Origin of the sequence: Streptomyces sp. NBC_00557 (assembly GCF_036345995.1) — a bacterium.
Taxonomy (GTDB): Bacteria; Actinomycetota; Actinomycetes; order Streptomycetales; family Streptomycetaceae; genus Streptomyces.
This window is the reverse complement of the sequence record NZ_CP107796.1, coordinates 7,073,475-7,298,064: the sequence shown is the minus strand read 5'-3', so window position 1 is coordinate 7,298,064 and position 224,590 is coordinate 7,073,475. Positions and strand designations below refer to the sequence as shown.

The following is a 224,590-nucleotide window of genomic DNA, read 5'->3' as shown; positions in this document are numbered from 1 at the left end:
AGGGAGCGAGCCATCAGTACGACGAGGTGGGGGCACAGCAACGCCATGGCACAGGGCACGGTCCAGGTGACGCACACCGGTACGTCGCGGTGGCGGCGCCGCACAGGCGAGTACGCGTCGCTCGCCGCCGCCCTGGAGGCCGCCGCCGACGGTGACGTCCTCACCATCGCCCCGGGCACCTACCGGGAGAACCTCGTGGTCGAGCGGGCGGTGACGCTCCGCGGGCCCGAGGGCTCGCCCGGCTCGGTGCGGATCGCGCCGGAGGCCGGCGTGCCGCTCACCGTGCGCGCCGCGGCCGTGGTGCAGGACGTCCACGTGGAGGGCCAGGACGCGGCGGCGCCCGCGCTGCTCGTCGAGGAGGGCACGCCCGAGCTGATGGACGTGCGGATCGTCACCCGGTCCGCGGCGGGCATCGAGGTCCGCGGCGGCGCCCGGCCGACCGTGCGCCGCTGCACCGTCGACAACCCGGCCGGCATCGGCATCGCGGTGCTCGACGGCGGGGGCGGGGTGTTCGAGGAGTGCGAGGTCGTCGCGGCCGGGCAGGCGGGCGTGGCGGTGCGGGGCGGTGCGCATCCGCGTCTGGAGCGCTGCCGCGTGCACCACGCCTCGGGCACCGGGATGACCGTGACCGGCGAGAACTCCGCGCTGGAGGCGGTGGGTTGCGAGATCTACGAGGTCCGCGGCTCCGGAGCGCAGGTCAGCCAGCGGGCGACCGCGCATCTGACCGACTGCGACGTCCACCGCACCACGGCCGACGGCGTCACCCTGGACACGGACGCGGTGCTCACGCTCGCCGACTGCCGCATCCACGACATCCCCGAGAACGCGGTCGACCTGCGCTCCCGCTCGGTGCTCACGCTCACCCGGACGACGGTGCGTCAGTTCGGGCGCAACGGCCTGTCGGTGTGGGATCCGGGCACCCGGGTGGACGCCAACCAGTGCGAGATCTTCGACAGCACCGGCGACTATCCGGCGGTGTGGGTCAGCGACGGCGCCACGGCCGTCCTCGACTCCTGCCGGGTGCACGACGTGCCGGACGCCCTGTTCGTGCTGGACCGCGGCTCGCGCGCGGACGTCGTGGACAGCGATCTGTCGCAGGTGCGCAACACGGCGGTGTCCGTGAGCGACGGGGCGACCGCACAGCTCGACGACTGCCGGATCCGGGAGGCGGCGACCGGAGCGTGGTTCCGCGACCACGGCAGCGGCGGCACGCTCAACAACTGCACCCTGGACGGCACCCAGACCGGCGTGATCGTCACCAAGGGCGCCGACCCGACCATCGAGCGCTGCACGGTCGACTCCCCCGCCGAGGCCGGTTTCTACGTCTCCGCGGGCGGCCGCGGCAGCTTCCTCGAGTGCCGGGTCAGCGGCAGCGGAGGCTACGGCTTCCATGTGATCGACGGCTGCCGGGCGACGCTGCGCCGGTGCCGTACGGAGCGCTGCGCGCGCGGTGGTTACGAGTTCGCCGACGCCGGCCCGGACGGCGGGTCCGGGACGGGTCCCGTCGTAGAGGACTGCACCAGCGACGAGAGCGCGGGCATGCGGCCGCCCGCGGTCCGCGAGACCGCCGTACAGACCGCGGTGCACTCCCCCGGTCTGCTCGGCACGATCCCGGGGCAGCGCAGCACGGAGCAGGAACCGCTGGTCACCGCCGCCGAGCCGGAGAAGCCGGTGCGGACGTCGAAGGACGTGCTCGGGGAACTCGACGCGCTGGTGGGCCTGGAGAGCGTCAAGCGCGAGGTGCGCGCGCTGACCGACATGATCGAGGTGGGCCGGCGCCGGCAGCAGGCGGGGCTGAAGGCGGCCTCGGTGAAGCGGCATCTGGTGTTCACCGGTTCCCCCGGCACCGGCAAGACCACGGTCGCCCGGCTCTACGGCGAGATCCTCGCCTCCCTCGGTGTGCTGGAGAAGGGGCACCTGGTGGAGGTGTCCCGGGTGGACCTGGTCGGTGAGCACATCGGTTCCACGGCGATCCGCACCCAGGAGGCGTTCGAGAAGGCGCGCGGCGGCGTGCTGTTCATCGACGAGGCGTACGCGCTGTCACCGGAGGACGCCGGGCGGGACTTCGGCAAGGAGGCCATCGACACGCTGGTGAAGCTGATGGAGGACCACCGGGACGCGGTCGTGGTGATCGTCGCCGGGTACACGGCGGAGATGGAGCGCTTCCTGTCCGTCAACCCCGGTGTGGCCTCCCGGTTCTCCCGCACCATCACCTTCGGCGACTACGGCCCCGAGGAACTGCTGCGGATCGTGGAGCAGCAGGCCGACGAGCACGAGTACCGGCTGGCGCCGGGCACGGCCGAGGCGCTGCTGAAGTACTTCACGGCCATCCCGAAGGGCCCGGCGTTCGGCAACGGCCGCACCGCCCGCCAGACGTTCGAGGCGATGGTGGAGCGGCACGCGAGCCGGGTCGCCCAGCTGGCGGACCCCAGCACCGACGACCTGACCCTGCTGTTCGCGGAGGACCTTCCGGACCTGCCCTGAGCGACCGCCTCCTGCGCACGGCCCCGGACGAAGGCGGGCGCGAAGGCGCCGGAGGCGCGCGCCCGGCTCCGCGCGAGCGCCGGGACGGACCGCGTGCGTCGGCGACCAGCCGCGGCAGCACCGCCGCAGGGCCGGTGCGCCTACCCGGCGTCGGCCCGCCGCTCCGTGGGCTCCGGGCGCGGCGCCGGCAGGTCCGGGCGCAGCCGGTTCAGCAGGCGGGCTCGTACGCGGGCGAAGGCCGGGTCCGCCTGGTAGTCGGAGTGGCCGAGGATGGGCGCCGGGAGGGGGTGTTCGGGCGTGCGGCCGTAGGCGAGCGGGTCGCGCAGGGGGCCGTGGTCGACCCCGGGGCCGGCGCCGTCGGGGAGGCGGACCGGGCCGCCGATGGGGTCGGTGGCGCGCCACAGGTTGCCCCAGCAGGCGACGTCGCGGTGCAGGGCGGCAAGGGCGGGTGGTCCGAAGTGGGCCGGGAACCAGCGGCCGTAGAGGCGTTCCAGCGGGGAGCCGTACGTCAGCAGCGCGATGCGGCCGCGGACGGACGGGGGAAGCTGCCAGGCGGCGGCCGCGGCCAGCACACTGCCCTGGGAGTGTCCGGAGAGCACCAGGCGGCCCCCGGTGCGCCGGGTCCAGGTGGCGATGCGCCAGGTGAGGTCCGGCACCGCGCGCTCGGCGTAGCACGGCGGTCCGAAGGGGTGCGCGGCGCGCGGCCAGAAGGTGCCGACGTCCCAGAGGATGCCGATGGTACGCCGCGCCGAGGCGTCCTTGTAGGCGCGCCTGCCCCAGGTCACGATCAGTATGAAGCCGAGGCCGACCAGCCAGGAGCCCAGTGCCTGCGAGATCCCGGCGGCGGCCCGCACGGCGTCGTAGGTGCGGCGGGCGGCTCCGTCGGGGGTCTGCCCGGTGGCGAGCGCGCCGACCAGCGCCGCGCCGCCGAGCAGCAGGGTGGTGCCGGCGAGCACGCCGACGACCAGGGGCGCCCGGTCGGTGACGGTGGCCATGGCGCGGGCGTGGGCGATGGCGCGGGTGCGGCCCGGGTCCTCGGGTTCGCCGGGATGCTCCCGGCGGATCCGGCGGCGTTCGGCGCGGGCCGTCCGGGCGGCGCCCGCGGCGAGCCGGGCGGCGAGGAGCAGCAGCACCGCGAGGACCGGCGGAATGGTGGACGCCTGCCAGGTCAGCAGGACGGGCGGGCCGGGGAGCAGGGCGCGGGTGCCGTCCAGCCAGTCGGCGACGCGCTGGGCGACCCCGCCGGACATCACGCCGCCCAGGGCGCAGGCGAGCAGGGCGACGGCCGGTCCGCCGAGGCCGCGCATGCCGGTCCGCGGGTCGGGGCCGCTGCGGTACAGGGTGCGGGCCACCACGGCGAGCGCGACGGCCAGCAGGCCCTGGGCCAGCATGAGCGCGCCGAACGCGGGGTCGCCCGGGAGGCGGCCGGCGGACCGCCAGCCGGGCCGGTCCCAGCCGGCGTAGACCGCGGTGAGCAGCAGCAGGGCGAGCGCGCCGAGCGGCAGCAGGCGGACGAGGCGCCGGTCGACCCGCTGGTCCAGGCGGTGCTCGGTGCGGCCCCGGCGGCAGACGACGCCCACGGCCGTGGCCGTCCAGGCCAGAAGGGCCGCGCTGAGCAGCCCGCCGAGGACGTCCAGGGCGGCGGGGCCGCCGGGCCGGAGGTCGAAGCGGACGGCCGGGGCGGCGAGGGCGGCGGCCACGGTCAGCAGGGCCACGGCGGTGTGGGCGGCGCGCAGCCGGGCCACGAGCCGGCGGCCGTACCAGAAGCCGGGCCTGGTCAGTGCGCTGCCGTCGGTGTCCGGCTCGGGGTCGTGGGTCATCGGCCGGTGGGACTCGTAGGCGCTCCAGGTCCGCCGGGACAGGTACCAGAGCAGCAGCGTCAGCGTGGCCGGCGCCGTGGCGGCGAGCGCCAGCCGGCGGCCGGGCCGGCTCCACCAGCCGCCGGGGGCCGCCGGTGAGGGTGCGAGGAAGGCCAGCCAGGAGTGGCGCCGGGCGCAGCCCGGCACCCCGGCGCACTGCCAGGCCACCAGGTCCAGGGCCACCTCGCAGGCGGCGGCGACCAGCAGCACGGTCAGGGTGAGGGCGGCGAGCCGGACGAGGAGGCCGTAGAGGCGGACGGCGCGCTGCCGCCCGGCGGCCGCGGGGCGCATCCAGTGGGCGAGGTTGACCACCATGAACGGCAGCAGCAACAGCCACAGGGCACGGCTGCTGTCGCCGGAGGTGAGGTTGCACCAGACGTACGCCTCCTGGACGGGCCGCTCGCGGCGTCCTTCCCCGGCCTCGGCGTCCTCGGCGCGCCGGAAGACGGCGGCGGTGTCGTCCCCGCTCACCCGGACGGTGCGCGGATCGCCGAGCATCTTGCCGGGAGTGGTCCCGCCCACCCCGTGCACCAGCAGCTCCAGCTCGGCCTGCGCCGCCGGGCCCTGGCCGGTCCGCCGCTCGCCGGATCCCTCCTGTGCGCGGTCCACTGTTCTCGCACCCCCGTGAAGCGCCCGGAAAACGGTGCCGACGCGGGCTTCAGGATCTCCGCCCGGAAGGCGGTCCGCACCTCTCGTGACGGAATCTCCCCGATCCGGGTGACGGCGGCCGTGGCGGAGGTGGCATGAGCGCGTCGTGACAGGCGGTGGCGCAACCGGTGCCGACCCGTGAAAAGATGGGACGCCCGCGCACCCCGGGTCCGGCCGGAATGTCCTGGTCGGAGGCGGTGCACCGGGCGTGTCGGACAGATGGCGGCGAAAGGACCGGAGCGTACGTGAGCGAGAATCAGAACCTCCTCGCCGAGCAGCGCCGCGCACTGATCCTGGACGAGGTCCGGCGCCGGGGCGGTGTGCGGGTCAACGAACTGACCCGCAAGCTCGGCGTGTCGGACATGACCGTGCGCCGCGACCTGGACGCCCTCGCCCGCCAGGGCGTGCTGGAGAAGGTGCACGGCGGCGCGGTGCCGGTGGTCGAGGCCAGCACGCACGAGCCCGGTTTCGAGGCCAAGTCGGGTCTGGAGCTGACCGCCAAGGAGGACATCGCGCGCGCCGCGGCCAAGCTGGTCACCCCGGGCACGGCGATCGCCCTGTCCGGTGGTACGACGACGTACGCGCTCGCCCAGCAGCTGCTGGAGGTCCCCGACCTGACCGTGGTGACGAACTCGGTGCGGGTCGCGGACGTCTTCCACGCCGCGCAGCGCACCTCGGGGCAGCGGCAGGGCGCGGCCACGGTGGTGCTGACCGGCGGGGTGCGCACACCGTCGGACTCGCTGGTGGGTCCGGTGGCCGACCAGGCGATCGCCGCTCTGCACTTCGATCTGCTGTTCCTCGGTGTGCACGGCATATCGGTGGAGGCCGGGCTGTCCACGCCGAACCTCGCCGAGGCGGAGACGAACCGGCGCCTGGTGCACTCCGCGCGCCGGGTCGTGGTGGTCGCCGACCACACCAAGTGGGGGACGGTGGGCCTGAGTTCGTTCGCCGCGCTGGAGCAGGTGGACACGCTGGTGACGGATGCGGGGCTGCCCGCGGAGGCCCGCGCGGAGATCTCCGAGCATCTGCGGGTGATCGTGGCGGGCGAGCCCGGGGAAGACGACACGGACATCTGAGGACCCGTCGGCTCCGGTGCGCCTGTCGGCGGACACTGCGGGCTGTCGAGCGGCACAAGGGCGTTCAGGCCGGCAAGGACGTCCTCGCCCGGGCCACCGGTGGCGGCGCCGGGCGGGGGGCTCGAACGCAGGGCGGGACGGGGGCCGAGGGGAGGGTCCTCGCGGCGAAGGCGCCCGGCCCGGCGTCCGGTGAGGCGCTGATCAGGTGGTGCCGCGGGCGTGGTGCGCCTCGGACACGACCGCCGCCATCAGTTCCGGGTCCAGTACGGAGACGTCGGCCAGGCGCGAGGCCGCGGACAGCGAGTTGAGCAGCGCCTTGGTGACGCGCAGGGCCGCCTGCGGGCGGCGCACGACGGGTCTGGCCCACTCGGCGACGGCCGCGTCGAGTTCGTCGGCGGGGACGACCTTCTGCAGGAGGGACAGGGACTGGGCCTCCGCCGCGGTGACGACCCGGCCCGTGAGGACGATCTCGCGGACCCGGGCCGCGCCGACCTCGCTGATGAGCCGGGGCAGCAGACCGCCCCAGGCGGTGGGCAGCCCGAGGGCGAGTTCGGGCAGCCGGAAGGTCGCGTCCTCGGACCCGACCCGCAGGTCGCAGGCGAGCGCGAGGGCGACGCCCGCCCCGACGGCCTTGCCGTGGACGCGGGCGATGGTGACGGCCGGGTTGCCGGTCAGGGCCTCGCACACGCGCCGGGCCTTGGTCCCCGAGACGCGGATGCCGCCGCCCGTGGGGTCGTGGGCGAGATGCCGGGTGAACTCGCCGCGGTCCCCGCCGAGGCAGAAGTCGTCGCCGCTGCCGGTGAGCACCAGCACCCGGACGGCCGGGTCCTGGTCCTGGAGGACCGCCAGGAGGTCGTCCAGCAGGGCGTCGGTGACGGTGTTGCCCTGCTCGGGGGTGTTCAGCTCGACGGTGAGGACGGGGCCCTCCCGGTGCGTCCGCAGGGTCCGCCGTACGGTGCCGGCCGGGAGGCTCTCGAGGGGGAGGGCGGTCATGTCGTCACTTTCAGGGAGGTGATGCGCCGGAACACCATGCGGCTCGCGTAGCTGGGGGCGGCGGCCGGCCGCAGGGTGGGGAACCGTTCCAGCAGCTGGGTCAGCAGCAGATGGGCCTCCAGGCGGGCCAGGCCCGAGCCGAGGCAGTAGTGGACGCCGCCGCCGAAGGTGAGGTGGGCGCCCTTGCGGCGGATGTCGAAGACGTGGGGGTCCGGGTTGCGGCGCGGGTCGTGGTTGGCGGCGCCGTACAGGACGTGGACCGTGGTGTCCCGGGGGACGGGGACGCCGGCGAGGACGGTGTCCCCGGCGGCGAAGCGGGAGTTGAGGTGGATCGGCGGGTCGTAACGCAGTGTCTCGTCGACGGCGTCGTCGATGTGCTCGGGGTGCCGGCGCAGCCAGTCGGCGCGGACCGGGTCCCGGGTGAGTAACCACACCGCGTTGGTGAGCAGGGTCGCGGTGGTCTCCAGGGAGGCGATGGTGATGAACATCGTCAGGTCGTACAGCATCTGGTCCGCGGCCGCCCGGTCGCGGGGATAGTGGGCGTCCCAGTAGCGGATCCAGCCGCTGAGGACGTCGTCGCCGGGGTGGCGGCGCCGGTCGGCGACGAGGCCGGTGAAGAAGGCCCGCATCTCCACGGTGGCCCGGGCGGAGATCGCCAGTTCGCTGCTGGTGGGGATCAGTTCCTGGGCGTGGACCTGGCGGTGGGTGAAGTCCAGGATGTGCGGGTAGTGCTCGGCCGGGATGGCGAGCCACCCGCCGACGGTGTGGATGGGCAGCTGGTCGCCGACCGTGCTGACGAAGTCGGCCTCGCCCTGGGTGCGCAGCTGCAGCTCCAGGCGGTCCAGGAGCCGGGTGACGTGGTCCTCGATCCGGGGCCGCATGGCCTCCAGGGTGCCCCGGTCGAAGAGGTTGCCCAACGCGCGGCGCCGCAAGGTGTGTTCGGGCGGATTCAGGCGGGACAGCGTGCGCGTCATCTCCCGCGTCGCCGGATGCTGCCAGCGGGCCGGGTCGGGCTGGCGTTCCTGCCAGGCGAAGTCCGGTACGAGCCAGTCCCTGCCGCGCAGGATCTGGTTGCAGAGATCGAATCCGGTGACGAAGTACCCGCCCCAGGGAGCGGGTACCACCTCTCCCAGGGCGCGCAGTTCGTCCCAGACGGGGAAGGGATCAGCCTGTCCTTCCGCTGAACGGAGGCGACGGAGAAGGGGGATGACGGCTCGGCGGTCGGTGGTGGTACCACGTATGACGCCAACGGCGGTCACGCGAAGCTCCTTTGTGGCTGGGCGTTACCGTTACCGCCGGAATCTACCCTTCCCCTCTCCGTCGTCATGCGCCAGTTGTTGTTGCTCCCGTCACATGCCGCCCAGCAAACCGTCACATCTCATGCGTCAGACGCGGAAGATGTCCAGAAAGCTGCTCCAGAAGCCCTTCTTCCTGGCCGGTTCCTGACGGACGGCGCCGACCGGTGCGGCGGCGGGCAGCGGCTGCTCCGCGGCGGCGGGGGCGGTACGGCCCTGCAGCGCGGAGGCGATGTGGGTGGCCGGCGTGGGGCTGAACGCCACGGGCAGCGCGGCCAGCGCCCGGTGGAACGGGCCCGGCCGCCACTGGAGTTCCCGCGCGGGGACGGCCAGGGTCAGGTCGGGCAGGGCGTTGAGGAGCTTCTCGATCGCGGTGACGGCGATGACCGTCGCCGGGTCCTTGGCCGGGCACGCGTGCGGGCCGGCTCCCCAGGCCAGGTGGGCGCCCTTGCTGTGGGTGCGGCGGGCCTCGGCCAGGGCCGGGTCGGTGTTGGCGGCGGCGAAGCTGATGACGACCGGCGTGCCCGCCTCGGCCACCACTCCCCCGAGGTCCACGTCCTGGACCGGGTAGTGGGTGGCGTAGTTGGCGATGGGCGTCTGGTTCCACAGCACGTGGTCGATCGCCTCCTCGATCAGCATCCCGGAGTCGCGTCCGCTCGCGTCGGGGGACAGCAGCAGGAGCAGGGCGTTGCCGATCAGGTTGCGCTCGGGTTCCACGCCGGCGCCCATGAGCATCACCAGCTGGTCCTTGAGCTCCTCGTCGGTCAGCCCGGCGGGGTGCTGGATCAGCCAGGAGGTGACGTCGTCGCCGGGCCTGCGCCGCTTGAGGGCGATCAACTCCATCAGGCAGGAGGTGAGTTCCTCGTTGGCGCGCAGCGCGTCCTTGCCGTCGAAGATCGCCGACATGGCGCCGGTGAGGGTGTCGCCGATGTCCGCCGGGCAGCCGAACAGCTTGTTGAACAGCAGCAGCGGCAGCAGCTTGGCGTAGTCGTTGAGGAGGTCGGCGCGGCCCCGCTCGCTGAACTGGTCGATCAGGTAGTCGGCGATGGGCTCGACGTCGCGGCGGATCCGGGTGATGTTGAGCCTGGCGAGGCTGTCCGTGACGGCCTTGCGCAGCCTGAGGTGCACGGCGCCGTCGGTGAACAGGCAGTTGGGCCGGTACGCCATCATCGGCAGCACCGGGTGGTCCAGCGGGATGCGCCCCTCGTTCAGCGCCTTCCAGCGGCGGGCGTCCCGGGCGAAGAGCGTGGAGTTCTGCAGCACGCGCAGGGCCGTCTCGTGGCCGACGACCAGGGTTGCCTCGACGCCGGGGGCGAGTTCGACCGGTCCGGCCGGGCCGTGGGCGCGCAGCCGGTCGTAGACCTGCTGGGGGTCGGCGGCGAACGCCGCGTCGTGCATGGGGCATCCGGCCGCCGCGGTGGCGGGGGCTGACTGGGGGTCCATGGGGGTTCCTTCTGCTGGCTCCGGGCCGGCGGTCCTGGGGAGACGGTCCGGGCGGATGGGGGTGTCAGGCGGCTCGGGTGAGCAGGTGGCGCACGAGCGCGATCAGCGCGAGGGCGGACGACTGCCGGTCGCGCGCGTCGCAGTAGACGACGGGGGTGTCCGGGAGCAGGTCCAGGGCCTCCCGCACCTCCGCTTCCTCGTACACCTTGGCGGGCTCGAAGCTGTTGACGGCGATGGCGTACTCGAGGCCGTACCGTTCGACGAGGTCGATGACGGGGAAGGTCTCCTCCAGCCGGGCGGGGTCGACCAGGAGCAGCGCCCCGAGCGCGCCGCGGGCCATGTCCTCCCACAGCTGCATGAAGCGCTGCTGCCCCGGAGTGCCGAACAGGTACAGCACGAGTTCGTCGCTGAGCGTCAGCCGGCCGAAGTCCAGCGCCACGGTGGTGGTGGTCTTGTCCGCGACGCCTCTGAGGTCGTCCACGTGGAGGGACGCCTGCGTCATCTTCTCCTCGGTGCGCAGCGGGGTGATCTCCGACAGGGAGCCGATGAAGGTCGTCTTGCCCACGGCGAAATGGCCGACGACCAGGATCTTGGCAGCGTTGGTCACCGCGCTGGAGACGTAGATGGATCCAGGGGCCGTCTCAGCCGATGAGGGATTGGAGTCCATTCAGAACCTTCTCGAGGGTCGCTCTGTCAACGTTCTGCGCCCGGGGCGGCTCCGCGCGGCGCAGGAGGTGGCCCTGCTCGAATAAGTCGGTCAGCAGCAGCCGGGCCACCCCCACCGGCAGTCCCACGTGGCCGGCCACTTCCGCGACCGACAGATAGCCGCCGGAGCACAGCTTCCAGATCGCCATCACCTCGGGGCCTGCTCCCAGTGGAGGGGTCCGGTCGGGAGCCAGGGTGACCAGGGTGTGCAGCGCCAGGTCGTCCGAGGCGGGCAGGCTCCGGCCGCCGGTGATGACGTAGGAGCGGACGAACTCGCTGGTGACGGAGGCTTCCTCGCCGGGCGTCGTCATACGCCCGCACCGTCCGAGCGCGGGGCCACACTCATCGCCTTGCTCAGGCCCGCCACCGTCTTCTGCATGCGGAAGGACATCGCCTCCATGTCGACGTCCGGCGCGGCCGAGACGGCGAGGTAGGAGCCCTGGCCGGCCGCGATCAGGAAGATCCAGCCGCCGTCGTACTCCAGCAGCGTCTGCTTCCAGATACCGTGTCCCGCTCCCACGAACCCCGCGACGGCGCGGCTCAGCGACTGCATCGAGCTCATCGCCGCGGCGTTCGTCTCGGCGTCGTCGCGCCCGATGTCGTCCGAGCGCTGCAGCAGCAGGCCGTCTCCCGAGACGAGGATCGCGTGCCGGGCTCCGCGCACCTCGAGCACGTCGTTCAGCACCCACGACAGGTCGATGTTCACTGGTTGTCAGGTCCTTCCGTGGTGTTCGTGGTGCGCCCGAGCTGAGTGCCGCGCGCGAACGCCCCGATCCGCGACGCCGTCACCTCGCTGGCCGCCTCGGGAGTCTCCTCCGGGCCGGCGCTGTCGAGGGCCGGGACGACCGTGACGGGACCGCTGCGCCGCCGGCGTTTGGGCAGGCCTCCCAAGGTCGTCCCCACCACGTGCGTGGGGCCGACGACCGGTACCGGCGCCAGTCGCTGGGGGGCCTCCTCGGGGGTCGCGGAGTCCTGGGCGCCGGCCGCGGGGGAAGGAGCGTCGGCGGAGAGCAGGCTTTCGGGTACACGGATCACTGCACGCACTCCGCCGTAGGGGGAAACGGAACCGACGGAGACGGCGAAGCCGTAGCGGGCGGCGAGCATGCCGCACACGGCGAAGCCGAACCGCGGCGGATCGCCGAGGCCGGTGATGTCGACGGGGCCGTCGACGGACAGCAGTGCCGCCGCCCGGTCCTTGGTCTCCTGGTCCATGCCCAGGCCGGCGTCGTCCACGATGAAGCACACACCGGTCGGCACGCTCTGGATGTTGACCTCGACCGGCGTGCCCGGCGCGCTGTAGTTCGTCGCGTTGTCCAGCAGTTCGGCCAGGACGACGGCCACCGGCTCGACCGCCTTGCCGACGAGCGAGACGTTCACCTGGGAGTGGACGCTGACCCGGTTGAAGTCCTTGATCCTGCCCTGGGCGCTGCGGGCGACGTCGTAGACGGTCGCGGCGCCCTCGCGCCTGCCCAGCCATCCGCCGCACAGCACGGAGATGCCCTTGGCGCGGCGGCCGAACTGGCTGCCGGTGTGGTCGACCGTCATCAGGTCGGCCAGGACGTCGGTGGTGTCGCCGTACTTCCTCAGCAGGCTGTCGAGGAGGACCTGCTGTTCCTCGGCGAGCGACTGGAGCGTGCCCATGGCGGACTTCAGCACCGCCTTGGTCGCCGCCTCGGCGTCGGCCCGTACGTCGGCGAGGTCGCGCTGCTGCTGGGCGGTGAGCGCGGCGATGTGCGCGTGCAGCCGGCTGATCTCGCCGCGGGCCTCGCCCAGCCCTGTCTCCAGTTCCTTTCGCGTTCTTCGGAGCGCCATGTTGGTTCTCCGGGCGCGCATCACTGCGACGACCGCAGCGACGAGCACCACCAGCAAGATCCACAGCAGTGGATCCGTGGTCAATGACGTCATGAGACTCTCTTCAAGTCGCATCGCGCCGTAAGCGTGCGAGCGCGATGGTGCCTTCGAGACTGTCCCCCCGTGCGCGTCCGTGACACGCCGTCAGCCCATGTGAAAAGTGGGATGATCTTATCAGTCAGAGAGGCACAACGAGCTTGCCCAGAACCGCAATTGAGACGACACCAAACCCACACACCCCTGTCACCCGGGCGTCGGGTCCCGGCCTCCCGGACGGCCGGCCGGCTCAGTCCGGCCACACCCCCGTGGCCAGCAGGGTCTCGATCGCCGCGGTGTACGGCGCGATGTCCAGGCCCTGCCCGGCGAGCCAGGCGTCGGAGTAGTACTTGTCGAGGTAGCGGTCGCCCGGGTCGCACAGCAGGGTGACGACGCTGCCCCGGCGGCCCTCGGCCACCATCTCGGCGACGATCTTCAGCGCGCTCCACAGCCCGGTGCCCGTGGAGCCGCCCGCCTTGCGGCCGATGGCCCGCTCCAGGGCCCGTACGGCGGCGACGCTGGCGGCATCCGGAACCTTCATCATCCGGTCGATCGCGCCGGGCACGAAGCTCGGCTCCATGCGCGGGCGGCCGATGCCCTCGATCCGCGAGCCGCAGTCGCAGGTGACGTCCGGATCGCCGGTGGTCCAGCCCTCGAAGAAACAGGAGTTCTCCGGGTCGGCGACGCAGATCCGGGTGTCGTACTGCATGTAGTGCACATAGCGGGCGAGGGTCGCGGAGGTGCCGCCGGTGCCGGCGGTGGCGACGATCCAGGCCGGCTCCGGGAACCGCTCCAACTCCAGCTGGCGGAAGATGGATTCGGCGATGTTGTTGTTGCCGCGCCAGTCCGTGGCCCGCTCGGCGTAGGTGAACTGGTCCATATAGTGGCCGCCGGTCTCCACCGCGAGGCGGGCGGACTCCTCGTACATCTTCCGGGGGTCGTCCACGAAGTGGCACCGGCCACCGTGGAACTCGATCAGACGGCACTTCTCGGCGCTGGTCGTGCGCGGCATGACCGCGATGAAGGGCACGCCGATCAGTTTGGCGAAGTAGGCCTCGGAGACGGCCGTGGAGCCGCTGGAGGCCTCGATGACGGGGCGGCCGGGGCGGATCCAGCCATTGCAGAGGCCGTACAGGAACAGAGAGCGGGCGAGGCGGTGCTTGAGGCTGCCGGTGGGGTGGGTGGACTCGTCCTTCAGGTAGAGGTCGATGCCCCACTGCTCGGGCAGGGGGAAGCGCAGCAGGTGCGTGTCCGCGGACCGGTTGGCGTCGGCCTGGACTTTGCGCACGGCCTCTTTCAGCCAGCCGCGGTAGCCGGCGTCGCTGCGGTCGACGTCGAGGGTGGCGCCGGTCCGGGTCGGGTGGGTGGTGCTCACGGCGATGCTCCTTCGGCTGGGCGCCGACGACGCCTCGCGCGGCCGGCACCTCGAGCATAGGCATCTTTCACACCGCTTCCCACCTGCATAAACACATCTTTCAGCCACCCAAAGACACCCCTGGGGAGCAGGGGGGCGCGAACTGTCGGGGCGCATTGGCGGGAGTGCTCCGGGCGCGCGGCGCGGGCGCTTCGCATGTACTGGTGCTCCCGGCCGCGTCGGGGCAGACTGCACGCGTCGGGACGATCGTCCCGGCCGTGGGCGCACACTGGATCGCGGAAGCACACGGGCAAGGGGGCGGCCAAGGATGGCGGAGCCGGAGTTCACAGCCACGGGCGTGCGGATCGGCAAGCGGCTGCGTTCGCTCACCCGGGCCGGTCAGGTCCGGATCAACGACGGCAGGCTGGAGTTGCTCACCAGCTACGGCAGCGAGATCGACAGTGCCCCGGTGCAGGCGGTGCGCGCGTCCCGGCCGTGGTTCGGACCGGACGACAAGGCACTCGCCGACCTCAACGGCAAGCGGTACCTGCTGACACTGGGCGAGCACGACCCCGCTCCGGGCGAGCCGGGGCCGCCCGCGGCACGCCGGTTCATCGAGGCGGTGCGCCGGGCCGCCGGGCGCGGCGGCTGAGGAGGGCGCGGCCGCCCGCTCGGCAGGACGCCGGTCGTATGACTCCGAGCAGCGGTCCGTCGCGGCGAGTTGCGGGACCGCATCCGCTGCGTCACGCTGGTCTCACGTCACTCTGGGTTTACCGGCGATAACGCTGCGAACCAGCCCGCCGGCCATACAGCAGGCGGACGTTTGGACGCAAGCCACCCTGCTGGATCCGTTGTTCTCCGTGTTCTTCCGGTCCCTCGGACCTCTACATCGGGGAGTCGCAGCCGTGATCAGTCACCCAAGCAGGCACTGCACGGTGGAGCTCCAAGCCCTGCCGTCGCGGATCGGCCAGGTCCGCAGAATCGTATCTGCGCAGTTGCGCTACTGGCACATGGACGCGTTGATAGACCGGGCGGCGCTCGGTGTGACGGAACTGCTGAGCAACGTCCACCGGCATGCCAGGCCCGACAAGTCGTGCACCGTCGAACTGGAGCTGGCGCCGGACCGGCTCACGGTCTCGGTGCGCGACAACGATCCCCGGCTTCCGGTGCCGGCCGACGCCCCGGACACGTCGGACGGCGGTCCGCTGGCCACGTGCGGGCGCGGGCTGGCGATGGTGGCGGCGGTCAGCGAGAGCTGGGGGGCGCGGCCGGACGGCGAGAACGGCAAGGTCGTCTGGTTCACGCTGCCCGCGCCCGCGGCGGTTCGGCCGTATCCGGCCCACGCGCCGCGCCGTGCCGCCGAGGTGCCCGCCGCGCCCGAGCCGGTCCGCGTCGGTACCGCGGCCAGGGCGCCGGTCGGTACGCCGGTCGGCGCCGGCGTCGCCCTGACCGCGGCAGCGCCCGCCGCGGCGGCGCCGGTGGCCGGCGCGGCCGCCACTGCCGCCGGCCCCCGCCCTCAGGCTCCCGCCCGGTCCGCCGTTCCCGGCTGACCGGGCGGTGAGACACGCCGCGCCGCGGCAGCCCGCCCACGCCGGCGGGCTGCCGCGGCGGCCCAGCTCGGTGGCCCGCGCCCGCGGGGTACCGCTGCGGCCACCCGTGCCGCCTGGGGGTCCCTCAGGCCCTTGGGACACTGGGGGGCACGACGGCCCGCAGCTGCTCAGGGCGCCGTCAGAAGCACCGGCACACCCCCAGGGGCGCGGGGCCGTATCGGCATGCGGCTTCGCCGCGTGGGCGCGACCGGCCACACCCCGCCCGCGCCCGCGAGACGACAAGCACCCACCCGTCCAGGGGCGCGAGCCGCCGAAGCGACGCAGTCACTCCGTCGCGATGGCACCCAGCACGTCCAGGCGTCCCGCCCGTCGCGCCGGGCGGAGTCCGGCCAGGGCGCCGGCGAGGAGGCCGACCAGGGCGACCACCAGGAGGCGTACGGGCGGGAGGGCGAAGGCGAACGCGGTGTCGCTCGCGCCGTCGGACGCCTTCACCAGCACCCAGCCCAGGAAGGCGCCGAGCCCGAGCCCGCCGGCCGTGCCGAACGCGGCGACCAGCACGGACTCCCAGCGGATCATGGCCCTCAGCTGGGCCCGGGTCTGGCCGACGGCACGCAGCAGCCCGAGTTCCCGGGTGCGCTCGTGCAGCGCGAGGGTCAGCGTGTTGGCGATGCCGAGCAGGGCGATGACCACGGCGAGGGCGAGGAGCGCGTAGACGAGCGTGAGCATCATGTCGATGCCGCCCGCCGACGACTGCGCGTACTCGTCCCGGGTCTGCACGGACGGGTTGCCGTACCGCGCGGCGACCTTCTTCACCGCCGCCTTGCCCGCGTCGGCGCCCACCCCGTGCCTGAAGGTGACGGCGATGAGGGTGTCGGCGTCCTGCGTGCGGTGCGGGGCCCACGCGGCCCGGGTGATGACGTAGTCGCCGGCGAGTTCCGACCGGTCGTACAGGGCCCGGACGGTGAAGTTCTCCGTGCTGCCGTCGGTGAAGGTCAGCCTGGCCGTGTCGCCGGTGCGCAGGTGCCGCCGGCCGGCCTCGGTGCGGTCGATCGCGATGCCGTCGGCGCCCAGGCCGCGCAGCGAGCCGGTGACGGTGCCGAGGTCGAAGGTGCGGTCGAGGGCCACCGGGTCGGTGACGGTCAACGCCCGCCCCTTGCCGTCGACTTCCGCGACCCCGCGGCCGAGCCCCACGGCCGTGTCCACCTGCGGCAGCCGCTGCAGCGCGGGGGCCAGCCGGGGGCTGAGGCCGCTGCCGCCCGCGCCGAAGGACGGGCTGCTGACGGCGACGTCCCCGGCGAAGGACCGGGACACCGTCTGGTCCATCGTGGCCTTCAGCGAGGCGCCGAAGACGGTGAACAGCGACACCACGGCCACGCCGATCATCAGCGCGCTCGCGGTGGCCGCCGTCCGCTTGGGGCTGCGCAGGGCGTTGCGCCGGGCCAGGGATCCGGTGACTCCGCGCAGCCGGTCCAGGGGGCCGCCGAGCAGCCGTACGGCCGTCGTGGCGGCGACCGGGCCGAGGACGACGAAGGCCGCCAGGGCCAGCAGTGCGCCCAGGCCCGCCCACCACACGGACGGGGACACCAGGACGCCGGTCAGGGTCGCGGCGAGCGCCGACGCGCCGAGGACCGCCCCGGTGATCACGCGGACGCGTGAGGCGCCGGAGGTGTCGACCGCCGTCTCGCGCAGCGCGGCGAGCGGCGCGGTCCGTCCGGCGCGCCGGGCGGGCAGCAGTGCGGAGCCCAGGCAGACCACGATGCCCACGGCGAGCGGCAGCGTCATCGACAGCGTCTTGATGACCAGGTCGCCGTCGGGGAACGGGAATCCGATCGCCGGGAACAGCGCCTGGAGGCCCGCGGCGATGCCGATGCCGCCCGCGAGCCCGGTGAGGGACGCGGTGAGCGCGACGAGGCAGGCCTCGGCGAGGGCGGCGGCGGTCACCTGGCGGCGGGCCGCGCCGAGGGCCCGCAACAGGGCGTTCTCCCCGGTGCGTTGGGCGACCACGATCGCGAAGGTGTTGTGGATGGAGAAGGTGGCGACGAGCAGGGCGACACCGGAGAAGACGAGCAGGAAGGTGGTGAAGACCGTCAGGAACTGGCTGGAGATCATGTCGGTGTTCTCCTGCGCCGCCTGCTGCCCGGTGATCGCCTCGACTCCCTTCGGCAGCACCGGAGTCAGCCGCCGGACGAGCTCCTGCTGACTCACCCCGGGCCCGGCCCGCACCGCGATGGACGCCGCCTGGCCGGGCCGGGCGGTGAGGTACTTCTCGGCGTCGGCGCGGGTCATGCCGGTGAAGGTCACCTGGGCCATGCCGTCCTGCCCGCCGAAGGTGGCGAGGCCGACGATCGTGACCTTCACGGGGTCCGGGGTGCGCAGGGTGGTGGTGTCGCCGATCCTCAGGCCGCCCTTCTTCGCGGCGCCCCGGTTCACCACGACCTCGCCCGGCCGGGCGGGGGCGCGGCCCTCGGCGATCCGGTAGGGGTTGAGCCCGGGGTCGGTGATCCAGTTCCCGGCGATCGTGGGCGGTCCCTGGCCGCCGACCGGCTTGCCGTCGGCGCCGACGAGCTGGCCGGCGCCCTGGATGTCCGGGGCCGCCGCGGCCACGCCCGGCACCCGCTCGACGGTCTTCACCAGCGAGGTGTCGACGGGCCGCCGTACGCCCTGGGCTTCGCCGGGCGTGGTGATGGCGTCGGCGCCGCGTACGACGGCGTCCGTGCCGCTGGTGGCCTCGCCGAACATGCTGCCGAAGCTCGCCCGCAGCGTGTCGCCCATGACGAGGGTGCCGGTCAGGAACGCGACGCCGAGGAACACGGCGAGGAAGGTGCCGGCGAACCGGCGCCGGTGCGTGCGCAGGGAGGTGAGGCCGAGCCGGAGCGATGCGTTCATGCGCGCACCTCGAAGGCCTTCATGCGGTCCAGGACCCGGTCCGCGGTCGGCGATTCCATCCGGTCGACCAGCCGTCCGTCGGCGAGGAAGAGCACCTCGTCGGCGTGCGCGGCGGCCATCGGGTCGTGGGTGACCATGGCGACGGTGCGGTCCATCTCCCGTACGGCCGAGCCGAGCAGGCCGAGCACCTCGGCGCCGGAGCGGGAGTCGAGGTTCCCGGTCGGCTCGTCGGCGAAGACCACTTCGGGCCGCCCGGCGAACGCCCGCGCCACGGCGACGCGTTGCTGCTGCCCGCCGGAGAGCTGCGACGACCGGTGGTGCAGCCGGTCGCGCAGTCCGACCACGTCGATCAGCGCGTCGATCCACTCCGGGTCGCCGCGCCGGCCGGCCAGGTCCAGGGGCAGGGTGATGTTCTCCGCGACGGTCAGCGTCGGCACCAGGTTGAACGCCTGGAAGACGAAGCCGACCCGGTCGCGGCGCAGCAGCGTCAGGCGCCGGTCGTCCAGCGCGCCGAGTTCGGTGTCACCGATCCAGGCGGCGCCGGAGGTGAGCGTGTCGAGCCCGGCCGCGCAGTGCATGAGGGTGGACTTGCCGGAGCCCGAGGGGCCCATGATCGCGGTGAAGCGTCCGGCGGGGAAGGAGACGTCGACGCCGTCCAGGGCGCGCACGGCGGTGTCGCCACGGCCGTACACCTTCACCGCGTCCACCACGCGGGCCGCCGCCCGCAGTGCGGTCGCCGTCATGCCGCACCGCCCTTGCCGGCGCGGCCGAACTGCTCCTCCAGGACGGACAGCCGGCGCCAGTACTCGTCCTCGTCGATCTCGCCGGAGGCGAAGCGGCGGCCGAGGACGGCCAGCGGCGAGTCGCCGGCGGGGCGTGCGCCGTCGGCCGGCCGCCACGGGCCGCCGCGGCCGCGCCAGGCGGTGCGGCGCAGCACGGTGACGGCGCCGATCACCACGGCCGCCCAGATCAGCGGGAAGAACAGGATCCATGGGCCGGGTCCACCGTGCCAGTCCGCCAGGGTCTGCATCTCGGGCCACTCCCTTGTCGGTTGTGCTGTGCGGGGATGGCACGAGACTCCCTCCGGGAAGGGGTCCGGGTCGTCGTGCGGCCGGCGGCAGTGCGGCTACCTCGCGGGGAGTACGCCGGGAGCGGCGGACTGCTCCCCTGACCACTGGCCGACTGTAACTACTAGTATGTACAGTGGGATCATGAGGAGCACCCCGGAACGACTGATCGAGTCCACCCGCGAGCTGCTGTGGGAGCGCGGGTACGTGGGCACGAGCCCCAAGGCGATCCTCGAGCGCGCCGGCGCCGGACAGGGCAGCATGTACCACCACTTCAAGGGCAAGCCGGACCTCGCCCTGGCGGCGATCCGCCGGACGGCGCACGAGCTGCGCGAGGCCGCCGAGCGGGCCCTCGGCGGTCCGGGCACGCCGTACGAGCGCATCGAGGCGTATCTGCGGCGCGAGCGTGACGTGCTGCGGGGCTGCCCGGTCGGCCGGCTGACCATGGACCCGGACGTGATGGCCGACGACGAGCTGCGCGCGCCGGTGGACGCGACGCTCGCCTGGATCCGGCAGCGGATCGCCGGGATCGTCGAAGAGGGCAAGCGCCAGGGCCAGTTCGCGCCGTCGCTGGACGGCGAGGAGATCGCCGCCGCCGTCCTCGCGACCGTGCAGGGCGGCTATGTCCTCGCCCGCGCCTCCGGTTCCCCCGCCGCCTTCGACGCCGGCGTCCGCGGTCTGCTCGCTCTGCTGGCGCCCCGGACTCCCGGACACCACACGCCCGTGGCGGACCACCGCGCCTGAGACGCGAGATCCCGCACCCGAGCAGTGATCCGCGAACCCGAGAGAGGACCGGGGCATGCACGCCATGCAGTACGAGTTCACCCTGCCCGCCGACTACGACATGGGCGTCATCCGCTCCCGCGTCGCCCGGGTGGGGCATCTGCTGGACGACTGGGAGGGGCTCGGCGTCAAGACGTATCTGCTGCGCGAGCGCGGGGTGCACGGCTCGCCGGTGAACCAGTACGGGCCGTTCTACCTGTGGAACACCATGGAGGGCATGAACGGCTTCCTGTGGGGAGGGGCCTTCCAGGGGCCGGTGAACGACTTCGGGCGGCCGGCGGTCCGGCAGTGGACGGGCCTGGCGTTCGAGGAGGGCGCCGCGAGCGGGTCGGCGCCACGGTTCGCCGTGCGGCGCCGCCAACCGGTCCCGGACGGCGTGGAGTTGGCGGCCTTCATGAGCGACGCGGCGGCCGAGGCGGGACGGCTCGCGGCACAGGACGGCGCGGTCCTCGCCGCGGCGGCCGTGGACACGCGCACGTGGGAGCTGGTGCACTTCTCGCTCTGGGAGCACGATGCGCCCGGCGCCGACGGTGACCTCTTCCAGGTCCTGCACCTGTCCGCGCCCGGCCGGGACCGGCTCCGGCGGGGGCGGCAGTGGTGAGCCGGGCGCGTACGGTCCTCGGCGACATCAGGCCACTGCTGCGCCGGCTGCGGCAGCGGCCGGCGGCCGAACTGGGCGCGGACCTGGTGGGACGCATCCTCTCCGAGCATTCCGGGCGGGCGTTCGCGGTACGCGCCGCCCCGGATCTGCTCGTACGAGTGCACGTTCTGCGAGGCGTGCGGCGAGGCCCTGGGCCGGATCTGTCCCGACTGCGGCGGCGAGCTGGTCCCCCGGCCTCGCCGGTCAGCCGGTCCGTGACCGGCTTACGACAATGGTTCCGCCGGGAGCAGGGCGACGAGGTTGGGCCACCACGCCGGGTGTGCCCGTACCAGGTCGCTCATGACGTGACTGTTCTCGAGAACGTGCCGGCAGTAGTCGGCCCAGGGCTCGGCGCTGGTGCTGTCCGGTACCGTCTCGTGGACGTGCACCCCGCTGCTCATGACGTCGGCCAGCATCTCGGCGATGGTGATGATCTCGTCCTGTTGCCCGGGCTGTTCGGGCAGCGGCTTGCCGCCGTAGAAGTACGCGCGCGAGCCGGGCCGTTCGAGCATCAGCACGTGCACTTCCCGCAGTGCCCGCAGCACCATGTCGTTCGCGGAGACGGCAGCCACCGCATTGCTCGTCCTGGTCTGCTCCGCGGCGGCTTTCGTCTGCCTGGCCAGATACAGCACCGACCACGCGGAGACTCCCAGAGCGAGCGCGGCCACGAAAGTGCTCACCGCTTCCACCGACATGCCGCCCCTGCCCTCCCCGCGCTTCCCTGCCGGCAACGGTACCGTGCCAGGCCCCCGCCGGGCATCCGACTCCCTTGCCGTGAAGGGAAGTTGGGGAGGGAGAGCCGTCAGCGCAGTGCCGTCAGCGGGTCGTCCAGGACCGGCTGCCAGGCCAGTTCCGCCGCTCCGACGAGGCTGTTGTGGTCGAGCGTGCAGGGCAGGATCGGCACTCCGCCGCTCTGCCCCCACAGGCTGCGGTCGGCGACGACGGCGCGCAGCCGTTCCGGGTCGGCGTCCAGGAGAGTGCGGTGCAGGCCGCCGAGGATGATGCGGTCGGGGTTGAGGATGTTCACGAGTCCGGCCAGGCCCAGGCCCAGCCGGTCGATCAGCGCCTCGGTGGCCCGGCGGACGGCGGGGTCGTCGTACTGGGTGCGCAGCAGGTCGTTGGCCTGCTGGAGCAGGGACACCTCGGGACCCGGCTCACGGCCGGCCTCCACCAGCAGGGCCAGCGGGTCGGCCTCGACGTCCAGGCAGCCGCGGCTGCCGCAGTGGCAGGGCCGGCCCTCGGGGTTGACGGTGAGGTGGCCGACCTCCAGGGCGAGCCCCGAACTGCCGGTGTGCAGGCGGCCGTCCAGCACCAGCGCGCCGCCGACCCCCCGGTGCCCGGTGGCCACGCACAGCAGGTCCCGGGCGCCCCGCCCCGCGCCGTGCCGGTGTTCGGCGAGCGCGGCGAGGTTGACGTCGTTGCCGGCGAACGCCGGGCCGGTGATGCCGGCCTCGCGCACCCGCTCGGCGAAGATGCGCCGGACCGGGGCGCCGACGGGCCACGCCAGGTGCAGCGGGTTGAGGGCGAGACCGTCGGGCTCGGCCACGGCGGACGGTACGGCGAGGCCGGCGCCGACGCAGCGGCGGCCGGTCGTGCGCAGCAGCTCGGCGCCCGCCTCGACGACCGAGCCGAGCACCTTCGCCGGGTCGGCCTCGACGGTCTCGCAGCCGGGCGCGGTCGCCACGATCCGCCCGCCGAGACCGACCAGCGCGGCCCGGAAGCCATCGGCGTGGACCTGGGCGGCGAGCGCCACCGGGCCGTCCTCGGCGACCTGGAGCCGGTGCGAGGGGCGGCCCTGGGAACGGGCCGCGGCACCCGGCCGGGCGTCCACCCGGATCAGGCCGAGCGCCTCCAGCTCGGCGGCCACGGCTCCCGCGGTGGCCCGGGTGACGCCGAGTTCCGCGGTGAGCACGGCGCGGGTCGGCGCCCGCCCGGTGTGCACCAGCTCCAGCGCGGGGCCCAGGGCGCCGCGCCCCCGGTCCAGCCGCGCTCTCGAGGTGGTCCTCTCCCCCGCCGTCCGGGGATCCGCGTTGCCGCTCATGTGGGGGAGTCTCCCATGATCCGCAGGTGCGGCCTGCTACCGGCCGCTGACCCGAAGCGTGATGTTCAGACGTCCGGACAGGCCCAGCCCGTCCGGGGCGGTGCCCGCGTACACCCGCGGGACCCCGTGGTAGGCCGACCGCGACGGCCCGCCGAACACGAACAGGTCGCCGCTGCGCAGCTCGATGTCCGTGTAGGGCCTGGAGCGCGTCGCGGTGTTCCCGAACCGGAAGACACAGGTGTCGCCCAGGCTCAGCGACACCACCGGCGCGTCCGCCCTCTCGTCGCTGTCGCGGTGCATGCCCATGCGGGCATCGCCGTCGTAGAAGTTGATCAGTGCGATGTCGTACGTGTACGGCGGCTGCGGTCCCAGCGCGGCGACGGCGGCGCGGCGGCCCAGCTCGCCGAGCCAGCCGGGGAAGGGCTTCACGGGGGCGCCGTCGCCGTCGACGGCCGTGCGGGCGTAGGCGTACGGGTACCAGTGCCAGCCCAGGCAGACCTGCCGCGCGCTCATCGTGCCGCCGCCCGGGGTGCGGACCGGGCGCAGTCCGGCCGGTGGCCGCGCCCACCGGCGGCAGGCGGCGAGCAGGTCGCGCTGCGCGCCGGCGTCCAGCCAGTCCGGGACGTGCACGGCGCCCGGCGCGACCTCGGCGCGCTCCCGGGCGAACAGCTCGTCTTCCATGCCCCCATCCTGCCCCACCACCCCTGAGCTGCGGCTCCGCTAGCCTGGGGGCACGATGAGCGACCGTATGACGACACCGTGGGGCGAGGTCGAGCTGGCCCGCTTCCCCGAGGACCCGCGCGACCGGCTGCGCGCCTGGGACTCCGCCGACGCGTACCTGCTGCGGCATCTGGCCGAGGAGGGGGTGCCGCTCACCGGCTCCGTCGTGGTGGTCGGGGACCGCTGGGGCGCGCTGGCCACGGCGCTCGCGGAGCACCGGCCGGCGCAGATCACCGACTCGTTCCTGACCCAGGAGGCGACCCGGGCGAATCTGGCGCGGGCCGGGGTGGAGCCCGGGGCGGTGCCGCTGCTGACCACGCAGGACCCGCCGCCGGAGCGGGTGGACGTGCTGCTGGTGCGGGTGCCGAAGAGCCTGGCCCTGCTGGAGGACCAGCTGCTGCGGCTGGCGCCGGCCGTGCACGCGGGCACGGTCGTCGTGGGCACCGGGATGGTGAAGGAGATCCACACCTCCACGCTCCGGCTGTTCGAGCGCGTCCTCGGCCCGACCCGGACCTCGCTGGCGCGGCAGAAGGCGCGGCTGGTCTTCTGCACCCCTGACCCGGCGCTGGAGCGGCCCGCGAACCCGTGGCCGTACCGCTACGCCCTCCCGGACGGCGTCGGCGTGATGTCGGGCCGCACGGTCGTCAACCACGCGGGCGTCTTCTGCGCCGACCGGCTCGACATCGGCACCCGCTTCTTCCTCCGGCACCTGCCCGAGCCGGGCGCGGGCCGCGTGGTGGACCTGGGCTGCGGCAACGGCGTCGTCGGTACGGCGGTGGCCCTCGCGGACCCGTCCGCCGAGGTGCTGTTCGTGGACGAGTCCTTCCAGGCGGTGGCCTCGGCGGAGGCGACGTACAAGGCCAACGGGGTGCCGGGGCACGCCGAGTTCCGGGTCGGCGACGGACTGGCCGGGGTGGCGCCGGGCAGCGTGGACCTGGTGCTGAACAACCCGCCGTTCCACTCCCACCAGGCCACGACCGACGCGACGGCGTGGCGGATGTTCACGGGGGCGCGGCGCTCGCTGCGGCCGGGAGGCGAGCTGTGGGTGATCGGGAACCGGCACCTCGGCTACCACGTGAAGCTGAGGCGGTTGTTCGGGAACAGTGAAGTGGTGGCCTCCGACCCGAAGTTCGTGGTGCTGAGGGCGGTCAAGAAGGGTTAGGCCGCCCGGGACAGGACGCCGATGATCCGGCGCACCTCGCGTGCCATCGCCTCCCGTCCCACGCCGAGGTACGTGCGGGAGTCGACGGCCTCCGGGTGAGCCGCGAGGAAGTCCCGGATCGCGCCTGTCATGGCCGCGTTGAGGGCGGTGCCGACGTTGACCTTGGCGATGCCGCCGGCGACCGCGGCGGTCAGCCCGTCGTCCGGGACGCCGGAGGAGCCGTGCAGGACGAGCGGGACGGGCAGCGCGGCGGACAGCCGTTTGATCAGGGCGTGGTCGAGGGCGGCGGTGCGGGTGGTCATCGCGTGCACGCTGCCGACGGCGACGGCGAGCGCGTCGACGCCGGTGCCGGCCACGAAGTCGCGGGCCTGGTCCGGGTCGGTGCGGGCGCCCGGCGCGTGCGCGTCCAGCGGGGGCCGGCCGTCCTTGCCGCCGATCTGGCCCAGCTCGGCCTCGATCCAGATCCCTTGGGCATGCGCCCAGTCGACGGCGGCCCGGGTGGCGAGGAGGTTGTCGGCGTACGGCAGCCGGGCCGCGTCGTACATCACGGAGCTGAACCCGGCGTCGGGCGCCTGGCGCAGCAGGTGCTCGCTCTGCACGTGGTCGAGGTGCAGGGCGACGGGCACGGCGGCGCGTTCGGCGGCGGCGACGGCGGCCCGGGCCAGCGGCAGCAGCCGACCGTAGCGGAACCTGACGGCGTTCTCGCTGACCTGCAGCACGACGGGCGCGCCGGCCGACTCGGCGCCGGCGATGACGGCCTCGGTGTGTTCGAGGGTGATGACGTTGAACGCGGCGACGGCGGATCCGCGGGCGGCGGCCGCGGTGACCAGGTCGCCGGTGGACGCGAGCGGCACGGCGGGTGTCCTTCCGGGTGCGGGCCGGGTGTCAGGGGGCGAGGATCACCGAGCGGGTGAGGTGGCGCGGCCGGTCGGGGTCGAGGCCGCGGGCGGCGGCGACGGCGACCGCGAGCCGCTGCACCCGGACGAGTTCGGCCAGCGGGTCGAGCGTGCCGTCGATCCACAGTCCGCCGGTGGCGCGGACCTGCCGGGCGAGCCCCTCGGGCGCCTCGCCGAGCATCCAGGTGGCGGTGCCCGCGGTGGTGATGCTGATGGGGCCGTGCCGGTACTCCATCGCCGGGTACGCCTCGGTCCAGGACAGCGAGGCCTCCCGCATCTTCAGCGCGGCCTCGCTCGCGAGCCCGACGGTCCAGCCGCGCCCGAGGAAGGTGAACTGGCTGCAGTCGGCCAGCCCGTCGGGAAGAGGAGTGGTGAGGGCCGTGCGCGCGTCGGCGACGACGGAGTCGGTGTGCAGGCCGAGGTGGGCGCGCAGGAGGGTGAGGGCGGTGGTGGCGAACCGGGTCTGCACGACGGAGCGTTCGTCGGCGAAGTCCAGCACGACGAGGTCGTCGGCGGCCGAGGCCACCGGGGTGTCCGGGTCGCCGGTGACGGCCGTGGTCCGCGTCCGGCCCCTCAACTCCGCCAGCAGGCCGAGCACTTCGGTGGTGGTTCCGGACCGGGTGAGGGCCACGACCCGGTCGTACGGCCGCCCGTACGGGAACTCGGAGGCCGCGAACGCGTCGGTCTCGCCCCTGCCCGCGCCCTCGCGCAGCGCCGCGGCCGCCTGTGCCATGAAGTACGACGTCCCGCAGCCCACGATCGCGACCCGCTCCCCCGGCGCCGGCAGCGCGTCCCGGTACCGCCCGGCCTGCTCGGCTGCCCGCATCCAGCACTCGGGCTGGCTGTTCAGCTCGTTCTCGACATGGCTCATGGCCATCCCCCCCCTAGCTGATTGTTCCTGCAAGATATAGCGAGCTTTCAAGCACAATCAAGCAATCGACCGCAGAGTACGGTGCGCTAGGGTCACCGGGAGCACATCGGAACGGAGGCTGCGGATGTCCCGGGACGCCCGCTGGAAGGCGCTGCTGGAACTGCTCGTGGAGCGCGGCCGGCTGGAGGTCGAGGAGGCGGCGGCCGAGCTGGAGGTGTCGGCGGCGACGATCCGCCGGGACTTCGACCGGCTCGCCGAGCAGCAGATGCTGGTGCGCACCCGGGGCGGAGCGGTGGTGCACGGGGTGTCGTACGAACTCCCGTTGCGCTACAAGACGGCCCGCCGCGCCTCGGAGAAGCAGCGCATCGCCAAGGCCGTCGCCGAACTCGTCGCCCCCGGCGAGGCGGTGGGGCTGACCGGCGGCACGACCACCACGGAGGTGGCCCGCGCCCTGGCCGTGCGCGGCGATCTGGCCACCGGGTCGCCCGCCCTGACGGTCGTCACGAACGCGCTCAACATCGCCAACGAGCTGGCCGTACGGCCCCAGTTCAAGATCGTGGTGACGGGTGGGGTGGCCCGCCCGCAGTCGTACGAGCTCATCGGCCCGCTCGCGGACGGGGTGCTCGGGCAGATCACGCTCGACGTGGCGGTGCTCGGCGTCGTCGCCTTCGACGTCACGCACGGCGCGGCGGCCCATGACGAGGCGGAGGCCGCGATCAACCGGCTGCTGTGCCGGCGTGCCGAGCGGGTGGTGGTCGCGGCGGACTCCAGCAAGCTGGGCCGGCGCGCGTTCGCCCGGATCTGCGACACGGAGCTGGTGGACACGCTGGTGACGGACACGGCGGCGGAGCCGGAGACGGTACGCCGCTTCGAGGAGGCGGGCGTCCGGGTCGTCACCATGTGACCGCTCACGGCCGGCGGCCCGTCGCCGTGCCCGGCTCGGACGGGGGCGGCGCGCCGTGATCCTCGGCGCAGACGCGTCGGCGCGTCGCGGTCCTCGGCTCGGGCTCGGACGGGGGCGGCGCGTCGCGGTCCCGGGCTCAGACGCCGCCGAGGTCCGCCTTCACGAAACCCGCGCCGCGCTGGTCGTTGCAGCCCGCCGGCGGCCGGTCGAGCGGGTCGGGCGAGGTCTGCTGGGCCTGGAGCGCCACGCTCACCAGGGTCAGCAGCAGATCGACGTCGCTCGACGCGTCGAGGCGCAGGGTCACCCACTGCGAGCCGGGCACGATCCTGATCGCCCCGGCGTCCCGGAGGTCCTTGGCGAACCGGCGGATCGCCCGGTCGGTCAGCCGCAGGTCGACATCCCGGTCCGAGTGGAAGTGGGCGATCTCGCCCCGGGCCGAACTCACCGCCTGTCCCAGGCCGCAGCTCGGGACCGCCCGGCTCAGGTCGGGCCAGGTCGCCAGTTGCGCGAGCGCACGCGAGGCCAACGTCATGGGGCCATCATGGACCGCTCATTCCCCGGCAACCAGCTCGTGAGCAAGCATTAACCGACCTGTATCCGACGGCGGAGCGCGCTCGGAGGCCCGTACGACGCCCCCAATCGGCCTCCGCAGAGGCCGTGTTGACGCCGCCGCCATCGTGAGCGAGGGCGAGTCGGCGCAGGTCAGGCCGCGCCGGCCGGCCGCCGGTCCGCTGGGCCGCCCTCGTGGAGCGTCCGGGGCAGCCCGAAGAGCGGCAGCAGCGCGTTGTCACCGAAGCGGGTGATGGCGCGGATCCCGTCGTCTCGCAGAGTGAGAACCACCAGACCGTAGGCGTGCGCGACCGCCCCGCCCGGCTCGCGCAGACAACTGCCGAACGCGGGTCGGCCGTTGGCGCGCGTGGGCACCAGACGCAGCGCCCGGCCACCCCACCAGGGCAGGGCGGCGCAGAACCGGGCGATCGCCGCGCGCCCTGCGTGCTCCAGGGGCTCGGGCGGCATCGTCAGCCGGGCGTCCTCCGTCAGCGCTGCTGGTGACGGGCAAGGGAGTCGAGCCGGTGTGACGCGGGGACGGCCTGGTGTCGTCAGGAGGTGCTCGGGCTCGGATCGTCCGCCGGCCTGTCGTGCGCCGTGCCGGCGGACTCGGTGGACGAGAGTGCGGCGAGGAGCCGCAGTTTCTCGTCGCTGTCGCTGTCCTTGTCAGGGTAGTAGACGACCAGGATGACGTCGTCGACGGGGAGTTTGTCCCGGTGGAGGCGCAGGTCGCCGACCACGGGGTGGTGGACCGTGGTCGTGCCTCCGTCGAGGCTGCGGACGTCCTGGCGGGCCCACAGGGTGCGGAACCGCTCGCTGGACAGCGCGAGTTCGCCGACGAGCTCGACGAACCGGGGGTTGTCGGTGTCGTCGCCGATGGTGGTCCGGAGCGCGGCGACGAAATCGGCGGTGGCTTTCGCCCAGTCCTGGTGAAAGGCTCGTTCCTCGGGATCGAGGAGCAGAGAACGCAGCCGGTTCTCGCCCGGCCGCAGGCGGGGAGAGAGTGCGACGGCCAGGGGGTTGGAGGCCAGGACGTCGAACGCGCGCCCTTCCACGAACGCGGGGATCTGCAGGTGGGCGAGCAGCTGGTGCACCCGCGCCGGTACGTGCTCGGGCCGCCTGCGGCGCGGCGCCCTGGGGCGTGCCGCCGCGAGGCCGAGCAGGTACGTCCGCTCGACGTCGTCCAGTTGCAGGACGCGCGCGAGTGATTCGAGGACCTGAGGTGAGGGGTTCTTGTCGCGGCCCCGTTCCAGGCGCAGGTAGTAGTCGGGGCTGATGCCGGCGAGCAGGGCGACTTCCTCTCGGCGCAGGCCGGGCACGCGGCGGTTGCCGCCGGCCGGGAGTCCTGCCTGCGCCGGGGTGACCAGCTCCCGCCGGGCACGCAGGTAGCTGCCGAACCGGTTGCCGGATTGCTCATCCTTCATGACGCCACCGTAATGCGGTGCGGGTGCCCCAGCGGGGGCCCTGGCAGGACCAGGGAAGACGGGGGCCCTGCCCCACCCGGCGGATCCCGTCGAGACTGCGGAGCACTGTCGTGAAAGAGGCGGGGAACACCGCTGTCCGCGCCGCGCGCCTGTACGCCGCCGGCGCCCTGGACCGAAGGGAAGATCTCGTGGATCTCTCCAACCGCACCGTTCTCGTCGTCGGCGGGACCTCGGGTATCGGGCGGGAGCTGGCCCGGCGGTTCGCCGCGGCGGGCAGCACCGTCGCCGTGGGCGGCCGCAGCCCGGAGGCGCTGGCGGAACTCGCCGGGGAAGGTTTCGGCACGTTCCGTGTCGACGTCACGGACGGCGCCTCCGTCGCATCGGCCCGTGACGCCGTGCTCGCCCGGTACCCCGGGCTGGACACGGTGGTGACGATGTCCGGCGTCATGCTCCTGGAGGACCTGCGCGACCCCGAGCACTTCGAGGCGGCGGCGACGACGATCGACACCAACCTGCTCGGCACCATCCGGGTCGTCGACGCCTTCACCCCGCACCTGGTGGGGCGGGGCGCCGGCACCTTCATCACCGTGACCTCGGGCATCGCCTTCCTGCCGTTCCCGCCGATGCCCAGCTACGCCGCCTCGAAGACCGCGGTGCACGCCTACTCGGAGGCGCTGCGCGCGCAGCTCGACGGCACCGGTGTCGGCGTCGTCGAGCTCGTACCCCCGGCCGTCGCCACAGCAGGCCAGGAGAAGGTGAACCCGCACGCACTGCCGCTCGACGAGTTCGCCACCGAGGTCATGCACCTGCTCTCGGCGGACCCCACCCCGCACCAGATCCTGGTGAAGGGCGTGCTGATGCACCGCTGGGCCGAACGCGACGGCACCTACGACGACCTCGTCGCACAGCGCTCCCAGGCGCTGGCCATGCTCCCCGGCCGCAAGGGCTGACGCCCCTGGCGGTCTCTCCCCCGATCGGCGGCCTGCTCGCCCGTCGCCGCCGGCCGGTGGGCGAGCAGGCCGCGCGTCCGACCCGGTTCGGCCACGCGTCCCAGCCCGGTTCCCCCCTCCTCCTCCCCCGCGCTCCCCTTGCCGGGTCCCGCCCCGCCGCCTAGCCTGACTTTGTGCCGCTAATAAACAAATCCCGTTCGCACAACGTCGTGCCGGGTGGCACCGGTGACCTCACCCGGCTCCGCGTCGCTCTCACCACGTTCTTCGCCCTCGACGGTTTCGTCTTCGCGGGCTGGGTCGTCCGCATTCCGGCCATCAAGCAGCAGACCCACGCCTCCGCCGGCGCGCTGGGACTGGCCCTGCTCGGGGTCTCCGCGGGCGCCGTCGTCACCATGACCCTCACCGGGCGGCTCTGCCGCCGCTACGGCAGCCATCCGGTCACCGTGGTGTGCGCCGTGCTGCTCTGCCTCAGCGTCAGCCTGCCGCCGCTGACCCACTCCGCGCCCGCCCTCGGCGCCGTACTCCTGCTCTTCGGCGCCGCCTACGGCGGCATCAACGTCGCCTTCAACAGCGCCGCCGTCGACCTCGTGGCCGCGTTGCGGCGGCCGGTCATGCCGTCCTTCCACGCGGCGTTCAGCCTCGGCGGCATGGTCGGCGCCGGTCTCGGCGGTCTCGTCGCCGGTGCGCTCTCCCCCACCCGGCACCTGCTCGGCCTCGCCCTGATCGGGCTGCTCGTCACGGCCGTCGCCGGGCGCGTCCTGCTGCGGCAGGCGCCGCCCGCTCCCCGGGACCGCACGCCCTGCGCGCGCGGGGAGACGGACGGTGTCGCGCCGCGGCGGACCGGCGGCCGGGGGCTGGTCGTCGTCTTCGGGCTGGTCGCGCTGTGCACCGCCTACGGCGAGGGCGCGATGGCCGACTGGGGCGCCCTGCACCTGCAGCAGGACCTCGCGGCGTCGTCCGGTGTGGCGGCGGCCGGATACGCGTGCTTCGCGCTGGCCATGACCCTGGGCCGGGCGAGCGGCACGACCCTCCTGGAGCGTCTCGGCCGCGCCCGCACGGTGATCGGCGGCGGCGGTGTCGCGGCCCTGGGGATGCTGCTCGGCTCGCTCGCCCCGTCCGTGTGGGCCGCGCTGATCGGCTTCGCGGTCACCGGACTGGGCCTCGCCAACCTGTTCCCGGTGGCGGTGGAACGGGCGGGCGCCCTGACCGGCCCCTCCGGCGTGGCGGTCGCCTCGACACTCGGCTACGGCGGCATGCTCCTCGGGCCGCCCGCGATCGGGTTCATGGCCGACTGGTTCTCCCTGCCGACCGCGCTGACCAGCGTGGCGGCCCTGTCCGCCGTCGCCGCGGTCATCGGGGTGTGCACCCGCCGCACGGCGGGTGTCTGACGGCCGGCCGCGCCGGGCGAGCAGCGGCTCGGCCGTGCGGAAACCCAGTGCGCCCGGACCCTGCTCCATCCGGCAGACTCCGCACATGGACACTGCCGACTTTCTTCAGACCCTGGACCGGGAGGGCCGGTTGCTGGCCGAGGCGGCCGAGCAGGCCGGCGTCGAGGCCAAGGTGCCGACCTGTCCCGAGTGGCAGGTGCGGGACCTGCTGCGGCACACCGGGATGGTGCACCGCTGGGCCGCCGCCTTCGTCGCCGAGGGGCACACCTCCTACCACCCCGACGGCGGACTGCCCGACCTCGACGGCGGCGAACTGCTCGACTGGTTCCGCGACGGGCACCGGTATCTCGTCGGCACCCTCGCCTCGGCCGCGCCCGACGTGGAGTGCTGGCACTTCCTGCCGGCGCCGTCACCGCTCGCGTTCTGGGCGCGGCGCCAGGCGCACGAGACGACGGTGCACCGGGTCGACGCGGAGTCCGCGCGGGGCGGCGCCCGGTCGGGGATCGGCACCGCGTTCGCGGTGGACGGCATCGACGAACTGCTGCGCGGCTTCCACGCCCGCCCCAAGAGCAGGGTGCGCAGCGCCGAGCCCCGGGTGCTGCGGGTGCGGGCGACGGACGGCGACGGCGCGGTGTGGACCGTACGGCTGTCCCAGGAGCCGCCGGCGGCCACGCGGGATGCCGAGGGCGAGGCCGACTGCGAAGTGGCCGGGTCCGCCGCCGAGGTGTACCTCGCGCTGTGGAACCGGCAGCCGTTCCCTCAGGTGACCGGGGATCCGGCCGTCGCCGGGCTGTGGCGGGAGCGGTCGGCCGTCACCTGGAGCTGAGCTCGCCCGCCAGCATCCGGCTCAGGACCGCGCGCTGCACCGGCCGTAGCTCGCCGTGCAGCGCGCGCCCCTTCGCGGTGAGGGCCACCCGCACGCCGCGCCGGTCCTCGGCGCACATCGCGCGCTCGACCAGGCCGTCCTTCTCCAGACGGCCGATCAGCCGGGACAGGGCGCTCTGGCTGAGATGGACGCGCTCGGAGATCTCCTGCACCCGGTAGGCGCAGCCGCCGTCCGCCGGCGCGGCCTCGGCCAGCAGGTCGAGCACCTCGAAGTCGCTGGCGCACAGGCCGTGTCCGTGCAGCACCCGGTCCAGTTCGCACTGGGTGCGGGCATGCAGCGCGAGGATCTCCCGCCACTGCTCAACGAGCGCCTGCTCGGACCTGTTCGACGCCATGAACGCACCGTAGCAGAGAAACAAGATTGTTGCATCGTAATTAAATGCGCTTGCATCTCATGCATGCGCATGTAGTCTCGTCGGCATGACCTCTCCGCTCACCCCTTCCACGGCCCCGTCCCCGGCGGTCCGCTGGACACCCCGGCTGTGGGGCACCCTGCTGGTGCTCTGCGCGGCGATGTTCCTGGACGCGCTGGACGTGTCGATGGTCGGCGTCGCCCTGCCGTCCATCGGTTCCGACCTGCACCTGTCCACGTCGACCCTGCAATGGATCGTCAGCGGCTACATCCTGGGCTACGGCGGCCTGCTCCTGCTCGGCGGCCGCACCGCCGACCTGCTCGGCCGGCGTCAGGTGTTCCTCGTCGCGCTCGGCGTCTTCGCGCTCGCCTCGCTGCTCGGCGGGCTGGTGGACTCGGGTCCGCTGCTGATCGCCAGCCGGTTCGTCAAGGGCCTGAGCGCGGCCTTCACGGCGCCGGCGGGCCTGTCGATCATCACCACGACGTTCCCGGAAGGCCCGCTGCGCAACCGCGCCCTGTCCATCTACACCACCTGCGCCGCCACCGGCTTCTCCATGGGCCTGGTGCTCTCGGGCCTGCTCACCGAGGTCAGCTGGCGCTTCACCATGCTGCTGCCCGCGCCGATCGCCCTGGTCGCCCTGCTCGCCGGGCTGCGGCTGCTGCCGCGCAGCGTCCGCGAGGAGAACCACGACGGCTACGACATCCCGGGCGCCGTCCTCGGCACCGCGTCGATGCTGCTGCTGGTCTTCACCGTGGTCCAGGCGCCGCAGGCCGGGTGGGCCTCGGCCCGCACCCTGCTGTCCTTCCTCGCCGTCGCCGTACTGCTCGCCGTCTTCGTCGTCGTCGAGCGGCGCTCGCCGAGCCCGCTGATCCGGCTGGGCGTCCTGCGCTCGGGCGGCCAGGTCCGCGCGCAGCTCGGCGCGATCGCCTTCTTCGGCAGTTACGTGGGCTTCCAGTTCCTGACGACGCTGTACATGCAGTCCCTGCTCGGCTGGTCCGCGCTGCACACGGCGCTCGCCTTCCTGCCGGCGGGCGCGCTGGTGGCGGTGTCCTCCACGAAGGTCGGTGCGGTCGTCGACCGGTTCGGCACCCCGCGTCTGATCGCGACCGGGTTCGCCTTCATGGTCCTCGGCTACGCGCTGTTCCTGCGGGTCGACCTGGACCCGGTGTACGCGGCGGTGATCCTGCCGTCCATGCTGCTGATCGGCGCGGCCTGCGCCCTGGTCTTCCCGTCCCTCAACATCCAGGCCACCAACGGCGTCGAGGACCACGAGCAGGGCATGGTCTCCGGTCTGCTCAACACCTCGGTGCAGGTGGGCGGCGCGATCTTCCTGGCGGTGGTCACGGCCGTGGTGACCGCGAACGCCCCCGCGCACGCCACCCCGCGGGCGGTCCTCGACAGCTACCGGCCCGGCTTCACGGTCGTCACGGGCATCGCCGCGGCGGGCCTGCTGATCACCCTCACCGGACTGCGCCGCCGCCGTACGCAGCGGTCCGTCGTGGTCGCCAGGTCCATCGTGCAGGAGGCCGAAACGGAGCGCGTGGCGGTCCGTGACTAGGGGGGAGCCTCCACCAGTGCGCCCGGCGGGGCTGGTTGCCCCGCCGGGCGCGCCTCTGTTCGGGGCCGTGGCCAGGCCCGCGCTGCTCTTCGGTCTTCCGCCCCTGCTGTCCCTGGCCCTGCTGCGGCTGGGCACGGCCGTCGCGCCGGTCGTCTTCGTGGCCCGCGTGATCAGCGTGCTGGTGCGCTTCCGGCAGGCGGGTCAGCCCAGCCACCCAGGCCGCACCAACCCCGACTCATAGGCCAGGACGACGAGTTGGGCGCGATCCCGGGCGCCCAGTTTGACCATCGTGCGGCTCACATGGGTCTTGGCGGTGAGGGGGCTGACCACCAGGCGGCGGGCGATCTCCTCGTTGGACAGGCCGATGCCGACCAGCGCCATCACCTCCCGCTCCCGCTCGGTGAGGTGAGCGAGGGCGTCGGCCGCCGCGGGCTCCTTGGAGCGGGCCGCGAACTCGGCGATCAGCCGGCGGGTGACGCCCGGCGACAGCAGGGCGTCACCCTGCACCACCGCCCGCACCGCGCGCACGAGTTCGTCCGGTTCGGTGTCCTTCACCAGGAAGCCGGAGGCGCCGGAGCGGATCGCCTCGAAGACGTACTCGTCCAGCTCGAAGGTGGTGAGCATGACCACCTTCACGTCCTTCAGCTCCGCGTCGCCGGTGATGCGCCGGGTCGCGGCGAGGCCGTCCAGCAGGGGCATGCGGATGTCCATCAGGACGACGTCCGGCCGCAGTTCCCGCACCCGGTGCAGCGCCTCCTCGCCGTCGGCCGCCTCCCCGGCCACCTCGATGTCCGGCTGCGCGCCGAGCAGCGCCCCGAAACCGGCCCGCACCAGCGACTGGTCGTCGGCGAGCAGTACCCGGATCACTGGTCCTCCCTGATGTGCGACGGCAGTACGGCGAGCACCCGGAAGCCGCCGCCGGGCCGCGGTCCCGCCTCGATGGTGCCGCCGAGCGCGGCCGCCCTCTCCCGCATCCCGGCCAGTCCGTTGCCGCTGCCGCCGGCGTCGGCCCCGGTGGCCGGGCCGTCGTCGTCGATGCGCAGCCGCAGCGCCTCGCCGTCGTGGGCGAACCGCACGCGCGCGTGCCGCGACCCGGAGTGCCGTACGACGTTGGTCAGGGCCTCCTGCACGATGCGGAAGGCGGCGAGGTCGGCGCCGGGCGGCAGCCGCGGGGGCTCGCCCTCGACCTCCACGGTGAGTCCGGCGGCGGCCGCCTGCTCCACCAGCTCCGGCAGCCGGTCCAGACCGGGCGCGGGGGTGCGCGGCGCGGCGCCGGGGGCGCGCAGGGTGTCGAGGACCTGGCGGACCTCGCCGAGCGCTTCCTTGCTGGCGGCCTTGATGGTGGTGAGCGCGGCCCGCGCCTGCTCGGGGTCGCTGTCCAGCAGCGCCAGCCCCATGCCGGCCTGGACGTTGATGACGGAGATGCTGTGCGCGAGCACGTCGTGCAGCTCGCGGGCGATCCGCAGCCGTTCCTCGTCCGCGCGGCGCCGTGCCGCCTCCGCCCGGTCGGCACGCTCGCGCGCCCACTGCTCGCGCCGTACCCGGGCCAGTTCGGCCAGGGCGACGATCGCCAGCAGCCAGGTGCCGATGACGATCTCCTGCGTGAGGCCCGCGCGCCGGTCGCCCGCGGGCGGGAGCCAGCGGTAGAGCCAGAGGGCGACCAGGGCGTGCCCGGCCCAGAGCAGGCCGACGGACGCCCAGGCGGCCCGCCGGCGCCCGGCGACGACCGCGCTGAAGCAGGCGACGGCGACGACCACGAAGACCGGGCCGTAGGGATAGCCCGCGGCCAGGTAGCCGAGGGTCGCCGCGGCGGCGCCGAAGGCCACGGCCGCCGGATACCGGTGCCGCCCCAGCAACAGCAGCGAGGCGAGGAGCAGCAGCAGGCGCCCGTAGCCGTCGAGGGGGACGCGGTGCGGCTGGCCGTGCGCGGCGAAGTTGCTGCCGATCAGGACGAACGCGGTGATCAGCGCGGTGGTGCGCCAGGGCAGGCGACGGGTGCCGCGCGGCTCCGGTGCGTCGGGCGCGCGCCACCACGGCGGCCCGTGCCGCCACCACTGCCCCGGGGCGCGCTGCTCTTCCATGCGGGCCACGGTAGACGCCGCCGGCCGGCGCGGGCGTCAGCCGGGCGAGGTGATCACTCGTACTCCCCGGGGAGTACGCGTGCCCCCGCGACGCCGGGGGCCGAGGTCGCCGACCGCCCTTCCAGCACCACGGTCCCTCCTCGGCCCCGAACCCCGGCGCGCACGGCAGGGTGAGGCCATCCCGTGGCCGATGCCGCGCCTGCGGCGGCTTTCCGGGGTGTCAGGAGCGGCCGAGTCCCACCTGCCGGGCGAGCCCGGCCGCCGCGTGCCGGAAGAAGGCCGCCCGGTCCTCGACCACGTTGGTGAACTGGCCGAACAGTTCGAAGCTGACCAGGCCGAACAGCTGGGCCCAGGCCGCCACGAGGGCCGCGACGGCCTCCGGGGGCAGCCCGGGGGCGAGGTCGGCGGCCATGCGCTCGGCCTCGGGCCGCAGTCCGGCGGGCAGGGGGAGGTCGGTGAGGCCGACGTGCTCGTGGACGTCCCGGACAATGCCGATGAAGACGAGGCCGACGCGGGCGGCGGGCGGGACCGTGGTCTGCGGGGCGGCGTAGCCGGGCACGGGCGAGCCGTAGATGAGGGCGTACTCGTGGGGATGGCCGAGCGCCCAGTCGCGCACCGCCTCGCACACCGCCGTCCAGCGTTCCAGGGGGCCGGCGCCGGCCGCGGCGTCCCGCGCGCGCTCCGCCGCCTCGCCGAGGGAGTCGTACGCATCGATGATCAGGGCGGTGAGCAGGTCGTCGCGGCTGGGGAAGTACCGGTACAGGGCGGAGGAGACCATGCCCAGCTCGCGGGCGACGGCCCGCAGCGAGAGCTTGGCGGCGCCGTCCTCCGCCAGCTGTCTGCGCGCCTCGTCCTTGATGGCCGCCGTGACTTCCCTCCTGGCCCGTGCGCGGGCTCCCTCTGTGGTGCTCATACGAGCAGTCTGCCACGGATAGAGAGCGGCGCACACAAAAGAGAGCACTGCTCTTGCTCCGGAGCACCTGTCTGCGCCACAATCAATCCAGCGAGAGCACCGCTCTCCCAAACCGTGGGGGGTCACCATGTCGACACACGTCAAGAAGCCCGGCTGGTTCACCGTCAACGTCTTCAACCGGGTGGTCGCCTGGTTCACCCGGCGCGGCATCAGCGTCTGGGGCTCCCGGGTCCTCGCGGTGCGCGGGCGCAAGAGCGGCGAGTGGCGCACCACGCCGGTGAACCTGCTGACGGTGGACGGACAGCAGTACCTGCTCGCCCCGCGCGGCCATGTGCAGTGGACCCACAACATGCGCGCGGCCGGCGGCGGCGAGCTGCGGCTCGGCAGGAACGTGGACGTGTTCACCGCCGCCGAGGTCGCCGACGACGACAAGGTTCCGCTGCTGCGCGCCTACCTCAAGCGCTGGAAGGCGGAGGTCGGCGTCTTCTTCGACGGCGTCGGCCCCGACTCCCCGGACGAGGAGCTGCGCCGCATCGCCCCCGACCACCCGGTCTTCCACATCACGGTCACGAGCTGACCGGGCACTCCCCCCGGCCGGCCTCGCGCCGCCGCGGGCTGCCGGCCCGTGCGCGACCGGCGCCGCCCCCACCGGCCCGGTCCACGCGGACCCGCCCGCCGCCCCACCGGTTCCCGGCCGGGACCGCGGGACGCCGGGCCTCTTCCGCGCCGGCCCCGGTCAGGAACCGGCCGGGTCCTGAGCCGAAGCCGCCGCCGGGCGCCGGTCCAGCGCGCTCAGGGCGCGGTGGGCGACCGGGTGGGTGCGGACGATGTCGGCCAGCGAGGTCGAGCCCCGGGTGATGTCGCGGAACGCCTTCCAGGCCGGGCGGAAGCCGGTGAGAGCCGCGTGGAAGAGGCCCGGGCGCTTCTCGAACACGGCCAGCAGGCGCTTGCCGACGCTCATCTCGACGCCGAGCCCCGCCTTGACGGCGAACGCGTAGTTCAGGGCCTGGCGCCGGGCGTCGACCGCGTCGTGCGCCTCGGCGACGCGCACCGCCCACTCCCCCGCGAGCCGGCCCGAACGCAGTGCGTAGGAGATGCCCTCGCGGGTCCACGGCTCCAGCAGCCCGGCCGCGTCTCCGCAGACCAGCACCCGGCCCCGGGACAGCGGCGAGTCGTCGGCGCGGCAGCGGGTCAGATGCCCGGAGGAGACCGCCGGTTCGAAGCCGGACAGGCCGAGGCGGGCGATGAAGTCCTCCAAGTACCGCTTGGTGGCGGCGCCTTCGCCGCGCGCGGAGATCACGCCGACCGTCAGGGTGTCCCCCTTCGGGAACACCCAGCCGTAACTGCCCGGCAGAGGGCCCCAGTCGATGAGGACCCGTCCCCTCCAGTCGTCGGCGACCGGCTCCGGGACCGGGATCTCCGCCTCCAGGCCCAGGTCCACCTGGTCGAGCTTCACCCCGACGTGGGCCCCTATCCGGCTGGCGCTGCCGTCGGCGCCGACGACCGCGCGGGCCAGCACCGTCTCCCCTCCCTGCAGCACGACCGCAACCGTCCTCCGGTCCGGCACCGCCGAGCCGTGCTGCTCGACCCGCTGCACCGTGACGCCCGTCCGCAGCTCGGCGCCCGCCTTCTGGGCGTGCTCGACCAGCTGCTGGTCGAACTCGGGCCGGTTGATCAGGCCGAACAGCATCTGCTTGGAGCGGCGGGTGCGGGCGAACCGGCCGTTGTGGGAGAAGGTGACCGCGTGCACCCGGTCGCGCAGGGGCAGCTCGAAACCGGGCGGCAGCGCGTCGCGCGAGGGACCGATGATGCCGCCGCCGCAGGTCTTGTAGCGGGGCAGCTCCGCCTTCTCCAGCAACAGCACGCGCCGGCCCGCGACCGCCGCCGCGTAGGCCGCCGAGGCCCCCGCGGGTCCCGCGCCCACCACGACGACGTCCCACACCCGCTGCACGTCGTCCGCCGAAGAGTTCTCGCCGCTCACGATGGTCTACCGCTCCGATCAAGCCGCTGCCGTAGTGTCCCCCGCATCCTACGGCGGCCGTCCTCGCAGGCCACTGTGGGAGGATCAGGGGTACCCACCTGTACAAGCGGTTCACCGTCGCACCCACGAGGAGCGTGCCCATGTCGTCGAATCCGGTCGCCGAGACCGTCGCCTCGCTGCTGCCCCGCGCCAAGGCGGAGCTGGCCGAGCTGGTCGCCTTCAAGTCGGTGGCGGACTTCACGCAGTTTCCGAGGAGCGAGAGCGAGGGCGCCGCGAACTGGGTCGCCGACGCGCTGCGCGCCGAGGGATTCGTCGACGTGGCCCTGCTCGACACCCCCGACGGCACCCAGTCCGTCTACGGCTACCTGCCTGGCCCCGAGGGCGCGAAAACGGTTCTGCTGTACGCGCACTACGACGTCCAGCCCCCGCTGGACGAGGCCGGCTGGACCACCCCGCCGTTCGAGCTGACCGAGCGCGACGGCCGCTGGTACGGCCGCGGGGCCGCCGACTGCAAGGGCGGCGTGATCATGCACCTGCTCGCGCTGCGCGCCCTGAAGGCGAACGGCGGCGTGCCGGTGCACGTCAAGGTGATCGTGGAGGGCTCCGAGGAGCAGGGCACCGGCGGCCTGGAGCGGTACGCCGAGGAGCACCCCGAGCTGCTCAAGGCCGACACCATCGTGATCGGCGACGCCGGCAACTTCCGTGCCGGGCTGCCCACGGTGACCACCACCCTGCGCGGCATGACCCTGGTCCGGGTGCGGATCGACACGCTCGCGGGCAATCTGCACTCCGGCCAGTTCGGCGGCGCCGCCCCGGACGCGCTCGCCGCGCTGATCCGCGTGCTGGACTCGCTGCGCGCCGAGGACGGCTCGACCACGGTCGACGGTCTCGACGCCTCGGGGGCGTGGGACGGCCTGGAGTACTCCGAGGAGCAGTTCCGCGCGGACGCCAAGGTGCTCGACGGGGTGGGGCTGATCGGCAACGGCTCGGTCGCCGACCGCCTGTGGGCCCGCCCGGCCGTCACCGTCCTCGGCATCGACTGCCCGCCGGTGGTCGGCGCCACCCCGTCCGTGCACGCCAGCGCCCGCGCGCTGGTCAGCCTGCGGGTGCCGCCGGGCGTGGACGCCGCGGAGGCGAGCAAGCTGCTGGAGGCCCACCTCGTGGCGCACACCCCCTGGGGCGCCCGGGTCACCACCGAGCAGATCGGCCAGGGCCAGGCCTTCCGCGCCGACGCCTCCAGCCCGGCGTACCAGGCGATGGCCGACGCGATGGCCGCCGCCTACCCCGGCGAGACCATGCAGTACGCCGGTGAGGGCGGCTCGATCCCGCTGTGCAACACCCTCGCGGGCCTGTACCCGGAAGCGGAGATCCTGCTCATCGGCCTGAGCGAGCCGGCGGCGCAGATCCACGCCGTCAACGAGAGCGTGTCCGCCGAGGAGCTGGAGCGGCTGTCGGTCGCGGAGGCGCTCTTCCTGCGCAACTACGCGGCGAGCTGAGCCCTTCTGCCGTCGGCAGAGCGCCCTCGCCCACGGGCGGGGGCGCCTCCTACGGTCGGCGCATGGACGTGATCGAACTGCTCCCCCGGCTCCACCTCCTGCGCTTCCCGGTCGGCCAGGCCTATCTCTGGCGCGACGGCGGCGAGTTGACGCTGATCGACGCCGGCCCGATCGGCGCCGGCCGGGCGATCGTCGACGCGGTCACGGCGCTGGGGCACGCTCCGGGCGACATACGGCGGATCGTGCTGACCCACTTCCACGAGGACCACGTGGGCGGGGCGGGCGAGTTGGCCGGACCGGGCGGCGCCGAGGTGCTGGCGCACCCCCTGGACGCGCCGTTCATCCGGGGCGAACTCCCCGGTCCGCCGCCGAAGTTCGAGGAGTGGGAGCTGCCGGTCCACGCGGCCGTGGCCGAGCGGCTGCCCGAGGGCACGCCCGTGCCGCCGGCCGCGGTGACCGAGGTGGCGGACGGCGCCGTCCTGGACTTCGGGGACGGCGCCCGGGTGCTGCACGTCCCCGGGCACACGGACGGCAGCATCGCCGTGTTCCTGCCCGAGCACGGGGTGCTGTTCACCGGGGACACGGTGGCCGCCTCACCCGTCGACGGCACCGTCATCCCGGGGGTCTTCAACCTCGACCGGACTCGGCTCCTCGCCTCGCTCGGCCGGCTGGCGGAGCTGGAGGCGGACATGGCCTGCTTCGGGCACGGGGACCCGGTCGCCGGGAACGCCGCCCCGGCCCTGCGCGCGGCGGCGGGCGCGGGCTGACCGCACCACCGCGGCCGGCTCAGCCGACCGGCACCCCCGCCTCCAGATACAGCGCCGCACCGCGCTCACGGGCGCGCAGGGCCCAGCGCAGCCGTTCGTAGCGCACCGGCGGCAGCATGTCGGCGGCCTCCTGCTCGGTCGCGAACCGCCAGCCCCGCAGCTCCGGGCCCGGCAGCAGCACCCCCGACGCCTCGCCGGACGCCAGCCGGCCGCCGTCGAACAGCAGCCGCAGCCCGCCGAAGCCGGGCGGCGCCGGCCGTTCCCAGTCCACGACGAGCAGCCGGGGCACCTCGGTGAGCCGTATCCCGGTCTCCTCGGCGACCTCGCGCATCCCGGCGCGGGCCGGCGCCTCGCCGCGCTCGACCACCCCGCCGGGGAACTCCCAGCCGGGCTTGTAGGTGGGGTCCACGAGCAGCACCCGGTCGTGCTCGTCGAAGAGCAGCACCCCGGCGGCGAGGGTCTCGGCGGTCGGCTCGGGGGTCTGCACGATGTCGCAGGGTGGTACGGCGCCGCTGCCGACGGCTTCGGCGATGCGGACGGCGGTGGCGTACGGGGTGAGGTCGCTGGTGTCCACGAGGTGGGCGTCGGCGGTGAGCCAGGCGGCGAGGGCGGCGCGGTAGGGCTCGATGTGATGGTCGGTCCACTGCCGCTGCCCCATCTCGCCGCCGGGCGCGCCGGGCGGGGTGTCCCGGTCGGCCATCCGTCGGCGCAGGATCGTTTCAGCCGGGGCGAGCAGCAGATGGTGCACGGGAATCCTGCGGGCGGCGAGACCGCCGAAGATCTCGTCGCGGTACTCCTGGCGGAGCAGGGTCATGGGCACGACGAGGGTTCCGCCCAGCTCGGCCAGCAGCGCGGCCGCGGTGTCGACCACGAGCCGGCGCCAGATCGGCAGGTCCTGGACGTCGCCGGCCTCGGCGAGCCGCTTGGCCGGCAGCAGATGCGCGAGCCCCGCGCCGATGACCTCGGGGTCGAAGAGCGTGCTGTTCGGGATCAGGTCGATCAGCTCCCGTGCGGTCGTGGTCTTCCCCGCACCGAACGCGCCGTTGATCCAGACGACGGTCACGGACTCCCCCTCATGTGTCGGCCCCCTGAGGCTTGCCCGCTCCACCCTGCCACGGAAACCCCGCCCCGGTGAGGGCGCCGGAACAGGCGTGCCGGCGCCCCCTGCGGCGGGGACACCGGCACACGCGCCCTGAGGAGCGGGGGTTACTCCTGGGCGCCGAGGGCGTCGTCGTCGACGGCGAGACTGTCCTGGCCGACCAGGTGGCCGACCGAGTCGAGGGTGTCCGAGACGTGCAGGTCCTTCACGGGACCCTGGTCCGCCGCGTGGGAGGGGGTGACGGCGGCCACGACGAATCCGGTGGCCAGGGAGGCGATGGCGAGCATGCTGCGCTTCTTCATGCCCTGATCAACCGCCGGACCGGCCGAGGGGTCACGCGGATACCGGCGAGCGGACGACACGGGTGCCTTCGTGGCGGGAGGGCCGGGTCCCTGTGCGCGGGGAAGGCACCGGGAGTACCGGGGCGCCTTCCGCCGGGCGGACGCGCGTCGCCTGCCGGCCCGGCCGGAAACCGGTGGCCCGCGCCGGAGGGCGATCGATATCGTCCGAGGTCCGCCCCGCCCGCTCCCGTGGCAGGCCCGACCGGAAACGCGACCCGATGACCAGCTCACCGCCGCCGACGACAACCCTCTGGCGCCCCACGGGACCCAGGGAACTGGAGCTGGTCCGCGCCCTGGACTGGCGGGCCTGGCCGCCCCGGCTCCCGGAGCAGCCCCTCTTCTACCCCGTCCTCAACGAGGACTACGCGATCCGCATCGCCCGGGACTGGAACGTCAAGCACGACGGCGCCGGTTACGTGACCCGGTTCGAGGTCGACACGGAGTTCCTCGCCCGGTACCCGGTCCGCCGGGCCGGCGGCGAGACGATCCTCGAACTGTGGGTGCCGGCCGAGGAGCTGGACGAGTTCAACGCCCATATCGTCGGCCCCATCGAGGTCGTGCGGGAGTTCCGGTGAGCCCGGCCGCCGCCAGGGCGAGGGCACGCGTCGAGGACGTCGTCCGCTCGGGCAGCCGGCTCGTGCGGGCCGCGGCGGGCCTGTCCCACACGGGGCTCCGCGCCTCGTCGCGGCTGCCGGGGTGGACGCGCGGCCATGTGCTCGCCCATGTCGCCCACAGCGTCGACGCGTTCGTGTGGCTGCTGCGGCTCGCCCGCACCGGCCGCGAACCGGGGCCGGGCGCGGACGCGGCGGCGCCGGCGGACGCGCTCGAGCGGGACGCGGCGCTCCCCGTCGGCCGGCTCGCAGGCCGGCTGCGCGACAGCCTGGACCGGTTCGCGGACCAGGCGCGTACGCGGCCCGCCCCGCCTGGGACCGCCTGGTCCCCGCGCCGGCCGGCCGGCGGCATCCCGCCTGGTACCTGCTGCGCTGTCTGCGGGAGCTGGAGACGCTCCACCTCGGCCTGGGCGTCGGCCACGGCACCGAACGGCGGCCGGAAGGCCACGTCTCCCGGGCGCTGGACGACACCCTCACCACCCTGCGCGCCCGGGGCTTTCCGGTCGCGTCGGTGGAGGCCATGGATCCCGGCCGGCGCCGGCCCATGGCGGCCGAAGGCCCCTCGGTGGCGGGCGACGGGCACCAGGTGCCCGGCCGGCTCAGCGGCCGCGCCCCGGCCGCCGTACTGACGGCCGACGCTCCGCCCGGATCCCTGCCCGCCCCGCCCGCATGGCCCCAGGCCCCGCGGCCGGGCTGGGGCCGGGCCGACGACCGGACCTGACCACCGGAAGGCAACACATCCGAACACCCGCCACCTCTGCAGAGCGAAACGACCGTGACGGAACGGAATTTGACGGGCTGCCGGACAGTATCGGCACACCCCTTCCAACACAGTCCGACACGTCCTACCGTAAACGCGCATAGCTGACACACACATGACACCCATGTCCCACCCAGGTGTCCGGACGGTCGTCAGCCACCTTTCGCGAGTCGGAGGAGCGTCAACGATGCGTCACCCTCACACCCGCACCACCCGCAGAAGAGTCCTCGGAGCGCTCACCGCGGGCCTGCTCTGCGCGGCGGGCCTCGCCGGCCCCGCCCTGGCGGCTCCCGCCGCGGCCCCCGCCGCCCCCAGCCTGGCCGACGGTCTCGCCCTCACCCCGCCCATGGGCTTCAACAACTGGAACTCCACGCACTGCAGCGCCGACTTCAACGAGGGCATGGTCGAGGGCATCGCCGACCTCTTCGTGTCGAAGGGCCTGAAGGACGCCGGCTACCGGTACGTCAACCTGGACGACTGCTGGGCGCTGCCGCAGCGCGACGCCGACGGCAAACTGGTGCCCGACCCGGCCCGTTTCCCCCACGGCATCAAGGCCGTCGCCGACTACGTCCACTCCAAGGGCCTCAAGCTCGGCATCTACACCAGCGCCGGCACCAAGACCTGCGACAGCGCGGGCTTCCCCGGCGCGCTCGGCCACGAGTACAGCGACGCCCGGCAGTTCGCCGACTGGGGCGTGGACTACCTGAAGTACGACAACTGCAACAACCAGGGCGTCGACGCCAGGCAGCGCTACACCACCATGCGCGACGCGCTCAAGGCGACCGGGCGGCCCATCGTCTACAGCATCTGCGAATGGGGCCAGAACAAGCCCTGGGAGTGGGCGGCGGACGTCGGTCATCTGTGGCGCACCACGGGCGACATCAGCGACAACTGGGGCTCGATGCTGTCGATCCTGAAGCAGAACCTGCCGCTCGCGCCGTACGCCGGGCCCGGCCACTGGAACGACCCCGACATGCTGGAGGTCGGCAACGGCGGCATGACGGACACCGAGTACCGCTCGCACTTCTCCCTCTGGTCGGTCATGGCCGCGCCGCTGCTCATCGGCACCGACCTGCGCAAGGCCTCACCCGCGACGTTCGACATCCTGGGCAACAAGGAGGTCATCGCCGTCGACCAGGACCCGCTGGGCAAGCAGGGCACGGTCGTCTCCTCGGCGGGCGGACGCTGGGTGATCGCCAAGGAGATGAAGGACGGCAGCCGCGCGGTGGCCCTGTTCAACGAGTCGGGCACCGCCCAGCGCATCGCCACCACCGCGTCCGCCGTCGGCCTGCCCGACGCCTCCGCCTACACCCTGCGGGACCTGTGGCGGCACAGCACCTCCAACACCGCCGGCGCCATCGCCGCCACCGTCCCCGCGCACGGCACGGTGCTGCTGCGGGTCTCGGCCGACTCCCACTGGGCGGCGTACCCGCCCGCCGCCGAACTGGGCCTGGACAACGCCCCGTTCCTGGAGGCCGGCACCCAGGCCACGCTGACCAGCACGGTGACGGATCTGGGCCGCACCGCCGCGCGCCGGGTGTCGGTGTCCCTGACCGGCCCCGACGGGTGGAACATACGGGCCGCATCGCCCACCACGGCCCACGCCCTCGCCACCGGCGCCACCCTGCGCACCGGCTGGACCGTCACCGCGCCGGCCGGCACCCCGAGCGGCTCCTACGGCCTCACCCTGCGGGCGCGCTATCTCTCACCGGCCGGGCAGCGCGTCACCGACGCCCTCCCGGTGACCGCGTCCGTCGTCGTCCGGCCGCCCGCCGGGACCTCGTACCTGAGCGACCTGCCGTGGCTGTCCGCGACCAGTGGCTGGGGGCCGGTGGAACGCGACACGAGCAACGGCGAGAGCGCCGCGGGCGACGGCCATCCGATCACCATCGGCGGCACGGTGTACGCCAGGGGCCTCGGCGTCCACGCGCCGAGCGACGTCTCCTTCTACACCGGCAGGTCCTGCACCCGGCTCACCGCGGACGTCGGGGTCGACGACGAGAAGGGCACGAAGGGCAGCGTCACCTTCGAGGTCTGGGCGGACGGCACGAAGGTCGCCTCGACGGACGTCCTGACCAACGCGATGCCGGCCCAGCCGCTCGCCGCCGACATCACCGGCGCCCAGGTGGTCCGCCTGGTCGTCACCGACGCGGGCGACGGGAACGACTCCGACCACGCGGACTGGGCGGACGCGCGCGTGAGTTGCTGAGGGCGGCGCAGGTCCCGGGCGCGAGACCGTGCCCGGCGGGTGCGCGGGGGCTGGTCGCGCCCGCGCGGCGGTAGCCGCAGGTCGACCGGCCCCCGCACCCCCGGGAGCGCTGACGCCCCGGCTCAGACCCCCGCCGTCGCGTCCGGGCGGCGGGCCAGCGCTGCCGCCGCCGCGCCGACCAGTCCGGCGTCCGTGCCCATCTGCGCCGGTACGACCGTGAGCCGCTGGACGAAGGACAGCGTCGCGTACTCGGTGAGTGCCTTGCGCAAGGGCGTGAGGAGGATGTCCCCCGCCTTGCCGACGCCTCCGCCGATCACGGCGATGTCGATCTCGACCAGGGTCGCGGTGGCCGCGATGCCGGCGGCGAGCGCCTGGGCCGCGCGCTCGAAGGAGGCCACGGCGACCGGGTCCCCCTCGCGGGCGGCGGCGGCCACGGCGGCGGCCGAGGTGTCCCCCTCGGGGCCGGGACGCCAGCCCTGCTCCAGGGCACGGCGGGCGATGTTGGGGCCGCTGGCGATCCGCTCCACACAGCCGCGCGAGCCGCACGGACACGGGTCGCCGTCGAGGTCGACGCTGATGTGCCCGATGTGCCCGGCGTTGCCGGTCGGGCCCGGGTGCAGCCGGCCGTTCAGGACCAGGCCGCCGCCCACCCCGGTCGACACGACCATGCACAGCGCGTTGTCGTGGCCGCGGGCGGCGCCCTGCCAGTGCTCGGCCGCGGTGATCGCGACGCCGTCGCCGATCAGCTCGACCGGGAGCCCGCCGGTGGCCGCGCGCACCCGCTCGACCAGCGGGAAGTCCCGCCAGCCCGGCACGTTCACCGGACTGACCGTGCCCGCGGAGGCGTCCACCGGCCCGGCGCTGCCGATGCCGACGGCATCGGCGCGTCCCCACAGCGGCGAGCCGGCGAGATCGCCGAGCACCTCCTCCACGGCCCGCATGACCGTCTCGCCGTCCTGCTGGGCGGGCGTGCCGCGCTGGGACCGGGCGAGTATCCGTCCGTCGCCGTCCACCAGAGCGCCGGCGATCTTGGTGCCGCCGATGTCCAGGGCCGCGACGAGGTCGGTGTGCATCAGAGTCAGATCTCCCCGTTGAAGCTCGAGAAACGAACAGGCGCGGGCCGGTCGGGCGGTGGGGGCGCGGGCCGACAGACAACGGTGGACAGTCTCTCGCGCATCTGACAACGTTGTCCAGGCTCTATGCTCGACGCCACATCCTCATACAGACCGCGGATCGGCGCACCACCCGGGGTGCGCGGCCTCCCACGCACCGGCGGCCCGCCCCGGACGCACCGCCTCCGCGGCAGAGGGACGACAGACGGACGACAGGAACAGGACACCGCACCGTGCCCGAGACCACCCGCCGCGCAGACAGCCCTCCCGGCGCCCGTTACGGCAACCGCCCGACCATGAAGGACGTGGCGGCGCGGGCCGGGGTGGGCCTGAAGACGGTCTCCCGGGTGGTGAACGGCGAACCCGGCGTCACCCCCGACACCGAGCGCCGCGTCCAGGAGGCCATCGAGGCGCTCGGCTTCCGCCGCAACGACAGCGCGCGGGTGCTGCGCAAGGGCCGTACGGCGAGCATCGGACTGGTCCTGGAGGACCTCGCCGACCCCTTCTACGGTCCCCTGAGCCGCGCCGTCGAGGAGGTGGCCCGGGCCCACGGCGCCCTGTTGATCAACGGCTCCAGCGCCGAGGACCCGGAGCGCGAGCAGGAGCTGGCGCTGGCCCTGTGCGCGCGGCGGGTGGACGGTCTGGTGGTGATCCCCGCCGGGGACGACCACCGCTATCTCGAGCCGGAGATCAGGGCCGGCGTGGCGACCGTGTTCGTGGACCGTCCGGCCGGGCGCATCGACGCCGACGTGGTCCTGTCCGACAACTACGGCGGCGCCCGGGACGGCGTCGCCCATCTGATCGCCCACGGCCATCGCCGGATCGGGTTCATCGGCGACATGCCCCGCATCCACACCGCCGCCGAGCGGCTGCGCGGCTACCGGGCGGCCATGGAGGACGCGGGGATACCCGTCGAGGACTCCTGGATGTCCCTCGGGCAGACGAACCCGGAGCGGGTGCGCCGGGCGGCGCAGGAGATGCTCTCCGGTCCCGCCCCCGTCACCGCGGTCTTCGCCGGCAACAACCGGGTGACGGTCACCGTGATCCGGGTGCTGGCCGAGCAGTCCCGCCGGGTCGCCCTCGTCGGCTTCGACGACATCGAGCTGGCCGACCTGCTCCGGCCCGGGCTCACGGTCGTCGCCCAGGACGCGGCCGCCCTCGGCCGTACCGCCGCCGAGCGCCTCTTCCGGCGGCTGGACGGCGGCCTGGCGGCACCGGAGCGCATCGAGCTGCCCACCCGGCTGATCACCCGCGGCTCGGGCGAGCTGCCGCCGGCCGACTGAGCCGCCGGTGACCGGCCGCACCCTGGAGGAGCTCGGCCTCGCCGACGCCCCCCGCGACCATCCGCTGACCTATCCCGGCGCCTGGCCCGCCGGCTCCGGGCTGCTGTACGGCGACCGGATGCTCCCGCTGGAGCGCCTGGTGTACGACGACCGGGTGCCGGTGCTGGCCGTCGGCTCCAACGCCTGTCCCGGCCAACTCCGGCACAAGATGGCCGAGTCCGGGCTCGAGTCCGCCGTGCCGATGGTGCGCTCGCGGGTGTCCGGGCTCGACGTGGGCGTCTCGGCGCATGTCAGCCGCGTGGGTTACGTCTCGGCGTCCCCCGTCACGTCACCACGGGCGTTACGGGAGTTGTTCGTGATCTGGCTGGACGGGAGCCAGCTGGAGGTGATCGACGCCAGCGAGCCCAACTTCCGGCGGGTCTGGCTGCCCGCCCCCGAGGTGCGGGTCGAACTGCCGGACGGTTCCGGGCTCACCGGGGCGTACGCGTACGTCAACCGGCACGGCGTGCTCCACGACGGCACCGGGAAGCCGCGCCGCGATCCCGGCGACCAGCGGGCCCTGCTCACCGAACTCCTCGTGCGATCCGCTCCGTTGCGCGAGCTGTTCGGGGTCACGCCGGAGGAGTTCTGCGCCCGGGCACGCCGTGACCCCGGGCTGTGCGCGCGGGGCACTCGGCTGTTCGCGGAGCAGAAGTGGGTGACGGAGTCGGGTTTCGAGGTGTACGCCGACGGTCAGCACACCGGAAGCCCGGGCACCGGGGCGTCGTCGTTCCCGCCCTTGAGGTAGAGCCGCTGGACGAACGTGTGGTGGGCCAGGACCGACGACGACTGCGGCAACACCGGCGTGTGCCGTGTCCGCCCGGTCGACGCGTGGCGTCCAGCGTACGGGGCGGCGGGGACGGCCCGCCGCCCCGGCCGGGGCACTGTGACCGGTCCGCGACCTCTACTGCGCCGAGGCCGTCAGGTCACCGCGCCGGGGTGCGGCGAAGCCCTCCAGGTCGGCGCGGGTCAGACCGGTGAGGCGGGCGACCTCGGCGATGTCGAGGGCCCCGCAGTCCAGGCCGCGCAGGAGGTAACCGCTCAGGGCCTTGGCGGTCGCGGGCTCGTCCATGACGTCGCCGCCGGCCCGGTTGGCGTACCGGGCGAGCCGGTCGGCGGCCTGCTCGAAGCCCTCCCGGTAGAAGGCGAAGACGGCGGCGTAGCGGGTCGGGATGTGGCCGGGGTGCATGTCCCAGCCCTGGTAGTAGGCGCGGGCGAGGGCGCGCCGGGTGAGGCCGTAGTGCAGCCGCCAGGCGTCGTGGACCCTGGCCGTCGGGCCGACCGGGAGGACGTTGGTCGAGCCGTCCGAGACCCGTGCGCCGGTGCCCGCCGCCGCGACCTGCATGACCGCCTTCGCGTGGTCGGCGGCCGGGTGGTCGCCGGCCTGGTAGGCGGCGGAGACGCCGAGGCAGGCGCTGTAGTCGAAGGTGCCGTAGTGCAGCCCGGTGGCGCGGCCCTCGGCGGCCTGGATCATCCGGGCCACGGTGGCGGTGCCGTCGGCGGCCAGGATGGCCTGGCTGGTCTCGATCTGGATCTCGAAGCCGAGCCGGCCCGCGTCCAGGCCGTGCGCCTTCTCGAAGGCCTCCAGGAGCCGTACGAACGCGGTGACCTGCTCCGGGTACGTCACCTTGGGCAGGGTCAGCACCAGGCCCCCGGGCAGGCCGCCGGCCTCGATCAGGCCGGTGAGGAAGACGTCGAGGGTGCGGATGCCCCGGTCGCGCACCGCGGCCTCCATGCACTTCATGCGGATGCCCATGTACGGCGCCGCCGTGCCGTTCTGGTACGCCTCGGCGATCAGCCGGGCCGCGCGGGCCGCCGCCTGGTCCTCCTCGGCGTCGGGACGGGGGCCGTATCCGTCCTCGAAGTCGACGCGCAGGTCCTCGATCGGCTCGCGCTCGAGCTTGGCGCGGACGCGGGAGTAGACCGGCTCGGCGAGTTCGTCGGCGAGGCCCAGGACCGCGGCGAAGGAGGCGGCGTCCGGGGCGTGTTCGTCGAGGGCGGCGAGGGCCTGGTCGCCCCAGGAGCGGATGGTGCCGGCGGCGAAGGCGTCACCGGGGACGTAGACGGTGTGGACGGGCTGGCGGGTGCCGGGGTCTCCGGGGTAGCGGCGCTCCAGCTCCGCGTCGACCGGTGCCAGGGAGGCGCTGATCTCCTCGCTGACGGCGCCCGCGAGGCTCGTCGCCACCTTCTCCTGCTGACCCATCCCACACCCTCCAATTTTCCGCTTTACGGAATCAACAATCCGTAGAATGAAGTTATCTGTGCGGTTCTCGCTGGTCAACACCCCGTCCGCCCGCTGGCCGGCGCCCGGCGGTCGCCACCAGGATGCACCGAGGCCCCGGTGACCGCGTCGGTCGCCGGGGCCTCGGACGTGCCGGGTCGGGCTCAGCCCTTGCGGGCCTTGATCTCCTCGGTCAGCTGCGGGACGACGTCGAACAGGTCGCCGACCACGCCGAAGTCGACCAGCTCGAAGATCGGGGCCTCGGGGTCCTTGTTGACGGCCACGATCGTCTTGGAGGTCTGCATACCGGCGCGGTGCTGGATGGCACCGGAGATGCCGTTGGCGATGTAGAGCTGCGGCGACACCGACTTGCCGGTCTGGCCGACCTGGTTGGTGTGCGGGTACCAGCCGGCGTCGACGGCGGCGCGCGAGGCGCCGACGGCCGCGCCGAGGGAGTCGGCCAGCGCCTCGATGATCGAGAAGTTCTCCGCGCCGTTCACGCCACGGCCGCCGGAGACCACGATCGCGGCCTCGGTCAGCTCCGGGCGGCCCGTCGACTCACGCGGCGTACGGCCGGTGACCTTGGTGCCGGTCGCCTTGTCGGAGAAGGTCACCGACAGGGCCTCGACGCTGCCTGCGGCCGGGGCGGCCTCGACGGCCGCGCTGTTCGGCTTGACCGTGATGACCGGGGTGCCCTTGATGACGCGGGACTTGGTGGTGAAGGACGCGGCGAACACCGACTGGGTGGCCACCGGGCCCTCGTCGCCGGCCTCCAGGTCGACGGCGTCGGTGATGATGCCGGAGCCGATGCGCAGCGCCAGACGGGCGGCGATCTCCTTGCCCTCCGCGGAGGACGGCACCAGCACGGCGGCCGGGGAGACGGCCTCGTAGGCGGCCTGCAGGGCGTCCACCTTCGGCACGACCAGGTACTCGGCGTACTCGGAGGCGTCGTGGGTCAGGACGCGGGTCGCGCCGTGCTCGGCGAGGGTCGCGGCGGTGTCGGCGGCGCCCTTGCCCAGGGCGACGGCGACGGGCTCGCCGAGGCGGCGGGCCAGGGTCAGCAGCTCCAGGGTGGGCTTGCGGACGGCGCCGTCCACGTGGTCGACGTAGACGAGGACTTCAGCCATGGGATTGCTCTCCTGCGAAAACGAAGTTGAGGGGCGGTCAGCGGGGGCGAGCCCTTAGATGAACTTCTGGCTCGCGAGGAACTCAGCGAGCTGCTTGCCGCCCTCGCCCTCGTCCTTGACGATGGTGCCGGCCGTGCGCGCCGGGCGCTCGTTCGCGGCCTCGACCTTGGTGTACGCGCCCTCGAGACCGACTTCCTCGGCCTCGATGTCCAGGTCGGACAGGTCCCAGGACTCCACCGGCTTCTTCTTGGCCGCCATGATGCCCTTGAAGGACGGGTAGCGGGCCTCGCCCGACTGGTCGGTCACGGAGACGACCGCCGGAAGCTGCGCCTCGAGCTGCTCGGAGGCGGCGTCGCCGTCGCGGCGGCCCTTGACGACGCCGTCCTCGACGGAGACCTCGGACAGCAGGGTGACCTGCGGGACGCCGAGGCGCTCGGCCACCAGGGCCGGTACGACGCCCATGGTGCCGTCGGTGGAGGCCATGCCGGAGACGACCAGGTCGAAACCGGCCTTCTCGATCGCCTTGGCCAGCACCAGCGAGGTGCCGATGGCGTCGGTGCCGTGCAGGTCGTCGTCCTCGACGTGGATGGCCTTGTCGGCGCCCATGGACAGCGCCTTGCGCAGCGCGTCCTTGGCGTCCTCGGGGCCGATGGTCAGGACGGTGACCTCGACGTCGTCGTCCGAGTTCTCCGCGATCTGCAGCGCCTGCTCGACCGCGTACTCGTCCAGCTCGGAGAGCAGACCGTCCACGTCGTCGCGGTCGACGGTCAGGTCATCGGCGAAGTGCCGGTCGCCAGTGGCGTCGGGCACGTACTTCACAGTGACAACGATCCTCAAGCTCACGCCGGCTCTCCTACTGCATCGTCATTTCCTGGCTGCCTCTTGCAGGCAGCATAGGCGCCTCAAGCGGCCGATCCCGGTCGGAGCGTCCGCGCGCTCCAGCCGAAATATTACTCGTCAGTACATCCAGTTCCTGCCCGCTAAGCAAGCGCTTTGAACTGTGACCTTCGCAACGCAGCGTAACCGGAACTCGACGGCCTCGCAGGCAGCGGGTGGCGTGATCAATCCCGCAGACCGTTGAAGCGCCCCTGGTGGTAGAGGAGCGGCCGGCCGGCACCGGAGGGGTCGCCCATGACGACCTCGGCGAGCACGATCCGGTGATCGCCGGCCGGCACCCGCGCGACGACGCGGCACACCAGCCAGGCGAGGACGTCGTCGAGCACCGGCACGCCCTCGGGGCCCTCGCGCCAGGCGGTCGGCGCGCCGAAACGGTCGGCGCCGCTGCGGGCGAAGGTGGCGGCCAGCTCGCTCTGGTGCTCGCCCAGTATGTGCACGGCGACATGGTCCGTCGCGGCTATCGCGGGCCAGCTGGAGGCGCCCGTGCCGATGCCGAAGGAGACGAGCGGGGGCTCGGCGGAGACGGAGGTGAGGGAGGTGGCGGTGAAGCCCACCGGGCCGGATGCGCCACGCGCCGTGATCACCGCCACACCGGCGGCGTGCCGGCGGAAGGTGGAGCGCAACAGGTCGGGAGAGGCGAGCTGAACGGTGCCGAGGTCGGGAGAGGCCGTCATGGAGTTGTCCTTCTGCCGGAGTTCACGAGCTGGGGGCCGTGTGGTCTCAGCAGCCCGGACAAGTGGCGCTCGCGGTGCGGGCGAGGTCGACGTGGACCCGCCCGTAGAGAAGGAGTTCGATCGGCATACGGTCAGGCTGACGATGGATGGTGCGCCCAGTCAAGCACGGTCCGGGATCCGGAAGGCGCCACGCGGTCTCCTGAGGCCCTCTCACACGGCTTCCCCGAGTGCCGCGATGACGTCGGCCTTGCGGGGCTGTCCCGTGGCTCGCCGTACGATCCGGCCGTCGGCGTCGAGCACCAGCACGGTGGGCGTCTTCAGGATCTCCAGCTCGCGCACGAGGCCCAGGTGCGCCTCGGCGTCGATCTCGACGTGGGTCACTCCGGGGACCATGTCCGCGACCTCGCCGAGGACGCGCCGGGTGGCCCGGCAGGGCGCGCAGAAGGCGCTGGAGAACTGGACCAGGGTGGCGCGCTCGCCCAGCTCGCCGCCGAGTTCGGCCGGTCCCAGCCGCTTGCCCTCGTCCCGCCCGCGCACCCGCACTCTCCCGCTCCGCCGCCTGTGCAGCACTCCGGCGGCGCTCGCCGCGAGGAGCACCGCCACGCACACCATCACTCCGGTCATCATCTGCACAAGCATTCACGAGACTGCAAAGATTCCCGCCTCCCGGGGGCGTTCTCGTTGCGGAATGCTTGCTTCATGGACATCGACGCGAGAGGGCCGCGCTTCGCGGCGGCCGTGACGACGGCCGTTCTGGCCGTGGCCCTGAGTCTGGAGAACGTGTGGGTGCTGGGCTGGCAGACGCTGGCGTTCGCGCTGGGCGCGGCGGCGGGTGTGCAACGCTCGCCCTACGGCTGGGCGTTCCGCACGGCCGTACGGCCGCGGCTCGGGCCGCCGAAGGAGTTCGAGGCGCCGGAGCCTCCGAGGTTCGCGCAGGCCGTGGGTCTGGTGTTCGGGGGGCTCGGCCTGGTCGGGTTCACGGCAGGACCGCAGTGGCTGGGGCTGGCGGCGACCGGCGCCGCGCTCGCGGCCGCGTTCCTCAACGCCGCGTTCGGCTACTGCCTCGGGTGCGAGATGTTCCTGCTTCTGAAGAGGGCGACGGTGCGGGCGGAGTAAAGGGCGTTTAAAGATCCGAGGTGGGATGTAGGCCGACGTGACGAGAATCTCGCCGCCGCGGGGCACCAGGACTGGCTACCCGTCCGTTCTTCGGGCACGATCTGCGAGACGCCGTAAACCTACGGCCGCGTAACTTCCCCGCCGGGAGCCCCCCTTTCCCGAGCAGAGCAGAAAGGGTCCACCCCGCCCATGGCAGAGCTGGTCTACCGTCCCGTCATCGGTTTCGCCAAGACGATGTTCAAGGTCTGGGACCTGAAGATCGACTGCCAGGGGTCGGAGAACATCCCGCGCTCGGGCGGCGCCGTGCTGGTGAGCAATCACATCAGCTACCTGGACTTCATCTTCAACGGCCTGGCGGCCCTGCCGCAGAAGCGCCTGGTGCGCTTCATGGCGAAGGAGTCCGTCTTCAGGCACAGGATCTCCGGTCCGCTGATGCGCGGCATGCGGCACATCCCGGTCGACCGCGAGCAGGGCGAGGCCGCCTACGAGCACGCGCTGGACTCGCTGCGTTCCGGTGAGGTCGTCGGGGTGTTCCCGGAGGCCACCATCTCGCAGTCGTTCACGCTGAAGAGCTTCAAGTCGGGTGCGGCCCGGCTCGCCCAGGACGCCGGCGTCCCGCTGATCCCGATGGCGGTGTGGGGCACCCAGCGGCTGTGGACCAAGGGGCAGCCGCGCAACTTCAAGCGCAGCCACCTGCCCGTCACCATCCGTGTCGGAGAGGCGGTCGAGGCACCCCGCGACCAGTACGCGGGCGCCATCACGCGCCGGCTCCGCGAGCGCGTCCAGGAACTGCTGGAGGCCGCACAGCGCGCCTACCCGGGCCGCCCCAAGGCCCTGGACGACGCCTGGTGGCTGCCGGCCCACCTGGGGGGCACGGCGCCGACGGCGGAGCAGCTGCGGGCGGCCGAAGCGGGGTAGCCTGCGGCGCTTCGGCCGGGTGGGGCTTGTGGCGGGCTTCGGTGGTCTGTTCGACTGCGGTCCGGTGGGGGCTGGTCGCGCCCGCGCGGTGAAACGCATGTCAGCGGAACACCGCGCCCGTGGGGAGTTGCAGAACCGTCGGCGCGTAGAGGCGAAGGCGGCGTCGGCGGCTGCGGCCGTGCCGGCTCCGGCCGGCTGGAGCCTTGCGGCCGTATGTGAAGGACCGGGAGCTAGTACGCACCCCCGCGACGGGCGCGCTCCCCTCCGGCCCGGTGCGCGGACTCGCGGCCGGCGACGGCCACTTCACCAAGGCCGAGCCGTCGGCGCACCCCGGCTCGGGCACTACGGCCGCAGCCTGCACCGCGCATTCGGCGGCGCAGCGGGACATGTCGCCTCCGGAGCAAAGGGTGACGCGGGTCGTCGCCGGGCCGTTCCCCACGCGCACGGTGGCGGCCGGCTCCCTGCACGAGTCGACCAGGGCGCCGGGCGTGAACGGCACCGCCCTGACGCCCTGTTGAAGCCTCAGAGGGCGTCGGGCAGGGTCCTCCACAGGTGTCGCCGGTCGGGGGCCGCCTTCAGCGCGTCGAGGACGAGCGGGTGCGGTTCGGCGTACAGGACCGGGTAGTCCAGCTCACCGGCCGCGGGGTCGGGGATCCAGGCCAGCCGCTCGCCGTCGAGGGAGAACCGGGCGTCCACGCCGGGCTTGTTGCCGCGCGGGTCCTGCCGGTGCCAGGCGCCGTGGAAGCGGACGGCGACCAGTCCGTGCAGCACGTGGCCGCTTCCGTCGTCATGCGTCAGCCGCTGATAGCACAGGGCCGTCGGGATGTCCTCCGCACGCAGCAGGGCTGTCAGCGCGTGCGCCTTGGCGTGGCAGATGCCCGTGCGCCGTCCGATGACGTCGGAGGCGCGCCAGGTGACGCGCGGGTCGTCGGCGTCGGCGGAGTGCGGGATGGTGTCGCGGACGAACTCATAGGCGGCCCGCGCATAGGCATACGAGTCGGCCGCCCCGGCGGCCAACCTCCCGGCCGTCTCCCGGACCACGGGATGGTGATGGTCGATGGCCTCGTCCGCGGCCAGATAAGCGGACAGATCGGCGGTGTCCTGGATCAGCTCCATGCCCGCAGAGCATAGGAAAGCGATCACTCGGCAGTCAATGAATTTTCGAGTGATCGCATACCTATGCAGACTGGGGGGCTAGCGCGCCATCTCCTCCTTGAGCGCGGCCACGAAGGTGTCGACGTCCTCCTCGGTGGTGTCGAAGGAGCACATCCAGCGCACCACCCCGGCGGCCTCGTCCCAGAAGTAGAAGCGGAAGCGCTTCTGCAGGCGTTCGGCCACGTCGTGCGGGAGCCTCGCGAAGACGCCGTTGGCCTGCACCGGGTAGAGGATCTCCACGCCGTGCACCGCGCGCACCCCCTCGGCGAGACGCTGGGCCATCTCGTTGGCGTGCCGGGCGTTGCGCAGCCACAGGTCCTTGGCCAGCAGCGCCTCCAGCTGCACCGAGACGAAGCGCATCTTGGAGGCCAGCTGCATCGACATCTTCCGCAGGTGCTTCATCTGCCGCACCGCGTCCTGGTTGATCACCACGACGGCCTCGCCGAAGACGGCGCCGTTCTTGGTCCCGCCCAGCGAGAGGATGTCGACGCCGACCGCGTCGGTGAACGTCCGCATGGGGACGTTCAGGGAGGCCGCGGCGTTGGCTATCCGCGAGCCGTCCAGGTGCACCTTCATGCCGCGCGCGTGGGCGTGCTCGCAGATCGCGCGGATCTCGTCCGGCGTGTAGAGGGTGCCCAGCTCGGTGCTCTGGGTGATCGAGACGACCTGCGGCATGGCACGGTGCTCGTCCTCCCAGCCGTACGCCTGCCGGTCGATCAGCTCGGGCGTGAGCTTGCCGTCGGGCGTGGGCACGGTGAGCAGTTTCAGGCCGCCCATCCGCTCGGGCGCGCCGCCCTCGTCCACGTTGATGTGGGCACTCTCGGCGCAGATCACCGCGCCCCAGCGGTCGGTGACCGCCTGGAGCGCGACGACGTTCGCGCCGGTGCCGTTGAAGACCGGGAAGGCCTCCGCGGTGGCCCCGAAGTGGCTGCGGATGATCCGCTGGAGGTTCTCGGTGTAGTCGTCCTCGCCGTAGGCCACCTGGTGGCCGCCGTTGGCGAGGGCCAGGGCGGCCAGCACCTCCGGGTGGGCCCCGGCGTAGTTGTCACTGGCGAAACCGCGGACCTGCGGGTCGTGATGGCGACGCGCGTCGGTCTTCGGAGGGTTCACGGCTTCTCGGTCAGCCACAGACGGTTTCCGTTCACTTCCGCGGCGGGCCTGCTCCAGACGTCCTCGATCTCCTTGGCGAGGTCCTTGACGTCCGTGAAGCCCGCGAACTTCGCGTTGGGGCGTTCGGCGCGCATCGCGTCGTGCACCAGCGCCTTCACCACCAGGATGGCAGCAGCCGAGCGCGGACCGGCCTCGCCCCCCGCCTTGCGGAAGCCGTCGGCCATGGCCAGCGTCCACGCCTCGGCGGCGGCCTTGGCCGCGGAGTACGCCGCGTTGCCCGCCGTGGGCTTCGACGCGCCGGCGGCGCTGATCAGCAGATAGCGGCCGCGGTCGCTGCGCTGCAGGCCGTCGAAGAAGGCGAGGGAGGTGTGCTGGACGGTGCGGATCAGCAGCTTCTCCAGCAGGTCCCAGTCGGCGAGGTCGGTCTCGGCGAAGGTCGCGCTGCCGCGCCAGCCGCCGACCAGGTGGACCAGGCCGTCGATCCGGCCGTGGTCCTTCTGGATGCGGTCGGCCCAGGCCCGGGTGTCGGCGAGGTCCAGCAGGTCGACTGTCTCCCCGGTGACCGTGGCCCCGCCGCGGGCGTAGCGGGCCGCGTCCACGGCCTCCGCCAGGCGCTCGGGGTTGTTGTCGGCGCCGACGACGACCGCGCCGGCCTCCGCGAGCCGGACCAGGGTCGCGTGCCCGGCGGGTCCGCCCGCGCCGGCCACCGCGATCACCGCGCCGCTGAGAGACCCGTTGTTCGCCACGTTGTTCCCCTCTGAAGCAGTGTTCTTCGAAGCAGTGTGCTCGTCGGTGCGGTCGCTCACGCGGCGATCCGCTCGGCACTGTCCGCCGTGATGCCCTTGGTGGAGGCGATCACGTTCTTCAGCTTCTTGGACAGGGCCTCGTAGAACATGCTCAGCGGAAACTCGTCCGGAAGCACGTCGTCCACGAGCTTGCGCGGCGGCTGGGTCAGGTCCAGGGCGTCGGGACCCTTGGCCCATTTGGAGCCCGGGTGCGGGGCGAGGTAGGTAGCGACCAGCTCGTAGCCGGCGAACCAGTGGACCAGCTTCGGGCGGTCGATGCCGTCCTTGTAGAGCTTCTCGATCTCGGCGCAGAGCTGGTTGGTGACCTGCGGGGCGCGCTCCCAGTCGATGGAGAGCTTGTTGTCGGTCCAGCGGACGACGTCGTGCTTGTGCAGGTAGGCGAAGAGCAGCTGGCCGCCGAGGCCGTCGTAGTTGCGGTTGCGGTCGCCGGTGACCGGGAAGCGGAACATCCGGTCGAAGAGCACCGCGTACTGCACGTCACGGGCCTGCGGGACGCCGTCCGCCTGGAGCTTGACGGCCTCCTTGAAGGCGGTGAGGTCGCAGCGCAGCTCCTCCAGGCCGTACATCCAGAACGGCTGGCGCTGCTTGATCATGAACGGGTCGAAGGGCAGGTCGCCGTGGCTGTGGGTGCGGTCGTGGACCATGTCCCACAGGACGAAGGCCTCTTCGCAGCGCTTCTGGTCGTGGACCATCGCGGCGATGTCCTCGGGCAGGTCGAGGCCCAGGATGTCGACGGCGGCCGCGGTGACCCGGCGGAAGCGGGCGGCCTCGCGGTCGCAGAAGATGCCACCCCAGGAGAAACGTTCCGGTGCCTCACGCACGGCGATGGTCTCCGGGAACAGCACCGCGGAGTTGGTGTCATAGCCGGAGGTGAAGTCCTCGAAGGTGATGCCGCAGAACAGCGGGTTGTCGTACCGGGTGCGCTCCAGCTCGGCCAGCCAGTCCGGCCAGACCATGCGCAGCACGACCGCCTCCAGGTTGCGGTCCGGGTTGCCGTTCTGCGTGTACATCGGGAAGACGACCAGGTGCTGCAGGCCGTCCACGCGGTTCGCGGCGGGCTGGAAGGCCAGCAGGGAGTCCAGGAAGTCCGGGACCTGGAAGCCGCCCTCGGCCCAGCGGTGCAGGTCCGTCACGAGGGCGCGGTGGTAGGTCTCGTCGTGCGGGAGCAGCGGGGACAGCTGCTCGACCGCCTCGACGACACGCCGTACGGCACCCTCCGCTTCGGCCTTGTCCGGGGCGCCCTCGGCGTCGAAGTCGATCGATCCGTCCTTGGACTGCCATGGCCGGATCCGCTCCACGGCATCCTTGAGCACGGGCCAGGCCGGGTGCTCAATCACCCTGGTCGACGAAGGAATATGTCCCTCCGCACCCGCCTGCACAAGAATTTCCGTCATGACCCATCCTCCACGGGAGAAGCTCGCGTAGGGACACCGTATGCATACCCCGATTCAGCCAGCAAGAGGCAGATCGGGAAATTATTCTGCCGAGTCCCTTGGTCACCGACGTTTTTCCTGTCGTAAACCGTGACGACGCTCACTTCGATCGAGCGGCCGGGTGCCCGGGGCCGTAGGGATCCGGTCGGGCGCGGGTGCGGGGACGCGCCCGCCCGAGGGTGCCGGCAGGGGCGCATACCGGCCAGTCGACGGCCGCCACGCACCCGTATGCCTTGTGCACGTGCGGGTTCATCGCGGGGCTCGGCCGTTAGGCTGCGACTCTGCCCGCGCGGACGACGGCGTCCGCCCGTTCCGCGCGTGCCGAGCCGCCGTCGACGGAACGGAGTCGAACCTTGAACTTCCTTACCATCGGTCACCGCGGGGTCATGGGTGTCGAGCCCGAGAACACCCTTCGTTCCTTCGTCGCCGCGCAGGACGCCGGCCTCGACGTCATCGAACTCGATCTGCATCTGAGCAAGGACGGCGCCCTGGTCGTCATGCACGACGACGAGGTGGACCGCACGACCGACGGCACCGGGCCGATCGCCGACAAGACCCTGGCCGAGCTGCGCGCCCTGGACGCGGGCCGCGGCGAGCGCGTCCCGGTGTTCGAGGAGGTGCTGGAGGCGGTCCGCACGCCGCTGCAGGCCGAGATCAAGGACGTGGCGGCGGCCCGCGCGCTCGCGGCGGTGATGCACGACCGCGACCTGGTCGGGCGCGTGGAGGTGTCCTCGTTCCACGACGACGCGATCGCCGAGATCACCCGGCTGGTGCCCGGGGTGCGCACCGCGCTGATCGCCAGCCGCTACGGCACGGACGTGGTGGAGCGCGCGGTCGCCGTGGGCGCGGCGACCGTCTGCCTCAACATCCGCCGGCTCACCCTGGAGACCGTCGAGCACGCGCGCGGGTCCGGGCTGCGGGTCATCGGCTGGGTGGTCAACACCCAGGATCATCTGCGGCTGGTGCGCGCGCTGGAGCTGGACGGCGCCACGACCGACTTCCCGGAGATCAAGCGCACGGGGCGCTTCACGGCGTGACGGTCACCCGAGCTTCTTGACCAGCAGCTCGAACTGCAGGTCGTCGCGCTGCGGGATGCCGAAGCGCTCGTCGCCGTACGGGAAGGGCGACATCTTTCCCGTACGGCGGTACCCGCGGCGCTCGTACCAGGCGATCAGGTCGTCCCGTACGGAGATCACCGTCATGTGCATCTCGGTGACGCCCCAGTCCTCGCGGACCTGGCGCTCGGCCTCCGCCATGACCGTCTTGCCCAGGCCCGCGCCCTGCAGCCCGGGACGGACCGCGAACATGCCGAAGTAGGCGTGGTCACCGCGGTGTTCCAGCTGGCAGCAGGCGATGATCTCGCCGTCCTGCTCCACGGTCAGCAGCCGGCTCTGGGGCGACTTGATCACCTCCAGCACGCCCTCGGGATCCGTCCGCTGCCCCTGGAGGATGTCCGCCTCGGTGGTCCACCCGGCCCGGCTGGAGTCGCCGCGGTAGGCGGACTCGATCAGCGCGACCAGCGCGTCGACGTCGGCGTCGGTGGCGTCGCGGAAGGTGGGGCCGGCGGCGGGGGTCTCCATGGGGGCTTACTCCGATCTCGGGCGTGGCTCAGCCAGGGTCGAGGGTAACCCTGCCATTAGGCTCCACCCGCATGGTGCACGTACTCAGCAGCCGGACGCTGCTCACCCCCGCCGACCCCGAGCGCTCCCGGACCTTCTACGGCGATCAGCTGGGCCTGTCGGTCTACCGCGAGTTCGGTACGGGGCCCGAGCGCGGGACGGTCTACTTCCTCGGCGGCGGCTTCCTGGAGGTCTCCGGCAGGTCCGGCACCCCGCAGTCCCCCGCGGTCCGGCTCTGGCTCCAGGTCGAGGACGTCACGGCCGCGCACGAGGAGTTGCGAGCCAAGGGAGTCGAGGTCGTCCGGCCTCCGGTGAAGGAGCCCTGGGGGCTGGTCGAGATGTGGATCGCCGACCCGGACGGCATCCGCATCGCCCTGGTGGAGGTCCCCGAGGACCACCCGATGCGCTACCGCCCGGGCATCTAGCGCCGCACCCCGCGGTCCCGGCGCCCCCCGACCGCCCCCGGGCGGCGCTCGACGCGCCGCCGCCGATGCGCGGTGCCGGCGCCGGCCGGTCAGGCGCGCAGGGCCTCCGCACGGCCCTCCAGGCGGCTCAGCAACTCGGCCAGCAGACCGGCGAGTTCGCGCTGCCCCTGCGGGGCCAGGACGGACAGGACCGCCGTCTCGTAGGCGAGTTGCTCGGGGAGGATGCCGTCGACCAGCTCGCGGCCGGCGTCGGTGAGCCGGACGTGGGCGACCCGGCGGTCGCGGGTGTCGCCGCGCCGCTCGACCAGTCCGCGTTCGGTCAGCTGCTTCAGCCGCTTGGTGACGGCGGCTCCGGAGGAGAAGGTCTCGCGGGCCAGCTCACCGGGGGTCAGTTCGTGCCCGGTCCGGCGCAGCGCGCCCAGCAGGTCGTACTCCGGACGGCTGAGCCCGGCGCGGCGCAGCGGGGCGTCCTCGGCCTGCTGGAGCAGCGCGGCGCACCGGTTGATCCGGCCGATGACCTCCATGGGCCCGGTGTCCAGCTCGGGGTGCACGGCACGCCACTGCCGGACGACGGCGGCGACGGTGTCGGCGTCGCGCCGCGCCCCGGCGCCGGCCGCGGCCCCGTCCCTCCCCGGCTGCGCGGCACCGGGTCGCGGGCCGGCGGACCGGCCGTGGTCGCGCGCCCGGCCGGCGCCGGGCGTGCCGTCCGCCGGCACGTGTCCGCCGTTCGTCCCCGTCATGGCCGTACGTCCTCCGTCGCTCTGCCGTCCTGGTGCAGCGGCGGCACGAAGCCCTGGCGTCGTACCGTCGCCGCGAGCGTACGGTGTCCGGACTGCTCGGCGAGCACGACCCGCTCCTCGGGCAGGGCGCGCTGCCACCACTCGCCGGAGGCGGCGTCGGCCGTGGCGCGCAGGTCGGCGAGGGCGGCGGCGAGGGCGCGGCGGGCGGCTTCCAGGGCGTGCGGGGCCGGGTGCGGTTCGGCCAGCAGCCGGGCGGCGTTCTCTCGGGCGCGTTCCGCCGTGGCCAGCGCCTGCTCGAGGCGGTCCCCGGCGCGCCGGTTGGTGACGGCGACCGCCGCGACGAAGCCGGCCAGCGCGCCGACGAGGGTGTCCAGGACCCGCTGGGTGATCAGCTCGGCCGGGTTCTGGGCGCGGGCGAACTCGGTGATGAGCAGGGCCATCGGGGTCACGCAGACGGTGCCGAGCCAGTAGTTGCGGCCGATCAGCGCCTCCGCGCCGAAGTTCAGGGCGAGGACGGACAGCACCAGCACGGCCGGGTGGAGATGGGCGAGGGGGGCGAGGGCGGCGAAGAACAGGACGCCGACGACGTTGCCGACCACCCGCTGGACGGCGCGGCTCCAGGTGAGGGTGACGTTGGCCTGGTAGAGGGAGGCCGCGGTGACCAGTGCCCAGTACGGCCGGCCGGCCCCGAGGGCGAGGGAGGCGTAGCCGGCGAGGGCGCAGCCGATCGCGGTGCGGACGGCGATCGGGGCACAAGGGGCCAGCTGGTGGCGCAACGGCCGCCGCGGCAGGGCGAGTTCGGTGTCCACGCCGAGGAGTTCGTACGCGGACCCGCGCGGGGACGCGACGCGCGGGATCCGGCCGGTGCCGCGCAGCTCGCGGGCCCAGGCGCGCAGCCCTGCGGGGTCGGCGTCGGCGGGCGCGGCGAGGGCGACCTCGGCGCGGACCAGGAGGCGTTCGAGGGCGCGCCGGTTGCGGTCCGGGCGGGCGCCGGCGGCGAGCAGCGACTGCCAGGCGGCGTGGATCGCGGCGGCGCTCGCGGCGCGGGCCCGGGCGTGGCCGCCGGCGGTGCCGCGCGTGTCGGCGTACGCGGCGGCGGCGTCGAGCGCCCGGGCGGTGGCGCGGCGCTCCGGGCCGTACGGGCGGAGCAGGCCCGGTGCCATGCCGACCAGCCAGGCCCAGGCGCCGGCCGCCAGGGCCAGCCCGGCGTGCCCGGGCACCTGGCCGAGGGTCTGCGGCACGAACAGCGAGGCGGAGCTGATGAAGGTCAGCACCACGTTGCCGGGCGGTCCGAGCCGGGTGGCGTCGCTGGCGGCCTTCTGCACGGCCGCCAGCACGGCGCCCACGGTGACGAGGACCACCGCGCTGTGGGTGAGGGACGCGGCGAGGAGGGAGACCGTGAGGCCGCCGACCATGCCGAGCACCACCCAGGCCAGAACGCGGGCGCGGGCGGCGTAGGGCCGGCTGTGGCCGTAGAGCGCGCACAGCGACCCGGCCATCGTGTACATCGCGAGGTCCAGGCGGCCGAGCGCCAGCAGGGTCAGGTTGGCCGGGGCGACCGCGGCGACCACGCTCAGGGCGGGCTTGAACCAGATGTCGGAGGGCCGGCCGAGGCGGAGCACTCCGGCGAGGGGAAGTCGGTGGGGGCTGGCACTGCTCATCCATTCAATTTAGCAGGTGTTTTACTCGTAAACTTTCCTGCGCCTGCGTCAGGCCGGCCGTCCGCTCACCCCGCGTGCTCCGCCGCATGCTCCCCGTGTACACCCTTGCGCTCGCGTACGCCCCGTATGAGGTGGGCATCGCATCCTTCGACCGACCGTCGAACGGGGAGGTGCGTGTGCTCGGACCGGTGTCGGCAGCGTGGCTGCTGGTCGCCCTGTGCACGGCGACGGGGGCGTACTGCCTGCTGCGGATGCGCAGCGGCGTCGAGGAGCAGCGCCGGGCCGCGGGCGGCGAGGCGCTGATGGGCTTCGGCATGGCCGTGATGGCCGTACCGGCGGCCGTGTTCACGCCGCCGGGATGGGCGTGGCCGCTCTACGCGGCCGTGTTCGGCGCGGCGGCGCTGCGCGCGCTGTGGGCGGCGCGCACGGCGCCGCACCATCTGCACCACCTGGTGGGCACGGCGGCCATGGTCTACATGTCGGTGGCGATGGCGGCGGCCCCGCCCGGTGCGCACCACGCGCACGGCGGCTCCGGGGTGCCGTTGCTGACCGGCGCACTGCTGCTGTACTTCACCGGGTACGTGCTGCTCACCGGCGCCCGACTGGTCCCGGCGGCCGGTCCTGGTCCGGCGCTCGGGGCGGGGCCGGCGCTCGGGGCCGGTGGGGCTGTCGAGGTTGGTGCGGGGGTCGGGGCCGGTGCGGCGGTCGGGGCAGGGGGAAGGCCGCTCGGCTGGGGCGACCGGCCGGAGTTGGCGCGGGCCTGCCGGCTGTCGATGGGGATCGGCATGGTCGCCATGCTGCTCACCATGTGACCGGATGAGAGTGAGCGGGTCATGCCGGCCGGCCCGGATAGGGTCGGGCGCATGACTGCCGTGTTGTTCGACTTCTCCGGGACGCTGTTCCGCGTCGAGTCCACCGAGTCCTGGCTGCGGACGGTACTGGCCGAGACGGGGTACACCCTGCCCGAGCCCGAACTGCAGGCCAGAGCAAGGGACCTGGAAACGGCCGGTGCGCTGCCGGGCGGTGCGACACCGGTGGAGGTGCCCGCGGACCTGGCCGGGCTCTGGGCGGTGCGGGACAAGAGCGCGGAGCTGCACCGGACGGCGTACACGGGCCTGTCCCGGCGGGTGCCGCTTCCCGACCCCGGGCTGCACGACGCGCTGTACGAGCGGCACAAGACCCCGGCCGCCTGGGCGCCCTACCCGGACGCCGAGGAGGTGCTGCGCACGCTGCGCGAGCGCGGGATCGGCGTCGGCGTGGTCAGCAACATCGGCTGGGATCTGCGCCCGGTGTTCCGCGAGCACGGCCTCGACCGGTACGTGGACGCGTACGTGCTGTCGTACGAGCACGGCGTGCAGAAGCCGGACCCACGGCTGTTCTCGGTGGCCTGCGCGGCGCTCGGCGCCGATCCGCGCGAGACGGTGATGGTCGGCGACAGCAAGGAGGCCGACGGCGGGGCGGCCGCGCTCGGCTGCCGGGTGCACTTCGTCGACCACCTGCCGGTGACGGACCGCCCGGACGCCCTGCTGCCGGTGCTGGATCTGGTGGGCTGAGGCCCACCACCCCGCGGCGCCCTCCCTGTTCCACGCCGCCCGCCTGAGACGATCCCCCGCGTCGCCCCAGACGGACGGCAGCCCTGGACAGGCCCCGCGCATGGCGGTGCCCACCGCGTTGAGTATAGTTGGCTGGCAGCCAGTCAACGCAGGAGTTACAGGATGTCCCCGCGCAGCGCCTCGGTCAATGAAGAGTTGCGGCGGCGTTCCCGTGAGCGGCTGCTGCAGGCCGCCGTGGAGCTGGTCGACGAGAACGGATTCGAGGCCACCACGCTGGGCGACATCGCGGACCGTGCCGGTTCGGCGCGCGGACTGGTGTCGTACTACTTCCCCGGCAAGCGCCAGTTGGTGCAGTCCGCCGTGCACCGGCTGATGCACCGCACGCTGGAGGAGGCGCTGGAGCGGGAGCCGCGCACCGACGACGGCCGGGAGCGCCTGGCGCGGGCCATCGACGCGATCCTGGGCCTGGCCCGCGACCGGCCGGTGCTGATGCGCCAGCACATGGCGGGGCTGCTGCAGGCGGAGGGCTTCGTGCAGTGCCCGGAGCAGCGCCGGCTGTCGGAGCTGCTCAGCGACACGGTCGCCCGGTGCGGCTCACAGGACGTCGCCGCCGACTATCCGATGCTGCGGGCCCTGCTGATGGGCGCGGTGTACGCCGCACTGGTGCCGGGGGTGCCGATGCCCGTTCCGGCGCTGCGGGCCGAGCTGTTCCAGCGGTACGGGCTCGACTGGGAGTCGGGACTGCCGCCGGAGAAGGAGACGGACGAGGGTACCCGGAAGCGGGACCTGTCCCGGTTCTTCGCCACGGAGGAGCGCCCGAGCGGCTCCTGAGGACGAGAGGAGCGCCCCCCAGCAGCCCCCGAGGACGGAGGGAGCGCCCCAGCAGCCCCCGAGGAGCGTCCCGGCAACCCCCGAGCACCTCCCAAGATGAGTCCGGGCAGCCCCAGAGGAGCGTCCCGACCGCCGCGGAGACCGTCCGCGTCAGTCGCGGCGCACGTGACGGGGTGTCAGGAACCCGGCGTCCCGCGCCTGGGCGATCAGGCGGAGGGAGCGCCGGCGGCTGCGTCCGGTCGCGTTCATCACGGCGAGCACCGGGTCGACGCCCGCCTCCTGCGCGGCGCGGTACTCCTGCGCGACCAGCCGGCTGCCCTCGACGCCCCGCAACCGGACCGGCCGGGCGTGCTGCGGTCCCGCGCACAGCACGCCGCCCTCTCCGCCCTCCCCCGCCTCTCCGGACTCGTCGCCGGCTTCCGGTCCGCCCCCGTCCTCCGGCGGCTCGCCGCCGTCGTCCCCGCCTTCCTTTTCCTCGCCGTCCTCGTCGTAAGACTGCTCCCCTGCGCGGGGCTCCGGCCGCTCCACGCCGCACGACGCGAACAGCGGGCCCTCGATCCAGTCCGCGAGCACGGCCAGGTCGGCCAGGGACAGGGCCGGCTCGGCCTGCACGTCCTCGATGGACACGCGCCCCTCGTGCAGCACGGCAAGGGCGTCGACGCGCGCGCCGTCCGGGAAGGCCAGCCGTACCTGGAACCAGGACGTGACGTCGCCGCGCTCCTGCTCGTCGCCGTGCTGCCGCACCTTCCACGCGGGCCACACGGAGACCGCGCCGTCCGCCGTGTTCCGGTCGGAAAGATGAAGAAAGGACGCTTCTGGCACACACGCAACGTAATCGCGTGATCACCTCCAGACGAAGGGACACGCGTCGGCGTCACCCCGCCGGACCCTGCACTGACGGGCCGGGGGATGCGATGCTGGAGTCGTTCGCAGGCTCTCTCTCCTTCCCCTTCGGCCGAGGAGTCCCGCTGTGCTGCGTATCGCCGTCGTCGGCTCGGGACCGAGCGGGTGCTACACCGCCCAGACACTGGTCCAGCTGGATCCCGAGGCGCGCGTGGACGTCCTGGACCGGCTGCCGTGCCCGTACGGCCTGGTCCGGTACGGCGTCGCCCCGGACCACGAGAAGATCAAGTCGCTGCAGGGCAGTCTCCGGTCGGTGCTGGAGCACGAGCGCGTGCGGTTCCTCGGCGGGGTCCGGGTGGGCGGCCCCGGCGGGCTGCCGGTGGAGCGGCTGCGGGAGCTGTACCACGCGGTGGTGTACTGCGTGGGCGCCGCCACCGACCGGCACCTCGGGATTCCGGGCGAAGAGCTGCCGGGCAGCTGGTCGGCGACCGACTTCGTGGCCTGGTACAGCGCGCACCCGGACGCGGCCGACGCCGGCTTTCTGCGCGGGGTGCGGTCGGCCGTCGTCATCGGCGTGGGCAATGTGGCGGTGGACGTCACGCGGATGCTGGTGCGGGGCGCGGAGGAGCTGCGGCCGACGGACATCCCGCAGGGTGCGCTGGACGCCCTCGCGGCGAGCGGGGTCACCGACGTGCAGATGGTGGGCCGGCGCGGCCCCGCCCAGGCCCGCTTCACCACCAAGGAGCTGCGCGAGCTGGGCGGGCTGCCCCACACCGAGGTCAGCGTCGATCCGGGCGACCTGACGCTGGATCCGGCCGATGCCGCGGCGCTGCCCACCGTGCAGCGGCGCAATCTGGAGGTGCTGCGCGGCTGGGCCGGACGGCCCTCGTCCCGTGCCGTCCGCCGTATCCGGCTGCGGTTCTTCCTGCGCCCGGTGGAACTGCTCGCCGAGCGGGGCCGGGTGGGCGGGGTGCGTTTCGAGCGGACGGCGCCGGACGGCCGGGGCGGGGTGACGGGCACGGGCCGGTTCGAGGAGGTGCCGGCCCAGTTGGTGCTGCGCTCGGTGGGCTATCGCGGGGTTCCGCTGGACGGGCTGCCGTTCGACGCGCCGAGCGGCACGGTGCCGAACGCGGCAGGGCGTGTCCTGCGCGACGGCGTCCCCTCCCCCGGCGAGTACGTCGCCGGCTGGATCAAGCGCGGCCCGACCGGTGTCATCGGCACCAACCGGCCCTGCGCCAAGGAGACGGCGACCTCCCTGCTGGCGGACGCTCCCACGCTGATGCGCCGGCCCGTGCCCGAGGACCCGGTGGCGGCGCTGCGGGCGGCCGGGATCGAACCGGTGCCGTGGGCGGGGTGGCTGGCGATCGAGCGGGCCGAGGCGGAGCTGGGCGCACGCCTGGGACGGAGCGTGGTGAAGCTGGCCGACTGGGACGCGCTGCTCAGGGCGGCCGGGTCGCGGTAGCGTCGGCGGCCGGCTCGCGGTAGCGCCGCGGGCGGGTCGCGGTAGCCCCGGCAGGCAGCTCGGGATAGCGCCGGCGGGCGGGGATTCCTCCGTCGCCGGGCGGGCATGACACACACCGGCAACGGTCCGGAAATCAACAAACTGTGCAAGACGCCTACGGTCTCGTCCTGTTCCGATGCCACCCCCCGCCCGCGCACGGTTGGAGTGCCCATGGCCACCACAGACGTCCATCCCGTCGACGAGATACCGCCGGTACGGCAGTTGGCGGCCCTCGGGCTGCAGCACGTGCTCGCGATGTACGCGGGCGCCGTCGCCGTCCCGCTGATCGTGGGCGCGGCGATGAAGCTCTCGCCGGCCGATCTGGCGTATCTGATCACCGCCGATCTGCTGGTGTGCGGGATCGCCACGCTGATCCAGTGCGTCGGCTTCTGGCGGTTCGGTGTCAGGCTGCCGATCATGCAGGGCTGTACGTTCGCGGCCGTGTCGCCGATGGTGCTCATCGGGACGACGGGCGGCGGACTGCCCGCGATCTACGGTTCGGTGATCGTCGCGGGTCTGGCGATCCTGCTGCTCGCCCCGGTCTTCGGCAGACTGCTGCGGTTCTTCCCGCCGCTGGTGACCGGCACGGTGATCCTGGTCATCGGGGTCTCGCTGCTGCCGGTGGCGGGCAACTGGGCTGCGGGCGGCGCCGGTTCGAAGGACTTCGGGGAGCCGAGGAACCTGGCGCTGGCGGCGTTCGTGCTGGCGGTGGTGCTGGCCGTGCAGCGGTTCGCGCCGCCCGCGCTCGGCCGGGTCGCCGTGCTGATCGGGATCGCGGTGGGCCTGGCGGTCGCGGTGCCGTTCGGGTTCACCGACTTCGGCGGGGTCTCCGACGCCGACTGGCTGGGCGTCAGCACGCCGTTCCACTTCGGGGCGCCCGACTTCAGGGCCTCCGCGATCGTGTCCATGCTGGTAGTGGCTCTGGTGACCATGACCGAGACGGCCGGCGACCTCATCGCGGTGGGCGAGCTGACGGGGCGGACGGCGACACCGCGCTCGCTCGCCGACGGGCTGCGCGCGGACGGTCTGTCGACAGTGCTGGGCGGGGTGTTCAACACCTTCCCGTACACGGCGTACGCGCAGAACGTGGGCCTGGTCGGGCTGACCCGGGTGCGCAGCCGCTGGGTGGTCGCGGCGGCGGGCGGGATCCTGGTGCTGCTCGGTCTGCTGCCCAAGCTGGGCGCGGTGGTCGCGGCGATCCCGGCGCCGGTGCTGGGCGGGGCCGGACTGGTGATGTTCGGCACGGTCGCGGCGAGCGGGCTGCGGACGCTGGCCCGGGTCGACTTCGCGGGCACCCAGAACCTGACGGTGGTGGCGGTGTCGGTGGCCGTCGGCATGCTGCCGGTGGGGGTGCCGACGGTCTACGAGAAGTTCCCGGACTGGTTCCAGACGGTGATGAACAGCGGGATCAGCGCGGGCTGCCTGTCCGCGATCGTGCTGAACCTGCTCTTCAACCACCTTCCCGCGAAGGCGGGTTCAGCCGTCACCGCCGAGGCGGACGGACTGCCGGTCCGCAGCGGCGAGGAGGCTGGCGAGCAGCCCCGGGAAAAGACCGTCTAGGTCGTCCCGGCGCAGCACGTTCATCTTGGCCGTGCCCCGGTAGACCTGCCGGATGACCCCGTTCTCGCGCAGCACCCGGAAGTGGTGGGTGGTGGTGGACTTGGTCACCGGCAGGTCGAACTGGGAGCAGGTCAACTCGGCGTCACGGGCGGCGAGTTCGCGTACGATCCGCAGCCGCATCGGGTCGGAGAGCGCGTGCAGCACGCCCTCGAGGCGGATCTCGTCGCGCTCCGGGTGCGGCAGCGCGCGGCCGGCGGCGGTCTCGGTCACGGCGGCTGCCCCTTCGTCGCGGAACTCCTCGGTCACCAGCATCGTACGAGACTCACCGTAGTTTGACACCTATCGTAGTACGAGGTTTATCGTACGAGTCGACCACGGTCCCGTGACGAACGGAGTCTGACGTGAGCGCCCTCTTCGAGAGCATCACCCTGCGCGAAGTGACCATCCCGAACCGGGTGTGGATGCCCCCGATGTGCCAGTACTCGGCCGCGCCGGAGGGCCCGCTCGCGGGCGCTCCCGGTGACTGGCACTTCGCGCACTACGGGGCGCGGGCCACGGGCGGCACCGGTCTGATCGTCGTGGAGGCCACCGCGGTCGCGCCGGAGGGCCGGATCTCCCCGTACGACCTCGGCCTGTGGAACGACACGCAGGTGGAGGCCTTCCGCCGGATCACCGGCTTCCTCAGCGCCCAGGGCACGGTGCCGGGCGTCCAGCTCGCCCACGCCGGCCGCAAGGCGTCCACCGACCGGCCCTGGAAGGGCGGTGCGCCGCTCGGCCCCGAGGCGGGCGGCTGGCAGCCGGTCGCGCCGAGCGCGGTGCCCTTCGACGAGCGCCACCCGGTGCCCGCCGAGCTGACGGTGGAGCAGATCCGGGAGGTCGTCGGCCGGTTCGCCGCCGCGGCCCGCCGGGCGTTCGCCGCCGGCTTCGAGGTCGTCGAGATCCACGGCGCCCACGGCTATCTGATCAACGAGTTCCTCTCCCCGCACTCCAACCACCGCACCGACGCCTACGGCGGCTCGTACGAGAACCGCACCCGGTTCGCCCTGGAGGTCGTGGACGCCGTACGGGAGGTGTGGCCCGAGGAGAAGCCGGTGTTCTTCCGCATCTCGGCCACCGACTGGCTCCAGGACGGCGGCTGGACCGCCGAGGACACGGTCCGCTTCGCCCACGACCTGCACGCGCACGGCGTCGACCTGCTCGACGTCTCCACCGGCGGCAACGCCTCCGGCGTGACCATTCCGACCGGGCCGGGCTACCAGGTGCCGTTCGCCGCCCGGGTGAAGGCCGGGAGCCCGCTGCGCGTCGCCGCGGTGGGCCTGATCACCGAGGCCGGGCAGGCGGAGAAGATCGTGACGAACGGCGAGGCCGACGCCGTCCTGCTGGGCCGCGAGCTGCTGCGCAACCCGTCCTGGGCCCGGCATGCCGCCCGCGAGCTGGGCGGCGAGGTCCGGGTGCCGGACCCGTACCACCGCTCGGTCTGAGCCCGGCCGGGCAGGACCGTAGCCGCGCCTCGCTCTGAGTCGGCCGGGCAGGACGGGCGCCACCCTCGCGGTCCGAACCCGGCCGGCTCAGGGCGAGCGCCACCCTCGCGGCCCGAGCCTGGCCGGACAGGGCGAGCGCCGCCCCGTCCGTCCGAGCCCGGCCGCACAGGACAGGCGCCGCCCCGCCCTGTCCGAGCCCGGCCGCACAGGACAGGCGCCACCCCGCCCTGTCCGAGCCCGGCGGGCCAGGGCGAGCGCCACCCCGTCCGTCCGAGCCCGGCCGTACAAGACAGGCGCCACCCCGTCCGTCCGAGCCCGCCGGGCAGGGCGGGCGCGCCACCGGCTCAGCTCGGCAGCAGCCGCGTGACCGTCTCCTCCAGGCGGGGCAGCACCCGCTGTCCCGCCAGCGCCAGGGCGATCGCCGCGACGACCCCGGCCCAGGCGACCGGGCCGAGCGGGGTGCAGCCGACGGCCTGGCTGACGACCGGGGTCTGCACGGCCGCGACCAGGGCCGCCGCGGACCCCAGGCAGGTGATCTGCACCAGGCGGCTGTCGCGCCGGTCCAGCCAGGTCTGCACGAGCTGGGTGCCGACCACCCCGCACAGCGCCATCGTGCTGGAGCGGCGCGCGGTGCCGGGGGTGAAGCGGCCGAACAGCCAGGCCGTCACCGCGCCCAGGCAGGTGGTGAGCGCCCGGTGCCGGATCTGCCGCAGCAGGGGCGCGCCGAGCACGGCGGAGGCGTCCTCCGGGGATCCGCCGCGGGCGCCGGCCGTGCCGTGCTCCCCGTCCCCGCCCGGGCCGCCGCGGGCCCGCAGCATGCCGGACTCCTCCGCGCGCTCGGTGACCGCGACCGCCATCGACGGGAACAGGTCGGTGAAGAGGTTCACCATGAGCATCTGCCGGGTGGACAGCGGCGCCCGGCCGGACAGCAGGGTGCCGAGCATGCCGAACCCGACCTCGCCCGCGTTGCCGCCGATCAGGATGGCGATGGCGTCGGCCACGCTGTGCCACAGCGCGCGGCCCTCGCCGACCGCGTCGATCAGGACCGTCAGGTCGTCGTCGGTGAGGACGATGTCGGCGGCGTTGCGGGCGGCGGCCGAACCGCGCGCGCTGATCCCGACGCCGATGTCGGCGGCGCGGATCGCCGCGGCGTCGTTGGCGCCGTCGCCGACCATGCCGACGACCCGGCCGGCGTCCCGTAGCGCCTCCACGACCTGCAGCTTCTGCTCCGGCGCCACCCGCGCCACCACACCGGCGTCCCGCAGCATCCGGGCCCTGGCCGCCCGGTCCGCCGCGGCCAGCTCGTCCCCGGTGACCACCACGGTGTCCTCGGGCCAGCCCAGCTCGGCGGCGATGGCCCGCGCGGTCTGCGGATGGTCGCCGGTGAGCATCACCGGCCGCACCCCTTCCTCCAACAGGCCCTCCACCAGCGCCGTGGAGGTCTCGCGCGGTACGTCGGACAGGGCGAGCAGCCCGGTGAACTCCAGCTCCTGCAGCGGCTGTTCGAGGACGTCGGCCGGCTCGTCGCCGGCGCCGAGCCGCCGTTCGGCCACCGCCAGCACCCTCAGGCCCTCGCCCGCCAGCGTTCGTGCCGCCTCGGAGGCGTGCTCGGGCAGGGCGGAGCAGGCGGGCAGCACGGTCTCCGGGGCGCCCTTGACCACCAGGACGAGCGGGCCGTCCCCGCTGCGGCCCACGGCGGCGGCGTATCCGCGGGCCGCCTCGAACGGCAGGCCCGCGAGCTGCGTCCAGTCCGGGTCGGGGCCGGCCGCGTCCAGCACGGCCTCGTCGGTGGCGTGCACGGGCTGCTCGGCCCCGCCGTTGATGCGCGGGCAGGCGCGGGCGGCGGCCCGGACGGTGCCCGCGGACCCGGCATCGTCCACCGTGTGGACCGTGCCGTCGGCGTCGGAGGTGCGCACCAGGCGCAGCCGGTTCTCGGTGAGCGTGCCGGTCTTGTCGAAGCAGAACGTGTCCATGCGGCCCAGCGCCTCGAGGGTGCGCGGGGTGCGCACGAGGACGCCGTCGTGGCTCAGCCGGCGGGCGGCCGCCAGCTGCGCCACCGTGGCCACCAGCGGCAGGCCCTCCGGTACGGCGGCCACGGCCACCGCCACGCCGCCGCTGACCGCCTCCCGGATGGGGGTGCCGCGCAGCAGCGCCAGACCCGTCACCGCGGCGCCGCCCGCCAGGGTCAACGGCATCGCCTTGCGGGTGAGTTCCTGCAGCCGGGCCTGGACGCCGCCGGCCGGGGGTGTGCGGGCGGCGAGGTGGACGGCGCGGGCCGCCTCCGTGTGCTCGCCGGTCTCTACGACCATGGCGCGGGCCTGGCCCGCCACGACGGTCGTCCCCTCGAAGACCATGCAGCGCCGGTCGGCGACCGGGGCGTGCGGGGTCGGGTCGGTCTGCTTCTCCACCGGCAGCGACTCGCCGGTCAGGGCCGACTCGTCGACCTCCAGGCCCTCCTGCCACAGCAGCCGGGCGTCGGCGGGCACCACGTCGTCCGCCTTCAGCTGGATCACATCGCCCGGATGCAGCTTGCCCGCATCCACGGTGCGGGTGCCGCCGGCCGGCGCCTCGCCCTGCGGCGGGACCAGCCGCGCCTTCTGCTGCTGCTCCGCGAGCAGCCCGGACAGCGCCCGCTCGGCGCGCAGCCGCTGGATGCCTCCGACCAGGGCGTTCAGGTCCAGGGCGCCGACGACGAGCAGGGCGTCCACGACCGAGCCGAGGATCGCCGACGCCGCCGAGCCGACCGCGAGGACCGGGGTGAGCGGGTCGTGGAGTTCGCCGCGCACGGCCCGGCCCAGCCGGCAGGTCCAGCGCAGCGGCGCGGCGGCCGGGTGCCGGGCGGCGCCGGCCACGGTCTTGCGGACGCGGGCGGTCAGTTCCTCGAACGCGCCGTGCTCCTCGGCCGGTTCGTGCTCCAGCCGCTCCCGCGCCTGCTCGGGCGCCAGCTCGTGCCAGTGCACGCGCGGCCGCGGGTGCGGGGGCCGGGCCGTCGCCACGCCGAACGCGGCGCGCGCCCCCGACAGCAGGGCCGACACGGCGGCGGCGTCGACCGGGGCGTGCCGCAGCCCCGGCAGCGCGGCGAACCGTCCCCGGCCGCCGCCGGACTCGCCGACCGCGACGAGGAGTCCGGACAGGGCGGCGCCGGAACGGGCCAGGATCTGGGCGTGCCCGCTGACCGTCCGGGCCGCCGGGATCGCGGTCAGCACCCGCCACACGTCGGGCAGTCCGTGCAGGGCGAGGAGATCCGCGCCCCACACCACGGCGCCCTCCTGGTCGGTGAGGGCGACGGCGATGTCGGCCGCCCGCAGCCCGGCCAGCACGTCGTGGTCGTCCGCCGAGCACACCCGGGCGACGGTGAGCACCCCGCCTCCGTCGCCGCGTGCCTGGTACACCACGTCGTCCAGCGGCCGGCGCGCGTCCACGACCTGGTCGGCGAGGCCGACGAAGTCCTCCAGAGCGGGGTCTTCCACCAGCACCACCCGCAGGCCGGCCCGGCGCGCCGCGTCCAGCACGGGTTCGGCCCACGGGTCCGGCTCGCCGTCGTCGGTGCGCAGCACATCGGCGTCCAGGACGATCGTGCCGGCCATCTCCAGCCGGCGCAGCCGGTCCGGGTCGCGGACCAGGACGCCGTTGCGGGCGAGGGCGGTGCTCAGCAGCGCGTGGAAGGCGGCGGGGCCGTAGCGGGCGGCCTTCGGCGAGCCGGCGAGGACCGCTTCCGCCGCCTCGGCGCCGTTGTGCTTGACCAGCAGGGTGGCCGCCGCGCCCAGCACACTGCCCGCGGAGGCGTGCTCGGCGTACTCCTGGGCCGGCGACTCCCGCAACGGCGGCCGGGGGGCGCCGTCCGCCGGAAGGCTGATGCGGCCGGGCGCGCACAGCTGGTCGTGCACCGAGTCGAAGGCGGCCGCGCGGGCCACCGTCTCGGCCACCTGGCAGGCCCGCAGGGCGCCGTCGAGGACCAGCGAGGTCGGGGTCTGCCCGGCGCCGTGGACGGCTGCGTTCGCACAGGCAAGAACGAGGTCCATGCCGGTGTCCCCGAGCAGGCCGCGCAGCCAGGCGCGAAAGCGGGGGTTCTCCCGCAGCAGCGTCACCGCCGCGGTCGCGACGCGGGGCGTGGGCGGCAGCCGCAGCGCGTACGCGCCGAGCGCGACGCCGATGCCCGCCGCGTCGGCGGCGAGCGCGGCCGCGGCCGCACGCACCCCGGCCGGGTCGGCGGGATGCGTGGTCTCCTCCACGTCGCCGCCGGACAGCACGAGCCCGTGCCGCTCGGCCAGGTCGGCGGCGTGGCTCAGGACCTCGTCGGCGGCCTCCTCGCCGGTCGCGGTCACCACCAGGCGCGCGAGCCCCTGGTCCCAGTAGGCGACCAGCACGTCGGGCCGCTCCGCGAGCGCCTCGGCCACCCGGCGCGCGAGGTGCGCCGTGCCGCCCGCGCGCCGCACCTGTTCCCGCTCCACCGGCCGCAGGGCCAGATGGGCGCGGGCGCCGGCCCGCCAGTGGCCCCCGGTGCCGGGCAGCGCGTTGCGCGCGACCCGTGCCACCCGTACGGCGGTGTCCGCGCCGCGCACGCCGGCCCGCGCCGTTCCCGCGGCGGCGCCGGCGGCCATCCCGACCGCCGGCGCCAGCAGCCGCGGTGCGGCGGGCAGCAGCCGGGCGGCCGCGGAGGGCACCGTCAGCAGTCCGATCCCCATGGCCCTCCTCAGAGCGTGGTGCGGTCGGGCCGTGCCGTGGGACCGAGCGGCCCGCTGGACGGCTTGCCGGCCGAGCTCTCCGCCGGGCGAGCGGCCTTGGCGGAACCGGCGGTGGTGGTACCTCCGGACGCGTCGGCGGTGCCGGCCGAGGACGGCTCGGCCGTACCCGCGGCTCCGCTGCTCGCGGACGTATGCCCGGCTCCGCGTGCCCTCGCGCCGCCGGCTGTCGAGGTACGGCTTTCTTCGGCGCCGCCCGTGGCCGCGCCGCCGTGGCCCGACCGCAGGGCGGCGGTGCCGAGTTCGTGGGCGGGCTCCGGCTGCCGGCCGGCCTCGCTCTCGCCGGTGGGTGGATGTGCGGGCCGGGGCTGGGTGAGCCAGGCCACGGCCGCGCCGGTCAGGGCCACCGGCCACTCCACCACGCCCGCCGCTCCGAGCACTCCGGCCCCCGCGTACACCGCCATGCGCCGACCGCGCGGCGAGACCGCGCCGATCTTGTCCAGGGTTTCCTCCGCCGCCCTGCCCACCGTTCCGGCGCCGGGCACCCTGCGCAGGACCGAGGCCGCGCCGCGCAGGGGCGCCGTGAGGGCCGACGACGACTTCTGCTCAGCCATGACTCTCCTCGGATGAGATCTCCTCGCGTGCCCCACCGAGTTCCCGCCATCGCGCTGGTCATCCCCGGTTTCAGCCGCGGACCCCCACTCCAAGGGAACCCCCCGCACCGCGTCCGCGCCACCCGCACCGCACGGGCAGCCCGGCCCCGCGCCCCGGCGCTCCGCCCGAGCCGAGGCGCCGGGTCCGATGCGCCAGCCCGATGCGCCGAGCCGGGTACGCCAAGCCCGGGTACGCCAGCCCGATGCGCCGAGCCGGGTACGCCAAGCCCGGGTACGCCAAGCCTCACGCGCCGTGCTGCGCAGCGGTCCGCGGGGGCTCAGGGCCCCACGCGGCCCCTTCCAGAGACCGCGCGAGTCCGCACCCCCGCCCCGGACCCTGCCTGTGTTCGCGCGAGTCTTGCGCCCGCCGGACTCACCAGCAACGACCCGGCCCCGGCCCCTCCGACGACCGCCCCGCCCTCCCCCGCCCGCTCCGTGCTGCGGCCGGCCGACGGCGACCCGGCGTGCTGCGGCGGGCCGATGGGAACCCCGGCAGCTGTCCGTCGCGCGTGCGCGCCTGCTGGAGGAAGTGACCTTCCAGCGGCCGTAGGGGTCCGCGCCGCGCTCTTCACTCACCACGGTTGCCCAGCTCGGTGAGCTGCGGCATGCCGCTCACCAGGCAGCAGGCTCCGCTCGCATTGCCGAGGCGGTCATGCGACGGACGCGGCCAGCTCCCGCTGGTAGCCGGTGTAGGCGGTGCGCAGGGCCTCTCCGGGCCAGTCGGCGGGCAGGAGTGCGGGCGGCAGCACCGGGTCGGTGAGCAGGTGGCGTACGGCGGCGGCGTACGCGGTGAGGCGGTCCGCGGGGGTGCGGGCGGTCTCGATGCGGGCGAGGAGGGTCCGTGCGGTGGCCGACCAGGCGTCCAGCGGCCAGAGCCGGGCGGCCAGGTCGTGCGGGGGCTCGTCGGGGCGCGCGGTGTACGTCCGGGCGACCGGGGTCAGCGTGTCCGGCAGGGCGCGGTCGAGGTTGGCCGGGCGCAGCCAGACGCCCTCGCGGAGTTCGGCCAGCCGGAGGGCGGTCAACCGGGCCCGCAGCTCGGCGCGTTCGGCGGGGCCGCGCCCGGTCGCCGTGATCACCACCATCTCCCAGTCGCCGTCCCACGCGCGCGTGCCGGGGCGCAGCGCCTCGTCCTGGCGCCGCTGGCGGGCGAGCAGCCGGTCGCTGAGCCGGTAGCCGGTGTCGGTGCGGCGCAGGTCACCGGCGGTCACCATCCGGCTCAGCGCGGCCCGCAGCGTCGAGCCGCCGACGCCGAAGGGCCCCACGAGCCGGACCAGGTCCTTCACCGGCATCTCGGCCGGGTGCGCGCCGAGCAGCAGGCTCAGCACGACCGACCGCGCGGACAGCGGCCGCAGGCCCGCGTGCTCGGGTGCCTGCTGCGATGCCTGCGCCGGCTCGGGAGAGACGTTCATGCGCATGGGCACGTACTGTACGTGCACCTCCTTGTTGCAGTATTGCTACGGCCGCAGCGAGAGTGCAACATACTGTCATGGTCTCGATTTCCGCGCAGTCGCCGTCGCCGTCGGGGGCGCAGCCCCAGCAGCCGTACGCCACGCACGACGTCACCAACCAGGCCCCGCCCCTGGCGCCGTACGACGCCTCCGACGACCCGGCCCTGCTGGAGGGGCTGCGCCGGGAGGGCGCCGGATGGGCGGAGGAGGACATCCGGCGGCTGGGGGCGCGCGCCGGCAGCGTCGAGGCGCAGGAGTGGGGCGAGCTGGCGAACCGGCACGAGCCGGTCCTGCGCACCCACGACCGCTACGGCCACCGCGTGGACGAGGTGGAGTTCCATCCCAGCTGGCACCACCTGATGCGCACGGCGGTCGCCGAGGGCCTGGCCGGCGCGCCCTGGGCGGACGAGCGGCCCGGCGCCCATGTGGCCCGCACGGCGGGCGGACTGGTGTGGGGGCACACGGAGGCCGGGCACGGCTGCCCGACGTCGATGACGTACGCCGCCGTACCCGCGCTGCGCGCCCAGCCGGACCTGGCGAAGGTCTACGAACCGCTGCTGACCAGCCGGGAGTACGACCCCGAGCTGCGCGTGCCGGCCGAGAAGCCGGGGCTGCTCGCGGGGATGGGCATGACCGAGAAGCAGGGCGGTTCGGACGTCCGGACGAACACGACGGTCGCCACGCCCACCGGGGAACCCGGCGTGTACACGCTGCGCGGGCACAAGTGGTTCACGTCGGCGCCGATGTGCGACGTCTTCCTGGTGCTCGCGCAGGCCCCGGGCGGGCTGTCGTGCTTCCTGGTGCCGCGCGTGCTGCCCGACGGCAGCCGCAACACCTTCCGCATCCAGCGGCTCAAGGACAAGCTCGGCAACCGCTCCAACGCCTCCTCGGAGCCGGAGTTCGACCACACCGTGGCGTGGCTGGTGGGACCGGAGGGGCGGGGGGTGAGGACCATCATCGAGATGGTCAACTGCACCCGGCTGGACTGTGTGATGTCCTCGGCGACCCTGATGCGCAAGACGCTGGTGGAGGCCGGGCACCACGCCCGGCACCGCAGCGCGTTCGGCGCCCGGCTGATCGAGCAGCCGCTGATGCGCAACGTCCTGGCCGACCTGGCGCTGGAGTCGGAGGCGGCGACGACGCTCACCCTGCGGCTGGCCGGCGCGGCCGACCGCGCGGTGCGCGGGGACGCCGGGGAGCGGGCCTTCCGGCGGATCGCCACCGCCGTCGGCAAGTACTGGGTCACCAAGCGGGGCCCGGCGTTCACCGCGGAGGCGCTGGAGTGCCTGGGCGGCAACGGCTACGTCGAGGAGTCCGGTATGCCGCGGCACTACCGGGAGGCGCCGCTGCTGTCGATCTGGGAGGGTTCGGGCAACGTCAACGCGCTCGACGTGCTGCGTGCCCTCGGGCGCGAACCGGACACCGCCGAGGCCCTGTTCGCCGAACTCGGCCTCGCGCGCGGAGCGGACGCCCGCCTGGACGCGGCGGTGGCCGCGCTCAAGGACCAGTTGGCCGAAACGGACCAGGTGGGCGCCCGCCGGCTGGTGGAGCGGATGGCGCTCGCCCTCCAGGGCTCCCTGCTGGTCCGGCACGCCCCGCACCCGGTGGCGGACGCCTTCTGCGCGAGCCGGCTGGGCGGCGACTGGGGGCACGCGTTCGGCACGCTGCCCACCGGTACGGACCTCGGCCCGATCCTGGAGCGTGCCCTGCCCGGCCTGAACTGACCCCTCTCCCCAGGCGACGGTCCTCCTGCCGTCCGGCGCGAGAGGGCCGCCGTCGGCCTGGCCGGTGACAGCCGACGGATCGCACACAGTCAGTCTGCGGCTCCGGACCGTTGTCGGTGCCGTGGTGCACACTCGCGATCAGGCGGCACTCGGCTGGGGAGGACAACGTGTTCACGGGGATCGACGAGGTGGACTGGGCCTCGCTGCGGCACCGGTACGGCAGCGCGGAGGACGTGCCCGGATGGTTACGGGCCCTGGCCTCCGCGGACACCGCCGAGCGGGCGACCGCGCTCGACGGGATGTACGGCGCGCTGCACCACCAGGGGCGGGTGTACGACTCGACGCTCGCCTGCGTCCCGTTCCTGCTGTCACTCGTGGCCCGCGAGGAGGTGCCGGACCGGGGCGGCATCGTGGAACTGCTGGTGGCCATCGGCGCGTACAGCGCGGACGGGGACCCGCGGGCGCGGGCGGCGGTGTGCGCGGGCGGCGAGGTGTTCGCCCGGCTCGCCGGGGACCCGGACCCGGCGGTGCGCCGGGCGGCCGCCGGGGCCCTCGTGCACTTCGTGGCCGGCCCCGCGCCGGTCCTGGAGCTGTTGCGGCAGCGGCTGCGGGCCGAGCGGGACGACCGGGTCCTGCTCGCCCTGACCGAGGCGCTCGCCCTGTTCGCCCGCCGGTACCCCGCGCACGCCGACGCCGCGGTGGACCTGCTGGCCGAGCAGAGCGCACCACCGTACGCGCCGGGGCAGCGGCTCGCGGCGCTCGGCCAGCTCGCCCTCGTCGCGCCCGCCCGGCTGCCCGCCGACCTGGTGCCGACGGCCGTCCGGCTGCTGCGGGAGCGCTCCGCGCACCGCGCCCGCAGCTGCGAGCCGGCCACCGACTCCCTGGTCGGGCGGATACGGCGGCTGCGCCCGTCCGACGAGGAGGGCTCCCGGCTGCTGCGCACCCTGCACACCGCACTGGGCGACCGCGTCGCCGACCGCGGCGCGCTCCTCGGCGGCCAGCTGACCAGTCCCGACCCGATGGACCGGTGCCATGGCGTGTGGCTGGCGGCGGCGCTGCTGCGCGGCTGGCGCGGCGACCACAGCGGCACGGTCCGGCTGCTCGGCGCCCAACTGGGCGCCGAGGAGGACTGGTTGCGGGACGCCGCGGTCACCGTCCTGTCGGGGCTGTTCGCCCTGGCCGCACCCGCCGCCGACGACCTGCACGCTCTGGTGCGGGCCCGGCCCGACCTGTGGACGCACCGTGTCGAGCGCGGCTCCCCCGTCCTGGGGGGCCCGCTCAAGGCACTGGTCAGAAGCGGCGATCGACGCGCGGTTCCGGCCCTGGCCCACCTCCTGGCCGGGCCGGCCGCACCGGTGGACCTGGGGGGCGAACTGACGCACCTGGGCGCCGAAGCGGCCCCGCTCGCTCCCGTGCTGCGGCAGCGGCTCGCCCGGATTCCGCCGGCCTCCGCGGCCGCCGCCCGGCTCGCCGGCCCCCTGCTCACGGCGGTCGCCGCCGTCGGGGACCGGGACGCCGTCCCGGAGGTGCTGCGGCTGCTGTCGGACGCGCCCGGCGGGCCGGGGCCGCGGGACGCCTTCGCGGGCCAGGCCATCGCAGCGCTGGAGGCGCTGGACGCCACCGCACAGGCCGTACCGGTCCTGCGCGCCCTCCTGCACACCCGGCACGCCGCCGCGGCGGCCGGCGCGCTCTGGTCGGCGCAGCGGGACGCCACGGCCGTACTCCCCGTGCTGCTGCGGGAGCTGAGCCAGGGCGACCCGGACAGCCGGCCGCTGGCCGCCTCGCGGCTCGCCCGCCTGGGTCCGGCCGCGCGTCCCGCCCTGCCCGCGCTGCGCCGCGCGGCGGCCGGGTCGCGGCCCGCGCGGGAGCGGGTGGCGGCCGCGTGCGCGCTCTGGGGCATCGACGCCGACCCGCAGCCGGTGCTGCCCGTCTTCCGGGACGCCTGGCGGGAGGACCCGGGCACCCGCCTCCGCATCGCCCGCTGCCTCACCGAGATGGGCCCGGCCGCCACGCCGCTACGGCACCTGGCGGAGACCGAACTGGCCTCCCCACGCCGCCATGCGGCACATCCGGGCGCGGGCGGCGGCCAGGGCATAGCGGAGGACGAGGAGCTGCTGAGCGCGTGCCGGGAGGTACTGGCGGCGATGTAGGGGGTGTCATGGGTTCGGCACCCTCGCCTCACCGCCGTGGACCGGCGCCGACCGGGGTGCGTGGTCGGCGGTGTGTCAGGCGGCGCGTCCTCGGCGGCGTGCCGGGCGGTACGTCCTCGGCGGCGTGCGTGAGCCCTGCGTCCGCGGCGTCGTCCCGGGCTGGGTCCGTCGCCCACGGCGCGCCCAAGCCGCACGCCCTCGGCCACGCCCCGCACTGCATCCGCCCCCCCCACGGCGCGCCCGAGCCGCACGCCCTCGGCCGCGTCCCGCACTGCATCCGCCCCCCCACGGCACGCCCGAGCCGCACGCCCTCGGCCGCGTCCCGCGCTGGGTCCGTCCTCCGCAGCGCGCCCAAGCCGCGCGCCCTCGGCGGTGTGACGGGCGTGGTCAGACCATCCGCCCCCACTGCGGTCCGAGCCGCGCCCACTCGGTGTCCCAGGCGCGCATGCGGCGGCGTTCCAGGCGGCCGCGCAGGGCGAGGCCGCCGGCGAAGGGGACGGCCGCCGCGCTCACGCCCACCAGGCAGCCGATCAGGACGCCCCGGAAGGTGGCTTCGGAGGCGGAGGTGGGGCGGCCGACGAGACGACCCTGCGGATCGGTCCAGACGGTGACCGGAGCGCCACGCCTGCTGCCGGGCACCACCCGGACCTGCCCGGTGTGGGCGGAGCCGTCGGGCACGGTCCAGCGCACCCGGGCCCAGACCCGTTCGCCAGAGGGGGCATGACTGTGCATGGAACTGCTTCCCGGGACCCGCTCCACCACGTGGGCCACGACGGGGCGCCAGTCCGTCCGCTCCCGCGCGAGTCCGCTCTCCACCGACTCGTCCGCGGCGAGACCGGCCGCGACCCCGGCCAGGACGGTCAGCAGCCAGGCGCCGAGCACCACCCAGGCCTCCACCACGTCGGCCCGGCGTTTGAGCGGGTTGCGCCGCCAGCGCCACAGCCACACCTTCGGACCACGGAACGCCTTCAAAGGCATCCTCCTCACGAGCGCACCGACCGGCCGGACCGCCCTCCCATACGCGGGAGACCGCTCCGTTGCTCACGACGAGCCGTCTCCCCGACGGTCGCACGCGCGTGCCCCCTCGCGCAGGCGCATGCCGCAACGAACCGCCGCGGTCCTTCGCCGGCCGTCGACGACACCGCTGTGACCTGCGGGAACACCCGATCCAGGGGTGACTGTCAGTGGCGGGGTGCAGACTGGCCGATAACCGACGACTACCTGTCTCACGGCTACCTGGACGAAGGCGTCCCGGAGGTGATCGGCATGACCGAGGTACTGCTGGCAGTGGGCACCCGCAAGGGCCTGTTCATCGGGCGGCGCAGGGGCGGCGGAGCCTGGGAGTTCGACGACAGCCCCTATTTCAACGCGCAGGCGGTCTACTCGGTCGCGATCGACACCCGCGAGGACCGGCCGCGGCTGCTGGCGGGCGGCGACAGCGCGCACTGGGGCCCGTCGGTCTTCCACTCCGACGACCTCGGCCGCACCTGGACCGAACCGCCGCAGCCGGCCGTCAAGTTCCCCAAGGACACCGGCGCCTCCCTGGAGCGCGTCTGGCAGCTGCACCCGGCCGCCGCCGAGCCCGGCGTGGTGTACGCGGGCACCGAACCGGCGGCGCTGTACCGCTCGGAGGACCGCGGGGAGAGCTTCGAGCTGGTGCGGCCGCTGTGGGAGCATCCGACACGCTCCCAGTGGGTGCCGGGCGGCGGCGGCGAGGGACTGCACACCGTGCTCACCGACGCGCGCGATCCCAGAGCGGTGACCGTGGCCGTCTCCACGGCCGGGGTGTTCCGCTCCACCGACGGCGGCGCGAGCTGGGCCCCGTCCAACTCCGGTGTGTCCGCGGTGTTCCTGCCGGACCCGAACCCGGAGTTCGGCCAGTGCGTCCACAAGGTCGCCAGGGACGCGGCGGACCCCGACCGGCTCTACCTGCAGAACCACTGGGGGGTGTACCGCAGCGACGACGCGGGCGCGCACTGGACCGACATCGGCACGGATCTGCCGTCCACGTTCGGCTTCGCGGTGGCCGCCCATCCGCGCCGGGGTGACACGGCGTACGTCTTCCCGATCAACGCCGACGCGGACCGGGTGCCCGCCGAGCACCGCTGCCGGGTCTTCCGCACCGAGGACGCGGGCCGGACCTGGGAGCCGCTGTCCAAGGGCCTGCCGGAAGAGGATCACTACGGCACGGTGCTGCGGGACGCCCTGTGCACCGACGACGCCGATCCGGCGGGCGTGTACTTCGGCAACCGCAACGGCGAGGTGTTCGCCTCGGCCGACGACGGCGACAGCTGGCAGCAGCTGGCCGCGCACCTGCCGGACGTGCTGTGCGTGCGGGCGGCGGTGATCGCCTGAGACACGCGCACGCAGCCGGGGCGTCCGGGCCGGGCTTCGGCCATCGGTTGATCACCGGGCCGGGTACGGCAGTAGGGTGACGCCCGTGGCTCCACGACCCTTGCATGAAATCGTCGAAGCGGGCTGGGCGAAGGCCCTCGAACCCGTCGCGGACCGGATCGCCGGCATGGGCGACTTCCTGCGCGCGGAGATCGCCGCGGGACGCACCTACCTCCCGGCCGGACCGAACGTCCTGCGGGCCTTTCAGCAACCCTTCGACGACGTACGGGTCCTGATCGTCGGTCAGGACCCGTATCCGACGCCGGGACACGCGGTGGGCCTGTCGTTCTCGGTCGCGCCCGACGTACGCCCGCTGCCGCCCAGCCTCATCAACATCTTCCGGGAGCTGACCGCCGACCTGGGGGTGCCCCAGCCGTCCAACGGCGATCTCACGCCGTGGACCGAGCAGGGGGTGCTGCTCCTCAACAGGGCGCTGACCACGGCTCCGCGCAGTCCTGGCGCCCACCGCGGCAAGGGCTGGGAGGAGGTCACCGAGCAGGCGATCCGGGCCCTGGCGGCGCGCGGCAAGCCGCTGGTGTCCATTCTGTGGGGCCGGGACGCCCGGAATCTGCGTCCGCTGCTGGGCAGGCTGCCCGCCGTGGAGTCGGCGCACCCGTCGCCGATGTCGGCCGACCGCGGCTTCTTCGGCTCGCGTCCGTTCAGCCGCGCCAACGACCTGCTGATCCAGCAGGGCGGACAACCGGTGGACTGGCGGCTGCCGTAACCGTCTCCGACAGGCCGGCGGTGGACCCGGATCGGCGTCCACCGCCGGCCTGTTCCGCATGCGTGACGCCTGCTCGTGTCCCCCGCACGTCTCTGCTCGTTCGGCCGGCTCACCCCGCCGGGTGAACCCGCCCTGTGCTCTTCGCGCTCCGGCCCGGTACCGGCGCCCGGCATGCGGGATCGCCGTAAAAGCGGATTGTCCTCCCTTGTCACTGCTTTGTCGGGGCATGTTCTCGGCACATGCCCGCAACACGTGTCCCCGTCGAGCACCTCATCAGACAAAACCGGACGGATACCGCTCACCTGCACCCTCCCCGAACGGAGTAACCCGGGAAGCCAGTAACATGCGGCGCCATGAGCACCCCCACTGGGCCCGAGTCCGGCCTGCCCGTACGAATGCCGCGACCCCGCCAGCCCGGACGGCACCGCCGACCGGAACCGCTGGTGGCTCCCGAGGGTGCGCCCGCGCTCGCCCTCGCGGTGCCCGGTGCGCCCAGCGCCGCCACTCGCTCCCTCGCCGAGGAGGTCGTGAGCATCGCCCGCTCCGAGCTGCCCGGTCTGGACGCCCGGATCGGCTACCTGGACGGGGACGACAGCGAGTACCCCACGCTCCGGTCCGTGCTCGTGCGCGCGGCCGAGGAGCGCACGGCCCGTTACGAGCAGGCCGTCGCCGCCGGGGTCGAAGGGGTCAAGGAGCCCGACGGCCCGGTCGCCGTGGTGGTCCCGCTGCTGGCCGGTCCGGACAGCGCCCTTCTGCGGCAGATCCGCCAGTCCGTGATGGACAGCCGGGTCGCCGCCGAACTGACCGACGTCCTCGGCCCGCACCCGCTGCTCGCCGAGGCGCTGCACGTGCGGCTGTCCGAGGCGGGCCTCGCCCGCGCCGACCGCGCGCGCCTGTTCACCGTGGCCACCGCGGCGGACGGCATCGTCCTGGCGTCCGTGGGCGGCGAGGAGGCCGTGCAGGCGGCCGGGATCACTGGCATGCTGCTCGCCGCGCGCCTGGCCGTGCCGGTGATGGCGGCGGCCCTGGACCAGGAGGGCTCGATCTCCTCCGTCGCCGAGCAGCTACGTTCCGCGGGCTCGCAGCAGCTGGCGCTGGCGCCGTACCTGATCGGTCCGGAGATCGACCCGGCGCTGCTCGCCGCGGCCGCCGAGGAGGCGGGCTGCTCCACCGCCGAGCCGCTCGGCGCCTACCCGGCGATCGGCAAGCTCGCCCTCGCCAAGTACACGACGGCGCTGGGCATCGCCCCGCAGCAGGCGCAGGGCATGCCGGTCCGCTGACCCGCGCCCGCGCCACCGGCACTCCGTACGGCCCAGGGCCCGCTCCCCACCCGGAGCGGGCCCTTCGCCCTGTCCGGCAGCTTGACCGTGTGCTGCCCCGTGCCGGGGAGGAGACGGCCGTCCCGGGCCGCGGCGCTCAGCCGAAGACGACGCAGGAGGCCGCGGTGACGGACACCGAGCCCTCGTAGCGGGGCAGCCCCGTCGCCCGGTCCACGGCGAACCAGGTCACGTCCCCGGAGCGCTCGTTGGCCGCGTAGAGGAAGCCGTCGTGTTCGGCGAGCGCGCGCGGCCAGTGCCCGCCGCAGGTCACGGTGCCGATCAGCCGGAGGGTCTCGCCCTCCGCGGCGAGGACCGACAGGACGTCCTCGCCGCGGGTCGCGGTCCACACGAAGCGGCCGTCGGGGGAGACCACGATCCCGGACGGATAGGCGTCGCCCGCGGGTGCCTCGGGCAGCACGGGGACCTCCGCCAGCGGCCGCAGGGCGCCGTCCTCGGCGTCCCAGCGGCAGACGGTGACCGTGGGGGTGAGTTCGTTGACGACGTAGGCCAGCGAGCCGCCCGGGTGGAAGGCCAGATGGCGGGGACCGGAGCCGGGGCGCACGGCGACCTCGCGGTGCACGCTGGGAGCGCCGTCCGCGAGGGTGCAGACGCGCACCGAGTCCGTTCCGAGGTCGACGCTGACGGCCCACCGGCCGCTCGGATCGGGCTGCACCTGGTGGGCGTGCGGGCCGCGCTGGCGCCGGTCGTGCGGACCGGATCCGGTGTGCTGGAGCCGCCCGGACGGCTTGGCGGCGAGCGAGCCGTCCGGGCGCACGGGTACGGCGGTGACGCTGCCGCAGCCGTAGTTGGCGGTCAGCACATGGCCGGCGTACAGGCCGAGGTGGGTGGGTCCGCTGCCGTCGACCGGCACGGGCGGCCCGGCGAGTTCCGGCCGGCCCCCGTCGACCCGGTAGGCGGCGACGGCGCCCTCGGCCGTCTCGCTGACGGCGTAGAGCGTCCGTCCGTCCGGCGACAGGACCAGGTAGGACGGGTCGGGCAGGTCGTTCACCGCGGTGCCGAGGAGGAGCGCGCCGCCCTCGGGGGCGACCTCCGCGGTGACCAGGCCGGGGCCGCCCGCCGCCGTGAACGAGCCGATGAACGCCCGGCGTCCGCCGGGCCTGCCGTGCTGTGCCACCGCTGTCCCCTCTCGGTCGAGCCCGTCCGGGGCCGACGGTAGCAGCCGATCACGGACGGTCTAGACCAAGAGGACCTGGCGTGGCCGGAGTTCTTTGCCCACGGGCCCTGGCACTGCCCGGTGTCGCACCGGGGCTGCCCCGGGTCATCGCCTCCGAGCGATCCCGCGCCGACCGGCTCAGGCTCCCACCAGAGGCGAACCCGCGGAGGCGCAGGGGCTCGACTCAAGCCCCCACCAGAGGCGAGCCCGTGGAGGCGCGCAGGGGTTCGGCCAGGTCGGCGAGGGCACGCTCGAGGCCGTGCAGGTGGGCCAGGGCGGGCTCGGCCGGCGGTTCGGCGGGGCTGCCGAGGGCGTCCGGGCGGCCCTCGGTCAGCGCCTCGACGGCGGCCTCGACGCGCCAGCAGGCCGCCGCCAGCCGGGCGTCGTGGGAGGCCACGGGGTCGGCGGCGACCGCCACCAGGCCGCGGACCTCGCGGGCGCAGTCGTCGAGGAGGGCGACGACCCGGCGGGCGCGCCGCTTGCGGGCCGGCATCGGATTCAGCGGGTGCACCAGCGGGGCCACGGCGAGCCGGACCCGGCCGAGCAGCTGCTCCAGTTCGGCGACGCGGGGCGCCGGGTCGGCCGTGGCGGAGCCCGCGAGCCGGGCGGCGGCCTCGGCCGTGCAGGCGTGCACACAGCGCAGGGCGCGCCCGATCCAGGCGTCCGTGACGGCGTGCGTGGTGACCGGCAGCACGAACAGCACCGCGAGCGCGGCGCCGAGCGCGCCCACGCCGGTCTCGGCGAGCCGCAGCCCGAGCAGGCCGGGGCTCAGGACGCCGAACAGGCCGTAGAGCAGTTCGGCGAGCAGCGTCACGCAGAGCATCATCCAGGTGTAGGAGACGGCGGCCGTGTAGAAGATGCCGAAGACGGCGACGGCGATCAGGACGGCCGTCGGGACCGGCGCGCCGCCCAGGGGGACGGCGACGAGGAAGCCCAGGCCGATGCCGATCACGGTGCCGAGGACCCGGCGGAAGCCGCGCACCAGCGTCTCGCCGCGCGAGGTGGTGTTGACGAAGATCCACCAGGTGGCGCCCACGGCCCAGTACCAGCGCTGTCCGGACACCAGCTGGCCCACCACCAGCGCGAAGCCCGCGCCGGCGGTCGCCTGGACGGCCTGCCGCGTGGTCACGCGGGCCAGAACGCGTCCGACGGGCGATGAGGATCCCCTCGCTCCGGCGAAGTCGAGGGTGAGGGAGGGCACGACGGCCGGGGGCAGCCGGCGCTCGTAGCACCACACGCCGAAGCGCACCGCGGCGGCGCTGACCACGGACAGCACAACGGCGGCGTACAGCTCGGGCAGCTGGGCCGGAGTCGCGTGCACGAACTGGGCCACGAAGAAGGTCATGAACGCGAACACGCCGAGGCTGTGCCCGCGCGGGCCCCAGCGGCGCGCGTACACCCCGGCGCCGACGACGGCCAGGAAGACGGCGTCACGCGCGACGGGCAGGGCGTGCAGCTCGGCCGCGGCGGCGAGCACGGGCACGCCCACGACGGGCAGCAGCGCCGTGGTGACGGCCTGCCCGCGCACGGTCGCGTCGGTGACGGTGAACAGGGCGAGCAGCGCGGCGAGGCCACCGGTCACCGCACCGACGAGGGAGTGCCCGGCGAGGTAGCAGACGACGACCGCCAGGCCGATGCCGAGGACGGCCCGCGCGGCGAAGCGCAGCCGCGCCCGCCCCGGGTCCGGAGCCACGAACATCCTCTTCAGCACTGATGCCCTCCCCTGGATACGACGTGGTACATCGCACACAAAAGGCGCCGCGGGGTTCCGCAGCGCCATCGACGTGTCCATGAGAGCATCACCGGGGTCACTGGCTCAAGTGAGACCGGAATCGCTGGTCCATTGGCTCAGCGGTGAGGGCCACCATCGGGGTCACCGGAAGGCCAACGGACCAGGTCGGACGGCACACGCGCCGGTGCGTGCGCTAAGCCATTGGTACAGTCGTCCATCATGGCCGTCGACGAACTCGACACCCGCATCCTGCGGCTGCTCCTGGAACAGCCGCGCACCAGCGTGCGCGAGTACGCCCGCATCCTGGGCGTCGCCCGCGGCACGCTCCAGGCCCGGCTGGACCGCATGGAACGGGACGGCGTCATCACCGGCACCGGTCCCACCCTCTCCCCCGCAGCGCTCGGCCATCCGGTGCTGGCGTTCGTGCACATCGAGGTCACCCAGGGCCATCTGGACGACGTCGGGGACGCGCTGGCCGCCGTACCGGAGATCGTCGAGGCGTTCTCCATCACGGGCGGCGGGGACCTGCTCGCCCGGGTGGTGGGCCGGGACAACGCCCATCTGGAGGACGTCATCCAGAAGCTGATCAGCCTGCCGGGCGTGGTACGCACCCGCACGGAGGTCGCGCTGCGCGAGCGCGTCCCGCACCGGCTGCTGCCCCTGGTGGAGTCCATCGGCCGCGCGGCCCGCGCCTGACCGTGGGCATCCTGGACCGCATGAGCCACCTCGGCGCCCTCTCGGTCATCTTCGATCTCGACGGAACGCTGGTGGACAGCGAGCCGAACTACTACGAGGCGAGCCGGCAGACCCTGGCCGGGCACGGCGTCCCGGACTTCACCTGGGCGGACAACGAGGCCTACGTCGGCGTCGGCAACCAGGACGCGACCCGGCTCTGGAAGGAACGCTACGGCCTGGCCGTGTCCGCCGAGGAGCTGCTCGCCGAGCTGAACCGGCGCTACCTGGATCTGGCCCGCGCCCGCACACCGGTCTACCCGGAGATGCGCAAGCTCGTGGAACTCCTGGCGGCCGACGGCGTACCCATGGCGGTCGCGTCGGGCTCCTCGCCGGAGGCGATCGCGGCGATCCTCGAGGGAACGGGCCTCGGGGCGTATCTGCGTACGGCGGTGTCCGCGGAGGAGGTGCCGCACGGCAAGCCCGCGCCCGACGTGCTGCTGGAGGCGGCCCGGCGGCTCGGCGCGGACCCAGCCGACTGCGTGGTGCTGGAGGACGCGGCACCCGGCGCGGCCGCCGCCCACGCGGCCGGCATGCGCTGCATCGCGATCCCGTACGTGGCCGCCCAGGCCGACGCGCCCGAATTCGCCACGGCGACCCTGCTGCTGCGCGGCGGCCAGACGGAGTTCACGGCCCATTCGGCGTACGCCTGGCTCCGGGCCACGGCGCGGTCCCGCTGACCGCACGTACACGCGTGCCGCCGCAGGTCGCCGTTCACGCCAGGGACGCTCCCGCGGTGCGCCCGGCGCGGTGGCTGCCTAGCGTGATCCCATGACCACAGACCGGGCCGGGCCGGCCCCGCACGACCGGCGGTGGCAGGCGCTCGCCGTCTGCCTGACCGCGGCCTTCATGACCTTGCTGGACACGTCGATCGTGAACGTGGCGCTGCCCTCGGTGCAGCGCGGACTGGGCGCCAGCACGGCCGAGCTGTCGTGGGTGATGTCCGGATACGCCCTCACCCTCGGTCTGTCCCTGGTCCCGGCCGGGCGGCTGGGCGACATGCGCGGACGGAGCCGGACCTTCCTGACCGGGCTCGCGCTGTTCACCCTTGCCTCGGCTGCCTGCGGGCTGTCCACCGGCGCGGCGTGGCTGGTGCTGTTCCGGCTGGTCCAGGGTGCGTCGGCGGGACTGATCGCGCCGCAGACCTCGGCGCTGATCCAGCAGATGTTCCAGGGCCGGGAGCGGGCCCGCGCGTTCGGGCTGATGGGCAGCACCATCGGCATCTCCACGGCGGTCGGCCCGCTGGTGGGCGGCCTGCTGATCCAGGCGGCCGGCGGCCCCGACGCCTGGCGCTGGGTGTTCTACGTCAACCTGCCCCTCGGGGCCGCCGTGTTCTGCGCGGGACTGCGGCTGCTGCCCCGCTCCCCCGGCTCGCCGGGCAGGCGCGAGTGCTTCGACGTGCCGGGCGTGCTGCTTCTCGGCTCGGGCGTGCTCGCCCTGATGCTGCCGCTGGTGCAGGAACAGCAGTGGCACGGCCGGCTGAAGTGGGCCCTGCTTCCGGCCGGCGCCGGGCTGCTGGCCGCGTTCTGGGCGTGGGAGCGGCGCCAGGTGCGCCACGAGCGGGCTCCCCTGGTCGATCTGCGGCTCTTCCAGCTGCGCTCCTTCTCGCTGGGCGCGCTGCTGAGCCTGGTGTACTTCGGCGGCTTCACCACGCTGTTCTTCGTCTACACGCTGTTCCTGCAGAACGGCCTGGGCTACGGCGCGCTCGCGGCGGGCCTGTCGTCCATGCCGTTCGCGGCGGGCTCGGCGCTCGGTGCGGCGGCCGGCGGCCGGCTGGTGGTGCGCTTCGGGCGCAGGCTGGTCATCGCCGGGCTGTGCACGGTGGCGGCCGGCATGCTCGGCGCCATCGCGGCCGTGCACTGGGTACCGGGACGGGGCGTGGCCTGGGCGGCCGCACTCCCCCTGCTCGTCGCCGGGGTCGGCTCCGGGCTGACCATCTCCCCCAACACCACGCTCACCCTGTCCCTCGTGCCGGTCCGGCGCGGCGGCGCCGCGGGCGGGGTGCTCCAGACCGCCCAGCGCATCGGGTCCGCGGCCGGCGTCGCCGTGGTGGGCTCGGTGTACTTCGCCCACCTCGCCCACCACGGCACCCCCGCCACGGCGCTCCAGTACGGCCTGCTCACGTCCGTCGCGATCATCCTGCTGGCCCTGTCCCTGGCCTACGCCGACCTGCGGGAACGCCGGGTCCGCCCGCAGCTGGAGCCGGCGCGGGAGAGCGTGTAGGGGGCTGGTTCCCGTCGGGGGCGCGATCCGGCGGGGCCCGGCCTCAGGGGTGCCGCCGGGCCCTCAGGATCTCCGGCGGGGCTTGCCCCGCTTGGGGGCCTGCTTGGACCCGGCGGTGCGCGTGCCGCCACCCGCGGCGCGGGCGCGCGCGGTGCGGCCCGCGCCCTTCGGCGCCGGCTTCTGCCGGGCGCCCTTCGGTTCGGAAGGCTTCTGCTCCTGCTCGGCCGCGGGCCGGGTACGGCCCCGGGTGCTGTTGACGGTGCGGCCGCGGACGATGCCGATGAAGTCCTCCACCAGGTCGGTGGTGGCCTCCTCCGGCCAGGACAGGGCGACGCTGGACTGGGGGGCGTCGGTGACCGGGCGGTAGGTGAGGTCCCTGCGGTGGTAGAGGCGGGCCAGGGACTGCGGGACGACCAGCAGGCCGACGTTCGCGGCCACCAGCTCGATCGCGTCCGGTGTCGTCGCGGGGCGTTCGAAGGCGGGCTCGCCGGGCGGGCGGTCCCAGTCGAAGACGTCGTCCAGGGGGTGGAAGAGCACCTCGTCGGCGAGGTCGGCCAGGGTCACCTCGTCCACGGCCGTGATCAGGTGGTCCTTGGGGACGACGACCACCGTGGTCTCGGTGTACAGGGGGATCGCGCTGAAGAACGTACGGTCCACGGGGAGCCGTACGAGGCCCGCGTCGGCCTCCCCCGCCCGCAGCACGTCCTGGGCCTCGGCGGCGGGTACCTGGACGAGAGTGAGCGGGATGTCCGGCAGGCGCTCGTTCCAGATCCTCGCCCATTTGGCGGGCGTCACTCCGGGTACGTACGCGAGCCGGAAGGACGGTGATTCCTCCGAGCCTGTCACCAGGCCAGGCTACCGGCCGTGGCCGGCCGCCCCGCACACGGCCGATACCCTTGGCCTCATGAGTTCGCAGCAGAGCACCCAGACGATGAAGCCCGCGACCGCGGCGAAGAAGCTGGGTGTGTACCTCCCCGCCACCCCCGCCTCGTTCCAGGAGGGCGTCGTCACACGCGCCGAGCTGAACGAGCTGCAGGCGAACCCGCCGGAGTGGCTGAGCGAGCTGCGGCGCAACGGCCCCCACCCGCGTCCGGTGGTCGCCGCGAAGCTCGGCGTGTCGATCGCCGGCCTCGCGCGGGGCGGCGTGACGGAGCCGCTGACCACCGGTCAGATCGAGGCGCTGAAGCAGGAGCGGCCCGAGTGGCTGGAGCGGGAGCGTGCCACTCAGGCCGAGGTCCGCAAGGAGGCCGCGCGGATCAAGCAGCGGAACAAGGAGAAGCAGGAGCGCGCCGCCCGCCGCGGCTGATCCGCCCCGCCTCCCGAGAACCGTTTCTCCACAACGCCCTCCGGCTCCCGGAGGGCGTTGTCGGTGGGCTGCCCTGCTGTTCCCGTCGCCTGATCGGAAGGGTGGACCGCGCGCTCGGCGCCGGCGCCGGCGCCTGGGCAGGATGACGGGTACGGCACCGGGCGGGCCGCCGCTCCCCCGCGTCGGCGGCCCGCCGGACTCCCGTCCGCCGCGGGCCGGTGCCGTCGGGTTGCAGTGTGCACCGGCCGGGGGCCGCGAGAGTATGCGTACAAGTACGTACCCCGACGGAGAAGACGGGCCGCCGCGACAGACCGGAGAGGAACAGGTGGCGCTGGAGAGGGCCTACGAACGGATGGCGGCGGTCGCGGTGGCGGCGCTGCACGAGCGGGAGCCCGCCCGTCTGTGGCCGATGCTCGCCGGTGCCCTGGCGGACCTGTGCGGCGGCGAGGCGGTCCTCCACAAACTCGACGACTGGAGCGAGGACACGGGCACGATCGGAGCGGCGCCCGGCGCCGTCGCCGCCGAGCTGGAGCGGCTCGGGGAAGCGGACCTGGCTCTGCTGCGCGCGGGCTACCCGCTGGCCCAGCACTATGCGGGGAGGACCGACCGGACGCCGGTCACCGCGCGGCGGGCGGCGGGACGCGGCTGGTCCGAGAGCGCGACGGCACGCCTGCTCGACGCGGCGCTCGGCGTCGACCATGTGCTGGGCGTGCCGCTCCGTGAGAGCACCACGCCGATCACCGGGTGCCTGGTCTATCGCACCGGCACGGACTTCACCGACGACCATCTCGCGATGGCGGAGCGCGCGCAGCCGCTGCTGGCCGCCGTCGAGCGGCAGCGGCAGCTGCTTCAGGAGTGGCGGCGCCGGCTCGGCCGGGGGGCTGCGCCGGACGAGCGGGCGGGGGAGTGTGCGCTGACGCCCCGCGAGACGACCGTCCTGCTGCTGCTCAGCGAGGCGCTCACCGCCGACGCGATCGGCCGCCGCCTCGGCATCTCCGTCCGCACCGTGCACAAGCACGTCGAGAACATCTACCGCAAGCTGGGTACCCGCGACCGTCTGGGCACCGTGCTGAGGGCCCAGCAGCTCGGCCTGGTGCCGTCTTCCGGGCCGGCCTGAGCCTTGTCCCGGCCGGCCCCCCGGCACGGCGAGCGAACCGCGACTCGGCCCGCGCCGAGCCCCGTCACATCGTCCGGCGGCATCCGACAAGGAGTCCCCCGGACAGCGGCGCCACGCCCGCCGTCGGGCGGACGCCGGCGACCACGGCCTGCCGGCACCGCACGACCGCCGGCATCGGCCGGGACCGCACCGGCGCGTCCCCGGTCAGCCCAGGAAGCTCAGCCGCACCTTGCGGTCGGGGTTGTCCTTGTTGGTGTCGACCAGGCACACCGACTGCCAGGTGCCCAGCTCCAGGCGGCCGCCGATCACCGGGAGGGTCGCGTGGGGCGGGACGATGGCCGGGAGGACGTGGTCGCGGCCGTGGCCGGGGCTGCCGTGGCGGTGCTGCCAGCGGTCGTCGGCGGGAAGCAGGGTGTGCAGGGCGGCGAGGAGGTCGTCGTCGCTGCCGGCGCCCGTCTCGATGAGGGCGATTCCGGCCGTGGCGTGCGGGACGAAGATACTGAGCAGACCGTCGCGGCCCGCCGCCGCCTCACGCAGGAACTCCTCGCAGTCGGCGGTCAGATCCACCACTCGTTCCCGGGAACCGGTGGCGACGTGCAGCAATCGGGTGGTGAAGGCTTCTGGCATGCCCCCATCCTGACCCATACGCCGGGTTTCACACCCTGCGGCGCGGGCGGTTCGGCGAGACGGGCGGTCCACAAGACGAGACACCGTTGACCCGGGCGCGGCCATCTGGCTACTTTCTGCCGCATGTTGCGTTCAGCCCTGCTCACCACGCGCGGTCACATCGACCTGCTGCGGGTGGCCTCCGCCGCGTGTCACCGCGGCCGCTGACGCCTTTCTCCGCTTCTCCTCGGGCTCCGCTGCCCCACCCCTGACCCGGCCTGCCTTCCGAGGCCGGCATGGCCTGCCCCGGGCCGGCGTGCGGGCACGATCCCGCATCTCCGTACCGTTCCCCCTCCGTGGAGCACTCATGAGCATCAGCCATGCCCCACCCAGCTCTCCTGAACCGGATATTTCCGGTATATCCAAGTCCGACGGCGCAGGAACAGTCCCATCCGGCCACGGCTCTTCCGCCGCGAAGCCCGTCGGCGCCCAGTCCCCCGGCCTCCAGCCCGTCGTCCCCGCGTCCACCCGGCGCCTGCGCGTCCCGCGCTGGCTTCGCCGTACCGCGGGCCCGGTCCTGCTCCTCGTCCTGTGGCAACTCCTCAGCGCCACGGGAGTGCTGACCGCCGGCGTCCTCGCCTCGCCGGGCCGGATCGCCCAGGTCGGCTGGGACCTGGTCAGCGACGGTTCGCTGCCGTCGGCGATGGGGACCTCGCTGCGGCGCGTGGCGTTCGGGCTGCTGTTCGGGACCGTGACCGGCACCGGACTCGCCCTGGTCTCGGGGCTGTTCCGGATCGGCGAGGATCTGGTGGACGCGCCGGTGCAGATGCTGCGGACGGTGCCGTTCGTCGGTCTCATCCCGCTGTTCATCATCTGGTTCGGCATCGGCGAGGCCCCGAAGATCGCCATCATCACGCTCGGTGTGACCTTCCCGCTGTATCTCAACGTGTACGCCGGGATCCGCGGGGTGGACGCCCAACTCATCGAGGCCGGTGAGTCGTTGGGCCTGTCCCGATGGGGCCTCATACGGCATGTCGTGCTGCCGGGCGCGCTGCCCGGCGCGCTCACCGGACTGCGCTACTCGCTCGGCATCGCCTGGCTCGCGCTGGTCTTCGCCGAGCAGGTCAACGCCGACGCCGGCATCGGCTTCCTGATGGTGCAGGCCCGGGACTTCCTGCGCACCGACGTGATCGTCGTCTGCCTGATCGTCTACGCCTTCCTCGGCCTGCTCGCCGACTTCATCGTCCGCTTCCTCGAAAGGCTGCTGCTGCAATGGCGACCGACGTTCACCGGCCGGTGACCGAACACGCCGTCCACGTCGAGGGACTGACCCGCGCCTTCGACGGCCGTACCGTCATCGACGACCTCCGACTGGACATCGCCCCGGGCGAGTTCGTCGCCCTGCTCGGCCGCAGCGGCTGCGGCAAGTCGACGCTGCTGCGCATCCTGGCCGGCCTCGACCGCGACATCCAGGGCACCGCGCTGGTCCCGCGCCGCAGGGCCGTCGCCTTCCAGGCGCCCCGGCTCATGCCCTGGAAGAAGGTCTGGCGCAACGTGCTGCTCGGTCTGCCCGGCAAGCCGGAACGCGCCCTCGCCGATCGGGCGTTGGACGAGGTCGGCCTCGGCCACCGCGGGGACGCCTGGCCGAGGACCCTCTCCGGCGGCGAGGCGCAGCGCGCCTCCCTCGCCCGCGCCCTCGTGCGCGAACCCGATCTGCTGCTGCTCGACGAGCCGTTCGGCGCCCTCGACGCGCTCACCCGGATCAAGGCCCAGCGGCTGGTCGGGGAGTTGTGGCAGCGCCGTGGCTGCGCGGTGCTGCTGGTCACGCACGACGTGGAGGAGGCCGTGCTGCTCGCCGACCGGGTCCTGGTGATGGACGGCGGCCGTATCGCCCACGAGCAGCGCGTCGACCTCGACCGGCCGCGTGAGATCACCGACCCCCGCTTCGCCGGGCTCCGTGCCCGCCTGCTCGAACGGCTCGGCGTCAGCACCGCCGCCGAAGCCGCCTGAACCCCCTGGACTCCCGCACATGAACGGAACCGCCATGCGACGACGACTCGTCCCCGCCGCCCTGCTCCTCCCCCTCGCGCTCCTGCTCTCCGCCTGCGGCGGGAACTCGGCCGCCGACACGAGCACGGGCACCGGCTCGGGCACCGACGGAAAGGGGTCCGTCACGCTCGACGTCGGCGACCAGAAGGGCGGTTCGGAGGCTGTCCTGCGCGCCGCCGGTGAGCTGAAGAACCTGAACTACAGGATCAAGTGGTCGACGTTCACCTCCGGTCCGCCCCTGCTGGAGGCCGTCAACGCGGGCGCCGTCGACATCGGCGGCGTCGGCAACACCCCGCCCGTCTTCGCGGCAGGGGCGGGCTCGAAGATCTCCGTGGTGGCGGCCTGGCACGGCACTTCCAGGGGCGACGCGATCCTCGTGCCGAAGGGCTCCCGGCTGACCAGGACGGAGCAGCTGAAGGGCAGGTCAGTCGCCGTGGCCCAGGGTTCGTCGGCGCACTACCAGCTGGTCGCGTCCTTGAAGGCGGCCGGGCTGAGCCTGTCGGACGTCCACGTCAAGTACCTCCAGCCGGCCGACGCGCTCGCCGCGTTCACCTCCGGCAAGGTCGACGCCTGGGCGGTGTGGGACCCGTACACCTCGCAGATCCTCCAGGCGAAGCAGGGGCGCGTGCTGACCACCGGTGAGGGCGTCACCAACGGGCTCACCTTCCAGGTGGCCGCGCCGGCCGCCCTCAAGGACCCGAAGAAGGCCGCCGTCATCAAGGACTACCTCGACCGGCTGCGGCGGGCGACGGCCTGGGCCGACAACCATCAGCAGGCGTGGGCGAGGGTGTGGTCCAAGGACACCGGGCTGCCCTACGACGTGGCGCTCGCCTCCGTGCGGCGCACCAACTCCACCCGCGTCGCCGTCGCCGTCGACAAGCCGCTCGTCTCCTCCGAGCAGCAGATCGTCGACGCCTTCGCCGGGCTGAAGCTGATCCCGAAGAAGGTGGACTTCGGCGACTTCGTGGACACGCGGTACAACGGCGGCCTGCCGCCGTCGACGACACCGGCCAAGGGCTGAGAACCGGGCGCGGAGAGCCATGCTCGAGAAGAGGAGAACAGCGGCATGACCGTACGACTGCACTGGTTCCTGCCGACCGGAGGCGACGGCCGCACCCTGGTGGACCGGCACGCCTACGGCCCGGACGACGCCCGCAAGGCGACCGGGGTACGGGCGCCGGACATCGGGTACCTCGCGCAGATCGCCAAGGCCGCCGAGCGGCTGGGCTTCGAGGCGGTGCTGACGCCGACCGGCACCTGGTGCGAGGACGCCTGGCTGACCACGGCCGCCCTCGCGCAGCACACCGAGCGGCTGAAGTTCCTGGTGGCGTTCCGCCCCGGGCTGCTCTCGCCGACGCTGGCCGCGCAGATGGCGGCCACCTACCAGCGGGTGACGCGCGGGCGGCTGCTGCTCAATGTGGTGACCGGCGGCGACTCCGCGGAGCAGCGGCGTTTCGGCGACCATCTCGACCACGACAAGCGGTACGAGCGCACGGACGAGTTCCTGTCCGTCGTGCGCGGAGTGTGGCGCGGGGAGCCGTACGACTTCCACGGCGCCCACTACCAGGTCGAGGGCGGACTGACCGCGCTGCCGCCCGACCCGGTGCCGCAGCTGTTCTTCGGCGGTTCCTCGGCGGCGGCCGGGCCGGTGGCCGCCCGGCACGCGGATGTGTATCTGACCTGGGGCGAACCGCCGGACCAGGTCAAGGAGAAGATCGACTGGATCCGGTCGCTCGCGGAGCGCGAGGGGCGCACGGTGCGCTTCGGGATCCGCTTGCACACGATCTCCCGGGACTCCTCGGCGGAGGCCTGGGCGACGGCGGACCGGCTGCTCGACGATCTCGACGCCGACACCATCGCCGCCGCGCAGGCCGCGCTCGGCCGCAGCGAGTCGGTGGGGCAGCGGCGGATGCTCGAGCTGCACGGCGGCTCCCGGGACCGGCTGGAGATCCACCCCAACCTCTGGGCGGGGGTCGGTCTGGTCCGCGGTGGCGCCGGCACCGCACTGGTCGGCAGCCACGCCGAGGTCGCCGACCGCATCGAGGAGTACCACGCGCTCGGCGTCGAGCACTTCGTCCTCTCCGGATATCCCCATCTGGAGGAGGCGTACTGGTTCGGCGAGGGCGTCATCCCGGAGCTGTCCGCCCGCGGCCTGCTGGAGCCTGCGACGTACCCGGCGGCCGCGAACGGAAGCGGGCGCGCCGCGCCGCTGCTGGTGTCCAGTGGCCGTTGAGCCGGAGCCATCGGCTCCCGGATCCGGGGCCGCCGGATCCCGGTTTCCGGGAAGATCCACGCCCACGTCCCGGTTAGTAGAAAGGTGAACGAATCGCGTGAGGTCGAGGTCGTCGTCATCGGCGCCGGGCAGGCCGGGCTGTCCAGCGCCTTTCATCTGCGGCGCACCGGGTTCGAGCCGGGTCGTGACTTCGTGGTCCTCGATCACTCCCCCGCGCCGGGCGGAGCCTGGCAGTTCCGGTGGCCCTCGCTGACGTATGGCAAGGTGCACGGGATGCACGCGCTGCCCGGGATGGAGCTGACGGACGCCGATCCCGCGCGGCCCTCGGCGGAGGTGATCGGCGAGTACTTCGACCGGTACGAGCGCACCTTCGGCCTGCGCGTGCGCCGGCCCGTGGACGTGCGGGCGGTGCGCGAAGGAGCCGGGGGGCGGCTGCTCGTGGAGACCTCGGACGGCGCCTGGTCGGCGCGGGCGCTGATCAACGCGACCGGCACCTGGGACCGGCCGTTCTGGCCGCACTATCCCGGTCAGGAGACCTTCCGCGGGCGGCAGTTGCACACCGCGCAGTACGCCGGGCCGGAGGAGTTCGCCGGAAAGCGGGTCGTCGTCGTGGGCGGCGGCGCCTCGGGCACGCAGCACCTGCTGGAGCTGGCCCCGTACGCGGCCGCGACCACCTGGGTCACCCGGCGCCCTCCGGTGTTCCGCGAGGGACCGTTCGACGAGGAGGCGGGCCGTGCGGCCGTCGCGCTGGTCGAGGAGCGGGTGCGGCAGGGGCTTCCGCCGCGCAGTGTGGTCTCGGTCACCGGGCTGCCCCTGAACGACGCCATCCGGCAGGGGCTCGCGGACGGGGTCCTGGACCGGCAGCCGATGTTCGACCGGATCACTCCGGACGGCGTGGCGTGGGACGACGGCCGGCACGTCACCGCCGACGTCATCCTCTGGGCGACCGGGTTCCGGGCCGCACTGGACCACCTGCGTCCGCTGCGGCTGCGGGAACCGGGCGGCGGGATCCGGGTGGAGGGCACCCGGGTGGTGGCCGACCCGCGGGTCCATCTCGTCGGCTACGGCCCCTCGGCCAGCACCATCGGCGCCAACCGGGCCGGCCGCGCGGCCGTCCGGGACATCAGGCGGCTGCTGGCGCAGGACGAGCCGGTCGCCGCGTGACGTCCCGTCGGCTCAGCCCGCCGGGTCCGGCCGCGCGGCCGGACCCGGTTCCGGCGTCCGGTCCCGCCCCGTGCGCTGGTGGAGGGCGTTGAACTCCGCCACGTTGCGCAGGTGCGTCGCGTAGTCGGAGGTGAAGCGGGTGTCTCCCGGCCTGACCGTGACGAAGTACAGCCAGTCGCCCGGTGTCGGTTCGAGCGCGGCGCGCATCGCCTGCTCCCCGGGGTTGTCGATCGGTGTGGGCGGAAGGCCCGTGCGCTGATAGGAGTTGTAGGGGCTGTCGATGCGGGTGTCCTCCTGGCTGGTGCGGAGGGTGCTGCGGCTCAGCGCGTAGTTGATCGTCGAGTCCATCTGCAGCGGCATCCCGCGCTCCAGCCGGTTGTGGACGACCCGGGCGACCTTGCCCATGTCCGCCTCGGTCGCGGCCTCGGCCTGGACGATGCTGGCGATGGTGACGACCTGGTAGACCCGCATCGCGGTGCGCTGCGCCCCGGCCGCGACCGGTGCCGCCCCGAACCTGGCCTCGGCCGTGTCGACCATGGACCGCAGCACGGACTCGGGCGTCGCTCCCTTCCGCAGGGGATAGGTCGCCGGGAAGAGATAGCCCTCCGGGTTGCCCGCGGCGTCCCTCGGCAGCTTCAGTCCGGCCCTTCCGACGGACGTGCGCGTGCTTCCGTCAGGCAGTCCGAGGGCCCGGTCGATCGCGTCGTACACCTGCCCGGCGCGCCAGCCCTCCGGGACGACCAGGGTGGCGGTCCGCTCCTGCCCGGATCCGCCGTTCAGCGCCAGCAGCGGCATCGCCACGGCGGTGCCGGTCGCGACGGCGCCGGCCACGACGAGGGAAAGCCTGCCCCGGCGTGTCGGCCGGATCCTGCTCCGCGGCGGAATCTTGGTACGCATGCCGGAACGGTAATACGCATATCGCATCAATTCCGGCATCTCTTCGGCTTGTCGGCCCCGGGGTCGGCTCGCCGGTCCCCCCTCGGCACACCTCTGCGCCCGCGTTCAGCTCGTCGGTTCCAGTTGTGCGTCCCGGCGCACCAGCGCGGCGTACCGCCCGTCCCGTTCCAGCAGTTCCTCGTGGCTGCCGCGTTCGGCCACGCGTCCGGACTCGAGGACCACGATCTGGTCGGCGCTGCGGATCGTGGACAGGCGGTGGGCGATGGTGATCGTCGTCCGGTCGGCCGACAGGGCGTCGATCGCCTCCTGGACGGCGGCCTCGGTGCGGGTGTCGAGGGCGCTGGTCGCCTCGTCCAGGATGAGGACCGGCGGATCGCGCAGGATGGTGCGGGCGATCGCGAGGCGCTGCTTCTCGCCGCCGGAGAAGCGGTGGCCGCGTTCGCCGACCACCGTGTCGTAGCCGTCCGGCAGCGCGGCGATGTGGCCGTGGATCTGGGCGGCTCTGGCCGCGGCCCGCAGTTCCTCGTCGGTGGCGTCCGGCTTGGCGAAGCGGAGGTTGTCGGCGACCGAGGCATGGAAGAGGTACGTCTCCTGCGAGACGACGCCGACCGCGCGGGCCAGGGTGCCGAAGTCCAGGTCCCGGACGTCGACGCCGTCCAGGGTGACGCGGCCGCCGGTGACGTCGTAGAGCCGGGGCACCAGATAGCCGAGCGTGGACTTGCCGGCGCCGGTCGGGCCGACGACGGCGAGGCTGCCGCCGGCGGGCACGGTGATGTCGATGCCGTCGAGGACGGGGCGCGCCGTGTCGCCGTTGTCGTAGCGGAACTCGACGTTCTCGAAGCGGACTTCGCCCTTGATCTGGTCGAGGTGGACCGGCTTGTCCCGCTCGGTGATGTCGATGGGCAGGTCGAGGTACTCGAAGATGCGCTGGAAGAGCGCGAGGGAGGTCTGGATCTGGACGCCGGTGGCGAGCAGGCTCACGGCCGGACGGAACAGGCCCTGCTGGAGCGAGACGAAGGCGACGATGGTGCCGAGCGAGACCTTGGGGCCGCCGAACTGCAGGGCCAGGCCCGCCGTCCAGTAGATGACGGCGGGCATCGCGGCCATGACGATGGTGATCACGGCCATGCGCCAGCGCCCGGCCATGTTCGACCTCACTTCCAGGTCGACCAGTCGCTCGGACTCCTCGGCGAAGGACGCGGTGAGCGAGTCGGAGCGGCCCATGGTGCGGCCGAGCAGGATGCCGCTGACCGAGAGCGACTCGGTGACGGTGGCCGCCATGGCGGCCATCTGCTTCTGCCGCTGTGTGGTGATCTTCTTGCGTTCGTTCCCGACGCGGCGGCTGATCCACACGAAAACCGGCAGCAGGAGCAGCGAGACGGCCGTGAGCCGCCAGTCGAGGGCGACCATCGCGACGATCGTGGCGACGACGCTGGTGGCGTTGGAGACCAGGGAGGTGGCGGTGGAGGTGACGGTGGCCTGCATGCCGCCGATGTCGTTGGCGATCCGGGACTGCACCTCGCCGGTGCGCGTGCGCGTGAAGAACGCGAGGGACATGCGCTGCAGCCGGCCGTAGACGGCGGTGCGCAGGTCGTGCATGACGCGCTGGCCGACGGTGGTCGAGATCAGAGTCTGGAGCACGCCGAAGACGCTGGAGAGGACGGCGCTGAGGATCATGCCGAGGACGAGCAGGCTCAGCAGGCCGGTGCGGCCGTGCGGGATCGCGACGTCCAGGGTCTCCTTGAGCAGGAACGGCGTGGCCACCGACACCAGCGAGGAGGCGCCGACCAGCAGGCCGACGATCGCGAGCCGCCCGCGGTAGGGACGGAAGAGTTTCAGGATGCGGCGCACCTGCCGGGGCTGTTCCTTGGCGTCGGCAGGCGGGGTCCAGGACGGTGCGCGGTCGGGATGCATGGGCTCCTACGGAGGTGAACGGGCGCCGGCCGGAGGCCGGCCGACGATGGCGAACGGATCGTAGCTCATTGTTACCTATACTCACAATGAACGGCATCCTGATATTGTTCCCGCATGACCACCTCAGATTCCGACGGCCTGCTCGCCGAGCAGTTGCTGCGGCTGACCCGCCGGGTGCACCGCATCCAGAAACGCCATCTGGAACGGAACGACGTGGGGGTCACCCCGGCCCAGTCCCGGCTGCTGCGCACGCTGGCGCACTACGCCTCGCCCCCGCGCATGGCCGATCTCGCCGAGCGCCTGGAAGTGGTGCCCCGCGCGGTGACGACGCTGGTCGACGGGCTGGAGGCGAGCGGGAAGGTACGGCGGGTGCCGGATCCCGCGAACCGGCGGGTGACCCGGATCGAGCTGACGGACGAGGGCCGTGCGACCCTGCGCGAGCTGCGCGGCGCCCGCCGCTCGGCGGCCGAGGAGATCCTCGCGCCGCTGACCGAGAAGGAGCGCCAGGTGCTCGGCGTCCTGCTGGAGACCCTGATCGAAGGGGACGGCGGAAAGAGCTGCTGAACCGCGGCGGGCCGCGCACCATCCGGTGCACGGCCCGCCGTCGTGCGGGCGACGCGCTCGCGCACTCGTCACGACTGTGCCGCTCGCAGCGCGCACCGCACCCTCCCCACGGCCGTGCTCAGCAGCGCTCGCGGTCCTCCGTCAGCACTCCTTGGACCGTGGTCAGCGAACGGTCGTAACAGCCGCCGGAGCCGTCCAGCCGGTAACGCTCGCTCGATGTGCCGACCGCGTGCCGCTGGTCGCGCGGAACGTTGACGGTGTAGGCGGCGTCACCGCTGTAGGTGTCGTCGAGCCGCGACCAGGCGCTGCGCCGGCCGTCCCGGAGTTCCACGAACGACGCGCGGTCGCCGAGGGTCAGCACGGTGCGCAGCCGGTCGTCCGCGCCGATGGTCGTCGCGCCGTTCATGGTGTACGTCCGGTGGGTGCGCGTCGTTCGCGCCGGGCCGTCTCCTCCGACAGCGACCGTCTGGTCGTCGGTCCAGGTCGCGTCGAGTCCGTCCGTGTTCTCGCCGTCCGTCCAGCGGTGGACGGAGGTGTCGGCGAGCGTCCGGGTGACGGTGGTGGTCACGCGGCCGTGCGAGGTGTCGAGGTATCCGGAGACGGTGAGCCGGTGTCCGGCCCGGGTGTCGGCACGGTTCTGCGAACCGGGCGTGTAGACCGAAGTGTTCGCGATGTCCGTGGCCCTGTCCTCGGTCAGCGCTCCCGTCAGCTGCGCGCGGTGGGAGTCCTGCCAGACCAGGACGTTCACCGGCGCGCTCCAGCCCGACTGCCCCGCGGGCACGCCGACGACGGAGACGTCGACGCGGTGCGGGCGGCCGTCGTCGAGCAGGCCCGCGAAGGGCGTGAGGTCGTAGGTGATCGGCCGGACGTCGAAGGCGCCCGGCGCCGGGATCACGTACCAGAGGAACGGGTTGGACCAGCCGCCGGTCCAGACGTTCGGGAACGGCGCGGCGATTCCGGCGAGGTGCCCGTCGACCTTGATCTGCACCTCGCGGTAGGGCCCGTGGTCGGCCTTGCAGGAGTACGACGCCGGATCGGCCACGGTCAGATACCAGAACTCCTCGCAGCCGCCGCCGGAGCCGGTCGCGTAGACCTCGGCGAGGATCCGCTCGCTGTTGCGCGGCGCGGTGAGCGTCGTGCCGCCGGGCGTGCCGGCAAGGGTGAGCACCCGGTCGGGGGTCGGCTCCGCCGGGCGGCCCGTGTAGAAGGTGAGCGTGACGTGCACGTCGATCACGCCGGTGTAGGTGTCGTCGACGACGTTGCCGATCAGCATCTCGACGTCCTGCGGGCTGCGGAACGTGTCGCTGTAGCGGGTGACGTCCTTCTCGACGTGCCACTCGATGCCGTCCGGCGAGGGCTCCGGGGTGGAGGTGCGCAGGATCTCGACCGCGCCCACGTGCAGATAGCCCAGGCGGTCGTACTGACGGCCCTTCACCTTGCCGTCGAGCCGCAGGACGACCTTGCTCCAGTGGTCGCCGCAGCCCTGGGGCGGGGTGTACGCGCCCCGGTACGGGGTGAAGTCGCGGAACCGGGCGTCGGCGAGGGTGACCTGGCAGGACCTGGTGGGCGGCCGGTCGACGGGCGGCGCCGCCGTGACCGGGTCGTGCCAGTCGGTGCCGAACTCGGCCGGGACGTCAGCCGCTTGGACCGCGGCGGCTCCCGTGCCGAAGAGCGCGCTTGCCAGGAGGATCGCTCCGGCAAGCATGGACATGACCATCCGTCTTCTCATGGCCGGTGTTCTACGGGGAGTCGGGACCGGCCGCAATGACACCTCCGTCTCAAGGGCGCGATCGGGCCCGGCCGGGCCGCGCGCGTCCGGCGTCTGCGCGCCCGCGCCGCCGGCCGTGGAAGCCCCCGGCGGTGGCGACGTCCGTGCGTCAGACGCGCAGTTCCGCCCGGTCGCCCATCACCGCCACCGGATGCCGGGCCGGGTCGAGGGTGCGCAGCAGGAACTCCATGGCGTCCTTGGCCAGGCTGACGCACGCGGACGTGCCGTCCCCGTGGTCGAGGTGCAGCCAGATGCCACCGCCCTTGTCGTCGCCCTCGGGGCGGGTGGCGTCGTGGGGCGGGGTGCCCGGGACACGGTTGTAGTCGATGGCGATGACGTAGTCGAAGTCGTGCTGATGCGCCTCGCCCCAGTCGTTCGGCGGCGCGTAGGCCTCCTCGTCCTGGTCGTACGGCAGCCTGGTCCCGGGGTCGGCGAGCACACCGCCTGCGTCGGAGAGACCGAACACGCCGACGGGGCTGCGCTCGTCACCCAGATGATGGTCCGTGGTCCAGCCGTTGCGCCCGTTGTGCGTGGGCCACCGGGCCACCGGCCGCCACCGCGCGCCCTCCCGTGTGTACAGCACGGCGGTGGAGTCGGGCGAGTCCTCGCCTTGGCCGTACACCGCGAGGACCTGGCCGGAGTCACGGGGGATCTCCTGCAGCAGCCGGTCACCGATGCCCGGGATGCGCGTCGGGTCGGCGGTGGGTGCGGTCCGCGCCGCCGGGCTCCCGGGGACCTGGCCGCGCGGGCCCTCCCCGCCGGTGCGAGCGGGTCCGGACGCCTGACCGCCGCACGCCGGCACAGTGGCCAGCAGAGCCCCAAAAGCCGTCACCGCAACCGTCATTCGCCGCACACCGTGGATCTTCACCCGGTCATCCTCGCATCACGTACCGGGCGATTATGAGATCTTCCAGACATTCGGGTGACGCCCCTCGTGCGTGCGGTCGGCCGGCTGGACACCTGACCGGTGAGGCCCGGCCGGGGCGCCCGCGACGGCGCCGGAGGCGGTCACCGGTGGCGGGAAGCGGGGGAACCTCGGCCACCGACGGGAAAAACCGTTTGAAATTCACCACCCAGCGAGGCGAACCTTTCACAGCCTGTCACCGCTTCTCGCCCCACCTCCTTCCCCACTCCGCTCTCTTCCTCCCCTCTCCTTCCTGTTCCCGCCCTGACACGAGCCACTGGGACGCCATGCAGATTCAAGACCTTCCGTACGCCGATCCGGGCGTCCCGGACGCACGTTCGGGCCCCCGGTTCCTGTGGTGGCTCTGGCGGAACCAGCTGGGCGGACAGCTGAAGTCGCTCGCCTGGGGCCTGCTGCACTTCGTCTCCGTCTCGGCCCTGCCCTTCTGCGTCGGCCTCGCCGTCCAGGCGGTGGTCGAGCGCTCCGGCACCCGGCTCGCCCTGACGGGGGGTCTGATGCTGCTGTGCGGCACGGGCATCGCCCTCGGCGACACCTTCCTGCACCGGGCCGCCGTGACCAACTGGATCACGGCGGCCGCCCGCGTCCAGCAACTGCTGGCCCGCAAGGCCGCCGAGCTGGGCTCCGCCCTGACCCGGAGGGTCGCCGCGGGCGAGGTGGTGGCGGTCTCCACCGGCGACGTCGAGAAGATCGGGTGGTTCGTGGAAGCGGTCTCCCGGTTCACCGCGGCCGCCCTGACGGTCGTCGTGGTCGGCGTCGGACTGCTCGTCTACCAGCCCGCCCTGGGAATCGTCGTCGCCGTCGGACTGCCCGTCGTGGCGGTCGCGGTGCTGCCGCTGCTGCCCCGGGCCACGCGCCGCGCCGACGTGCAGCGCGAGAAGGCGGGCCGGGCCACCGAGCTGGCCTCGGACACGGTCGCCGGGCTGCGGGTGCTGCGCGGCATCGGCGGCGAGGAACTGTTCCTCGACCGCTACCGCCGCGCCTCGCAGGAGGTGCGGCACGCCGCGGTGCGCAGCGCCCGGATGTGGTCGCTGATCTCCGCCGTCCAGGTACTGCTGCCCGGGCTGCTGCTCATCGCCGTCGTCTGGCACGGCATCGACCTGGCCCGCCAGGGCCGGATCACCGTCGGTGAACTCGTCACCGTCTACAGCGCGGTGATGGTGCTGAACTATCCGCTGCGCCACTTCGAAGAGATCGCGATGGCCTACTCCTTCTCCCGGCCCTCGGCCAAACGGGCGGCCCGCGTGCTGTCGCTGCAGCGGTCCACGGCCACCGGGGGCACCCGCGAGGCGGAGGTGCCGGGCGGCGACCTGTACGACCCCGTGACCGGTCTGCTCGCGCCGGCCGGCCGTCTCACCGCCGTGGTCTGCGGCGATCCGGACGCGGCGGGCAGGCTCGCGGAGCGGCTGGGCGGCCACCCGACCGAGCCGGGCCGTTCGGTGCTGCTCGGCGGAGTCGCCCTGGACGGACTCCCCCTGGACGGCGCCCGCACCGCCGTCCTCGTCCAGGACAAGGACCCGGTCCTGCTGTCCGGCACGCTGCGCGACCTGCTCGACGTGCCCTCCTCGGGAGCCGTGCGCGCCACGGACGCGCTGGCCGCGGCGCAGTGCGACGACGTGCTGGAGGCGCTCGTCCAGGGAGCACCGGCCGCCGCCGACCCGATGGACGCCCATATCACCGAGCGCGGGCGCTCCCTGTCCGGCGGGCAGCGCCAGCGACTCGCGCTGGCCCGGTCACTGGTCACGGATCCCGGGGTGCTGGTGCTGGACGAGCCCACCTCCGCGGTCGACTCGCACACCGAGGCGCGGATCGCGGACGGACTGCGCCGGGTGCGCTCGGGACGTACGACCGTGGTGTTCACCTCCTCGCCGCTGCTGCTCGACCGCGCGGACCGCGTCGTCCTGGTCCACGACGGCGAGGCGGTGGCGGTCGGCGAACACCGCGACCTGCTCGACAGCGAACCGCGGTACCGGGCCGTGGTCACCCGGGAGACCGACGAGGAACTGGCGGCGGCCGACGAGGGCGCCCTGGTCGGCGCGCGCCAGGAACGCGAAGCGATGGAGGAGAGCGCATGATCGGCGTTGCGCCACCGGCGTACGATCCGGCGGCCCCGACGACCGCCACCACCCTGCCCGTCGGCAAGGCCGCGACCGTGCGCGCCTACGTCGCCGAGCTGTTCCGCCGGCACCGCCGGGCGTTCCTGCTGCTCATCGGCGTCAACACGGTCGCAGTGATCGCCTCCATGGTGGGTCCGTACCTGCTCGGCGGCCTGGTCGAGCGGGTGTCCGACCGGTCGAGGGAGCTTCATCTGGGCCCGACTGCAGCCCTGTTCGTGCTCGCGCTGGCCATACAGGCGGTGTTCACCCGGCAGGTGCGGCTGCGCGGCGCGATGCTCGGCGAGCGGATGCTGGCCGACCTGCGCGAGGACTTCCTGGTGCGGTCGGTCGGATTGCCGCCGGGCGTGCTCGAACGGGCCGGCACCGGCGATCTGCTCTCCCGCATCACCACCGACATCGACCGCTTGGCCAACGCCATGCGTGAGGCCGTGCCGCAGCTGGCCATCGGCGTGGTGTGGGCTCTGCTGCTGCTCGGCGGGCTCGTCGTCACGGCGCCCCCGCTGGCGGCCGCCGTGCTGCTCGCCGTGCCGGTGCTGGTGGCCGGGTGCCGCTGGTACTTCAAGCGGGCGCCCTCTGCCTACCGCTCCGAGGCCGCCGGGTACGCCGCCGTCGCCGCCGCGCTCGCCGAGACGGTGGACGCGGGCCGCACCATCGAGGCGCACCGGCTCGGGGACCGGCGGGTCACCCTCTCGGAGCGGCGGATCAAGCAGTGGACCGCCTGGGAGCGGTACACGCTCTGGCTGCGGTCCGTGCTCTTCCCGGTCATCAACGCCGTCCACGTCATCGTGCTCGGTTCGGTCCTCATGGTCGGCGGGGTGTTCGTCCTGCGCGGCTGGATCGGGGTCGGGCAGCTGACCACGGGCGCGCTCATCGCGCAGATGCTCGTCGACCCGGTGAACCTGATCCTGCGCTGGTACGACGAGGTGCAGGTGGCCCAGGTCTCGCTCGCCCGCCTGGTCGGTGTGCGGGAGATCGAACCGGACGCCGGAGACGCCTCGCTGGCGCCGGCCGGGCGGGACGTGCACGCCGACCGGGTCCGCTTCGGCTACCGGGAGGGCGTCGACGTGCTGCGCACGGTGTCCCTGGAGGTGGCCCCGGGCACCCGGCTGGCCCTGGTCGGCCCCTCGGGCGCGGGCAAGTCCACCCTGGGCAGGCTGCTCGCCGGGATCTACGCACCCCGGGAGGGCCTCATCACCCTGGGCGGCGCGGAGCTGTCCCGGATGCCGGCGGAACGCGTCCGCTCGCACGTCGCCCTGGTCAACCAGGAACACCATGTCTTCGTCGGCTCCCTGCGCGACAACCTGCTGCTGGCCCGCACCGCGGCCTCGGACGCCGAGCTGTGGGCTGCGCTGGACGCGGTCGACGCGGACGGCTGGGCACGGGCCCTGGACGACGGCCTGGACACCGAGGTCGGCTCGGGAGGGCTGGCGCTGACCCCGGCGCAGGCCCAGCAGATCGCGCTGGCCCGGCTCGTCCTCGCCGACCCGCACACGCTGGTCCTCGACGAGGCGACCTCGCTTCTCGACCCGCGCGCGGCCCGGCACCTGGAACGCTCCCTGGCCCGTGTCCTGGATGGCCGCACCGTGGTCGCCATCGCCCACCGCCTGCACACCGCGCACGACGCCGATGTGATCGCCGTCGTGGAAAGCGGCCGCATCAGCGAGCTGGGCAGCCATGACGAACTGGTCGCGGCGGACGGCGCGTACGCGGCGCTGTGGCGGTCCTGGCACGGCTGAGGCTCCGGCGAAGCCGGATGACCGGCACCCAGGCGCCGCACCGCCCGCTCACCCCGGCCCCCGGCATCCGGACCGGTCACGGGGCGGGCGTTCTCGGCGAGGCCTGCCGGCGCCCCCGACGGCGGGGCACCGGCTGGGCCTGCCGGCGCTCCCGACGGCGGGATTGCGGCCGGACCTGCCGGTGCTCCCGACGGCGGGATTGCGGCCGGGCCTGCCGGCGCCACGGGCAGACGGGCCGCGCGCCCCGGGCCGGGGAAGCCGGATCCGGCGGCGTTGCGGACGGACGGGGAAGACGGGCCGTGCCCGGCAAGCACGAAGGCGCGTCCGCCGGTGCTTCGGGCCGCCAGGTCATGGCGCGGGCGCCCAGGAGGCATGCGGTGGCGCCGACGTCCCGGCCCGGGAAGCGGCCCGCGTTCGTGCCGATGTCCCGGCCCGGGGAGCCGCCCGCCTTCGTTCCGGTGTCCCGGCCCCGGCGATGACCCGCGCTCGTGCCGTTGCGCGGTCCCGACCGGGGGTGGAAGTCTGGAGAACGGCACGGGCTTGGGGAACGCCCCGCAGCCGCCCGGTTCGCGGCGTGTGACACCCGGGCCACACGTGCCGGCGACCCACCGCCGCTCAGGGTGGCGCACGGCCGTCCTCACCACCTGGAGGTACTCGTGGACAGCGTCGACGGCTGGGGGGACGACGTCTACCAGCCCGATCCCGATCCCATGGATGTCCGGGAGGACACGGGTGTGCTCGACGCCGAGGACACACTGGAATACGACGGCGTCGACGATCCGCTCGACCGCGGCTGGTCCCCTCCCGAGCGTCCCTGGGCGGTGAACCACGTCGGGGTGACGGCGGCCGAGCGCCAGGCGGGCGAGACCCTCGACCAGCGGCTCGCCGAGGAACTGCCCGATGCGGCCGCCCCTGACGGCGACGACATCGGCGACCACGACACCGACGGGGAACTGCTCGACAACGAGGTCGGCAACCGCCGCTCCGGCCGGCTGGTGGCCCCGGACGAGGGCGCGCACGAGGACGAGGAACCCGCCCTCGTCGCCACCGACGTCGGCATCGACGGCGCCGCCGCCTCCGCCGAGGAGGCCGCGATGCACGTCGTCGACGAGGACTCCCTGCCCGGCTGACCCGCACTGACCCTGCCCGCACGCCCCGGACCAGGAGCCGCCATGCAGCAGGACAAGCACCCCGACTACCACCCCGTGGTCTTCCGTGACCGCGCCGCCGGCTACGCGTTCCTCACCCGGTCCACCGCGCAGAGCGAGCAGACCATCGAGTGGGACGACGGGAAGAGCTACCCGGTGATCGACGTGGAGATCTCCTCGGAGAGCCACCCCTTCTACACCGGCAAGGCCCGCACGGTCGACTCCGAGGGCCGTGTCGCCCGCTTCGAGCGCCGGTACGGCGGGGCCGGGGCCGGCGAGACCACCTGATCCGCAGCCCGGCCGGCCGCTGCGCACCGCCGCCTCAGATCACGTTGAGCGCCGCCGCGCAGCCCATCCCGCCGAGCAGCATGAACACGGGCATCAGCACCTTCAGCTCCACCCAGCTCCCGGCGCGGAAGCGCATCGCCTTCGGCGGGCCCACGGGGTACCAGCGCTTGCGGCCCACGGGGATGGGCCACAGGATCGGGCAGCCCGAGACCGTCAGGGCGTCCCCGATGTCGTGCACCAGCGCGCCGAGCACGATCGGCAGCCCCAGCCACAGGTACTCCTGGCCCGGGGCGGTGAACAGCCAGTCGGAGCCGTTGCCCGGCTTGTCCAGGACGCCCGCGAGGATCCACGCGGTGGCCGCCGCCAGCAGCCAGACCAGGACGTCGCTGCTGGAGCCGCGCGCCGCCCGCCACAGCAGGCCCTCGATCGCCAGCACCATGTGCACGAACAGGATCGCCAGCACCGCCCAGCGGCCCCCCGCGATCGCCAGCGCCGAGCAGCCGGCGCCGATCAGCACCGCCCACACCCAGGTGTGCGTCAGCGTGCGGTGCCCTCCGGAGCGACGCGGGTCGCCCTTCATCCGGGTCGCCTTGTAGACGCCGTACGACAGCTTGTCGACGATCTCGCAGATCCAGCGGGAGAGCGGCCCGAAGGCACGGGAGATCGTGGCCGCCTTGTGGTCGAGGTCCGGGGCGAGCGCGGCACCGGCACAGATCAGAGCGCCGGACAGGAGGACCGGCCAGGGCATCGGATGCCCTGCCGCGGCGGCGGCCGCTCCGACCCCGAGCCAGGCCGCGGCCCCCGACAGTGAGTGTGCTGGTCCCATCATGGCCGCTTCCCGCCCCATTCCTCGTGTACCGCTGTCCAGTTGACCTGGTGCGCCGACCTTGCGCCGGCGCCACAGCGTAGCTGCCGCGATCTTCGTGCCCGCAGCCGATTCCCCTCTCGGGGAGGAGGCCAGGCAAGATGGGTGCGTGACCCTCATCGATCAGCTGCCGCCGACCGCCGACCCCGACGCCCTGTACGAAGCCTTCGAGTCGTGGGCGCAGGAGCGCGGCCTCACCCTCTACCCGCACCAGGAGGAGGCGCTGATCGAGGTGGTCTCCGGGGCGAACGTGATCGTCTCGACGCCCACCGGCTCCGGCAAGAGCATGATCGCGGCCGGTGCGCACTTCGCGGCACTGGCCCGCGACGAGGTCACCTTCTACACGGCCCCGATCAAGGCGCTGGTGTCGGAGAAGTTCTTCGAGCTGTGCAAGCTGTTCGGCACCGAGAACGTCGGCATGCTCACCGGCGACGCCTCCGTGAACGCCGACGCTCCCGTGATCTGCTGCACCGCCGAGGTGCTGGCCTCCATCGCGCTGCGCGACGGCAAGGACGCCGACGTCGGCCAGGTCGTCATGGACGAGTTCCACTTCTACGCCGAGGGCGATCGCGGCTGGGCCTGGCAGATCCCGATCCTGGAGCTGCCCCAGGCGCAGTTCATCCTGATGTCGGCCACTTTGGGCGATGTGTCCTTCTTCGAGAAGGACCTCACGCGCCGCACCGGCCGCCCCACCGCGGTGGTCCGCTCGGCGACCCGTCCGGTGCCGCTGTCCTACGAGTACAGGCTCACCCCGCTCACCGAGACGCTCACCGATCTGCTGGAGTCGAAGCAGGCCCCGGTCTACATCGTGCACTTCACGCAGGCGCAGGCCGTGGAGCGGGCGCAGGCGCTGATGAGCATCAACATGTGCTCGCGCGAGGAGAAGGACCAGATCGCCGAGCTGATCGGGAACTTCCGCTTCACCACCAAGTTCGGCCGCAATCTCTCTCGTTACGTACGGCACGGCATCGGCGTGCACCACGCCGGCATGCTGCCCAAGTACCGGCGCCTGGTGGAGAAGCTCGCGCAGGCCGGCCTGCTGAAGGTCATCTGCGGCACGGACACGCTCGGCGTGGGCGTCAACGTGCCCATCCGCACGGTGCTGTTCACCGCCCTCACCAAGTACGACGGCAGCCGGGTGCGCACGCTGCGGGCCCGGGAGTTCCACCAGATCGCGGGCCGGGCCGGGCGCGCCGGCTTCGACACGGCCGGGCTCGTCGTGGCGCAGGCGCCGGAGCACGTCATCGAGAACGAGAAGGCGCTGGCGAAGGCGGGCGACGACCCGAAGAAGCGGCGCAAGGTGGTGCGCAAGAAGGCGCCAGAGGGCTTTGTCGGCTGGACGGAGAACACCTTCCAGAAGCTGATCGAGTCGGAACCGGAGCCGCTGACCTCGCGTTTCCGGGTGACGCACACGATGCTGCTGTCGGTGATCGCCCGCCCGGGCAACGCGTTCGAGGCGATGCGTCACCTCCTGGAGGACAACCACGAGCCGCGCAAGCAGCAGCTGCGCCACATCCGCCGGGCGATCGCGATCTACCGCTCGCTGCTCGACGGCGGCATCGTGGAGAAGCTCGACCAGCCCGACGCCGAGGGCCGCATCGTCCGGCTCACCGTCGACCTGCAGCAGGACTTCGCCCTCAACCAGCCGCTGTCCACGTTCGCGCTCGCCGCGTTCGAGCTCCTCGACCCCGAGTCGCCGTCCTACGCCCTCGACATGGTGTCCGTCGTCGAGTCCACTCTGGACGACCCCCGGCAGATCCTCGTCGCCCAGCAGAACAAGGCGCGCGGCGAGGCCGTGGCCGCGATGAAGGCGGACGGCGTCGAGTACGAGGAGCGCATGGAGCGCCTCCAGGACATCACCTACCCCAAGCCGCTGGAGGAGCTGCTCTTCCACGCGTACAACACCTACCGCAAGAGCCACCCGTGGGTCGGCGACCACCCGCTGTCGCCGAAGTCCGTCGTCCGGGACATGTACGAACGGGCGCTTTCCTTCACGGAGCTGGTGTCCTTCTACGAGCTGGCCCGCACCGAGGGCATCGTGCTGCGCTACCTCGCCAGCGCCTACAAGACCCTCGACCACACCATCCCGGACGACCTGAAGTCCGAGGACCTGCAGGACCTGATCGAGTGGCTCGGCGAGACGGTCCGCCAGGTGGACTCCAGCCTGCTGGACGAGTGGGAGCAGCTCGCGAACCCGGAGGAGATGACCGCCGAGGAGGCCCAGGAGAAGGCCGACGAGGTCAAGCCGGTCACCACCAACGCACGGGCCTTCCGGGTGCTCGTCCGCAACGCCATGTTCCGGCGTGTGGAGCTCGCCGCCCTCGACCAGGTCGAGGAACTGGGCGAGATGGACGCCGAGTCCGGCTGGGACGCCGACGCCTGGGCCGAGGCGATGGACAAGTACTGGGACGAGTACGACGACCTCGGCACCGGCCCCGACGCCCGCGGCCCCAAGCTGCTGGTCATCAACGAGGAGCCGGCGAACGGCATCTGGCGGGTCCGCCAGATCTTCGACGACCCGAACGGCGACCACGACTGGGGCATCAGCGCGGAGATCGACCTGGCGGCCTCGGACGCCGAGGGCCGGGCCGTGGTCCGGGTCACCGACGTGGGCCAGCTGTGAGCGTTTCCCGACCGGTTGTGAGCCAAGGAGAACTCGATCGATGACGAACCCGGCCGAAAAGCTGGTCGACCTGCTCGACCTGGAGCAGATCGAGGTCAACATATTCCGTGGCCGGAGCCCGCAGGAGTCGCTGCAGCGGGTGTTCGGCGGCCAGGTGGCGGGCCAGGCGCTGGTCGCCGCCGGCCGCACCACGGACGGCGACCGCCCGGTGCACTCGCTGCACGCGTACTTCCTGCGCCCGGGCCGGCCGGGCGTGCCGATCGTGTACCAGGTGGAGCGGGTCCGCGACGGCCGGTCGTTCACCACACGCCGGGTCACGGCCGTGCAGCAGGGCCGCACGATCTTCAATCTGACCGCCTCCTTTCACAAGCCTGAGGAAGGACCGTTCGAGCACCAGCTGCCGCCGGCCCGCGACATGCCGGACCCGGAGTCGCTGCCGACGGTCTCCGACGAGGTCCGCAAGCATCTGGGCGCGCTGCCGGAGCAGTTGGAGCGAATGGCGCGCCGCCAGCCCTTCGACATCCGCTACGTCGACCGGCTGCGCTGGAACGCCGAGGAGATCGAGGGGGCCGAGCCGCGCAGCGCCGTGTGGATGCGCGCGGTCGGACCGCTCGGTGACGATCCGCTGGTCCACACGTGCGCCCTGACCTACGCCAGCGACATGACCCTGCTGGACGCGGTCCGCATCCCGGTCGAACCCCTGTGGGGCCCGCGGAACTTCGACATGGCCTCACTGGACCACGCCATGTGGTTCCACCGGCCGTTCCGCGCGGACGAGTGGTTCCTGTACGACCAGGAGTCGCCGATCGCCACCGGTGGCCGGGGCCTGGCTCGCGGGCGTATCTACGACCGGCAGGGCCGGCTGCTCGTCTCGGTCGTCCAGGAAGGCCTGTTCAGGTCCCTGTGACGGACCGGCGTGGCACTCGGCGGGCGGCGTTCGCCGCCGCGCACGGGACAGCGGGATGCGGGTGTTGCGGGCGATCGTCCGCGGCCGCGTGACTCAGAGCCGCGCGGGGCGGGGACTTCTGCGCCGCAGCCAGGCCCGCAGACCGCGGGTGGGGCGGCTCGGGGCCCGTTCGCCGCGACGGTTGTCCCGCTGGGGCCTCGCAGGTGGAGCAGCCGCCCGCATCACCGGCGCGCCATGCCATGCGAGCGCCCGGCTCACGGGCTCGCCCGCCGGCTCGGACCGGTCCGGCCGCGGCTCGGGCGCCGACGGGTTGTCACGGGGCGCCGCCGAGGCAGGTGCCGCCGGCGCCACCGGCCGTGTGACCGTGGGAGCCATGGGCGGAATGGGCCGTGCTGCCGCTCGGCGGACCGGGGCGGCCGCACTGCGGGGCGCGGGACGCGGGGCCGGTGTGAGAGCGCGGGCCTCCCGCAGCACATGGGCCAGATCGCTGCGCAGCCACTCGATCTCGTCCGCGTCCTGCGCGGTCGTGATCCGCTCGACGAGATGCGCGGCAGGCGATCCCGGAGCGCCCTGGCCGGGTGGTGCGGGCCGGAACCGGTGCAGACAGGCGCGCTCATAGGGATCCTTGACGACGTCGGCGATCTCGACGGGCGAGAGGAAGGCGGCCACGGCTCCCGCCCGCACCCACGGGTCCTCGGCCTGGCGCAGCAGGAACCCGAGGTGCCGGCCCCGCCAGTTGCGGGCACGCAGGTCCACCCCGGCATCCAACTGGCCGCGCAGGTTCTCGGGCGTGCGTCCCTTGAGCAGGTGCGCGTTGCGGCTGTCGGAGACGAACTCCCGCAGGTCCTCCGCCAGATAGAGCCAGACGACGGCTCGATAGCGGTTCAGATACCACTTCACCGGCACGAGCAGGCCCAGACGGGCGAGGCGGCTGAACCGCCCGACCGGGATCTCCATGAGCGCGGCGCCTTCGGCGGTGCCCACCACCCGCACCCGCTCGCGCAGCGTCTCCGGGTGGTCCTCCTGTGCGCGAAGACGGTCGATCTCGGACCGCTCCACCCTCCGGGTCCCTCCCCCGCCCTCGTCGGGCACGGTCCGGACAAGGCCGAGGTGCACGGCGAGATCGAACTCCCCCCGCTTGAGGCCGAGTTCCCGGGCGGCGTGGCTCGGCGTGCAGGTGGCGGAGCGGGACTGACCGCTGGTGCTGGACGACATGGTCGTACTCCCCCGTGGAGTCATCGGCACACACCCTGCGTGTACGCCGTGCACCCACCGTAGCCATAACGGCGCACAGCGTGTCAGCCCTGTGGATAACTCCGCGCAAGGACAAGAAGCCGCTGGTCAGGCGTCTGCGATGGGGGCTCTTTCCGGTTGCCTGGCGTCGACGCCGAGGTGTTCGCCGACGCGATGGACGAGCCGCGTCATCTCGTAGGCGATCTGGCCGAAGTCGGCCTCGGCCGCGCTGAGCACGCACAGACAGCTTCCGGTGCCGGCCGCGGTCACGAACAGGACCGCGTCGTCGTACTCGACCATGGTCTGGCGTACGCTGCCGGCGCCGAAGTGGCGTCCCGATCCCTTCGCCAGGCTGTGCAGCCCGGACGCGACGGCGGCCAGGTGCTCGGCGTCCTCTCGGCGTAGTCCCGTGCTCGCGCTCGTGACCAGGCCGTCGTTCGACAGGACCAGCGCGTGCCGCACGTCGTCCACCCGCTCGGTCAGATCGTCCAGGAGCCAGCCGAGTCCCTGGTTCTGCGCCATCTCCGTCTCCCCGTGTGATGTCTCCCCCTGGCTGGAGGAACTCTCCGCCAGCCTTCCCCAGGTCCGGCGTACGGGCAAGCAGGATGGGCGCATGGCACAGAAGATGACCGATGAGGAATGGCGGGCTTTCGTCTCGCACGGCACCAGGACGGGCAAACTGTCCACCGTTCGCGCCGATGGGAGCCCTCACGTGGCCCCGATCTGGTTTCTGCTGGACGGTGACGAACTGGTCTTCAACACCGGGAAGGAATCGGTTAAAGGGCGCAATCTCGCCCGCGACGGGCGCGTGGCCCTGTGCGTGGACGACGACCGGCCGCCTTTCCACTTCGTGGTGCTGAACGGCCGGGCACGGCTGTCGGAGGACTTGGCCGAGCTGCGGCACTGGGCCACCCGGATCGCCGCCCGGTACATGGGCGAGGACCTCGCCGAGGAGTACGGCGCCCGCAACGGCGTTCCGGGTGAGCTGCTGGTCCGCGTGCCGGTCGACCAGGTGGTGGCCGTGAAGGACCTGGCGGCCTGAGGGGACGGTTCAACCGACCGAGTCCAGCATCCGGGCGGTGTGCATCCGCCCGGCGTACTCCACGAGCCGGATCAGGACTTCCTTGCCGGAGTCCCGGTCGCGTGCGTCGCACAGCACCACGGGGGTGCCGCTGTCCAGATCGAGGGCGCGGGAGACGTCGTGGGCGCCGTAGCTGCGGGCTCCCGCGAAGCAGTTGACGGCGACCACGAACGGGATGCGCCGGTGCTCGAAGTAGTCGACCGCGGGGAAGCAGTCCTCCAGGCGCCGGGTGTCCGCGAGGACGACGGCGCCGAGGGCACCCTGGGACAGCTCGTCCCAGAGGAACCAGAAGCGGTCCTGTCCCGGCGTGCCGAAGAGGTAGAGCGACAGACCGGAGCGGATGGTGATCCGTCCGAAGTCCATGGCGACGGTGGTGGTGACCTTCTGGTCCACGCCGTCGGTGTCGTCCACCAGTTGCCCGGCCTCGCTGAGGAGTTCCTCGGTGCGCAGCGGCCGGATCTCGCTGACGGCCCCGACCAGGGTCGTCTTGCCGACTCCGAACCCGCCGGCGACCAGTATCTTCAGTGCCAGGGCGGAGGTGTCGCCGGCGGCGTCGGAAGTCTCGGTGAGCATGATCACTTCTCTCGGGAGGACCGGCTGCGGTCCGCGTCCGGGTGCTGCGGGCGCGAAGGCAGCATCATGGCAACGAAGCGGGCTCTGGGGATGGTTGGACGGAAAAACCACCTGATCTGACCGGCCTGCGTCCGGTCGGGGGCCAAAGGAGCACGGACAGGACGCGGCGCGGCGCACGGCGGCTTCGGAACGTTCATCTACAGCGCTCGCAGCCCCTCGATGACCTCGCGGAGAATCCGCTCGTCGGGCAGGTGCGCCGGCGGCACGGGACGGCTGATGACCACGCAGCCGAGTTCCAGGAGGTCGCCGAGGAGCACCCTGACCACACCGACCGGAAGGTCGGCGTCCGCGGCGAGCTCGGCGACGGACTGCGTCTCGGTGCGGCACAGTTCGATCAGGGTCCGGTGTTCGGGGCCGAGCGCGAGGTCGTCGAGTGCCGGTGCCGCGGGATCGAGGGTGACGAGGGCGATCAGGTCGAAGCGCACCCCTGTGGGGCCCGGCTGGGTGCGCCCGCCCGTCATCGCGTAGGGGCGCACCAGTGGTCCGGCCTCGCCGTCGTACCACTGGCTGCCCGGCGGCTCCCACGGGCCGCTCTGGTTCTCGTTCATCGGCGCCGCCTTACGGGGTCATCCGGCCGCGGGCGGCTGCGCGACGACGCGCGGCGGCGTGTAGAGGTGCTCGCCGACCCGCTTGACCAGGCGGGCCATCTCGTAGGCGACCAGTCCGATGTCGGCGGTGACGGCGGTGAGCAGGGCCAGGCAGGAGCCGTCGCCTGCGGCGGCGACGAAGAGGAACGCGTCGTCCATCTCGACCATCGTCTGGCGCACGCCCCCCGCTCCGAAGTGCCGTCCCGCGCCCTTGGCCAGACTGTTGAAGCCGGAGGCGACGGCCGCGAGGTGCTCGGCGTCCTCCCGGGCGAGGCCGGTGGAGGCGCCGACGGCCAGCCCGTCGTTGGAGAGGACGACGGCGTGCCGCACCTCGCTGACGCGCGTCACCAGGTCGTCGAGCAACCAGTCCAGTTCGCCGGAGCGCTGTCCGGCCCTCGAGTTCGGGTCCTGGATCATGCCGGGTCTCCTTCGCTGCTGTGCGTGCCCGCTCCGGGAGCGGGGTCGGCGCCGCGGCCGGGCTGTCTGCCGCCGCCGCGGACCCATCCGTCGCGGTAGGCCGCCATGCGGTCGCGTACCAGTTCGGGGGTGCGCCGTTCGTCGTTGTGCCGTGCGGTTTCCGGTGCGGGTGTTTCGGGGCGCTGCTTGCGGAGCTGGGGGGCGAGGTTCGCCTGGCGCACCCGGCGTGGGAGGTCGTCGGTGTTCTCGGAGTCGCCGGAGGGTCGGTGCAGCCGCAAGGTGGTGACTCCGGGGGGCGGGGTTTCGTCGGCGGTCGCGTGCGGGCCCGGCTGGTCGGCGGCGCCGTACGGGCCGGGCGCGGTGGCCGCGAGGGCGGGCCGGTCCGTCAGCGCGGCGACCGGCTCCTGGCGCTCGCTCGTGCGGGGCACGCGCGCGTACTCGGGTTCCCGCTCGTGGCGGGCCTGCTCGCCGTGCTGGGAGGTGTGTTCGGCCGCACCGCCGTGCAGCAGGGCAGTGGGCAGCAGGACGACGGCGGTGGTGCCTCCGTAGGGAGAGGTCCGCAGATGCACCTTGACGCCGTGCCGGGAGGCGAGGCGGCTGACCACGAAGAGTCCGAGCCGGTCGCTGTCGAACAGGTCGAGGGCCTCGGACTGTTCGATACGGCGATTGGCCTCCGCGAGGGTGTCGGGGCCCATGCCGAGCCCCCGGTCCTCGATCTCCAGGGCGTAGCCGTTGCCGACGGGTTCGCCGGTGACGCGCACGCGTGTGTGGGGAGGCGAGAACTGCGCGGCGTTCTCGACGAGTTCGGCGAGCAGGTGGGTGAGGTCCGCGACGGCGGCGCCGATGACGCGGGCCTCGGGGAGCTGACGCACCTCCACGCGCGCGTAGTCCTCGACCTCGGACACGGCGGCCCGTACGACGTTGGTCAGGGACACCGGCATGCGCCAGGCCCGCCCCGGCGCGGCGCCCGACAGGATGATCAGGCTCTCGGCGTGCCGCCGCATGCGCGTGGTGAGGTGGTCCAGCCGGAACAGGTCGCCCAGCTCGTTGGGGTCATCCGAGCGGCGCTCCATGCTGTCCAGGAGGCTGAGCTGGCGGTGCACCAGCACCTGGCTGCGGCGCGCCAGGTTGACGAAGACGCCGGAAATGCCGCTGGCGAGTTCGGCGCGCTCCACGGCGGCGTGCAGGGCGGCGCGGTGGACGGTTGTCAGGGCTTCCGAGACCTGACCGGTCTCGTCCTCGGCGGGTGGTCCGGCGGGCGCCTCGGCCTGGATGTCGATCTCCTCGCCGGCGCGCAGTCTGCGCATCGCTTCGGGGAGTTTGCGGCGGGCGATCTCCAGGGCGTCGTTGCGCAGGCTGACGAGTTCGATCACGAGGCCGCGGCCGATGCGGACGGAGATGACGAGGGAGGCGGCGACGGCGACCAGGCCGAGGAGCACGGCGGCGCCCGCGGTGCTGAGCAGTCCGCTCGTGACCGGGTCGGCGCGGCCCGCGACGGCGCGGCCGGTGTCCGCCGCGATGCCCTGCATCCCGTCCTGCACGCGCGCGCGAGCGGCGTTCCAGGCAGCCGTATCGGCCGCTCCGGCGCTCGCCCCCGACGCGGTGACCTTGTCCTCCGCGGTGCCGAGCGCGGTGTAGGAGTCGCTGTCGGCGAGGTTCTGCCAGGCGGCGCGCTGGGCGTCGGGCAGGTCGGCGACGGCGGCCTCGGTGAGGGTGCGGCGCGCGGCGACCGCGGCGTCGAACAGGCGGAGCCGTTGGCCCTGCAGCCGGCCGGTGCCGATCAGGGTGTCCTCCTGGGCCAGCGCCTCGGCGGCCCGGTTGAATTCGAGCAGCACGCGCGCGTCGGAGCCGATGTCGGCCCGCTGGATGCCGCTGAGGGCTCCGTCCACGGCGAAGGCCGCGCCGATGGCCTTCGTGTACTGCGCGTACACCGTGTCCCAGCCGGCCCTGCGGTCGAGCACGGCGGTGCGCAGGGCGCGCAGGTGCTCGGCACCGGTGACGAAGGCGCCGAGGCGCCTGGAGACGCCCGCGGGCAGATCCTCGCTGTCCGCGACGGTGTTGTCGCCGCCGAGCCGCAGCTTGGCCACCGCCCGGTCGGTGCGGGCGGCCAGAGCCTGCAGGTCGCCGCCGTCGGCGCCGGGCGCGGTGGCGTGACGCACGGCCGCGGTGCGCTCGGCCTTGAGGGCGGTGACGGCCGCGGCCAGCGGGGTGCGCAGTTCGGCGTCGACGCGCTGGGACTGCCGCAGCCGGGCGACGTCCTGGGCGGTGGTGACGGTGGCGTACCCCCACAGGGCGAGCAGGGAGACGACGGGCACCATCAGCAGGCTGACCACCTTGGCGCGTACGGTGCGGGGGCGCAGACGCATGCGCTCGCCGCGCGTGCGTGCCGTGGCGGCGGGTGTGCCGAGCGGACGGCCGGCTCCTTCGGCGGCGGGTGGTCCGGCGTGTGCGCGGCGGCCGCGCGGCGGGTGCGCGGGGGCGCCGGCTTTCGGGCTGGTACGGGGTGGGCTCATGGCCTCCTCGCTCGGGACGTGGGTCGGGGCGCGCTCTTCGGGCTCCCGCTAGCGGGCGATGCTCTCGACGGGCCGCTGGGCGGAGGCGGAGGCCTCCCGTTCGTCGGCCGTGGGTGAGAGCGCGACGAAGGCGGAGGTGATGAACAGGTAGGACCCGAGGCCGACGGCGAGGGGGAAGATGAACTGCATCGCCGTGGCCCCGGGCAGGGGCTCGCCGGAGGGGTCGACACGCACGCTCACCGCGAACATCCCGGTGTAGTGCATGCTGCTGACGGCCGCTCCCATGACAAGGGAGGCGACGGTGACCGCGAGGGGCGACTTGATGTTGAGGCCGGCCCACAGGGCCGCGGTCGCCGCCACGACGGCGATCAGCACCGACACGCCGACGAGGACCGGGTCGTACCTGATGTCGCCGTGCAGCCGCACGGCCGCCATGCCCAGGTAGTGCATGCTGGCGACGCCCAGCCCGGTGGTGAGGCCGCCGAAGACGAGCGCCCGGTTGCGGTCACGGCTGTAGCCGACGGTGAAGACGCCGGCGCAGACGACGGCCATGGCGACGAGAAGGCTGAGGATGGTCAGCGGCACGTCGTAGCGGATGTCGGTGCCGCTCACGCGGAAGCCGAGCATGGCCACGAAGTGCATGGTCCAGATGCCGGTGCCGATGGCGGAAGCGGCGGTGATGAGCCAATTCCGGCGTGAGCGGCCGGTGGTGGCGAGCGCGCGGACGGTGCAGCGCAGACCGAGAGCGGCGCCCGTGCAGGCCATGACGTACGACAGCACGGGGGTCAGCCAGCCGAAAGCGGCGTGGTCCAGGTGTCCCATGGCCAAGGGACGCTAGGGGGGGCACGGGGGCACACAGGGGGCGCATTTCGAAAGCTGTTGGAATATGACGCCCGGATGCGACGGAACGACCGGGTCCGGCCCGAACATGTGCACCTATGGATCCCCCACGACGGTGAGGAATCATGCGGCCATGAGCGACGACCACACACATGTGCAGAAGTTCTTCACCGCACGCGCGGCCGACTGGGACAGCCGGTTCCCCGGCGACGGCCCCGCCTACAAGGCCGCGGTCGCCGACATCGGGCTGCGGCCGGGCGACCGGGTGCTGGACGCCGGCTGCGGCACGGGACGCGCCCTGCCGGCGCTGCGCGCCGCCGTGGGTCCCTCCGGGGTGGTGCTCGGCGCCGACCTGACGCCGGCGATGCTCGACGCCGCCGTGCGGGCCCGCCGGCACCGGGAGGGGCGGCTGCTGCTCGCGGACGTCACCGCGCTGCCGCTGCGGTCGGCGGCGCTGGACGCCGTGTTCGCGGCCGGCCTGATCTCCCATCTGCCGCGGCCGGAGCAGAACCTGCGGGAACTGGCCCGTGTCGTGCGGCCCGACGGCGTGCTCGCGCTGTTCCATCCCATAGGACGGGCGGCGCTGGCGGCGCGCCATGGCCGCCGGATCACCCCGGACGATCTGCGTGCCGAGCACAACCTCCGTCCGCTGCTGGGGCGTTCCGGGTGGCGCATGACGTCGTACGTCGACGAGGACGCACGTTTCCTCGCGGTCGCGGTGCGCGACGGCCGCTCGTCATAGCACCGAGGTCCGGCCGGGTCAGTCCGTGCCGGCGATGGCCGCCGCGAAGGCGTCGGGGTTATGCCTCACTCGGCGACGTCGCCCGCTGAGGCGCCCCGGTGCCGCACCGGGCAGCCGCGCAGCCCGGGAACCGGCCGGGTGCCCAGGTCGGCCACCCGGTAGCCGTCCGGATAGCCCTTGACCTCCCAGTTCTGGCGTGCGAAGTGCGGCGAGCGGCGCGGCGGCAGCAACCGGACGAGCCGGCCGCGCGCGCGTACGGCCCGGCGGACCAGCGCCGTCGTCGCCGCGCCGGGCGGGGTGTAGCGGAACGCGCGCAGCAGCGGCTCGTCGAGCAGGGCGAGCGTCGCGGTGCGCAGCAACGGTGCCAGCGGGCGCGGATACCAGGACGCCATCAGGGCGAGTGTGGCGTCGGAGACCCGCCGGGACCGCTCGTCCCAGGCGAAGTGCTCCTTCTCGTACGCGTCGAGCAGCTCCTCGAACTCCTCGTAGGTCGCGGGGATTCCGGGGATGCCCATGTGCCGGCCGAGGGTGCGGTAGTACTCGGTGGCGGCGACGATCTCGTGCCCGGACAGGCGCCGCCAGCCGTAGGCGTCGATCCAGCGCCTGGGCATCACCACGAAGGTGCTCAGCACGTACCGCATGTCGTCGTCGCTGATGTCGTAGCTGCGGTGCATCTGGTTGATGCGGCGGATCGCGGTGCGCCCCTGCGCGCTGGCGAAGCCGTGCTCGACGACCGTGTCGAGGAGCAGCACGGTGTCGTCGTACCGCTTCTGGGTGCGCTCGGTCAGCTCCGCCGTCTCGGCGAGCAGCCGGCCGATGCTCGGCACGGCGTAGGTGCGGTACAGGGCCAGTTCCAGTGCGCGGGTGTAGTCCCAGGGAAACTCGAACGCCACGCTGAGCCGGTAGATCTCCAGCGCGTCCGCCACCGGGTCCAGCCGGCGGATCTGTCCGAGCCGCTCGAAACGCTTCACTGCGTCGTCCCCCTTCTGCCGCAGAAAGTCCAACTCTACGTTGAAAGGGAGCAGATGAGCGATCGACGACGACCCCGTTCGGGGGGAGGGTGGTCCGCGTGTTCGGCCTGATACGCAAGTACGCCGCCAGACTCCGCACCGCCGCGCACGCGCGGCCGGCGGGCACCCGGGAAAGGCGCGCGCACAACTTGTTCGAAGCCGCGGCCGCCTATGTCGTGGCCCGCGCGGAGGACGATCAGGACCGGATCGAGGAGGCGGCGGGCTGGGTGCCGCCGGAAGCGCTGTCGTTCGGGGTGAGCGAACTCGCCTGCCGGGCCGTCGTCGCGCTGGCCCGGGAGCGCGACCAGTCGCCCGCGTCGGTGGCCCGCGATCTGCTCGGACTCCCCACGGGCTGAGTGGACGGGCCTCGGGCCCACCGTGGTCGTTTCGCCCCCGTCCAGGCGGAAACCTGCAGGTCCGCGTGGTGTGAGGAGTCGTGACAAGCGGCTTCCGCTCGCACTAGGGTGCGCGCCGTTGGACGAACCACTGGGAGGCAGGGATGGCCGGAGCCGACGACGAAGCCGGCGCCGCCGCGGACGATGCGCTGTACGTGCTGACGGCGGTGCTGCTGACGCCTGCGCAGTTTCCGAGCGTGCTGGGCGACGACTATCCGGAGGCGTGCGCGGCGCTGGGTCTCGCGCCCCTCGCCGACGGGTACGGCCTGGTGCTGGGCCAGGACGGCACGGGCGCGCGGTGGACGGTCGTGATCGACGACGTCTCGCTGGTCGCCGTGGCGATCGCGTCCTGGGACTGCGGCATGGAGTACGAGCTGTCCCCGGACGAGCGCGCGGTCGTGGCCGCCCTGCCGGGCTGGCCGCTGGCCGTCGCCGTCGCGGCTCCCGGTGTCCCCGCCCCGCACGACCCCGATCCCGAGGTGGCGGACCGGCCCGCCCTGAGGCCGCCGGACACGAGTTCCTGGGGACCGGCCCAGCGGCGGCTGGGCGCCGACGAGATAGCCCTGCAGTGGGCGAAGTGGCGGGAGCAGATCGACGACGCGCAGTTCTCCACGCCCGACGGGGACGAGCAGGAGGCGCGGGAGAAGGCCGAGGTGTCGTCGCCGGAGGGCGGGCAGTCCGTGCCGCAGAGCGGCCACCGGGGAGTCAGGCGGGTGCTCGCGGAGGCCCGCGCCTATGTCGACTCGCCGCCGCCGCTGGGCCGGGTGCGCTCGTCGTTCGCCCCTGGGGACGCCCGTACGCTGCGCGCCGACGGCCCCGGCTGGTCGATCGTGGCCCGCACCGACGACATCGCCTTCGTCCTGCTCGACGAAGAGCCCGGCGAGGTGCTGCCGGTGGGGCGGGGGCCCGAACTGCCGGGCCTGCTGGAGGCACTCGACAAGATGGCCGTACGGCCCCTCTGAAGCCGCGCGGGACCCGGCTCGCCGCCCCGCCGGTCCCGAGTGACTGACACACCGGGCGCCGCCGTCCGTCCACGGCGGGCGGCGTCCGGGGCCTCAGGCCGGTCTCGCGGCCAGGTGACGCCCGCGCGGAACCGGCGCCTCCCGCACCGCACCCCGCCCGTGCGGAACCGGAGCCTCCCCCGTCTCCCGCACCCCGGCGACGAGCGCCGCCACCGCGGACCGGACCGCCACCCGCGCCGGACGGCCGTCCGGCGCGCAAGGCGGCGTGAGGTGCCGGCAGGGCCCTCTACGGCGTCCGCCGCCCCTTCAGCGGCCCAGCTCCTTACGGGTGACCCTGCGGAGCCTGCGCCGCTGCGCGGGGTCCAGCGCCAGATACCCGGCCACCGGAACGCCCACCACGATCAGGAATGCCACCCACCAGGGCAGCCAGATCAGCAGGAGCAGCCCGACCGCCACTCCCCCAACGGCGATCTTCGCTGTGTTGGACATGAGCGTCGCCTCCTTCGCGGCCTCCGCCGCTCTCTGCACTGGAAACGGCCCCCCGCCCCCCGCGGTTCCACGTTCCGCCCCTGAGACGTCCCTGAGGCCCGCCCCTAGTGGATGAGACCGCCTGCTGCGGCAGGTCGGGACGCGGCCGCTCCCTCCCCGACCGTCACACAGGGTCCTCGCGTACGCCCTGAAGCACGGCCACCACTCGAACAGATTGTGAAACGGCCCGGATCATGACGCCGCGGTTCCGCCGCCCTGTCGACGCGCGGTACCTCGGTGATCCGACGAGCGGCCGACGCCGGCCGTTCATGCCGATGTCGTGCGGAGTTCCTCATGGGGCCCAAATCTGGCCGCAGTCAAGGAACTTGTCCCTCAGGAGGCCCGATGCCCACCCCTGATTCCGGCCGGCGCCGCATCCCCCGCTCCGTCGCCCGGGGCCTGCCCCTGGCTGTGGCCGCGGCCCTGGTGGCCGCGGGAACGGTCGCGGCGGCGCCGTCCCCGGACGTCCGCGTCGTCCGCACGGCGACGCTCGGCGAGATCCCGCTCGGCGCGTTCAGCAACGCCCTGCTGCCGGGCAGCGTCGACGACGACCACGGGGTGAAGCTCGGCGGCATCGGCAGCGACATGTACCCGGCGGGCCGCGAGGGCGAGTTCTGGACGGTGACCGACCGAGGCCCCAACGGGCAGATCAAGGTCGACGGCGCCAAGCGCCGCACGTTCCCGGTGCCGGGATTCGATCCGGCGATCGTGCGGATCCGGGTCTCGCAGGACACGGTGCAGGTCATCGACGCGATCCCGCTGACGACGTCCTCCGGGAAGGCCGTCACCGGGCTGCCCGACCAGCGGGGCCGGGACGAGGCGCCGTACACCTACGACGCGAAGACTCCGCTGCCGTACGACCCGGACGGGCTCGACACGGAGGGCATCGTGCGCGCCGCGGACGGCACCTTCTGGCTCGTCGACGAGTACGGTCCCTCGCTGGTCCACGTCTCCGCGCGCGGAGAGGTGCTCACCCGGTACGTGCCCGAGGGCCTCGGCCTGACCGGCACGGACTACCCGGTGGTGGAGGCGCTGCCGTCGGTCTTCCTGCACCGCAAGGCCAACCGGGGGTTCGAGGGGCTGGCGCAGCTTCCCGGCGGCGACCTGGTGATGGCCCTGCAGAGCCCCCTGTCACTGCCGGACGCGGGCACCGGGAACGCCTCGCGCACCACGCGGCTGCTGCGCTTCTCGCCGCGCGCCAAGGCCGTCACCGCCGAGTACGCCTATCGGTTCGACCCGGTGAACGTGGTCGACCCGGGCGAGGACGACACCTCCGAGCTGAAGATCTCCTCCGTCGTGGCCGTGGGCGGCGACCGGCTCCTCGTCGAGGAGCGCACGGACAAGGCGGCCCGGCTGCAACTCGTCCGGCTGGATCGCACGTCGAGCATTCTCGGCGGGCCCTGGGACGACGACTCGACCTCGCCCTCCCTGGAGCAGCTGGACGACCCGGCGTCCGCCGGTGTGCCGGTGCTCTCCAAGCGGCTCGTCGTGGACCTGAACACGGTCGACGGCGTGCCGCAGAAAATCGAGGGCATCGCGCGCGTGGACCACGACACGCTCGCCCTCGTCAACGACAACGACTTCGGTATGACCGACGGCGCGGGGGCCTTCGACGGGCAGGGCCGGCTCGTCGACAGCGGGATCAGGACGACCGTCGTGTACGTCCGGCTGCCCAAGGGTCTGTGAGCAGGCCGAACGAGAGCTTACCGAGGGCCGGGGTTTCGGCGGGTGCCGCACCCCGGCCCTCGGTGCGCTCAGCCCCGGGCGCCGAGCAGGTGGTCCATGGCGAGCTGGTCGAGACGCTCGAACGCCATCCCGCGCGCGGCGGCCGCATCCACGTCGAAGTCCTCGAAGGCCGCGCGGTCGGCGAGCAGCGCCTCCAGGCCGTCCGCGGCCGTCGGCTGGGCGAGCTGGTCCAGGCGGGAGGCGCGCAGGGCCTCCTGGACCTCCGGGTCGGCGCGGAAGGCCGCGGCGCGCTCCTTGAGGATGAGGTAGTTGCGCATGCAGCCCGCGGCCGAGGCCCACACACCCTCCAGGTCCTCGGTGCGCGGCGGCTTGAAGTCGAAGTGGCGCGGACCTTCGTAGCCGGCGCTCTCCAGCAGGTCGACCAGCCAGAACGCCGCCCGCAGGTCGCCGGCGCCGAAGCGGAGGTCCTGGTCGTACTTGATGCCGGACTGGCCGTTGAGGTCGATGTGGAACAGCTTGCCCGCCCACAGGGCCTGCGCGATGCCGTGCGGGAAGTTCAGGCCCGCCATCTGCTCGTGCCCGACCTCGGGGTTGACGCCGTACAGCTCCGGGCGCTCCAGGCGCTCGATGAAGGCCAGCGCGTGGCCGACGGTGGGCAGCAGGATGTCGCCGCGCGGCTCGTTCGGCTTCGGCTCGATGGCGAAGCGGATGTCGTAGCCCTGGGCGGTGACGTACTCGCCCAGCAGGTCGAAGGCCTCCTTCATGCGGTCCAGGGCCGCGCGCACGTCCTTCGCGGCGCCGGACTCGGCGCCCTCGCGCCCGCCCCAGGCGACGTACGTCCTGGCCCCCAGCTCGACCGCGAGGTCGATGTTGCGGATGGTCTTGCGCAGCGCGTAGCGGCGCACGTCGCGGTCGTTGGCGGTGAACGCGCCGTCCTTGAAGACGGGGTGGGTGAACAGGTTGGTGGTGGCCATCGGCACGGTCATGCCGGTGGCGTCCAGGGCCTGCCGGAACCGCTTGATGTGCGACTCGCGCTCGCTGTCCGAGGACCCGAAGGGGATCAGGTCGTCGTCGTGGAAGGTCACTCCGTAGGCACCCAGCTCGGCCAGGCGCTGCACCGTCTCGACCGGGTCGAGGGCGCCGCGGGTGGCGTCACCGAAGGGGTCCCTCCCCTGCCAGCCGACGGTCCACAGACCGAAGGTGAACCTGTCCTCGGGGGTGGGCTGGTAGCTCATGCGACGGCTCCTTGCTGCGTTGCGGCTATTTCGTCATGGCCGTTTACAAATTAGTATGCGCTCGCGTCCCTGGGAAGAGACAAGATGTCTTTGTCCCGCAGAGTCGTAGAAAGTCACGAAGTCGCGGAACGTCGCGGAAAAGGGAGAGCCCCATGTCAGCAGCCGAGGGTCCGCTCGTCGTCGGCGTGGACACGTCCACCCAGTCCACGAAGGCACTGGTCGTCGACGCGGCCACCGGCCGCGTGGTGGCGAGCGGCCAGGCGCCGCACACCGTGTCCTCCGGCGCGGGCCGCGAGAGCGATCCGCGCCAGTGGTGGGAGGCGCTGTGCGAGGCGCTCAGCCAGTGCGGTGACGCGGCGCACGAGGCCGCCGCGGTGTCGATCGGCGGCCAGCAGCACGGACTGGTCACGCTGGACGAGCGGGGCGAGCCGGTGCGTCCGGCGCTCCTGTGGAACGACGTCCGTTCGGCGCCGCAGGCCCGCCGCCTGGTGGAGGAGCTGGGCGGGCCGAAGGCGTGGGCGGAGCGCACGGGCAGCGTGCCCGGCGCGTCGTTCACGGTCACGAAGTGGGCGTGGCTCGCCGAGAACGAGCCGGAGTCGGTCCGGGCGACCAGGGCGGTCCGGCTCCCGCACGACTACCTCACCGAGCGCCTGACCGGGCAGGGCACGACCGACCGCGGCGACGCCTCCGGCACCGGCTGGTGGTCGTCCGGCACGGAGGCGTACGACCCCGAGACGCTGGCACACGTGGGGCTCGACCCGGCGCTGCTGCCCCGGGTGGTACGGCCGGGTGAGGTGGCCGGCACCGTGCGCGACAGCCACGACCTGCCGTTCTCCAAGGGCACGCTGGTCGCTCCGGGCACCGGCGACAACGCGGCGGCCGCGCTCGGTCTCGGCCTGCGGCCCGGCACCCCGGTGCTCAGCCTGGGCACGTCCGGCACGGTCTACGCCGTCTCCCGGCAGCGCCCGGCCGACCCGACCGGCACGGTGGCGGGCTTCGCCGACGCCCACGGCGACTGGCTGCCCCTCGCCTGCACCCTGAACTGCACACTAGCCGTGGACCGCGTCGCGGCGCTGCTGGGCCTGGACCGCGAGGCGGTGGAACCCGGCGGCTCGGTGACCCTGCTGCCGTACCTGGACGGCGAGCGCACCCCGAACCTGCCGAACGCCTCCGGCCTGCTGCACGGCCTGCGCCATGACACGACTCCCGGACAACTGCTGCAGGCCGCGTACGACGGCGCCGTGCACGCGCTGCTCGGGGCGCTCGACCTGGTCCTGGACGAGGACGCGGACCGCAGCACCCCCCTGATACTGATCGGCGGCGGGTCCCGGGGGACGGCCTGGCAGCAGACGGTACGGCGGCTGTCCGGCCGGCCGGTGCAGGTGCCCGAGGCCAGGGAACTGGTCGCCCTCGGGGCCGCGGCACAGGCCGCCGGCCTGCTCACCGGCGAGGATCCGGCCGCGGTGGCCCGCCGCTGGAACACCGCCGCGGGCCCCGTGCTGGAGGCCGTGGAGCGGGACCAGCAGACGCTGGACCGGATCACCGGGGTACTCTCCGACGCGGCCCCGCTGCTGGACCGGGGGACGCAGACCACACCGCGCGCCTGAGACGGGGCGGCAGACACGGAGGATCGACGCCAGGCATGACCGCACCGCCGCACGAGGCACACCCGCCGGCCGCCGGCCGGGCCCTGCCGGACACCCAGCAGGGCATGCGCCGGCGCAATCTGGCACGCGTGATGCACGCCGTGAGCGCCGAGGGCTCGCTGTCGCGGGCCGCGGTGGCCACCCGCATCGGGCTGACCAGGGCCGCCGTGTCGACGCTGGTGGACGAGCTGATCCGGTGGGGCCTGCTGGAGGAGCTGGGTCCGGAGCGGCCGGGCCGGGTGGGCCGGCCCGGCTCCGCGCTCGCGGTGTCCGGTCGCGGTCCGGCGGGGATCGGCGCGGAGATCGGCGTCGATCATCTCGCGGTCTGCGCGGTCGACCTGCGCGGCACGGTGCGCGCCCGGGCGGTACGGCACACGGCGAACCGGGGCCGGGCGCCGGAGCCGGTGACCCGGGAGCTCACCGAGCTGGTGCGCCGGGTCGTCGCGGAGGCGGAGCGGGAGGAGCTCTGGCCCGCCGGGCTCGCCGTCGCCGTGCCCGGACTCGTGGCGCGGGACGGGCGCACCGTCGTACGCGCGCCGAACCTCGACTGGCACCACGCCGACCTCGGCGCCCTGCTGCCCGACGAGTGGCCGCTGACCGTGGGCAACGAGGCCAACTTCGGTGCGCTGGCGGAGCTGTGGCTCGGCGAGGGCACACCGCGCGACTTCCTGCACGTGTCGGCCGAGATCGGCATCGGCGCGGCGGTCGTGGTGGACGCCGGCCTGCTGCAGGGCACCCGCGGCTTCGCGGGCGAGCTGGGCCATGTGCCGGTACGGCCGGACGGGCCGCCCTGTGCGTGCGGTGGCCGCGGCTGCCTGGAGCAGTACGCGGGCGAGGAGGCGGTGCTGCGCGCGGCCGGGCTGGAACCGCGCGAGGACCTGGTGGGCCTGCTCGCCGGGCGCGCCGAGCAGGGCGACGAGAGCGTGCGGGCAGCCCTGCGCGAAGCCGGTGCGGCGCTCGGCATAGCGCTCACCGGCGCCGTGAATCTCCTCGACCCGGAGACGGTCGTCCTCGGCGGCGCCCTGGCCGGTCTGTCCCCCTGGCTGCTGCCGTCCCTGGAGACGGAACTGACGAGCCGCACGGCGGGGCCCCCGTGCCCGGTGACCGTGTCCCGGCTGGGCTCGCAAGGTCCCCTGCTGGGCGCGGCGCACTCGGTCGTCCGGGGCGTACTGGACGATCCGGCGCTCGTGGCGGAACGCGCCTGACGCCTCGGGCACCCGGCGGGCCGACTGCCGCCTGGTCCGGCGCGCGGCCCCCGGGCCTCCCAGTACCGGGCTCCGATCCCTTGCCGCCCCCCGGTGTTCACCCGATCGGGTGGCCGGGTTGTCCACAAGCGGAGGCTTCTCCACGGAACCGGTGCGTGCTCTTCTGCCCAACCCGCCTGCGCCGTACCGTGATTCACGCGAGGCACGGCCGACGTTCCGTCGGTGTCGCCGCTGCCTCGAGCGGTTGACGGTACTTCACACGCATCAGGGTGGCAGTGGGCTGACAGGCATCGGGGGACGCACATGCACGTGGAGACGACCGGGGCGCTGCGACGCGATGCCGTCGGCTTGCGCGAGGTGCTGTTCCAGAGTGTGACGGCGATGGCGCCGGCCGCGGCGGTGGCCGCGTCGATCCCGGCCGGCGCCGCCTTCGCGGGCGGCAGTCTGCCGCTGGCGGTGCTGATCGCCCTGGTGGCCTGCCTGTTCACCGCGTCGTGCGTGGCCGAGCTGGCCCGGGAGCTGCCTGCCGCGGGCTCGGTGGCCACGTACGCCGCGCGGGGCCTGCACCCCGCGGTCGGGTTCCTCGTCGGCTGGGGTTACGTCTTCGTGGAGATGCTGGTCCCGCCGCTGCTGCTTCTGCAGCTGGGCTTCACGGCGGCGGGCACGCTGCACGAGGAGTGGGCGTCGTATCCGGCGGACCTGTGGTGGCCGTGGTCCCTGGCGGGCGCCGGCGTGATCGCCGTCGCCGGCTGTCTCGGCGTCCGGGCCTCGGCCCGCTTCGGCACCGTCCTCGGCGTCTTCGAGATCCTCGTCTTCCTGGTGTTCGCGGCCCTGCTCATCGGCAAGGCCGGTGACGCCAACTCCCTGTCGGTGTTCGGCACTTCGCACGCCGCCGACGGTTACGCCGGGATCAGCGGCGTGTTCGCCGGGTCCGTCTACACGGTGCTGGCGTTCGCCGGGTTCGAGGCGGCGGCGCCGCTCGCCGAGGAGACCCGGAACCCACGGCGGACGATGCACCGCGCGGTCCTCGGGGCGGCTCTGGGCATCGGCCTGTTCTATGTGATCACCACCTATGCGATGACCGTCTACTTCGGCCCGGACCGCTTCGCGAAGTTCGGTGCGTCGGGCGCCGCCTCCTGGGACGGAGTGGCCCGGGCCTCCTTCGGCCTGTTCTGGGTGCTGGTGTTCCTGGCGGTGGTCAACTCCACCATCGCCAACGCCAACGCGTGCGCCAACGTCTCCACCCGTACGGCCTTCGCTCTGGCCCGCATCCGGGTGCTGCCGCGGCTGCTCGCCACCCTCCACCCCCGGCACCGCTCCCCCGTCGCCGGTATCGCGCTGCAGACCCTCGTGGCGGTCGCGGCCGTGCTGGGACTCGGGTTCGGCTACGACCCGGTGACCGCCTTCCTCCTGCTCGCCACGGTGATCGTCACGGTCGTCGTCGGCGTCTACATCGTCGTGAACCTCGCCTGCGCCGGCTACTTCCTGCGGGCCGGCCGGGCCGCCTTCGCGCCGGTACGGCATCTGCTGTTCCCCGTGCTCGGCATCGCGGCCTTCGTCCCCGCCCTGCTGACGGCCGCCGGCCTCCCGGTCTTCGACTTCGTCACCGAGCTCACGGCCCCGGTCTCCTACGCCGGTCCCGTCGTCGCGGTCTGGATGGCGGCGGGCGTGGTGGTGCTGCTCCTGCTGATACGGCGTCACCCCGAGCGCATAGCCGAGACCGCCCGGGTGTACCTCGACGCGTACGACCCCGCCGGGCCACGGCAGGACGGGACCGTACCCCGGTGACCCCGCGGGCGCACCGTCCGCGAGTCCCCCCTCTCTCTCCGGCCTTTCCCCGCAGAAGGGACCACCTCGACGATGACCGACCCCCGCATCCTGACCGTGCGCCCGGAACCGGACGCCTACGCCTGGACGTTCGGCGGTGCGCCGCCCGTGGCGCGGATCGCGCCCGGCACGGTCCTGGACCTGTACACGGAGGACTGCTTCGCCGGCCGGGTGCGGTCCGAGAAGGACCTCGTCTCGGAAGTCTGCGAGTTCCCGTTCCTCAATCCGCAGACGGGCCCCTTCCACATCGAGGGCGCAGAACCGGGTGACACGGTGGCCGTGCACTTCGTGTCGATCGAACCGGCCCGCGACTGGGCGGCGTCCACGACGGTCCCGCTGTTCGGCGCGCTCACCTCCACGCACACCACGGCCTCGCTGCAGCCGCCGCTGCCGGAGCGCGTCTGGATCTGGCAACTGGACCGCGCGCGGCGCACCGCCCTGTTCCAGGCCCGGGACAGCGACATCCAGGTCGAGCTGCCCATGGATCCCATGCACGGCACCGTGGGCGTGGCGCCCGCCGGTCTGGAGGTGCGTTCGGCCCTGGTCCCGGACGCGCACGGCGGGAACATGGACACGCCCGAGATGCGGGCCGGCGTGACCTGCTACCTGGGGGTCAACGTCGAGGGCGCCCTGCTCAGCCTCGGCGACGGGCACGCCCGGCAGGGCGAGGGCGAGACCTGCGGGGTGGCGGTGGAGTGCGCCATGAACACCGTGGTGGTCGTGGACCTCCTCAAGGACGTCGCCACGCCGTGGCCCCGGCTGGAGTCGGACACCCACATCATCTCCACCGGCTCGGCCCGCCCGCTGGAGGACGCCTTCCGGATATCGCAACTCGACCTGGTGCAGTGGCTGGTGCGCGACTACGGGTTCAGTGAGCCGGACGCGTACCAGTTCGCAACCCAGGCCGTCGAGTCGCCGTTGGCCAACGTGTGCGACACCAACTACACGTGCGTGGCCAAGATCCGCAAGGAGTGGCTGCCGGCCCGGGAGACGTACCGGGGCGTGCACGCGCGGCTGCGGGAGACCGCGCAGTCCCTGCGGAGCTGACTCCGGCGGCGCTCCCCCGGCGCCGCTCGGCCGGACCGCGGCGCCCGGAGCCGCGCACGCCGCCGGCCCGCCCGAGCACCCCACCACGCGCGCGAGACCACGACGCCCGACGTCCACACACCACTCCCCCACACCCCCACACCGAAAGGCACCCGCCGATGGACCTGGACCCGGCCGGACCCGTACAGCGAAGAGAACCGGCCCGGCCGGCGACCGCGCCACTGCCGGCGAGCCCGGCACAGCCGCTCCTGAGCAGGCGCCGGCTGCTGAAGGGCGCGGCACTCGCCGCCGTCCCGTACGCACTGCTGCCCGGCCCGAGGGCCGGTGCGCAGACCGCGTCCGTGGACTACCCGCCCGCCGAGTGGCAGCCGGCGAGCAGTTCGAACTACACCGCCTCCGACCGCCCCGGCACCTACGCCATCGACCGCGTGATCATCCATGTCACGCAGGAGACGTACGCCAACACACTGGCGGTCTTCGGCAATCCGGAGAAGAAGGTGTCCGCGCACTATCTGGTCCGCTCGGCGGACGGGCACGTCGCGCAGTGCGTGCACGAGGCCGACATCGCCTGGCACGCGGGCAACTGGGACTACAACACGCGCAGCATCGGCATCGAGCACGAGGGATGGGTGGACCAGCCCGCCTATTTCACCGACGCCCTCTACCAGCAGTCGGCGAGGCTCACGGCCACGATCTGCGACACCTACGGCATCCCCAAGGACAGGGAGCACATCATCGGCCACTACCAGGTGCCCGGCACCGACCACACCGACCCCGGCCCGAACTGGGACTGGGTCCGCTACCTGAGACTGGTCAACTTCGCCTAGCCGGAAGACGATGGGCGCGGGACCGACATCACTGTTTCACCGTCCGGGGAGGCCGATGTGACCGATCCGTGGGTGGCCCTGGAGCCGGGGGCCGACCCCGTCGAACGGGTCCGTGCGCTGCGCCGCGCGCACGAGACGTTCACCACGGTGGGCACGGTGCCGCGCCCGGTGCGCTCGGTGGTGGCGGAGTCGTGGCGGCGCAGCGCGCGGGCCGGTGTCCGTCCGGACGGCACCGCCGGCGTGGAGCTGACCGACGGCGACCTCGGCGCCTACCGGGCGGAACACCCGCTGGCCAGGGTGATGCCGCTGTTCCGGGAGCTGATGGGCACGTTCGCCTCCGACGGCGAGCATCTGCTGGCGGTGTGCGACGCGCACGGCAGGCTGCTGTGGGTCGAGGGGCACCCGGCGACCCGGCGCCGGGCGGACGGGATGAACTTCGTGCCGGGAGCACGCTGGTCGGAGAGCGCGGTCGGCACCAACGCGCCGGGCACCGCGGTCGCCGTGGACCGGCCGGTGCAGGTGTTCGCCGCCGAGCACTTCATACGGCGGGTCCAGCCGTGGACGTGCGCGGCGGCGCCGGTGCACGACCCGCGCACCGGCCGGGTCCTGGGCGCGGTGGACATCACGGGCGGCGACGGGCTGGCGCATCCGCACAGCCTCGGGTTCGTGCAGGCGGTGGCACGGGCCGCGGAGACCCAGCTCGCGCTGCTCGAACCGCCCGCCAAAGCGGACGGCACGCCCCTGCTCGGCGCGCTGGGCCGGGACGAGGCCGAGCTGGTCCTGGACGGCAACCGGATCCGGCTCAGCCGCCGGCACAGCGAGATCCTCGTGCTGCTCGCCCGGCATCCCGAGGGGCTCGGCGGTGACGAGCTGCTGTGCGCGCTGTACGCGGACGAGTCGGTGACGCCGGTGACACTGCGGGCCGAACTGGCCCGGCTGCGCAGGCTGCTGGGTCCGGGGCTGCTCGCCTCGCGGCCGTACCGGCTGACCGCCGCGGTCGAGTCGGACGCCACCGTGGTGGAGCGGCGGCTGCGGGCCGGGGCGGTGACGTCTGCGGCGGAGGCGTACACCGGTCCGCTGCTGCCCGGTTCGCAGGCGCCGGCGATCGTACGGCTGCGGGACCGTCTCGCCGGGGAGCTGCGCTCGGCGCTCATCGCGCACCGCGACCCGGACCTGCTGGCGGACTGGGCGCACGCGCCGTGGGGCGAGGACGACCTGGAGGTGTGGCGGGCGCTCGCCGCGGTGCGGCCCACGGCGCAGGTGCGGGCGCGGCTCGCCGCGCTGGAGGCCGAGCTGGCGGCGCCGCCCGGCCGGGCCCGGAGGCGGACCGGCGGCGCAACGTGGTTGCAACGTCCGCCCGCCTAGCCTCGCCGACGGGAGCTGCCCAACGGCGGGCAGCACTGCACCAGGAGGCAGACCAGCATGACTCGTTACGCGGCGCCGGGCACCGAAGGCGCGATCGTCTCCTACCAGGCGCGCTACGACCACTTCATCGGCGGCGAGTACGTGCCGCCGCTGCGCGGGCAGTACTTCGAGAATCCGTCGCCGGTCAACGGGCAGCCGTTCACCGAGATCGCGCGCGGTACCGCGGAGGACGTCGAGCGGGCGCTGGACGCGGCGCACGAGGCCGCGCCGGGGTGGGGCCGTACGCCGGTGGCGGAGCGCAGCGACATCCTGCTGAGGATCGCCGACCGCATGGCGGCCAACCTCGAAGCCCTCGCGGTGGCGGAGAGCTGGGAGAACGGCAAGCCGGTGCGGGAGACGCTGGCGGCCGACATCCCGCTGGCGATCGACCACTTCCGGTACTTCGCCGGGGCGATCCGGGCGCAGGAGGGATCGCTCGGCGAGATCGACGACGACACGGTGGCCTACCACTTCCACGAGCCGCTCGGGGTCGTCGCGCAGATCATCCCGTGGAACTTCCCGATCCTGATGGCGGCGTGGAAGCTGGCGCCGGCGCTGGCCGCGGGCAACGCCGTGGTCCTCAAGCCGGCCGAGCAGACCCCGGCCTCCATCCACTACTGGGTCAGCCTGATCGCGGACCTGCTGCCGCCGGGTGTGCTGAACATCGTCAACGGCTTCGGCGTGGAGGCGGGCAAGCCGCTGGCGTCCAGCCCGCGCGTGGCGAAGGTGGCGTTCACCGGAGAGACCACGACCGGGCGGCTGATCATGCAGTACGCCTCGGAGAACATCAAGCCGGTCACCCTGGAGCTCGGCGGCAAGTCGCCCAACATCTTCTTCGACGACGTGTGGGCGCACGACGACGACTTCCGCGACAAGGCGCTCGAGGGCTTCACCATGTTCGCCCTCAACCAGGGCGAGGTGTGCACCTGCCCGTCCCGGGCGCTGATCCAGCGCGGCCACTACGCCGAGTTCCTGCAGGCCGCCGTGGAACGCACCCGGCAGATCAAGCCGGGCCACCCGCTGGACACGGACACGATGATCGGCGCCCAGGCCTCCAACGACCAGCTGGAGAAGATCCTTTCCTACCTGGACATCGGCCGGCAGGAGGGCGCGAAGGTCCTCACCGGCGGTGAGCGCATCGAGTACGACGGCGAGCTGAAGGGCGGCTACTACGTCCAGCCGACCATCTTCGAGGGCGACAACCGCATGCGGATCTTCCAGGAGGAGATCTTCGGCCCGGTCGTCTCGGTGACCTCCTTCGACGACTTCGACGACGCCATCAAGATCGCCAACGACACGCTGTACGGCCTCGGCGCGGGCGTGTGGACCCGGGACGCCAACACCGCGTACCGCGCGGGCCGGGCGATCCAGGCGGGCCGGGTGTGGACGAACTGCTACCACGCCTACCCGGCGCACGCGGCGTTCGGCGGCTACAAGCAGTCCGGCATCGGCCGCGAGACGCACAAGATGATGCTGGAGCACTACCAGCAGACGAAGAACCTGCTGGTGTCGTACTCCCCGAAGAAGCTGGGCTTCTTCTAGACGAACACGTCATCCGCAGCAGCGCCGCCCTCACCGGCGGGTGAGGGCGGCGCTCCGAGGCGGTGCCAGGAGACTCCGGATATACCGCCGCCGCTGACCGTCAGGTCCGCTTCATGACGGGCATCCGCTGTCAGTCGTACGGGCGGGCGTACCGCCGGCCGGGCTGCGCTGCGGTGTCAGTTCTTCTCGGTCTCGAAGGTGCGCAGCAGGTCGGCGGCGACGCTGACCGCGATGGTCGCCGGTTCCTTGCCGGTGATGCCGGGGAGGCCGATCGGGGTCTTGATCCGGTCGATGGCGGCCTCGTCGTGGCCTCCCTCGGTGGCGAGGCGCTTGCGGAACCGCGCCCATTTGGCGGCCGATCCGATCAGCCCGATGGAGCCGAGGTGGGCCGTGCGCAGGGCGGCGTCGCACAGTGCGGCGTCCTCGGCGTGATCGTGGGTCATGATCAGGACGTGGGTGCCGCGCGGCAACTCCTCCAGGACCTCCTCCGGCAGCAGCGGCGTGTGATGCACGTGCACCTGTGCCACCGCGTCCGCGAGCACATCGAGCCGCTCCCGGGTCAGGACGTCGGAGCGGGTGTCGATCAGATGGAGGTCGAGGTCGTGACGTGCCAGGATGCGGGCCAGCTCCAGCCCGACGTGACCGACGCCGAAGATCGCCACCGCGGGTACGACCGGCAGCGGTTCCAGCAGCACGGAGACCGTGCCGCCGCAGCACTGCACGCCGTGCTGGTTGGTCACCTTCTCGTTCAGGGCGAAATCCATCAGCTCCGGCTCCGGCTTGGACGCGGCGATCATCTCCCGGGCCCGGTCGATGGCGACGGCCTCGACATTGCCGCCGCCGATCGAGCCCCAGGTCCCGGTCCGCCCCACGACGAGCTTCGCACCGGCGTCGCGCGGGGCATGGCCGCGCACGGTGGCGACGGTCACCAGCACACCGGACTCCCGGCGTGCTCGCAACCGTGCCACCGCTGCGATCCACGTCATGTCAGGCACCGTTCAGCGCTTGTGCGTCGGTGCGGACCCTGCCGTTCCTGCCGCCCGCCACCTGCCCGTTTCCAGGATGGCCGTTCAGGGCGAACCCGTCCACGGCGTGGCCGTCGCGGGAGGCACCGCCCTGGCGAGCCGCCTGGATCGCCCAGTACACCGCCTCCGGTGTCGCGGGCGAGGCCAGCTCGACGCTGACCCCGCTCGGCCCGAACGCGGCGGCGGCCTGCCGCAGCGCCTCGCGCACGGAGAACGCCAGCATCAGCGGAGGCTCGCCGACCGCCTTGGACCCGTAGACGGCGCCCTCCTCGGTGGCGTTCTCCAGCAGGGTGACGTTGAACTCCTCGGGCATCTCCGAGAAGCTCGGCAGCTTGTAGGTGCTCGCCGCCTGGGTCAGCAGCCGGCCGCGGTGCGGGCCGTCACCGGTGTCCCAGCGCAGGTCCTCGAGCGTCAGCCAGCCCGCGCCCTGCACGAAACCGCCCTCGACCTGGCCGATGTCGATCAGCGGGGAGAGGCTGTCGCCGACGTCGTGCACGATGTCCACGCGCCGGATGCGGTACGCGCCGGTGAAGCCGTCCACCTCGACCTCGGTGGCGGCGGCGCCGTGGGCGAAGTACTTGAACGGCGAGCCCCGGAACGTCTTCGCGTCCCAGTGCAGGCCCTCGGTCCGGTAGAAACCGGCCGCCGACAGCTGGACGCGCTGGAAGTACGCGGTGCGCACCAGGTCGTCCCAGGCCAGCTCCTCGTCGCTGCCCAGGGCGCGCGCGACGCCCTCGACGATGCGCACGTCGGAGGCGTTGGCGCCCAGCTGGGTGGCGGCCACCTGCAGCAGTCGCTCGCGCAGCTGCTCGCAGGCGTTCTTGATCGCGCCGCCGTTGAGGTCCGCGCCGGAGCTGGCGGCGGTGGCGGAGGTGTTGGGCACCTTGTCGGTCCGTGTCGGGGCCAGGCGGACCTTGTGCAGGGGGATGCCCAGCGTGGTCGCGGCCACCTGGAGCATCTTGGTGTGCAGGCCCTGGCCCATCTCGGTGCCGCCGTGGTTGATCAGGACCGAGCCGTCCTTGTAGATCAGCACCAGTGCGCCGCCCTGGTTGAAGGCGGTGAGGTTGAAGGAGATGCCGAACTTGATGCCGGTGACCGCGAGGGCCCGCTTGGTGTGCGGGTGCGCGGCGTTGAAGGCGGCGATCTCGCGCTTGCGGTCGGCGACGCCGGCGTTCTCCTGCACCTGGCGCCAGACGGTGGAGATCCGTTCGGGCTGCGTGACGGGCTGGCCGTACGGCGTGGTCTGGCCCTGACCGGGCCGGTAGAAGTTGCGTTCCCGCAGCTCCATGGGGTCCAGGCCGAGCAGCGGCGCGCAGCGGCCCAGGATGTCCTCGATGACGAGCATGCCCTGGGGGCCGCCGAAGCCTCGGAAGGCGGTGTTCGAGACCGTGTTGGTCTTGGCGATGCGGCCGGCGACGCGGGCGTTGGGAATCCAGTAGGTGTTGTCGATGTGGCACAGCGCCCGGGCCAGCACCGGCTCGGAGAGGTCCAGGCTCCAGCCGCCGTCCGCGGTCAGGGTCGCGTCCAGGGCCTGGATACGGCCGTCCGCGTCGAAGCCGATCTTCCATCGGGCGTGGAAGCCGTGCCGCTTGCCGGACATGGTCAGGTCCTGGGTCCGGTTCAGCCGGAACCGGACGGGCCGGCCGGTCAGCTTGGCGCCGAGCGCGGCGACGGCCGCGAACCCGTGCGGCTGCATCTCCTTGCCGCCGAAACCGCCGCCCATGCGCAGGCACTGCACGGTCACCTCGTGGGAGGGCACGCCGAGCACGTGCGCGACGATCTCCTGCGTCTCCGAGGGGTGCTGGGTGCTGCTCTGGATGAAGATCTGCCCGTTCTCGTCGACCTGCGCCAGTGACGCGTGGGTCTCGAGGTAGAAGTGCTCCTGGCCGGAGAACTGGAACTCGCCGGTGAACACGTGCGCGGAGTCGGCGAAGCCCGCGTCCGTGTCGCCCTGCACCATCACGGGCTGGGCGCCGTGGTAGCTGCCGGCGGCCATGGCGTCCTGCAGCGTGACCAGGGAGGGCAGCTCGTCGATCTCCACCTCGACGGCGGCGGCTCCGAGCCGGGCCGCCTCGAGGGTCTCGCCGAGCACCCAGGCGACCGCGTGGCCGTAGAACATGACCTCGTCGGGGAACAGCGGCTCGTCGTGCTTCATCCCGGCGTCGTTGACGCCGGGCACGTCGGCGCCGGTCAGCACCCGGACCACGCCGGGCACGGCGAGCGCGGGCCCGGTGCGCAGCGCGGTGATCCTGCCGTGGGCCTTCATCACCTGGACGGGGTAGGCGTGCAGGACGTCCTTGGTGCGGTGGACCAGGTCGTCGGTGTAGAGCGCGGTGCCGGTGACGTGCAGGGCGGCGCTCTCGTGGGGCATCGGGACGCCGACGACGGGCTTCTCGGGGCGTTCGGACAGATGGCTCATGACGAGACCGCCTCGTTGGTGTGCGCGTACAGCTTCAGCAGGCTCTGGCCGAGCATCGCGGAGCGGTACTCGGCGCTGGCGCGGTGGTCGTTCATCGGCGTGCCTGCGGCCCGCAGCACCCGGGCCGCGGCCTCGACGGTCCCGGCCGCCCACGGCCTGCCCTCCAGGGCCGCCTCGGTGTCGAGGGCGCGGATCGGGGTGGCGGCCACGCCGCCCAGGCCGATGCGTGCCGTGCGGACGATGCCGTCCTCGATGTCCAGCGCGAAGGCGACGGCGACGCTGGAGATGTCGTCGAAGCGCCGCTTGGCGATCTTGTGGAAGGCCACGACCGGGGACAGCGGCTTCGGGATGCGGATCGCGCGGATCAGCTCGGCGGGACGGCGCACGCTCTGGCGGTAGCCGGTGAAGTAGTCCGCCAGCGGGACCACCCGCTCTCCGTCGGCGTCGGCGAGCACCACCGACGCCTCCAGCGCGAGCAGCGCGGGCGGGCTGTCACCGATGGGCGAGCCGGTGCCCAGGTTGCCGCCGAAGGTCGCGCTGTTGCGGATGAGCCGGGAGGCGAACTGGGGGAACAGCTCTGCCAGCAGCGGGACGCTGCCGTCGAGGCGGCGTTCGATCTCGGTGAGGGTCAGCGCCGCCCCGATCTCGATGTGGTCCGGCTCGTCGCGCAGTTCCCGCAGTTCGGGCAGCCGGTCGACGGCGATGACGCACTCCGCCCTGCGGGAGCGGATGTTGACCTCGACGCCCCAGTCGGTGGAGCCGGCGACCACCACCGCGTCGGGCCGCTCGCGCAGCAGCCGCAGCGTCTCCGCCAGGGTGCTCGTGCGCAGGAACGTCCCGCCGTCCTGGGTGTACGCGGTGGCGACCGGCGCGGGCGGGGCCTGCTCGCGCCGCTGCGCCAGCGGGTCGTCGTCGGTGGGCGTGCCGACGGCGAACGCGGCGTCGCGGATCGGGCGGTATCCGGTGCAGCGGCACAGGTTTCCGCTCAGGGAGTGCAGGTCGAAACCGTTCGGGCCGTGCTCGGCGTCGGTGGCCGGATCCGCGTGCGCGCAGCGGTCGGGCCGGTAGTACTCGGCGGCCATGCTGCACACGAATCCGGGCGTGCAGTAACCGCACTGGGAGCCGCCGCGCACCGCCATCTCCTCCTGCACCGGGTGCAGGGTGGGCGGCGTGCCGGGTTCGCCCGGGGTGGCGAGCCCCTCGGAGGTGACGATCTCTTGGCCGTCGAGCGCCGCGACCGGGACCAGGCAGGCGTTGACCGCCACCCAGTCGGTGGGCTTGTTCACTCCGGGCCGGGCCACCAGGACCGAACAGGCGCCGCACTCGCCCTCGGCACAGCCCTCCTTGGTGCCGGTGAGACCGCGCTCGCGCAGGAAGTCCAGCACTGTGGTGTGGGGCGCAGCCGGTGCGATCGGTGCTTCTTTCCCATTGACCGTGATCCGCGCTTCTACCATGACAGGTCTACATTTCCGGACACGAGGGGACAATTCATCACGTTTGCCAATTTTCAGGCACTTTCTGTGTTCAGATGCGCCGCGTGAAGACAGCAGGCGCGGGGCGGCACGCGTCAGAGACGTGCCGGAAGGTGGTGACGGGAAACCCGGAATGTGCCGCGCAGGGGCACATCAGAAAACGGCGCGTTCAGCAGCCGTGCGCGATCCTGCCCGGAACCCAGGCGGCGAGGTGGGCGAGGCGACCGAGATCAGAGCTGGTGTTCATCCGCTGGTCGCCTCCTTTCGGTAGTCACGGATCGGCTTTCGCAAGCTAGTGGCTTGGGCCACAGAGGTCAAGAGGTCGGGTGGCTGACCTGGCGTGCGGGACCGGGGAGGCCGGTGCGACGGCTCTTCGCCGGGTACCCGCCCGGGGCACGTCCCGCCCCTCTCCGCCGCGGCGGTTTCGGGCCGGGCGGGCGATGCTGGTGGCGAGGAGCCCTGCGAGGAGGCCAGGAGGCGCGGCGCCGTGATGGCCGTCAACCCGATGGACAGCGCCTCGGTGCTGGCCGCCTTCGGCGCGCTCGGCGTCCTGGTGGTGATCTTCGCGGAGTCCGGTCTGCTCGTCTTCGGTTTCTTCCTGCCCGGGGACACCCTGCTGTTCCCGGCCGGCGTGCTGTGCGCCGGCAGCGCGGACCAGCCGCCCCGGCTGGCGTTGTGGCAGGTGCTGCTGTGCGCCGCGGTCGGGGCGGTGGCCGGCGGGCAGGTCGGGTATCTGATCGGGCGGCACGGCGGACGGGCGCTGCTGGCCCGCACCTCCAGCCGGCGGGTGACGGCGGCGGCCGCCCGCGCCGAGGAGCTGCTGGCCCGGTACGGCCGGGGAAAGGCGCTGGTCATCGGCCGGTTCGTGCCGTTGCTGCGGACGGTGCTGCATCCCGTGGCCGGCGTCCTCGACGTGCCCGTGCGGACCTTCACGCTGTGGCAGGCCGTCGGCGGGCTGCTGTGGTCGCAGACGCTCGTCCTCGCCGGTTACACCCTCGGCACGTCCGTCCCGCACGTCGAGGACTATCTGCTGCCGCTGGTCGCCGTGGTCGTCGTCCTGTCCCTGCTGCCCCTGCTCCTGGAGGCCCGCCGGTCCCGCCGCGAACGCCGCCGGACACCCTGCTGAGAGCACCGCGCCCAGCCCCGCCGCGCCGTCCACGGCCCGGGCGCCGCCGCGCGGGTCGGCAGGCGCTTCACCGAGAGCGTGCTGACGGGCACTGAGCGTGTGGCAGGCGCGGGGGATGATCGTTCGCCGGCAGTCTGTTCTGTCTGCTCACGGGGCTGCTCGCGGTCTCGGGACCGGCGGCGGACGCGCCGAGCGAGGTCATCACGCGGGCCATGTGCGGGGTGCTCGGCAACCGGGTCAACAACGCGGTCACCGGCTGGATGATCTCCGCCTGCTGCTTCGCGCTGACGGCGCTCGGCGGCTTCCTGGCCAGGGCTGGTCTGCGGCATCGGCGCGCTCGCCGCGACCGCCGTCGACATGAGCGACCCGGAGTCCTCGCCCCAGCGGCTGGTTCCGCCCGGTGTTCCGGCTCGCCCTCGCCCTGCAGGCCGTCGGCATCGTCATCCGGCGCTCGCGCGGCGTCCTCGTCGACGGCACCGTCTCCCCATGCCTGCCCCTGTACGCGCTGCTCGTGTCGGGCTTCCTCGGCACCGTCGGCCATGTGCTGCAGCTGACCGTGGTGCTGCTCGGCCCGAGCACTGCCGTCTGCGCCGCCGACATCGTGCTGCGCCGCAACCGCTACGACGGAAAACGTCGTCCACGACCCCCACGGGCGGCGGTGTGCACCGTCGTCCACGACCCCGACGGGCGGCTGGTGAACGGTGCGCACGACCCCAACGGGCGGGTGGTGAACGCGTGCGCGACCCCGGCGGGAGGCTGGTGGCCGTCCTCAGCCGTCACTGCGCCCTCCGGATGGTGCAACCACGCCTTCTGGACGGGCCTGTGACGATCCGTGAGACTGGACCGCATCCGATGGCCCGCGCCCCGGCTCTCCAGGACGGTGACCCATGGACCAGGAAGTCCCCCGCGTGGAACTCACTCCTCAGGCCGCGGACCTGGTGCGGCGGCTGCACGCCGAGCACGGTCCGCTGATGTTCCACCAGTCCGGCGGCTGCTGCGACGGCAGCGCGCCCATGTGCTACCCGGACGGCGAGTTCCGCACCGGCGGTTCCGACGTGCTGCTGGCGGAGCTGACCGTGGACGGCGTGGCCGAGCCCGTCACGTTCTGGATGTCCCGGAGCCAGTACCAGGCGTGGCGTCACACCCGGCTGATCGTGGACGTCGTGCCCGGGCGGGGCAGCGGCTTCTCACTGGAGGCACCCGAGGGGGTGCGTTTTCTCACCCGTTCTCGCGTAGTCGACGCCTAGTCGGCCCGGCGGTCGCCGCGCTCTGGTGCACTGCCCGTACGAGCCGTACGACAGCCCGTACGGCGGCGGGAGTTGACGAGACATCAGGGAGCACGGTGACCAGACCTCGCAGGCGTTCGGCAGCGGGCAGAGCGGTTCTCACGGTGGTCACGGCGTTCGGTGTGCTGGCCGGTGCGGCCCTCGCGGGGGCGGCACCGGCCGGCGCCGTACCGGACGGCAGACGGATCGCACCGGGCGTCACCTACCGGCAGTTCGACGTCGCCGCGGGCGCGGGCACGGCCCATGCCCACCTCCTCACGGTCGACCTGAGCGATCCGCGCGTCCGCGTGGACCTGCTGTATCCGGGCGCGGTGGCGGCCCGGGCCACGGTCTCCCGGATGGCGGACGCGGCCGGTGCGGTGGCGGGCGTCAACGGCGACTTCTTCGACATCAGCGAGGCCCAGCACCCGGGCGTGGAGGCCACCGGCGCGAGCGTCGGACCGGCCGTCGCGGACGGGCAGGTGCTCAAGGCGGCGGTGCCGGACGGCCAGCGGTTCGGGCCCGCGCTGCCGCCGGGCACCGGTACCCGGGACGTGCTCGGCGTGGGCACCGACCGGCGCGCCCGGCTGGACCGCCTCACCCTCACCGGCAGCGTGACCACGCCGGAGGGCTCGTTCCCGCTGCGGGGCCTCAACCAGTACGCGCTCGCGGAGAACTCCGTCGGCGCCTTCACTTCCCGGTGGGGCAGCGTCTCCCGGACGCGTGCCGTCTGCGGCACCGACACCCGGCGCTCGGCGCCGTGCAGTTCCGACGCCTACGAGGTGACGGTGCGCGGTGGGCGGGTGGTCTCCACCGCCGACGCACCGGGCGGCGGCCCGATCCCGGCGGGCACCACGGTCCTGGTGGGCCGGGAGGAGGGGGCGCAGCGGCTGCGCAAGCTGTCCGTCGGTGAGCGGGTGACCGTGTCCCACGCCCTCGTGGCGGCCTCCTCCGGGGTGCCGTACTCCTTCGCGGTCGGCGGTTTCCCCCTGCTGAGGGACGGCCGGGCGCTGCCGGGCCTGGACGACGCCGCCTCGACGGTGCGTACGGCCGTGGGCGTGGCCGGCGGCGGACGGCGGCTGCTGATCCTGGCGCTGGACGGGGCCGCCGCCTACCGGACCGGGATGACGGTCGCGGAGGAGGCGGACACCATGCGCGCGCTCGGCGCGTCGGACGCGTTCAACCTCGACGGGGGCGGCTCGACGGAGCTGGTCGCCCGCGACGAGGGCGCGAGCGGCGTCACGGTCCGCAACCATCCGAGCGGCGGCGCCGAGCGGCCGGTCGCGAACGGCATCGGGGTGTTCTCGGCCGGCTGAGCCTCACGGCCGCAGGCTGCTCACCAGGTCGGCGGTCGTGGCGATCCCGCTGTGGATGGTCGGCGCCAGACATGTGCCGGCCAGGAAGAAACCGAGCAGCACGCAGACCACGGCATGGGAGATCTTCAGCGAGCAGTTGCGGATGAAGATCACGGCCAGGACCAGGAGCAGCATGACCGCCGAGACGGGAATGACCACCGGGAACCTCCTCCGCCACGCCCCTTGAGTGGCGTTTCGTCCGCAAGTGTCGCGCAGCGGAGGGTTCGTTCGGGCGACTGACGTGTCGCCCGAACGTGTGGTGTCACACGGTGGGGTGGGCGTCGAGGAAGGCTTCCAGGCCGGCCAGGTCGTCGGTGTTCAGATAATCGACACCGGCGGCGAGCAGTTCCGTCCACAGGGCGTCGCGGGCCGGGCCCGCGGCGTCCGGGGTGGCCCAGAACCGCACCCGCTGCCCGCGCGCGCGGGCGGCGGCGGTGATGCCGCGCAGCTTCTGCCGTTCGGCGTCGGGGAAGGCGCCCTCTCCCGTCCAGGTGAAGTTCTGCGTCCAGTTGTCGCTGATCAGCGGGATGAAGGTGGCGGGGGCGGCGCTGCCCAGGTCGGTGAGCCGGCCGTCGTAGAAGGCGCGCCGCTCGTCCTGCGCCTCCATGGGGGTGCGGGCGGCGCGGTCGCCGGAGACGACGGCGGTGACCGGTCCGGGGTGCACCCGGCCGTGCGCGTACCGGGTGAACAGGTGCGGGTACCGGCGCAGATGACGGTCGAGTTCGAGGTAGGTCGACGAGCCCTCGGTCTTGATGTCGATCAGGAGCTGCAGCGGCCGGCGCCATCCCCGGTAGACCGTGCCGTGCTGGGCGCGGACGCGGGCGGCGAGCGGGTCGAGGTAGAGGGATTCCAGGGTGCGGGACGGGTCCAGTTCGGAGCTGTCGTGACCGATGAGGAGCTGGTCGCCGACGAGGAAGATGTCGGCCTCGACGCTGCCGAAGCGGTGGTCGAGCGCGTCGGACAGCGGCCGTGGGTGCTCGTAGTCGTTGTGGGCGTGGGCGTTCCACAGCGGGCGCGGGCCACGGGGGACGCCGCCCGCCCGGGCCTGTGCGGCGGGCAGGGCGACCGCGCCGGCGAGGGCGGCGCCGAGGGTGGTGAGGGCTCTGCGGCGGGTGGTGAGGGCCATGCGCTGCCTCCCTTGGGGTGCCGGATGGGGACCGAAGGGAGTATGCGTGGCCTTGTCTGCCAACGGGCAGCGTCTCGCGGGGAGTTGGCGCGTTGTTCACCTCTCGGTGCAAGGGCGTGGAAAAGCCCGCCCAGGGCGGGGCGGGCTTCACACGTCCGGTGTCAGGGCGCCTGGAGGTCGACCAGTGCGGCCAGCGCCTCCCGGTGCGCTCCCGCCGTGCCGTGGGCGATCGAGTCGGCCTTGGCGCGCTTCAGATACAGGTGGATCGGATGTTCCCAGGTCATCCCGATGCCGCCGTGCAGTTGCAGCGCCTCCTCGGCGGCGTGCACGGCGACGGGAGCGGCGTAGGCCTGGGCGACGGCGACCGAGACGTCCGTGTCCTCGCCGGTGGCCAGCGCGTCCGCCGCGGCGCGGGCGGCGGCGCGGAGGCTGACGACCTCCAGCCACAGCTGGGCGAGCCGGTGCTTGAGCGCCTGGAAGCCGCCGACCGGCCGGTTGAACTGCTTGCGCTCCTTCAGATAGCGCACCGTCTCGGTCAACGCCCAGTCGGCGACGCCGAGTTGCTCGGAGGCGAGCAGTCCGGCGGCGGCCCGCAGGGCGCGTCGTACGGCGGGTTCGGCGTCGCCGACGCGGCGGCCGGGCGCACCCTCCAGGCGCAGGGTCGCCAGCGGCCGGGTCAGGTCGAGGGAGGTCTGCGGGACGACCGTGACGGCGTTCGCGGCCACCGCGTACAGGCCGCCGTCGTCGGCCGGGACGAGCAGGACGTCGGCCACGGCCGCGTCGGCGATGCCGGTCAGCTCCCCGTGCAGCGCGCCGTCCTCCAGCCGTACGGTCCTGACGGCGGCGCCCGGGGCGGTGTGCAGGCCGACGGCGAGGGCGCCGATGGTGCGCCCGGCGGCCAGCTGTCCGAGCAGTTCATCGTCCCCGCAGGCCAGCAGGGCCTCGGTGGCCACGACCGCGCTGGTGAGGTACGGCACGGGGGCGACGGCCCGGCCCAGCTCCTCCAGGACGACGGCGACTTCGCGGGCGGAGGCGCCCTGGCCGCCCTGCTCCTCGGGCACCAGGAGTCCGGCCAGGCCCATGCCCTCGGTGAGGGACTTCCACAGGGCGAGGTCGTGCGGGGTGTCCGACTCGATGCGGGCGAGGACGTCCGCCGCGGAGCAGTGGTCCATGAGCAGGTCGCGTACGGCGGCCCGCAGCGCCTCTTCCTCCTCCGAGTACAGCAGGTCGGTCATCGGGCGAGGTCCTTCCAGGCGACGTCCTTGTCGGTGCGCGGCTCGGCGGGCAGGCCGAGGACGCGCTCGGCGACGATGTTCAGCAGGACCTCGCTGGTCCCGCCCTCGATGCTGTTGCCCTTGGAGCGCAGATAGCGGTAGCCGGCGTCACGGCCGGTGAAGTCGACCAGCTCGGGGCGGCGCATGGTCCAGTCGTCGTACAGCAGGCCCTCCTCGCCGCGGAGTTCGACCTCCAGGCCGCTGATCTCCTGGTTGAGGCGGGCGAAGGCGAGCTTCATGCCGGCGCCCTCGGGGCCGGGCTGGCCGACGGCGAGCTGCTGGCGCAGGCGTTCGCCGGTGAGCCGGGCGACCTCGGCCTCCACCCACAGCTTCAGCAGCCGCTGGTGCAGGTCGTGGGTGCGCAGCTCGGGGCGCTCGCGCCAGGTGGTGGCGACCGGGCCGATCATGCCGCCCTCGCGGGGCAGCCGCATGCCGCCGATGGCGACGCGCTCGTTGTTCAGCGTGGTCTGCGCGACCCGCCAGCCGTCGCCGGTCTCGCCGAGGCGGCGGGAGTCGGGGATGCGGACGTCGGTGAGGAAGACCTCGTTGAACTCGGCCTCGCCGGTGATCTGGCGCAGCGGCCGGACCTCGACGCCCGGGTCGGTCATGTCGCAGATGAAGTAGGTGATGCCCGCGTGCTTGGGCACGTTCGGATCGGTGCGGGCGATGAGGATGGCCCAGCGGGCGTTGTGCGCGCCGGACGTCCACACCTTCTGCCCGTTGACGACCCACGCGTCGTCCTCGCGCACGGCCCGAGTTCCCAGCGCGGCCAGGTCCGAGCCGGCGCCGGGCTCGCTGAACAGCTGGCACCAGACCTCCTCCCCCGTCCACAGCGGGCGCAGATAGCGCTGCTTCTGCTCCTCGGTGCCGTACTTGAGGATGGTCGGCGCGGCCATGCCGAGCCCGATGCCGTTGCGGCGCGAGTCGTTGTCGGGGGCGCCGGCGGATTCCAGCTCGGCGTCCACGACGGCCTGCAGCGAGCGCGGGGCGCCCAGTCCGCCGAGCCCCTCCGGGTAGTGCACCCAGGCGAGGCCGGCGTCGAAGCGGGCGCGCAGGAACTCCAGCCGGTCGGTGTCGGCGGGCGGGTGCGCGGCAAGCAACTCCCTTGTGCGGCGGCGCAGTTCCTCGGCGTCGGTCATGCTGCTCCCTCCATCACCACGGCGATCCGGCCGGTGGAGCGGCCGTCCGCCACCTTCTGCACGGCCGCGGCGGCCTCCGCGAGCGGCACCCGCTCGCTCACCAGCGGTTTGATCGCGCCCCGGGCGGCCAGTTCGGTCAGCTCCTCGTGGCAGCGCAGCACCAGCTTGGGGTTCTTGGTGTTGTACAGGCCCCAGTGCAGGCCCAGGATCGAGTAGTTCTTCACCAGCGCGTGGTTGAGGGCCGGGCTGGGGATGGTGCCGCTCGCGAAGCCGACGACGACGATCCGGCCCTCGAAGGCGACGAGCTTGGCGGACTGGGCGTAGGCGTCGCCGCCCACCGGGTCGTAGATCACGTCCGCGCCGCGGCCGCCGGTGGCCTCCTTGACGGCCGCGATCACGTCCTCGGAGCGGCGGTCGACCACCACGTCGCAGCCCAGCCCGCGGGCCACGGCGGCCTTCTCGGCGCCCCCGACGACACCGATCACGGTGGCACCGGCCGCCTTGCCGAGCTGGACGGCGGCGCTGCCGACGCCTCCGGCCGCGGCGTGCACGAGCAGGGTCTCCCCCGCCTCCAGACGGGCCCGGCGGTGCAGGCCGAACCAGCCGGTCTGGTAGCCGATGTGCAGCGCGGCGGCCTCGGCGTCGTCCAGCGCCTCGGGCGCGGGCAGCAGGGCGCGGGCGTCGGCGAGGGCGTACTCGGCGAAGCCGCCGTACGGCAGCGCGGGATTGGCGATCACCCGGCGGCCGTCCTCGGTCTCACCGCAGATCTCCACGCCGGGCGTGAACGGCAGCGGCGGACGCACCTGGTACTGGCCGCGGCACAGCAGCGCGTCCGGGAAGTTGACGTTGGCGGCCCGCACGCGCAGGCGCACCTGGCCGTCCGCGGGCGTGGGCGGCTCCACGTCCGCAAGGCGCATCACCTCGCTCGGCTCGCCGTTCTCGTGCACTTGCCATGCCTGCATGCGGGGCCTCCACGGGACTGCTTCGTCTGACCGGGTCCGCTCGCATACTAAGCGGTCGCTTGCCGATGAGGGAACAGCCGGCCCGGTCACGTGCACGGCATCACGTCCGGGACGCCGGCCGGGCCCGGACGTGCATCCGCTCGCCCTGCGGCCCGAACAGGCTGAGGAACTCCACCGGCCCCTCCCCCGTCGACCCGAACCAGTGCGGCACGCGCGTGTCGAACTCGGCCGCCTCCCCCGCCGTCAGCGCCACGTCGTGCTCGCCGAGGACCAGCCGCAGCCGGCCGGAGAGCACGTACAGCCACTCGTAGCCCTCGTGCGTGCGCGGCTCCGGCTCGAGCCTGCGCTGCGGCTCCAGCACCTTGAAGGCCTGCAGGCCGCCGGGCTGGCGGGTCAGCGGCCAGTGGGTGCGCCCGCCGCGGACGATCGGCTTGGACCGCACCCGCGGGTCCCCCACCGGCGGCGCGCCGACCAGTTCGTCCAGCGGCACCTGGTGGGCCTGCGCGATCGGCAGCAGCAGTTCGAGGCTGGGCCTGCGCAGGCCGGACTCCAGCCGGGACAGGGTGCTGACGGAGATGCCGGTGGCCTCGGACAGGGCGGCCAGCGTCACCTCCCGTTCCTTGCGGATGCGCCGCAGCCGCGGGCCCACTTCCGCCAGTACGTCGTCTGTGCTCATGTCCCCATTGCAGAATCGGCAAATACGTTTGTCAATGCGGCAGCCTCGGAGCGACCGTCGTTGCCATGAGCGAGAACACCGAGAGCAACAGGTACGACGTGGTCGTCGTCGGCGGTGGGCCCGCCGGGCTGTCCGCCGCGCTGGTCCTCGGCCGGGCCCGGCGCCGCACACTCGTCGTCGACGCGGGCGAGCCGCGCAACGCGCCGTCCGCGCACATGCAGGGCTATCTCTCCCGCGACGGCATGTCACCGGCCGAGTTCCTGGCCGTCGGGCGCGAGGAGATCGCCCGGTACGGCGTGGAGCTGGTCCGGGACCGGGTCGTGGACGCCGCACGGAACGGCGAAGACTTCACGGCGGATCTGGCCGGCGGGCGGTCGGTGCGGGCCCGGCAGCTGGTGATCGCCACGGGCCTGAAGGACGTGCTGCCGGACCTGCCGGGGCTGGCCGAGCGGTTCGGCCGGGACGTGATCCACTGCCCGTACTGCCACGGCTGGGAGGCCCGCGATCTGCCGACCGGCGTGCTCGCGGCCTCGCCGCTGAGCGTCCACCAGGCGCTCATGGTCACGCAGTGGTCCAAGGACGTGCGGCTCTTCCTGCACGAGGTCGGCGAATCGGAACTGACGGACGACGACCTGCGCCGGCTGGCCGCCGCCGGGGTCGCGGTCGTCCCGGGCAAGGTCGCGGAACTCGTCGTCACCGACGACCGGCTCACCGGGGTCCGGCTCGCTGGGGGTACCCCCTCTGGGGGAGGCACGGTCCACGACCGCGAGGTGCTGTACGCCGCCCCGCGCGCCGTACCGAACAACGAGCTGCTCCTGCGGCTGGGCGCCGAGCTGCGCGAGACCCCGTTCGGCGCGTACCCGGTGATCGACGAGCGCGGCCTGACGACCGTGCCGGGCCTCTGGGCCGCGGGCAACGCGAGCGGCTTCGCCGAGCAGGTGATCAACGCGGCGAGCCGGGGTTACCGGGCGGGGGCGGCGATCAACGGGGAGCTGCTGATGGCGGACCTGGACGCCGGGGTCCGGGTGTAGACCGTGCTCCCCCGGTGCACTCTGGGGGCATGCTGCTGTCCCGGCTCGCCCAGGTGTCACGAGACGTCGCCGCGACGGCGGCCCGGTCCCGCAAGACCGCGCTGCTCGCGGAGCTGTTCCGGGAGGCGGAGGCGGACGACGTGCCGATCGTCATCCCCTACCTGGCCGGGCGGCTGCCGCAGGGCCGGCTCGGCGTCGGCTGGAAGGTGCTGAGCCGCCCGGTGCCGCCGGCCGCCGAGCCCGCCCTCACGGTCCGCGAGGTCGACGCGCTGCTCACCGGGCTGGGCAAGGTGTCCGGACCGGGCTCGCAGGCCGAGCGGGTCCGGCTCGTCGGCGAGCTGATGGGCGCCGCCACGGAAGAGGAGCAGCGCTTTCTGCGGGGGCTGCTCACCGGCGAGGTACGGCAGGGCGCCCTGGACGCGGTCGCGGTGGAGGGCCTCGCCCAGGCGACCGGCGCCGACCCGGCCGCCGTACGCCGGGCGGTGATGCTCGCCGGGTCGCTGCAGACGGTCGCCCAGGCCCTGCTCGCGGAGGGACCCGGGGCGCTGGAGCGGTTCCGGCTCACCGTGGGCCGGCCGGTGCTGCCGATGCTGGCGCACAGCGCGTCCTCGGTCGCCGAGGCGGTGGAGAAGCTGGGCGCCTGCGCGGTGGAGGAGAAGCTGGACGGGATCCGGGTACAGGTCCACCGGGACGGCGACACGGTCCGCGTGCACACCCGCACCCTGGACGACATCACCGGCCGGCTGCCCGAAGTGATCGCCGCCGCAAGACAGTTGCGGGGCGAGCGGTTCATCCTGGACGGCGAGGTGATCTCCTTCGACGCGGCCGGGCGGCCGAGGTCCTTCCAGGAGACGGCGGGCCGGGTCGGCTCGCGGACGGACGTGGCGAGGGCCGCCGAGGAGACCCCGGTCTCCCCCGTCTTCTTCGACGTCCTCTCGGTCGACGGCACCGATCTGCTGGACCTGCCGTTCGCCGAGCGGCACGCCGAGCTGGCCCGGCTGGTGCCCGAGCCGATGCGGGTGCGGCGCACGGTCGCCTCCGGCCCGGCCGGCATCCCGGAGGCGGAGCGGTTCCTCGCCGAGACCCTGGCCCGCGGTCACGAGGGCGTGGTGGTCAAGGCGCTGGACGCGCCCTACAGCGCGGGCCGGCGCGGCGCCGCCTGGCTGAAGGTCAAGCCGGTGCACACCCTCGACCTGGTGGTGCTGGCCGCCGAGTGGGGCCACGGCCGGCGCACGGGCAGGCTGTCCAACCTCCACCTGGGCGCCCGCACCGCGGACGGCGGCTTCGCCATGCTCGGCAAGACCTTCAAGGGCATGACGGACGCGATGCTCGCCTGGCAGACCGAGCGGCTGCGGGAGCTGGCCGTCGAGGACGACGGCTGGGTGGTCCGGGTGCGCCCGGAACTCGTCGTGGAGATCGCCTACGACGGCCTGCAGCGTTCCCCGCGCTACCCGGCCGGCGTCACCCTGCGCTTCGCCAGGGTGGTCCGCTACCGCGAGGACAAGCGGCCCGAGGAGGCCGATACCGTGGAAGCCCTGCTGGCGGCCCACCCGGAGGTCACGCCGTGACGGTGCGTACGACGAAGCGCAGCGCGGGACTGCTGCTGTTCCGGCACACCGACGAGGGCCTTCAGGTGCTGCTCGGCCATATGGGTGGTCCGCTCTGGGCGAGGAAGGACGCCGGGGCGTGGACGGTCCCCAAGGGCGAGTACGACCCCGGCGAGCCCGCCTGGGAGGCCGCCCGGCGCGAGTTCCGGGAGGAGCTGGGGCTGGCGCCGCCCGACGGGGAGGCCGTACCGCTGGGCGAGGTCGCGCAGCGGAACGGCAAGATCGTCACGGCGTGGGCCGTCGAGGCGGACCCGGACCTGAGCGGCTTCCGCCCCGGCACCTTCACCCTGGAGTGGCCGCCGCGCTCCGGCCGGATGCGGGAGTTCCCGGAACTGGACCGCGTGGAGTGGCTCGGCCTGGAGCGGGCCCGCGAGCTGATCATCACAGCGCAGGCCGCGTTTCTCGACCGGCTGGCGGAGCACTCGGCCTGAAGGGATGCCACGCGTTGCGGACGGCCGTACCGCGCGCGAAGGTGAAGCAAGCCCGCTCCCAGGGAGGTCAGCCATGCCCATCGCGACGGTGAACCCGGCGAACGGCGAGACGCTCAAGACGTACGAGCCCATGGGCGAGGAGGAGCTGGAACGCCGGCTCCAGCTCGCCGAGGCCACGTTCCGCACCTACCGGACGACCACGTTCGCCGACCGTGCCCGGCTGATGAACAGGGCCGCCGAGCTGCTGGACGAGGACCGGCAGGAGATCGCGCGTGTCATGACCACGGAGATGGGCAAGCCGATCAGGCAGGCGCGGGCGGAGGCCGCGAAGTGCGCCAAGGCGATGCGCTGGTACGCCGAGCGCGCCGAGGGGCTGCTCGCCGACGAGGAGCCCGCCGAGGCCGACGTGCGCGACTCCGGCGCGTCCCGGGTCCGGGTGCGGTACCGGCCGCTCGGTCCCGTGCTCGCGGTGATGCCCTGGAACTTCCCGCTGTGGCAGGTGGTCCGGTTCGCCGCGCCGGCGCTCATGGCCGGCAACGTGGGCCTGCTCAAGCACGCCTCCAACGTGCCGCAGACGGCCCTGTACCTGGAGGACCTGTTCCACCGGGCGGGCTTCACGGAGGGCTGCTTCCAGACGCTGCTGATCGGCTCGGGCGCGGTGGACGACATCCTGCGCGACGAGCGGGTCAAGGCGGCGACGCTCACCGGCAGCGAGCCGGCGGGCCGGGCGGTGGCCTCCACCTGCGGCGAGATGATCAAGAAGACGGTGCTGGAGCTGGGCGGCAGCGACCCGTACGTGGTCATGCCCTCCGCGGACCTGGACCGGGCGGCCGAGGTCGCGGTCACCGCGCGTGTGCAGAACAACGGGCAGTCCTGCATCGCCGCCAAGCGGTTCATCGTGCACGGCGACGTCTACGACGCCTTCGCCGAGAAGTTCGTCGCCGGGATGAAGGCGCTCAAGGTCGGCGACCCGCTGGAGGAGGACACCGACGTCGGACCGCTGTCCAGCGAGCGGGGACGCGAGGACCTGGAGGAGCTGGTCGACGACGCGCGGCGCGGCGGGGCCGAGGTGCTGTGCGGCGGCCGGCGGCCGGACGGGCCGGGCTGGTACTACCCGCCGACCGTGCTCGCCGGGATCACGCGGGAGATGCGCATCCACCGGGAGGAGGCGTTCGGGCCGGTCGCCACGCTGTACCGGGCCGGCGATCTGGAGGAGGCGCTGCTCATCGCCAACGACTCGCCCTTCGGGCTGAGTTCCAACGTGTGGACGCGCGACGACGGCGAGGTGGAGCGGTTCACCCGCGATCTGGAGGCCGGGTCCGTGTACGTCAACGGGATGACCGCCTCCCATCCGGCGTTCCCGTTCGGCGGGGTCAAGCGGTCCGGGTACGGGCGTGAGCTGTCCGGGCACGGAATCCGCGAGTTCTGCAACATCACCACGGTTTGGCAGGGTGCGTGAGCGCTGCGCGGCTACCATCCCCTTTTGTGAACCGCGAAGTGACCCTGCCTCTGATCGTCGACGACCGCGGGACCCTGCAGGTGGCGGCGGCGGACGTGAGTAAGCTGCTGCGGACCGTGGGCGGTCGGTGGCTGCGGCTCGTCGAGGCCGGGGAGCAGGGTCTGGACGAGGACACGGTCGCCGCGCTGACCATCGAGCTGGCCAAGCTGGCCGACCGTATCGACGTGGCCTGCATCGCGCACAGCAGCGGGGCGCCCTAGCCCAACGACGTCCAGAACATCGCCTCGTACGCCTGCAGCAGGCTTCCGCAGGTGTGTGCGCCGTTTCCGGCCGGGTGCGCAGGGCCGTCGCGAAGCGGGCGCAGGTGCCGCCCCAGGCGGCGAGGTTCACGGTGAGGGGGACCGCCTCCGCCGGGGCGCGTTGAGGGCCGGCCAGGAGACGTAGGCGGGGCAGGCCTGGCAGCCCGCCCGGGGGACGTACGTGCGGCAGTCGTCCTCGCTCACGCCGCAGGCCCGGGCGCAGGCGGTCAGGTGCCGTGCCGCCAGGTCCTGCCGGTGGCGAGCGTGGTGAAGAACGCGGCGGACGCGGGATCGGAGCGCCCGGCCAGGTGGGCGAAGGAGCGGCGGTCGGCGGGGATCACCCACTGCTGTTCCAGGGCCAGACGGGCGAGGGCCTCGCGGGGGTCTCGCCGCGTTCCAGCCGGGGGACGAAGGGGTTGCCGCCCGGGTCGGGGATGAGTGCCCCGGTGGCCGCCACCAGCAGGTCCTGGCCGATGCCGTCATGGTGTTCTCCCTGCCGCGCACACGCCGGTTCCCACCCGGTCCTGATGCCCCGTCCCCGATCTGGAGTAGTTCGGCGCGAGATCGCCGCCGTACCGAGTGATCGTGGGTGGACACCCCCTGAGGTGAACGACCCTCTGACCGGCGGGCGCAGGCCTTCCGGAAGGCTGAAAGCAGGCACGGTTCATGGCGACTTTGTGCAGACCCTCGGTATCGGTTCCGGAACACGTGATCACGATGGAGGAGACGCTGGAGCTGGCGCGCTCCCGCCACGCGGACCACCCCCAACTGCCCCTCGCACTGCGGCTCATAGAGAACACGGGTGTCAAGACCCGGCACATCGTGCAGCCCATCGAGGAGACCCTGAAGCACCCGGGCTTCGAGGAACGCAACAAGCTCTACGAGGCCGAGGCCAAGGCGCGGGTCCCCGCGGTGATCCAGCGTGCCCTCGACGACGCGGAACTCCTCACCACCGACATCGACATGATCATCTACGTCTCGTGCACGGGCTTCATGATGCCCTCGCTCACGGCGTGGCTGATCAACGAGATGGACTTCGACCCCACCACCAGGCAACTTCCCGTAGCCCAGCTGGGCTGTGCGGCAGGCGGCGCGGCGATCAACCGCGCGCACGACTTCTGCACGTCCTACCCCGAGGCCAACGCGCTCATCGTGGCCTGCGAGTTCTGCTCGCTGTGCTACCAGCCCACCGACCTCGGCGTCGGCTCGCTGCTCTCCAACGGCCTGTTCGGCGACGGCATAGCCTCCGCCGTGGTCCGCGGCAGGGGCGGCACCGGCATCGAGCTCGAGCGCAACGGCTCGTACCTGATCCCCAAGACCGAGGACTGGATCAGTTACGACGTCCGGGCGACGGGCTTCCACTTCCTGCTCGACAAGCGGGTGCCCACCACCATGGAGCCGCTGGCCCCGGCCCTGCAGGACCTCGCCGGGACGCACGGCTGGGACGCCTCCGAACTGGACTTCTACATCGTCCACGCCGGCGGGCCCCGCATCCTCGACGACCTGAGCAAGTTCCTGCACGTCGACCCGCACGCGTTCCGGTTCAGCCGGTCGACCCTCACCGAGTACGGCAACATCGCCTCCGGCGTCGTGCTGGACGCGCTGCGCCGGATGTTCGACGAGGGCGGCGCCGAGCACGGGGCGCGCGGGCTCCTCGCCGGGTTCGGACCCGGCATCACCGCGGAAATGGCGCTGGGCCGCTGGCGCACCGACCGAGAGACGGCGTGAGTACGGCATGACCGAAGAGACGCTCACCGAGACCCTGCCCCCCATCCGGCACTGGCCGGCGCTCGACCTGAGCGGGACGGACTTCGACCCGGTGCTCAGAGAGCTGATGGAGGAGGGACCGGTCACCCGCATCCAGCTGCCCAACGGCGAGGGCTGGGCGTGGCTGGTGACCCGGTACGACGACGTGCGGATGGTGACCAACGACCCGCGGTTCAGCCGGGAGGCGGTGATGGCGAAGCCGGTCACCCGGCTGGCCCCGCACTTCATCCCGGATCCCGGCGCGGTCGGCTTCCTCGACCCGCCCGACCACACCCGGCTGCGCCGCTCGGTGGCGGCCGCGTTCACCGCGAAGGGTGTGGAGCGGGTGCGCGAGAAGGCGCGCGTCATGCTCGACGAGCTGGTCGACGAACTCCTGCAGGACGGCCCGCCCGCCGATCTCACAAGTGCGGTGCTCAGCCCGTTCCCGATCGCGGTGATCTGCGAGATCATGGGCGTCCCGGCCGCCGACCGGCACACCATGCACACCTGGACCCAGCTCATCCTGTCCTCCTCGAACGGCAAGGAGGTCAGCGAGAAGGCCAAGCGGGAGATGGCCGCGTACTTCTCGGACCTGATCGGCCTGCGCGAGAACAGCACGGGCGAGGACGTCGCCTCCCTGCTCGGCGCCGCGGTGGGCCGGGGCGAGGTGACGCTCGACGAGGCCGTCGGGCTGGCCGGCCTGCTGCAGATCGGCGGCGAGGCGGTCACCAACAACAGCGGGCAGATGTTCTATCTGCTGCTCACCCGCCCCGACCTGGTGGAGCGGCTGCGCGCGGAGCCGGAGATCCGCCCGCGGGCGATCGACGAGCTGCTGCGCTACATCCCGCACCGCAACGCGGTCGGCCTGTCCCGGATCGCGCTGGAGGACGTGGAGATCCGGGGCCACCGGATCCGCGCCGGCGACCCGGTGTACGTGTCGTACCTGGCCGCCAACCGCGACCCGGACGTCTTCGCCGACCCGGAGACGATCGACTTCTCCCGCAGCCCGAACCCGCACGTGTCGTTCGGTTTCGGCCCCCACTACTGCCCCGGCGGCCAGCTGGCCCGGCTGGAGCAGGAGCTGCTCGTGGACACCCTGCTGGACCGGATCCCCGGACTGCGGCTGTCCGTGCCGCCGGAGCGGGTGCCCTTCAGGAAGGGTGCGCTGATCCGGGGTCCCGAGGCGCTTCCGGTGACCTGGTGAGCAGCCCATGACCTGGACCGAGGGACTGTACGTACCGCCGGGCCACGGCCGTGTCGTGGAGACGCCGGCCCAGCGGGTGACGTTCAAGGTCACCGGCACGCATTCGCGGATGGCCTCCACCTTCGAGGTGGAGGTCCCGCCGGGCTTCGACGTGGGCGCCCATCTGCACACGCGCAGCGAGGAGCTGTTCTACGTCCTGGAGGGCGAACTGGACGTCCTCGCCTTCGAGCCGCGCATCCGCACCCCCGACAACTGGCGGAACTGGGAGTCGCCCTCGGGCAGCCGGGTGGTGCGGGCCACTCCGGGCACGGTGATCGTCGTCCCTCCAGGGTGCCCGCACGCGTTCGCGAATCCGACGGACACGCCCGCGAAGATGTTCTTCCAGGCGAGTCCGCCACCGGATCACGAACGCTACTTCGAGGAGCTGCTGGAGATCCTCGGCAACGGCGGCCCGCCCGACCAGGAGGCGATCGAGGCGCTGCGGGCCAAGTACGACATCGAACAGCTGACGCCGCTCAGGCACCGTTAAACCCTGTCGCCAAGGGCGGACGGCGGGAGTCCGACGGCGGGACCTAGCGGATCGGCATCCCCGAGAGGGTGCGGGCGATGACCAGGCGCTGGATCTCGCTCGTGCCCTCGAAGATCGTGTAGATCGCGCTGTCCCGGTGCATGCGCTCGACGGGGTACTCCCGGGTGTAGCCGTTGCCGCCGAGGATCTGGATCGCCTGGGCGGTGACCTTCTTGGCCGTCTCACTGGCGAACAGCTTCGACATGGAGCCCTCGGCCGCGGTGAACGGCTTGCCGTTGACCGCCATCCAGGACGCCCGCCACACCAGCAGCCGGGCGGCGTCGATCTGGGTGCGCATGTCGGCCAGCTGGAAGGCTACGCCCTGGTTGTCGATGATCGGGCGCCCGAACTGCTCGCGGGTCTTCGCGTAGTCGAGGGCGACCTCGTACGCGGCCCGGGCGGTGCCGACCGCCATCGCGCCCACGGCCGGGCGGGACGCCTCGAAGGTGGCCATCGCGGCGTTCTTCACCCTCTCGCCGCCCTTCGCGGCCTTCTCGCGGGCCCGGGCGAGCCGCTCGTCCAGTTTCTCCTTGCCGCCGAGCAGGCAGGAGCCGGGGACGCGCACGTTGTCGAGGATGACCTCGGCGGTGTGCGAGGCGCGGATGCCGTGCTTCTTGAACTTCTGGCCCTGGGCCAGGCCCGGCGTGCCGGGCGGGACGATGAAGGAGGCGTGGCCCTTGGAGCCCAGCTCGGGGTCGACGCTGGCGACGACGACGTGGACGTTGGCGATGCCGCCGTTGGTGGCCCAGGTCTTCGTGCCGTTGATCACCCACTCGTCCTTGGCCTCGTCGTACACGGCACGCGTGCGCATGGAGGCGACGTCGGAGCCGGCGTCGGGCTCGGAGGAGCAGAAGGCGGCGACCTTGACGTCGTCGACGTCGCCGTACATCTGCGGGATCCAGGTGCCGATCTGCTCCTCGGTGCCGTTGGCGAGGACGCCGACCGCGGCGAGGCCGGTACCGACGATGGACAGGGCGATGCCGGCGTCGCCCCAGAACAGCTCCTCCATGGCCATCGGGATGCCGAGGCCGGTGGGGTCGAAGTACTGCTGCGCGTAGAAGTCCAGGGAGTAGATGCCGACCTTCGCGGCCTCCTGGATGACCGGCCAGGGGGTCTCCTCGCGCTCGTCCCACTCGGCGGCCGCGGGGCGGATCACGTCGGCGGCGAAGCCATGGAGCCAGTCCCGGACTTCCTTCTGCTCGTCGTTCAGCTCCATGGTGAACTCGGCCATGTCCCCTCCAGCGGCGGATCCGATGTTACTAGCGGTAACGCGAGTCTGTTACTGACCGGTAGGAAAAGTCAACCGGTGACGACCTCGGCATCCCGTTCGATGTCAGGGGCGTGGTCAGTGTTAGTTTGCGCAGGCGTCACCGAATCAGCATGGGTGGGGAGAGCACATGGACACCACACAGCGGACCGACCAGCAGCGGTCCGCCGACCGCCGACGGCGCGAGCTGCTGGAGGCCGCCGACCGGGTGGTGCTCCGCGACGGTCCGCAGGCCTCGATGAACGCCATCGCCGCGGAGGCCGGCATCACCAAGCCGATCCTCTACCGCCACTTCGGCGACAAGGGCGGCCTGTACGCCGCGCTGGCCAAGCGGCACACCGACGCACTGCTCGACTCGCTGCGGGCGGCGCTGGACGCCCCGGCGGACCGGCGGGAGCGGGTGGAGTCCACGCTGGACACCTATCTCGCCGCGATCGAGGCACGTCCCCAGGTGTACCGGTTCCTGATGCATCCGGCGGAGGGCAGCGGGAGCGGGGACCAGGGCTTCGACGTCGGCAAGCACTCGGCGCCGCTGCTGCGGCGCATGGGCGAGGAGCTGGCCCAGGTCATCGAGGAGCGGGTGGATCTCGGCCCGGAGAGCCAGCAGCTGGCCCGGGTGTGGGGCCACGGGATCGTCGGGATGATGCACGCCGCGGGTGACTGGTGGCTCGGCGAACGGCCGTGCTCGCGGGCCGAGTTGGTGCGCTCCCTCGCCGATCTGCTGTGGGGGCGGCTCGCGGCCGCGGGCGACAGGATGGGAGGCCCGGGGTTCTGAGGGTGGTCCGCCGGGTGCGGCGCCGCCCTCACCGGCGCCATGCAGCCCGCTCGATCTGCCGGGCCAGTCTGCGCTTGCGCCGGCCCGTCAGGCGGTCCGCGTACACCCGGCCCTCCACGTGGTCCCACTCGTGCTGCAGACACCGTGCGAAGAACCCCGTGCCCTCGATCACGACCGGCTCCCCCGTCACCGTGAAACCCTCGACCACCGCACGGTCGTAGCGCTCGGTGCCCGCCTCCAGGCCCGGCAGGGACAGGCAGCCCTCGGGTCCCCGGACGACCACGCCGCCGGCCTCCACGAGACGGGGGTTCACCACATGCCCGAGATGCCGGACGTCCTCGTCGTCCGGGCAGTCGTACACGAACACCCGCAGCGGCACTCCCACCTGATTCGCCGCCAGGCCGACCCCCTGCGCCGCGTACATCGTGGCGAACAGGTCCTCCACGAGGGCCGCCAGCTCGGGCCCGAATCCGGTGACTTCCCGGCATTGTTCGCGCAAAGCCGCGTCGCCGAGCAGGGTGAGGGGCCGGACGCGCCCGTGGGCGCCCTGAATGGAACGGTGTCGCATGGCGGCAAGGGTACGGTTCGTATCGCCCATGTCCGCCGCTCAAGGCGTGGGCCGGGATTCGGGTGTGGATTCGGATCTCGATAGGCTGAGGCCACACCACGCTGCCGGATGGCCCCAGGCGCGGCGCGTACGCAAGGAGGATCGAGAACTGATGGCAGGCAACTCGGACCCGCTCACGCCGCGGGCCAAGCTGGCCGTGACCGCGGGCAAGGCGGTCGCTGCGGCATCGCGCGCCGCGGGACGCGGCAGCGGGTCGGTGATCGGTGGCCGGGTCGCGCTGAAACTCGACCCCGACCTCCTCGCCCGGCTCGCGCAGAACCTGGACGTCGTCCTGGTGTCCGCCACCAACGGCAAGACCACCACCACCCGGCTGATCGCCGAGGCGCTGCGCGCCGCGGGCCCGGTGGTGTCGAACGCGCTGGGCGCCAACATGCCGGCCGGCATCACCTCCGCGCTCGCGGGCGGCTCGGACGCGAAGTTCGGTGTCATCGAGGTCGACGAGAAGTACCTGGCCGGGGTGGCCCGGGACACCGACCCCAAGTGCATCGCCCTGCTCAACCTCTCCCGCGACCAGCTCGACCGCGCCGCCGAGACCCGGATGCTCGCCGAGAACTGGCGCGAGGGTCTCGCCGGGTCGAAGGCCGTCATCGTCGCCAACTGCGACGACCCGCTGGTGGTGTGGGCCGCCTCCTCGTCGCCGAACGTGGTCTGGGTCGCGGCCGGGCAGATGTGGAAGGACGACGCCTGGTCCTGCCCGTCCTGCGGCGGCGTGATGCAGCGCCCCGGCGACGACTGGTTCTGCGGCGAGTGCGGGTTCCGGCGGCCGACGCCGACCTGGGCGCTGTCCGGCGACCACGTCCTCGACCCGCACGGCTCGGCCTGGCCCATCCATCTGCAGCTGCCGGGCCGCGCCAACAAGGCGAACGCCGCCTCCTCCGCGGCCGTCGCCGCCGTCTTCGGGGTGCCGCCGCAGGTCGCCCTGGAGCGGATGTACCAGGTGCAGGCGGTCGCCGGACGGTACGACGTCGTGCAGTTCCAGAACCGCGACCTCAGGCTGCTACTGGCGAAGAACCCGGCCGGCTGGCTGGAGACCTTCTCGCTGATCGACCCGCCGCCGGCCCCGGTGATCCTGTCCGTGAACGCGCGCGGTGCCGACGGCACCGACACCTCCTGGCTGTGGGACGTCGACTACACCCGGCTGACCGGCCACCCGATCTTCGTCATCGGCGACCGGAAGCTGGACCTCGCCGTGCGTCTGGAGGTCGCGAACCAGCACTTCCAGGTCTGCGACAACCTCGACCAGGCCGTGCAGATGTGCCCGCCGGGCCGGATCGAGGTCATCGCGAACTACACCGCGTTCCAGGACCTGCGCCGCCGCGTCGGCAACTGATCTTCTGATCCTCGAAGGGCGATCACCTCATGAGCGACAACCAACTGCGGCTGGTGTGGATCTACCCGGACCTGCTGAGCACCTACGGCGACCAGGGCAACGCGCTCGTCGTGGAACGGCGGGCGCGGCAGCGCGGCCTGGACGTGGCCCGGCTCGACGTGCGCAGCGACCAGCCGATCCCGACCTCCGGCGACATCTACCTGATCGGCGGCGGCGAGGACCGGCCGCAGCGGCTCGCGGCCGAGCGGCTGCGCCGGGACGGCCATCTGCACCGGGCGGTGGAGAACGGCGCGATCGTCTTCTCCGTCTGCGCCGGCTACCAGATCCTCGGCCACGAGTTCATCAACGACCTCGGCCAGCGCGAGCCGGGCCTCGGCCTGCTCGACGTGGTGTCCGTGCGCGGCGAGGGCGAGCGGTGCGTCGGCGACGTGCTGGCCGACATCGACCCGCAGCTCGGGCTGCCCCAGCTGACCGGCTTCGAGAACCACCAGGGCGTCACCCACCTCGGCCCGACCGCCCGCCCCTTCGCCCGGGTGCAGATCGGCAAGGGCAACGGCACCGGGGACGGCACGGAGGGCGCGTACAACGGGACCGTGTTCGGCACGTACATGCACGGCCCGGTCCTCGCCCGCAACCCGCAGATCGCCGATCTGCTGCTGAAGCTGGCGCTCGACGTCAACGCGCTGCCGCCGATCGACGACCGCTGGTACGAGGCGCTCCGCAACGAGCGGATCGCCGCAGCTCAGCAGCCCGCGTAAGCGCCGCTTCAGCACCGTCTCAGCGCCGTCTCAGCGCACTTCGGCAGGGTTGTGGCGGGCCCGCCTGACAGACCGTCCGCTCACATGTGCGGGCGCGTCCAGCAGGCGGACGCCCGCTACGGAGCCACCCCCTCACGCCGGTAGGGTGACCGGGAATCCGCCGGACAGCGTGGTCCGGCCCTCCCGGCCCACGTTGAGAAGGTAATTCGGGCTATGCGCATTGGTGTCCTCACCTCCGGCGGCGACTGCCCCGGCCTGAACGCCGTCATCCGGTCCGTCGTGCACCGTGCCGTCGCCGACCACGGCGACGAGGTCATCGGTTTCCGGGACGGCTGGAAGGGCCTCCTGGAGTGCGACTATCTCAAGCTCGACCTCGACGCCGTCGGCGGCATCCTGGCCCGCGGCGGCACCATCCTCGGCTCCTCCCGGGTGCGCCCGGAACATCTGCGGGACGGCGTGGAGCGGGCCAAGGGCCATGTCGCGGAACTGGGCCTCGACGCGATCATCCCGATCGGCGGCGAGGGCACGCTGAAGGCTGCCCGGCTGCTGTCGGACAACGGGCTGCCGATCGTGGGCGTGCCCAAGACCATCGACAACGACATCGCCGTCACGGACGTCACCTTCGGCTTCGACACCGCGGTGACCGTGGCGACGGAGGCTCTGGACCGGCTGAAGACCACCGCCGAGTCGCACCAGCGGGTGCTGATCGTGGAGGTCATGGGCCGGCACACCGGCTGGATCGCGCTGCACTCCGGCATGGCGGCCGGCGCCCACGCCGTCGTCGTCCCGGAACGGCCCTTCGACATCGACGAGTTGACGCGGAAGGTCGGCGAGCGGTTCGCGGCGGGCAAGCGGTTCGCGATCGTCGTCGCGGCCGAGGGCGCCAAGCCGAAGCCCGGCACGATGGACTTCGACGAGGGCGGCAAGGACATCTACGGCCACGAGCGCTTCGCCGGCATCGCCCGGCAGCTGTCGGTCGAGCTGGAGCAGCGGCTCGGCAAGGAGGCCCGGCCGGTGATCCTCGGGCATGTGCAGCGCGGCGGCACGCCGACGGCGTACGACCGGGTGCTCGCCACGCGGTTCGGCTGGCACGCGGTGGAGGCCGTGCACCGCGGCGAGTTCGGCCGGATGACCGCCCTGCGCGGCACCGACATCGTGATGGTGTCGCTGGCCGAGGCCGTGGAGACCCTGAAGACCGTGCCCGTGGAGCGGTACGACGAGGCCGAGTGCGTCCTGTAGTCCCCTCCGGTTCACCCCTGGCCCACCTCTGAACAAGCCGCCCCCGGTCACGGCCGTGACCGGGGGCGGTTCTACTCTTGGGGCGGACAACTCGTACAACCCCCACGAATCAGGAGCCGCCGGATGGACCACAGCGGGCACGGCATGATGACGGATCTGCCGCCGTTCACGCCGGCGCGGGGGCTGGCCTGGTCGGCGGATCCGTTCTTCCTCGTGGCGTGCCTGGCCGGGCTCGCCCTGTACGGCTGGGGCGTGGTGCGGCTGCGGCGGCGCGGGGACGCGTGGTCCGCCTGGCGCACGGTGGCGTTCGCCGTGGGCGTGCTGACCGTGGGGCTGGTGATGTGCACCCGGCTGAACGACTACGGCATGGTGATGTTCAGCGTGCACATGGTCCAGCACATGATCATCAGCATGCTGTCGCCGATCCTGGTCCTGCTCGGCGCCCCGGTCACGCTGGCGCTGCGCGCGCTGCCGACCGCCGGCCGCGGCCGCACGGGCCCCCGGGAGCTGCTGCTGGCGCTGCTGCACAGCCGGTACATGCGGATCGTCACGCACCCGGCGTTCACGATCCCGATGTTCATCGCGAGCCTGTACGTGCTGTACTTCACCCCGCTGTTCGACTTCCTGATGGGGTCGAAAACCGGGCACATCGCGATGATGGTGCACTTCTTCGCCGTGGGCGTGGTGTTCTTCTGGCCGATCATGGGCGTCGACCCCGGCCCGCACCGGCCGGGCTACGTGATGCGGATGCTGGAGCTGTTCGCGGGCATGCCGTTCCACGCGTTCTTCGGCATCGCGCTGATGATGGCGAGCGCGCCGATGGTGGACACCTTCACGCATCCGCCGGCCTCGCTCGGCATCGACGCGCTGTCCGACCAGAACGCGGCCGGCGGCATCGCGTGGGCGTTCAGCGAGATCCCGTCCGTGCTGGTGCTGATCGCGCTGCTGTTCCAGTGGTACGGCTCCGAGCAGCGGCAGGCCAGGCGCAAGGACCGGGCCGCGGACCGGGACGGCGACAAGGAGCTGGAGGCCTACAACGCCTACCTGGCCTCCCTGAACGCCCGCGAGGGCTGAGCCGGAGGCCGAAGGGTTGCGGCGGAGCCGTGCCCTCCGGGCGGAAACCGGGGCACCATGGTCATGGACAGACCATGAGGAGGGTGCCGTGATGCCCGGTTCCACGAACGGTTCCACCAAGGCGATGGGGGCCCTCACGGTCGGCGGGCTCGTCGTCGTGACCGCCTACACGGTCGCGCTCGGCAGCAACGGCTGGCTGTGGTTCGGATGGGTCGTCCTGGGACTGCTGACGCTCGCCATGGTCGTCACCCAGTCCTGAGACCGCTGTGGCGGGCTGACTACAGTGCCCGCATGAACAGCAGGACGCCCTCGTTCGACGAGCTCGACCGCAGGATCATCACGGCGCTGATGGCGAACGCCCGGACCAGCTTCGCCGAGATCGGCGCGGGGATCGGGCTGTCCGCGACCGCGGTCAAACGGCGCGTGGACCGGCTGCGGGAGACCGGGGTGATCACCGGGTTCACGGCGACGGTCAAGCCCTCGGCGCTCGGCTGGCGCACGGAGGCGTACGTCGAGGTGTACTGCGAGGGCGCGGCCCCGCCCCGCCGCCTCGCGGAGGTCGTGCGCAACCATCCGGAGATCACGGCGGCCATGACCGTGACCGGCGGCGCGGACGCCCTGCTGCACGTGCGAGCGCGGGACGTGGAGCACTTCGAGGAGGTGCTGGAGCGGATCCGGGTCGAGCCGTTCATCCGGAAGACGATCAGCGTGATGGTGCTGTCCCATCTCCTCCCGGAAAGCCCGGAAGCGGGGGCGACCCACGCCGCACCGGAGTGACCTGGAGCATGCGCAGCAACGCTGCGCGCACCCCTCGAAGAACGCAGCGATGCTGCGCATCTGCGCAGCTTTTCTCGCTTGTCGGGCCTGCCCCTGGGTTCCTACCGTGGTGAGCACCCCAGTGACACCCCGCAAGCGGAGGAAACCCTCTGTGTCCGAAAGCCGTGTTCAGCGTCCTCGGCGCTTTCTCGTCTGCGAACCCAGACACTTCGCCGTGCAGTACGCGATCAATCCCTGGATGAACCCCGACCGGCCCGTCGACGTCGATCTCGCCCAGGAGCAGTGGCGCGCGCTGATCAGCGCCTACCGCGCCCATGGGCACACCGTCGAGTCGGTCGAACCGGTGCCCGGCCTGCCCGACATGGTCTTCGCGGCCAACGCGGCGTTCACGGTCGGCGGCCGGGTCTTCGGCTCGCTGTTCCACGCGCCGGAGCGGCGCCCGGAGTCGCTGCACTACGACACCTGGTTCAAGACGGCGGGCTACGACGTGTACCGCCCGGAGTCGGTGAGCGAGGGCGAGGGCGACCTGGTGTGGACGGGCCGGTACGTGCTCGCCGGCACCGGGTTCCGCACCAGCCGCGCGGCGCACCGGGAGGCGCAGGAGTTCCTGGGCCACCCGGTGATCGGCCTGACCCTGGTGGACCCGTACTTCTACCACCTGGACACGGCGCTGTTCGTCCTCGACGACGACAACATCTGCTACTACCCCGAGGCGTTCTCGCCCGGCAGCCGCGAGGTGCTGCGCCGCCTGTACCCGGAGGCGGTGCTCGCCACCCGCGAGGACGCGATGGCGTTCGGCCTGAACTCCGTCTCCGACGGCCGTAACGTCTTCATCGCCCCCCAGGCCGAGGCGCTCGCCGAACGCCTCGCCGGCCACGGTTACACCCCCGTCCCCGTCGACCTGTCCGAGTTCCACAAGGCCGGCGGCGGCATCAAGTGCTGCACCCAGGAGATCCGTACATGACCGCACCCGCGCGCACCCGCACCTCCGACGACCTGATCCGCGCCGAGGAGCCGGTCCTCGCGCACAACTACCACCCGCTCCCGGTGGTGGTGGCACGCGCGGAGGGCACCTGGGTGGAGGACGTCGAGGGCCGCCGCTACCTCGACATGCTCGCCGGGTACTCGGCCCTGAACTTCGGCCACCGGCACCCCGCGCTGATCGAGGCCGCCCACCGCCAGCTCGACCAGCTGACGCTGACCTCCCGGGCCTTCCACAACGACCGGCTGGCCCTGTTCGCCGAGCGGCTCGCGGGGCTGACCGGCCTCGACATGGTGCTGCCGATGAACACCGGCGCGGAGGCGGTGGAGAGCGGCATCAAGGTGGCCCGCAAGTGGGCGTACGACGTCAAGGGCGTCCCCGCCGACCGGGCGACGATCGTGGTCGCCGCGGAGAACTTCCACGGCCGTACGACGACCATCGTCAGCTTCTCCACCGACGAGACGGCCCGCACGGGCTTCGGGCCGTTCACGCCCGGGTTCAGGATCGTGCCGTACGACGACCTGGCCGCGCTGGAGGAGGCCGTCGACGACACGACGGCGGCCGTGCTGATCGAGCCCATCCAGGGCGAGGCGGGCGTGATCATCCCGAGCGAGGGCTATCTCGCCGGGGTGCGGGAGCTGACCCGCCGCAAGGGCTGTCTGTTCGTCGCGGACGAGATCCAGTCGGGCCTCGGCCGCACGGGCCGCACCTTCGCCGTCGAGCACGAGGACGTCGTCCCGGACGTGCTGCTGCTGGGCAAGGCGCTCGGCGGCGGGATCGTGCCGGTGTCGGCGGTGGTGGCCCGGCGCGAGGTGCTGGGTGTGCTGCACCCCGGCGAGCACGGCTCGACCTTCGGCGGCAACCCGCTCGCGGCCGCGGTCGGCACGGCCGTGGTCGAGCTGCTGCAGACCGGCGAGTTCCAGCGGCGCGCCGCCGAGCTGGGCGTGGTCCTGCGGGACGGGCTGACCGAGCTGGTCGGCAAGGGCGTGGTCGGCTTCCGCTCGCGCGGCCTGTGGGCCGGCGTCGACGTCGACCCGGCGATCGGCACCGGCCGCGAGATCAGCGAGCGGCTGATGCGGGAGGGGGTCCTGGTGAAGGACACCCACGGTTCCACGATCCGGCTGGCGCCCCCGCTGACCATCACGGCGGACGAGCTGCGCTCCGCGCTGGCTGCGCTGGAGAAGGTCCTCGTCTCGTGACGCGGGGAGCGTGACGCCAGGGGTGTGACGCCCGAAGGAACGGGTTCGTGACCCAGGGGGGTGGCCGCAGGCCGCCCCCCGGCCCGTTTGCGTCTCCGGCCCGATGCCCGAAGGGTGAAGATTGAGCCACGAGGGGGTAGACCACTCTCAGCTACAGAGAGGCCGGCCGTGAGCACTGACGAGGACCAGGACGCCGCCCGGCGGCGGTTCGACGTCGCCGACGCCGCCCCTCTTCTGCTCGACGCCCAGGGTGTGGTGACGAGCTGGACGCGGGGCGCCCAGCATCTGCTGGGATACCCCGCCGCCGAAGTGGTGGGCACCAAGGCGACCGGTCTGCTGTCCGCCGACGACGCCGCGCGGGCGCCCGAGCTGGCCGAGCGGTGCCGCAGGGACGGGGGCTGGGCGGGGCTGCTGACCGCCCGGCGCAGGGACGGGCAGCCGGTCCCGGTGATGGTGCGGATCACCCCGGCGAGGGAAGCCGGCGGCGCCGCGCAGTGGCTGGTTCTCGTCTCCGACGCGGAAGGGGCGCGCGGCTGGGACATGAGCCGTGCGGTGCTGGAGCAGATGGTGGCCGGCTCCCCTATCGGTATCGCGATCGTGGACACCGATCTGCGCTGCGTGTGGTCGAACGTGGCCCTGGAGCGGTACGGCGGGGGTTCCCCGCGCGAGCGGCTGGGACGCAGGATGGCCGAGATCCAGCCGGGCATCGACACCGCGGGCATCGAGGCGCAGATGCGGCGCGTGCTGCGCACCGGCGAGCCGGTGGTGGGGTACGAGCACGTGGGCCAGGTGCGGTCCGCACCGCACCGGGAGACGGCGCACATGATGTCGTTCACCCGCCTCGACGACGACCGGGGCCGGCCGATGGGCGTGTACTACACGGTGGTCGACATCACCGACAGGCACCGCGCCCGGCAGCGGCTGGCCCTGCTGGACCGGGCCGGTGAGCAGATCGGCCGCAGCCTGGACATCGTGCGGACCGCGCAGGAACTGGCCGACGTCGCCGTGCAGGACTTCGCCGACTTCGTCAGCGTGGACCTGCTGGACTCCGTACTGCGGGGCGCGGAGCCCGAGTCGCTGGACGCGTCGGACCAGGTGGTGCCGTTGCGGCGGGCCGGGCACCAGTCGGTGAACCCCGGGGTCCCGGAGGCCGTGGTCGAGATCGGCGGGGTGTCCACCTATCGCGCCGGGTCGCCTCCGATCCGCAGTCTGACCACGGGCCGGCCCTGGCGTGCCGAACGGCTCGACCCGCGGGCCAGGGCCTGGGCGACGGACATCCCCGGCGGCAAGGGGGCGACCTTCGGGGACCTGGGTCTGCACAGCGCGATGATCGTGCCCGTCCGCGCCCGGGGCGTCACCATGGGCGTCACCAGCTTCTACCGGCGCCACCGCGAGGAGCCCTTCGACGCCGACGACCTGAGTCTCGCCGAGGACCTGGTGTCCCGGGCGGCGGTCTGCGTGGACAACGCCCGGCGCTACACCCGCGAGCGGGACGCGGCGCTCGTCCTGCAGCGCAGTCTGCTGCCGCGCCGGCTGCCCGAGCAGGACGCGGTGCAGGTGGCCGCCTGCTACCGGCCGGCCGACGAACTGACCGGCCTGGGCGGCGACTGGTACGACCTGATCCCGCTGTCCGGCGCCCGGGTGGCGCTGGTGGTGGGCGAGGTGCCGGGGCACGGGATCGACGCCGTGGCGGCCATGGGGCGGCTGCGCACCGCCGTGCACACGCTCGCGGCGCTCGATCTGTCGCCCGAGGAGGTGCTCGCCCACCTCGACGACCTGGTGGGGCGGATGGCCCGGGAGGAGGGCGTGGGGCCCGAGGGCTCCTCGGCGGCCGGCATCCAGGCGGTGGGGTCCGGGTGCGTGTACGTCGTCTACGACCCGGTCGACGGGCGGTGCACGATGGCGACGGCGGGGAATCCCGCGCCCGCCGTCGTCCTGCCCGGCGGCACCGCCGGCCTCGTCGACCTGCCGCTGGGTCCGCCGCTCGGCGCGGGCGGTCCGCCGTACGAGGCGGTCGAGATGGTGCTGGCCGAGGGCAGCGAGCTGGCCCTGTACACCGACGGGCTGCTCGTCCACGGGGACGGCGCCGACGCCGCGAACCGCGAACGGCTGCGCGTCGCGCTGGAGCAGCCCGCCGCCACGCTCGACCTGTGCTGCCGGGCCGTGGTCGACGCGCTGGTCCCGAACCGGCCCCACGACGACGCGGCCCTCCTGATGGCCCGCACCAGGCTGCTGGGCGCCGACCAGGTCGCGGACTGGGAACTGTCCTCCGACCCGTCCGTGGTCGCCGACGCCCGCAAGCTGGCCGCCCGGCAGCTGACCGAATGGGGGCTGGAGGATCTGGCGTTCACCACCGAGCTGGTCGTGAGCGAGCTGGTCACCAACGCCATCCGGCACGCGGAGACCCCGCTCCGGCTCCGGCTGATCCGGGGCCGGACGCTGACCTGCGAGGTCTCGGACGGCAGCGCCACCGCACCCCATCTGCGCCATCCGCGCGCCACCGACGAGGGCGGCCGCGGACTGCTGCTGGTCTCCCAGTTCTCCGAGCGCTGGGGCACCCGCTTCGTCCCCGGCGGCAAGGTCATCTGGGCCGAGCAGTCCCTCACGGAGCCTCGGGCCTGACCCGACGGGTCAGGGGCAGCAGCGCGGCCGAGACGAACCAGCTGGTCGCCAAGGAGCCCTTCGACTCGAGATCCCGGTGTCCCCCGGCTCGGCCGTGCCCGACTTCCAACTCGAGGTCGGCGCGCGGGGCAAGGTCGTGGTCGTCACCGGCGCGGTGCGCGGCCGGGGCGCGGCCCTCGCCCGGGAGGACGCTCTTGTCGTCGCCACCGACGTGACCGAGGCGCCCGGCAGCCGCCGGCTCGACGTGGGCAGCGAGCGGGAGTGGGCCGAACTCGCCGCCGGGCTGCGGGAGTCAGCATCCGCGAGACCCCCCTCGGGCGTACCGGGACCGTCGAGGAGGTGGCCTCGCTGGTCGTCTTCCTCCTGTCGGACGAGTCCTTCATCACCGGCGCCGAGACCCCGTCGACGGCGGGCTGACCGCGCACGGCGGCGTCAAGTCCGTGTCGGACGCGGTGCCTTCGCCGGCCTCGTGCGACGTCGTGCGGGCGGCCCGCTCCCTTCGAAGCCCATGCCTCGCCGCCGGGACGCGCACGGCCGGCGGGATCAGCATGACGGTGAGCGAACATGGCTACAGATGAGGACAGGTGCACATCGGCCGATCGCCCGCCACCGGCGAACCGACCTGCCAAGCCGCCGGGTCCGAGGGGAGCCGGTGAAGTGAGGAGCGAGCCGTGTTCTACTACCTGCTCAAGTACGTGCTGCTGGGCCCCGTGCTGAGACTGGTCTTCCGGCCCCGGATCGAGGGCCTGGAGAACGTGCCGGCCACCGGTCCCGCGATCGTCGCCGGGAACCACCTCTCCTTCTCCGACCACTTCCTGATGCCGGCGGTGCTGGGGCGCCGGATCACCTTCCTCGCCAAGGCGGAGTACTTCACCGGCCCGGGGCTCAAGGGCCGGCTCACCGCGTTCTTCTTCCGCAGCGCGGGGCAGATCCCGGTGGACCGCTCGGGCAAGGAGGCGGGCCAGGCCGCGATCCGGGAGGGCCTGAAGGTGCTGGCCCGGGGCGAGCTGCTCGGGATCTATCCGGAGGGCACCCGTTCGCACGACGGCAGGCTGTACAAGGGCAAGGTCGGTGTGGCCGTGATGGCGCTGCGGGCCGGCGTGCCGGTGGTGCCGTGCGCGATGATCGGCACCTTCGAGGCCCAGCCGCCCGGGAAGGTGGTGCCGAACATCCACCCGGTCACCATCCGCTTCGGCAAGCCGCTCGACTTCTCGCGCTATGCCGGGATGGAAGGGGAGAAGGCGATCCTGCGGGCGGTCACGGACGAGATCATGTACGCCATCCTGGCCCTGTCCGAGCAGGAGTACGTCGATGAGTACGCGGCCGTCGTCAAGGAGCGGCAGGCTGCGGAGAACGGCGTCAAGGAGCGCCGGTTCCCCAGGGCGCCGCTCAGCTGAGCACACGGCACGAGGGGCGGCCGGAGTGTCCGGCCGCCCCCCGTCACCGCGGGAACACGGTTGTCACGGCTTGGGCGTGGCGTGCGGGGTGCAGGTCACGTCCGCGCCGTCCAGCCTGCCGTCGATCAGGTAGGCGTCGACGCGCTGGTTGATGCAGGGGTTGACCAGGCCCGTCACACCGTGGGAGCCCGCGTCCTTCTCGGTGATCAGACGGGAGCCCTGGAACCGCTTGTGCAGTTCGACGGCGCCCTCGTACGGGGTGGCGGCGTCCCGGGTGGACTGCACGATCAGCACCTGCGGCAGGCCCTTGCCGGTCCTGACCTCGACCGGGTTCTGCTGTTTGACCGGCCAGGTGGCGCACGGCAGGTTCATCCAGGCGTTCGCCCAGGTCATGAACGGGTACTGCGCGTTGAGCCGGGTGTTGTCCCGGTCCCAGGTCTTCCAGCTGGTGGGCCACTTGGCGTCGGTGCACTCGACGGCCGTGTAGACGGCGTTGCCGTTCTCGGCGGAGGTGTTGCCCGCCGTGTCGGACATGTCGGGGGCGGCGGCGTCGACCAGTGCCTGGGTGTCACCGGCGACGTACTTGCTGAACACCGTGGCGACGGGCACCCAGGAGGAGTCGTAGTAGGGCGCGCTCTGGAAGAAGGAGATCAGCTCGGCCGGGCCGACGACTCCGCCGATGGGGTTCTTCTTGGCGGTGGCGCGCAGCTGGAGCCACTTGGCCTGGACGGCGTCGCGGGTGGTGCCGAGGTGGAAGGCGGCGTCGTTCTCGGCGACCCAGTCCTCCCAGTCCTTCCAGCGGCCCTCGAAGGCGACGTCCTGGTTCAGGTTGGCCTGGTACCAGATGTTGTCGCGGTCCGGGTTGACCACGCTGTCCACGATCATGCGGCGCAGGTGGCCCGGGAAGAGGGTGCCGTAGACCGCGCCGAGGTAGGTGCCGTAGGAGACGCCCAGGTAGTTGAGCTTCTTCTCGCCCAGGGCGGCACGGATGACATCCAGGTCCCGGGCCGTGTTCGGCGTGGTCATCTGCTGGAGCATGGCGCGCCCGGTGCGCTCCAGGCAGCCGTCGGCGTACTCGTGGGCCAGCTTGCGCTGCGCGAGCTTGTCCGCCTCGGTGTCCGGCACCGGGTCCATCTTCGGCGCCTTCACGAACTCCTGCGGGTCCTCGCAGGAGATGGGCGCGGAGTGGCCGACGCCGCGCGGGTCGAAGCCCACGAAGTCGTAGGCCTTGGCGGCGTTCGCCCAGACGGGGTTCTTGTTGATGACGCGCGTCGGGAAGCGCAGCCCGGAGCCGCCGGGGCCGCCGGGGTTGTAGACGAGCGCGCCCTGACGCTCCTCCTTGGTCCCCGTGTTGCCGATACGGTCGACGGCGAGCTTGATCTGCTTGCCGTACGGGTGGGCGTAGTCGACGGGCACGCTGACCCAGCCGCACTGGATGGGCTTGGCCAGCCCCCAGTCGGCCGGGCAGTCCTGCCAGTCGATGCCGGCCTTGGCGGCGCGGGCGGCGGCTACATCGGCGCCCTTGGCCTCCCGGTCCGCCGCCGGCCGGCCGGCGGCGGTGGCCGCGGGCGCCGAGACGGCACCGGCGACCAGGGTGGCGGTGACGAGTGCTCCGGCCGAACCGAGCGCCATCAGGCGGCTCTTCGGTCTGTTCTCCCTCAAGTGGGCCCCTCCCCCTGCATCAGGATCGCTGCGAGTGGTCAGGTGGGGGATCCTCTCGGCTGTGAGCGGCCTGACAACAGGGGTCGCCTGCCATCTTTACCAATCCGATAAACGGATGGTCATGTTCGACCCATGAGCCTTGCCAGGGAGGCGTCCAGGACTCGCCGCAACCGCAGGGCGTCCGGCGCAAGGGCGCTGACCAGGACCGCCGGACCGGCCAGCGGCATCAGGGCGGCGCACTCGTCCAGCATTGCGGGCGCGGGTGCGTTCAGGGCGAAATCCGGTCGTACGACGACGAGTTGGCCCACCGCGCGATGCCCGGCCAGCACCGCGGGACCGTCCCAGCCGCCCAGGGCCCCGGGCCCGCAGGCCAGCTCCTGGTCCAGCACCGTCCGGCCCGCGATCCGCACGGTCAGCCGGCTGCCGAGCCGCCCGGGCTCCTCCCCCGCCCGCCCGAGCACCTGCTCCTCCCGCAGCACGAGCCGGGCGCCGGGGGCGAGTTCGGCCCGGGTGGCGATGCGCAGGTCGCTGCCCCGGGCCGAGATCAACTGCTCCGGCAGCCAGTGCAGTTCGGCTCCGTCGGCCACGTCGAGCCGTACGTCGTAGCGGGCCTCGCCCTTGGCCTGGCCCGGCAGGGCGAGGGTGGCGGCGGCCGAACCGACGTGCAGCCGGGCACCCTGCGCCACACGCGCCGTGAGCGAGAAGCGGTCGCCGCCGAGCGGGCCGCTCATCGCGCCGACGACCATGACCCGCGCCTCCGCGCCGCCGGACCGGACGCGGCGCAGGGCCAGCGGGCCATCGCTCTCCAGGACGGCCAGCGCGGTCCCGCCCCGGCCGTCGGCACGGGCGACGATCCGGGCGTCCGCCCGTACCCCGGAGGCGGTCACGCCGTCCACGCGGCGAGCCGCCCGCGCACCCACGCGGCCACGTCGGCGACGCCCCGCTCGCTGCGCAACGACTGGAGGACGACGGGGAGTTCGGCCCGCTGGGCCTTGGCGTCGGCGGCCATCCGGGCGAGGTCGGAGCCGACGTACGGGGCGAGGTCGGTCTTGTTGACGACGAGCAGGTCTGCGGTGGTGACGCCGGGACCGCCCTTGCGCGGGATGTCGTCGCCGCCGGCCACGTCGATCACGAAGATCTGGGCGTCCACGAGCCCCTTCGAGAAGGTCGCGGTGAGGTTGTCGCCGCCGGACTCGACGAGGATCAGGTCCAGCGGGCCGACCGCGTCCTCCAGGTCCTCCACGGCTTCGAGGTTGGCGGAGATGTCGTCGCGGATCGCGGTGTGCGGGCAGGCGCCCGTCTCCACGGCCGTGATCCGCTCGGGCGGCAGCACGGCCTCCCGCAGCAGGAACTCGGCGTCCTCACGGGTGTAGATGTCGTTGGTGACGACCGCGAGCGACAACTCGTCGCGCAGGGCCCGGCAGAGCGCGGCGACGGTGGCGGTCTTCCCGGACCCGACGGGCCCGCCGAGCCCGATGCGCAGCGCGCGGCGCGATCCGTCGGGCCGGCGCGCGTCCGCGCCGAGGGCGGCGGGTCCGGGGTGGGTGTGATCGAGGTGCATGACAGCGGCTCCATTTCGGCCAGGTCGGCCCCGGTCGGCTCATCCGGCGCCGAGGACGAGGCGGTGAGACCGGTCGGGGTCCAGGGGGCGGGTCCCCCTGGCGGGGTGGAAGGGGGCGGGCCCCTGGCGGGGTGGAAGGGACGGATCCCTCTGGCGGGTCGAAGGGGGCGGATCCCTCTGGCGGGTCGAAAGGGGCGGGGCCCCTCGGCCCGGCGGGGGTGGGCTCTACGACGCGAACAGCCGCACGGGCCAGCCCGCATGCCACTCCGCGCCGACCTCCAGCAAGGGCCCGGAAGCCGCCGGCAGTGCGTCGACGCCCTCGTCGCGCACGCTCCGCGCCGCGGCCACGGCTCGGTCCACGACGCGGTCGAGCTCCGGCGCCAGCCGCGCCAGCACGCCCGTCGCGTCGAACGGGTCGAGGCTGAGCAGCCGTACCGTGGCCGTCGCCGGCCCGCTCACGCTCTCGTACGCCGCGCAGTACGCCGCGTCCTCGGGCCCGAGACCGGCGGCCCGCGCCACGCACCCGAGCACCACCGGCTGGTGTGCCCCCTTGGGGAACCTCCGTGCCAGCGCGTCGAGTTCGTCGCACGGCCAGCTCGCCCGGGCGGCCCGCAGCAGCTGCCGGCCGAGGCGCCGCGCTGCGGCCCGCAGGGCGGGTGACGGCGTACGCGCGTCCGCCGCCGCGTCCAACTCCCCCGGGTCGGCGCCGAGTACGGCCGCGGCGGCCAGCGCGCCCGCGACGGCTCCCGCGGTGTGCAGCCGGCCGCGGCAGAAGTCCTCCAGGCTCGCGGCGGAGGTGATCCGGCCCGCCTTGACGGCGGCCTCCGCCCCGCCGGAGTGCGCGTGCCCTCCGGCGGGGAAGCGGCCGTCGGCCAGGACGAGCAGTGCTGCCCGTGACATCACGACCCCGTCAGAAGAGGAAGTAGCGCTGGGCCATGGGCAGTTCGGCGGCCGGGGTGGCCTCGACCAGTTCGCCGTCGATGTGCACGGCGAAGCTGTCGGGGTCGATCCGGACGTCGGGCCGGGCGTCGTTCTCCCGCATGTCGGCCTTGGTGACCGCGCGCGTGGAGGAGATCGCCTGGAACCGCTTGCCGAGCCCGAGCCGCTCCGGCAGCCCGTCCTCGACGGCCATCGCGCTGACGAAGTTGACCGAGTTGGCGGCCGGGGCACGGCCGATCGCGCCGTACATCGGGCGGGGCAGGATCGGTTGCGGTGTGGGGATCGAGGCGTTGGCGTCGCCCATCTGCGCGTAGGCGATCTGACCGCCCTTGAGGACGAGGAGCGGCTTGACGCCGAAGAACGCCGGCTCCCACAGGACGAGGTCGGCGAGCTTGCCGGTCTCGACGGAGCCGATCTCGGCGGCGAGGCCCTGGGCGAGCGCCGGGTTGATCGTGTATTTGGCGACATAGCGACGTACCCGGTGGTTGTCCGCGCGTCCGTCACCGGGCAGCGCGCCGCGCCTGCGCTTCATCACATGAGCGGTCTGCCAGGTGCGCAGGATCACCTCGCCGACGCGGCCCATGGCCTGGGAGTCGGAGGAGATGATCGAGATGGCGCCGAGGTCGTGCAGGATGTCCTCCGCGCCGATGGTGGACGGCCGGATGCGGGACTCGGCGAAGGCCAGGTCCTCGGGCACCGCCGGGTTGAGGTGGTGGCACACCATCAGCATGTCGAGGTGTTCCTCGGCGGTGTTGACGGTGAAGGGCCGGGTCGGGTTGGTGGAGCTGGGCAGCACGTTGGGCTGCGAGACCACGGTCATGATGTCCGGAGCGTGCCCGCCGCCGGCGCCCTCGGTGTGGTACGAGTGGATGCCCCGGCCCGCGATCGCGGCGAGGGTGTCGCCGACGAACCCGGCCTCGTTGAGGGTGTCGGTGTGGATGGCGACCTGGATGCCGGTGCGGTCGGCGACCGTCAGCGCGGCGTCGATGACGGCCGGGGTGGAGCCCCAGTCCTCGTGCAGCTTCAGGCCGGCCGCGCCGCCCCGGATCTGGGAGAGCATCGCCTCGTGGCTGACCGTGTTGCCCTTGCCGAGGAAGCCGACGTTGACCGGGTAGGCCTCCATCGCCTCGAACATCCGGGCGAGGTGCCAGGGGCCGGGGGTGACCGTGGTGGCCTTGGAGCCCTCGGCGGGGCCGGTGCCGCCGCCGACCAGGGTGGTGATGCCGGAGGCGAGGGCCTCGTCGGCGACCTGGGGGCAGATGAAGTGCACGTGCGCGTCGATGGCGCCGGCGGTGAGGATCCGCCCGTTGCCCGCGATGATCTCGGTCTCGGGTCCGATGACGAGGTCCGGGTGGACGCCGTCCATGGTGTCCGGGTTGCCGGCCTTGCCGATCGCGGTGATCCGGCCGTCGCGGATGCCGATGTCAGCCTTGACGACGCCCCAGTGGTCCACGACGACGGCGCCGGTGATCACGGTGTCGGGAGTGCCGTCGGCGCGGGTGGCACGGGACTGCCCCATGGACTCGCGGATGACCTTGCCGCCGCCGAAGACGGCCTCGTCCCCGGAGGCGCCGGGGCCGCCGGAGCGGTCCTCCTCGATCTCGACCAGCAGATCGGTGTCGGCGAGCCGGATGCGGTCACCGGTGGTGGGGCCGAACAGGTCGGCGTAGGCGCCGCGGGAGATCTCAGGCATCGAGCGCGCCTCCCGTCTGCCCGCGCAGCCCCGGCACGATCCGGGCGCCGGCGAGGGGCACGAGTTCGACGTCGACGGGGATGCCGGGCTCGAAGCGCACGGCGGTGCCGGCGGCCACGTTCAGCCGCTTGCCGCGGGCGGCGGCGCGGTCGAACTCCAGGCCGGGGTTGGCCTCGGCGAAGTGGTAGTGCGAGCCGACCTGGACCGGGCGGTCGGCGGCGTTGAGGACGGTGAGGCGGGTGACCTCGCGGCCCTCGTTGCAGACGACGGGGTCGTCGGCGAACAGGATCTCTCCGGGAATCATCGCGGCCCCCTCAGACGATCGGCTCGTGGACGGTGACGAGCTTGGTGCCGTCCGGGAAGGTGGCCTCCACCTGGACGTCGTGGATCATCTCGGGGACGCCGTCCATGACGTCGTCCCGGGTGAGGAGCTTGCGGCCGGAGGACATCAGTTCGGCGACCGTACGGCCGTCACGCGCGCCTTCGAGGATGTGCGACGTGATGAGGGCGACCGCTTCCGGGTGGTTGAGCCTGAGCCCGCGGGCCCTGCGCTTCTCGGCCACGTCGGCCGCCACGTGGATCAGCAGCCGCTCTTGCTCGTGCGGGGTCAGTTGCACGTCCCACCTCACAGTCCTTGCTCCGGACCGTGCGGGGTCCGGTTGCCGCAGCCATCGCGACGGGGACGGGTGTCACACACGGTCCAATCCCCGGATCGTCCTCGATCCCGGGCAGAAAAACCCCTGATGGCGTGGATCGGCAGGGTAGAGCGCCGGAGTTTCGGCGACGTTAACCAGACCTTGATCCACCGATGACCGCGCGATGGGACCGCCGATACCCGCGCGGGTCAGGAGACCCCGGGCCCCCGGTGCTCGGCGGCGATCCCGAAGCGCTGCCGTTCGCGCGCGGCGGAACCGGCCTCGCGGACGCCCGAGACCGAGCTGACGACCTGCTCCCCGGCCTGCTCCTCGAGGGCGTCCAGCCGCTCCAGATCGGCGGCCGACACCAGCGCGACCAGCGGCTTGCCGTGCCGGGTGACCACGACGCGCTCACCGCCGTACACCACCCGGTTGATCAGGTCGGCGAGCTCAGCCCTGGCTTGCGTCACCGGAATCTCGTAGGCCATACCCCCATCGTACGTCAGGTACGTCCTGTACATTTTTTACAGAAGCCGGGTCCGTGGGGGGCCCGGGTGAGAGAAGGGGTGTCCCATGTCCCGAGCGTTCGCCCGCCATGTCCTGCCCGAGTTCACCGAGCGCACCGGCAGCGGCGTGCGCACCCTGGACCCGTACGGCAAGCTGTTCGAGGACCGGATCGTCTTCCTCGGCACCCCGCTGGACGACGCGGCCGCGAACGACGTGATGGCACAGCTGATGTACCTCGAACACGCGGCTCCGGAGCGGGACATCACGCTGTACGTCAACTCCCCCGGCGGCACGTTCAGCGCGTTGACGGCGGTCTACGACACGCTGCGCTACGTCAGTTGCGACGTGGCCACCTACTGCCTGGGCCAGGCCTCCTCCCAGGCCGCGCTGCTGATCGCGGCCGGCACGCCGGGCAAGCGGTTCGCCCTGCCGGGCGCGCGCATGGTCCTCTCGCAGCCCCGGCTCGCCGAGCCGGTGCAGGGCCAGCCGAGCGACCTGCTCATCCAGGCCGGGGAACTGGCCCGGATCCGTGCGCTGACGGAGGAGATGCTGGTACGGCACACCGGGCGCACGGCCGGACAGGTCCGCCGCGACCTGGAGCGGGACCTGGTGCTGGACGCCCCCGCCGCGGTGGAGTACGGCCTGGTGGACGCCCTCGTGCCCGCCCGGCGGGGCACCCCGGGCGCACCGGACGCGAGGTGAGCCGCCGATGCTGCCGGACCTTCCGCCGCTGCCCGCGCTCACGCGCGCCGAGGGCGACCTGATCGACCGTTATCTGGAGGCCGCCGACCTGCTGGGCCGCGTCAATCCCGCGCACGGCGGCGACACCTATCGCGGGCTGCGCGCAGCCCAGGCCCTGGTGCGCAAGGCCGCAGAGCTGCGTGACGCCCTCGCGCTGATGCACCAGCGGGGCGAGACGGAGCTGCACGGGGACACGCTGGCACGGGCCCTGCGGGTGCTGGACGGTGAACGCCGGACCGCACGCGTCGCGCTCCCGCCGGACGGCGTCGGCTGATCCGGACGCCCGCGCGGCCGTACCGGACCCCGGCGTCGACGGGAGCCGACCGGACGGGAGTTGAAACGACCCGAACGACGTACCGCCGACCGGTGTATATCCGGATCGTTTTCCGGGCCTCCCGACTTGCGCACCGCGCCCGTCCGGGGTGCGCGGAGAGGCGCTTAACCCCAGGTCCGAGGGTGTGTCGGGGATCTGACGATGTCTCGAACATCACGTGGTCCACCCGAACGGGCGAGTGGTGAGTAACGCCACAAATTCCCGGATGCGTTGGGATTTTCGGACCGGCGTGGGTGAAGATCCCGTCCGACGACAAGCCCCCGCCGACCGCGGCGGGGCGGTCCGGGCGGACGCCGAGTCCTGCCGCCGCCCGGACGACCGGTCGACAGGAGTGGATCGGCAGGAGTGGAGGACCCAAGCAAGACGGGTCGCCGGGACGGATGTCCGTCCGCGCGTCACAGAGCCCTCTGTGCGCCGCGGCCGGGCGGAGGTTCCGAGCAGCCCTTGGGGTGAAGCCGCGGCAACGCGGCCGGGCAACTTCGCCAGCCCGAATCCGACAGGTCATCCTTCACAGGCGGCTGACGAAGGGTTGCGCATGACTGCGCTCAATCGTGTCCCGTCGCTCATGGCCCGGGCCGGTACGGCCTCGGCCCTCACCCTCGCCGCCGTGGGCGGCTCGATCGCGGTCCCCGGGCTCGCCACCGACGCCTCGGCCGCGACCCTGGCCACGAAAGCACTGCACATCGCGGCCTCCAAGAAGGGGGCGCCGTACCAGTACGGGGCCACCGGGCCGCGCAGGTTCGACTGCTCGGGGCTGACGCTCTACTCGTTCAAGAAGGCGGGCAAGACCCTGCCGCGTACCGCCGCCGCGCAGTACAACCGGACGCACCACATCTCCGCCCGCAGCCGCAGGGCCGGCGACCTGGTGTTCTTCCACTCGGGCTCCTACGTCTACCACGTCGGCATCTACGCCGGACACGGGAAGATCTGGCACGCACCGAGGACCGGTGACGTGGTGCGGCTGCAGAAGATCTGGACCAGGAGCGTCTGGTACGGCCGGGTCAACTGACCCGGGCCGTCACGGCGGGCCGGCCCGACGGTCCGGCAGGGTGACGCCGGCTGCCCCGGCCCGGCCCAGGCCGGCCGACCCGCCGTAGCGCAGGAGCGGCTCCAGCAGGAGGGCCGCTTCCGAGCACCGTCGGCGCCACCCCGGTGCCCGCCTGGAGCCCACGGGCGGGCCCGGGGCCGACGCGACCTCCTGCCGGCCGCGGAGGCTCCTCAGCGCCCCGGCCGCCCCGTCTGCCGGCGTAGCGACCGGCCCACCGGGGCACCGCGCCTGATGCGCCGTCCGGCGCGCCCCGACGGACCCGCGCCCCGGCGTGCGCCGCGACGCCGCACCGGTCGCGGGCGCCTTCCGGAGCCCTGCAGACGCGCCCGTTCGGCCACGATGGGCCGTACGAACGCCGTACCCCTGTCGAAGGCCTGTGCAGCCGGGTGGGCCGTATGAACGCGGGGCATGAGCGCCCTCGACGCGCCGTCCCCTCTCCGCGCCCCGGAGCAACGCCTCCCCGCCACCCCGCCCCGCCCGCTGGGCTGCCGTGCCCCTGCCGGCCGGCTAGCGGGTCCGTTCCGCCGGGAGGATCCAGGGGAGTTCGATGAAGACCGTCTTGCCGCCCTCACGAGTGGGACGGACGCGGAGTCTGCCGCCGCACTCCGCGGTGAGCCAGCGGATGATGACCATGCCGCGTCCGTTGTCCTGCTGGACGGCGGCGGGCAGTCTCTTCGGAAAGCGCGGGTGACTGTCCGTCACGCCGATGCGAAGCTGTTCGTCGCGGTCCAGGGCGATGTCGACCGTGAAGGTGGGTGACTGACCGAAAGTGTGCTGTACGGCGTTCGTGGCGAGTTCGGAGACGATGAGTCGCACCGTGTCGGCCGTCTCGGTGTCCGACGGCAGGCCCCACTCCGCGAGCGTGCCCACGACGTAGGTGCGGGCCGCGGAGACCGAGGCGGGATCGCTCGGCAGAGTGACGGATGCTTCCAGATGGTCTGCCATGGCGCGGTCGTCCCTTTCCCACGGGACCGCAGTCCGACACGGCGCGGATGGTTCGAGTACGGTCCCGGACTGGTGCTTGCTCGTCAGCCTGCCACCACCGGGCAGGTCACGGGGAGCGATCCACCAAGATATGCATATATCTGTCGCCCGAAGCGGTGAACTCTGCGACGCGAGACCGTATTCGGGCGGCCCGGAAGGAGTAAGGAGGAGCCCATGCAGAACGGGCCGGCCGTGCGCCGCCGCAAACTGGGCGCCGAACTGCGCACGCTGCGCACCGGTGCCGGGCTCACGAGCGGTGAGGCGGCCCGGCTGGTCGGCTGGCACCAGTCGAAGGTCAGCCGTATCGAGACCGGTGCCAGCGGCGTGAAACCAGCGGATGTGCGGTTACTCCTCGACGCCTACGAGGTGCACGACAGGCAGCTGCGCGAGCTGCTGCTGATGCTGGCCGGCTCCGGCGACACCGGCGACCGGCACCGCTGGTGGCACGCCTACCGCGGGGTGCTGCCGCCCACCTACCGGGACTTCATCAGCCTGGAGTCGCAGGCGAGCACGATGCGCACCCTGGAGACCACGGTCGTGCCCGGTCTGCTGCAGACCCCCGAGTACGCCCGCGCGGTGACCCGGGCGGCCGTGAAGGACCTGGACGACAGCGACCTCGACACGCTGGTGGAGGTGCGCCTGGCCCGCCAGGACGTGCTGCGCGCCGACCCGCCGCTGGTGCTGAGCGCGGTGCTGGACGAGGCGGTGCTGCGGCGCGAGGTCGGCGGCCCCGAGGTGATGGCCCGGCAGCTGGAGCGGCTGATGGAGGCGGCCCGGCTGCCCCAAGTCCGGCTCCAGGTGCTGCCGTTCAGCGCCGGAGCGCATGTCGGCCTCACCGGGCCTTTCGTTATCTTCTCATTTCCGAGCACTTCTGATCTGGACGTGGTTGTTCTCGACCAGTTGACGAGTAGCCTCTACCTGGAGCGGAAAGAAGACCTCATGGCCTACTCGGAGGCCTTCGACACCCTTCGGATGCACGCCCTTTCACCCGAGGACACGTTGGACTACATCGCCGGGATAGGTGACGGCGCGTAAGGAGGCACCATGTCAGCTCTGCCTCGGAACGTCCCTGCCAGTACCGACCTGCACGACGTGCGCTGGCTGCGCAGCAGCTACAGCACGGGAGCCAACAACTGCGTGGAGACGGCCCGGCCGCACTCCGGCCCCGGAGCCGGACTGCTCGCCGTGCGCGACTCCAAGCGCCCGGCCGGGCCCGCGCTGCTCTTCTCCACCGAGAGCTGGGCCGGTTTCCTCAGCGCTCTCTGATCAGAAGCGATCTCATCCGATCATTCCTGACCATTCATGGTTGAAGCACGGCCGTGTCACGCCGACTCATGGTCGCGTTTCGACGATCACACGTACAGCGCGTTCGATCTCGGCCCCGGACAGGTCCGCGCGGGCGGTCAGCCGCAGCCGTGAGACGCCGTCGGGCACGGAAGGAGGACGGAAGCAGCCCACGGCCAGCCCGGCGGTACGGCAGTCGGCCGCCCAGCGCACCGCCTCTTCCGGGGACGGAGCCCGCACGGAGACCACCGCGGCGTCCGGACGCACCGCCTCCAGACCCGCGGCGGTCAGCCGTGCGTGCAGTTCCGCGGCCACCTCCCGGGCGCGCGCGGCGCGTTCCGGTTCACGGACGAGCAGCCGCAGCGCCGCGAGCGCGGCCCCGGCCGCCGCCGGCGCCAGCCCCGTGTCGAAGATGAACGTCCGGGCGGCGTTGACCAGGTGGTCGATCACCCGCCGCGGTCCGAGCACCGCCCCGCCCTGGCTGCCCAGCGACTTGGACAGGGTGGCCGTGGCCACCACGTCCGCGGCGCCGGCCAGCCCGGCCGCGTACGGCGCGCCCCGGCCGCCGTCGCCCAGCACCCCGAGCCCGTGCGCGTCGTCCACGACGAGCCCCGCGCCGTGCTCCCGGCACGCCGCGGCCAGCTCGGCCAGCGGCGCCCTGTCCCCGTCGACCGAGAACACGGTGTCCGAGACGACGATCGCCGGCCCCTGGTGGGTGCCCAGCGCCTTGCGCACCGCCTCCGGGTCGGCGTGCCCGACGACCTGCCGCTCGCCGCGCGCCAGCCGGCAGCCGTCGATGAGGGAGGCGTGGTTGCCGGCGTCGGAGACGATGAGCGAGCCGTGCGGGCCGAGCGCGGTGACCGCGGCCAGGTTGGCGGCGTAACCGGAGGAGAAGACCAGCGCCGCCTCGAAGCCGCAGAAGGCGGCCAGTTCGCGCTCCAGCTCGGTGTGCAGCTCGGTGGTGCCGGTGACCAGCCGGGAGCCGGTCGAGCCGCCGCCCCAGGTCCGGGCGGCCCGGGCGGCCCCCTCGGCGACCTCGGGGTGGTGCGTGAGGCCCAGGTAGTCGTTGCTCGCCAGGTCCAGCAGCGGCGAGTCGGCGGCGCGCGGGCGCAGGGTCCGTACGAGTCCGGCGCGGCGGCGCGCCTCGGCCTGCTCGTCGATCCAGCCGAACGCCATGGGTCCTCCGGGGCTTTTGTAGGTAGCGAACAGACACTAGCGGCACGACCGGTCACCCGAGGTGCGGCAATACCCACACGGTGAACCGTCTCCGTTGTGCAAACTCTCCTTGGCCCGGGGCGGTCCGGTAAGACAGGATCGGGCCTCATGGACCTGCTGAACACGCTGGTGGACAAGGGGCTTCGGCGCGAGCTGCCGACCCGCGAGGAAGCGCTCGCCGTTCTGGCGACCTCCGACGACGACCTGCTCGATGTGGTGGCCGCGGCCGGCAAGGTGCGCCGCCACTGGTTCGGGCGCCGGGTGAAACTCAACTATCTGGTGAACCTCAAGTCGGGCCTGTGCCCTGAGGACTGCTCCTACTGTTCCCAGCGGCTCGGCTCGAAGGCCGACATCCTGAAGTACACCTGGCTCAAGCCGGACGAGGCCTCCAGGGCGGCCGCCGCGGGGCTCGCGGGCGGCGCCAAGCGGGTCTGCCTGGTGGCGAGCGGGCGCGGCCCGACCGACCGGGACGTGGACCGGGTCTCGGAGACCATCCGGACCATCAAGGAGCAGAACGAGCACGTCGAGGTGTGCGCCTGCCTCGGCCTGCTCTCCGACGGCCAGGCCGAGCGGCTGCGCGAGGCGGGCGCGGACGCCTACAACCACAACCTCAACACCTCGGAGTCCACGTACGGGGACATCACCACCACCCACACCTACGCCGACCGGGTGGACACGGTGAACAAGGCCCACGCGGCCGGGCTGTCCGCCTGCTCCGGTCTGATCGCGGGCATGGGCGAGAGCGACGAGGACCTGGTCGACGTGGTCTTCAGCCTGCGTGAACTCGACCCGGACTCGGTGCCGGTGAACTTCCTCATCCCGTTCGAGGGCACCCCGCTGGCCAAGGAGTGGAACCTCACCCCGCAGCGCTGCCTGCGGATCCTCGCGATGGTCCGGTTCGTCTGCCCGGACGTGGAGGTCCGGATCGCGGGCGGCCGCGAGGTGCATCTGCGTACCATGCAGCCCCTCGCGCTGCACCTGGCCAACTCCATCTTCCTCGGCGACTACCTGACCAGCGAGGGCCAGGCGGGCAAGGCCGACCTGGAGATGATCGCGGACGCCGGCTTCGAGGTGGAGGGCGCCGGCGAGGTCACGCTGCCCGAGCACCGGGTCGGGGCGGCGGCCGGCCACGGCTCGGCCTGCGGCTCGCACGAGGGATGCGGTTCGCACGAGGGATGCGGCGCGCACGAGGGCGCGGACGCCTGCGGTTCGGCGGGCGTGTGCGGTACGGCGGCCGTGCCGGCCGCGCAGGAGCCGCGCACCGACCTCGTGGCCGTCCGCCGCCGGGGCGCCGGAACGGACCTCGCGCCCAATGCCTGACCGGTCCGGCCCGTCCCGCCTGAGCCTGCCCGACCTGCTGGAGCTGGACCGGCGGCACGTGTGGCACCCGTACGGCCCGATGCCGGGGCGTGCCGAACCGCTCGTCGTGGAGTCGGCGAGCGGGGTCCGGCTGCGGCTCGCCGACGGCTCCGGCGACCTGGTGGACGGCATGTCGTCGTGGTGGTCGGCGATCCACGGCTACAACCACCCGGTCCTCAACGAGGCGGCGCGCGACCAGCTCGGGCGGATGAGCCACGTGATGTTCGGCGGACTCACGCACGAGCCCGCCGTCCGCCTCGCGAAGCACCTTGTCGACATGTCGCCTGAAGGGCTGGAGCACGTCTTCCTGGCCGACTCCGGTTCGGTGTCGGTCGAGGTCGCGGTGAAGATGTGCCTGCAGTACTGGCGCTCGCTCGGCCGGCCCGGCAAGCAGCGGCTGCTGACCTGGCGGGGCGGCTACCACGGCGACACCTGGAACCCGATGTCCGTGTGCGACCCCGAGGGCGGGATGCACGCGCTGTGGTCGGGGGTGCTGCCGCGCCAGATCTTCGCCGACGCGCCGCCGGCCGCGTACGAGGAGTCGTACGCGGAGCGGCTGCGCGAGCTGATCGCCCGCCACGCGGACGAGGTCGCCGCGGTGATCGTGGAGCCGGTCGTGCAGGGCGCGGGCGGCATGCGCTTCCACTCCCCCGCGTACCTGAGGGTGCTGCGCGAGGCGTGCGACGCGCACGACGTGCTGCTGGTGTTCGACGAGATCGCCACCGGGTTCGGCCGCACCGGCGCGCTGTTCGCGGCGGAGCACGCGGGCGTCAGCCCGGATGTGATGTGCGTGGGCAAGGCGCTGACCGGCGGCTATCTGACGCTGGCCGCCACGCTGTGCACCGCGCGGGTCGCCGAAGGCATCTCGCGGGGCGAGGTGCCGGTGCTCGCGCACGGCCCGACGTTCATGGGCAACCCGCTCGCGGCGGCCGTGGCCTGCGCCTCCGTGGAACTGCTGCTGGTCCAGGACTGGCGGGCCGAGGTCAAGCGGATCGAGGCGGGCCTCGCGGAGGGCCTGGCGCCGGCCCGGGAGCTGCCCGGCGTACGGGACGTCCGCGTCCTCGGCGCGATCGGCGTGGTCCAGCTCGACCACGAGGTGGACATGGCGGCGGCCACCGCGGCGGCCGTGCGGGAGGGCGTGTGGCTGCGCCCCTTCCGCGACCTGGTCTACACGATGCCGCCGTACATCACGTCCGACGAGGACGTGGCGAGGATCGCGCGCGCGGTGTGCGCCGCGGCGCGGGAGGGATGACATGCCGGTACTGGTGATCACGGGGACGGGCACGGAGGTCGGCAAGACCGTCACGACGGCCGCCGTCGCCGCCGCCGCGCTCGCGGCCGGGCGTTCGGTGGCCGTGCTGAAGGCCGCGCAGACGGGCGTGCGGCCGGACGAGCGCGGGGACGCCGACGAGGTCGCGCGGCTCGCGGGACCGGTCACGGCCGGTGAACTGGCGCGCTACCCGGAGCCGTTGGCGCCGGGTACGGCGGCGCGGCGGGCCGGGATGGCGCCCGTGCACCCGCGCGAGGTGGCCGACCGGGCCGCCAAGCTGGCCGCCGAGCACGATCTGGTGCTGGTGGAGGGCGCGGGCGGGCTGCTGGTCCGCTTCGACGCGGCGGGCGGCACCCTGGCCGACGTGGCCGGGCTGCTCGGCGCACCGGTCCTGGTGGTGGCCCAGGCCGGTCTGGGCACGCTCAACACCACCGAGCTGACCGCCCGCGAACTGCGGCGACGGGGCCTGGAGCCGGCGGGCGTGGTCATCGGCAGCTGGCCCGACTCCCCCGACCTCGCCATGCGCTGCAACGTGACGGACCTGCCGGAGGTCGCCGCGGCTCCCCTGCTCGGCGCGATCCCCGCCGGGGCGGGCGCGCTGCCGCCGGCCGACTTCCGCCGGGCGGCGCCGACGTGGCTGGCGCCCCGGCTGGACGGAACCTGGGACGCGGAGGCGTTCCGGGACCGGATGGCGCCGTAGCCAGGAGCCGCGTTCCCGCACCCCCGGCCGGGGGTGCGGCGGCCCCGGACGGGGGACACTTCCTCTAGGCCGTCCCCCGGGAGGTTCGCCATGCGGCTGCTGTCCGGTTCCGCCAAGGTGGCTCCGAGCCCCGTCCACCACCCGCTGTTCGCCCGCTGCTACGCCCGGATCAGTGTGCGCGCCGAGACCCGGATGGGCATGGCCGGCGTGCGGGAGCGGCTGCTCGCCGGGCTGTCCGGGCGGGTGATCGAGATCGGCGCCGGCAACGGGCTGAACTTCGCCCACTATCCGGACGCGGTCGCCGAGGTCGTGGCGATCGAACCGGAGCCGCGCCTCAGGAAGTTGGCGCTGGAGTCGGCGCTGCGCACCGAGGTCCCGGTCGACGTGGTGCCGGGCGCGGCGGAGGCGCTGCCGGTCAAGAGCGAGGCCTTCGACGCGGCCGTGCTGTCCCTGGTGCTGTGCAGCGTACGGGACGTGACCCGGGCGCTGGCCGAGGTGCGGCGCGTGCTCAGACCCGGCGGTCAGGTGCGGTTCTTCGAGCACGGGCAGGGCGGCGGGACGGCGATGCGGCTGGCCCAGCGCACGCTGGACCGGACGCTGTGGCCCGTGCTGGCGGGCGGCTGCCATCTGTCCCGGCGTCCGGTGGCCGCCTTGCGCGAGGCCGGGTTCACGCTCGGGCCCCAGCGGCAGGTGATGATGCCGGAGCAGGGTCCGGCGCTGCCGTCCTCGCACTGCGTGCTCGGCGTCGCGTGGCGCCCGGACGAGCCGGACGCCCGCTGACCCGGACCACGCCGGGCCGTATCCGTCACAGGCTCCAGCGCCGCAGCTCGCGCGCGATGTCGTCCACGCCGGCCGCGCCGTCCTTCACCAGGCGGGCGAGGTCGCGCACCTGCTCGGGGCTGGTGGCCACCTTCTCGCCGCTGGCGACCAGGTAGGCGTAGGCGACCGCGGAGGCGAACAGCGCGTTGGAGCGCTCCAGCGCCGGCAGGTGGATCAGCAGTTGGAGCAGCGCGGCGGCGCGGGCGTGCGGGGTGTCGTAGACGGGCACGCCGAATATCTCGGCGCGGTGCCGGGCGACGGCGGCGACGAGTGCGCCCCAGTCGGTGACCTGCGGGTCCCCGGGGGTCTTCTGCTCGGCGAGCATGAGGAGCCAGGGGAGGTCGATGCTGAGCTCGTTCAAAGGATCAGCGGCCGTCCCCGGTACCGGTACCGCGGGTGTCGGCGAACTCCTCGGCGAACACGGACTCGTACTGCTTCATGAAGTCGGCGGCGGCCTCGACGAACGTGCGGCCGGCCTCCCCGGTGTCCCGTCTGACCAGCTCTTCGATGTACCGGTTGACGCTGATGCCGCGGGCCAGGGCGCGTTCGCGGGCCGCGCGGGCGGTGCCCTCGTCCACGCGCACGTTCAGCTGGGTCTTCGCCATGCCTCGACGCTAGCGCTCAAGCGCTAGCAAGGCAAGGGCGGCGTGTGGACCGCTGCGCCGGGCCGGCTTGTCCCTTACGCTCGCCCGGGACGGGCGGTTCCGGCGACCGGGAGGCGGTCTTGTCCACACCTGCTGCGCGGCACGCGCCGGACGGCGCCGTCGCGGCCCGCGCCCGCGGGCTGACGAAGGCGTACGGCTCCGGCGAGACGGCCGTCATGGCCCTGGACTCGGTGGACGTGGACATCGCGCGCGGCCGTTTCACCGCCGTGATGGGGCCCTCGGGGTCCGGGAAGTCCACGCTGATGCACTGTCTGGCGGGGCTCGACACGGTGTCGGCCGGCCAGGTGTGGCTGGGCGACACGGAGATCACGGGGCTGAGGGAACGGGAGCTGACCCGGCTCAGGCGCGACCGGATCGGGTTCATGTTCCAGTCGTTCAACCTGATTCCGACGCTGACGGCCGCCGAGAACATCACGCTGCCGATGGACATCGCGGGCCGCAGGCCCGACCCGCGGTGGCTGGACCAGGTGATCGACCGGCTCGGCCTGCGCGACCGCCTCTCGCACCGGCCCGCCCAGCTCTCCGGCGGCCAGCAGCAGCGGGTGGCGTGCGCGCGGGCGCTGGCCTCGCGGCCCGAGCTGATCTTCGCCGACGAGCCGACCGGGAACCTCGACTCGCGCGCGGGTCTGGAGGTGCTGGGCTTTCTGCGCGGCGCGGTGGACGATCTCGGGCAGACGGTCGTCATGGTCACCCACGACCCGGGCGCCGCCGCCCATTCCGACCTGGTGCTCTTCCTGGCCGACGGGCGGATCGTGGACGAGATGGAACGGCCGACGGCGAACGCCGTACTGGAACGCATGCGCCTCTTCACCGGGGGACACCCGCAGACCCCCGGCCCCGACACCGTCCGGGACCGGCTCGACGACGTCGGCGACGGCACCGCCCGAGAGGACTGACCGGGTGCTCAAGGCGACCCTGAGGAGCTTCCTCGCGCACAAGGGGCGGCTGGCGCTGTCCGCGCTGGCCGTGATCCTGTCCGTGGCCTTCGTCGCGGGCAGCCTGATCTTCTCCGACACCGTCACCCGCACCTTCGACCGGCTCTTCGCGTCCACCGCCGCCGATGTGACGGTCCTGCCGAAACAGCAGGATCTGACGTCGGCGCGGCTGAGCGGTTCGGTGCAGACCCTGCCGGCGGCGCTGCGGGACCGGGTGGCGATGGCCGACGGGGTCGCGGCGGCCCGCGCCGAGGTGTCGGTGCAGAACGCGGTCGTGGTCGACCGCCACAACAAGTCCGTGGGGCCGACCACCGGCGCCCCGACCATCGCGATGGCCTGGTACGCCACGCACCGCAGCCCGGTGCGGCTCACCTCGGGCCATGCGCCGCACGGCGCGGGCGAGGCGCTGCTGGACGCCGACACGGCCCGCAAGAGGCACGTCGGCATCGGCGACGCGCTGACCGTGCAGGCACAGCCCGGCACCTTCCGGGTGCGGGTCGTCGGCATCGCCACGTTCACCACCACCAACCCCGGGGCGGCCCTGGTCTTCCTGGACCCGGCGGTGGCGGGCCGCGAACTGCTCGGGTCGGCCGCGAAGGCGACCAGCATCGCGGTGGACGCGGCCAAGGGCGTGCCGGACGCGGAGCTGAAGCGGCGGGTCGCCCAGGTGGTCGGCACCGGCTCCTACGACCTGAAGACCGCGAACGAACAGGCCAAGTCGGCGGCGGCCAGCCTCGGCACGTTCCTGGACGTGATCAAGTACGTGATGCTCGGCTTCGCCGGTGTCGCACTGCTCGTCGGCGTGTTCCTCATCGTCAACACCTTCTCCATGCTGATCGCCCAGCGCACCCGGGAACTGGGCCTGCTGCGGGCGCTGGGCGCGGACCGGCGGCAGGTGCGGCGCTCGGTGCTCACCGAGGCGCTGCTGCTCGGCCTGGTGGGGTCCACGCTCGGGCTGGCCGCCGGGATCGGGCTGGCGGCGGGCCTGATCCGGCTGATGAGCGCGTTCGGGATGAACCTGAAGACCACCGAGATGGTCATCGGCTGGAGCACGCCCGTCGCGGCCTACGTCGTCGGCCTCGGCGTCACCTTCGTGGCCGCCTATCTGCCCGCCCGGCGCGCGGCTGCCGTCTCGCCGATGGCGGCGCTCACGGACGCCGAAGTCGCCGGTGTGGGCAAGCCGTTGAAGGTGCGGGCGGTCGTCGGCGGGGTGATCGGGGCGGTCGGCGCTGCGGGGCTGGCCGGGTGCGCGGCGGCCACGAGGACCGGGCAGGCGGCCGCGCTGCTCGGGGTCGGCGTGGCGCTGACGCTGATCGCGACCGTCGTCGCCGGTCCGCTGCTGGTGCGGCCGGTGATCCGGGTGCTGGGCGGCGCCTTCCCCGCCCTGTTCGGTGCGGTCGGCCTGATGAGCCAGCGCAACGCCCTGCGCAATCCGCGCCGTACGGGCGCCACCGCCGCCGCGCTGATGGTGGGGCTGGCCCTGGTCGGCGGGATGTCGGTGGCGAGCACCTCGATGTCGGCGTCGTTCGACCGGCAGATCGACAAGACGCTCGGCGCCGACTTCATCGTCCAGAACACCAACTTCCAGCCGTTCACCGGGCAGGTGCGCGACACCGTGGCCCGCACGCCCGGTGTGGGGCTCGTCGTGGCGCAGCGGCTCACCCAGGTCGCCGTACGGCTGCCGAACGGCACGCGGGTGCGGACCGCTGCCGCCGGGTACGGCCCCGGGCTCGACGACGTCGTGCACATCCCGTACACGCGGGGCGGTTCGGCGGCCGCGCTGGCGGACGGGCACCTCGCCATGGACGCCGACTTCGCCCGGGACCACGGCGTGCACGTGGGCAGTGTCCTGCCGGCCGAGTTCCCGGGCGGCCGGCACGCCGAGCTGACCGTGGCGGCGCTGACCAACCAGGACACGGCGCAGGGCTTCGGCACCGAGGGCGGCATGTTCTTCGGTCTGGGCACCCTCGCGAGGTACGCGCCGGGCGCCCAGGACTCGGCCCTGTTCGTGAACGCGGCCACCGGCACCCGGCCGCAGGACCTGCGGCCCCGGCTGGAACGCGCCCTGAAGCCGTACCCGCAGGTCGGGGTGCGCAACCAGACCGACTACAAGCAGCTGGTCCACGACCAGATCGCCGTCCTGCTGTACCTGGTGTACGCGCTGCTCGGGCTGGCGATCCTCATCGCGGTGCTCGGTGTGGTCAACACCCTCGCCCTGTCGGTGGTGGAGCGCACCCGCGAGATCGGGCTGCTGCGCGCGATCGGGCTGGGGCGGCGGCAGTTGCGCCGGATGATCCGGCTGGAGTCGGTGGTGATCGCGGTGTTCGGCGCGGTCCTGGGGCTGGCGCTGGGGCTCGTGTGGGGCGTGTGCATGCAGCAGGTGCTGGCGCTGCGCGGGCTGACCGCGCTGGCCGTCCCGTGGGGCACGATCGTCGGGGTCGTGATCGCCTCGGCGGTGGTGGGCGTGGTGGCGGCGCTGCTGCCGGCGCTGCGGGCGTCCCGGATGAACGTGCTGGCGGCGATCGCCCACGAGTGACGGCGCCCTGCCCTGATGGTGCGGCGGCGTGATGGAATCCCGGGTACCGGCTCAAGCCGCCGTCTTTCGAGGGAAGTTGGGGAGAGTTCATGGCGCGTCCGTTCCGTTTCGGGGTCAATCTGGTCACGCCCGCGCCCGCCGCCGAGTGGCGTGCGAAGTGCCGGCGCGCCGAGGAGCTGGGGTACGACGTGATCCTCGTCCCGGATCACCTGGGCACGCCCGCGCCGTTCCCGGCGCTGGTCGCGGCGGCCGAGGCGACCGAGCGGCCCCGGGTCGGCACGTTCGTGCTCAACTCCGGCTTCTGGAACCCGGCGCTGCTGGCCCGCGAGGTGGCGACCACGGACGCGCTCACCGGCGGGCGCCTCGAACTGGGGCTGGGCACCGGGTATGTGCCGGCCGAGCACGAGGCGGCCGGGCTGCCGTACGGCTCGGCACGCGAGCGGGTGGACCACCTCCGGCGCACGGTCGGCGAGCTGGACCGGCTGCTGGGCTCGCACGACCTGCCCCGGTCCGGGCCCCACTCGGCCGGGGTGACCGCCATGCCCCGGCCCGTCCAGCCCCGGGTGCCGCTGCTGATCGGCGCGAACGGCGACCGGATGCTGCGGCTGACCGCCGAGCACGCGGACATCGCGGCCTTCACCGGGGCCCGGCCGGGGTCCGTGCCGGGGACGCTGGAGCCGCTCGGCCCCGACGAGCTGGACGAGAGGGTGGCGCGCTACCGGGACCTGGCGCGGGGCCGGGCGGCAGAGGCCGAGCTGAACCTGCTGATCCAGCTGGTGGCGGTCACCGACGACCCCGAGCCCGTGCTGAAGCCGCTGCTGGAGAGGCAGTCGCGGCTGACGCTGGACGACGCGCTGGCCCTGCCCGTCATGCTGGCCGGCCCGCTTCCGGAGATCGTCGCCCGGGTGCGGGCGCAGCGCGAGCGGTACGGCTTCTCGTACCTGACCGTGCTGGAGCCGTTCATGGAGGCCTTCGCGCCGGTGATGGAGCGGCTGCGCGCGGAGTCCGCATGACGGAATTCCCGCCCTGCGGCGACCCTCTCGTGATCCGATGATCACATGACCGATCTGCGGATGCGCCACGCTCTCACCGACGATCTCGACGCCGTGCTCGCCTTCTGGAAGACGGCCGCCGAGGGCACCAGCATCAGCGACGACCGGGACGGGGTGGAGCGGCTGGCCGCCCGCGACCCCGAGGCGCTGATCCTCGCCGAGCTGGACGGCGAGCTGGTGGGCACCGTGATCGCGGGGTTCGACGGCTGGCGCTGCCATCTGTACCGGCTCGCGGTGCATCCGGGGCGGCGCCGGCAGGGCATCGCCTCGGCGCTGCTGGCGGCCGCCGAGGAGCGGTTCGCCCGGCTCGGCGGCCGGCGTGCGGACGCGATGGTGCTGGTGCGCAACGAGACCGCCCACCATGCCTGGGGCGCCGCCGGGTACGAGCCGCAGGAGCAGTGGCGACGCTGGGTGAAGCCGCTCACCGGCTGAGACACCGAGGCTTCTTTGCTCATCCTTTACCCTTGAGGGAGCACTCGGCTCTCCATGAAAGGTTGTGAGCGTCCGCCCATGGGCGACCCGCCCCGTCGGCGCCACCGCGCGCCCCGTCCCGCCTTGTCCGATCATGGGACGGGGGTGAGCCGATGACCGAAGTGCTCCTGCTTCTGGTGGCGGTCCTGCTGTCGGTCGCCTGCGGCGCCTTCGTGGCCGCCGAGTTCTCGCTGACCACGGTGGAGCGCGGCGAGCTGGAGCGGGCCGCCGAACGCGGCGAACGGGGCGCGGCGGGCGCCCTGAAAGCCGTACGGAACCTGACCTTCCAGCTCTCCGGCGCCCAGCTCGGCATCACCGTGACCAACCTGGTGGTCGGCATGCTCGCCGAGCCGTCCGTCGCCAAGCTGCTGGCCGGCCCCTTCCGTGCGATGGGCCTGTCGGGGTCCACGGCGGGTTCGGTCGCCCTGGTGCTCGGTACGGCCCTGTCGACGGTGTTCCTGATGGTCGTCGGGGAGCTGGTGCCGAAGAACTGGGCGATCTCGTCACCGCTGGCCATGGCCCGGCGGGTCGGCAACCCGCAGCGCCTGTTCAGCGCGGCCTTCCGGCCCTTCATCACCCATCTGAACAACACGGCCAACCATGTCGTGCGCCGGCTCGGCATCGAGCCCGCCGAGGAGCTGGCCTCCGCGCGCGGCCCCCAGGAGCTGGCGGCGCTCGCCCGGCACTCCGCCAAGGAAGGCGCACTGGAGCCGGACACCGCCGAGCTGTTCGTGCGCACGCTGAACCTGGCCGACCTGACGGCGGAGAACGTGATGACCCCGCGCGTCCAGGTCGTGGCCCTCGAGACGCAGGCCACCTGCGAGGACGTGGCCAACGCGACCCGGGCGACCGGGCTGAGCCGGTTCCCGGTCTACCGGGGCACCCTCGACTCGGTGGTCGGCACCGCCCACATCAAGGACGTCCTGGCCGTCCCCGCCGACCAGCGGCGCCACCGCACGGTCGGCCAGATCATGCGCGAGCCGCTGCTGGTCCCCGAGTCCCTGACCGTCGACCGGCTGCTGGACCGCCTCGGCGGCCGGCGCACCATGGCCGTCGTCATCGACGAGTACGGCGGCACGGCCGGGGTGGCGACCCTGGAGGACATCGTCGAGGAGGTCGTCGGCGAGGTGCGCGACGAGCACGACCCGCACGAGACGCCCGACCTCGCCCCCGCCGGGGCGGACGAGCGGGGCCGGGCCCTGTACTCGGCCGACGGCGCCGCCCGCACCGACCAGCTCGCGCGCGTGGGACTGCGGGTGCCCGAGGGGCCGTACGAGACGCTGGCCGGCCTGGTCGCGACCCTGCTGGGCCGGATACCGGTCACCGGTGACACGGTCGAGGTCGCGGGCTGGCGGCTGGACGTGGTGGACGCCACCGGCCGCCGGGCTGCGCGGGTGCTGCTGCACGCGCCGCTGGACGACGAGCGGCCCCACGAGACCGCGGAGGGGGCGCGATGACCGCCGTACAGCTGCTGATCGGCCTGGCGACGCTCGTCGTCAACGCCTTCTTCGTGGGCGCCGAGTTCGCGCTGATCTCGGTGCGCCGCTCCCAGGTCGAGCCGCTCGCCCAGGAGGGCGACCGGCGCGCGAAGGCCGTGCTGTGGGGCCTGGAGCACGTCTCCGCGCTGCTCGCCGCCGCCCAGCTCGGCATCACGTTGTGCACGCTGGTCCTGGGCGTGGTCGCCGAGCCGGCGATCGCGCATCTGCTGGAGCCGGTGTTCCACGCGGTCGGGGTGCCCGTGAGCGCGGGGCACGCAGTGTCCTTCGTGATCGCGCTGACGCTGGCGACCTATCTGCACATGCTGATGGGCGAGATGGTCCCGAAGAACATCGCGCTCGCCGAACCGGTGCGCAGCGCGCTGCTGCTGGGCCCGCCGCTGGTCGCGCTGTCCCGGACGCTGCGCCCGGTGATCTTCACCGTCAACGCCTTCGCGAACGGGCTGCTGAAGCTGCTCAGAGTGGAGGCGAGGGACGAGGTCTCGGCGACCTTCACGGACACCGAACTCGCCGAGATCGTCAAGGACGCGAGCCAGGCGGGGCTGATCGACGACCGGGCGCAGGAGCGGCTGCACGACGCCCTGGAGCTGGGCAGCCGGCCGGTGCGGGACGTCGTGGTGCCGCTGAAGCGGGTGGTGTACGCGCGCATGGGCGTCACTCCGGAGCAGCTGGAGCGGCTGTCGGCCGAGTCGGGCTTCTCCCGGTTCCCGGTGGTCGACGTGGGCCGGCGCATCGTGGGCTACCTGCACGTCAAGGACGCGCTGGACGCCTCGCCCCGGGACATGCCGTTCCGGCTGCGCGACATGCGGCCCATCGCACGCGTGCGGGAGGGGACCCCGCTGGACGACGTGCTCACCGCGATGCGGGGCAGCCGTACGCATCTGGCGGCGGTGCTCGGCGACGACGGCCGCCTTGCCGGCCTGGTGACCATGGAGGACGTGCTACGACAGCTGTTCGGGCAGCCCGCGCCCGGGTGACGCCGGGGCGCCCGGGCGGTTGCCGGGGGAGGGCAGGGCGTACCCGTGGGCGGGCGAGGGGACGGCCGGGCTTGCCGCTGGGCAGGCGGGACGCCGGGCGGGAGTCGGCCAGGCCGGCGGGAGTCGGCCAGGCCGGCGGGAGTCGGCCGGGCATGCCACTGGGCAGGCGGGAGGCCGGCTGGGCGAGAGGCGCCGGCCGGTCGGGGGGCGGCCGGGCATGCCGCTGGGCGGGCGGGACGCCGGCCGGTCGGGTGGGGCGGTCGGACTGCGTTCGCAGGGGCGGCCGAGGGTGGTTCAGGGGCGACCGACCGGCGGGTATGGAGCCGGGATACCATCGCTGACGCCATGCAGACGAATCCCACACCTCCCGCCCACAGCAGCCTGGTCGCGGTCGGCGACTCCTTCACCGAGGGCATGTCGGACCTGCTGCCCGACGGTTCCTACCGAGGCTGGGCCGACCTCCTCGCCGCGCGGATGGCCGCCCGCACGCCGGGGTTCCGGTACGCCAACCTGGCCGTCCGCGGCAAGCTGATCGGGCAGATCGTCGACGAGCAGGTGGACGTCGCGGCGGCGATGAACGCCGACGTGATCACACTGGTCGGCGGCCTCAACGACACCCTGCGGCCCAAGTGCGACATGGGCCGGGTCAAGGGCCTGCTGACCGAGGCCGTGGAGCGGCTGGCCCCCGCCTGCACCCAGCTGGTGCTGATGCGCAGCCCCGGCCGCCAGGGCCCGGTGCTGGAGCGGTTCCGGCCCCGCATGGAGGAGCTGTTCGCCTGCGTCGACGAACTGGCGGCCAAGCACGGCGCGGTCGTCGTCGACCTGTACGGGGCCCCCGCGCTGGGCGACCCCCGGCTGTGGGACGTGGACAGGCTGCATCTGACGGCCGAGGGACACCGCCGGGTCGCCGAGGCGGTGTGGCAGGCGCTCGGGTACGAGCCGGAGGACACCGAGTGGCATGTGCCGATGCCGGCCACGGCGCCGCCGGGCTGGGTGACGCGCCGCGTCGCGGATCTGCGCTTCGCCCGGGAGCATCTGCTGCCCTGGATAGGCAGGCGCCTGACCGGCCGCTCCTCCGGTGACGGCCGCCCTGCGAAGCGCCCGGAACTGCTGCCGTACGAGGCTCAGGCGTAGCGGGGTGACGGGGGTCTCGTAGCTTCCGCCGAACCGGGGCGTGGCGCTGGCCTGCACAAACCACCAGTAGAATCCGTACCCGTGACTTCTGCCGCGCCCGCCAAGCCCCGCATCCCCAACGTCCTCGCCGGACGCTACGCCTCCGCCGAGCTCGCCACGCTCTGGTCCCCCGAGCAGAAGGTGAGGCTGGAGCGGCAGCTCTGGCTCGCCGTGCTGCGCGCCCAGAAGGACCTCGGCATCGAGGTGCCGGACGAGGCGATCGCCGCCTACGAGCGTGTCCTCGACACGGTCGACCTGGCCTCGATCGCCGAGCGCGAGAAGGTCACCCGGCACGACGTGAAGGCGCGGATCGAGGAGTTCAACGCCCTCGCCGGGCACGAGCACGTGCACAAGGGCATGACCTCCCGCGACCTGACGGAGAACGTCGAGCAGCTGCAGATCCGGCTCTCGCTGGAGCTGATGCGCGACCGTACGGTGGCCGTGCTGGCGCGCCTCGGCAGGCTGGCCGGCGAGTACGCCGAGCTGGTCATGGCGGGCCGCTCGCACAACGTGGCCGCGCAGGCCACGACGCTGGGCAAGCGTTTCGCGACGGCCGCCGACGAACTGCTCGTCGCCTACGGCCGCCTCGAGGAGCTGCTGGGCCGCTACCCGCTGCGCGGCATCAAGGGCCCGGTGGGCACCGCGCAGGACATGCTGGACCTGCTCGGCGGCGACGCGGCGAAGCTCGCCGAGCTGGAGCGGCGCATCGCGGGGCACCTGGGCTTCTCGCAGGCCTTCACCTCGGTCGGCCAGGTCTACCCGCGCTCGCTGGACTACGAGGTCGTCACCGCGCTGGTGCAGCTGGCGGCGGCCCCCTCCTCGCTGGCCAAGACGATCCGGCTGATGGCCGGGCACGAACTGGTCACCGAGGGCTTCAAGCCGGGCCAGGTCGGTTCCTCGGCGATGCCGCACAAGATGAACACCCGCTCCTGCGAGCGCGTCAACGGCCTGATGGTGATCCTGCGCGGTTACGCGTCGATGACCGGCGAGCTGGCCGGCGACCAGTGGAACGAGGGCGACGTGTCCTGCTCGGTGGTGCGCCGGGTGGCGCTCCCGGACGCCTTCTTCGCCCTGGACGGCCTGCTGGAGACCTTCCTCACCGTGCTGGACGAGTTCGGCGCCTTCCCGGCCGTCGTCGCCCGCGAACTGGACCGCTACCTGCCGTTCCTGGCCACCACCAAGGTCCTCATGGGCGCGGTGCGGGCCGGTGTGGGCCGCGAGGTCGCGCACGAGGCGATCAAGGAGAACGCCGTCGCCACCGCGCTCGCGATGCGCGAGCAGGGCGCCGAGCGCAACGACCTGCTCGACAAGCTCGCCGCCGACGAGCGCCTGCCCCTGGACCGCGACCGGCTGGCGGCGCTGATGGCCGACAAGCTGTCCTTCACCGGTGCGGCGGCCGACCAGGTCGGCGTGGTCGTCGGCCGGATCGAGGAGATCGTCAAGCAGCGCCCGGAGGCCGCCGGGTACACCCCCGGAGCGATCCTCTGACCCGCCTGACGAAAGCGGATCTGGAGGCCGCCCGCGACCGTCTCGTCCCGGACGTGGTCGCGGACGGCCTCCGCGTGCTGTTCTGCGGGATAAACCCGGGTCTGATGACGGCCGCGACCGGCCACCACTTCGCCCGCCCGGGCAACCGCTTCTGGCCGGTGCTGCACCTGTCCGGTTTCACCCCGAGACTGCTGAAACCGGCCGAGCAGCGGGAGTTGCTGTCGTACGGGCTGGGCATCACGAACGTCGTGGCACGGGCGACCGCGCGGGCCGACGAGCTGACCGCCGAGGAGTACCTCGAGGGCGGGCGGCTGCTGACCGAGAAGGTGACGCGGCTGAAGCCGGGCTGGCTGGCCGTGGTCGGGGTGACCGCGTACCGTGCCGCGTTCGGCGACCGCGGCGCGCGGGTGGGGCCGCAGGAGCGGACGATCGGGGACAGCCGGGTGTGGGTGCTGCCCAACCCCAGCGGCCTGAACGCGCACTGGACGGCGGCGGCGATGGCCGAGGAGTTCGCCCGGCTGCGCGAGGCCGCGCAGGCGTAGCGGTCACGGCGGGTCCACGGCCGTGACCACCGCCAGCAGCTGGAACGGCAGCTCGTCGTCCCACTGGGACACGCCCAGCGCGACCCAGCGGCCCGTCGGCGCCTGCCACAGGTGCACATCGGGCACCTGCGAGGCGAGCGTGGCCCACGGCTCGCCGATGTCCTCCCCTTCCATGGCCCGCTCGAAGGTGCTGGACAGGCTGAGCACGTCGGCCGGTCCCCATCGCTCGGCGAGCCGCTCCCCGAGAGCGTCCCGCTCCGCCTCGTACTGCTCCTCCGCCAGCTCCCGCTCGGTGCCGTCGTCCTCGTGGAAGTCGCCGCTGGTCTGTAACTCGGCTATCAGGTACCCGGGCCCGCCCGTGCCGACGTCCGTCCTGCCGTGCTCCGCCGGGAACGCCCGGTCGCACAGCAGGTCGATCACGGCAAGGTGTTTCGCGATGTCCATGCGATCCAGTAAACCGGCCGCCACTGACAATTGGCGGGGCGTCAGCGGGCGAGGCCGGAGCGAGCCGCGGTGCGCCGTCCCGGCCGTTCGCGGCCCGCACTCGCCGGGTGTGCGCCGGGCCGAGTACGATCCGCCCAACACGCCCGCGAGCTGGAAGGACGGACGGTGGCGCAGCTGACCGGCGGCGATCCCTCGCTGCTGCGAAGGATCAATTCCGCGGTGGTGCTGCGCGCGCTGCGTGCCGCGGACTGCGCGACACTCACCGAGATCACCCGGGTGACCGGACTGTCCCGGCCGACCGTCGAGGGTGTCGTCGAAGGGCTCATCGAGGGCGGGCTCGTCGTGGAGACGGCGGCCGACGAGGGCGCCGCACGCCGGCAGGGGCGGCCCGCGCGCCGGTTCCGGTTCCGGGCCGAGGCGGGGCATCTGCTGGGCCTGGAGATCGGGCCGCACCGGGTCGCCGCGCTCCTGTCCGACCTGGACGGACGGGTGCTGGGCGCGCAGGCCAAGGAGGTCGGCGAGACGGCCCCGGCGGACGAGCGGCTCGACCGGCTGCGCGGCGCGGTCGCGGAACTGCTGCGCCGGGCCGGGGTCGCGCGCAGCTCGCTGCGGGCCGTGGGCGTGGGCACGCCGGGGATCGTGGAGGCCGACGGCACGGTGCGGCTGAGCACGGCGCTGCCGCAGTGGACGGGCCTGAGGCTGGGCGAAAGGCTCAGCCGCTCCTTCAAGTGCCCGGTGCTGGTGGAGAACGACGCCAACGCGGCGGCCGTCGCCGAGCACTGGAAGGGCGCGGCGACCGGGTCGGACGACGTGGTGTTCGTCCTGGCCGGGCTGAGCCCGGGCGCGGGCTCGCTGATCGGCGGGCGGCTGCACCGCGGCTACGGCGGGGCGGCCGGGGAGATCGGCGCGCTGCATCTGCTGGGGCGGGAGGCGACTCCGGAGACACTGCTGTCCACCACCGACGAGCCGCTGCACCCGCTGGACGAGCAGGCGGTCGCGGAGGTGTTCGCGCTGGCCCGGGAGGGCGACCAGCGGGCGCGGGCGGCCGTGGACCGGTTCATCCAGCGGCTGGTGCACGACGTGGCCGCGCTGGTGCTCGCCCTCGATCCCGAGCTGGTCGTGATCGGCGGCTGGGCCGCCGGCCTGGACGGCGTCCTGGAACCGCTGCGCCGCGAACTGGCCCGCTACTGCCTGCGTCCGCCCCAGGTGACCCTGTCCCTGCTGGGCGAGGCGGTGGTGGCCACCGGGGCGCTGCGCCTGGCCCTGGACCATGTGGAGGAGCAGTTGTTCGCGGTGGACGGCACGGTGACGAGGCGCTAGCCCCCGCGGTGCCAGATATGGTCGTTCCGTGGCCGGGGGGGTTCGTGGTGGCTGGTCGCGCCGCGCTCCGGGGCCGCCCATGCGATGCGGCCCCGCGCTCCTGGGGGCGTCCCGATCCGGTGCGCAAAAGGCGCCGCGGATGCGGGGATCCGCGCCCCGGGTGGGCCCGCCTCGGACCGGCTGCCCGGCCCGGCGTTCGGTGGCCGCCGGTGGTCAGGAAGCCCGGCGTTCCGGGTCGTGGTGTATCTCCACGTCCGGCGTGTCGCCGAAGGTCAGCCGGCAGGTGTCGGCGCGGTAGGTCGCGACGGACAGGGCGGCGGTGCGGCCCGCGGCGAAGAAGCGGGTGGTGACGACGAGGACGGGCGAGCCGGGGAGCCGGTCGAGGTCCTTGGCGTCGTCGGCGCGGGCGGAGCCCAGTTCGACGGCGCGGTCCTGGCCCTCCAGCGTCAGGTGCTGCAGTTCGCGCAGCACCGCACGCGCGCGTGCCGGGCCGGAGGGGGCGTCGATCGCGGTCAGGTCCGGCACCGACGCCGCCGGGATGTAGAGCAGTTCGGTGGCGACCCGCTGGCCGTGGGACATACGGGAGCGGCGCACGGTGTGGACGGGCTCGTCCGCGCCGGTCTCCAGGGCCGCGGCGACGGCGGCGGGCGGCACCTCCTCGTCGCAGTCGACGGGCTGCCAGGCGTCCGTGGCGGAGCCCGGCCAGACGTGCCGCTCGGTGCCGACGGCCACGCCCACGCGCGGCGGCGCCACGGTCGTACCGACGCCGCGGCGGCGCTGCAGCCGGCCTTCCAGCTCGAGCTGTTCGAGGGCCTGGCGGAGCGTGGCGCGGGCCACGCCGAAGCGCGCCGCGAGCTCCCGCTCGTTGGGCAGGATCTCGCCGACCGAGAACTCGGAGTCGAGTGCCTCGCTGAGCACGGTCCTGAGATGCCAGTACTTCGGTTCCGGCACCGATTCCAGCTGCGTGGTCCCCACCCTGTCCTCCGCAAGAGCCGTGGTCCGGCGGTTTTTAGCGCCCTTGTTTATTAAAGGTTGTTGCACTTCTCTGCGACCATAGGGCGGCCCGCACCCTTGGTCAAGACCAATCCTCGATCCCCCGGGCACCGCACAGGGGGCCTGCCGCGCAGCGTTCACGAGGCGTTCGCAGACGGCGGCCCGGGCTGTCACGGCAGAGGCCCGGCCCGCCCGACACGCGCCGGCGTCCTGCCGGAATCGGCCCGTCCCGCGGCGGTCCCGGACCACAATGACCGCGGACCGCCGGAGGCCGGCGGCCGGTGGCCTGGAGGTGGCCGATGCGGTACGCGGTGCTGGGCACGGGCGAGGTGGGCCGCACGCTGGGCGGCAGGCTCGTGGAGCTGGGCCACGAGGTCACCCTCGGTTCGCGCGTCAAGGACAACCCGGTGGCACTGGAGTGGGCCACGGCCGCCGCGGAGCGCTCCCGCGCGGGCACCTTCGCGGAGGCGGCGGCCTCGGCCGAGGTGGTCGTCAACGCGGTGGGCGGCCGGGTCGCGCTCGACGCCCTGCGGGCGGCCGGCGCGGAGAACCTCGACGGCAAGATCCTGGTGGACGTCTCCAATCCCCTGGCGTTCGACGACGGCCAGCCGCGCCTCGACCCGGTCGAGTCGGACAGTGTCGGCGAGCGGATCCAGCACGCCTTCCGCACGCGCGCGTGGTGAAGACGATGAACACGGTCAACTGTCAGGTGATGGTGGATCCGGGCCGGGTGCCGGGCGCGCACCACCTGTTCGTGTGCGGGGACGACGCCGGCGCCAAGGAGCAGGTGACCGGCCTGCTCGGGGAGTTCGGCTGGCCCGCGGAACGAGTGCTGGACCTGGGCGGGATCCAGGCCTCGCGGGCGACGGAGATGTACCTGCCGCTGTGGCTCACCCTGATGCGGCAGTTCGGGACCTCGGACTTCAACATCGAGGTGCGCCGGGCGGACTGACGGCCACGAGGCGCGCGACGCGCTCCCGCCAGGGGCTACCGGTCGGTAGCAATTGCTGACAAGCTGTCTACGGCGTCCGTCGGCACCCAGACGAGGAGCTTTCCCATGTCCGCCACCGTCTCCTTCAAGGTCCCCACTCCGCGCGGCCCGGAGAGCGTGACCGTGTCCTACGCGCGCGTAGGACACGGCGAGCCGCTGGTCCTGCTGCACGGCATCGGCCATCACCGCCAGGCCTGGGACCCGGTCGTGGACATCCTCGCGACCGAGCGCGACGTGATCGCCGTCGACCTGCCGGGCTTCGGCGCGTCCCCGGCCCTGCCGGACGGCCTCGCCTACGACCTGCCCACCACCAACACGGTGCTCGGCGGCCTCTTCGAGGCGCTGGAGCTGGACCGGCCGCATGCCGCGGGCAACTCGCTGGGCGGCCTGCTCGCCCTGGAGCTGGGCCGGGAGAAGCTCGTACGGTCCGTCACGGCCCTGTCCCCCGCCGGGTTCTGGACGGAGGCCGAACGCCGGTACGCCTTCGCGGTGCTGCTCGCGATGCGCGGCATCGCCCAGCGGCTCCCGCTGCCGCTGGTGGAACGGCTGTCGCGCACGGCGGCCGGCCGCACCGCGCTGACGAGCACCATCTACGCCCGTCCCGCGCGCCGCGCCCCGGAGGCGGTCGTCGCCGAGACCCTCGCACTGGTGGGCGCCACCGGTTTCGAGGCGACGCTGCGGGCGGGCACCACCGTGCGGTTCACCGACGAGCTGGCGGGTCTGCCGGTCACGGTGGCCTGGGGCACCCGCGACCGAATCCTCGTACGCCGCCAGGGCGTGCGCGCCAAGCAGATGATCCCGCACGCCCGCCTGGTGCGGCTGCCCGGCTGCGGCCACTGCCCGATGAACGACGACCCGGCACTGGTCGCGCGGGTCATCCTCGACGGCAGCCGCTGACCGGCCCGCCTCCGGCGGCACGGGCGCGGACCGGCGGAGGGAGCCGCGGTCGGCCGGTGACGCCGTGCGGTCCCGTTCGGCCGGACGCGGCGGGCCACCGCGTGGTCGGGGCGGTGACCTGCGCGGTGGCGGGTTGCGGTGGCGTCCCGGGCCGTGCCCTCAAGGCCCGTTGTTCACTTCGGGTTTGCGTGCGCGCCGCAGCGTCCCAGTAGGTGTGGCCGTGCACACTGGCCGGATCCCGCTCCTGGAGGCGCAGCCATGTCAGACCGTCCGTTCCCCGGCCGCCGCAGCGTTCTGCGCGGCTCCCTCGCCGCGTCGGCGGCCCTCACCCTGCCCGTCGGCCTCGGCGCGGCCCCGGCGTTCGCCCGCTCGGGGCGCCCCCAGGCGAGCTGGGGCGTGCAGGCGGGCGACGTGACCACCGACTCCGGCCTGGTGTGGGTGCGTGCGGACCGGCCGGCCCGGATGGTCGTGGAGACCTCGGCCACCGAGTCGTTCCGCAACCCGCGCAGATGGCAGGGTCCGCTGCTGGGCTCCGGCACGGACTTCACCGGCACCACCCGGCTGCACGGCCTGCCGCCGGGCGAGCAGATCCACTACCGGGTGCTGCTCGCCGACCCGGACGATCCCCGCCGCACCGGCGAGCCGGTGACCGGCACCTTCCGCACGGCGCCCGTCCGGCGCCGCCAGGGCGTGCGGTTCGTGTGGTCCGGCGACCTGGCCGGGCAGGGCTGGGGCATCAACGAGTCCATCGGCGGCTACCGCATCTTCGACGCGATGGCGAAGACCGACCCGGACTTCTTCCTGTGCAGCGGTGACAACATCTACGCCGACGGCCCGATCGCGGCGACCGCGGCCCTGCCCGACGGCAGCGTCTACCGGAACGTCACCACCGAGGAGAAGTCGCACGTCGCGATCACCCTCGACGACTACCGGGGCAACTTCCGCTACAACCTGCTGGACTCGGCGCTGCGCCGGTTCAACGCCCAGGTGCCGAACATCATCCAGTGGGACGACCACGAGGTCCGCAACAACTGGTATCCGGGCGAGGTCATCGGCGCCGGCACGCCCTACCCGGCCGGGACGCGGCTCGACGACCTGGCGCTGCGTTCCCGGCGGGCGTTCTCCGAGTACTTCCCGGTCTCCACCATCAGCGAGCGCCCGGACGGCCGGATCTACCGGGTCGTCCACCACGGCCCGCTGCTCGACGTGTTCGTGCTCGACATGCGCACCTACCGCAACGCGAACTCCCCCGACAACCAGACCACGGACCCGGTGGGCATCCTCGGCCGCGAGCAACTGGAGTGGCTCAAGCGCGAGCTGGCGAAGTCCCGTGCGGTGTGGAAGGTGATCGCCAGCGACATGCCGCTCGGCCTCGTCGTGCCCGATCCGGTGGAGGGCAAGCCGAACTTCGAGGCGGTCGCGCAGGGCGACCCGGGCGCCCCGCTCGGCCGCGAACTGCAGATCGCCGAGCTGCTGCGGTTCATCAAGCACCGCCGCATCACCGGCACGGTGTGGCTGACGGCCGACGTGCACCACACCTCCGCCCAGCACTACGACCCGTCGCGGGCCGCGTTCAAGGACTTCGAGCCGTTCTGGGAGTTCGTCTCCGGCCCGCTGAACGCCGGCGCCTTCCCGGCCAGCGCGCTGGACGGCACGTTCGGTCCGGACCGCGTGTTCGTCAAGGCGCCCACCGCCTCCAACGTCTCGCCGGCCGAGGGCTACCAGTTCTTCGGCGAGGTCGACATCGACGGGGACAGCGGCGAACTGACGGTACGGCTGCGGGAGTACGACGGCACGGTGCTGTTCACGCAGACGCTCCAGCCGGGCCGGGTCGGCCAGTAGCGCGGGCGGGGCCGGCCGCCGGTCCCGTACGCTTCACCCGTGCCGCGCGCCGGCGTCATCCCACGGGGCGCGGCACGGTCAACTCCCCTGTCTCGCGGCCTTCTTCGCAGGTCAGGTCGATTGTCAGTGGTCGCCTCTACGGTTTTCGTATGACGCGATCACGGGAAGACGACAACGCCACGATCTGGAGCCGGGCGATCCGAGGCCAGGCGACGGTGAAAAACTGGACAAAGGGCACGGAGCATGCTTTACCCATCGGTCACAAAGCGTTCGTGATCACGCAACACGCTTCCTTCACAGTGGCTGCATGACTGCAGAGATGTCTGATGTGACCCGGGCGAAGCACGGACGCCCCGTACACCACTGGCGGCGCGACCTCGTGGAGCTCGCCGCACTCTTCACGGCGGTCGCGGTCGCCGACGCGGTGGCGAACCTGATCGGGCACGGCCCCGACGGTCCCGCCCTGCTGGTGATCTCGGCGCTGGCGCTGGTCGCGACGGCCGGCTTCCACCTGTGGTGGGCACGGCGCCACGGCCACGCACCGCCAGCCGGTGATACCGGCGCCCGGCCTGCCGCCGAGACGCGGCCGGCCGGGACCGCCGGGCAGCCGGGCGACGGCTCGGACGAGGTGCCCGGGACCGGTGCGCTGTGGCGGATGCGGACGACGGTGAAGGACGAGCCGGGCTCGCTGGCGGCGCTGTGCACGGCGCTGGCCGAGCGGCGCGTGGACATCCTGAGCCTGCAGACGCACCCGCTCGCCGAGGGCGCCGTGGACGAGTTCCTGCTGCGGGCGCCGGGGGCGCTGCCGGCGGCGGAGATCACCCGTGCGGTCGCGCAGGCCGGCGGCGCGTCCACCTGGATCGAGCGGGCCGACGCCCACGACCTGGTCGACGCCCCCACCCGGATCCTCGGGCTGGCCGCCCGCACCGCGCTGGACGCCGCAGAACTGCCCCTGGCACTGCGCCAGTTGCTCGGCCGGTGCACCATCCGCTCGCTGCCCGGCAGGCCGGCCGGCGGAGGCCTCGGACCCGAGCCGGTGCCGGCCGAGGGCGTGCTGGAGGACACCGTGATGCGGCTGCGGGCGCCGGAGGGCGGAGTGATCACCGTCGAGCGGCCGTACCTGCCGTTCACGCCGACCGAGTTCGCGCGGGCCCGGGCGCTGGTCGAGCTGGACGACCGGCTCGGCCCGAGGATCCCGCGCGGCAAGGACGTGCTCACGCTGCCGGAGGGCAACGACATCACCGTCCGCCGGGCCGACACCGCGGACCTGGCCGCCGCCAGGGCGATGCACGAGCGCTGCTCACCGCGCACCCTCAGCCTGCGGTACCACGGCCCGGTGGGCGACGCGGACCGCTATCTGAACCATCTGCTCAGCCCGCGCTTCGGCCGGACGCTGGCCGTGCAGACCCGGTCCGGCCGCATCGTCGGACTCGGGCATCTGCTGTGGGACGGCGACGAGACCGAGGTGGCGCTGCTGATCGAGGACGAGTGGCAGCAGCGCGGCATCGGCGGCGAACTGCTCGGCCGGCTGGTGGCGATGGCCGTGGAGGCCGGCTGCGAGAGCGTGTACGCCGTGACCCAGGCGTCCAACACCGGCATGGTCGCCGCGATGCGCGGCCTCGGGCTGCCCCTCGACTACCAGATAGAGGAGGGCACCCTGGTCATCACCGCCCGTCTGGACCCGGCGCAGACCCCCGTCGGCGCCGCGTACACCCCCGCCCTGCGCCACGTCGGCAACCCCGCGCACCGCGACTGACCGACGGCCGGGCGCAGGGCGATCGGCCCCCGCGCCCGGCGGGGGCCGAGCCTCGCGCTCTTTCAGACGCCCGCACCAGGACTCCGCCGCGACGGCGCTCAGCCACGACGGCGGAGTCCGGCGGTGCCCAACTCGCCGTCCTCGCCACAGGCGCCCCCACCACCGGCACCCACCACCGGCCGCCGGTCCTCGGCGCACCGCCTCCCACCGGCCGCCGGTCCTCAGCGCACCGCCTCCCGCAGCGGCATCGGGATGCGGGCCGGCTCGCCCAGGGCCTGGTCCAGGTCGGCCCACAGGTCGTCCACGTCCTCCAGTCCCACCGACAGCCGCAGCAGCCGGTCGCTCACGCCCGCTCCTCGCCGGTCGTCGGCGTCGACGATGCGGTGGCTGATGGACGCGGGGTGCTGGATGAGCGTGTCCACGCTGCCGAGGCTCACCGCCGGGGTCACGAGCCGGACCCGGGAGATGACCTGGTGCGGATCGCCGTGCACCTCGAAGGCGATCATGGCGCCGCCGATGCGGGGGTAGTGGACGCGGGCCACGCGCGGGTCGGCGGCGAGCCGGCGGGCCAGTTCGGCGGCGTTCGCGGAGGCCGCCCGCACCCGCACGGGGAGCGTGGACAGGCCCCGCAGCAGCAGATAGCCGGCGAGCGGATGCAGGACGCCCCCGGTGGCGAACCGGATCTGCCTGAGCCGTCCCGCGAACTCCTCGTCGCAGGCGACCACTCCGGCCAGCACGTCGCCGTGGCCGCCGAGGTACTTGGTGGCGCTGTGCAGCACCACGCGGGCGCCCTGCTCCAGCGGGCGCTGCAGCACGGGCGTGGCGAAGGTGTTGTCCGCCAGCAGCGGGACCGAGCCGCAGGCGTGCGCGACGGCCCGCAGGTCGATCTCGGCGAGGGTCGGGTTGGCCGGGGACTCCACCATCACCAGCCCGGTGTCCGGGCGCAGCGCGTCGGCGATGCCGGCCGGGTCGGTCCAGGTGACCTCGGTGCCGAGCAGCCCGGCGGTGAGCAGATGGTCGCTGCAGCCGTACAGGGGCCGTACGGCGACCACGTGCCGGAGTCCCATGGCGGAGCGTGCGAGCAGGACCGCGCTGAGCGCCGCCATCCCGCTGGCGAAGGCGACCGCGGACTCGGCGCCCTCCAGGCGGGCCAGGGCGGTCTCGAAGCGGGCGACGGTCGGGTTGCCGAGGCGGCCGTAGACGGGCGGTCCGACCGGGTCGGCGCCGTCGGCGGCGAAGGCGTCGATCCGGGCGGCCTCGGCGCGGCTGTCGTAGGAGGGATAGGTGGTGGACAGGTCGATCGGCGGGGCGTGCAGGCCCTGGCGGGCGAGATCGTCGCGGCCGGCGTGCACGGCTTCCGTGGTCAGGGCTCTCGATGCGGTGCGTACCTCGTCGTAGGCACCGGTGCTCGCTGTGTCCATGGCGGAAGGGTGAACATCGGCCGGTTCATCGATGCGGTACACCGTGCTACGTTCGGCCCATGGCCGAATCTGTCGTACTGGATCCGGTGGATCTCCATCTGCTGCGGCTGCTGCAGAACGACGCCCGGATGACCTACCGGGATCTGGCCGCGCAGGTGGGGGTGGCGCCGTCGACCTGTCTGGACCGGGTGACCCGGCTGCGCCGCTGCGGCGTGATCCTCGGTCACCAGCTGCGGCTGGATCCGGCCAAGCTGGGGCGCGGGCTGCAGGCGCTGCTGTCGGTGCAGGTACGGCCGCACCGGCGGGAGCTGGTGGGGCCGTTCGTGGAACGCATCCGGGCGCTGCCGGAGGCGCGGACGGTGTTCCATCTGACCGGCCCGGACGACTATCTGGTGCATGTGGCCGTGGCCGACATGGCCGATCTGCAGCGACTGGTGCTCGACGAGTTCACCGCGCGGCGCGAGGTGGCCCGGGTCGAGACCCGGTTGATCTTCCAGCAGTGGGACTGCGGGCCGCTGCTGCCGCCCGGCCACGCCCACAGCTGAATCCCCCCGTACGTGGGTGACGCGGTGATCCGTCCCGTACGAGGATGGACGCATGTCTGAGACCAAGAGCCCGCTGCCCCGCCAGGTGGCAGACGCGTACGTGGACGACTTCATCGCCCTCGACCCGGTCACCGGTACCTATCTCGGTGTGAAGGAGAGTTCGAGCCGCCTGCCCGACTACTCGCCCGCGGGCCGGGCGGCCCTCGCGGAGCTGGCGCGGGCCACGCTCGCGAAGCTGGACGAGGCGGAGCGGCAGCCGGGGGCGGACAGTGACGCGGAGCGCCGCTGCGGGCGGCTGCTGCGGGAGCGGCTGACCGCCGAGCTCGCCGTGCACGAGGCGGACGAACACCTGCGCGCGGTCGGCAACATGGCCACGCCGGGCCACTCGGTGCGGGACATCTTCACGGTGACGCCGATGCAGACGGAGGAGGACTGGGCGGCGATCGCCGAGCGGCTGCGCGCGGTGCCGGGCGCGCTCGCGGGCTACCGCGAGTCGCTGCAACTCGGCCTGGACCGCAAGCTGTTCGCGGCGCCGCGGCCGACCGCGACGTACATAGGGCAGCTCACGGAGTGGACCGACACGGACGGCAAGGGCCGCGGCTGGTACGAGGACTTCGCCGCCGCCGGCCCTCAGGCGCTGCGCGCGGAGCTGGACGAGGCGGCCCGCGCGGCGACCGGCGCCCTGGTGGAGCTGCGGGACTGGCTGCGCGACGTGTACGCGCCGGCGATCGAGGGCGCCCCGAACACGGTGGGCCGGGAGCGGTACGCGCGCTGGGCGCGCTACTTCAACGGCACCGACCTGGACCTGGACGAGGCGTACGCGTACGGCTGGTCGGAGTTCCACCGGATCCTCGGCGAGATGAAGCAGGAGGCGGAGAAGATCCTGCCCGGCGCCGAGACCCCGTGGGTGGCGCTCGCGCACCTCGACGAGCACGGCCGGCACATCGAGGGCGTGGAGGAGGTGCGGGAGTGGCTGCAGGGCCTGATGGACAAGGCCATCGAGGACCTGGACGGCACGCACTTCGAACTCGCCGAGCGGGTGCGGAGGGTGGAGTCGTGCATCGCCCCGCCCGGCGGCGCCGCGGCCCCCTACTACACGCCGCCGTCGGAGGACTTCTCCCGTCCCGGCCGCACCTGGCTGCCGACCATGGGGCAGACCCGCTTCCCGGTCTACGACCTGGTCTCGACCTGGTACCACGAGGGTGTGCCGGGGCATCACCTGCAGCTCGCGCAGTGGGTGCACGTGGCCGAGAACCTCTCACGCTACCAGGCGACGATCGGCGGGGTGAGCGCCAACGCCGAGGGCTGGGCGCTGTACGCGGAGCGGCTGATGGACGAGCTGGGCTACCTCACGAACCCCGAGGAGCGGCTCGGCTACCTGGACGCGCAGATGATGCGGGCGGCCCGGGTGATCGTGGACATCGGCATGCACCTGGAGCTGGAGATCCCCGCCGACTCCCCGTTCCACCCCGGTGAGCGGTGGACGCCGGAGCTGGCGCAGGAGTTCTTCGGCGCGCACAGCAGCCGGCCGGCGGACTTCGTGGAGAGCGAGCTGACCCGGTACCTGACGATTCCGGGCCAGGCGATCGGCTACAAGCTCGGTGAGCGCGCGTGGCTGCTGGGCCGCGAGAACGCACGCCGGCGGCACGGCGACGCGTTCGACCTGAAGGCCTGGCACATGGCGGCCCTGTCGCAGGGCTCGCTGGGCCTGGACGACCTGGTGGACGAACTCTCCCGGCTCTGACGCCCCGGCGCGGCCCGGCCCGGCTCCCCCGCCACCACCGGCCCGCGCCACCCCGGCACGCACCTCCCCGCCACCACCGGCCCGCGCAACCCGGGCACGCGTCCCCGCCCTGCGGGCACGCACCCCGATCCGCGGGCACGCACCCCCGACCCGCTGCCCCCCCGGCTCACGCCGCTCCCTCCGCCTCGCTGGTCCGTCCGGCCGCCTCCGGTGGCAGGAAGCGGCCGGGGGCGGCTGGCTGGTGGCGGGGGCTGTGCGGAAAGGTGGTGCGGGATGCGGCAGGAAGGGCAGCCGGTGCTGGCGACGCCCCGGGCGGCCGGGCTGGCGGGAGTGGTGTTCGCGCTGCTGCTCGCGGCGGCGATCGTCCTGATGCGGCTGGGCATCCCCGAAGGGGCTGGTGCGGTCGTCCCGCGAGGGTTCACGGACCCCACGCGCCGGCAGGCGGTGCGGACGGCACTCGCGCTCGTCCCGTTCGCCGGCATCGTCTTCCTGTGGTTCATCGGCGCCGTACGGGCGCACGTCGGCGCCGGCGAGGACCAGTTCCTCGCCACCGTCTTCCTCGGCAGCGGGCTGGTCTTCACGGCCATGATGTTCGGCGCGGCCGCCGCCGCGGGGGCCGTCCTCTCCGTCGCGCATCCCACGGGCACGGTGCCGTGGCCGTCCTCGTGGGACTTCGGCCGTCATCTGGCGTACGCGCTGATGACGGAGTACGCCACGCGGATGGCCGCCGTCTTCGTCTCCTCCCTGTCGGTGATCGGCCACCGCCTGCGCATCCTGCCGCGCCCGCTGACGATCCTTGGTTTCCTCACCGCCCTGACGCTGCTGTTCGTCGCGTCCGAGGTGCCCTGGGCGGAACTGGTCTTCCCTGCCTGGTCGCTGGTGCTCAGCCTGTACATCCTCGTGGTGAACATCCGTCCCCGCGCCGCCGCCGATGTCTGACGGACGGGTCAGGCCCGTCGGCCCCGGGGCAGGGGTCCGGTGAGGCCCGAACAGGTCTCCCGACGGGCGGGACGAGCCGACCGCGCTCATGCTGGCACTCGGGACATGACCGCCGTCCGGGCTGCCGCGCGACCCGGCCGGCGCACACCGGACCTGGCTCGGAAGGGCGGAGCATCGATGCGGCTCGTCGTCGACCTCAACAAGTGTCAGGGGTACGCCCAGTGCGCGTTCCTCGCGCCCGACGTCTTCGCCATGCACGGCGAGGAGGCGCTGATCTACAACCCGCACGCGCCCGAGGAGCAGCGGGAACGGCTGGCCCGCGCCGTCGCCGCCTGCCCGGTGCAGGCGATCACCGCGGACGGGCTGGGCGGCATGGGCGAGACGGACACGCAAGCCGCCCGGGAGGCGTCCGATGTCCGCTGACTACGTCGAGTGGCTGCGGCGCGAGGGCCGGATCGTGATCGTCGGCGCCTCGCTCGCCGGCCTGCGCGCCGCCGAGACGCTGCGCGCCGAGGGCTTCGCCGGTGAGCTGACCCTGATCGGTGACGAGCCGTACGAGCCGTACGACCGGCCGCCGCTGTCCAAGTCGGTCCTGCTGGGCAAGGCCTCCCCGCGCCACACGGAGCTGCCGCACCGGCGGGAGACCGACGCCAAGTGGCGGCTCGGCGTCGCGGCGACCGGGCTCGACCTGACGGCCAAGCGGGTCCGGCTGGCCGACGGGGACGAGGTGGAGTACGACCGGCTGCTCATCGCGACCGGCGTGCGCGCCCGGCCCTGGCCGAAGGAGGACGAGGCCCGGCTGGACGGGGTCTGCCTGCTGCGGACCCGGGACGACGCGTCCGATCTGTGCCGGCGGCTGAAGGCCGGGCCGCGCCGGGTGTTCGTCATCGGCGCCGGCTTCGCCGGTTCGGAGATCGCCTCGGCCTGCCGGGAGATGGGCCTGGCCGTCACGGTGGCCGAGCGCGCCGGGGCGCCGCTGGTGGGTGCGCTCGGCGGGGTGATCGGCGCGGTCGCCGCCGATCTCCAGACCGAGAACGGTGTGGACCTGCGCACGCATGTCACGGTGACCGCGCTGGAGGGCGACGCGGTGGGCAGGGTGCGGGCCGTCCACCTGTCCGACGAGAGCGTCGTCGAGGCGGACGTGGTCGTGGTGTCGCTGGGCTCGCAGCGCAACACCGACTGGCTGGCCGGGTCCGGGCTGGGCGCCGGGCCCCGCGGCGTCGCCTGCGACGCGGGCTGCCGCGCCTTCGACTTCCGGGGCATCGTCACCGACGACGTGTTCGTGGCCGGTGACGTCGCACGCTCCCCGCACGCTCTGTTCGGCTACCAGTTCCTGTCGCTGGAGCACTGGGGCAATGCCGTCGCCCAGGCGGAGACGGCCGCGCACAACATGATCTGCCGCGGCGCCGAGCGGCGCCCGCACCTGTGGATGCCGGCGTTCTGGTCGTCGATGTTCGGCGTGAACATCAAGTCGGTCGGTGTGCCGCCCATGGGCGAGCAGCTCATGATCACACAAGGCTCCCTGGCCGAGCGCCGGTTCGTCGGCGTCTACGGCCACCAGGGCCGGGTCGTCGCCGCCGTGAGCTTCGACAACACGCGGTGGCTGGAGTTCTACGCCCGGCAGATCGAGCGGGGCGCGCCGTTCCCGGTGGAGTTCCCGACGATGGACCGGCGCCCCGAGGGCCGGCAGCCGGTGGCGGCCGACTTCCCCGACCCGTCGCTGCCGACCCACGGCCCCACCGTGACCCTCAGCGGCTACTCGCCGGCCGACCAGCAGCTGGTCTTCCACCCCGCCCGCCACTGACCGCCGCCCGGCCCGATGCCCCAAGGACGCGTCATGACGCACACGTCACTGTTCCGCCAGATCACCGACTTCGCCAACCGCGCCGACCCGTACCCGCTGTACGAGGAACTCCGCAAGACCCCGGTGCTGCACGAGGAGGAGGGCGGCCCGTACGTCTTCAGCTCGTACTACGACATCGAGGCGCTGCTGCACGATCCCCGGGTCAGCTCCGACTCGGCCAACCTCGCCGCCGCCGGAGAGGACCCGCTGGCCCAGGGAGAGGAGACGGGCGGGCTGCCGCCGTCCTTCCTGCGGCTCGACCCGCCCGAGCACGACCGGCTGCGGCGGATCGCCAACAGCGCCTTCGGGCCGCCGCACCGGCCGCGCCGGGTGGACGACCTGCGGGGCGACATGGCGGCCACGGTCAAGGGGCTGATCGACGGTTTCGGTCAGGCCCGCCAGATCGACCTGGTCGACCAGTTCGCGTATCCGTTCCCGGTGACGGTGATCTGCCGGCTGCTCGGTGTGCCGCGGGAGGACGAGCCCCGCTTCCGCAGCTGGGTCGATCCCCTGGTCGCCACGCTGGACCCGGAGACCCGCCAGAACCCCGATCCGGAGTTCGCGAAGCAGGCCCAGGAAGCGCGGATGCAGCTCGGGATGTACCTGGCCGGGCTGGTGGAGCAGCGCACCAAGGAGCCGCAGGACGACCTGCTGTCCGACCTGGTCGACAGCCGCGGTCCGGAGGGCGCCATGACGATGATGGAGGTGCTCAGCACCGCGGTGCTGCTGCTGATCGCCGGCCACGAGACGACGGTCAACCTGATCACGAACGGCATGCTGACCCTGCTGCGCCACCCGGACGTCCTGCAGCGCCTGCGGCAGGACCCGGGCCTGTCGGTGCGGGTCGTGGAGGAACTGCTGCGCTACGAACCGCCGGTGCAGATCGTGCCGCAGCGCACCACCATCACCGACATCGAGGTGCGCGGGGTCACCATCCCCAAGGGCGCGCGCGTGTGGCTGGTCCTGGCGGCCGGCAACCGTGACCCCGAGCGCTTCAAGGACCCGCAGCGCTTCGACCCGGACCGCGAGGACCTCCAGCACCTCGGCTTCGGCAGCGGCATCCACAGCTGCTTCGGCGCTCCGCTGGCCCGCCTCGAGACGCAGATCGCGCTGTCCGAACTGGCCCGGAGGCTGGAGAACCCCCGCCTGGCCGAGGACCCGCCGCCGTACCGGCAGAACGCGGTGCTGCGCGGGCCCCGGCATCTGAACATCGTCTTCGACGGCCTGAGACCCTGAGGTCAGGGGGCCGGGATCCGGCTGAGCCGCACCAGCCCGACCCAGGTTTCCGGACCCGGCTGCACATACGCGGCCCGCACCGCGTAGGTGCCGGCCTCCAGCGGCACCCGCAGGTGTTCGGTGCGCTCGGCGGCCTGCCCCGGCCAGGCCGAGTCGAACAGCAGCACCGGGCCGGGCACCCGCCAGTGCACCTCGCTGCCCCAGACGGCCGTGTCCAGGGCGGCGGGGACGGTCGCGAGCAGTTCCTGCTCGGAGTCGGCGGCCGACCACCGTACGAAGGTGGCGTGTTCGGGGAGGTAGGAGGTGGAGGCCGGTTCGTCGCCGAACACCAGGGCCGCGCTGTCGCCGACGGGCAGGAGGCCGACGTACCCGTCGACCTCGCAGGCGCGGTCGTAGTCCGTGTCGAGTTCCTCGCTGTCGGCGCCCGCCCAGAAGGGCAGCACCGTCTCGGGGACGGCGATCAGCGGGCCGCCGCCCGATTCCACCCACTCCAGCGCGCCTGGATCCGCATATCGAGCCATGGGCAGGGAATCTACCCGGGTGTCGATCAGCAGCCGCACTCGCCTTCGACGGGCGCGGTCAGCGGATCGGCGGCGCGCTGCTCCCGCCCCTGCCAGGTCTCGTACGCGAAGCCCTCGCGCGTCCAGTACTCGAAGCCGCCGAGCATCTCCTTGACCTGGTAGCCGAGTTCGGCGAGGGCGAGGGCGGCGCGGGTGGCGCCGTTGCAGCCGGGGCCCCAGCAGTACGTCACCACGGGCACGGATCCGTCCAGGAGCTGCTCGGCCTGCTCGGGGACGAGCGCGGTGGGCAGGTGGACCGCGCCGGGGATGTGGCCCTGGTCCCAGGCCTCGGTGGAGCGGGAGTCCACGAGGACGAACCCGGGGGCGCCGCCGGCCGCGAGCGCGGCGGCCACGTCGGAGACGTCGGCGTGGAAGGCCAGAGCGGCCCGGAAGTAGGCGGCGGCCTCGGCGGGGGCGGCGGGCGCGACGCGCAGGACGGGGTTCGCGGAGGCCTGGACGGCGTTGGTGATCATGACAGGGAAACTACGGCCCTCCGGCCGCCGCCTGAAGGGGAGATCCACGGCACCGCCCTTGCCGGGGCCGGGATTTCCCTGCTATCCATCCGTGATGACCGTGTATTCCCCGGACGCCACCGACTGGCGCATTCTCGAGGTCCTCCAGCGGGAGGGCCGGGCCAGCTACGCCGAGCTGGCGCGGGCCGTCTCCATGTCGCCGAGCGCCGTCACCGAACGGGTCCGCCGGCTGGAGGAGGCGGGCGTGATCCAGGGGTACGCGGCGGTGGTCGACCCCGAGCGGCTCGGGCTGCCGATCCTGGCGTTCGTGCGGCTGCGCTATCCGAACGGCAACTACAAGCCCTTCCACGACCTGGTGTCCGCGACACCCGAGATCCTGGAGGCGCACCACGTGACGGGCGACGACTGCTTCGTCATCAAGGTCGCCGCGCGGTCCATGGGACACCTGGAGGAGATCTCCGGGAGGATCGGCGCACTGGGCTCGGTGACCACGAGCGTCGTGTACTCCTCACCGCTGCCCCGGCGCGCGCTGGGCCGCTGACCGGTCAGACGCCCCGCTGCCGCAGCGCCGACCCCGATCTGCCCTTGACGACCTCCAGTTGGGCGTGGATGCGGCGGCGCAGGTCGCCGACGTGGCTGACGATGCCGACGCTGCGGTCGCGTTCGCGCAGGGAGTCCAGGACGTCCAGGACCTCGTCGAGGGTCTGGTCGTCGAGGCTGCCGAAGCCCTCGTCGATGAAGAGGGTGTCGAGGCGGACGCCGCCGGCCTCGTCGGTGACGACGTCGGCGAGGCCGAGGGCGAGGGCGAGGGAGGCGAAGAAGGTCTCGCCGCCGGACAGGGTGGCGGTGTCGCGTTCCCGCCCGGTCCAGGCGTCGACCACGTGCAGCCCCAGTCCGCTGCGGCCGCGTCCGGTGCGGTCATCGGAGTGGACGAGGGTGTAGCGGCCCGACGACATGCGCTGCAGCCGCGCGGTCGCGGCGGCGGCGACCTGCTCGAGGCGGGCGGCGAGCACATACGACTCCAGGCGCATCCTGCGCTCGTTGTCGGCGGAGGTGCCCGCGGTGAGGGCGGCGAGCCGGGCGACCCGGTCGTACTCCTCGCGGAGCGGTGCGAGACGCCGTACGGCCTCGGTGGCGCGCGTGGAGAGGCGGTCGAGCTCGGCGCAGCAGCGGGCCGCCGCGTCGCGCGCCGACGCCGCGGCGCGCAGCCGGTGTTCGGCGGTGGCCGCCGCGCGCTCGGCGGCGGCCAGGTCGGCGGGCGGGCGCTGGGCGGCGGCCGCGGTGTCGGCCTCGGCCAGCACCGCGCGGACGGCGGCCTCCTCCGTCTGCCAGGCGTCCAGGCGGTGCTGCAGCTCGCGGTGGGCCGCGGCGTCCAGGAGGGCGGCGGCCGCGTCCTGCGGGGTGTCGAAGCCGGCGCGGTAGGCGGCGTCGGCGAGGCGGGCGTCGGCGTCCTTCAGGCGCTGGGCGGCGTCCTCGGCGGCGCGTACGGCTTCGGCGGCGTCGGTGAGCAGCGCCGCCTGCCGCTCCAGCTGCGCGGCGCGGGCGGCCACGCTGCCCAGGCTGCCGCGCGCCTGCGCCAACTCGGCCTCCAGCCGGGCCTGTTCGCGCTCCAGGGTGTCGCGCCGGGTGAGCCGGGAGGCGGCCCGTACGGCGGCCTGCTGGCGGTCGGCGAGGCGCCGCTCGCGCTCCTGCTCGGCGCGCCGCAGGTCCTCGTGGGCGGCGTGCAGCGCGGAGGCGGCGCGTCGGGCGCGGGCGTACTCCTCCTCCAGCTCGGCGGCCTCGGCCTCCAGTCGGGCGGTGGGTGTGTCGCCCGCCTCGGCGGTGGCGGCGGCCAGTGCCTCGCGGACGACGCCGAGCCGGCGCTCCTCCTCGGCATGCTGCCGGTCGGCCTGCTGGGAGGCGCGGTGGGCCTGTTCCTCGGTCTCGCGGTCGACGTGTCCGGCGACCTTGCGGGCCGGTGCGGGGTGTGCGGTGGCTCCGCAGACGGCGCAGGGC

Annotated in this window: 214 protein-coding genes, 3 pseudogenes and 1 riboswitch (1 of these 218 running past the window's edge); of the genes and pseudogenes, 122 read left to right on the top strand and 95 right to left on the bottom strand. The window is 73.4% G+C overall.

The genetic code is table 11. The features are described 5' to 3' along the window. The first annotated feature begins 45 nt into the window (after positions 1-45). Positions 46-2,484, top strand: a complete 2,439-nt coding sequence (locus OG956_RS32295) for a right-handed parallel beta-helix repeat-containing protein (protein WP_330341547.1) — start codon at positions 46-48, stop codon at positions 2,482-2,484. A 140-nt stretch (positions 2,485-2,624) separates the two neighbouring features. On the opposite strand, the gene OG956_RS32290 is transcribed toward OG956_RS32295, so the two are convergent. After that, the gene (locus OG956_RS32290; protein WP_443065629.1) at positions 2,625-4,952 is read right to left on the bottom strand and encodes a hypothetical protein; all 2,328 of its coding nucleotides are present in this window, start codon (positions 4,950-4,952) and stop codon (positions 2,625-2,627) included. Positions 4,953-5,236: 284 nt separating this feature from the next. On the opposite strand from OG956_RS32290, the gene OG956_RS32285 reads away from it, so the two are divergent. Continuing rightward, the gene (locus OG956_RS32285; protein ID WP_330341546.1) at positions 5,237-6,067 is read left to right on the top strand and encodes a DeoR/GlpR family DNA-binding transcription regulator; all 831 of its coding nucleotides are present in this window, start codon (positions 5,237-5,239) and stop codon (positions 6,065-6,067) included. 201 nt (positions 6,068-6,268) lie between these two features. Here OG956_RS32285 and OG956_RS32280 read toward each other — a convergent pair whose 3' ends face one another. From OG956_RS32280 to OG956_RS32245, 8 genes are all read right to left on the bottom strand, one after another. Further along, positions 6,269-7,060, bottom strand: a complete 792-nt coding sequence (locus OG956_RS32280; RefSeq protein WP_330341545.1) for an enoyl-CoA hydratase/isomerase family protein — start codon at positions 7,058-7,060, stop codon at positions 6,269-6,271. Further along, on the bottom strand, positions 7,057-8,319 hold the full coding sequence (locus OG956_RS32275) for a cytochrome P450 (RefSeq protein WP_330341544.1): 1,263 nt from the start codon (positions 8,317-8,319) through the stop codon (positions 7,057-7,059). Before OG956_RS32275 ends, OG956_RS32280 begins: the two co-directional genes overlap by 4 nt. Positions 8,320-8,445: 126 nt before the next feature. Next, positions 8,446-9,753 (bottom strand): cytochrome P450, encoded by a 1,308-nt coding sequence (locus OG956_RS32270; RefSeq protein ID WP_330343001.1) that lies wholly within the window; start codon positions 9,751-9,753, stop codon positions 8,446-8,448. Positions 9,754-9,862: 109 nt separating this feature from the next. Beyond that, on the bottom strand, positions 9,863-10,465 hold the full coding sequence (locus OG956_RS32265; protein ID WP_330341543.1) for a GTP-binding protein: 603 nt from the start codon (positions 10,463-10,465) through the stop codon (positions 9,863-9,865). Further along, positions 10,440-10,814 carry a DUF742 domain-containing protein gene (locus tag OG956_RS32260; protein ID WP_330341542.1) on the bottom strand — a complete coding sequence of 125 codons (375 nt, stop codon included), beginning with the start codon at positions 10,812-10,814 and terminating at the stop codon, positions 10,440-10,442. Before OG956_RS32260 ends, OG956_RS32265 begins: the two co-directional genes overlap by 26 nt. Further along, positions 10,811-11,209 (bottom strand): roadblock/LC7 domain-containing protein, encoded by a 399-nt coding sequence (locus tag OG956_RS32255; RefSeq protein WP_330341541.1) that lies wholly within the window; start codon positions 11,207-11,209, stop codon positions 10,811-10,813. Before OG956_RS32255 ends, OG956_RS32260 begins: the two co-directional genes overlap by 4 nt. After that, complete coding sequence (locus OG956_RS32250; RefSeq protein WP_330341540.1) at positions 11,206-12,408, bottom strand: ATP-binding protein; 1,203 nt, start codon at positions 12,406-12,408, stop codon at positions 11,206-11,208. The genes OG956_RS32255 and OG956_RS32250 overlap by 4 nt, the downstream gene beginning before the upstream one ends. 232 nt (positions 12,409-12,640) lie before the next feature. Next, positions 12,641-13,765: a PLP-dependent cysteine synthase family protein gene (locus OG956_RS32245; protein ID WP_330341539.1), complete on the bottom strand. Its 1,125-nt coding sequence runs from the start codon at positions 13,763-13,765 to the stop codon at positions 12,641-12,643. Positions 13,766-14,072: 307 nt separating this feature from the next. Between OG956_RS32245 and OG956_RS32240 the strand changes: the two genes are divergently transcribed. Both OG956_RS32240 and OG956_RS32235 read left to right on the top strand, forming a co-directional pair. Beyond that, positions 14,073-14,396, top strand: a complete 324-nt coding sequence (locus tag OG956_RS32240) for a hypothetical protein (RefSeq protein ID WP_330341538.1) — start codon at positions 14,073-14,075, stop codon at positions 14,394-14,396. A gap of 253 nt (positions 14,397-14,649) precedes the next feature. Further along, positions 14,650-15,294 carry an ATP-binding protein gene (locus tag OG956_RS32235; RefSeq protein ID WP_330341537.1) on the top strand — a complete coding sequence of 215 codons (645 nt, stop codon included), beginning with the start codon at positions 14,650-14,652 and terminating at the stop codon, positions 15,292-15,294. A 324-nt stretch (positions 15,295-15,618) separates the two neighbouring features. Here OG956_RS32235 and OG956_RS32230 read toward each other — a convergent pair whose 3' ends face one another. From OG956_RS32230 to OG956_RS32220, 3 genes are read right to left on the bottom strand one after another with little or no spacing between them, the layout of a single operon-like run. Beyond that, complete coding sequence (locus OG956_RS32230) at positions 15,619-18,180, bottom strand: ABC transporter permease (protein ID WP_330341536.1); 2,562 nt, start codon at positions 18,178-18,180, stop codon at positions 15,619-15,621. Then, entirely contained in the window at positions 18,177-18,923 is a 747-nt protein-coding gene (locus OG956_RS32225) for an ABC transporter ATP-binding protein (RefSeq protein WP_330341535.1), read from the bottom strand. The genes OG956_RS32230 and OG956_RS32225 overlap by 4 nt, the downstream gene beginning before the upstream one ends. Continuing rightward, entirely contained in the window at positions 18,920-19,210 is a 291-nt protein-coding gene (locus OG956_RS32220) for an SHOCT domain-containing protein (protein ID WP_330341534.1), read from the bottom strand. Before OG956_RS32220 ends, OG956_RS32225 begins: the two co-directional genes overlap by 4 nt. 166 nt (positions 19,211-19,376) lie before the next feature. On the opposite strand from OG956_RS32220, the gene OG956_RS32215 reads away from it, so the two are divergent. The 3 genes from OG956_RS32215 to OG956_RS32205 all read left to right on the top strand — a co-directional run bounded on the left by OG956_RS32215 (position 19,377) and on the right by OG956_RS32205 (position 20,889). Further along, positions 19,377-19,991: a TetR/AcrR family transcriptional regulator gene (locus tag OG956_RS32215; protein ID WP_330341533.1), complete on the top strand. Its 615-nt coding sequence runs from the start codon at positions 19,377-19,379 to the stop codon at positions 19,989-19,991. Positions 19,992-20,046: 55 nt separating this feature from the next. Beyond that, complete coding sequence (locus tag OG956_RS32210) at positions 20,047-20,631, top strand: DUF4865 family protein (protein WP_330341532.1); 585 nt, start codon at positions 20,047-20,049, stop codon at positions 20,629-20,631. A gap of 108 nt (positions 20,632-20,739) precedes the next feature. Then, positions 20,740-20,889 carry a DUF1272 domain-containing protein gene (locus OG956_RS32205; RefSeq protein ID WP_330343000.1) on the top strand — a complete coding sequence of 50 codons (150 nt, stop codon included), beginning with the start codon at positions 20,740-20,742 and terminating at the stop codon, positions 20,887-20,889. Between the two features lie 5 nt (positions 20,890-20,894). Here the strand turns inward: OG956_RS32205 and OG956_RS32200 are convergent, their stop codons facing one another. From OG956_RS32200 to OG956_RS32190, 3 genes are all read right to left on the bottom strand, one after another. After that, positions 20,895-21,350: a hypothetical protein gene (locus OG956_RS32200; RefSeq protein WP_330341531.1), complete on the bottom strand. Its 456-nt coding sequence runs from the start codon at positions 21,348-21,350 to the stop codon at positions 20,895-20,897. A 122-nt stretch (positions 21,351-21,472) separates the two neighbouring features. Beyond that, positions 21,473-22,711 carry an ROK family protein gene (locus OG956_RS32195; RefSeq protein ID WP_330341530.1) on the bottom strand — a complete coding sequence of 413 codons (1,239 nt, stop codon included), beginning with the start codon at positions 22,709-22,711 and terminating at the stop codon, positions 21,473-21,475. 36 nt (positions 22,712-22,747) lie between these two features. Further along, positions 22,748-23,392, bottom strand: coding sequence for an alpha-ketoglutarate-dependent dioxygenase AlkB family protein (locus OG956_RS32190; protein ID WP_330341529.1), 645 nt, complete (start codon positions 23,390-23,392; stop codon positions 22,748-22,750). 67 nt (positions 23,393-23,459) lie between these two features. On the opposite strand from OG956_RS32190, the gene OG956_RS32185 reads away from it, so the two are divergent. Beyond that, positions 23,460-24,593 (top strand): methyltransferase, encoded by a 1,134-nt coding sequence (locus OG956_RS32185; protein WP_330341528.1) that lies wholly within the window; start codon positions 23,460-23,462, stop codon positions 24,591-24,593. Here the strand turns inward: OG956_RS32185 and OG956_RS32180 are convergent. After that, positions 24,590-25,447, bottom strand: a complete 858-nt coding sequence (locus OG956_RS32180) for a class II fructose-bisphosphate aldolase (protein WP_330341527.1) — start codon at positions 25,445-25,447, stop codon at positions 24,590-24,592. The two genes, OG956_RS32185 and OG956_RS32180, sit on opposite strands and share 4 nt — an antisense overlap. 31 nt (positions 25,448-25,478) lie before the next feature. Beyond that, on the bottom strand, positions 25,479-26,360 hold the full coding sequence (locus tag OG956_RS32175; protein ID WP_330341526.1) for an SIS domain-containing protein: 882 nt from the start codon (positions 26,358-26,360) through the stop codon (positions 25,479-25,481). A 124-nt stretch (positions 26,361-26,484) separates the two neighbouring features. On the opposite strand from OG956_RS32175, the gene OG956_RS32170 reads away from it, so the two are divergent. Further along, positions 26,485-27,264 (top strand): DeoR/GlpR family DNA-binding transcription regulator, encoded by a 780-nt coding sequence (locus tag OG956_RS32170; protein WP_330341525.1) that lies wholly within the window; start codon positions 26,485-26,487, stop codon positions 27,262-27,264. Positions 27,265-27,400: 136 nt separating this feature from the next. On the opposite strand, the gene OG956_RS32165 is transcribed toward OG956_RS32170, so the two are convergent. The 3 genes from OG956_RS32165 to OG956_RS32155 all read right to left on the bottom strand — a co-directional run bounded on the left by OG956_RS32165 (position 27,401) and on the right by OG956_RS32155 (position 29,237). Beyond that, positions 27,401-27,796, bottom strand: coding sequence for a luciferase domain-containing protein (locus OG956_RS32165; protein WP_330341524.1), 396 nt, complete (start codon positions 27,794-27,796; stop codon positions 27,401-27,403). A 170-nt stretch (positions 27,797-27,966) separates the two neighbouring features. Beyond that, positions 27,967-28,281, bottom strand: a complete 315-nt coding sequence (locus tag OG956_RS32160; RefSeq protein ID WP_330341523.1) for a hypothetical protein — start codon at positions 28,279-28,281, stop codon at positions 27,967-27,969. A gap of 83 nt (positions 28,282-28,364) precedes the next feature. Beyond that, on the bottom strand, positions 28,365-29,237 hold the full coding sequence (locus OG956_RS32155) for a helix-turn-helix transcriptional regulator (protein ID WP_330341522.1): 873 nt from the start codon (positions 29,235-29,237) through the stop codon (positions 28,365-28,367). Between the two features lie 188 nt (positions 29,238-29,425). Here OG956_RS32155 and OG956_RS32150 point away from each other — a divergent pair, with 188 nt between their 5' ends. The 3 genes from OG956_RS32150 to OG956_RS32140 all read left to right on the top strand — a co-directional run bounded on the left by OG956_RS32150 (position 29,426) and on the right by OG956_RS32140 (position 32,401). Next, positions 29,426-30,187, top strand: a complete 762-nt coding sequence (locus OG956_RS32150) for an SDR family oxidoreductase (protein ID WP_330342999.1) — start codon at positions 29,426-29,428, stop codon at positions 30,185-30,187. Positions 30,188-30,396: 209 nt separating this feature from the next. After that, positions 30,397-31,575, top strand: a complete 1,179-nt coding sequence (locus tag OG956_RS32145) for an MFS transporter (RefSeq protein WP_330342998.1) — start codon at positions 30,397-30,399, stop codon at positions 31,573-31,575. Between the two features lie 85 nt (positions 31,576-31,660). Beyond that, a complete protein-coding gene (locus tag OG956_RS32140; protein ID WP_330341521.1) occupies positions 31,661-32,401 on the top strand; it encodes a maleylpyruvate isomerase family mycothiol-dependent enzyme in 741 nt (246 codons plus the stop codon). Here OG956_RS32140 and OG956_RS32135 read toward each other — a convergent pair. Next, positions 32,388-32,795 carry a MarR family winged helix-turn-helix transcriptional regulator gene (locus OG956_RS32135; RefSeq protein WP_330341520.1) on the bottom strand — a complete coding sequence of 136 codons (408 nt, stop codon included), beginning with the start codon at positions 32,793-32,795 and terminating at the stop codon, positions 32,388-32,390. The genes OG956_RS32140 and OG956_RS32135 overlap by 14 nt on opposite strands. Before the next feature lie 85 nt (positions 32,796-32,880). Here OG956_RS32135 and OG956_RS32130 point away from each other — a divergent pair, with 85 nt between their 5' ends. Both OG956_RS32130 and OG956_RS32125 read left to right on the top strand, forming a co-directional pair. Continuing rightward, positions 32,881-34,371, top strand: coding sequence for an MFS transporter (locus tag OG956_RS32130; protein ID WP_330341519.1), 1,491 nt, complete (start codon positions 32,881-32,883; stop codon positions 34,369-34,371). Then, the gene (locus OG956_RS32125; protein WP_330341518.1) at positions 34,364-34,612 is read left to right on the top strand and encodes a DUF6332 family protein; all 249 of its coding nucleotides are present in this window, start codon (positions 34,364-34,366) and stop codon (positions 34,610-34,612) included. Before OG956_RS32130 ends, OG956_RS32125 begins: the two co-directional genes overlap by 8 nt. On the opposite strand, the gene OG956_RS32120 is transcribed toward OG956_RS32125, so the two are convergent. The 3 genes from OG956_RS32120 to OG956_RS32110 form a co-directional block, all read right to left on the bottom strand. Continuing rightward, on the bottom strand, positions 34,573-35,238 hold the full coding sequence (locus tag OG956_RS32120; RefSeq protein WP_330341517.1) for a response regulator transcription factor: 666 nt from the start codon (positions 35,236-35,238) through the stop codon (positions 34,573-34,575). The two genes, OG956_RS32125 and OG956_RS32120, sit on opposite strands and share 40 nt — an antisense overlap. Beyond that, positions 35,235-36,452, bottom strand: a complete 1,218-nt coding sequence (locus tag OG956_RS32115) for a sensor histidine kinase (RefSeq protein WP_330341516.1) — start codon at positions 36,450-36,452, stop codon at positions 35,235-35,237. The genes OG956_RS32120 and OG956_RS32115 overlap by 4 nt, the downstream gene beginning before the upstream one ends. 220 nt (positions 36,453-36,672) lie before the next feature. After that, positions 36,673-37,365: a TetR/AcrR family transcriptional regulator gene (locus tag OG956_RS32110; RefSeq protein ID WP_330341515.1), complete on the bottom strand. Its 693-nt coding sequence runs from the start codon at positions 37,363-37,365 to the stop codon at positions 36,673-36,675. 127 nt (positions 37,366-37,492) lie between these two features. Here OG956_RS32110 and OG956_RS32105 point away from each other — a divergent pair, with 127 nt between their 5' ends. Beyond that, positions 37,493-37,942, top strand: a complete 450-nt coding sequence (locus OG956_RS32105) for a nitroreductase family deazaflavin-dependent oxidoreductase (RefSeq protein ID WP_330341514.1) — start codon at positions 37,493-37,495, stop codon at positions 37,940-37,942. A 159-nt stretch (positions 37,943-38,101) separates the two neighbouring features. Here the strand turns inward: OG956_RS32105 and OG956_RS32100 are convergent, their stop codons facing one another. Then, positions 38,102-39,346, bottom strand: coding sequence for a geranylgeranyl reductase family protein (locus OG956_RS32100; protein ID WP_330341513.1), 1,245 nt, complete (start codon positions 39,344-39,346; stop codon positions 38,102-38,104). A gap of 140 nt (positions 39,347-39,486) precedes the next feature. Here OG956_RS32100 and OG956_RS32095 point away from each other — a divergent pair, with 140 nt between their 5' ends. Together OG956_RS32095 and OG956_RS32090 are read left to right on the top strand one after the other, a co-directional pair. Next, positions 39,487-40,842 carry a dipeptidase gene (locus tag OG956_RS32095; RefSeq protein WP_330341512.1) on the top strand — a complete coding sequence of 452 codons (1,356 nt, stop codon included), beginning with the start codon at positions 39,487-39,489 and terminating at the stop codon, positions 40,840-40,842. 62 nt (positions 40,843-40,904) lie between these two features. After that, entirely contained in the window at positions 40,905-41,609 is a 705-nt protein-coding gene (locus OG956_RS32090; protein WP_330341511.1) for an MBL fold metallo-hydrolase, read from the top strand. A gap of 19 nt (positions 41,610-41,628) precedes the next feature. Here the strand turns inward: OG956_RS32090 and OG956_RS32085 are convergent, their stop codons facing one another. Then, positions 41,629-42,672 carry an NUDIX hydrolase gene (locus OG956_RS32085; RefSeq protein ID WP_330341510.1) on the bottom strand — a complete coding sequence of 348 codons (1,044 nt, stop codon included), beginning with the start codon at positions 42,670-42,672 and terminating at the stop codon, positions 41,629-41,631. Between the two features lie 143 nt (positions 42,673-42,815). After that, positions 42,816-43,010 (bottom strand): hypothetical protein, encoded by a 195-nt coding sequence (locus tag OG956_RS32080; RefSeq protein ID WP_330341509.1) that lies wholly within the window; start codon positions 43,008-43,010, stop codon positions 42,816-42,818. A gap of 257 nt (positions 43,011-43,267) precedes the next feature. On the opposite strand from OG956_RS32080, the gene OG956_RS32075 reads away from it, so the two are divergent. From OG956_RS32075 to OG956_RS32065, 3 genes are all read left to right on the top strand, one after another. Further along, entirely contained in the window at positions 43,268-43,624 is a 357-nt protein-coding gene (locus OG956_RS32075; RefSeq protein WP_330341508.1) for a hypothetical protein, read from the top strand. Next, on the top strand, positions 43,546-44,289 hold the full coding sequence (locus OG956_RS32070) for a maleylpyruvate isomerase N-terminal domain-containing protein (RefSeq protein ID WP_330341507.1): 744 nt from the start codon (positions 43,546-43,548) through the stop codon (positions 44,287-44,289). Before OG956_RS32075 ends, OG956_RS32070 begins: the two co-directional genes overlap by 79 nt. Before the next feature lie 318 nt (positions 44,290-44,607). Next, complete coding sequence (locus OG956_RS32065; RefSeq protein WP_330341506.1) at positions 44,608-46,629, top strand: NPCBM/NEW2 domain-containing protein; 2,022 nt, start codon at positions 44,608-44,610, stop codon at positions 46,627-46,629. A 122-nt stretch (positions 46,630-46,751) separates the two neighbouring features. Here OG956_RS32065 and OG956_RS32060 read toward each other — a convergent pair whose 3' ends face one another. Further along, on the bottom strand, positions 46,752-47,702 hold the full coding sequence (locus OG956_RS32060; RefSeq protein ID WP_330341505.1) for an ROK family protein: 951 nt from the start codon (positions 47,700-47,702) through the stop codon (positions 46,752-46,754). Between the two features lie 272 nt (positions 47,703-47,974). Here OG956_RS32060 and OG956_RS32055 point away from each other — a divergent pair, with 272 nt between their 5' ends. Continuing rightward, positions 47,975-49,024, top strand: a complete 1,050-nt coding sequence (locus tag OG956_RS32055) for a LacI family DNA-binding transcriptional regulator (protein WP_330341504.1) — start codon at positions 47,975-47,977, stop codon at positions 49,022-49,024. Positions 49,025-49,031: 7 nt separating this feature from the next. Continuing rightward, positions 49,032-49,811, top strand: a complete 780-nt coding sequence (locus OG956_RS32050) for a hypothetical protein (protein ID WP_330341503.1) — start codon at positions 49,032-49,034, stop codon at positions 49,809-49,811. Positions 49,812-49,967: 156 nt separating this feature from the next. On the opposite strand, the gene OG956_RS32045 is transcribed toward OG956_RS32050, so the two are convergent. From OG956_RS32045 to OG956_RS32025, 6 genes are all read right to left on the bottom strand, one after another. Then, positions 49,968-51,266, bottom strand: coding sequence for a DUF6986 family protein (locus OG956_RS32045; protein ID WP_330341502.1), 1,299 nt, complete (start codon positions 51,264-51,266; stop codon positions 49,968-49,970). A 182-nt stretch (positions 51,267-51,448) separates the two neighbouring features. After that, a complete protein-coding gene (locus tag OG956_RS32040; protein ID WP_330341501.1) occupies positions 51,449-52,411 on the bottom strand; it encodes an electron transfer flavoprotein subunit alpha/FixB family protein in 963 nt (320 codons plus the stop codon). A gap of 54 nt (positions 52,412-52,465) precedes the next feature. After that, complete coding sequence (locus OG956_RS32035; protein WP_330341500.1) at positions 52,466-53,254, bottom strand: electron transfer flavoprotein subunit beta/FixA family protein; 789 nt, start codon at positions 53,252-53,254, stop codon at positions 52,466-52,468. A 218-nt stretch (positions 53,255-53,472) separates the two neighbouring features. Next, entirely contained in the window at positions 53,473-53,982 is a 510-nt protein-coding gene (locus OG956_RS32030; RefSeq protein ID WP_330341499.1) for a flavin reductase family protein, read from the bottom strand. A gap of 46 nt (positions 53,983-54,028) precedes the next feature. Continuing rightward, positions 54,029-54,109, bottom strand: a complete 81-nt coding sequence (locus OG956_RS40290; protein ID WP_360147166.1) for a putative leader peptide — start codon at positions 54,107-54,109, stop codon at positions 54,029-54,031. An 83-nt stretch (positions 54,110-54,192) separates the two neighbouring features. After that, a complete protein-coding gene (locus OG956_RS32025) occupies positions 54,193-54,606 on the bottom strand; it encodes a TlpA family protein disulfide reductase (RefSeq protein ID WP_330342997.1) in 414 nt (137 codons plus the stop codon). A 75-nt stretch (positions 54,607-54,681) separates the two neighbouring features. On the opposite strand from OG956_RS32025, the gene OG956_RS32020 reads away from it, so the two are divergent. The 3 genes from OG956_RS32020 (at position 54,682) to OG956_RS32010 (ending at position 56,534) form a co-directional block, all read left to right on the top strand. Continuing rightward, complete coding sequence (locus OG956_RS32020) at positions 54,682-55,098, top strand: DUF4395 domain-containing protein (protein ID WP_330341498.1); 417 nt, start codon at positions 54,682-54,684, stop codon at positions 55,096-55,098. A gap of 189 nt (positions 55,099-55,287) precedes the next feature. Beyond that, a complete protein-coding gene (locus OG956_RS32015) occupies positions 55,288-56,016 on the top strand; it encodes a lysophospholipid acyltransferase family protein (protein ID WP_330341497.1) in 729 nt (242 codons plus the stop codon). 203 nt (positions 56,017-56,219) lie between these two features. Further along, on the top strand, positions 56,220-56,534 hold the full coding sequence (locus tag OG956_RS32010; RefSeq protein WP_330341496.1) for a hypothetical protein: 315 nt from the start codon (positions 56,220-56,222) through the stop codon (positions 56,532-56,534). 4 nt (positions 56,535-56,538) lie between these two features. Here OG956_RS32010 and OG956_RS32005 read toward each other — a convergent pair whose 3' ends face one another. The 4 genes from OG956_RS32005 to OG956_RS31990 form a co-directional block, all read right to left on the bottom strand. Continuing rightward, entirely contained in the window at positions 56,539-57,132 is a 594-nt protein-coding gene (locus tag OG956_RS32005; RefSeq protein ID WP_330341495.1) for a transglutaminase-like domain-containing protein, read from the bottom strand. Positions 57,133-57,210: 78 nt separating this feature from the next. Next, entirely contained in the window at positions 57,211-58,281 is a 1,071-nt protein-coding gene (locus OG956_RS32000; protein WP_330341494.1) for a threonine aldolase family protein, read from the bottom strand. Continuing rightward, positions 58,278-59,027 carry an SDR family NAD(P)-dependent oxidoreductase gene (locus OG956_RS31995; protein ID WP_330342996.1) on the bottom strand — a complete coding sequence of 250 codons (750 nt, stop codon included), beginning with the start codon at positions 59,025-59,027 and terminating at the stop codon, positions 58,278-58,280. The genes OG956_RS32000 and OG956_RS31995 overlap by 4 nt, the downstream gene beginning before the upstream one ends. Positions 59,028-59,083: 56 nt before the next feature. Next, on the bottom strand, positions 59,084-60,481 hold the full coding sequence (locus tag OG956_RS31990) for a DUF6421 family protein (protein WP_330341493.1): 1,398 nt from the start codon (positions 60,479-60,481) through the stop codon (positions 59,084-59,086). 392 nt (positions 60,482-60,873) lie between these two features. On the opposite strand from OG956_RS31990, the gene OG956_RS31985 reads away from it, so the two are divergent. Next, entirely contained in the window at positions 60,874-61,557 is a 684-nt protein-coding gene (locus OG956_RS31985) for a glycerophosphodiester phosphodiesterase (protein WP_330341492.1), read from the top strand. Between the two features lie 3 nt (positions 61,558-61,560). On the opposite strand, the gene OG956_RS31980 is transcribed toward OG956_RS31985, so the two are convergent. Beyond that, entirely contained in the window at positions 61,561-62,100 is a 540-nt protein-coding gene (locus OG956_RS31980; protein WP_330341491.1) for a GNAT family N-acetyltransferase, read from the bottom strand. A gap of 71 nt (positions 62,101-62,171) precedes the next feature. On the opposite strand from OG956_RS31980, the gene OG956_RS31975 reads away from it, so the two are divergent. Next, on the top strand, positions 62,172-62,564 hold the full coding sequence (locus tag OG956_RS31975) for a VOC family protein (protein WP_330341490.1): 393 nt from the start codon (positions 62,172-62,174) through the stop codon (positions 62,562-62,564). Between the two features lie 89 nt (positions 62,565-62,653). On the opposite strand, the gene OG956_RS31970 is transcribed toward OG956_RS31975, so the two are convergent. Together OG956_RS31970 and OG956_RS31965 are read right to left on the bottom strand one after the other, a co-directional pair. Further along, positions 62,654-63,304 (bottom strand): MarR family winged helix-turn-helix transcriptional regulator, encoded by a 651-nt coding sequence (locus OG956_RS31970; protein WP_330341489.1) that lies wholly within the window; start codon positions 63,302-63,304, stop codon positions 62,654-62,656. After that, the gene (locus OG956_RS31965) at positions 63,301-64,965 is read right to left on the bottom strand and encodes an FUSC family protein (RefSeq protein WP_330341488.1); all 1,665 of its coding nucleotides are present in this window, start codon (positions 64,963-64,965) and stop codon (positions 63,301-63,303) included. Before OG956_RS31965 ends, OG956_RS31970 begins: the two co-directional genes overlap by 4 nt. Before the next feature lie 176 nt (positions 64,966-65,141). On the opposite strand from OG956_RS31965, the gene OG956_RS31960 reads away from it, so the two are divergent. The 3 genes from OG956_RS31960 (at position 65,142) to OG956_RS31950 (ending at position 67,349) form a co-directional block, all read left to right on the top strand. Then, positions 65,142-65,777, top strand: a complete 636-nt coding sequence (locus OG956_RS31960; RefSeq protein WP_330341487.1) for a DUF5134 domain-containing protein — start codon at positions 65,142-65,144, stop codon at positions 65,775-65,777. Positions 65,778-65,828: 51 nt separating this feature from the next. Continuing rightward, a complete protein-coding gene (locus tag OG956_RS31955; RefSeq protein WP_330341486.1) occupies positions 65,829-66,518 on the top strand; it encodes an HAD family hydrolase in 690 nt (229 codons plus the stop codon). A 162-nt stretch (positions 66,519-66,680) separates the two neighbouring features. After that, entirely contained in the window at positions 66,681-67,349 is a 669-nt protein-coding gene (locus OG956_RS31950) for a TetR/AcrR family transcriptional regulator (RefSeq protein ID WP_330341485.1), read from the top strand. A 150-nt stretch (positions 67,350-67,499) separates the two neighbouring features. Here OG956_RS31950 and OG956_RS31945 read toward each other — a convergent pair whose 3' ends face one another. Continuing rightward, entirely contained in the window at positions 67,500-68,111 is a 612-nt protein-coding gene (locus OG956_RS31945; RefSeq protein ID WP_330342995.1) for a DUF6214 family protein, read from the bottom strand. 208 nt (positions 68,112-68,319) lie between these two features. Between OG956_RS31945 and OG956_RS31940 the strand changes: the two genes are divergently transcribed. Beyond that, positions 68,320-69,654, top strand: coding sequence for an FAD-dependent oxidoreductase (locus OG956_RS31940; RefSeq protein ID WP_330341484.1), 1,335 nt, complete (start codon positions 68,320-68,322; stop codon positions 69,652-69,654). A 210-nt stretch (positions 69,655-69,864) separates the two neighbouring features. Further along, positions 69,865-71,253, top strand: a complete 1,389-nt coding sequence (locus OG956_RS31935; protein WP_330341483.1) for a nucleobase:cation symporter-2 family protein — start codon at positions 69,865-69,867, stop codon at positions 71,251-71,253. Here the strand turns inward: OG956_RS31935 and OG956_RS31930 are convergent. Then, positions 71,170-71,565, bottom strand: a complete 396-nt coding sequence (locus OG956_RS31930) for an ArsR/SmtB family transcription factor (RefSeq protein ID WP_330341482.1) — start codon at positions 71,563-71,565, stop codon at positions 71,170-71,172. The two genes, OG956_RS31935 and OG956_RS31930, sit on opposite strands and share 84 nt — an antisense overlap. 89 nt (positions 71,566-71,654) lie before the next feature. Between OG956_RS31930 and OG956_RS31925 the strand changes: the two genes are divergently transcribed. Beyond that, positions 71,655-72,734 (top strand): NADH:flavin oxidoreductase/NADH oxidase, encoded by a 1,080-nt coding sequence (locus OG956_RS31925; protein WP_330341481.1) that lies wholly within the window; start codon positions 71,655-71,657, stop codon positions 72,732-72,734. Between the two features lie 344 nt (positions 72,735-73,078). On the opposite strand, the gene OG956_RS31920 is transcribed toward OG956_RS31925, so the two are convergent. From OG956_RS31920 to OG956_RS31910, 3 genes are all read right to left on the bottom strand, one after another. Further along, complete coding sequence (locus tag OG956_RS31920; protein ID WP_330341480.1) at positions 73,079-77,419, bottom strand: cation-translocating P-type ATPase; 4,341 nt, start codon at positions 77,417-77,419, stop codon at positions 73,079-73,081. A gap of 8 nt (positions 77,420-77,427) precedes the next feature. Further along, positions 77,428-78,030, bottom strand: a complete 603-nt coding sequence (locus OG956_RS31915; protein WP_330341479.1) for a hypothetical protein — start codon at positions 78,028-78,030, stop codon at positions 77,428-77,430. A 689-nt stretch (positions 78,031-78,719) separates the two neighbouring features. After that, positions 78,720-79,484 (bottom strand): PaaX family transcriptional regulator C-terminal domain-containing protein, encoded by a 765-nt coding sequence (locus OG956_RS31910; RefSeq protein WP_330341478.1) that lies wholly within the window; start codon positions 79,482-79,484, stop codon positions 78,720-78,722. Between the two features lie 71 nt (positions 79,485-79,555). Here OG956_RS31910 and OG956_RS31905 point away from each other — a divergent pair, with 71 nt between their 5' ends. Continuing rightward, the gene (locus tag OG956_RS31905; RefSeq protein ID WP_330341477.1) at positions 79,556-81,241 is read left to right on the top strand and encodes a DNA alkylation response protein; all 1,686 of its coding nucleotides are present in this window, start codon (positions 79,556-79,558) and stop codon (positions 81,239-81,241) included. Between the two features lie 167 nt (positions 81,242-81,408). Beyond that, on the top strand, positions 81,409-83,391 hold the full coding sequence (locus OG956_RS31900; protein ID WP_330341476.1) for a HEAT repeat domain-containing protein: 1,983 nt from the start codon (positions 81,409-81,411) through the stop codon (positions 83,389-83,391). Positions 83,392-83,778: 387 nt separating this feature from the next. Here the strand turns inward: OG956_RS31900 and OG956_RS31895 are convergent, their stop codons facing one another. Further along, positions 83,779-84,369 carry an Rv1733c family protein gene (locus OG956_RS31895; RefSeq protein ID WP_330341475.1) on the bottom strand — a complete coding sequence of 197 codons (591 nt, stop codon included), beginning with the start codon at positions 84,367-84,369 and terminating at the stop codon, positions 83,779-83,781. A gap of 288 nt (positions 84,370-84,657) precedes the next feature. Between OG956_RS31895 and OG956_RS31890 the strand changes: the two genes are divergently transcribed. The 3 genes from OG956_RS31890 (at position 84,658) to OG956_RS31880 (ending at position 87,789) form a co-directional block, all read left to right on the top strand. Then, positions 84,658-85,746, top strand: a complete 1,089-nt coding sequence (locus OG956_RS31890; RefSeq protein WP_330341474.1) for a WD40/YVTN/BNR-like repeat-containing protein — start codon at positions 84,658-84,660, stop codon at positions 85,744-85,746. Positions 85,747-85,831: 85 nt separating this feature from the next. After that, positions 85,832-86,509, top strand: a complete 678-nt coding sequence (locus tag OG956_RS31885) for a uracil-DNA glycosylase (protein WP_330341473.1) — start codon at positions 85,832-85,834, stop codon at positions 86,507-86,509. 353 nt (positions 86,510-86,862) lie between these two features. Further along, positions 86,863-87,789: a sirohydrochlorin chelatase gene (locus OG956_RS31880; RefSeq protein ID WP_330341472.1), complete on the top strand. Its 927-nt coding sequence runs from the start codon at positions 86,863-86,865 to the stop codon at positions 87,787-87,789. A 136-nt stretch (positions 87,790-87,925) separates the two neighbouring features. On the opposite strand, the gene OG956_RS31875 is transcribed toward OG956_RS31880, so the two are convergent. Continuing rightward, the gene (locus OG956_RS31875) at positions 87,926-88,963 is read right to left on the bottom strand and encodes a lactonase family protein (protein WP_330341471.1); all 1,038 of its coding nucleotides are present in this window, start codon (positions 88,961-88,963) and stop codon (positions 87,926-87,928) included. A gap of 223 nt (positions 88,964-89,186) precedes the next feature. Then, positions 89,187-90,713 (bottom strand): FUSC family protein, encoded by a 1,527-nt coding sequence (locus tag OG956_RS31870; RefSeq protein WP_330341470.1) that lies wholly within the window; start codon positions 90,711-90,713, stop codon positions 89,187-89,189. Between the two features lie 240 nt (positions 90,714-90,953). On the opposite strand from OG956_RS31870, the gene OG956_RS31865 reads away from it, so the two are divergent. The 3 genes from OG956_RS31865 to OG956_RS31855 all read left to right on the top strand — a co-directional run bounded on the left by OG956_RS31865 (position 90,954) and on the right by OG956_RS31855 (position 93,689). Then, a complete protein-coding gene (locus OG956_RS31865; RefSeq protein WP_330341469.1) occupies positions 90,954-91,430 on the top strand; it encodes an Lrp/AsnC family transcriptional regulator in 477 nt (158 codons plus the stop codon). 20 nt (positions 91,431-91,450) lie between these two features. Then, positions 91,451-92,146 carry an HAD family hydrolase gene (locus OG956_RS31860; RefSeq protein WP_330341468.1) on the top strand — a complete coding sequence of 232 codons (696 nt, stop codon included), beginning with the start codon at positions 91,451-91,453 and terminating at the stop codon, positions 92,144-92,146. Positions 92,147-92,237: 91 nt separating this feature from the next. Beyond that, positions 92,238-93,689, top strand: coding sequence for an MFS transporter (locus tag OG956_RS31855; protein WP_330341467.1), 1,452 nt, complete (start codon positions 92,238-92,240; stop codon positions 93,687-93,689). 63 nt (positions 93,690-93,752) lie between these two features. Here OG956_RS31855 and OG956_RS31850 read toward each other — a convergent pair whose 3' ends face one another. Continuing rightward, positions 93,753-94,535 carry a LysR family substrate-binding domain-containing protein gene (locus tag OG956_RS31850; protein ID WP_330341466.1) on the bottom strand — a complete coding sequence of 261 codons (783 nt, stop codon included), beginning with the start codon at positions 94,533-94,535 and terminating at the stop codon, positions 93,753-93,755. Between the two features lie 58 nt (positions 94,536-94,593). Here OG956_RS31850 and OG956_RS31845 point away from each other — a divergent pair, with 58 nt between their 5' ends. Continuing rightward, positions 94,594-94,995, top strand: a complete 402-nt coding sequence (locus tag OG956_RS31845) for a DUF5997 family protein (protein ID WP_330341465.1) — start codon at positions 94,594-94,596, stop codon at positions 94,993-94,995. A 325-nt stretch (positions 94,996-95,320) separates the two neighbouring features. Continuing rightward, the gene (locus OG956_RS31840; RefSeq protein ID WP_330341464.1) at positions 95,321-96,112 is read left to right on the top strand and encodes a helix-turn-helix transcriptional regulator; all 792 of its coding nucleotides are present in this window, start codon (positions 95,321-95,323) and stop codon (positions 96,110-96,112) included. Between the two features lie 204 nt (positions 96,113-96,316). Here the strand turns inward: OG956_RS31840 and OG956_RS31835 are convergent, their stop codons facing one another. After that, positions 96,317-96,739 carry a YjbQ family protein gene (locus OG956_RS31835; RefSeq protein WP_330341463.1) on the bottom strand — a complete coding sequence of 141 codons (423 nt, stop codon included), beginning with the start codon at positions 96,737-96,739 and terminating at the stop codon, positions 96,317-96,319. Positions 96,740-96,862: 123 nt separating this feature from the next. Between OG956_RS31835 and OG956_RS40285 the strand changes: the two genes are divergently transcribed. The 6 genes from OG956_RS40285 (at position 96,863) to OG956_RS31810 (ending at position 102,164) form a co-directional block, all read left to right on the top strand. Beyond that, positions 96,863-96,946, top strand: a complete 84-nt coding sequence (locus tag OG956_RS40285) for a putative leader peptide (RefSeq protein ID WP_365178906.1) — start codon at positions 96,863-96,865, stop codon at positions 96,944-96,946. A gap of 139 nt (positions 96,947-97,085) precedes the next feature. Further along, positions 97,086-98,018, top strand: coding sequence for an ABC transporter permease (locus OG956_RS31830; RefSeq protein ID WP_330341462.1), 933 nt, complete (start codon positions 97,086-97,088; stop codon positions 98,016-98,018). Then, positions 97,991-98,728, top strand: a complete 738-nt coding sequence (locus OG956_RS31825; protein ID WP_330341461.1) for an ABC transporter ATP-binding protein — start codon at positions 97,991-97,993, stop codon at positions 98,726-98,728. The genes OG956_RS31830 and OG956_RS31825 overlap by 28 nt, the downstream gene beginning before the upstream one ends. A 34-nt stretch (positions 98,729-98,762) precedes the next feature. Continuing rightward, positions 98,763-99,788 (top strand): ABC transporter substrate-binding protein, encoded by a 1,026-nt coding sequence (locus tag OG956_RS31820; RefSeq protein WP_330341460.1) that lies wholly within the window; start codon positions 98,763-98,765, stop codon positions 99,786-99,788. Between the two features lie 45 nt (positions 99,789-99,833). Then, positions 99,834-101,000: an LLM class flavin-dependent oxidoreductase gene (locus OG956_RS31815; RefSeq protein ID WP_330341459.1), complete on the top strand. Its 1,167-nt coding sequence runs from the start codon at positions 99,834-99,836 to the stop codon at positions 100,998-101,000. 84 nt (positions 101,001-101,084) lie between these two features. After that, positions 101,085-102,164 (top strand): NAD(P)-binding domain-containing protein, encoded by a 1,080-nt coding sequence (locus tag OG956_RS31810; RefSeq protein ID WP_330341458.1) that lies wholly within the window; start codon positions 101,085-101,087, stop codon positions 102,162-102,164. Between the two features lie 12 nt (positions 102,165-102,176). Here OG956_RS31810 and mltG read toward each other — a convergent pair whose 3' ends face one another. Together mltG and OG956_RS31800 are read right to left on the bottom strand one after the other, a co-directional pair. Then, positions 102,177-103,061, bottom strand: a complete 885-nt coding sequence (gene mltG / locus OG956_RS31805) for an endolytic transglycosylase MltG (RefSeq protein ID WP_330341457.1) — start codon at positions 103,059-103,061, stop codon at positions 102,177-102,179. A 105-nt stretch (positions 103,062-103,166) separates the two neighbouring features. Then, positions 103,167-104,975, bottom strand: coding sequence for an ABC transporter ATP-binding protein (locus OG956_RS31800; RefSeq protein ID WP_330341456.1), 1,809 nt, complete (start codon positions 104,973-104,975; stop codon positions 103,167-103,169). A gap of 114 nt (positions 104,976-105,089) precedes the next feature. Here OG956_RS31800 and OG956_RS31795 point away from each other — a divergent pair, with 114 nt between their 5' ends. Then, entirely contained in the window at positions 105,090-105,539 is a 450-nt protein-coding gene (locus OG956_RS31795) for a MarR family winged helix-turn-helix transcriptional regulator (protein ID WP_330341455.1), read from the top strand. A 118-nt stretch (positions 105,540-105,657) separates the two neighbouring features. Here OG956_RS31795 and OG956_RS31790 read toward each other — a convergent pair whose 3' ends face one another. Beyond that, on the bottom strand, positions 105,658-107,268 hold the full coding sequence (locus tag OG956_RS31790; RefSeq protein ID WP_330341454.1) for a peptide-N4-asparagine amidase: 1,611 nt from the start codon (positions 107,266-107,268) through the stop codon (positions 105,658-105,660). Between the two features lie 148 nt (positions 107,269-107,416). Continuing rightward, positions 107,417-108,151 (bottom strand): hypothetical protein, encoded by a 735-nt coding sequence (locus OG956_RS31785; RefSeq protein WP_443065628.1) that lies wholly within the window; start codon positions 108,149-108,151, stop codon positions 107,417-107,419. A gap of 347 nt (positions 108,152-108,498) precedes the next feature. Here OG956_RS31785 and OG956_RS31780 point away from each other — a divergent pair, with 347 nt between their 5' ends. The 4 genes from OG956_RS31780 to OG956_RS31765 all read left to right on the top strand — a co-directional run bounded on the left by OG956_RS31780 (position 108,499) and on the right by OG956_RS31765 (position 113,518). Then, a complete protein-coding gene (locus OG956_RS31780; protein ID WP_330341452.1) occupies positions 108,499-110,304 on the top strand; it encodes an ABC transporter ATP-binding protein in 1,806 nt (601 codons plus the stop codon). Next, positions 110,301-112,082 (top strand): ABC transporter ATP-binding protein, encoded by a 1,782-nt coding sequence (locus OG956_RS31775; protein WP_330341451.1) that lies wholly within the window; start codon positions 110,301-110,303, stop codon positions 112,080-112,082. Before OG956_RS31780 ends, OG956_RS31775 begins: the two co-directional genes overlap by 4 nt. A gap of 656 nt (positions 112,083-112,738) precedes the next feature. Beyond that, positions 112,739-113,212 (top strand): DUF5709 domain-containing protein, encoded by a 474-nt coding sequence (locus OG956_RS31770; protein WP_330341450.1) that lies wholly within the window; start codon positions 112,739-112,741, stop codon positions 113,210-113,212. Positions 113,213-113,254: 42 nt separating this feature from the next. Beyond that, on the top strand, positions 113,255-113,518 hold the full coding sequence (locus OG956_RS31765) for a type B 50S ribosomal protein L31 (protein WP_330341449.1): 264 nt from the start codon (positions 113,255-113,257) through the stop codon (positions 113,516-113,518). A 34-nt stretch (positions 113,519-113,552) separates the two neighbouring features. Here the strand turns inward: OG956_RS31765 and OG956_RS31760 are convergent, their stop codons facing one another. Then, positions 113,553-114,347 (bottom strand): metal-dependent hydrolase, encoded by a 795-nt coding sequence (locus OG956_RS31760; protein ID WP_330341448.1) that lies wholly within the window; start codon positions 114,345-114,347, stop codon positions 113,553-113,555. Between the two features lie 145 nt (positions 114,348-114,492). Here OG956_RS31760 and OG956_RS31755 point away from each other — a divergent pair, with 145 nt between their 5' ends. Then, entirely contained in the window at positions 114,493-117,006 is a 2,514-nt protein-coding gene (locus OG956_RS31755) for a DEAD/DEAH box helicase (RefSeq protein ID WP_330341447.1), read from the top strand. A gap of 40 nt (positions 117,007-117,046) precedes the next feature. Further along, positions 117,047-117,913 (top strand): acyl-CoA thioesterase, encoded by an 867-nt coding sequence (locus OG956_RS31750; protein WP_330341446.1) that lies wholly within the window; start codon positions 117,047-117,049, stop codon positions 117,911-117,913. A gap of 93 nt (positions 117,914-118,006) precedes the next feature. On the opposite strand, the gene OG956_RS31745 is transcribed toward OG956_RS31750, so the two are convergent. Both OG956_RS31745 and OG956_RS31740 read right to left on the bottom strand, forming a co-directional pair. Further along, entirely contained in the window at positions 118,007-119,128 is a 1,122-nt protein-coding gene (locus OG956_RS31745; protein WP_330341445.1) for a DUF6397 family protein, read from the bottom strand. A 126-nt stretch (positions 119,129-119,254) separates the two neighbouring features. Next, positions 119,255-119,668, bottom strand: coding sequence for a roadblock/LC7 domain-containing protein (locus OG956_RS31740; protein WP_330341444.1), 414 nt, complete (start codon positions 119,666-119,668; stop codon positions 119,255-119,257). A 91-nt stretch (positions 119,669-119,759) separates the two neighbouring features. Between OG956_RS31740 and OG956_RS31735 the strand changes: the two genes are divergently transcribed. Beyond that, a complete protein-coding gene (locus OG956_RS31735) occupies positions 119,760-120,188 on the top strand; it encodes a PPOX class F420-dependent oxidoreductase (RefSeq protein WP_330341443.1) in 429 nt (142 codons plus the stop codon). Between the two features lie 9 nt (positions 120,189-120,197). On the opposite strand, the gene OG956_RS31730 is transcribed toward OG956_RS31735, so the two are convergent. The 5 genes from OG956_RS31730 to OG956_RS31710 form a co-directional block, all read right to left on the bottom strand. Beyond that, entirely contained in the window at positions 120,198-120,800 is a 603-nt protein-coding gene (locus OG956_RS31730) for a GTP-binding protein (protein ID WP_330341442.1), read from the bottom strand. A gap of 197 nt (positions 120,801-120,997) precedes the next feature. Next, positions 120,998-121,408 carry a DUF742 domain-containing protein gene (locus OG956_RS31725; RefSeq protein WP_330341441.1) on the bottom strand — a complete coding sequence of 137 codons (411 nt, stop codon included), beginning with the start codon at positions 121,406-121,408 and terminating at the stop codon, positions 120,998-121,000. An 18-nt stretch (positions 121,409-121,426) separates the two neighbouring features. Continuing rightward, complete coding sequence (locus tag OG956_RS31720; protein ID WP_330341440.1) at positions 121,427-121,864, bottom strand: roadblock/LC7 domain-containing protein; 438 nt, start codon at positions 121,862-121,864, stop codon at positions 121,427-121,429. Beyond that, a complete protein-coding gene (locus tag OG956_RS31715) occupies positions 121,861-124,377 on the bottom strand; it encodes a sensor histidine kinase (protein ID WP_330341439.1) in 2,517 nt (838 codons plus the stop codon). The genes OG956_RS31720 and OG956_RS31715 overlap by 4 nt, the downstream gene beginning before the upstream one ends. Positions 124,378-124,425: 48 nt before the next feature. Next, positions 124,426-125,199 (bottom strand): MHYT domain-containing protein, encoded by a 774-nt coding sequence (locus OG956_RS31710; protein WP_330341438.1) that lies wholly within the window; start codon positions 125,197-125,199, stop codon positions 124,426-124,428. A 151-nt stretch (positions 125,200-125,350) separates the two neighbouring features. Here OG956_RS31710 and OG956_RS31705 point away from each other — a divergent pair, with 151 nt between their 5' ends. After that, complete coding sequence (locus OG956_RS31705) at positions 125,351-125,959, top strand: class I SAM-dependent methyltransferase (protein ID WP_330341437.1); 609 nt, start codon at positions 125,351-125,353, stop codon at positions 125,957-125,959. 65 nt (positions 125,960-126,024) lie between these two features. Here OG956_RS31705 and OG956_RS31700 read toward each other — a convergent pair whose 3' ends face one another. Next, a complete protein-coding gene (locus tag OG956_RS31700) occupies positions 126,025-126,930 on the bottom strand; it encodes an oxygenase MpaB family protein (RefSeq protein WP_330341436.1) in 906 nt (301 codons plus the stop codon). Between the two features lie 98 nt (positions 126,931-127,028). On the opposite strand from OG956_RS31700, the gene OG956_RS31695 reads away from it, so the two are divergent. Next, positions 127,029-127,325 (top strand): hypothetical protein, encoded by a 297-nt coding sequence (locus tag OG956_RS31695; RefSeq protein ID WP_443065627.1) that lies wholly within the window; start codon positions 127,029-127,031, stop codon positions 127,323-127,325. 143 nt (positions 127,326-127,468) lie between these two features. Next, a complete protein-coding gene (locus OG956_RS31690) occupies positions 127,469-128,326 on the top strand; it encodes a hypothetical protein (protein WP_330341435.1) in 858 nt (285 codons plus the stop codon). Between the two features lie 306 nt (positions 128,327-128,632). Here the strand turns inward: OG956_RS31690 and OG956_RS31685 are convergent, their stop codons facing one another. After that, positions 128,633-128,815, bottom strand: coding sequence for a hypothetical protein (locus OG956_RS31685; RefSeq protein ID WP_330341434.1), 183 nt, complete (start codon positions 128,813-128,815; stop codon positions 128,633-128,635). Between the two features lie 384 nt (positions 128,816-129,199). Here OG956_RS31685 and OG956_RS31680 point away from each other — a divergent pair, with 384 nt between their 5' ends. Then, on the top strand, positions 129,200-130,540 hold the full coding sequence (locus tag OG956_RS31680) for an esterase-like activity of phytase family protein (protein ID WP_330341433.1): 1,341 nt from the start codon (positions 129,200-129,202) through the stop codon (positions 130,538-130,540). Positions 130,541-130,608: 68 nt separating this feature from the next. On the opposite strand, the gene xylA is transcribed toward OG956_RS31680, so the two are convergent. Beyond that, positions 130,609-131,775, bottom strand: coding sequence for a xylose isomerase (gene xylA, locus OG956_RS31675; RefSeq protein WP_330341432.1), 1,167 nt, complete (start codon positions 131,773-131,775; stop codon positions 130,609-130,611). A gap of 152 nt (positions 131,776-131,927) precedes the next feature. Between xylA and xylB the strand changes: the two genes are divergently transcribed. The 7 genes from xylB to adh all read left to right on the top strand — a co-directional run bounded on the left by xylB (position 131,928) and on the right by adh (position 141,273). After that, positions 131,928-133,382 carry a xylulokinase gene (gene xylB / locus OG956_RS31670; protein WP_330341431.1) on the top strand — a complete coding sequence of 485 codons (1,455 nt, stop codon included), beginning with the start codon at positions 131,928-131,930 and terminating at the stop codon, positions 133,380-133,382. Between the two features lie 35 nt (positions 133,383-133,417). Further along, positions 133,418-134,626: an ROK family transcriptional regulator gene (locus tag OG956_RS31665; RefSeq protein WP_330341430.1), complete on the top strand. Its 1,209-nt coding sequence runs from the start codon at positions 133,418-133,420 to the stop codon at positions 134,624-134,626. 303 nt (positions 134,627-134,929) lie between these two features. After that, the gene (locus OG956_RS31660) at positions 134,930-136,414 is read left to right on the top strand and encodes an APC family permease (RefSeq protein ID WP_330341429.1); all 1,485 of its coding nucleotides are present in this window, start codon (positions 134,930-134,932) and stop codon (positions 136,412-136,414) included. A 72-nt stretch (positions 136,415-136,486) separates the two neighbouring features. Continuing rightward, positions 136,487-137,500 (top strand): acetamidase/formamidase family protein, encoded by a 1,014-nt coding sequence (locus OG956_RS31655; RefSeq protein ID WP_330341428.1) that lies wholly within the window; start codon positions 136,487-136,489, stop codon positions 137,498-137,500. Positions 137,501-137,658: 158 nt separating this feature from the next. Continuing rightward, positions 137,659-138,327, top strand: a complete 669-nt coding sequence (locus tag OG956_RS31650) for an N-acetylmuramoyl-L-alanine amidase (RefSeq protein WP_330341427.1) — start codon at positions 137,659-137,661, stop codon at positions 138,325-138,327. Between the two features lie 57 nt (positions 138,328-138,384). Then, positions 138,385-139,692 carry a GAF domain-containing protein gene (locus OG956_RS31645; RefSeq protein WP_330341426.1) on the top strand — a complete coding sequence of 436 codons (1,308 nt, stop codon included), beginning with the start codon at positions 138,385-138,387 and terminating at the stop codon, positions 139,690-139,692. Positions 139,693-139,749: 57 nt separating this feature from the next. Further along, positions 139,750-141,273, top strand: a complete 1,524-nt coding sequence (gene adh / locus OG956_RS31640; protein WP_330341425.1) for an aldehyde dehydrogenase — start codon at positions 139,750-139,752, stop codon at positions 141,271-141,273. Positions 141,274-141,449: 176 nt separating this feature from the next. Here the strand turns inward: adh and xdhC are convergent, their stop codons facing one another. Genes xdhC through OG956_RS31625 form a run of 3 tightly spaced genes read right to left on the bottom strand, consistent with a single transcriptional unit; the run spans position 141,450 to position 146,171 of the window. Continuing rightward, positions 141,450-142,259 (bottom strand): xanthine dehydrogenase accessory protein XdhC, encoded by an 810-nt coding sequence (gene xdhC / locus OG956_RS31635; RefSeq protein ID WP_330341424.1) that lies wholly within the window; start codon positions 142,257-142,259, stop codon positions 141,450-141,452. Between the two features lies 1 nt (position 142,260). Continuing rightward, positions 142,261-144,717: a xanthine dehydrogenase molybdopterin binding subunit gene (xdhB, locus tag OG956_RS31630; protein ID WP_330341423.1), complete on the bottom strand. Its 2,457-nt coding sequence runs from the start codon at positions 144,715-144,717 to the stop codon at positions 142,261-142,263. Beyond that, positions 144,714-146,171, bottom strand: coding sequence for a xanthine dehydrogenase small subunit (locus OG956_RS31625; RefSeq protein ID WP_330341422.1), 1,458 nt, complete (start codon positions 146,169-146,171; stop codon positions 144,714-144,716). Before OG956_RS31625 ends, xdhB begins: the two co-directional genes overlap by 4 nt. A 505-nt stretch (positions 146,172-146,676) precedes the next feature. Between OG956_RS31625 and OG956_RS31620 the strand changes: the two genes are divergently transcribed. From OG956_RS31620 to OG956_RS31605, 4 genes and pseudogenes are all read left to right on the top strand, one after another. Next, positions 146,677-147,315, top strand: coding sequence for a DedA family protein (locus OG956_RS31620; RefSeq protein WP_330341421.1), 639 nt, complete (start codon positions 146,677-146,679; stop codon positions 147,313-147,315). A gap of 91 nt (positions 147,316-147,406) precedes the next feature. Then, a pseudogene (locus OG956_RS31615) lies at positions 147,407-147,943 on the top strand (hypothetical protein); the annotation flags it as partial. Between the two features lie 259 nt (positions 147,944-148,202). Beyond that, positions 148,203-148,562: a DUF779 domain-containing protein gene (locus tag OG956_RS31610; protein WP_330341420.1), complete on the top strand. Its 360-nt coding sequence runs from the start codon at positions 148,203-148,205 to the stop codon at positions 148,560-148,562. A gap of 143 nt (positions 148,563-148,705) precedes the next feature. Beyond that, entirely contained in the window at positions 148,706-149,896 is a 1,191-nt protein-coding gene (locus OG956_RS31605; RefSeq protein ID WP_330341419.1) for a phosphodiester glycosidase family protein, read from the top strand. Between the two features lie 3 nt (positions 149,897-149,899). On the opposite strand, the gene OG956_RS31600 is transcribed toward OG956_RS31605, so the two are convergent. The 6 genes from OG956_RS31600 to OG956_RS31575 form a co-directional block, all read right to left on the bottom strand. Further along, on the bottom strand, positions 149,900-150,094 hold the full coding sequence (locus OG956_RS31600; protein ID WP_330341418.1) for a hypothetical protein: 195 nt from the start codon (positions 150,092-150,094) through the stop codon (positions 149,900-149,902). A gap of 103 nt (positions 150,095-150,197) precedes the next feature. Beyond that, positions 150,198-151,061 carry a phosphatidylinositol-specific phospholipase C/glycerophosphodiester phosphodiesterase family protein gene (locus OG956_RS31595; protein WP_330341417.1) on the bottom strand — a complete coding sequence of 288 codons (864 nt, stop codon included), beginning with the start codon at positions 151,059-151,061 and terminating at the stop codon, positions 150,198-150,200. A 161-nt stretch (positions 151,062-151,222) separates the two neighbouring features. Continuing rightward, positions 151,223-152,296, bottom strand: a complete 1,074-nt coding sequence (locus tag OG956_RS31590; RefSeq protein WP_330341416.1) for an acyl-CoA dehydrogenase family protein — start codon at positions 152,294-152,296, stop codon at positions 151,223-151,225. Then, on the bottom strand, positions 152,293-153,474 hold the full coding sequence (locus tag OG956_RS31585) for an acyl-CoA dehydrogenase family protein (RefSeq protein WP_330341415.1): 1,182 nt from the start codon (positions 153,472-153,474) through the stop codon (positions 152,293-152,295). Before OG956_RS31585 ends, OG956_RS31590 begins: the two co-directional genes overlap by 4 nt. Continuing rightward, on the bottom strand, positions 153,471-154,436 hold the full coding sequence (locus OG956_RS31580) for an NADPH:quinone oxidoreductase family protein (protein ID WP_330341414.1): 966 nt from the start codon (positions 154,434-154,436) through the stop codon (positions 153,471-153,473). The genes OG956_RS31585 and OG956_RS31580 overlap by 4 nt, the downstream gene beginning before the upstream one ends. 100 nt (positions 154,437-154,536) lie before the next feature. Further along, complete coding sequence (locus tag OG956_RS31575; RefSeq protein WP_330341413.1) at positions 154,537-155,112, bottom strand: helix-turn-helix domain-containing protein; 576 nt, start codon at positions 155,110-155,112, stop codon at positions 154,537-154,539. A 65-nt stretch (positions 155,113-155,177) separates the two neighbouring features. Between OG956_RS31575 and OG956_RS31570 the strand changes: the two genes are divergently transcribed. The 8 genes from OG956_RS31570 (at position 155,178) to OG956_RS31535 (ending at position 163,418) form a co-directional block, all read left to right on the top strand. Continuing rightward, the gene (locus tag OG956_RS31570; RefSeq protein WP_330341412.1) at positions 155,178-156,143 is read left to right on the top strand and encodes an NAD(P)/FAD-dependent oxidoreductase; all 966 of its coding nucleotides are present in this window, start codon (positions 155,178-155,180) and stop codon (positions 156,141-156,143) included. A gap of 29 nt (positions 156,144-156,172) precedes the next feature. Beyond that, positions 156,173-157,711: an ATP-dependent DNA ligase gene (locus OG956_RS31565; protein ID WP_330341411.1), complete on the top strand. Its 1,539-nt coding sequence runs from the start codon at positions 156,173-156,175 to the stop codon at positions 157,709-157,711. Further along, entirely contained in the window at positions 157,708-158,181 is a 474-nt protein-coding gene (locus OG956_RS31560; RefSeq protein ID WP_330341410.1) for an NUDIX domain-containing protein, read from the top strand. Before OG956_RS31565 ends, OG956_RS31560 begins: the two co-directional genes overlap by 4 nt. Before the next feature lie 73 nt (positions 158,182-158,254). Then, positions 158,255-159,640 (top strand): NADP-dependent succinic semialdehyde dehydrogenase, encoded by a 1,386-nt coding sequence (locus OG956_RS31555; protein WP_330341409.1) that lies wholly within the window; start codon positions 158,255-158,257, stop codon positions 159,638-159,640. 26 nt (positions 159,641-159,666) lie between these two features. After that, positions 159,667-159,900 (top strand): DUF6213 family protein, encoded by a 234-nt coding sequence (locus OG956_RS31550; RefSeq protein WP_079048970.1) that lies wholly within the window; start codon positions 159,667-159,669, stop codon positions 159,898-159,900. A 705-nt stretch (positions 159,901-160,605) separates the two neighbouring features. After that, positions 160,606-161,667, top strand: coding sequence for a type III polyketide synthase (locus tag OG956_RS31545; RefSeq protein ID WP_330341408.1), 1,062 nt, complete (start codon positions 160,606-160,608; stop codon positions 161,665-161,667). 7 nt (positions 161,668-161,674) lie between these two features. Next, positions 161,675-162,889: a cytochrome P450 gene (locus tag OG956_RS31540; protein ID WP_330341407.1), complete on the top strand. Its 1,215-nt coding sequence runs from the start codon at positions 161,675-161,677 to the stop codon at positions 162,887-162,889. A gap of 7 nt (positions 162,890-162,896) precedes the next feature. After that, on the top strand, positions 162,897-163,418 hold the full coding sequence (locus OG956_RS31535) for a cupin domain-containing protein (RefSeq protein ID WP_330341406.1): 522 nt from the start codon (positions 162,897-162,899) through the stop codon (positions 163,416-163,418). A gap of 43 nt (positions 163,419-163,461) precedes the next feature. Here the strand turns inward: OG956_RS31535 and OG956_RS31530 are convergent, their stop codons facing one another. After that, a complete protein-coding gene (locus OG956_RS31530; protein ID WP_330341405.1) occupies positions 163,462-164,688 on the bottom strand; it encodes an acyl-CoA dehydrogenase family protein in 1,227 nt (408 codons plus the stop codon). Positions 164,689-164,854: 166 nt separating this feature from the next. On the opposite strand from OG956_RS31530, the gene OG956_RS31525 reads away from it, so the two are divergent. Continuing rightward, positions 164,855-165,499 carry a TetR family transcriptional regulator gene (locus tag OG956_RS31525; protein WP_330341404.1) on the top strand — a complete coding sequence of 215 codons (645 nt, stop codon included), beginning with the start codon at positions 164,855-164,857 and terminating at the stop codon, positions 165,497-165,499. Positions 165,500-165,527: 28 nt separating this feature from the next. Here the strand turns inward: OG956_RS31525 and def are convergent, their stop codons facing one another. Continuing rightward, complete coding sequence (def, locus tag OG956_RS31520; RefSeq protein WP_330341403.1) at positions 165,528-166,067, bottom strand: peptide deformylase; 540 nt, start codon at positions 166,065-166,067, stop codon at positions 165,528-165,530. A gap of 151 nt (positions 166,068-166,218) precedes the next feature. Between def and OG956_RS31515 the strand changes: the two genes are divergently transcribed. From OG956_RS31515 to OG956_RS31465, 11 genes and pseudogenes are all read left to right on the top strand, one after another. Further along, on the top strand, positions 166,219-167,457 hold the full coding sequence (locus tag OG956_RS31515) for a MurT ligase domain-containing protein (protein ID WP_330341402.1): 1,239 nt from the start codon (positions 166,219-166,221) through the stop codon (positions 167,455-167,457). 29 nt (positions 167,458-167,486) lie between these two features. Further along, entirely contained in the window at positions 167,487-168,215 is a 729-nt protein-coding gene (locus tag OG956_RS31510) for a type 1 glutamine amidotransferase (protein ID WP_103815672.1), read from the top strand. A 213-nt stretch (positions 168,216-168,428) separates the two neighbouring features. Continuing rightward, positions 168,429-169,454 carry a 6-phosphofructokinase gene (locus OG956_RS31505; RefSeq protein WP_330341401.1) on the top strand — a complete coding sequence of 342 codons (1,026 nt, stop codon included), beginning with the start codon at positions 168,429-168,431 and terminating at the stop codon, positions 169,452-169,454. Between the two features lie 123 nt (positions 169,455-169,577). Beyond that, positions 169,578-170,528, top strand: a complete 951-nt coding sequence (locus OG956_RS31500; RefSeq protein ID WP_330341400.1) for a cytochrome c oxidase assembly protein — start codon at positions 169,578-169,580, stop codon at positions 170,526-170,528. 91 nt (positions 170,529-170,619) lie between these two features. Next, the gene (locus tag OG956_RS31495) at positions 170,620-170,787 is read left to right on the top strand and encodes a hypothetical protein (RefSeq protein WP_107093214.1); all 168 of its coding nucleotides are present in this window, start codon (positions 170,620-170,622) and stop codon (positions 170,785-170,787) included. A 32-nt stretch (positions 170,788-170,819) separates the two neighbouring features. After that, a complete protein-coding gene (locus OG956_RS31490) occupies positions 170,820-171,305 on the top strand; it encodes an Lrp/AsnC family transcriptional regulator (RefSeq protein WP_330341399.1) in 486 nt (161 codons plus the stop codon). A gap of 151 nt (positions 171,306-171,456) precedes the next feature. Next, complete coding sequence (gene ddaH / locus OG956_RS31485) at positions 171,457-172,269, top strand: dimethylargininase (RefSeq protein WP_330341398.1); 813 nt, start codon at positions 171,457-171,459, stop codon at positions 172,267-172,269. Beyond that, positions 172,266-173,486: an ornithine--oxo-acid transaminase gene (rocD, locus tag OG956_RS31480; RefSeq protein WP_330341397.1), complete on the top strand. Its 1,221-nt coding sequence runs from the start codon at positions 172,266-172,268 to the stop codon at positions 173,484-173,486. Before ddaH ends, rocD begins: the two co-directional genes overlap by 4 nt. A 168-nt stretch (positions 173,487-173,654) precedes the next feature. Further along, on the top strand, positions 173,655-176,108 hold the full coding sequence (locus OG956_RS31475) for a SpoIIE family protein phosphatase (RefSeq protein ID WP_330341396.1): 2,454 nt from the start codon (positions 173,655-173,657) through the stop codon (positions 176,106-176,108). 94 nt (positions 176,109-176,202) lie between these two features. Next, positions 176,203-176,686 (top strand): annotated as a pseudogene (locus OG956_RS31470) (SDR family oxidoreductase). A 93-nt stretch (positions 176,687-176,779) separates the two neighbouring features. Beyond that, on the top strand, positions 176,780-177,505 hold the full coding sequence (locus OG956_RS31465) for a lysophospholipid acyltransferase family protein (protein ID WP_330341395.1): 726 nt from the start codon (positions 176,780-176,782) through the stop codon (positions 177,503-177,505). Between the two features lie 63 nt (positions 177,506-177,568). Here OG956_RS31465 and OG956_RS31460 read toward each other — a convergent pair whose 3' ends face one another. The 8 genes from OG956_RS31460 to OG956_RS31425 all read right to left on the bottom strand — a co-directional run bounded on the left by OG956_RS31460 (position 177,569) and on the right by OG956_RS31425 (position 184,483). Next, positions 177,569-179,137 (bottom strand): alpha/beta hydrolase, encoded by a 1,569-nt coding sequence (locus tag OG956_RS31460; RefSeq protein WP_330342993.1) that lies wholly within the window; start codon positions 179,135-179,137, stop codon positions 177,569-177,571. Positions 179,138-179,286: 149 nt separating this feature from the next. Continuing rightward, on the bottom strand, positions 179,287-180,054 hold the full coding sequence (locus OG956_RS31455; RefSeq protein WP_443065699.1) for an urease accessory protein UreD: 768 nt from the start codon (positions 180,052-180,054) through the stop codon (positions 179,287-179,289). After that, positions 180,051-180,728, bottom strand: coding sequence for an urease accessory protein UreG (gene ureG, locus OG956_RS31450; protein ID WP_330341393.1), 678 nt, complete (start codon positions 180,726-180,728; stop codon positions 180,051-180,053). Before ureG ends, OG956_RS31455 begins: the two co-directional genes overlap by 4 nt. Positions 180,729-180,953: 225 nt before the next feature. Next, on the bottom strand, positions 180,954-181,628 hold the full coding sequence (locus tag OG956_RS31445; protein ID WP_330341392.1) for an urease accessory protein UreF: 675 nt from the start codon (positions 181,626-181,628) through the stop codon (positions 180,954-180,956). A 10-nt stretch (positions 181,629-181,638) separates the two neighbouring features. Next, complete coding sequence (locus tag OG956_RS31440; RefSeq protein ID WP_330341391.1) at positions 181,639-183,360, bottom strand: urease subunit alpha; 1,722 nt, start codon at positions 183,358-183,360, stop codon at positions 181,639-181,641. Continuing rightward, a complete protein-coding gene (locus OG956_RS31435) occupies positions 183,353-183,664 on the bottom strand; it encodes an urease subunit beta (RefSeq protein WP_330341390.1) in 312 nt (103 codons plus the stop codon). The genes OG956_RS31440 and OG956_RS31435 overlap by 8 nt, the downstream gene beginning before the upstream one ends. 10 nt (positions 183,665-183,674) lie before the next feature. Continuing rightward, positions 183,675-183,977 (bottom strand): urease subunit gamma, encoded by a 303-nt coding sequence (locus OG956_RS31430; RefSeq protein ID WP_330341389.1) that lies wholly within the window; start codon positions 183,975-183,977, stop codon positions 183,675-183,677. Positions 183,978-184,204: 227 nt separating this feature from the next. After that, positions 184,205-184,483 (bottom strand): type II toxin-antitoxin system Phd/YefM family antitoxin, encoded by a 279-nt coding sequence (locus OG956_RS31425; RefSeq protein ID WP_330341388.1) that lies wholly within the window; start codon positions 184,481-184,483, stop codon positions 184,205-184,207. 85 nt (positions 184,484-184,568) lie between these two features. Here OG956_RS31425 and OG956_RS31420 point away from each other — a divergent pair, with 85 nt between their 5' ends. The 3 genes from OG956_RS31420 to OG956_RS31410 all read left to right on the top strand — a co-directional run bounded on the left by OG956_RS31420 (position 184,569) and on the right by OG956_RS31410 (position 186,586). Next, the gene (locus tag OG956_RS31420) at positions 184,569-185,204 is read left to right on the top strand and encodes an ATP-dependent Clp protease proteolytic subunit (protein WP_330341387.1); all 636 of its coding nucleotides are present in this window, start codon (positions 184,569-184,571) and stop codon (positions 185,202-185,204) included. Between the two features lie 7 nt (positions 185,205-185,211). Next, entirely contained in the window at positions 185,212-185,517 is a 306-nt protein-coding gene (locus OG956_RS31415; RefSeq protein ID WP_330341386.1) for a hypothetical protein, read from the top strand. 462 nt (positions 185,518-185,979) lie between these two features. Next, positions 185,980-186,109: riboswitch (cyclic di-AMP (ydaO/yuaA leader) on the top strand. A gap of 3 nt (positions 186,110-186,112) precedes the next feature. After that, positions 186,113-186,586 carry a C40 family peptidase gene (locus OG956_RS31410; RefSeq protein ID WP_330341385.1) on the top strand — a complete coding sequence of 158 codons (474 nt, stop codon included), beginning with the start codon at positions 186,113-186,115 and terminating at the stop codon, positions 186,584-186,586. A 546-nt stretch (positions 186,587-187,132) separates the two neighbouring features. Here OG956_RS31410 and OG956_RS31405 read toward each other — a convergent pair. Then, complete coding sequence (locus OG956_RS31405) at positions 187,133-187,570, bottom strand: ATP-binding protein (RefSeq protein WP_330341384.1); 438 nt, start codon at positions 187,568-187,570, stop codon at positions 187,133-187,135. Between the two features lie 213 nt (positions 187,571-187,783). On the opposite strand from OG956_RS31405, the gene OG956_RS31400 reads away from it, so the two are divergent. Further along, entirely contained in the window at positions 187,784-188,644 is an 861-nt protein-coding gene (locus OG956_RS31400; protein ID WP_330341383.1) for a helix-turn-helix domain-containing protein, read from the top strand. A gap of 9 nt (positions 188,645-188,653) precedes the next feature. After that, complete coding sequence (locus OG956_RS31395) at positions 188,654-188,875, top strand: DUF397 domain-containing protein (RefSeq protein WP_330341382.1); 222 nt, start codon at positions 188,654-188,656, stop codon at positions 188,873-188,875. 66 nt (positions 188,876-188,941) lie between these two features. Here the strand turns inward: OG956_RS31395 and OG956_RS31390 are convergent, their stop codons facing one another. Further along, a complete protein-coding gene (locus tag OG956_RS31390; protein WP_330341381.1) occupies positions 188,942-190,069 on the bottom strand; it encodes an 8-amino-7-oxononanoate synthase in 1,128 nt (375 codons plus the stop codon). 147 nt (positions 190,070-190,216) lie between these two features. Between OG956_RS31390 and bioB the strand changes: the two genes are divergently transcribed. The 4 genes from bioB to OG956_RS31370 all read left to right on the top strand — a co-directional run bounded on the left by bioB (position 190,217) and on the right by OG956_RS31370 (position 194,217). Continuing rightward, positions 190,217-191,428: a biotin synthase BioB gene (bioB, locus tag OG956_RS31385; RefSeq protein ID WP_330341380.1), complete on the top strand. Its 1,212-nt coding sequence runs from the start codon at positions 190,217-190,219 to the stop codon at positions 191,426-191,428. Further along, a complete protein-coding gene (locus tag OG956_RS31380; RefSeq protein ID WP_330341379.1) occupies positions 191,421-192,719 on the top strand; it encodes an adenosylmethionine--8-amino-7-oxononanoate transaminase in 1,299 nt (432 codons plus the stop codon). Before bioB ends, OG956_RS31380 begins: the two co-directional genes overlap by 8 nt. A gap of 1 nt (position 192,720) precedes the next feature. Further along, entirely contained in the window at positions 192,721-193,437 is a 717-nt protein-coding gene (gene bioD, locus OG956_RS31375) for a dethiobiotin synthase (RefSeq protein WP_330341378.1), read from the top strand. A gap of 90 nt (positions 193,438-193,527) precedes the next feature. After that, positions 193,528-194,217, top strand: a complete 690-nt coding sequence (locus tag OG956_RS31370) for a class I SAM-dependent methyltransferase (protein WP_330341377.1) — start codon at positions 193,528-193,530, stop codon at positions 194,215-194,217. Positions 194,218-194,242: 25 nt separating this feature from the next. On the opposite strand, the gene OG956_RS31365 is transcribed toward OG956_RS31370, so the two are convergent. Further along, a complete protein-coding gene (locus tag OG956_RS31365; RefSeq protein ID WP_330341376.1) occupies positions 194,243-194,617 on the bottom strand; it encodes a fic family toxin-antitoxin system, toxin component in 375 nt (124 codons plus the stop codon). 4 nt (positions 194,618-194,621) lie between these two features. Next, positions 194,622-194,861: a toxin-antitoxin system HicB family antitoxin gene (locus OG956_RS31360; RefSeq protein WP_330341375.1), complete on the bottom strand. Its 240-nt coding sequence runs from the start codon at positions 194,859-194,861 to the stop codon at positions 194,622-194,624. 119 nt (positions 194,862-194,980) lie between these two features. Here OG956_RS31360 and OG956_RS31355 point away from each other — a divergent pair, with 119 nt between their 5' ends. The 9 genes from OG956_RS31355 (at position 194,981) to mug (ending at position 205,591) form a co-directional block, all read left to right on the top strand. Next, positions 194,981-195,817 carry an ABC transporter ATP-binding protein gene (locus tag OG956_RS31355; protein WP_330341374.1) on the top strand — a complete coding sequence of 279 codons (837 nt, stop codon included), beginning with the start codon at positions 194,981-194,983 and terminating at the stop codon, positions 195,815-195,817. A 4-nt stretch (positions 195,818-195,821) separates the two neighbouring features. Then, on the top strand, positions 195,822-198,392 hold the full coding sequence (locus OG956_RS31350; RefSeq protein WP_330341373.1) for an ABC transporter permease: 2,571 nt from the start codon (positions 195,822-195,824) through the stop codon (positions 198,390-198,392). Positions 198,393-198,481: 89 nt separating this feature from the next. After that, a complete protein-coding gene (locus OG956_RS31345) occupies positions 198,482-199,405 on the top strand; it encodes an LLM class F420-dependent oxidoreductase (protein WP_330341372.1) in 924 nt (307 codons plus the stop codon). 45 nt (positions 199,406-199,450) lie between these two features. Beyond that, positions 199,451-199,876: a GNAT family N-acetyltransferase gene (locus OG956_RS31340; protein ID WP_330341371.1), complete on the top strand. Its 426-nt coding sequence runs from the start codon at positions 199,451-199,453 to the stop codon at positions 199,874-199,876. A 152-nt stretch (positions 199,877-200,028) separates the two neighbouring features. Beyond that, positions 200,029-201,372 (top strand): hemolysin family protein, encoded by a 1,344-nt coding sequence (locus OG956_RS31335; RefSeq protein ID WP_330341370.1) that lies wholly within the window; start codon positions 200,029-200,031, stop codon positions 201,370-201,372. Beyond that, on the top strand, positions 201,369-202,388 hold the full coding sequence (locus tag OG956_RS31330) for a hemolysin family protein (protein ID WP_330341369.1): 1,020 nt from the start codon (positions 201,369-201,371) through the stop codon (positions 202,386-202,388). Before OG956_RS31335 ends, OG956_RS31330 begins: the two co-directional genes overlap by 4 nt. A gap of 345 nt (positions 202,389-202,733) precedes the next feature. Next, a complete protein-coding gene (locus tag OG956_RS31325; RefSeq protein ID WP_330341368.1) occupies positions 202,734-203,522 on the top strand; it encodes an SGNH/GDSL hydrolase family protein in 789 nt (262 codons plus the stop codon). A gap of 81 nt (positions 203,523-203,603) precedes the next feature. Beyond that, positions 203,604-205,049 carry an adenylosuccinate lyase gene (purB, locus tag OG956_RS31320; protein WP_330341367.1) on the top strand — a complete coding sequence of 482 codons (1,446 nt, stop codon included), beginning with the start codon at positions 203,604-203,606 and terminating at the stop codon, positions 205,047-205,049. Further along, positions 205,046-205,591, top strand: a complete 546-nt coding sequence (gene mug / locus OG956_RS31315) for a G/U mismatch-specific DNA glycosylase (protein WP_330342992.1) — start codon at positions 205,046-205,048, stop codon at positions 205,589-205,591. The genes purB and mug overlap by 4 nt, the downstream gene beginning before the upstream one ends. Before the next feature lie 3 nt (positions 205,592-205,594). Here mug and OG956_RS31310 read toward each other — a convergent pair whose 3' ends face one another. Further along, a complete protein-coding gene (locus OG956_RS31310; protein ID WP_330341366.1) occupies positions 205,595-206,035 on the bottom strand; it encodes a hypothetical protein in 441 nt (146 codons plus the stop codon). A gap of 165 nt (positions 206,036-206,200) precedes the next feature. Here OG956_RS31310 and OG956_RS31305 point away from each other — a divergent pair, with 165 nt between their 5' ends. After that, entirely contained in the window at positions 206,201-207,355 is a 1,155-nt protein-coding gene (locus OG956_RS31305; protein ID WP_330341365.1) for an ROK family transcriptional regulator, read from the top strand. 213 nt (positions 207,356-207,568) lie between these two features. Here OG956_RS31305 and OG956_RS31300 read toward each other — a convergent pair whose 3' ends face one another. Further along, on the bottom strand, positions 207,569-208,330 hold the full coding sequence (locus tag OG956_RS31300; RefSeq protein WP_330341364.1) for a GntR family transcriptional regulator: 762 nt from the start codon (positions 208,328-208,330) through the stop codon (positions 207,569-207,571). A gap of 317 nt (positions 208,331-208,647) precedes the next feature. Between OG956_RS31300 and OG956_RS31295 the strand changes: the two are divergent. The 4 genes and pseudogenes from OG956_RS31295 to OG956_RS31280 all read left to right on the top strand — a co-directional run bounded on the left by OG956_RS31295 (position 208,648) and on the right by OG956_RS31280 (position 213,834). Next, a pseudogene (locus OG956_RS31295) lies at positions 208,648-209,300 on the top strand (NADPH-dependent F420 reductase). A 105-nt stretch (positions 209,301-209,405) separates the two neighbouring features. Further along, on the top strand, positions 209,406-210,236 hold the full coding sequence (locus tag OG956_RS31290; RefSeq protein ID WP_330341363.1) for an alpha/beta fold hydrolase: 831 nt from the start codon (positions 209,406-209,408) through the stop codon (positions 210,234-210,236). Between the two features lie 258 nt (positions 210,237-210,494). Further along, positions 210,495-212,078: an alkaline phosphatase D family protein gene (locus OG956_RS31285; RefSeq protein WP_330341362.1), complete on the top strand. Its 1,584-nt coding sequence runs from the start codon at positions 210,495-210,497 to the stop codon at positions 212,076-212,078. A gap of 307 nt (positions 212,079-212,385) precedes the next feature. Next, on the top strand, positions 212,386-213,834 hold the full coding sequence (locus OG956_RS31280) for a GNAT family N-acetyltransferase (RefSeq protein ID WP_330341361.1): 1,449 nt from the start codon (positions 212,386-212,388) through the stop codon (positions 213,832-213,834). Between the two features lie 221 nt (positions 213,835-214,055). On the opposite strand, the gene OG956_RS31275 is transcribed toward OG956_RS31280, so the two are convergent. Further along, a complete protein-coding gene (locus OG956_RS31275; RefSeq protein WP_330341360.1) occupies positions 214,056-215,255 on the bottom strand; it encodes a trans-sulfuration enzyme family protein in 1,200 nt (399 codons plus the stop codon). Between the two features lie 59 nt (positions 215,256-215,314). Here OG956_RS31275 and OG956_RS31270 point away from each other — a divergent pair, with 59 nt between their 5' ends. From OG956_RS31270 to OG956_RS31245, 6 genes are all read left to right on the top strand, one after another. Next, positions 215,315-215,800: an Lrp/AsnC family transcriptional regulator gene (locus OG956_RS31270; RefSeq protein ID WP_330341359.1), complete on the top strand. Its 486-nt coding sequence runs from the start codon at positions 215,315-215,317 to the stop codon at positions 215,798-215,800. Positions 215,801-215,852: 52 nt separating this feature from the next. Continuing rightward, positions 215,853-217,544, top strand: coding sequence for a DUF885 domain-containing protein (locus OG956_RS31265; RefSeq protein ID WP_330341358.1), 1,692 nt, complete (start codon positions 215,853-215,855; stop codon positions 217,542-217,544). Between the two features lie 273 nt (positions 217,545-217,817). After that, entirely contained in the window at positions 217,818-218,483 is a 666-nt protein-coding gene (locus OG956_RS31260) for a hypothetical protein (RefSeq protein WP_330341357.1), read from the top strand. Positions 218,484-218,660: 177 nt separating this feature from the next. Next, on the top strand, positions 218,661-218,906 hold the full coding sequence (locus OG956_RS31255; protein WP_330341356.1) for a ferredoxin: 246 nt from the start codon (positions 218,661-218,663) through the stop codon (positions 218,904-218,906). After that, positions 218,896-220,287, top strand: a complete 1,392-nt coding sequence (locus OG956_RS31250) for an NAD(P)/FAD-dependent oxidoreductase (protein ID WP_330341355.1) — start codon at positions 218,896-218,898, stop codon at positions 220,285-220,287. Before OG956_RS31255 ends, OG956_RS31250 begins: the two co-directional genes overlap by 11 nt. A gap of 33 nt (positions 220,288-220,320) precedes the next feature. Continuing rightward, the gene (locus OG956_RS31245) at positions 220,321-221,562 is read left to right on the top strand and encodes a cytochrome P450 (RefSeq protein ID WP_330341354.1); all 1,242 of its coding nucleotides are present in this window, start codon (positions 220,321-220,323) and stop codon (positions 221,560-221,562) included. A 2-nt stretch (positions 221,563-221,564) separates the two neighbouring features. Here OG956_RS31245 and OG956_RS31240 read toward each other — a convergent pair whose 3' ends face one another. Continuing rightward, the gene (locus OG956_RS31240) at positions 221,565-222,083 is read right to left on the bottom strand and encodes an immunity 21 family protein (protein ID WP_330341353.1); all 519 of its coding nucleotides are present in this window, start codon (positions 222,081-222,083) and stop codon (positions 221,565-221,567) included. 26 nt (positions 222,084-222,109) lie between these two features. After that, positions 222,110-222,595: a rhodanese-like domain-containing protein gene (locus OG956_RS31235; protein WP_330341352.1), complete on the bottom strand. Its 486-nt coding sequence runs from the start codon at positions 222,593-222,595 to the stop codon at positions 222,110-222,112. A 94-nt stretch (positions 222,596-222,689) separates the two neighbouring features. Here OG956_RS31235 and OG956_RS31230 point away from each other — a divergent pair, with 94 nt between their 5' ends. Beyond that, the gene (locus OG956_RS31230) at positions 222,690-223,136 is read left to right on the top strand and encodes an Lrp/AsnC family transcriptional regulator (protein WP_330341351.1); all 447 of its coding nucleotides are present in this window, start codon (positions 222,690-222,692) and stop codon (positions 223,134-223,136) included. Between the two features lie 4 nt (positions 223,137-223,140). Here OG956_RS31230 and OG956_RS31225 read toward each other — a convergent pair whose 3' ends face one another. Then, positions 223,141-224,590 carry the end of an SMC family ATPase gene (locus OG956_RS31225; RefSeq protein WP_330341350.1) on the bottom strand. Its footprint extends 1,541 nt past the window's final position, so 1,450 of the gene's 2,991 nt are visible here — the last part of the coding sequence; its start codon lies beyond the right edge, outside the window; its stop codon occupies positions 223,141-223,143.

Bases quoted from the DNA above. Each gene is read 5' to 3' on its own strand.
- OG956_RS32295 (WP_330341547.1), top strand. From the start codon at position 46: ATGGCACAGGGCACGGTCCAGGTGACGCACACCGGTACGTCGCGGTGG.
- OG956_RS32280 (WP_330341545.1), bottom strand. From the start codon at position 7,060: ATGACCGCCCTCCCCCTCGAGAGCCTCCCGGCCGGCACCGTACGGCGG.
- OG956_RS32270 (WP_330343001.1), bottom strand. From the start codon at position 9,753: ATGCACGACGCGGCGTTCGCCGCCGACCCCCAGCAGGTCTACGACCGG.
- OG956_RS32265 (WP_330341543.1), bottom strand. From the start codon at position 10,465: ATGGACTCCAATCCCTCATCGGCTGAGACGGCCCCTGGATCCATCTAC.
- OG956_RS32260 (WP_330341542.1), bottom strand. From the start codon at position 10,814: ATGACGACGCCCGGCGAGGAAGCCTCCGTCACCAGCGAGTTCGTCCGC.
- OG956_RS32250 (WP_330341540.1), bottom strand. From the start codon at position 12,408: ATGACGTCATTGACCACGGATCCACTGCTGTGGATCTTGCTGGTGGTG.
- OG956_RS32240 (WP_330341538.1), top strand. From the start codon at position 14,073: ATGGCGGAGCCGGAGTTCACAGCCACGGGCGTGCGGATCGGCAAGCGG.
- OG956_RS32230 (WP_330341536.1), bottom strand. From the start codon at position 18,180: ATGAACGCATCGCTCCGGCTCGGCCTCACCTCCCTGCGCACGCACCGG.
- OG956_RS32225 (WP_330341535.1), bottom strand. From the start codon at position 18,923: ATGACGGCGACCGCACTGCGGGCGGCGGCCCGCGTGGTGGACGCGGTG.
- OG956_RS32220 (WP_330341534.1), bottom strand. From the start codon at position 19,210: ATGCAGACCCTGGCGGACTGGCACGGTGGACCCGGCCCATGGATCCTG.
- OG956_RS32215 (WP_330341533.1), top strand. From the start codon at position 19,377: ATGTACAGTGGGATCATGAGGAGCACCCCGGAACGACTGATCGAGTCC.
- OG956_RS32210 (WP_330341532.1), top strand. From the start codon at position 20,047: ATGCACGCCATGCAGTACGAGTTCACCCTGCCCGCCGACTACGACATG.
- OG956_RS32195 (WP_330341530.1), bottom strand. From the start codon at position 22,711: ATGAGCGGCAACGCGGATCCCCGGACGGCGGGGGAGAGGACCACCTCG.
- OG956_RS32190 (WP_330341529.1), bottom strand. From the start codon at position 23,392: ATGGAAGACGAGCTGTTCGCCCGGGAGCGCGCCGAGGTCGCGCCGGGC.
- OG956_RS32185 (WP_330341528.1), top strand. From the start codon at position 23,460: ATGACGACACCGTGGGGCGAGGTCGAGCTGGCCCGCTTCCCCGAGGAC.
- OG956_RS32175 (WP_330341526.1), bottom strand. From the start codon at position 26,360: ATGAGCCATGTCGAGAACGAGCTGAACAGCCAGCCCGAGTGCTGGATG.
- OG956_RS32170 (WP_330341525.1), top strand. From the start codon at position 26,485: ATGTCCCGGGACGCCCGCTGGAAGGCGCTGCTGGAACTGCTCGTGGAG.
- OG956_RS32165 (WP_330341524.1), bottom strand. From the start codon at position 27,796: ATGACGTTGGCCTCGCGTGCGCTCGCGCAACTGGCGACCTGGCCCGAC.
- OG956_RS32160 (WP_330341523.1), bottom strand. From the start codon at position 28,281: ATGCCGCCCGAGCCCCTGGAGCACGCAGGGCGCGCGGCGATCGCCCGG.
- OG956_RS32155 (WP_330341522.1), bottom strand. From the start codon at position 29,237: ATGAAGGATGAGCAATCCGGCAACCGGTTCGGCAGCTACCTGCGTGCC.
- OG956_RS32140 (WP_330341521.1), top strand. From the start codon at position 31,661: ATGGACACTGCCGACTTTCTTCAGACCCTGGACCGGGAGGGCCGGTTG.
- OG956_RS32135 (WP_330341520.1), bottom strand. From the start codon at position 32,795: ATGGCGTCGAACAGGTCCGAGCAGGCGCTCGTTGAGCAGTGGCGGGAG.
- OG956_RS32130 (WP_330341519.1), top strand. From the start codon at position 32,881: ATGACCTCTCCGCTCACCCCTTCCACGGCCCCGTCCCCGGCGGTCCGC.
- OG956_RS32115 (WP_330341516.1), bottom strand. From the start codon at position 36,452: ATGGAAGAGCAGCGCGCCCCGGGGCAGTGGTGGCGGCACGGGCCGCCG.
- OG956_RS32110 (WP_330341515.1), bottom strand. From the start codon at position 37,365: ATGAGCACCACAGAGGGAGCCCGCGCACGGGCCAGGAGGGAAGTCACG.
- OG956_RS32105 (WP_330341514.1), top strand. From the start codon at position 37,493: ATGTCGACACACGTCAAGAAGCCCGGCTGGTTCACCGTCAACGTCTTC.
- OG956_RS32095 (WP_330341512.1), top strand. From the start codon at position 39,487: ATGTCGTCGAATCCGGTCGCCGAGACCGTCGCCTCGCTGCTGCCCCGC.
- OG956_RS32090 (WP_330341511.1), top strand. From the start codon at position 40,905: ATGGACGTGATCGAACTGCTCCCCCGGCTCCACCTCCTGCGCTTCCCG.
- OG956_RS32080 (WP_330341509.1), bottom strand. From the start codon at position 43,010: ATGAAGAAGCGCAGCATGCTCGCCATCGCCTCCCTGGCCACCGGATTC.
- OG956_RS32075 (WP_330341508.1), top strand. From the start codon at position 43,268: ATGACCAGCTCACCGCCGCCGACGACAACCCTCTGGCGCCCCACGGGA.
- OG956_RS32065 (WP_330341506.1), top strand. From the start codon at position 44,608: ATGCGTCACCCTCACACCCGCACCACCCGCAGAAGAGTCCTCGGAGCG.
- OG956_RS32060 (WP_330341505.1), bottom strand. From the start codon at position 47,702: ATGCACACCGACCTCGTCGCGGCCCTGGACATCGGCGGCACCAAGATC.
- OG956_RS32045 (WP_330341502.1), bottom strand. From the start codon at position 51,266: ATGGGTCAGCAGGAGAAGGTGGCGACGAGCCTCGCGGGCGCCGTCAGC.
- OG956_RS32040 (WP_330341501.1), bottom strand. From the start codon at position 52,411: ATGGCTGAAGTCCTCGTCTACGTCGACCACGTGGACGGCGCCGTCCGC.
- OG956_RS32030 (WP_330341499.1), bottom strand. From the start codon at position 53,982: ATGACGGCCTCTCCCGACCTCGGCACCGTTCAGCTCGCCTCTCCCGAC.
- OG956_RS40290 (WP_360147166.1), bottom strand. From the start codon at position 54,109: ATGCCGATCGAACTCCTTCTCTACGGGCGGGTCCACGTCGACCTCGCC.
- OG956_RS32025 (WP_330342997.1), bottom strand. From the start codon at position 54,606: ATGACCGGAGTGATGGTGTGCGTGGCGGTGCTCCTCGCGGCGAGCGCC.
- OG956_RS32020 (WP_330341498.1), top strand. From the start codon at position 54,682: ATGGACATCGACGCGAGAGGGCCGCGCTTCGCGGCGGCCGTGACGACG.
- OG956_RS32015 (WP_330341497.1), top strand. From the start codon at position 55,288: ATGGCAGAGCTGGTCTACCGTCCCGTCATCGGTTTCGCCAAGACGATG.
- OG956_RS32005 (WP_330341495.1), bottom strand. From the start codon at position 57,132: ATGGAGCTGATCCAGGACACCGCCGATCTGTCCGCTTATCTGGCCGCG.
- OG956_RS31990 (WP_330341493.1), bottom strand. From the start codon at position 60,481: ATGACGGAAATTCTTGTGCAGGCGGGTGCGGAGGGACATATTCCTTCG.
- OG956_RS31980 (WP_330341491.1), bottom strand. From the start codon at position 62,100: ATGGAGACCCCCGCCGCCGGCCCCACCTTCCGCGACGCCACCGACGCC.
- OG956_RS31975 (WP_330341490.1), top strand. From the start codon at position 62,172: ATGGTGCACGTACTCAGCAGCCGGACGCTGCTCACCCCCGCCGACCCC.
- OG956_RS31970 (WP_330341489.1), bottom strand. From the start codon at position 63,304: ATGACGGGGACGAACGGCGGACACGTGCCGGCGGACGGCACGCCCGGC.
- OG956_RS31965 (WP_330341488.1), bottom strand. From the start codon at position 64,965: ATGAGCAGTGCCAGCCCCCACCGACTTCCCCTCGCCGGAGTGCTCCGC.
- OG956_RS31955 (WP_330341486.1), top strand. From the start codon at position 65,829: ATGACTGCCGTGTTGTTCGACTTCTCCGGGACGCTGTTCCGCGTCGAG.
- OG956_RS31950 (WP_330341485.1), top strand. From the start codon at position 66,681: ATGTCCCCGCGCAGCGCCTCGGTCAATGAAGAGTTGCGGCGGCGTTCC.
- OG956_RS31935 (WP_330341483.1), top strand. From the start codon at position 69,865: ATGGCCACCACAGACGTCCATCCCGTCGACGAGATACCGCCGGTACGG.
- OG956_RS31930 (WP_330341482.1), bottom strand. From the start codon at position 71,565: ATGCTGGTGACCGAGGAGTTCCGCGACGAAGGGGCAGCCGCCGTGACC.
- OG956_RS31920 (WP_330341480.1), bottom strand. From the start codon at position 77,419: ATGGGGATCGGACTGCTGACGGTGCCCTCCGCGGCCGCCCGGCTGCTG.
- OG956_RS31915 (WP_330341479.1), bottom strand. From the start codon at position 78,030: ATGGCTGAGCAGAAGTCGTCGTCGGCCCTCACGGCGCCCCTGCGCGGC.
- OG956_RS31910 (WP_330341478.1), bottom strand. From the start codon at position 79,484: ATGCGCATGAACGTCTCTCCCGAGCCGGCGCAGGCATCGCAGCAGGCA.
- OG956_RS31905 (WP_330341477.1), top strand. From the start codon at position 79,556: ATGGTCTCGATTTCCGCGCAGTCGCCGTCGCCGTCGGGGGCGCAGCCC.
- OG956_RS31895 (WP_330341475.1), bottom strand. From the start codon at position 84,369: ATGCCTTTGAAGGCGTTCCGTGGTCCGAAGGTGTGGCTGTGGCGCTGG.
- OG956_RS31890 (WP_330341474.1), top strand. From the start codon at position 84,658: ATGACCGAGGTACTGCTGGCAGTGGGCACCCGCAAGGGCCTGTTCATC.
- OG956_RS31880 (WP_330341472.1), top strand. From the start codon at position 86,863: ATGAGCACCCCCACTGGGCCCGAGTCCGGCCTGCCCGTACGAATGCCG.
- OG956_RS31865 (WP_330341469.1), top strand. From the start codon at position 90,954: ATGGCCGTCGACGAACTCGACACCCGCATCCTGCGGCTGCTCCTGGAA.
- OG956_RS31860 (WP_330341468.1), top strand. From the start codon at position 91,451: ATGAGCCACCTCGGCGCCCTCTCGGTCATCTTCGATCTCGACGGAACG.
- OG956_RS31855 (WP_330341467.1), top strand. From the start codon at position 92,238: ATGACCACAGACCGGGCCGGGCCGGCCCCGCACGACCGGCGGTGGCAG.
- OG956_RS31845 (WP_330341465.1), top strand. From the start codon at position 94,594: ATGAGTTCGCAGCAGAGCACCCAGACGATGAAGCCCGCGACCGCGGCG.
- OG956_RS31835 (WP_330341463.1), bottom strand. From the start codon at position 96,739: ATGCCAGAAGCCTTCACCACCCGATTGCTGCACGTCGCCACCGGTTCC.
- OG956_RS40285 (WP_365178906.1), top strand. From the start codon at position 96,863: ATGTTGCGTTCAGCCCTGCTCACCACGCGCGGTCACATCGACCTGCTG.
- OG956_RS31830 (WP_330341462.1), top strand. From the start codon at position 97,086: ATGAGCATCAGCCATGCCCCACCCAGCTCTCCTGAACCGGATATTTCC.
- OG956_RS31825 (WP_330341461.1), top strand. From the start codon at position 97,991: ATGGCGACCGACGTTCACCGGCCGGTGACCGAACACGCCGTCCACGTC.
- OG956_RS31820 (WP_330341460.1), top strand. From the start codon at position 98,763: ATGCGACGACGACTCGTCCCCGCCGCCCTGCTCCTCCCCCTCGCGCTC.
- OG956_RS31815 (WP_330341459.1), top strand. From the start codon at position 99,834: ATGACCGTACGACTGCACTGGTTCCTGCCGACCGGAGGCGACGGCCGC.
- mltG (WP_330341457.1), bottom strand. From the start codon at position 103,061: ATGCGTACCAAGATTCCGCCGCGGAGCAGGATCCGGCCGACACGCCGG.
- OG956_RS31800 (WP_330341456.1), bottom strand. From the start codon at position 104,975: ATGCATCCCGACCGCGCACCGTCCTGGACCCCGCCTGCCGACGCCAAG.
- OG956_RS31795 (WP_330341455.1), top strand. From the start codon at position 105,090: ATGACCACCTCAGATTCCGACGGCCTGCTCGCCGAGCAGTTGCTGCGG.
- OG956_RS31790 (WP_330341454.1), bottom strand. From the start codon at position 107,268: ATGAGAAGACGGATGGTCATGTCCATGCTTGCCGGAGCGATCCTCCTG.
- OG956_RS31785 (WP_443065628.1), bottom strand. From the start codon at position 108,151: ATGACGGTTGCGGTGACGGCTTTTGGGGCTCTGCTGGCCACTGTGCCG.
- OG956_RS31780 (WP_330341452.1), top strand. From the start codon at position 108,499: ATGCAGATTCAAGACCTTCCGTACGCCGATCCGGGCGTCCCGGACGCA.
- OG956_RS31775 (WP_330341451.1), top strand. From the start codon at position 110,301: ATGATCGGCGTTGCGCCACCGGCGTACGATCCGGCGGCCCCGACGACC.
- OG956_RS31765 (WP_330341449.1), top strand. From the start codon at position 113,255: ATGCAGCAGGACAAGCACCCCGACTACCACCCCGTGGTCTTCCGTGAC.
- OG956_RS31760 (WP_330341448.1), bottom strand. From the start codon at position 114,347: ATGATGGGACCAGCACACTCACTGTCGGGGGCCGCGGCCTGGCTCGGG.
- OG956_RS31750 (WP_330341446.1), top strand. From the start codon at position 117,047: ATGACGAACCCGGCCGAAAAGCTGGTCGACCTGCTCGACCTGGAGCAG.
- OG956_RS31745 (WP_330341445.1), bottom strand. From the start codon at position 119,128: ATGTCGTCCAGCACCAGCGGTCAGTCCCGCTCCGCCACCTGCACGCCG.
- OG956_RS31740 (WP_330341444.1), bottom strand. From the start codon at position 119,668: ATGGCGCAGAACCAGGGACTCGGCTGGCTCCTGGACGATCTGACCGAG.
- OG956_RS31735 (WP_330341443.1), top strand. From the start codon at position 119,760: ATGGCACAGAAGATGACCGATGAGGAATGGCGGGCTTTCGTCTCGCAC.
- OG956_RS31730 (WP_330341442.1), bottom strand. From the start codon at position 120,800: ATGCTCACCGAGACTTCCGACGCCGCCGGCGACACCTCCGCCCTGGCA.
- OG956_RS31725 (WP_330341441.1), bottom strand. From the start codon at position 121,408: ATGAACGAGAACCAGAGCGGCCCGTGGGAGCCGCCGGGCAGCCAGTGG.
- OG956_RS31720 (WP_330341440.1), bottom strand. From the start codon at position 121,864: ATGATCCAGGACCCGAACTCGAGGGCCGGACAGCGCTCCGGCGAACTG.
- OG956_RS31715 (WP_330341439.1), bottom strand. From the start codon at position 124,377: ATGAGCCCACCCCGTACCAGCCCGAAAGCCGGCGCCCCCGCGCACCCG.
- OG956_RS31710 (WP_330341438.1), bottom strand. From the start codon at position 125,199: ATGGGACACCTGGACCACGCCGCTTTCGGCTGGCTGACCCCCGTGCTG.
- OG956_RS31705 (WP_330341437.1), top strand. From the start codon at position 125,351: ATGAGCGACGACCACACACATGTGCAGAAGTTCTTCACCGCACGCGCG.
- OG956_RS31690 (WP_330341435.1), top strand. From the start codon at position 127,469: ATGGCCGGAGCCGACGACGAAGCCGGCGCCGCCGCGGACGATGCGCTG.
- OG956_RS31685 (WP_330341434.1), bottom strand. From the start codon at position 128,815: ATGTCCAACACAGCGAAGATCGCCGTTGGGGGAGTGGCGGTCGGGCTG.
- OG956_RS31680 (WP_330341433.1), top strand. From the start codon at position 129,200: ATGCCCACCCCTGATTCCGGCCGGCGCCGCATCCCCCGCTCCGTCGCC.
- xylA (WP_330341432.1), bottom strand. From the start codon at position 131,775: ATGAGCTACCAGCCCACCCCCGAGGACAGGTTCACCTTCGGTCTGTGG.
- xylB (WP_330341431.1), top strand. From the start codon at position 131,928: ATGTCAGCAGCCGAGGGTCCGCTCGTCGTCGGCGTGGACACGTCCACC.
- OG956_RS31665 (WP_330341430.1), top strand. From the start codon at position 133,418: ATGACCGCACCGCCGCACGAGGCACACCCGCCGGCCGCCGGCCGGGCC.
- OG956_RS31660 (WP_330341429.1), top strand. From the start codon at position 134,930: ATGCACGTGGAGACGACCGGGGCGCTGCGACGCGATGCCGTCGGCTTG.
- OG956_RS31655 (WP_330341428.1), top strand. From the start codon at position 136,487: ATGACCGACCCCCGCATCCTGACCGTGCGCCCGGAACCGGACGCCTAC.
- OG956_RS31650 (WP_330341427.1), top strand. From the start codon at position 137,659: ATGGACCTGGACCCGGCCGGACCCGTACAGCGAAGAGAACCGGCCCGG.
- adh (WP_330341425.1), top strand. From the start codon at position 139,750: ATGACTCGTTACGCGGCGCCGGGCACCGAAGGCGCGATCGTCTCCTAC.
- xdhC (WP_330341424.1), bottom strand. From the start codon at position 142,259: ATGACGTGGATCGCAGCGGTGGCACGGTTGCGAGCACGCCGGGAGTCC.
- xdhB (WP_330341423.1), bottom strand. From the start codon at position 144,717: ATGAGCCATCTGTCCGAACGCCCCGAGAAGCCCGTCGTCGGCGTCCCG.
- OG956_RS31625 (WP_330341422.1), bottom strand. From the start codon at position 146,171: ATGGTAGAAGCGCGGATCACGGTCAATGGGAAAGAAGCACCGATCGCA.
- OG956_RS31610 (WP_330341420.1), top strand. From the start codon at position 148,203: ATGGACCAGGAAGTCCCCCGCGTGGAACTCACTCCTCAGGCCGCGGAC.
- OG956_RS31595 (WP_330341417.1), bottom strand. From the start codon at position 151,061: ATGGCCCTCACCACCCGCCGCAGAGCCCTCACCACCCTCGGCGCCGCC.
- OG956_RS31590 (WP_330341416.1), bottom strand. From the start codon at position 152,296: ATGACCGACCTGCTGTACTCGGAGGAGGAAGAGGCGCTGCGGGCCGCC.
- OG956_RS31585 (WP_330341415.1), bottom strand. From the start codon at position 153,474: ATGACCGACGCCGAGGAACTGCGCCGCCGCACAAGGGAGTTGCTTGCC.
- OG956_RS31580 (WP_330341414.1), bottom strand. From the start codon at position 154,436: ATGCAGGCATGGCAAGTGCACGAGAACGGCGAGCCGAGCGAGGTGATG.
- OG956_RS31575 (WP_330341413.1), bottom strand. From the start codon at position 155,112: ATGAGCACAGACGACGTACTGGCGGAAGTGGGCCCGCGGCTGCGGCGC.
- OG956_RS31570 (WP_330341412.1), top strand. From the start codon at position 155,178: ATGAGCGAGAACACCGAGAGCAACAGGTACGACGTGGTCGTCGTCGGC.
- OG956_RS31565 (WP_330341411.1), top strand. From the start codon at position 156,173: ATGCTGCTGTCCCGGCTCGCCCAGGTGTCACGAGACGTCGCCGCGACG.
- OG956_RS31555 (WP_330341409.1), top strand. From the start codon at position 158,255: ATGCCCATCGCGACGGTGAACCCGGCGAACGGCGAGACGCTCAAGACG.
- OG956_RS31545 (WP_330341408.1), top strand. From the start codon at position 160,606: ATGGCGACTTTGTGCAGACCCTCGGTATCGGTTCCGGAACACGTGATC.
- OG956_RS31540 (WP_330341407.1), top strand. From the start codon at position 161,675: ATGACCGAAGAGACGCTCACCGAGACCCTGCCCCCCATCCGGCACTGG.
- OG956_RS31535 (WP_330341406.1), top strand. From the start codon at position 162,897: ATGACCTGGACCGAGGGACTGTACGTACCGCCGGGCCACGGCCGTGTC.
- OG956_RS31530 (WP_330341405.1), bottom strand. From the start codon at position 164,688: ATGGCCGAGTTCACCATGGAGCTGAACGACGAGCAGAAGGAAGTCCGG.
- OG956_RS31525 (WP_330341404.1), top strand. From the start codon at position 164,855: ATGGACACCACACAGCGGACCGACCAGCAGCGGTCCGCCGACCGCCGA.
- def (WP_330341403.1), bottom strand. From the start codon at position 166,067: ATGCGACACCGTTCCATTCAGGGCGCCCACGGGCGCGTCCGGCCCCTC.
- OG956_RS31515 (WP_330341402.1), top strand. From the start codon at position 166,219: ATGGCAGGCAACTCGGACCCGCTCACGCCGCGGGCCAAGCTGGCCGTG.
- OG956_RS31510 (WP_103815672.1), top strand. From the start codon at position 167,487: ATGAGCGACAACCAACTGCGGCTGGTGTGGATCTACCCGGACCTGCTG.
- OG956_RS31505 (WP_330341401.1), top strand. From the start codon at position 168,429: ATGCGCATTGGTGTCCTCACCTCCGGCGGCGACTGCCCCGGCCTGAAC.
- OG956_RS31500 (WP_330341400.1), top strand. From the start codon at position 169,578: ATGGACCACAGCGGGCACGGCATGATGACGGATCTGCCGCCGTTCACG.
- OG956_RS31495 (WP_107093214.1), top strand. From the start codon at position 170,620: ATGCCCGGTTCCACGAACGGTTCCACCAAGGCGATGGGGGCCCTCACG.
- OG956_RS31490 (WP_330341399.1), top strand. From the start codon at position 170,820: ATGAACAGCAGGACGCCCTCGTTCGACGAGCTCGACCGCAGGATCATC.
- rocD (WP_330341397.1), top strand. From the start codon at position 172,266: ATGACCGCACCCGCGCGCACCCGCACCTCCGACGACCTGATCCGCGCC.
- OG956_RS31460 (WP_330342993.1), bottom strand. From the start codon at position 179,137: ATGGCGCTCGGTTCGGCCGGAGCACTCGTCACCGCCACCCTGGTCGCC.
- ureG (WP_330341393.1), bottom strand. From the start codon at position 180,728: ATGCACCTCGATCACACCCACCCCGGACCCGCCGCCCTCGGCGCGGAC.
- OG956_RS31445 (WP_330341392.1), bottom strand. From the start codon at position 181,628: ATGTCACGGGCAGCACTGCTCGTCCTGGCCGACGGCCGCTTCCCCGCC.
- OG956_RS31440 (WP_330341391.1), bottom strand. From the start codon at position 183,360: ATGCCTGAGATCTCCCGCGGCGCCTACGCCGACCTGTTCGGCCCCACC.
- OG956_RS31435 (WP_330341390.1), bottom strand. From the start codon at position 183,664: ATGATTCCCGGAGAGATCCTGTTCGCCGACGACCCCGTCGTCTGCAAC.
- OG956_RS31425 (WP_330341388.1), bottom strand. From the start codon at position 184,483: ATGGCCTACGAGATTCCGGTGACGCAAGCCAGGGCTGAGCTCGCCGAC.
- OG956_RS31420 (WP_330341387.1), top strand. From the start codon at position 184,569: ATGTCCCGAGCGTTCGCCCGCCATGTCCTGCCCGAGTTCACCGAGCGC.
- OG956_RS31415 (WP_330341386.1), top strand. From the start codon at position 185,212: ATGCTGCCGGACCTTCCGCCGCTGCCCGCGCTCACGCGCGCCGAGGGC.
- OG956_RS31410 (WP_330341385.1), top strand. From the start codon at position 186,113: ATGACTGCGCTCAATCGTGTCCCGTCGCTCATGGCCCGGGCCGGTACG.
- OG956_RS31405 (WP_330341384.1), bottom strand. From the start codon at position 187,570: ATGGCAGACCATCTGGAAGCATCCGTCACTCTGCCGAGCGATCCCGCC.
- OG956_RS31400 (WP_330341383.1), top strand. From the start codon at position 187,784: ATGCAGAACGGGCCGGCCGTGCGCCGCCGCAAACTGGGCGCCGAACTG.
- OG956_RS31395 (WP_330341382.1), top strand. From the start codon at position 188,654: ATGTCAGCTCTGCCTCGGAACGTCCCTGCCAGTACCGACCTGCACGAC.
- OG956_RS31390 (WP_330341381.1), bottom strand. From the start codon at position 190,069: ATGGCGTTCGGCTGGATCGACGAGCAGGCCGAGGCGCGCCGCCGCGCC.
- bioB (WP_330341380.1), top strand. From the start codon at position 190,217: ATGGACCTGCTGAACACGCTGGTGGACAAGGGGCTTCGGCGCGAGCTG.
- OG956_RS31380 (WP_330341379.1), top strand. From the start codon at position 191,421: ATGCCTGACCGGTCCGGCCCGTCCCGCCTGAGCCTGCCCGACCTGCTG.
- bioD (WP_330341378.1), top strand. From the start codon at position 192,721: ATGCCGGTACTGGTGATCACGGGGACGGGCACGGAGGTCGGCAAGACC.
- OG956_RS31370 (WP_330341377.1), top strand. From the start codon at position 193,528: ATGCGGCTGCTGTCCGGTTCCGCCAAGGTGGCTCCGAGCCCCGTCCAC.
- OG956_RS31360 (WP_330341375.1), bottom strand. From the start codon at position 194,861: ATGGCGAAGACCCAGCTGAACGTGCGCGTGGACGAGGGCACCGCCCGC.
- OG956_RS31345 (WP_330341372.1), top strand. From the start codon at position 198,482: ATGGCGCGTCCGTTCCGTTTCGGGGTCAATCTGGTCACGCCCGCGCCC.
- OG956_RS31340 (WP_330341371.1), top strand. From the start codon at position 199,451: ATGACCGATCTGCGGATGCGCCACGCTCTCACCGACGATCTCGACGCC.
- OG956_RS31335 (WP_330341370.1), top strand. From the start codon at position 200,029: ATGACCGAAGTGCTCCTGCTTCTGGTGGCGGTCCTGCTGTCGGTCGCC.
- OG956_RS31330 (WP_330341369.1), top strand. From the start codon at position 201,369: ATGACCGCCGTACAGCTGCTGATCGGCCTGGCGACGCTCGTCGTCAAC.
- OG956_RS31325 (WP_330341368.1), top strand. From the start codon at position 202,734: ATGCAGACGAATCCCACACCTCCCGCCCACAGCAGCCTGGTCGCGGTC.
- OG956_RS31310 (WP_330341366.1), bottom strand. From the start codon at position 206,035: ATGGACATCGCGAAACACCTTGCCGTGATCGACCTGCTGTGCGACCGG.
- OG956_RS31290 (WP_330341363.1), top strand. From the start codon at position 209,406: ATGTCCGCCACCGTCTCCTTCAAGGTCCCCACTCCGCGCGGCCCGGAG.
- OG956_RS31285 (WP_330341362.1), top strand. From the start codon at position 210,495: ATGTCAGACCGTCCGTTCCCCGGCCGCCGCAGCGTTCTGCGCGGCTCC.
- OG956_RS31280 (WP_330341361.1), top strand. From the start codon at position 212,386: ATGACTGCAGAGATGTCTGATGTGACCCGGGCGAAGCACGGACGCCCC.
- OG956_RS31275 (WP_330341360.1), bottom strand. From the start codon at position 215,255: ATGGACACAGCGAGCACCGGTGCCTACGACGAGGTACGCACCGCATCG.
- OG956_RS31270 (WP_330341359.1), top strand. From the start codon at position 215,315: ATGGCCGAATCTGTCGTACTGGATCCGGTGGATCTCCATCTGCTGCGG.
- OG956_RS31265 (WP_330341358.1), top strand. From the start codon at position 215,853: ATGTCTGAGACCAAGAGCCCGCTGCCCCGCCAGGTGGCAGACGCGTAC.
- OG956_RS31260 (WP_330341357.1), top strand. From the start codon at position 217,818: ATGCGGCAGGAAGGGCAGCCGGTGCTGGCGACGCCCCGGGCGGCCGGG.
- OG956_RS31255 (WP_330341356.1), top strand. From the start codon at position 218,661: ATGCGGCTCGTCGTCGACCTCAACAAGTGTCAGGGGTACGCCCAGTGC.
- OG956_RS31250 (WP_330341355.1), top strand. From the start codon at position 218,896: ATGTCCGCTGACTACGTCGAGTGGCTGCGGCGCGAGGGCCGGATCGTG.
- OG956_RS31245 (WP_330341354.1), top strand. From the start codon at position 220,321: ATGACGCACACGTCACTGTTCCGCCAGATCACCGACTTCGCCAACCGC.
- OG956_RS31240 (WP_330341353.1), bottom strand. From the start codon at position 222,083: ATGGCTCGATATGCGGATCCAGGCGCGCTGGAGTGGGTGGAATCGGGC.
- OG956_RS31235 (WP_330341352.1), bottom strand. From the start codon at position 222,595: ATGATCACCAACGCCGTCCAGGCCTCCGCGAACCCCGTCCTGCGCGTC.
- OG956_RS31230 (WP_330341351.1), top strand. From the start codon at position 222,690: ATGACCGTGTATTCCCCGGACGCCACCGACTGGCGCATTCTCGAGGTC.